A 227570-nucleotide genomic window follows, 5' to 3' on the forward strand; every position below is an offset into this window, starting at 1 on the left:
TTTGCATGGGTGTGGATGAGGCATTACTGCGCTCCTTGTTAGAACTTATAGGTTTGGTAATAAGTCGTGGTTCTAACTGGAGAGTAGTTATGTATGTGGTGGGGCGTAAAGTTGCTATTTGTTAGTTGTCGTTACGCTGAGAAGTTTATGCCTGCACTGCGTTGCACAGTGCAGGCAAGTTTCGAGTTACTTGTGGCGAGTTATAAAGTTGCGAATCCGCTCTGCCGCTTCAACGCATTCCGATAGCGGCGCAACCAGCGCCATGCGCACTCGACCGGCCCCCGGATTGGCACCGTCAACCTCACGGGAAAGGTAGGAGCCCGGCACTACGGTCACGTGTTCTTCAACAAAAAGATCGCGGCAGAACGCCTCGTCATCGCCTTCAACATTGGGCCACAAGTAAAAACCGCCATCCGGACGTTGCACATCCATGACCGGACCAAGGATTTCCAGCACCGCGTCATACTTCTCGCGATACAGCGCACGGTTGGCGCGTACATGCACTTCGTCATTCCATGCCGCGACGCTGGCCAGCTGAGTCTGAACCGGCATCGCGCAGCCGTGATAAGTGCGATACAGCAGGAAGCCTTTGAGTATCTCGGCATCACCCGCAACAAAACCCGAACGCAGGCCAGGCAGGTTGGAACGCTTGGACAGGCTGTGGAACACCACGCAGCGCTTGAAATCCTTGCGGCCCAGTTCCACGCAGGCGCTGAGCAGGCCGGCGGGCGGGGTTTGTTCGTTGAAATACAGTTCGCTGTAGCACTCGTCCGCAGCGATCACGAAGTCGAATTCGTCGGCGAGGGCGATGAGCTTTTTCAGAGTATCGACAGGGATCAGCGCGCCGGTCGGGTTGCCCGGCGAGCACAGGAACAGGATCTGGCAGCGTTTCCAGATGTCGGGGGAAACCGCATCGAAATCCGGGTTGAAACCGTTTTCGTCCAGGCACGGCAGGTAATGCGGCTTGGCGCCGGCGAGGAACGCTGCACCTTCATAGATCTGATAGAACGGGTTCGGGCTGACCACCAGTGCATCGTCGCCACGGTTGACCACGGTCTGGGTGAAAGCGAACAGTGCTTCGCGGGTGCCGTTTACCGGCAGCACGTTGCGCGCCGGGTCGAGCCAGCCGCCAGGGACGTTGAAGCGGCGGTCGCACCAGGCGGCGATGGCTTCACGCAGGGCTGGAATACCCAGAGTGGTCGGATAAACGGCCATCTGATCCAGATTGCTTGCCAGGGCTTCGGCGACAAAGCTTGGCGAACGGTGCTTCGGCTCGCCGATGGACAGTGCGATAGGGCGTTTGTCCGGGTTTGGCGTGACGCTGCCGAGCAGGGCGCGGAGCTTCTCGAACGGGTAGGGCTGGAGCTGGGACAAAGCGTTGTTCATCGGTCGATCTCATTCGGTGTGGGAGCGGCGCTGGCCCCTGTAGGAGCGAGCTTGCTCGCGATGGTCGTCAACGATAACGCGTGCTTGCCATGGCAGCGCGGCGTATTTGAGTTCATCGCGAGCAAGCTCGCTCCTACAAAAGAGCGGGCCGTTGTTAATTCAGATACTGATTCGCGACAGTTTGATATCGGGTTCCTGGCTCACGCTCAGCTGTTCGACGATCGCATCCTGCAAACGGCTGCACAGCAACGGGTCGGACAATGGCTGGTTGTTCGCATCGGTAATGAAGAACACGTCTTCCACGCGCTCGCCGAGCGTCGCAATCTTGGCGTTCTGCAGCGACAGGTCGAACTCCAGGAAAATCGTGCCGATCCGCGCCAGCAGGCCAGGGCGATCCGGGGCGCTGAGCTCCAGCACGGTCACCGGGCGCTGGGCGTCGTTGTGGATCGTCACCTGTGGCGCAAAGGCGAAATGCTTGAGCTGACGCGGCACGCGACGCTGAATGATCGTCGGGTAGTCGTCCGGGTTGCGCAGGGCTTCGGTCAGGCCTTCGCGAATCTGTTTGACCCGCGCCGGGTTATCGCCGATCGAATCGCCGTCGGTGTCGAGCACGATGTAGGTGTCGAGGGTGAACTGGCTGCTGGACGTGATGACCCGGGCGTCGTGAATGTTCAGGTTCAACTGGTCCATCGCCGCCACGGTCACGGCGAAGAAGTCGTGCTGGTCCGGCGCATAGATGAAGATCTGCGTACCGCCCTCGAACTCGCGCTGGGTGGTTTCCTTGATCAGCACCAGCGGGCCGCCGTCGGCCGGCTGCTGCAGGATCGCGTCAGTGTGCCAGGCCACGTCGCCGGCGGTGTGACGCAGGAAATAGTCATCGCCCAATTGCGACCACAACTGCTCGACGTCGTCCGGATCGGTGCCGCCGCGTACCAGAATATCGAGGGCGGCGCTCTGGGTCTGGCGGATCTGCATTTCGCGATCCACCGGGTTTTCCAGGCCGCGACGCAACGCACGCTTGGTCTCGGTGTAGAGCTGGCGCAACAGGCTGGCGCGCCAGGAGTTCCACAGCGTCGGGTTGGTGGCGTTGATGTCGGCGACGGTCAGTACGTACAGGTAATCGAGGTGGGTTTCGTCACCGACGATCTGCGCGAAGTCGTGGATCACGTGCGGGTCGGACAAGTCCTTGCGCTGGGCAGTGGTCGACATCACCAGGTGGTTTTGTACCAGCCAAACGATCAGGCGGCTGTCCCACACGGGCAATTGGTGGCGCTGGCAGAAGGCCTCGGCATCCACCGCGCCGATTTCCGAGTGATCGCCATGCCGGCCTTTGCCGATGTCGTGGTACAGGCCGGCGAGGTAGATCAGCTCTGGCTTGGGCAGCTTGCCCATAAGCTTGCTGGCCAGCGGGAATTTTTCCGACACTTGCGTGTACTGCAACTTACGCAGGTGCTTGATCAGATTTAGCGTGTGCGCGTCGACTGTGTAGATGTGAAACAGGTCGTGCTGCATCTGCCCGACAATAAAGCCGAACTCCGGCAGGTAACGTCCGAGAATGCCATAACGGTTCATCCGCCGCAGGTTGCGGTGGATGCCGATCTTGCACTTGAACAGCTCGATGAACAGGCTGGTGTTGCGAATGTCGTTGCGGAAATCGTCGTCGATCAGATGGCGGTTTTCCCGCAGCAGACGAATGGTGTCGGCGCGCACACCTTTGATTTCCGGTTGCTGGGCCATCAGCACGAAGATCTCGAGCATGGCGAATGGCGTGCGGCGGAACACGTTGTCGTTGCGCGCTTCGATGTAACCGTCGTGCAACTGGAACCGCGAGTTGATCGGTTGCGGCGGCGCTTCATCTTCCGGCGCGAGGATGACTTCCTCGAAGTGCTGGATGATCAGGTCGCTGAGCTGAGCGATGCTCATGACCACCCGGTAATACTGCTGCATGAAGTTTTCGATGGCTTGCTTGGCGTCATCGCCCTGGAAACCCAGCAGGCCGGCAATCGAACGCTGGTGGTCGAACAGCAAGCGGTCTTCGGAGCGACCGGCGAGCATGTGCAGCGCATAACGAACTTTCCACAGGAATTCCTGGGAGGAGGCCAGCAAGGCGTTTTCACTCTCGACCAGGAAACCTTCACCGGCGAGGGCCCACAGGTTCAGGGTGCCGTATTCGCGCCGGGCCACCCACAGAATCGTCTGAATATCCCGTAGTCCGCCGGGCGAGCCTTTGACGTTGGGTTCCAGGTTGTATTCGGTGTCGTTGTACTTGTGGTGACGGGCCTTCTGTTCGGCGCGTTTGGCCAGAAAGAAGTCCTTGCTCGGCCACATGTGCGCGGTGCTGGTGACGTCGAGCATGCGCTGGCGCAAGCGCTCGGGGCCGCAGATGGTGCGGCTTTCCATCAGGTTGGTGACAACCGTCAGGTCGGCGCGGGCTTCTACCGCGCATTCATCGACGGAGCGAACGCTCTGACCGACTTCCAGGCCGATGTCCCACAACAGCGTCAGAAAACGCTCGATGGAATCACGGAAAACTTCGTGGTCGGCGCTGTCCAGCAGGATCAGCAGATCGATATCCGAGTAGGGGTGCAACTCGCCGCGACCGTAGCCACCGACCGCGACCAGCGCGATGTCGGCGTCTTCGCTCCAGTTAAATTGCTCCCAGGCCTTTTGCAGGATGTTGTCGACGAACCACGCGCGATCCTCGATCAGCCGGCGAATCTCGCGGCCGCTACGAAAGCGCGCGTCAAGGACCTCGCGAGCCTGGCGGATCGCCTTCTTGAAAGCTGCGATCGGGCTGGCCTTCAGGGCGAGTTCCGCCTGGAACTGGCCACGGTCGAAGAGTTCGGGATCCACCTGCGGCATTGATTGGCATTCCTATCTATCTAAAAGGCTGGGAGCGGCGCGGGTCGGATCAGGCCGAAACGCGCGGGATGGTGTCATCGCTGCGCAAGGTGAAGATCTCGTAACCGGTTTCGGTCACTGCCAGCGTGTGCTCCCACTGCGCCGACAACTTGCGGTCCTTGGTGATCGCGGTCCAGCCATCGCCCAACACCTTGGTGTCGGCCTTGCCCTGGTTGATCATCGGCTCGATGGTGAAGGTCATGCCTGCCTTCAATTCCATGCCGGTGCCGGCGCGGCCGTAATGCAGGATCTGCGGCTCTTCGTGGAACACCTTGCCGATGCCGTGGCCGCAGAACTCGCGAACCACCGAGAAACCGTTCTTTTCGGCGTGCTTCTGGATCACTTCACCGATGTCGCCCAGGCGGCAGCCGGGTTTGACGATTTCGATGGCCTTGTACATGCATTCCTGGGTCACTTGCGACAGGCGCTCGGCCCAGACCGGCACGGTGCCAACGTGGAACATGCGGCTGGTGTCGCCGTGGTAACCATCTTTGATCACGGTGACGTCGATGTTCACCGTGTCACCGTCCTTCAATGGCTTCTCGTTCGGAATGCCGTGGCAGACCACGTGGTTGATCGAGGTACAGATCGACTTCGGGTAGCCTTTGTAGTTGAGCGGGGCAGGAATGGCCTGCTGCACGTTGACGATGTAGTCGTGGCAGATGCGGTCCAGTTCTTCGGTGGTGATACCCGGCTTGACATGTTCAGCAATCATTTCCAGCACATCGGCGGCCAGTTTGCCGGCGACACGCATTTTTGCGATGTCCTCCGGGGTTTTGAGGGTGACGGTCATACAGGCTCTCTCTGCGCTCGATGGCGCTTGCTAACTCGGAATGGGCAATGTGCGATTGATCTTCGCCGCCCTGAAAAACGCGATTCTAACAGACGATCAGCGCAAATCTGAGCCTCTGTGCATCGCTTCTCTCTATAGATAGGCGCATTCTTGAGCGATTCCAAGGGCGTGGAAGAAGACGCGCGTCAGGAATCGAGAATCCGGGTTCCGTTTTTTGGAGTCTTGTGATATAAAATGCGCCGCTTTCCGGGGATGCCCCGAGAGGCTTAAATCCACACACGTGTCGACACGATGACCTGGGTGCCTTCAGCTGATGCTGCTGGTTGGTCATTGGGATACGTGGAGGCCAAACCCGACTTATTAAGGAACTATCATGTCCCAAGTCAACATGCGCGATATGCTGAAGGCCGGTGTGCACTTCGGTCACCAGACCCGTTACTGGAACCCGAAAATGGGTAAATACATTTTCGGCGCGCGTAACAAGATCCACATCATCAACCTTGAAAAAACCCTGCCAATGTTCAACGAAGCTCTGACTTTCGTAGAGCGTCTGGCCCAGGGCAAAAACAAGATTCTGTTCGTCGGCACCAAGCGTTCCGCTGGCAAGATCGTTGCTGAAGAAGCAGCACGTTGCGGTTCGCCGTACGTCGATCACCGCTGGTTGGGCGGCATGCTGACCAACTTCAAAACCATCCGTGCTTCCATCAAGCGTCTGCGTGACCTTGAAGTGCAAGCCGAAGACGGTACTTTCGCCAAGCTGACCAAGAAAGAAGCGCTGATGCGCACTCGCGATCTTGAGAAGCTCGATCGTTCCCTGGGTGGTATCAAGGACATGGGCGGTCTGCCAGACGCTTTGTTCGTTATCGACGTTGATCACGAGCGCATCGCGATCACCGAAGCCAACAAGCTGGGCATCCCGGTTATCGGCGTAGTCGATACCAACAGCAGCCCGGAAGGCGTTGACTACATCATCCCAGGCAACGATGACGCAATCCGCGCTATCCAGCTGTACATGGGTTCGATGGCTGACGCAGTAATCCGCGGTCGCAACCACGTTGCTGGCGGCACCGAGCAGTTCGTTGAAGAAGCTCCGGCAGCTGCAGCTGAGTAATTGACGCCCTGGCGTTGACTCAGTAAGCAAAAAGGGGGCTTGGCCCCCTTTTTGCCACCTCGAAAACCATTTGTCCGGTGGCGCACTTACAGCATCTGTAACTTGCAGCTGCTAACAAGGGTGGTTCGGGAAGAATTGAACGCCCGTTCGATCGGGTGGAATGGTTGAAAACCTATCCAAGAGGAATTTTGAAATGGCAGAGATTACTGCAGCGTTGGTAAAAGAACTGCGCGAGCGTACTGGCGAAGGCATGATGGACTGCAAAAAGGCCTTGACCAAGGCTGGCGGCGACATCGAAAAAGCCATTGATGACATGCGCGCTTCGGGCGCCATCAAGGCTGCCAAGAAAGCAGGCAACGTGGCTGCTGAAGGCGCTATCGCTCTGAAGGAAGACGGTAAATCCGCCGTTCTGCTGGAAGTGAACTCGCAGACCGACTTCCTGGCTCTGCAGGACGACTTCAAGGCATTTGTTGCGGGCAGCGTTGAAAAAGCGTTCGCTGACAAACTGACTGACGTCGCTCCGCTGATCGAAGCTCAAGAAGCCGATCGCCTGGTTCTGGTCGGCAAGGTTGGCGAAAACGTCAACATCCGTCGCCTGGCTCGCGTTGAAGGTGATGTTGTTGGTGGTTACCTGCACGGCAACAAGATCGGTGTTGCGGTTGTTCTGAAGGGCGGCGACGTTGAGCTGGCCAAAGACATCGCTATGCACGTAGCGGCCACCAACCCTGAATTCCTGCTGCCATCGGAAGTTTCCGCTGAAGCGGTCGAGCGTGAGAAGGGCGTGTTCCTGACCCTCAACGCTGACAAGATCGCCGGCAAGCCGGAAAACATCGTTGAAAACATGGTCAAAGGCCGTATCAGCAAGTTCCTGGCTGAAGCGAGCCTGGTTGAGCAGGCGTTCGTCAAGAACCCTGAAATCAAGGTCGGCGACCTGGCCAAGAAAGCCGGTGCTGAAATCGTTTCTTTCACCTACTTCAAAGTAGGCGAAGGCATCGAGAAGCCGGTCGACAACTTCGCTGAAGAAGTTGCTGCCCAGCTGGCTGCCGCCAAGCAATAAGACGGTTTTTAACTGTCGCCCTGAAGAGGCTGCCCGCTTACGCGCGCAGCCTCTTTTCAGATGGGGCACCAATTTTTTATTGGATTCCCTTTGGAACTGGCTTACAAAGCCATGTTCCGATGGCGCTGAAGCAGCGCCAAGCTAGAGTGAACGCCAGCTGTAAACAGCTCGCAAAGAATTTTTAAAATACGCCGCAGGAGAGATTCGCAATGGCTCAGCAGGGCAGTGGTTATCAGGCTCGCTATAAACGCATTCTACTCAAGCTTAGCGGCGAGGCCCTGATGGGCTCGGAAGAGTTCGGGATCGACCCGAAAGTTCTGGATCGCATGGCGCTGGAAGTCGGCCAACTGGTCGGCATCGGTGTTCAGGTCGGTCTGGTGATCGGCGGCGGCAACCTGTTCCGCGGTGCAGCGCTGAGCGCGGCCGGCATGGATCGGGTCACCGGCGACCACATGGGCATGCTGGCCACTGTGATGAACGCCCTGGCCATGCGCGATGCGCTGGAACGTGCCAATATCTCGGCCATCGTGATGTCGGCCATTTCCATGGTGGGTGTGACCGATCACTATGATCGCCGCAAAGCCATGCGCCACCTCAACTCCAAAGAAGTCGTGATCTTCGCGGCCGGTACTGGCAATCCGTTCTTCACCACGGATTCGGCAGCCTGCTTGCGTGCGATCGAAATCGACGCTGACGTCGTGCTGAAAGCGACCAAGGTCGATGGTGTCTACACCGCAGATCCATTCAAGGACCCGCATGCCGAGAAGTTCGATCATCTGACCTACGATGAAGTACTGGATCGCAAGCTGGGTGTGATGGATCTGACGGCCATTTGCCTGTGCCGCGACCACAAGATGCCGTTGCGCGTATTTAACATGAACAAGCCCGGCGCCCTGCTGAACATCGTGCATGGCGGCGCTGAAGGGACCCTGATCGAGGAAGGCCAACAATGATCAACGAAATCAAGAAAGACGCTAAAGAGCGTATGCAGAAATCCGTCGAGTCGCTGATGCACAACTTCGGCCGTATTCGTACCGGCCAGGCGCACCCGAGCATTCTGGAAGGCGTGATGGTGCCGTATTACGGTTCCGACACTCCGATCAAGCAAGTGGCGAACATCACCGTCAAAGACGCACGTACCCTGCAAGTCGTTGCCTTTGAGCGCAACATGCTGGGCGCTGTCGACAAAGCCATCGGTAGCGCGGGTCTGAACCTCAATCCGACCAACCTCGGTGAGTTGCTGCTGATCTCCATGCCGGCCCTGACCGAAGAAACCCGCAAGGGCTTCACCAAGCAGGCTCGCGATGTTGCTGAAGACGCTCGTGTTGCAGTGCGCAACATCCGTCGTGATGCGAACAGCCAGCTCAAGGATCTGGTCAAGGAAAAGGAAATCAGTGAAGACGAAGAGCGCCGCGCCACTGGCGAGATCGATGATCTGACCAAAAAGTACGTGGCTGAAATCGACGCGAATCTGGCGCAGAAAGAAAAAGACCTGATGGCCGTATAAGGGTCGCGTTTTCATGGAAAAGACCAAGCAGGGTGCGCCGTCCGCGGTGCCGCGCCATGTCGCGATCATCATGGATGGCAATAATCGCTGGGCGAAAAAACGCTTTATGCCGGGTGTCGCCGGGCATAAAGCGGGTGTGGATGCGGTTCGTGCAGTGATCGAGGTGTGTGCCGAGGCCAAGGTCGAGGTATTGACCCTGTTCGCCTTCTCCAGCGAGAACTGGCAGCGTCCGGCCGATGAGGTCAGTGCCTTGATGGACCTGTTCTTCAAGGCATTGCGTCGCGAGGCCAAGCGCCTGAACGAAAACAACATCAGTCTGCGCATCATTGGCGACCGTTCGCGTTTTCATCCAGAGCTTCAGGCGGCCATGCGCGAGGCTGAAGCCATGACGGCGGGCGCCAACCGCTTCGTTTTGCAGATCGCTGCCAATTACGGCGGTCAGTGGGACATCGCGCAAGCCGCGCAGTGTCTGGCGCGGGAAGTCCAGGCCGGCCATCTGCGTCCGGAAGACATTACCCCGGAACTGTTGCAAACCTGTCTGGCCACCGGCGACCTGCCGTTGCCGGATCTGTGCATTCGCACCGGTGGCGAGCACCGCATCAGTAACTTTCTGCTGTGGCAACTGGCCTACGCCGAGTTGTACTTCTCCGACCTGTTCTGGCCGGACTTCAAACACGACGCCATGCGCATCGCGCTGGCCGATTTCGCTTCTCGTCAGCGGCGCTTCGGTAAAACGAGCGAGCAGGTCGAGGCTGGAGCCCGGGTTTAATGCTTAAACAACGAATCATCACCGCGCTGATACTGCTGCCGATTGCCTTGTGCGGGTTTTTCCTGCTCGAAGGTTTCGGCTTCGCGCTGTTCATCGGGTTGGTCGTGACCCTCGGTGCCTGGGAATGGGCGCGTCTGGCAGGTTTCGCCGCTCAACCGATTCGCGTCGCCTACGCCGTAGTGGTCGCATTGATGCTGTTTTTCATGCACATCCTGCCGGGGCTTGCGCCTTGGGTGTTGGGCGCCTCGGCGCTGTGGTGGGGCGTGGCGACCTATCTGGTGCTGACCTATCCGCGCTCCAGCGAGCTTTGGTCCAGTGCCGCTTGCAAACTGGTGATCGGGCTGCTGATCCTGTTGCCGGCCTGGCAAGGTCTGGTGCAGATCAAGCAGGAGCCATTGGGCAACTGGTTGATCATGGCGGTGATGGTGCTGGTCTGGGGGGCCGATATCGGTGCCTACTTTTCCGGTCGGGCCTTCGGCAAGCGCAAACTTGCGCCGCTGGTCAGTCCCGGCAAGAGCTGGGAAGGCGTGTATGGCGGCCTGGCGCTGAGCCTGGTCATCACCGTGATTGTCGGCCTGGTTCGCGACTGGACGGTCGCCGAGCTTTTCAAAGGGTTGATCGGTGCGGCGATTATCGTGTTCATCTCGGTCGTGGGTGATCTCACCGAAAGCATGTTCAAGCGCCAGTCCGGGATCAAGGACAGCAGTAATCTGCTGCCAGGTCACGGCGGTGTGCTGGATCGCATCGACAGTCTGACGGCTGCGATCCCTGTATTTGCTGTGCTGTTGTGGATGGCGGCACCGTGAGCCGCCCACAGCAGATTACCGTTCTGGGCGCGACCGGTTCGATTGGCCTGAGCACGCTCGACGTCATTGCCCGTCATCCCGAGCGTTATCAGGTTTTTGCCCTGAGCGGCTTCACGCGTCTGAGCGAGTTGCATGCGCTTTGCATCCGTCATGTGCCGCGGTTCGCCGTAGTGCCGGAGCAGAGCGCCGCCCGGGTCTTGCAGGACGATTTGCGTGCAGCCGGTCTGTCGACTCGCGTGCTGGTGGGGGAGGAGGGCCTGTGTCAGGTCGCCTCCGATCCTGAAGTCGATACGGTCATGGCGGCCATCGTCGGTGCGGCGGGCTTGCGTCCGACCCTGGCGGCCGTTGAAGCCGGCAAGAAAATTCTCCTGGCCAACAAAGAAGCGCTGGTGATGTCCGGCGCGCTGTTCATGCAGGCCGTACGCAAAAGCGGTTCGGTGCTGCTGCCGATCGACAGCGAGCACAACGCGATTTTCCAGTGCATGCCGCAGGATTTTTCTCGTGGGCTCGGGGTGGTGGGGGTGCGTCGGATTTTGCTGACAGCCTCTGGCGGTCCGTTCCGACAGACACCCTTGGCCGAGCTGGTCGATGTTTCCCCTGAGCAAGCCTGTGCGCATCCGACCTGGTCCATGGGGCGCAAGATTTCCGTGGATTCGGCGAGCATGATGAACAAGGGGCTCGAGCTGATCGAGGCCTGCTGGCTGTTCGACGCCAAGCCGTCCCAGGTGGAAGTGGTGATTCACCCGCAGAGTGTGATTCATTCGCTGGTCGACTACATCGACGGTTCGGTATTGGCTCAGCTGGGAAATCCCGACATGCGCACGCCGATCGCCAACGCCCTGGCCTGGCCGGAGCGTATCGATTCGGGGGTTGCACCGCTGGACCTGTTCGCCATCGCACGTCTGGACTTCCAGGCGCCCGATGAAGAGCGTTTCCCTTGCCTTCGACTGGCGCGTCAGGCTGCCGAGGCGGGCAATAGTGCGCCAGCCATGCTCAATGCGGCAAATGAAGTGGCGGTCGCGGCCTTTCTCGACAGGCGGGTTCGCTATCTGGAAATCGCGAGTATCATCGAGGAAGTCTTGAATCTCGAGCCTGTGGTTGCGGTGGATGATCTCGAGGCAGTGTTCACGGCTGACGCGAAAGCGCGAGTCCTGGCCGGGCAATGGTTGAGTCGTCACGGGCGGTAAGTGCTGCAACACGTTGGCCCATGCAGCACTGGATAGGATTGCGGAGAAAGTAGATGAGCGCGCTCTATATGATTGTCGGCACCCTGGTAGCCCTGGGTGTGCTGGTCACCTTCCACGAATTCGGCCATTTCTGGGTCGCGCGTCGCTGTGGGGTCAAAGTGCTGCGCTTCTCCGTGGGCTTCGGCATGCCGTTGCTGCGTTGGCACGACAAGAAAGGTACTGAGTTCGTCGTTGCCGCGATTCCGCTGGGCGGCTACGTGAAGATGCTCGATGAGCGCGAAGGCGAAGTGCCAGCCGATCAGCTCGATCAGTCCTTCAACCGTAAATCCGTCCGCCAGCGTATTGCAATTGTGTCGGCGGGGCCGATTGCCAACTTTTTACTGGCGATGATTTTTTTCTGGGTGCTCGCGATGCTCGGCAGCGAGCAGGTGCGGCCAGTCATCGGTGCCGTCGAGTCCGGCAGTATCGCCGCCAAGGCCGGTTTGAGCCCGGGTCAGGAAATTGTCGCCATCGATGGTGAGCCGACTTCGGGCTGGGGCGCAGTCAATCTGCAGCTGGTTCGTCGCCTCGGCGAGAGCGGTTCCCTTCAGGTGCTGGTCCGCGAGCAGGGTTCCACAGCGGATTCGCCTCGTGAGCTGGTCCTGGATAAATGGCTCAAGGGCGCCGACGAGCCAGATCCGATTGGCTCGCTGGGTATCCGCCCCTGGCGTCCAGCGTTGCCGCCAGTTCTGGCTGAACTCGATCCGAAAGGCCCGGCACAGGCGGCTGGCCTGAAAACCGGTGACCGGTTGTTGGCACTGAATGGCAAGGCGCTCGATGACTGGCAGCAGGTGGTCGACACCGTCCGTATGCAACCGGATACCAAAATCATGCTGCGCGTCGAGCGCGATGGTGCTCAAATCGACGTCCCTGTGACGCTCGCTGCTCGCGGCGAGAAAAAATCGCCCAGTGGTTATCTTGGCGCCGGGGTGAAGGCAATCGATTGGCCGCCGGAGATGATTCGCGAGGTCAGTTACGGTCCTTTGGCAGCGATTGGCGAGGGGGCTCGACGCACTTGGACCATGAGCGTACTGACCCTCGATTCGCTCAAGAAAATGTTGTTCGGTGAGCTCTCGGTAAAAAACTTGAGTGGACCGATAACCATTGCTAAAGTGGCGGGCGCTTCTGCCCAGTCGGGCGTTGCTGATTTCCTGAATTTCCTTGCTTATCTTAGTATTAGCCTGGGGGTTCTGAATTTGTTGCCCATTCCTGTACTGGATGGGGGGCATTTGTTGTTTTATCTGATCGAGTGGGCGCGTGGTCGTCCCTTGTCGGATCGGGTGCAGGGTTGGGGGATACAGATCGGGATCAGTTTGGTGGTCGGGGTGATGTTGCTTGCTCTGGTCAATGATTTGGGCCGTCTGTAACACTTCGCTGAATTGCGAATCTGCCGCATTTTGCGGCAGTTTGTTTATTGCCAGTTGGAATAAGAAAGGACTTCATGAAACGTCTGCTGCTAACTGCGGTTCTCACCGTATTGATGATCGCCGAAGTTCACGCCGAGTCCTTCACTATCTCTGATATTCGCGTCAATGGCCTCCAGCGGGTCTCCGCGGGTAGCGTCTTTGGTGCCTTGCCGTTGAACGTCGGTGAACAGGCGGATGATCGTCGCCTGGTGGAATCCACTCGTGCGCTGTTCAAAACCGGGTTCTTTCAAGATATCCAGCTGGGCCGCGATGGCAATGTTCTTGTCATTACGGTAGTCGAGCGCCCGTCAGTCGCCAGTATCGAGATCGAGGGCAACAAGGCGATCTCCACTGAAGACCTGATGAAAGGCCTCAAACAATCCGGTCTGGCCGAAGGCGAGATCTTCCAGCGTGCCACGCTCGAAGGTGTGCGTAACGAGCTGCAGCGCCAGTACGTCGCGCAGGGTCGCTACTCGGCTACCGTCGACACCGAAGTGGTGCCGCAGCCGCGCAACCGCGTCGGCCTGAAGGTCAACATCAACGAAGGCACCGTCGCTGCTATCCAGCACATCAACGTGGTGGGTAACACGGTCTTCCCTGATGAAGACCTGATCGACCTGTTCGAACTCAAGACCACCAACTGGTTGTCGTTCTTCAAGAACGACGACAAGTACGCTCGTGAAAAGCTTTCCGGTGACTTGGAGCGTCTGCGTTCCTACTACCTGGACCGTGGCTATATCAACATGGATATCGCTTCGACCCAGGTGTCCATCACCCCGGACAAGAAACACGTCTACATCACCGTCAACGTCAACGAAGGCGAGAAGTACACCGTTCGTGACGTCAAGCTGAGCGGCGACCTGAAAGTCCCTGAGGACCAGGTCAAGTCGTTGCTGCTGGTGCAGAAAGGCCAGGTGTTCTCGCGCAAGCTGATGACTACCACGTCCGAACTGATCACCCGTCGTCTGGGTAACGAGGGCTACACCTTCGCCAACGTCAACGGCGTGCCTCAGCCGCACGATGAAGACCACACCGTCGACATCACCTTCGCTGTCGATCCGGGCAAGCGTGCTTACGTCAACCGCATCAACTTCCGTGGCAACACCAAGTCCGAAGACGAAGTGCTGCGTCGTGAAATGCGTCAGATGGAAGGTGGCTGGGCTTCGACTTACCTGATCGACCAGTCCAAGACCCGTCTTGAACGTCTGGGCTTCTTCAAGGAAGTCAACGTCGAAACCCCGGCCGTTCCAGGTGTCGATGACCAGGTTGACGTGAACTACAGCGTTGAAGAACAAGCTTCCGGTTCGATTACCGCCAGCGTCGGCTTTGCACAGAGTGCCGGTCTGATCCTCGGTGGTTCGATCACCCAGAACAACTTCCTGGGTACCGGTAACAAGGTCAGCGTCGGCCTGACCCGCAGTGAATACCAGAGCCGCTATAACTTCGGTTATGTCGACCCCTACTGGACTGCTGACGGCGTTAGCCTGGGCTACAACGCGTTCTATCGCACCACTGACTATGACGATCTCGATGTCGACGTAGCCAGCTATGCGGTAGACAGTCTGGGTGCGGGCGTGAGCGTCGGTTACCCGATCAGTGAAACGTCGCGTCTGACCTTCGGCCTGACCGCGCAACAGGACAAGATCAAAACCGGCCTGTACACCGTTGACGAGATCTTCGACTTCGTTAACAAGGAAGGCGACAACTACCTGAACTTCAAGGCTTCGGCCGGTTGGTCCGAATCGACCCTGAACAAGGGCGTCCTGGCGACCCGTGGTCATTCCCAAAGCCTGGTGCTGGAAACCACGACGCCGGGCAGTGACCTGTCGTTCTTCAAACTCGACTATCGTGGCCAGTTGTTCCAGCCATTGTCTGATAGCTACACCGTGCGTCTGCACACCGAGCTGGGCTATGGCGACGGCTACGGTTCGACCGATGGCTTGCCGTTCTATGAAAACTACTATGCTGGTGGTTTCAACTCGGTTCGTGGCTTCAAGGACAGCACCCTGGGCCCGCGCAGTACGCCTAGCCGTGGCACGAACCCGGGGACCGCGTTCGATCCGGACCAGGACCCACTGCCATTTGGTGGCAACGTCCTGATACAGGGTGGTGCAGAGCTTCTGTTCCCTCTGCCGTTCGTCAAGGATCAGCGCTCCCTGCGTACCTCGGTATTCTGGGATGTGGGTAACGTTTTTGACTCGCAGTGCAAGGACACCACCAACGCAAACGGTTCGTCGTCCAATACCAAGTGCAACGACATCAGCCTGAGCAACATGGCCAGCTCTGTCGGTGTCGGTGTGACATGGGTTACCGCACTGGGTCCTCTGAGTTTCGCGTTGGCCATGCCAATCAAGAAACCGGATGAGGCTGAAACTCAAGTGTTCCAATTCTCCCTCGGCCAGACGTTCTAAGCGTCTGACCCAAGATAATGACAATGGATTTTGTAGGAGTGCATCGTGCGTAAGTTGACTCAATTGGTTCTCCTGGCGACCGTACTGGTCGCAGGTCCGGCTTTTGCCGATATGAAAATCGCCGTTCTGAACTATCAGATGGCTCTGCTGGAATCCGACGCGGCCAAGAAATACGCCGTGGATGCCGAGAAGAAGTTCGGTCCGCAACTGACCAAACTCAAGTCCCTGGAAAGCAGTGCCAAGGGTATTCAGGACCGTCTGATGGCAGGCGGCGACAAGATGCAGCAAGGCGAGCGTGAGCGTCTGGAGCTTGAATTCAAGCAAAAGGCCCGTGACTTCCAGTTCCAGTCCAAGGAACTGAACGAAGCCAAAGCCGTTGCTGACCGTGAAATGTTGAAGCAGCTCAAGCCGAAGCTGGACAGTGCTGTGGAAGAAGTCATCAAGAAAGGTGCTTTTGACCTGGTCTTCGAGCGTGGCGCAGTGATTGATGTCAAACCTCAGTACGACATCACTCGCCAGGTTATCGAGCGCATGAATCAGCTGAAGTAATCCATGACAGCGACCATAAAACTCGGCCAGTTGGCCGAGTTCCTCGGCGCCACCCTGCGTGGCGACCCGGAGAAGGAAATTACTGGGCTAGCCACTTTGCAAGAGGCTGGCCCAGCTCAGTTGAGCTTTCTGGCAAATCCTCAATACCGAAAATACCTGGCCGACAGCCGGGCTGCAGCCTTGTTGCTGAAAGCCGCTGACGCCGAGGGTTTTTCCGGTGATGCGCTGGTCGTGCCCGACCCTTACCTGGCCTATGCACGTGTTTCCCACCTGTTCGACCCCAAGCCCAAGGCGGCTGCCGGTGTTCATCCGACAGCGGTAGTGGCGGCGGACGCGGTGGTCGATCCGGCGGCGAGTATCGGTGCATTTGTGGTCATCGAAAGCGGGGCGCGAGTTCATGCCGGTACGACCATCGGCGCGCACTGCTTCATCGGCGCCCGTAGCGTCATTGGCGAAGGTGGCTGGCTCGCACCGCGCGTCACGCTGTATCACGACGTGCGCATCGGCAAGCGGGTGGTGATTCAATCCGGTGCGGTACTGGGTGGCGAAGGCTTCGGCTTTGCCAACGAGAAAGGCATTTGGCAGAAAATCGCCCAGATCGGTGGTGTTCTTGTCGGTGACGATGTGGAGATCGGCGTGAATACCGCCATCGACCGCGGTGCGCTGGCCGATACCGTCATCGGTAATGGCGTCAAGCTCGACAATCAGATTCAGATCGCTCACAACGTCCAGGTCGGTGATCACACCGCCATGGCCGCGTGCGTGGGGATTTCCGGCAGCACCAAAATCGGCAAGCATTGCATGCTCGCCGGTGGCGTAGGGCTGGTGGGGCATATCGAAATTTGCGACAAGGTTTTCATTACCGGGATGACCATGGTGACCCACTCGATTACCGAGCCGGGTTCCTACTCTTCCGGAACGGCCATGCAACCGGCTGCCGAATGGCGCAAAAGCGCGGCACGTATCCGTCAGCTCGATGACATCGCGCGGCGGCTACGACAGCTGGAAAAGCGCGTTGGGGACGTGACCCCTGACGGTAATGCTTCATCAGATGGCTGATACCATTTCCATATCAAGTGTGCACAGCCACTAGACTGCCTCCTTGATTTGCTAGAGAAACGCGCGTCAGTCGCGCGTTTCCAATCTTTACATAGGCTTCCCCCCGAAATGATGGACATCAACGAGATTCGCGAATACCTGCCTCACCGTTACCCGTTCCTGCTGGTGGACCGGGTCGTGGATCTGGATGTGGAAGGCAAGCGCATTCGCGCCTACAAGAATGTCAGCATCAACGAACCGTTCTTCAATGGCCACTTCCCTGCGCATCCAATCATGCCGGGCGTGCTGATCATCGAAGCGATGGCTCAGGCTGCCGGGATCCTTGGTTTCAAGATGCTTGACGTGAAACCGGCCGACGGCACCCTTTACTACTTCGTCGGCTCCGACAAACTGCGTTTCCGTCAGCCGGTCAAGCCTGGCGACCAGTTGATCCTTGAAGCGACCTTCATCAGCTGCAAGCGCAAGATCTGGAAGTTTGAATGCCAGGCAACGGTGGATGGCAAGCCGGTCTGCTCGGCCGAGATCATCTGTGCGGAACAAAAAGTATGAGTTTGATTGACCCTCGCGCAATCATCGATCCGACGGCCGTTCTGGCCGACGGCGTCGAGGTCGGCCCTTGGTCGATCATCGGCGCAGGTGTGGAAATCGGCGAGGGGACAGTGATCGGGCCGCATGTGATTCTCAAGGGCCCGACCCGAATCGGTAAGCACAATCGCATCTACCAGTTTTCTTCGGTAGGCGAGGACACGCCCGATCTTAAATACAAAGGTGAAGAAACCCGTCTGATCATCGGTGACCACAACGTCATCCGTGAAGGCGTGACGATTCATCGCGGGACCATTCAGGACCGTTCGGAAACGACCCTGGGCGATCACAACCTGATCATGGCCTATGCCCACATCGGCCACGACAGCGTCATCGGCAACCACTGCATCCTGGTCAACAACACCGCGCTGGCGGGCCATGTGCACGTTGAAGACTGGGCGATCCTGTCCGGTTTTACCCTGGTTCACCAGTATTGCCACATCGGCGCCCACAGCTTTTCCGGCATGGGCACAGCCATTGGCAAGGACGTTCCAGCTTACGTCACCGTGTTCGGCAACCCCGCCGAAGCGCGCAGCATGAACTTCGAAGGCATGCGTCGCCGTGGTTTCAGCGAAGACGCGATCCACGCCCTGCGTCGTGCCTACAAGGTGGTTTACCGTCAAGGCCTGACCGTCGAACAAGCGCTCGCCGAACTGGCCGAACCCTCGGCGCAGTTTCCGGAAGTCGCGGTGTTCCGTGATTCCATCCAGTCTTCGACTCGCGGCATCACACGTTAACCATGGCTAATCTGCGTATTGCGCTGGTGGCGGGCGAGGCTTCCGGTGACATTCTGGGCGCCGGTCTCATGCGTGCGCTCAAGGCACAGCACCCGGCGGTCGAGTTCATCGGTGTCGGTGGTCCGCTGATGCAGGCCGAAGGCCTGACCTCGTATTTCCCGATGGAACGTCTCTCGGTCATGGGCCTGGTGGAAGTGCTGGGTCGACTGCGTGAGCTGCTCAAGCGTCGCAAGACGCTGATCGCTGACCTGATCGCCGAGAAGCCGGATGTGTTCATCGGTATCGATGCCCCGGACTTCAATCTCACTATCGAACTCAAGTTGCGTCAGGCCGGGATCAAGACCGTGCACTACGTCAGCCCGTCGGTCTGGGCGTGGCGGCAGAAGCGGGTGCTGAAGATTCGCGAAGGCTGCGACCTGATGCTGACGCTGTTCCCGTTTGAAGCAAAATTCTATGAAGAGAAGGGCGTGCCGGTACGGTTTGTCGGGCACACCCTGGCCGATGCGATTCCCCTCGAAGCTGATCGTCGCGCCGCACGCGCTGAGCTCGGTTTGCCTGATGGGCCATTGGTCGCGCTGATGCCGGGCAGTCGCGGTGGCGAAGTCGGGCGCCTGGGCACGTTGTTCCTCGATACCGCCGAGCGTTTGCGCGCCATGCGCCCAGGCGTGCGGTTCATTATTCCGTGCGCCAGTCCTCAGCGCCGTGCGCAGCTTGAAGAGTTGCTGGCCGGTCGCGATCTGCCGCTGACCCTGCTCGATGGCAAGTCCCATCTGGCGCTGGCAGCTTGCGATGCGGTGTTGATCGCTTCCGGAACGGCTACCCTTGAGGCGTTGTTGTACAAGCGGCCGATGGTGGTTGCCTATCGTTTGGCGCCTCTGACGTTCTGGATTCTCAAGCGCATGGTGAAGAGTCCCTACGTCTCGTTGCCGAACCTGTTGGCTCAGCGCCTGTTGGTACCCGAGTTGCTGCAGGACGATGCGACGGTTGAGGCGCTGGCCCAGACGCTGTCGCCATTGATCGAAGACGGCGAAGAGCAGACCCGTGGCTTCGACGAAATCCACCGGACCTTGCGTCTGGATGCCTCCAACCAGGCTGCGGATGCAGTGCTGAAGCTGATCGGCCAAGTACAATGAGTAAAACAAACATGCAAATGGGGCTGGATTTCACCTTGGTCGCTGAAGTCGAAGATCTGGTTGCCGGTGTTGACGAAGTCGGTCGCGGCCCGCTCTGCGGTGCCGTGGTCACCGCGGCGGTGATCCTTGATCCGAACCGTCCGATCCTCGGTTTGAACGATTCGAAGAAGCTCACCGAAGCCCGTCGCGAAAAGCTCTATGACGAAATCTGCGAGAAGGCCCTGAGCTGGTGCATCGCGCGCGCGGAAGTCGAAGAAATCGACGAACTGAACATCCTCCATGCCACCATGCTGGCCATGCAGCGCGCGATCGAAGGCCTGCACATTCAGCCAAAACTGGCGATGATCGACGGTAACCGCTGCCCGAAACTGTCCATGCGCGCCGAAGCGGTGGTCAAGGGTGACAGCAAGGTTCCGGCTATTGCCGCCGCATCGATTCTGGCCAAGGTCAGCCGCGATCGCGAAATGGCTGCTTTCGAATTGATTTACCCGGGTTACGGCATCGGTGGTCACAAGGGTTACCCGACGCCCGTCCATCTGGAAGCGCTGGCACGCCTGGGGCCGACGCCGATTCACCGCCGCTCTTTTGCGCCTGTGCGGCTGGCGTATGACGCGCGCGAAAGCCTCATAGAGAGTTAGTCGCGAGGCTGATGTTTTTCCCAAGGCCCGGTACAATCCGGGCCTTGTTGTCTTCACGTTTCTAGACAGGATCACTATGCCGGCTTCATTCGTTCATCTACGCCTGCACACTGAATATTCCCTGGTCGACGGTCTGGTGCGGATCAAACCGCTGGTCAAGACCCTGGTCGGCATGAACATGCCTGCCGTAGCGGTCACCGATCAGAACAACATGTGTTCCCTGGTCAAATTCTATAAAGCCGCCATGGGCGCAGGCATCAAGCCGATCTGCGGCGCCGACCTGTGGCTGTCGAACAAGGATCCGGACAACGCCCTGAGCCGGATCAGCCTGCTGGCAATGAACGCTGTCGGCTATCGCAACCTGACCGAACTGATTTCCCGCGGCTTCATCGACGGCCAGCGCAATGGCTCGATCATCATCGAGCGCGAGTGGGTGGCCGAAGCCAGCGAAGGCTTGATCATGTTGTCGGCGGCAAAAGAAGGCGAGATCGGCCTGGCCATGCTCAGCGGCAATCCGGCTGAAGCGGAAAACCTCGCGCGCGAATGGATGGCGGTGTTCCCGGATCGTTTCTATCTCGAGATCCAGCGCACCAATCGCCCCAACGATGAAGAACAACTGCACGGCGCCGTGGCCTTGGCCGAGAAAATCGGCGCGCCACTGGTTGCAACCAACGACGTGCGCTTCATCAAGCAGGAAGACTTTGCCGCTCACGAGACCCGCGTCTGCATCGGTGAGGGCCGCGCCCTCGACGATCCGCGGCGTTCAAAGAATTACAGCGATCAGCAATACCTCAAAAGCGCCGAGGAAATGGCCGAGCTGTTCAGCGATATTCCCGAGGCGCTGGAAAACACCGTCGAGATCGCCAAGCGCTGCAATATCGAAGTGAAACTGGGCACGCACTTCCTGCCCAACTTCCCGATTCCCGATGGCATGACCATCGACGAATATTTCCGCAAGGTGTCTTTCGACGGTCTGGAAGATCGTCTGAGCGTGCTGCTGCCCAAAGACACCACCGAAGACTATGAAGCCAAGCGCCAGGTCTACGTCGACCGGTTGAATTTCGAGCTGGATATCATTATCCAGATGGGCTTCCCCGGTTACTTTCTGATCGTTATGGACTTTATCCAGTGGGCCAAGAGTAACGGCGTGCCGGTAGGTCCTGGCCGGGGGTCGGGTGCCGGCTCGCTGGTGGCCTATGTGCAGAAGATCACCGACCTCGACCCGCTGGAATATGACCTGCTGTTCGAACGTTTCCTTAACCCGGAACGGGTCTCCATGCCCGACTTCGACGTCGACTTCTGCATGGACGGTCGCGACCGGGTGATCGACTACGTGGCCGAGAAATACGGCCGCAACGCGGTAAGCCAGATCATCACCTTCGGTTCCATGGCCGCCAAGGCGGTGGTCCGCGACGTGGCGCGGGTGCAGGGCAAGTCCTACGGTTTGGCGGATCGTCTGTCGAAGATGATTCCGTTCGAAGTCGGCATGACCCTGGAAAAAGCCTACGAGCAGGAAGAAATCCTCCGTGACTTCATCAAGGTCGATGAAGAGGCCGCGGAAATCTGGGAAATGGCGCGCAAGCTCGAAGGCGTTGTGCGTAACGTCGGCAAGCACGCTGGCGGCGTGGTCATCGCGCCGACCAAGCTGACTGACTTTTCGCCGATTTATTGCGACGAGGCCGGTGATGGCCTGGTAACCCAGTTCGACAAGGACGACGTTGAAGCCGCCGGTCTGGTGAAGTTCGACTTCCTCGGTCTGCGGACCCTGACGGTCATCGACTGGGCGTTGAAAACCATCAACCGCGATCGCGCCAAGGTCGACGAGCCACCGCTGGACATCGCGTTCATTCCGCTGGATGACAAGCCCACTTACCAGTTGCTGCAAAAAGCTGAAACCACCGCGGTGTTCCAGCTCGAGTCGCGCGGCATGAAAGAGCTGATCAAAAAGCTCAAGCCCGACTGCCTGGAAGACTTGATCGCACTGGTGGCCCTGTTCCGTCCGGGCCCTTTGCAATCGGGCATGGTTGACGACTTTATCAACCGTAAGCACGGTCGCGCCGAACTCGCGTACCCGCACTCGGACTACCAGTACGAAGGCCTCAAGCCTGTATTGGCACCGACCTACGGCATCATCCTGTATCAGGAACAGGTGATGCAGATTGCCCAGGTCATGGCCGGTTACACCCTCGGCGGTGCGGACATGCTGCGTCGGGCCATGGGTAAGAAAAAGCCTGAAGAGATGGCCAAGCAGCGTGGCGGTTTCATTGAAGGTTGCGCCACCAACAACATCGACGCCGACCTGGCCGGTAACATTTTCGACCTGGTGGAAAAATTCGCCGGTTACGGCTTCAACAAATCCCACTCCGCTGCGTATGGCCTGGTGTCGTACCAGACTGCGTGGCTGAAAACGCACTACCCGGCGCCGTTCATGGCCGCGGTACTGTCGGCGGATATGCACAACACCGACAAGGTCGTGACCTTGATCGAAGAAATTCGCACCATGAAGCTGCGTCTCGACGCGCCGGATGTGAATACCTCCGAGTTCAAGTTCACGGTGAATGACGAAGGCCGAATCATCTACGGCCTCGGCGCGATCAAGGGTGTGGGTGAAGGCCCGGTCGAGGCAATTACCGAGGCGCGTCAGGACGGGCCGTTCAAGGACCTGTTCGATTTCTGCGCCCGTGTCGACCTCAAGCGCATCAACAAACGCACCCTGGACGGGTTGATCCGCAGCGGCGCGCTGGACCGTCTGGGCCCGTATTTCCATGACGAACCGAAAGCCTATCAAGCGAGCATCGACCAGAACCGCGCGGTCTTGCTGAATGCGATGGAAGGGGCGATCAAGGCCGCCGAACAAACCGCCCGCACCCACGACAGTGGCCATGCCGACCTGTTTGGCGGGTTGTTCGTCGAGGAAGATGCCGACGTCTATGCCAATCACCGCAAGGCGAAAGAGCTGACCCTGAAGGAACGCCTGAAAGGGGAGAAAGACACCCTTGGCCTGTATCTGACCGGTCACCCGATCGACGAATACGAAGGCGAGATCCGCCGTTTTGCCCGTCAGCGCATCATCGACCTGAAGCCGGCGCGCGATACGCAGACCGTCGCAGGCATGATCATCGCCCTGCGAGTGATGAAGAACAAAAAGGGCGACAAGATGGGTTTCATCACCCTCGACGACCGCTCGGGCCGGATCGAAGCCTCGCTGTTCGCCGACGCGTTCCATTCGGCGCAGTCGCTGTTGCAGACTGACGCGATGGTGGTGGTTGAAGGCGAAGTCAGCAACGACGACTTCTCTGGCGGCCTGCGCCTGCGGGTCAAGCGGGTGATGAGCATGGAAGATGCGCGCACCAACCTGGCTGAAAGCCTGCGATTGAAGCTGCAGACCAAGGATTTGAAGGGCGATCAGCTACGCTGGCTGGGTGAGTTGTTCAAGCGTCACCGCGGCGCGTGCCCGATCACCATGGAGTACACGAGCCCCGATGCGAAGGCCTTGCTGCAGTTCGGCGAGACCTGGCGAATCGACCCGGCGGATGCGTTGATTCAAGCCCTGCGTGACCAGTTCGGGCGAGACAACGTCTTCCTCCAATACCGTTGACGGTCAGGTGCCCTCTGTACAGCCTGATCTCGACCTGAATTTTTAATCTCGACCTGAACGCGCCTGTCCCTTAAGGTAGGGCGCGAATAGACAACCGGCCGGCCCAAGCTCTCTTGGACGTCGACCCTAGACGGACGCCTATGAACCCGAATTTTCTAGATTTCGAACAGCCGATCGCCGACCTGCAAGCCAAGATCGAAGAGTTGCGCTTGGTCGGTAACGACAATTCGCTGAATATCGGCGATGAGATCTCCCGCCTGCAGGACAAAAGCAGCACGCTGACCGAAGACATCTTCGGCAAGCTGACCAGCTGGCAGATCGCGCGTCTGGCGCGTCACCCGAAACGTCCATATACCCTGGACTACATCGAACACATCTTCACCGAGTTCGACGAGTTGCACGGCGACCGTCACTTCTCCGACGACGCTGCCATCGTTGGCGGCGTGGCCCGTCTGGATGACCAGCCGGTGATGATCATCGGTCACCAGAAAGGCCGCGAAGTGCGCGAGAAGGTTCGCCGCAACTTCGGCATGCCGCGTCCGGAAGGCTACCGCAAGGCGTGCCGCCTGATGGAAATGGCCGAACGTTTCAAGATGCCGATCCTGACCTTCATCGATACGCCGGGCGCCTACCCTGGCATCGACGCTGAAGAGCGCAACCAGAGCGAAGCGATTGCCTGGAACCTGCGCGTCATGGCCCGCCTGAAAACCCCAATCATCGCCACCGTGATCGGTGAAGGTGGTTCCGGTGGTGCACTGGCAATCGGCGTGTGCGATCAGCTGAACATGCTGCAGTATTCGACCTACGCAGTGATCTCGCCGGAAGGTTGTGCTTCGATTCTGTGGAAAACCGCTGAAAAAGCACCGGACGCCGCTGAAGCCATGGGCATCACCGCCGAGCGCCTGAAAGGCCTGGGCATCGTCGACAAAGTGATCGGCGAGCCTTTGGGCGGCGCTCATCGTGACCCGGCTGCGGCCGCTGCATCGATCCGTGCCGAGCTGACATTGCAACTGGCGATGCTGAAGAAGTTCGATAACGAAGCGCTGCTGGCCCGTCGTTACGAGCGTCTGATGAGCTACGGTCTCTGATCTGATCTCGCTTTACCCATGTGGGAGCGGGCTTGCTCGCGAAGGCGGTATAACATTCAACACATCAGTTGACTGTTAAACCGCTTTCGCGAGCAAGCCCGCTCCCACATTTGATTTGTGCAAAGTGATCGATATGAGTCCAATGATTGATCTTCCTGCCAAGCTCCTTCTGAACCTTGCTCCGTGGCGCAATGCCACAACCTGGCGTGTCGCCTTCTCCGGTGGTCTCGACTCAACCGTCTTGCTGCACCTGCTCGCCCACCTCGCAAGAACCGAATCCCTGCCGACGCTCAGCGCCATCCATATCCACCACGGCCTTCAGGCTGCGGCTGATGAGTGGCCGGAACACTGCCAGTCTGTCTGTGATGGGCTGGGTGTCCCTTTGCAGGTTGTTCGCGTCCAGGTTCAACCCGGCGCCAGCCTCGAACGTGCCGCCCGTGATGCGCGCTATGGAGCGTTCATCGAGGCTACCCGGACCAATGAGGTGTTGCTGACCGCCCAACACCGTGATGATCAGGCGGAAACTTTGCTGTTTCGGCTGTTGCGCGGGGCAGGGGTGAGAGGGTTATCGGGGATGCCGCGTCAACGTGCGTTGGGCAAAGGGCATCTGTTGCGACCATTGCTCGATGTCACGCGAGCAGAGTTGGAGGCTTACGCGGACGAGCATCAATTGAGCTGGATCGAAGACCCTTCGAACCAGGATCGTCAGTTTTCGCGCAATTACCTGCGGCATCAGGTTTTCCCGGTCATGACCGAGCGCTGGCCGCAAGCGGTGGCGAGCATGGCCCGCAGCGCGGCGCATCTGAGCGAAGCGCAGGGGCTGCTCGATGAGCTGGCGCACATCGATCTGACTCATGCCGGTACCGTCAGTGAATTCGATTGGCTGGGGGTGCCGTCCCTTGAGCTGTCGCCGATTGCAAACCTGTCCGTCGCTCGCCAGCGAAATGCAGTGAGTCACTGGCTCTCATCGCTGACGCGTCTGCCGGACAGTGACCATTGGTCGGGTTGGGAGGATTTGCGTGATGCCACCGGCGATGCTCGTCCGATCTGGCGTTTGGCGGATGGCGAGCTGCATCGGGCAGGCGGACGCATCTGGTGGTTATCCGGTCATTGGCTACGTCCTGCACTCGACGTCGGGCGGTGGGCTGATCCCTCGCAAGCGTTGGTTTTGCCTGATAACGGCGTGCTCAAGCTCACCGGGCAAATCCCCGAAGGCCCGCTGCATATACGCTATCGTGAAGGAGGGGAGGCCATGAGCCTGCCCGATCGCGGCCATCGGGACCTGAAGCGCTTGCTTAACGAGCGCGGGGTTCCAGGGTTCGTCCGTGGCAGATTGCCGCTGCTCTTTCGAGGCGAGCAGTTGCTGGCGGTGGCCAACCTGCGGGGCTTGAATGGTAGCGTGCAGGACGGCTGGAATTTGCATTGGCAGCCATCGAACGAAGATCAAGGTTTGAGCTGAAAGGGGCTTTCCGGTAGACTACGCTCCCTTCTTGATACAACTTCTGTGGATTCGCCTGAATTGCAGGAGTTGCCGATTACCAAGCAGTCTTTGCTGGGCGATTCCAAAAAATGTGTAGCGAGCAACGTACCGGTGTTTCAACTCCCGGTCTGTCCCAACGCAGCGGTTTTTTTGAAAGGTGCACTGTGATTAATGCAGGTGATCGGGGGCTTCGGCCTTCCTTCGCTTTCCCCGGCGGCTCGGACCGCTTTAACGCAGACTTCTAGGGTTTTTCATGACGCGCTACATATTCGTCACGGGCGGTGTTGTTTCTTCATTGGGGAAAGGCATTGCATCGGCTTCATTGGCGGCCATCCTGGAGGCGCGGGGACTTAAGGTCACCATGCTGAAGCTGGATCCGTACATCAACGTCGATCCGGGCACCATGAGCCCGTTCCAGCACGGTGAAGTGTTCGTCACCCACGACGGCGCCGAGACCGACCTGGACCTGGGCCACTACGAGCGGTTCATCCGCACGACCATGACCCAGAACAACAACTTCACCACCGGCCGTGTCTACGAACACGTCCTGCGCAAAGAGCGCCGTGGTGATTACCTGGGCGCCACCATCCAGGTGATCCCGCACATCACCGACGAAATCAAGCGCCGGATCATCAAGGGCGCCGGCGATGCCGACGTGGCGATGGTCGAGATCGGTGGCACCGTGGGTGACATCGAGTCGCAACCGTTCCTCGAAGCGATCCGTCAATTGCGTTTCGAAGTCGGCGCCAAGCGCGCGATGCTGATGCACCTGACGCTGGTGCCGTACATCGCCACTGCCGGCGAAACCAAAACCAAGCCAACCCAGCACTCGGTCAAGGAACTGCGTTCCATCGGCCTGCAACCTGATGTGCTGGTGTGCCGCTCCGATCACCCGATCGACATTTCCTCGCGTCGCAAGATCGCGCAATTCACCAACGTTGAAGAACGTGCGGTAATCGCGCTGGAAGACGCCGACACCATCTACAAGATCCCGGGCATTCTGCATTCGCAAGGCCTGGATGATTTTGTGGTCGAGCGTTTCGGCCTGCAATGTGGCGGCGCCGATCTGTCCGAATGGGAAGCCGTGGTTGACGCCAAGCTCAACCCTGAGCACGAAGTCACCATCGCCATGGTCGGCAAGTACATGGAACTGCTGGACGCCTACAAGTCGCTGATCGAAGCGATGAGTCACGCCGGCATCAGCAACCGCACCAAGGTCAACCTGCGCTACATCGATTCCGAAGACATCGAAAACCAGGGCACCGCGCTGCTGGAAGGCGTCGACGCGATTCTGGTTCCAGGCGGCTTCGGTCTGCGTGGCGTGGAAGGCAAGATCACCGCCGTCCAGTACGCTCGCGAAAACAAGGTCCCGTACCTCGGCATCTGCCTGGGCATGCAAGTGGCTGTGATCGAGTTCGCTCGTAACGTCATGGGCTGGAAAGACGCCAACTCCACCGAGTTCGATCGCGCAAGCGGTCACCCGGTCGTGGGTCTGATCACCGAGTGGGAAGATGCCACCGGCGCGGTCGAAACCCGTACCGAAACGTCCGATCTGGGTGGCACCATGCGCCTCGGCGCACAGGATTGCCTGCTTGAGCCGGGTTCCCTGGTGCACGACTGCTACGGCAAGGACGTGATCGTCGAGCGTCACCGTCACCGCTACGAAGTGAACAACAACCTGCTGCCGAAAATCATGGAAGCCGGTCTGAAAATCTCCGGTCGCTCCGGTGATGGCGCGCTGGTTGAAGTGGTCGAAGCCCCGGATCATCCATGGTTCGTCGCTTGCCAGTTCCACCCTGAGTTCACCTCGACACCACGCGACGGTCACCCGTTGTTCAGCGGTTTCGTCAAAGCAGCTTTGGCTCAACACCAGAAGAAGGCTTGAACCTTATGGCGCAGAAGATCATCCGCGTAGGCGATATCGAGATTGCCAACGACAAGCCAATGGTGCTGTTCGGTGGCATGAACGTGCTGGAAAGCCGCGACATGGCGATGCAGGTCTGCGAAGAATACGTAAAGGTCACCGAGAAACTCGGTATCCCTTACGTGTTCAAGGCCAGCTTCGACAAGGCCAACCGTTCTTCCGTGACCTCTTACCGTGGCCCCGGCCTGGAAGAGGGCATGCGGATTTTCCAGGACATCAAGCAAGCCTTCGGCGTGCCGATCATCACCGACGTCCACGAGCCTGATCAGGCCGCGGTCGTCGCTGAAGTCTGCGACATCATCCAGCTGCCGGCCTTCCTGTCGCGCCAGACCGACCTTGTGGTCGCGATGGCCAAGACCGGTGCGGTGATCAACATCAAGAAAGCCCAGTTCCTTGCGCCTCAGGAAATGAAACACATCCTGAACAAGTGCGTGGAAGCGGGTAACGATCAGTTGATCCTCTGCGAACGCGGTTCGAGCTTCGGCTACAACAACCTGGTCGTCGACATGCTCGGCTTCGGCATCATGAAGCAGTTCGAATACCCGGTGTTCTTCGACGTGACCCACGCGCTGCAAATGCCCGGTGGTCGTTCCGATTCCGCCGGCGGTCGTCGCGCCCAGGTCCTCGATCTGGCGAAAGCCGGGATCAGCCAGTCACTGGCCGGTCTGTTCCTCGAAGCCCACCCGGACCCGGACAACGCCAAATGCGACGGCCCTTGTGCCTTGCGTCTGGACAAACTGGAGCCATTCCTGGCCCAGCTCAAAGCGTTGGACGAACTGGTGAAGAGTTTTCCGACGGTAGAAACCGCGTAATCCTCATTTCTCCGGTAAAGTACCGCACGAATTAACGCTCAGGCCCTCGGGCCTGAGCCTTATCGTCCGCAAGTCTGCCCGCTGCACACCACTTGCCGACGGTAAAAGATTTCCTCTAGCTGCGTCGTTTTCGTCAACTTTGGAGTGTTTACAACAATGGCAAAAATCGTCGACATCAAAGGTCGTGAAGTTCTCGACTCCCGTGGCAACCCCACCGTGGAAGCGGACGTGCTTCTCGATAACGGCATCATCGGCAGCGCTTGCGCGCCGTCCGGTGCTTCCACTGGCTCGCGTGAAGCGCTCGAGCTGCGTGATGGCGACAAGAGCCGTTACCTGGGCAAGGGCGTTCTGAAAGCCGTCGCCAACATCAACGGTCCGATCCGCGACCTGTTGAAAGGTGCAGACCCAAGCGACCAGAAAGCGCTGGATCACGCGATGATCAAGCTGGACGGTACTGACAACAAAGGTTCCCTGGGCGCCAACGCGATCCTCGCCGTTTCCCTGGCCGCGGCCAAGGCAGCAGCTCAGGACCAGGACCTGCCGCTGTACGCTCACATCGCCAACCTGAACGGCACCCCGGGTGTTTACTCGATGCCGGTTCCGATGATGAACATCATCAACGGTGGCGAGCACGCCGATAACAACGTCGACATCCAGGAATTCATGGTTCAGCCGGTTGGCGCCAAGTCTTTCTCGGAAGGTCTGCGCATGGGCACCGAGATTTTCCATCACCTCAAAGCCGTTCTGAAGGCCCGTGGCCTGAGCACTGCTGTCGGTGACGAAGGTGGTTTCGCGCCGAACCTGGCGTCCAACGAAGACGCTTTGAAAGTGATCTCCGAAGCCGTGGCCAACGCCGGTTACACCCTGGGCACCGACGTGACCCTGGCTCTGGACTGCGCGGCCAGCGAGTTCTACGAAGACGGCCAGTACAACCTGTCTGGCGAAGGCCAGGTGTTCACCGCTGAAGGTTTCGCCGATTACCTGAAAGGTCTGACCGAGCGTTACCCGATCATCTCCATCGAAGATGGCCTGGACGAGTCCGACTGGGCTGGCTGGAAAATCCTCACCGACAAGATCGGCGAGAAGGTCCAATTGGTAGGCGACGACCTGTTCGTGACCAACACCACGATCCTGAAAGAAGGCATCGATAAAAAGATCGCCAACTCGATCCTGATCAAGTTCAACCAGATCGGCACCCTGACCGAAACCCTGGAAGCCATCCAGATGGCCAAGGCCGCTGGTTACACCGCCGTGATCTCGCACCGCTCCGGCGAAACCGAAGATTCGACCATTGCCGACCTGGCTGTGGGCACTTCGGCTGGCCAGATCAAGACCGGCTCCCTGTGCCGTTCCGATCGCGTGTCCAAGTACAACCAACTGCTGCGTATCGAAGAGCAGTTGAATGGCAAAGCCAAGTACAACGGCCGCAGCGAGTTCCGTGGTTAAGCGGTTGATGGTAAAAAGACACCGGATTGTGTCGGAAAAATCGCTACAGCGATGGATTTGCCACTAATCTGATGCCTTATTAGCACAAGCCTGGATATTCCAGGCTTCGTGCTATCAGACGCTTCAAAGTTTTGGCATGGCTGTCTTTTTTCACTGGATACCTGATATTCGATGCGCAGTCCCAATTGGTTGTTCCTCGTCTTGCTCTTGTTGCTGGCTGGCCTGCAATACCGCCTGTGGGTAGGTAATGGCAGTCTGGCGCAAGTGGCCGAGCTGACTCAGCAGATTGCGGATCAGCAGGCCGAGAACCAGACATTGCTGGAGCGCAATCGGGTGATGGACGCTGAAGTCAGCGAGTTGAAAAAGGGCATGGAGACCGTTGAAGAGCGGGCTCGCCATGAGTTGGGCATGGTCAAGGACGGTGAAACCCTTTACCAGTTGGCGCAATGAATTCCTCGTTACCGGCCTTCTGGGCCGTGATTCCTGCCGCGGGCGTCGGTGCCCGTATGGCCGCAGACCGTCCCAAGCAATATTTGCAACTGGGCGGGCGCACTATTCTCGAACACAGCCTCGGCTGTTTCCTTGATCATCCTTCCCTGAAGGGGTTGGTGGTCAGTCTTGCTGTGGATGATCCTTACTGGCCGAATCTGGCGTGCGCTGGCGATTCGCGTATTCAACGCGTTGACGGTGGCGCCGAGCGTTCCGGGTCGGTGCTCAATGCCTTGCTGCATCTGCATGCGTTGGGTGCTGGCGATGAGGATTGGGTGTTGGTCCACGATGCCGCGCGGCCCAATCTGAGCCGTGATGATCTGGACAAGTTGCTGGTTGAACTGGCTGAAGATCCCGTTGGCGGACTGCTGGCGGTTCCGGCTCGCGATACCCTGAAGCGGGTCGACAAGCACGGTCGCGTGGTTGAAACCGTGGATCGCAGCGTGATCTGGCAAGCGTATACGCCGCAGATGTTTCGCCTTGGCGCGTTGCATCGGGCGCTGGCGGACAGCCTGGTGGCCGATGCGGTTATCACCGATGAGGCTTCGGCCATGGAATGGTCAGGCCTGGCGCCACGGCTGATCGAAGGGCGGGCGGACAACCTGAAAGTTACGCGCCCCGAAGATCTGGAATGGCTCCGTCAGCGTTGGGCTAATCGCCGCTGACTGCTGCGTTGTCTATTAGATTGCTTTCGCGAGCAAGCCCGCTCCCACACGGGTTCTGCGCCAGACCAAAAATATGCGACCAACCACCATCAAATGTGGGAGCGGGCTTGCTCGCGAAAGCCGTAGTTCAGCCAACAAATCGCTCACTGATGTGCGATGCCTGATTTAACCCTGATACTCCGGCCGCTCGGCCAAACCTTCCTTGAGAAAATCCACCAACTTGCGCACCTTCGGCGACAGATGTCGTTGCTGTGGATAAAGCGCCCACACCGCAGTGTTGGGCGGCTGATGCGCCTCAAGCAATGAAATCAAAGAGCCGTTTTTCAGGTGTTCCAACACGTAATAGTCCGGCAGCTGACACAAACCGACGCCTTGTAACGCCGCATCCAGCACCGCTTGCCCACTGTTACAGCGCCAGTTTCCCTGCACCCGTTGCGAAAATTCCCGCCCGTTCTGTTCCAGTTGCCAGAGGTCCGAGCTACCGATGAGGCAGTTGTGGCGGCTCAGTTCCGACAAGCTGTGTGGGCGACCATACCGCTCCAGGTAGGAGGGTGATGCGCACAGATACATGCGCCGTGGCGCTAGGCGCGTTGCGACCAACCTTGAATCCTGAAGGCGACCGAGACGGATCGCCAGATCCAGACCTTCATGCACCAGATCCAGTTGCCGGTTGCTCAGTTCGATATCGATTCGAAGTTGCGGATAGAGCCCCATGAATCGCGTCACCAGTGGCACGATAAACCGTTCGCCATACGCCACCGCACAGGTCATGCGCAACATGCCTTTGGGCTCGCTGGTCAGATCGCCGACCGCACGCAGCGCTTCTTCGCGACCATCCTGCAATCGCTGACAGTGTTGCAGAAAGGTTTGCCCGGCTTCGGTCAGCGTGACGCGACGAGTGCTTCGATACAGCAGTCGCGTCTGAAGGCGCTCTTCGAGGCGTACTATTTGGCGACTGATGTGGGAGGAAGAAACCCCGAGACGTTCCGCCGCCGCCGTAAATTGGCTGCACTCAGCCACGGCGACGAACTCATCAATACCTTCCCAACGGTTCTCGGACATCAAGGATTATCCCTGTGTGGCAATAATGTTTTGCTTTTGTCCGGATTATTCATCGTCAGGCACTGTATTACACTCCCTGTCTTGCTTTTATTCACTGGAGAATCCACATGATCAAGTCGCGCGCCGCCGTTGCCTTCGAGGCCAAGAAACCCCTCGAGATCGTTGAAGTCGATGTCGCCATGCCCAAGGCCGGTGAAGTTTTGCTGCGTGTGGTTGCCTCCGGTGTCTGCCATACCGATGCGTACACGCTGTCGGGCGCTGATCCGGAAGGCATCTTCCCGTCGATCCTCGGTCACGAAGGTGGCGCAGTGGTTGAAGCGATCGGCGAGGGCGTGACCTCCGTGGCTGTCGGCGATCACGTCATCCCGCTTTACACACCGGAATGTCGCAAATGCAAATTCTGCCTCTCGGGCAAAACCAACCTGTGTCAGGCCATTCGTGCGACCCAGGGCAAAGGCCTGATGCCGGACGGCACTTCGCGTTTTTCCTACAAGGGCCAGCCGATTTTCCACTACATGGGTACCTCGACGTTTTCCGAGTACACCGTGTTGCCGGAAATCTCCGTCGCCAAAATTCCTAAAGAAGCGCCACTGGAAAAAGTCTGCCTGCTCGGCTGCGGTGTCACCACCGGCATCGGCGCGGTGCTCAATACCGCCAAGGTAAAACCGGGTGATACCGTGGCCATTTTCGGCCTCGGCGGCATCGGTCTGTCGGCGGTCATCGGCGCGGTCAAAGCCAAGGCTGCACGCATCATCGCCATCGACATCAATCCGGCCAAATTCGAGATTGCCAAACAGCTCGGTGCAACCGACTGCGTGAACCCGAAAGACTTCGACCGTCCGATCCAGGAAGTCATCGTCGACATGACCGATGGCGGCGTGGACTTTTCCTTCGAGTGCATCGGCAATGTCCAATTGATGCGCGCCGCACTTGAGTGCTGCCACAAGGGTTGGGGCGAATCAGTGATCATCGGCGTGGCCGGTGCCGGTCAGGAAATCGCTACCCGTCCATTCCAGTTGGTGACCGGTCGCGTCTGGCGCGGTTCGGCGTTCGGCGGTGTGCGGGGTCGCACCGAATTGCCAAGCTATGTCGAAATGGCCGAAACCGGCGAAATCCCGCTGGACACGTTCATCACCCACACCATGGGCCTGGAAGATATCAACAAGGCTTTCGACCTGATGCATGAAGGAAAAAGCATCCGTTCCGTCATCCATTTCTGAGGTCTGTCATGAGCCTGGAAAATATCTCCTGTCAGAAAAGCTTCGGCGGCTGGCACAAACGCTACCGGCACCGTTCCGATGTGCTGGGCTGCGACATGGTGTTTGCCGTGTACCTGCCGCCGCAAGCGGAGCAGGGCGGCAAACTGCCGGTGCTGTACTGGTTGTCCGGCCTGACTTGCACCGACGAGAACTTCATGCAAAAGGCCGGTGTTATGCGCATGGCCGCCGAGCTGGGGCTGATCATCGTTGCACCGGATACCAGCCCTCGTGGTTCTGATGTGCCCGGTGACCCGGATGGCGCCTGGGACTTCGGTCTCGGCGCCGGGTTTTATCTGAATGCCACGCAGGAACCGTGGTCCCGGCACTATCGGATGCATGACTATGTCGTGCAGGAATTGCCGGCATTGGTTGAGGCGCATTTCCCGGCATCGGACAAGCGCGGCATCAGCGGCCACTCCATGGGCGGCCACGGTGCTCTGGTCTGCGCCTTGCGCAATCCGGGACGCTATCTGTCGGTGTCGGCATTCTCGCCCATCAACAATCCGATGGACTGCCCATGGGGCCAGAAAGCCTTTTCCCGTTACCTGGGCGAAGACCGTTCGAAATGGCGTGAATGGGACGCCTGCGCCTTGATTGCCGAGGCTGACGAGAAGCTGCCGCTATTGGTCGACCAAGGAGATCGTGATGATTTTCTGGCCACGCAGCTCAAGCCTGAAGCCTTGCAACAAGCGACCAAGCTGGCCGGTCATCCGCTGACGTTGCGCCTGCAACCGGGCTACGACCACAGCTATTTCTTCATCGCCAGCTTCATCGACGACCACTTGCAACATCACGGACGCGCCCTAGGCGTCTAATGCAGGTAGAATCACGCCCTGACAAAAATCGGGGCGTTTTTTTATGCGTATTGGCCACGGCTATGATGTGCACCGTTTCGCTGAAGGCGATTTCATTACTCTGGGCGGCGTGCGCATTGCACACAGCTTCGGGCTGCTCGCTCACTCCGACGGTGACGTCCTGCTGCACGCCTTGAGCGATGCCTTGCTCGGCGCCGCTGCGCTGGGTGATATCGGCAAACACTTCCCCGACACCGACCCGACCTTCAAGGGCGCTGACAGCCGTGGGCTGTTGCGTCATGTCGTCGCACTGATCCACGCCAAAGGCTGGAAAGTCGGCAACGTCGATAACACCATCGTCGCCCAGGCGCCGAAAATGGCCCCGCATATCGAATCGATGCGCGCGCTGATTGCCGCGGATCTTCAAGTTGAGTTGGATCAAGTGAACGTAAAAGCTACCACCACCGAAAAACTCGGCTTTGTCGGTCGCGAAGAAGGCATCGCCGTCCACTCCGTAGCCTTGTTGCTGCGCGCATGAACGAACTGCAATTGCTTGGCCCGCGTGCCTACGGTGAAGCCCTCGGCACCGCGGTGTTGAAAGCCACGGCGGAAGACTTCCAGGTCGATGAAGTGCTCAACATCCCACTCAGTGGCGATGGCGAACATTTGTGGATCTGGGTGGAAAAGCGCGGCCTGAATACCGAAGAAGCGGCACGGCGAATTGCCAAGGCGGCGGGCGTGCCATTGCGCACCGTCAGTTACGCCGGCCTCAAGGATCGTCAGGCGCTGACTCGCCAGTGGTTCAGCGTGCAACTGCCGGGCAAGGCTGATCCTGATTTGTCGTCGGCGGAAAACGACACGCTGAAAATCCTCAAGACCGGTCGACATAAACGCAAGCTGCAACGCGGAGCCCATTCGGCCAACGGTTTCACTTTGCGCCTGACTCAATTCGCTGGCGACAAAGCGGCCATCGAAGGGCGTCTGCAACTGATCGCCAAACAAGGTATTCCCAATTATTTCGGCGCCCAGCGATTCGGGTTTGACGGCGGCAATGTGGTCGACGCGCGAGCCTGGGCCGCGCGCAAGGCATTGCCGGAGCAACGCAACGTTCGTTCGCGGTTGCTCTCCACCGCTCGCAGTTTTCTGTTCAACCAGGTGTTGGCGGCGCGTGTGGCGGATGGCACCTGGCAGCAGGCGCAGGTCGGTGATCTGCTGGCCTTTACCGACAGCCGAAGCTTCTTTCCGGCCGGTGAGGCCGAGTGCAGCGACCCGCGATTGGCGATTCTCGACTTGCACCCGACCGGCCCGCAGTGGGGCGAAGGTGACTCACCGGCGACGGGCGCTGTCCATGAACTGGAGCAGGCAATCGCCGCGCGCGAAGCGGATCTGCGCGATTGGTTGATTAACGCCGGTATGAGCCACGAACGTCGCATCCTGCGACTGCCCATTGGTGGGTTGACGTGGCATTATCCCGAGCCTGACATTCTGCAACTGGAATTCGTCCTGCCGGCCGGATGCTTCGCCACCGTATTGGTGCGTGAACTCGTCGATCTGGTGCCGGTGGGGCAGACGGACAGCCCATGCGTATTCTGATTTCTAACGACGACGGAGTAACCGCACCCGGTCTCGCTGCGCTTTATGCTGCGCTGGCGGATTACACCGAATGCGTGGTTATTGCCCCGGACCAGGACAAAAGCGGCGCCAGCAGTTCGCTGACGCTCGACCGTCCGTTGCACCCGCAGACATTGGCCAACGGCTTTATCAGCCTCAATGGCACACCGACCGATTGCGTGCACCTGGGCCTCAACGGCTTGCTGGAGCGCGAACCGGACATGGTGGTTTCCGGCATCAACCTGGGCGCCAACCTGGGGGACGATGTGTTGTATTCCGGCACCGTGGCCGCGGCCCTTGAAGGGCGTTTCCTGGAGCGTCCTTCGTTTGCCTTTTCGTTCGTCTCACGGCAAGTCGAGAACCTTCCCACGGCCGCTTACTACGCGCGCAAACTGGTGGAAGCCCACGCAGATCTTCAGCTGCCACCGCGCACGGTACTGAACGTGAACATTCCCAATTTGCCGCTGGATCACATCCGCGGAATCCAGCTGACTCGCCTCGGTCATCGCGCCCGCGCGGCGGCACCGATGAAAGTGGTCGACCCGCGTGGCAAGTCCGGTTACTGGATCGCTGCGGCGGGCGATGCCGAAGACGGTGGCCCGGGCACCGATTTCCATGCGGTGATGCAAGGCTATGTGTCCGTCACGCCACTGCAACTGGATCGCACCTTCAATGATGCCTTCCGAAGCCTCGATGGCTGGCTGGAGGGACTGCGCTAATGGCTCGTGAACAAGACCCGATGCATCGCGGTATCGGGATGACCTCGCAACGCACCCGCGAGCGTCTGATTCAGCGGTTGTATGAGGAGGGCATTTCCAACGCCAAGGTGCTGGAAGTGATCCGCCGTACGCCGCGGCACCTGTTCGTCGACGAGGCGTTGGCGCACCGTGCCTATGAAGACACGGCGTTGCCGATCGGCAACAACCAGACGATCTCCCAGCCTTACATGGTGGCCCGCATGAGCGAGCTGCTGCTGGAAGCGGGCCCGCTGGACAAGGTGATGGAAATCGGCACGGGCTCGGGTTATCAGACCGCGATCCTGTCGCAACTGGTCGAGCGGGTTTTTTCCGTCGAGCGCATCAAGGTTTTGCAGGACCGGGCCAAGGAACGTCTGGTCGATCTCAACTTGCGCAACGTGGTCTTTCGCTGGGGCGATGGTTGGGAAGGCTGGCCGGCGCTGGCACCTTACAACGGCATTATCGTGACGGCGGTGGCGACCGATGTGCCTCAGGCATTGCTCGACCAGTTGGCGCCCGGAGGGCGACTGGTGATACCGGTCGGGTCAGGTGAGGTTCAACAGTTGATGCTGATCATCCGCGAAGAACACGGGTTTTCCAGGCGTGTTCTGGGGGCGGTGCGTTTCGTTCCTTTGCTCAACGGGCCACTGGCCTGAGCATTTGTTTCGTCGCGGTGAATTCTCTTCGATTGCCCCTGTCTTACAGCGGCGTCGATCAGTTAAACGGTATTCATCGTCAGGTAGCAAACGTGTGCTTCGCTTCATTAAGGGTAAAGCCTGCACAGCCCGTTATACTGACGACACTTCATGCCGGGAGCACGGCAATTCAACATTTCAGCCACCACAAAGGGAGCGGCGGGTGAGTCTCACAGTCATTGCGCAGCGAATGGGTATAACGAGCTTTCAGCGCCTGGTGACTGGCCTTGTCTTGAGCACCTTGCTGGTCGGTTGTTCCAGCACCAAATCGAGTGACGTGCGCGTTGTCGATCGCAACAATGCCGTCGCCCAGCGTCCGGCAGTGACCACGGGCCAGTATGTGGTTCGACCTAAAGACACCTTGTTCTCGATCGCATTTCGCTACGGCTGGGACTACAAAGCCCTCGCGGCGCGCAACAACATTCCTACGCCATACACGATACATCCGGGTCAGACGATTCGCTTTGACGGTCGCACCGGTTCAACGCCGACGGCGGTGGTCAGCCCGGCCGATACGGCACCTTCGTCGTCCAGTAAAACCACTGTAATCCGGCGCCAGCCAAATGGCGCAACTACGACGACAACGGTGGTTGCACCGTCCGTCGCCAACAAGCCAGCACCTGCTCCGATGCCTCCGGCAGGCCCAGCCCCGGCCGGCTGGGGATGGCCTTCTAATGGCATCTTGATTGGAAAATTCTCTTCAAACGGCAGTTTGAATAAAGGAATTGATATCGCCGGGGATTTGGGACAGCCTGTTTTAGCTGCGTCTGATGGGACGGTGGTATACGCCGGGAGTGGCTTAAGGGGCTACGGCGAATTGGTCATCATCAAACACAGCGATACCTACGTTAGCGCCTACGGACATAACCGCAGGCTGTTGGTTCGGGAGGGGCAGCAGGTCAAGGTCGGACAGACAATTGCCGAAATGGGGTCAACGGGTACAGACCGGGTGAAACTGCATTTTGAGATTCGCCGACAAGGTAAACCTGTAGATCCACTGCAGTTCCTGCCACGTCGTTGATTTGTTACCAGCTTGTTCCGTCACGTAGAGGAACAGGCTCCAGCGTTGCCAAGGATAGAGGCGCCGCTTGAGCTTGAGGTCGAACTCACCAAAGGACTATAACAATGGCTCTCAGTAAAGAAGTGCCGGAGTTTGACATCGACGATGAGGTTCTCCTGATGGAGACCGGCATCGAGACGGATTCGATGTCGAATGATGAAGGGGCAGCTCCACCTTCCGTTCGTGCCAAATCCAAACACTCCGCTGCGTTAAAGCAACACAAGTACATTGACTACACGCGTGCACTCGATGCCACGCAGCTGTATCTCAATGAGATAGGCTTTTCCCCTCTGCTGTCGCCCGAAGAAGAAGTTCATTTTGCGCGCCTGTCGCAAAGTGGCGATCCGGCCGGGCGCAAACGCATGATTGAAAGCAACCTGCGGCTGGTGGTGAAAATCGCCCGACGCTATGTCAATCGTGGCTTGTCGCTACTGGACCTGATCGAAGAGGGCAACCTCGGGCTGATCCGGGCGGTAGAGAAGTTCGACCCCGAACGTGGCTTCCGTTTTTCGACCTACGCAACCTGGTGGATTCGTCAGACCATCGAGCGCGCGATAATGAATCAGACCCGGACCATTCGGTTGCCGATCCATGTGGTCAAAGAGCTCAACGTGTACCTGCGGGCCGCACGGGAGCTGACGCAAAAACTAGATCACGAACCCTCACCCGAAGAAATCGCCAACCTGCTGGAAAAACCGGTGGGAGAGGTCAAGCGCATGCTCGGCCTGAACGAGCGGGTTTCTTCGGTCGACGTCTCGCTGGGTCCGGATTCGGATAAAACCCTGCTGGACACCCTTACCGATGACCGCCCAACCGATCCATGTGAACTGCTGCAGGATGACGACCTGTCTCAGAGCATCGATCAATGGCTCTCGGAACTGACCGACAAGCAGCGCGAGGTGGTGATACGCCGCTTCGGTCTGCGCGGTCATGAGAGCAGCACGCTGGAAGATGTAGGCCTGGAAATTGGCCTGACCCGCGAACGCGTCAGACAGATCCAGGTTGAAGGCCTGAAGCGTCTGCGGGAGATTCTGGAGAAGAATGGTCTGTCCAGCGAGTCGCTGTTTCAATAAGCGAATCGCTTGAGCAGCACGCAAAAAGCCCCGACTGGTTCGGGGCTTTTTGTTGTCTGTAGGAGTTGGCTTGCTGGCGATGAACGATTACGCGGTTAACCAGGTAAGCCGTGTAATCGTTCATCGCCAGCAAGCCGGCTCCTACACATTCAGCACTAGATATAGAGCCCCTTGGGAGATCTCAGGTTTGTAGTCTCGCGTTGTAAGTCTTTGCTTACTCTTTCGTAAGTGTTCGTTATTTTTACACCCTGGCAGACGTCTATTGCTGTATGAGGTCGATTTTATTTGATTGATTTATATGGATATTAATTAACGTTATCTGCATATGACTGCTCGTTTTCGCCTCTCAGAGCGATTGCGCTTGCCTGGGAACTCTCTAGTATTCAGGTTGTGTCGACGGACAGACACGCCCTTCAAGGATGAGGGGAAAGGACATTGCAGGATGCGGTTCATCAGGACGATGAAAAGGAACACAGGGAATAGGGAAAAAATGGGCGGGTCAAACCGCCCCTTTTTTTTGCCTGCAAAAAGTCAAAAGATCGCAGCCTTCGGCAGCTCCTACAGGTGCAAACAAAACCTGTGTAGGAGCTGCCGAAGGCTGCGATCTTTTGATTTTGTAAAACAAAAAAGGCCCGCAAGGGGCCTTTTCGGGAACGCGGGGAAAATCAGCGTTCGAGGTCTTTGATCTTGCCTTTGACGCCATCCCACTCTTCGGCATCCGGCATCGATTCTTTCTTCTCGGTGATGTTTGGCCAGATTTCGGCCAACTCAACGTTCAGCTGAATGAATTCCTGCATTTCTTCCGGGACTTCATCTTCGGAGAAGATGGCCACGGCAGGGCATTCTGGTTCGCACAGTGCGCAGTCGATGCACTCATCCGGGTGAATCACCAGGAAGTTCGGGCCTTCGTAAAAGCAGTCCACCGGACAGACTTCTACGCAGTCGGTGTACTTGCACTTGATGCAGTTGTCGGTGACGACGAAGGTCATTTCTAATTTTCTCCTCAGGCGGCGGCAGCGGAGCCCCTTCACGTTGGGGTCGCCAGGTTTGGGAGCGATAGTCTGCAGACCAGGCTATTAGCCTGCAGCATCCCAAACCGCGCGAGATTCTAACAGCTTGCAGGCAAGTGCGTTAGATCCGTGTCTTTAGTGTATAGAGCATTTCTAGCGCGCGACGCGGCGTCAGGTCATCCAGGTCAAGTTTGGCCAATTCATCGAGCACCGGATGCGGCAGGCTGGCGAACATGTCGCTCTGCTGCGGCGCGGCCGGTTTGCCTTTGGCGGGCTTCGGCACTTCATGGGGCAGCGCGGTGGCTTCCAGTCGACCGAGGTGCTCGCGAGCGCGCACGATCACTTCGCTCGGCACGCCGGCCAGCTGCGCAACGGCCAGACCGTAGCTCTGGCTGGCAGGCCCGGGCAGCACGTGGTGCAGGAACACGATGCGCTCGTTGTGCTCGGTGGCATTGAGGTGGACGTTGGCCACCAGTGGCTGGGCTTCCGGCAACACCGTCAGTTCGAAGTAGTGTGTGGCGAACAACGTGTAAGCCCGCAGATGCGCCAGACGCTCGGCGGCCGCCCAAGCCAGGGACAGCCCGTCGAACGTGCTGGTGCCGCGGCCGACTTCGTCCATCAGCACCAGGCTGCGCTCGGTGGCGTTGTGCAGAATGTTGGCGGTTTCGCTCATTTCGACCATGAAGGTCGAGCGTCCACCGGCCAGGTCATCGCTGGAACCGATCCGGGTGAAGATCCGGTCCACCAGCGACAATTCGCAACTGGCCGCCGGCACGAAACTGCCGATGTGTGCCAGCAACACGATCAACGCGGTCTGACGCATGTAGGTGGATTTACCGCCCATGTTCGGACCAGTGATCACCAGCATGCGGGTATTGTCGTCGAGGCTCAAGTCATTGGCCACGAACGGCGTGGTCAGCACTTGCTCGACCACCGGGTGGCGGCCTTGGCTGATGCGCATGCACGGCTCGTCGACGAAGCGCGGGCAATTCAGGTCGAGGTTGAGCGCGCGTTCGGCGAGGTTGCTCAGCACGTCCAGCTCGGCCAATGCTGCGGCGGTGTCTTGCAGGGGTGGCAACTGGGCGATCAGGTCTTCGAGCAGCGCTTCGTAAAGCATCTTCTCGCGAGCCAGGGCGCGGCTCTTGGCCGACAGTGCCTTGTCCTCGAAAGCCTTCAGTTCCGGCGTGATGAAACGCTCGGCGCCTTTTAGCGTCTGGCGCCGGATGTAGTCGGCCGGCGCCGATTCGGCCTGCTTGCTCGGCAACTCGATGAAGTAACCGTGAATGCGGTTGTACCCGACCTTCAAGTGCGACAGACCGGTGCGGGCCTTCTCGCGTGCTTCCAGATCAATCAGGAACTGCCCGGCGTTTTCGCTCAGCGATTGCAACTCGTCGAGTTCGCTGTCGTACCCGGTTTTCAACACGCCGCCGTCGCGGATCACCGCAGGCGGGTTGTCGATGATGGCTTTTTCCAGCAGCGCGGCCAGTTCCGGGTAGGTGCTGGTGGTCTTGGCCAGTTGAATAATGTGCGGCGCTTCAAGCTCAGACATCGCCACTTGCAGTTCGGGCAATGCACCGAGGGCATCGCGCAGACGAGCGAGGTCACGAGGACGGGCATTACGCAAACCGATTCGCGCCAGAATCCGCTCGATGTCGCCGATTTCCTTGAGCTGCGGTTGCAGCTTTTCGAAACGGTAGCCGTCGAGCAGGCAAGTGATCGAGGTCTGGCGTGACAGCAAAACCTTCAGATCCCGCAACGGCCGATTCAACCAGCGGGTCAGTAGACGGCTGCCCATCGCGGTCTGGCAGCGATCGACCACCGATTGCAGCGTGTTGTCGCGACCGCCGGCCAGGTTGGTGTCCAGTTCCAGGTTGCGACGGCTCGCGCCATCCAGCACCACGGTATCGTCCAGGCGTTCATGCCGCAGGCTGCGCAAGTGCGGCAGGGCAGTGCGCTGGGTTTCCTTGGCGTAGCTGAGCAGGCAACCGGCAGCGCCGATGGCCAGGGTCAGGTTCTCACAACCGAAACCTTTCAGGTCCTGGGTTGAGAATTGCTGGCAGAGACTTTTCAGCGCCGAGTCGCGCTCGAAATCCCACGGCGCACGACGACGAACCCCACGGCGTTTCTCCGCCGGCAAATCCTTCGGCCAGTCATCCGGAATCATCAATTCCACCGGGTTGACCCGCTCCAGTTCCGCCAGCAGGTTTTCCCAGCCCTTGATCTCCAGCACCGAGAAGTTGCCGCTGGTGATGTCCAGCACCGCCAGCCCGAACAGGCGCTCATCACCCAGCACCGCCGCGATCAGGTTATCCCGCCGCTCATCCAGCAGCGCTTCATCGCTGACCGTACCCGGCGTGATGATCCGCACCACTTGCCGATCAACCGGCCCTTTGCTGGTCGCCGGGTCGCCGACTTGCTCACAGATCACCACCGATTCGCCGAGCTTGACCAGTTTCGCCAGGTAACCTTCCGCGGCGTGGTAAGGAATCCCACACATCGGAATCGCCTGACCGGCCGACTGCCCACGGGCGGTCAGGGTGATATCCAGCAATTTGGCGGCCTTCTTCGCGTCTTCATAGAAGATCTCGTAGAAGTCACCCATGCGGTAGAACATCAACTGGTCGGGGTGCTGGTTCTTCAGACGCCAGTACTGCTGCATCATTGGCGTGTGAGAGGGCAGATCGGAGAGTGCTTTATTCATCGGATATCAGGCAAATTCGTTGAAAGGTGTAGGGCAAAGGAGGGACATCGGCCCGGCTTTTCCGCGATGGGCGCAAGGTTAACATGGGCGGTCCACCCGACGCAGGCATGAAAGCGGCGGGATACATTTCAGCGGCTCATACACGTTTTATGCGCTTTTTATGCAGTTATGCATTTGCCTCCGTAAAAAAGATCAAGCACTATGCGCGTTATGCAAAAACGCAATGTTTCTACCGTCTTAAGAGCGCTGCTCGATCAGCACGGAATCTCCCCCACGGAGCTTCACCGTCGCACCGGCGTGCCTCAATCCACTCTCTCGCGAATTCTCAGCGGGAAGATTGTCGATCCTTCGGATAAGCACATCTCGAAGATCGCCGAGTATTTCGCCGTGAGCACCGACCAGTTGCGGGGTCGTGTGGATGTCGCGCCCGCCGTCAATTCCGGGCGCGATGAAGTGCATGCGGAACTCAAGGACATAAGCCTGTGGGACGACGATACGCCTGTCGATGACGACGAGGTGTCGGTCCCCTTTCTTCGCGAGGTTGAATTGGCGGCTGGATCAGGAAGATTCGTCATCGAAGAAAGCGAGCGCTCTAGCCTGCGCTTCGGCAAGCGCAGTTTGCGTCACAACGGTGTGCAGTTCGACCAGGCCAAGTGCGTGACGGTGCGTGGCAACAGCATGTTGCCGGTGCTGCGCGACGGCGCCACCGTAGGGGTCAATGCCGGCAAATGCGGGATCGGCGATATCGTCGATGGCGACCTTTATGCGATCAACCACAATGGCCAGCTCCGGGTTAAACAGCTTTATCGCCTGCCGACGGGGATTCGCCTGCGCAGCTTCAATCGCGATGAACATCCGGACGAGGACTACGCCTTCCAGGAGATCCAGGAAGAGCAGATCGTCATCCTTGGTCACGTCTTCTGGTGGGGCATGTACGCTCGTTAACCTCACTGCTGCCAGATAAAACCCGTCACGGCGCGGGTTTTTTTTCGCCTGCTGAAAACCTCCAACGTTTTTTGTCTGTGGGGCTTTAATGCGTCAGTGCATTTGTAACGCCTAAACAAATGCGTTGGTGCATTGACTGTATATGCATTAATGCATATTCTTTGTTTCAAGCCGCTCAACAAAGCTGCTCGAATCGAAGCTTTTTAGTTCCACCAAAAAGGCAGCGATGAACCGGCCTCAACGGTTCAGAGGGTTGGCAACTGTGTCCGGCGCCGCCAGGTGTCGTTGGAAATACTTGCATCACACTTAATCACTCCCAAGGAGGCGTGACATGACAAATGTGCAACAAGCGTTGCTGGACATGCCAATCTGGCTGGTCATCGTGCTCGCCTTGATGGGCGGCGTGGCTGGCGAAATGTGGCGCGCCGATAAGGAGGGCGCCCGCGGCTGGTCATTGCTGCGGCGTCTGGCGTTGCGTTCCGGCGCCTGCATGATCTGCGGAGTCTCGGCCATCATGCTGCTGTACGCCGCCGGCATGTCGATCTGGGCGGCCGGCGCGTTCGGTTGCCTCACGGCGATGGCCGGCGCTGATGTCGCTATAGACCTTTATGAGCGCTGGGTGGCCAAGCGGATCGGAGTTTGTGAAGTGCCGCCGCGTGATACTCGTCCGGATCAATAAAGCCCATCCCTTGGTCGTTCTGGCAACGTCGACACCCTGCATCCCTCGCGCAGATGAACGCTTCAATATTTGAAAGGGAAACCCCCTATGTTCCCCGACATCGATAAGCCGTCGCGCACTGACTGCCATGCAGGCTTGTCAGGCCTGCATCCGGGCGCTCGGTCGCTAACATTTTGATCGAACCTGTAACTTGCAAGCGCGATGCGCTCGTGTACGTTAGTTCCCATTCCGCCCGCTCAGGAGATGACCGTGAAAGAAATCACCCAACTGGCCGCTGAACTTGGTCGGCGCCTGCAGGTTCTGAATGCTCACGTTGCCGCAGCCGAGTCCTGTACCGGCGGTGGAATTTCCGAGGCAATCACGCGCATTCCGGGGAGTTCAGCGTGGTTCGAGGCCGGTTATGTCACGTACTCCAACCGTCAGAAAACCGAGCAATTGAATGTCCCGGTCGAGTTGTTTGCGACGGTGGGGGCGGTCAGTCGCGAGGTGGTCGAGGCCATGGTGCGCGGCGCGCAGGAAAAAAGCCGGGCGTACTTTACTGTGGCGGTCAGCGGCGTGGCCGGGCCGGATGGCGGTTCGCCGAGCAAGCCGGTGGGCACGGTCTGGCTGGCCTGGGGCGTGGGGGAGCGGGTGTTCAGCGAGGTGCAGCACTTCGCTGGTAACCGTGACGAGGTCCGCCGACAAACGGTGAGGGCCGCGCTAGAGGGGTTGCTGCGCCATGCCACCGGAGAAATCTCAAATCAGGGGTAGGCGATCCTGAAACGCTGTGGAATAATACTGGCTACTTATACAGGTGTTGGCCGTCAGGCCTTATTGATTACGTGAGGACTTTAATGGACGACAACAAGAAGAAAGCCTTGGCTGCGGCCCTGGGTCAGATCGAACGTCAATTCGGCAAGGGTGCCGTAATGCGTATGGGCGATCAGGACCGTCAGGCGATCCCGGCTATCTCTACTGGCTCTCTGGGTCTGGACATCGCGCTCGGCATTGGCGGTCTGCCAAAAGGCCGTATCGTTGAAATCTACGGTCCTGAATCCTCCGGTAAAACCACGCTGACACTGTCGGTGATCGCCCAGGCTCAAAAAGCCGGCGCGACCTGTGCATTCGTCGACGCCGAACACGCCCTCGATCCTGAGTACGCCGGCAAGCTCGGCGTCAACGTCGACGACCTGCTGGTTTCCCAGCCGGACACCGGTGAGCAGGCCCTGGAAATCACCGACATGCTGGTGCGTTCCAACGCGGTAGACGTGATCATCGTCGACTCCGTAGCCGCCCTGGTTCCAAAGGCTGAAATCGAAGGCGAAATGGGTGACATGCACGTGGGCCTGCAAGCCCGTCTGATGTCCCAGGCGCTGCGTAAAATCACCGGTAACATCAAGAACGCCAACTGCCTGGTAATCTTCATCAACCAGATCCGTATGAAAATCGGCGTGATGTTCGGCAGCCCGGAAACCACCACCGGTGGTAACGCGCTGAAGTTCTATGCTTCGGTTCGTCTGGATATCCGCCGTACTGGCGCGGTGAAAGAAGGTGATGAAGTCGTCGGTAGCGAAACCCGCGTCAAGGTTGTGAAGAACAAGGTCGCTTCGCCGTTCCGTCAGGCCGAGTTCCAGATTCTTTACGGCAAAGGCATCTACCTCAATGGCGAGATGATCGACCTGGGTGTTCTGCACGGTTTCGTCGAGAAGTCCGGCGCCTGGTATGCCTACGAAGGCACCAAGATCGGTCAGGGCAAGGCCAACTCGGCCAAGTTCCTGGCGGACAACCCGGAAATCGCCGCGAAACTTGAGAAGCAGCTGCGCGACAAACTGCTGACTCCAGCGCCGGACGTCAAAGCATCACCAGTCAAAGAGACTGAAGATGACCTGGCTGACGCTGATATCTGATTGATCCGATGACCGCCGTACTCGATACACTCGTCGCAGTGCGGCGAACCGCAATGGACCTGCTCGCACGACGCGAGCATGGTCGGGTCGAGCTGACGCGTAAACTGCGTCAGCGCGGCGCTCTCCCTGAGATGATCGACACAGCACTCGACCGCTTGACGGAAGAGGGGCTGTTGTCCGAATCCCGTTACCTCGAAAGCTTCGTTTCCTACCGTGCCCGTTCCGGCTATGGCCCTTTGCGTATCCGCGAAGAGTTGGGCCAGCGTGGCCTGCAACGCAGCGACATTGAACTCGCGTTACGCGAGAGCGGTATCAACTGGCAGGAACAACTGGAAGACACCTGGCGGCGAAAATTCTCCGGGCATTTACCGATAGACGCCCGGGAACGCGCCAAACAAGGGCGGTTCCTGAGTTATCGGGGCTATTCCATGGAAATGATCAGCCGCTTGTTCAGCGGCCGAGGGATGGACGATTGACTGAAGCGGCTCGCTATTTTGATAGCGGGCCGTTTTTTTTTTGCCTCACGTAACCTTTAACGGTTCCCGCGTGCGTTGTTGCGCCTGAGGTTTGGGTTGCGCCCAGTTTTCCGGCAGGTTGATGTAATCCACCAGTTCCCGCAGGCGCCCATGATCACGGGCGTTAAAGGTGAAAGCCAGACGTGCGAGGTGGCTGAACTGCGGTTCGTCGTGCTCCTCACCGCTGTAGACATGCTGATGGAAGTGATCGCTCAGGCACAGGTCGGCGAACGCTTGTTGCATGTGCTCCAGTGCATCGTCACTGAGCTGGTGATTCATGCGGATCACGAACTGATGCTTGAGCCAGCGGCTGGAGTGGAAGTTGCTGTAGAACTGATTGATCTGCTCCACCGCCTCTTCGGCGCTATAGACCAGGCTCACCAGCTTCATGTCGGTCGGCAGGATGTAGCGGTTTTCCTCCAGTTGATTGCGGATGAAGTCCAGGGCGCCTTGCCAGAATTTGCCGCCGGGAGCGTCCAGTAGCACCACTGGCACCAGCGGGCTTTTACCGGTCTGAATCAGCGTCAACACTTCCAGTGCCTCGTCCAGCGTACCGAAACCGCCGGGGCACAAGACCAGCGCATCGGCTTCCTTGACGAAGAACAGCTTGCGGGTAAAAAAGAAGTGGAATGGCAGCAAGTTGGTGGTGCCGTTCACGGTGGGATTGGCATGCTGCTCGAAGGGCAGGGTGATGTTGAATCCCAGGCTGTGTTCCAGACCGGCACCTTCGTGGGCGGCGGCCATGATGCCGCCGCCTGCGCCGGTGATCACCATCAGGTCCGAGCGCGCCAGCGCGGCGCCGAGTTCTCTGGCCAGCCCATACAGCGGGTGTTCTATCGGTGTGCGGGCCGAGCCGAACACCGTGACTTTACGCCGCCCCCGAAACTGTTCGAGCACACGGAAGGCATGTTCGAGTTCGCGCAGGGCTTGCAGAGTGATTTTGGCATTCCAGCGGTTGTGATCTTCCTGGGCCATGCGCAGCACGGTCAGGATCATGTCGCGGTAAATCGGGATGTTCGGGCTATTGGGTGAAACCAGGTTGAGTTGTTCTTCGACCTTGCTGATGAGGTCGTGGCCGCTTTCTTCGAAATGACGGCTCAGGAGGTCATTCGGTTGGTAAGGCATCAACTTCTCCTTCCATACAGGCTCTGTTGTTCCTTTGGATGAAGGAAACATGCGCATCAAAAAACGCAAACCAGGCAGCCCCTTTTCTGCCCTGAAAAGTGAACGGGAACACTATGAATCTAGACCCTCGCGGCTATTTTCGCTGACCTGATCATTGCGCTGTAAAGTCTTTCCTGGCAACCGCTTATTGACGATTTGCAAGGTGATTTCACCGCTCGTCTGAACGCACGCCGAGTGTCCAGCAGTCTGATTTACTGAATGACAGGCGTGACACGACAACTTTGCGTCTAAGGCAGGGCGCACGGTACAAGCGGTTCAAGGATTTTGTTCGCTCAAAGCTTGGGCGAAGTGCATGGAGGCGGGATGCTATGGCCAGAGTCATTCTGGAGATCGATACGCAACTGTATCGATTATTGAAATCATCGGCCGAGACCAATCACTTGAGTCTTGAAGAGGAGTGCTGCCGGCGTCTGGAGGGAGCCGACCGGCGCTCGCGCTATTTACAAGCGCTGTTGGCCGAACTGCGCGCCGAGGACGAACAGCGGCGCGCCAATTCCCGTTGAATTACTTTTTCTTCGCCGGTGTGGCTTTCGGGCAATCCGATTCCTGGAAGCTGGCGGAGCCGACCGCGCGATTGGTCTTCACCTCGGTGAAGTCGTAACGCATGACCGCGCCCTTTGCCATCAGCTTGCGGAACCCCGGGTTTCTGCAGACGGAGGCGCCAAGCTGGAAGTACACCGCTTTCGGGTCGGCACGCATCTTGTTGGCGTGGCTGCTTTGCACGCTCAGGTGGTTGATCAGCACATTGCCTTCGGCGGTGTAGCCCTGATCGAGAATGTCTTCGTTGATCGCCCGTGGCGTGCCGACGCTGCTCTGTGCGGCGACGTTTCGCAGCTCTCTGTTGAGATTCTGCTCACTCAAGGACGCAGCCTGAGCGTTGAAGGACGACGCCAGCAGAATGGCAGCGGTGGGAACGATAAGGCGCAGCATGAAACTCTCCTGGTTCAGTGACTGGTGGTTCGACCCGTCACATGACTGTGCGTTCAGTGGTGGCGAATTATAGGGGAGCCCGTCTGGACGGTACAGGCTTGCGCCGGCCGCTCTGGTAAACTGCCGACCTTTATTGACCTGAGTGCTATTCGTGTCGAGTTTTCCTGTCTGCCGGTGTTGCCCACGATGAACCACGCCCCCAACGCCGTAGCCCGCCTGCGTGATCAGCGTGAAGAGGAGGGCATCAAGCCGATTCAGGCCCGTGGCTGGCGGGCAACCCGTTGCCGTGCCTGCCGCGTGATCGAGAGTCACTGCCTGTGCGCGTGGCGTCCGCAGGTCGAGACCCGCTCTGGCGTGTGTCTGATCATGACCAACAAGGAAGTGTTCAAACCGAGCAATACCGGTTGGCTGATCGCTGACGTGGTGCGCGACAACCATGCGTTCATCTGGTCGCGTACGGACACTGACCCTCAACTGCTGGCATTGCTCGCCGATCCGCAGTGGCAACCGTATCTGGTCTTTCCAGGCGAGTACGTCGAGCCTGAGCGAGTGACCAACACGGTCGAAGTCGATAGCACCAAGCGGCCGCTGTTCATTCTGCTGGATGCGACCTGGACCGAAGCCCGGAAGATATTCCGCAAAAGCCCTTATTTTAATGCGCTCCCGATCCTGAGCCTGCTGCCCGAAAAGCTTTCACGCTATCGGCTGCGGCGCTCTACCCGCAGCGAGCATTTGTGCACGGCGGAAGTGGCGGCGCTGTGCCTCGATCTGGCGGGAGATGTCGAGGCTGCGTCCGCACTGGACGCTTATTTCGACGTGTTCAGCCAGCATTACCTCGATGCCAAACACCAGCTGGAAATGAATGTTGCAACACCGGCACACGCCGAGCTGATGCCTTTCGTGCAGAACAGCGTTCCTGTCACGGGCTGATTGTCGCGCATACTGCAAAGAACTGTAGCGGCCAGGCACCTTGACCACCCCGGCTTCGCTGGGCATGCTTGGCGCCGATCAGGGCGCGGACGTAGTTTGATTCGCCGCTTCTTTACGTGAAAAGCTCCGTGGATTGCCACGTGATTGGCGTTGAACGTGCCCTGTTGGTGCAGCTCCGTGGCTGTACCTTGAGTTGCTAGAAGAACAGGATCATTAGAAAAATGGCCACATACGAAATCCTGATTGCCGATGACCACCCTCTTTTTCGTAGCGCCCTGCATCAAGCGTTGACCCTGGGCCTTGGCCCGGACGTCCGTCTGGTGGAAGTGGCGAGCATTGCCGAGCTGGAAACCCGTCTCGACGAAAAATCCGACTGGGATCTGGTGCTGCTGGACCTGAACATGCCGGGCGCCTACGGTTTTTCCGGGCTGGTGCTGTTGCGCGGTCAGTACCCGCAAATTCCGGTGGTGATGGTGTCGGCCCAGGAGGAAGCCTCGATCATGGTGAAGTCCCGTGAGTTCGGTGCCAGCGGTTTCATTCCTAAATCGAGTGACCTGAGCGTGATCCAGAAAGCCGTACGTGCCGTGCTGGATGGCGATGTGTTCTGGCCGCCTCAGGCGTTTGAAGCGGTCAGCGTTTCCGACGAAGCCAAGGCCGCCAGTGAAGGTCTTGCCAGCCTGACACCTCAGCAGTTCCGGGTGCTGACCATGGTCTGTGAAGGGTTGCTGAACAAGCAGATTGCCTACGAACTGAGCGTGTCCGAAGCAACAATCAAGGCGCACGTCACGGCGATTTTCCGTAAGCTGAATGTGCGGACCCGGACCCAGGCGGCTTTGCTCCTGCAACAACTTGAGTCAATTTCAAGCCACTAAATGTTGGCGTCTTCACGCTTTTTTGACTCTGGTTGATCTAGCTTTCCCACTCCTTTTTGGTCAGTTGCCACTTTTATGTCCCCTTTCAAAGGCCAGACCGGCCTGAAACGCATCCTCAACGCTTCCGGTTATTCGCTGGACGGCCTGCGCGCAGCCTTCACCGGCGAAGCGGCTTTTCGGCAACTGGTGTTGCTCAATGTCATCCTGATCCCGCTTTCGTTCTTTTTGAACGTCAGCCGCGTCGAGCAGGCGCTGCTGATTGCCGTCTGTTTGTTGGCATTGATCGTCGAGTTGCTCAACTCGGCAGTGGAAGCGGCCATCGACCGCATTTCCCTTGAGCTGCACCCGCTGTCCAAGAATGCCAAGGACATGGGCAGCGCCGCACAGCTCGTGGCGTTGAGCATGATCGCGCTGGTATGGGCGGTGATCCTGCTTTAAGCGATGGTGGGCAGCACGATCTCGTCGCTGCGCTGAACCCCGGCGGTGAAGGCGCGGCACAGGTCGAGGAATTCGCGCATCGCTGACGTCTGATATTTCTGTTTGTGCCAGATGAAATAGAACTGCCGCGCCAGATCCAGATCCGGCGTTTCCACCGGCACCAGACTGCCGCGCCGGAACGCATCGCGCAGGGCCAGCCGCGAAATACAGCCAATCCCCAATCCTGATTCCACCGCGCGTTTGATGGCTTCGGTGTGTTCCAGCTCCAGGCGAATGTTCAACGCGCTGCGATGGTGACGCATGGCCTGATCAAAAGTCAGTCGCGTGCCAGAGCCTTGTTCCCGCAGGATCCACGCCTCGTGGCTCAGCTCATCCATGGTCGCGGTACCGCGAATGGCCAGCGGATGTTGCGGTGCACAGAACACCACCAGCTCATCTTCGACCCAGCTCTGCACTTCAATGTCCGGATGGCTGCAGTCGCCTTCGATCAGACCCAGATCAATTTCATAATGAGCGACTTGTTGCACGATGTTGGCAGTGTTCTGCACGTGCAGCTTCACCTGGCTTTCCGGATGACGCTGCATGAAGCTGCCGATCAGCAGGGTGGCGAGGTAATTGCCGATGGTCAGGGTTGCGCCGACGGCCAAAGAGCCGAAACCGGACTTGCCGTTAAGCAGGTCTTCGATTTCCTTGGCCTGATCGAGCAGCGCCACCGCTTGTGGCAACAGTTGTTTGCCGAGGGCGTTGAGACTCAGCCGTTTGCCGGCGCGGTCGAACAGCTGGCAGCTGGACTGGCGCTCCAGCTCGGTGATCGAGGTGCTTGCCGCCGATTGCGACAGGTTGAGCAGGCCCGCAGCACGGGATACGCTTTCCTGCTGGGCGACGGCGACGAAGACTTGAAGTTGACGGAGAGTAAATCGCATATCTATATAACCGATAACCCTTATCTTAATAATCCATTTAACAGATATTGTCGCTGCCATTAGAATGCGATGCAATTGCGCATATCACCGGCGCAGGCAAAATCTCCAGGAGTCCCACGTACATGAGCAACATGAACCACGAGCGTGTCCTCAGTGTTCATCACTGGAACGACACTCTGTTCAGCTTCAAGTGCACCCGCGATCCGGGCCTGCGCTTCGAGAACGGTCAGTTCGTGATGATCGGCCTGCAACAGCCCAACGGCCGGCCGCTCATGCGCGCTTACTCGATTGCCAGCCCGAACTGGGAAGAGCATCTCGAGTTCTTCAGCATCAAGGTGCCTGATGGCCCGCTGACTTCCCAGTTGCAGCACCTGAAGGAAGGCGACGAGATCATCATCAGCAAGAAGCCTACGGGCACGCTGGTACTGGACGACTTGAAGCCTGGCAAACATTTGTACCTGCTCAGCACCGGTACCGGTCTGGCGCCGTTCATGAGCGTCATCCAGGACCCGGAAACCTACGAGCGTTTCGAAAAAGTGATCCTGTGCCACGGCGTACGTTACGTCAACGAAGTCGCTTACCGCGAATTCATCACCGAGCATCTGCCGCAGAACGAGTTCTTCGGCGAGGCCCTGCGTGACAAGTTGATCTACTACCCGACCGTGACCCGCGAGCCGTTTGAGAACGAAGGTCGCCTGACCGACCTGATGCGCAGCGGCAAGCTGTTCAGCGACATCGGTCTGCCACCGATCAACCCGCAGGACGACCGCGCCATGCTGTGCGGCAGCCCGAGCATGCTCGACGAAACCAGCGAAGTGTTGAACAGCTTCGGCCTGAAAGTGTCGCCGCGGATGCGCGAGCCGGGTGATTACCTGATCGAGCGTGCGTTCGTCGAGAAGTAAGCTGGACCCCTGTGGGAGCGGGCTTGCTCGCGAATGCGGACTGCCAGTCGACATCTTCGTTGAATGTTAAACCGCCTTCGCGAGCAAGCCCGCTCCCACATTGGATTTGCGGCCACCACAAAAAGCCCGCATGGCCTGAGAAGGTCATGCGGGCTTTTTCGTTTCTGGTGTTCAGGGCTTTGCGGGGATGACTTCGAGGACGCGGATCACGCCCGCTTCCGGATAATGCCAGCGCACATCGAGATCCCAAAATTGCGCGCCGTATTCCCGCTCTGGTGTTGGCGTTTGGTACGCCGGACGTGGATCTTGTGCCAAGCACTGCTCAATCAACTCAACCAGCGGCTCTTCAAGACGCTGAGCGTGCCCGTGAGCCTGTTGCAACGCCGAATCCGCCCACTGCACGGGAATCAACTGCGGCGCGGCGCTGGCGATGCTGTTGGAGGCCGTATCGATGATGTCGGCGTAAGGCACGTAAGGTTTTATATCCAGAATCGGTGTGCCGTCCAGCAAGTCGATGCCGGATATCCACAGGCGATTGGCTTCGACTTTATCCAGCTTCACCACGGATTGGCCGATGCCATTGGGCCGATGCGTCGCGCGGGTGGCGAACACGCCCATGGACTTGTTGCCGCCGAGGCGAGGAGGGCGGACTTTCAGGCGTGGTTTTTCTTCCAGGGCCTGATGGAACAGGAACAGCAGCCAGACGTGGCTGACCTGCTCCAGACCTTGCACCGCATCGCCCTGGTCGAACGGCGCCACCAGTTCCAGCACGCCGCGAGCGGCCGGGGCCAGTTGCGGCTGGCGCGGGATGGCGAACTTCTCCTTGAAACAGGAGCGCACGAAGCCGATGGGGGAAACGCTGTAGGTCATGGTTTGGGGTCGAAGCGGAATGAGGGTGGGCATGATAACCCGATCAACCTGAATTCAGTTCTGCCTGTGCCGGCCTCTTCGCGAGCAAGTCGAATCGTCGCACCGCCGCTCCCACAGTAGATCTATGGTGCTCAGGAGATCCAGTGTGGGAGCGGGCTTGCTCGCGATGGCCGCGCCGCCGATCTAGAGACTAAACCCGCCATCAAGAGGAATGATATTTCCGGTCATGTACGCCCCGGCTGTACTCGCCAGACTGATCGCCAACGCCGCCATCTCTTCCTCGCGACCCCAGCGCTTCATCGGAATCAACGCCGTATCCTCCGCCAGCGCCTGTTCATCATTACCAATGTGCTGAGTCATCTTGCTCGGAAAACGTCCCGGCGCAATCACGTTGACGTTGATGTGCTGGCTCACCAGTTCCCGCGCCAGAATCCGCGACAGTTGGTGCAAGGCCGCTTTACTGGGTCCGTAGGCATAAGCCTGTTCGCCAAAGGAGGAAATCGCCGCCACCGAGCCGATGTTGATGATCCGCGCCGGATTCGCTTCGGACCCGGCCTTGCGCAGCAGCGGCAAGAACTGCTGGATGCAGGTGAACACCGACGTCACGTTGAGCTGCATGACCTTTTCCCAGCCCTTGACCGGATAGCTCTCCAGCGGCGCACCCCAGGTGGTGCCGGCGTTGTTCACCAGAATATCCAGATAGCTGATCCGTTCGCCCAGTCGCGTGGCCAGTTGCAGCACTCCTTCTTCAGTGGCCAGATTGGCGGCCACCGCGTGGCAAACACCGAATGCGCTCAACTCGTCAGCGGTCTGCTGACAGGCCTCGGCATCCCGCGCGCAGACGTACACGGTAGCGCCGGCCTCGACATAGGCCTTGGCGATCATTTTGCCGATACCACGGGTGCCGCCGGTCACCAGAGCGGTGCGGCCTTGCAGGGAGAAATACGGGTGCATGGCGAATCCTGAGAGCTGAGGGTCAGTACACCCTAGTCGTCAGCCGCTTGAAGCGGAGCCACTATTTTTGCGCGGAATGAAGGGCCATTCGGCCCTGTAGGAGCTGTCGAGTGCAACGAGGCTGCGATCTTTGAATTTCAGCTGGGCCGTAAAAGATCAAAAGATCGCAGCCTCGTTGCACTCGACAGCTCCTACAGCTCCTACAGATTGAATCAGCTTCGCACGTTACTGCGGGCGCACACGCAGGGTCAGGCCCTTGAGGAAGTTGCGCAGCAACTGGTCGCCGCACGGACGATAGTTGGTGTGGCCGAACTTGCGGAACAGCGCGCTCAGTTCAGGCTTGGACACCGGGAACTCGGCGGCCTTGAGGATCGCGTGCATGTCGTCTTCCTTCAGTTCGAAGGCCACACGCAGTTTCTTCAGGATGATGTTGTTGGTGACCGGCACTTCGATCGGCTGCGGCGGACGGCTTTCGTCCTTGCCGCGCTTGAAGATCACCAGGCCGTCGAGGAAATGCGCCATGACTTCATCCGGGCACCGTACGAAACCTTCCTCGTCTTCTTCTTTCTTGTCGAGGTACGTCAACAGGTCTTCCAGGGACACGTCCATGCCGCCGAGCTTGATGATCTCGATGACTTTCTTGTCGCTGATGTCGAGCATGTAGCGCACGCTGCGCAGTACGTCGTTATGAATCATGGTGTGCAATCCTGATATTCAGCAGTGGGCGCCGCGTAAGCAGCGGCGCCAAAATGTATGGCGGCGTGAAAAGTCTTAGAACTTCTCTTTGCCGGACAGGTAGCGCCATTGGCCCAGCGGCACTTTGCCAATGGACACGCCGCCGATGCGGATGCGGCGGATGGCGACGACCTTCAGGCCGACGGCCTGGCAGAACAGGGCGATCACGCCCGGCTGTGGGTTCTTCATCGCAAAACGCAGGCGGTTTTCGTTCTGCCAGCTGGCTTTGACCGGCGGCAGTTCCTTACCCTTGTAGGTCAGACCGTGGTTCAGGCGATTGAGGCCGTGAGCCACCATGTCGCCTTCAACCTCGACCACATACTCTTGCTCGATTTTCGCGGAATCGGCGGTGAGTTTGCGCAGGATCTTCCAGTCCTGGGTGAACACCAGCAGACCGCTGGCGTTGGCCTGCAGGTCGGTGCTGGCGGTCAGGCGCAGGAAATGGCCCTTGAGCGGACGTTTGCTGAAGCGATGCTCTTCGCTCAGGGTCTCGGCGCTGATGGTGGCCATGGCCGTTTCCGCGTCCATGCCCGCAGCAACGTTGAACAGGATGGTCACTGGCTCAGGCGCGGTGGCCTTGGCCTCGGGGTCGAGCTCGACTTTCTGGGTGTCGACCTTGAACTGCGGCTCGTCGATGACCTCGCCGTCCACGGTGACCCAGCCGCCCTCGATGAACAGCTCAGCCTCCCGACGGGAACAGCCGACGAGTTCGATGAGGCGTTTGGAGAGACGTATCGGGTCAGTCATGACAGGGCCGTAACAAAAAAGGGGTGGGCATTGTACCTGCTGGGCGCCGGTTAATCCCGGCTCCATTTGCGCCGTACAGCTTTTTGTGGGAGCGGGCTTGCTCGCGAATGCGGTAGATCAGTCAATTTATCTGTGAATGGCACACCGCATTCGCGAGCAAGCCCGCTCCCACATTGTTCGATGTTGTGTCAGCCATTGCGTGTCTGTTGTTGGGTTTGGCGCAGCCGCATATGCAACAACGGATAAGGCTGCCCCATCCCGTCATGCTCGGTGCGGCCGATCACCTCGAAGCCCTGTTTGAAGTAGAACCCCAACGCCTGCGGGTTCTGTTCGTTGACGTCCAGTTCATCGGCGTTCAGGTGTTCCATGGCATAACGCAGCAACTGTTTGCCCAGCCCCTGGCCGCGATGAGCGGGGTCGATGAAGAGCATTTCAATCTTGCCCGCCGCGACACCGGCGAACCCGGTGATGCGCTGGCGCGAGTCTTTGGTGCAGATCAGCATCACCGCGTCGAGGTAACGGGTCAGCACCAGATTCTTCAACAGCTCGATGTAGCTGTCCGGCAGAAAGTCATGAGTGGCGCGCACCGAGGCTTCCCAGACTTGCGTGAGTTCTTCGTAGTCGCTCTGTTTCGGCGTGTGGATGACCGAATGTTGGCGCATGGCCGAATGCCCCTTTTGCAGTGAATGGTGCGAGTCCTTTCTCCCTCAAAACGATAGACGTAAAAAAGCCCCGCATCTCGTCAAGAGAGCAGGGCTTTTCGTATTTTTTGCGTTTAGATCTGTTCAGCCCACAGGTCGTATTCGTCGGCGTCGGTGACCTTGCACCAGACTTTGTCGCCCGGTTTCAGGTTGCTGCCGTTGTCGATGAATACGTTGCCGTCGATTTCCGGGGCATCGAAGAAGCAACGGCCGACTGCGCCTTGCTCGTCGACTTCATCGACCAGCACTTCGATTTCACGGCCGACGCGCAGTTGCAGACGCGCCGAGCTGATGGCTTGCTGGTGCGCCATGAAGCGGTCCCAACGGTCTTGTTTGACGTCGTCCGGGACGATGTCCAGGTCCAGATCGTTAGCCGGTGCGCCTTCGACTGGCGAGTACTGGAAGCAGCCGACGCGGTCGAGCTGGGCTTCGGTCAGCCAGTTCAGCAGGTACTGGAAGTCTTCTTCGGTTTCGCCGGGGAAGCCGACGATGAAGGTCGAACGGATGATCAGGTCCGGGCAGATCTCGCGCCAGTTCTTGATGCGCGCCAGGGTCTTGTCTTCGAACGCCGGGCGTTTCATCGACTTCAGGACTTTCGGGCTGGCGTGCTGGAACGGGATGTCCAGGTACGGCAGGATTTTTCCGGCGGCCATCAGCGGAATCAGTTCGTCGACGTGCGGGTACGGGTAAACGTAGTGCAAGCGGACCCAGACGCCGAGGGTGCTCAGGGCTTCGCAGAGTTCGGTCATGCGGGTTTTCACCGGCGCGCCGTTCCAGAAACCGGTGCGGTACTTCACGTCGACGCCGTAGGCGCTGGTGTCTTGCGAGATCACCAACAGCTCCTTGACGCCGGCCTTGACCAAGCGCTGGGCCTCGTCGAGCACATCACCGACAGGACGGCTGACCAGTTTGCCGCGCATCGACGGGATGATGCAGAAGCTGCAGCTGTGGTTGCAGCCTTCGGAAATCTTCAGGTACGCATAATGGCGCGGGGTCAGCTTGATGCCTTGCGGCGGCACCAGGTCGATCAGCGGATTGTGATCCTTGCGCGGCGGCACAACGTCGTGCACGGCGTTGACCACTTGCTCGTACTGCTGCGGACCGGTCACGGCCAGCACGCTCGGATGCACGTTGCGGATGTTGCCTTCTTCGACGCCCATGCAGCCGGTCACGATGACCTTGCCGTTTTCCTTGATGGCTTCGCCGATCACTTCCAGGGATTCAGCCTTGGCCGAGTCGATGAAGCCGCAGGTGTTGACCACCACGACATCGGCGTCCTGATAAGTGGACACAACGTCATAACCTTCCATGCGCAGCTGGGTAAGGATGCGCTCGGAGTCGACCAGTGCTTTGGGGCAACCCAGGGATACGAAGCCAACCTTTGGATTGGCCGGCGCAGGAGTGGTGGACATGTCTAACCTCGGTATTTGTGACGCCTCCAGCCGCGAATCGGCAAGGCGACAAACGGGCGCTCAACCGCGCCTCTGATCAAAAAGTGCGCAATTCTAGCGATGGGAGACGCACTTGACCAGCTTTATGGAGGGAAATACGACGAGTGCTGCGCTATGCTTCGCGCCGTTACGCTTTACCAATTTTTTACAGTCAACGAAACGTCTGTAACGTGAAGTAAAACAGCGCATGCTGCGTGACAAAGCATAGTGCTTCTTCCAAAGAAGTCCGGTCTGGGTAGTAGGAGTGTTGGATGGGTCAGGCAAGTAGTCAGGCAGTGAGCACCGGGCACTCGGCGGCGAAGCCGATCGGCATGCTGGTCGCAGCGGTCGGGGTAGTTTATGGCGATATCGGCACGAGCCCGCTGTATACCCTCAAAGAAGTGTTTTCCGGTCAGTATGGTGTACAGGTCGACCATGACGGCGTGTTCGGGATACTGGCGCTGATTTTCTGGTCGCTGATCTGGGTCGTTTCAATCAAATATGTGCTGTTCGTACTGCGTGCCGACAACCAGGGCGAAGGCGGAATCATGGCGTTGACCGCGCTGGCTCGACGGGCGGCGGCGGGGCATCCGAAGTTGCGCACGTTACTGGTGGTCTGCGGGCTGATCGGTGCGGCGCTGTTTTATGGCGACAGCATGATCACGCCGGCGATTTCCGTGCTCTCGGCAATTGAAGGTCTGGGGCTGGCGTTTGAGGGCATCGACCATTGGGTGGTGCCACTGTCGTTGGTTGTGCTGGTGGCGCTGTTTTTGATCCAGAGTCACGGCACCGCGCGAATCGGCATTCTGTTCGGGCCGATCATGGTCACCTGGTTTCTGGTCCTGGGCGCGCTGGGCGTCTACGGCATCCTGCAGCACCCGGAAGTGTTGCAAGCGATGAACCCGGTCTGGGGCGTGCGCTTCTTTATCGTGCACCCGGGCATGGGCGTGGCGATTCTGGGTGCGGTGGTGCTGGCATTGACCGGCGCCGAAGCGCTGTACGCCGACATGGGCCACTTCGGTCGCAAGCCGATTGCCCGTGCGTGGTTCATTCTTGTGCTGCCGGCGCTGGTGCTGAACTACTTCGGCCAGGGCGCCTTGCTGCTCGGTGATCCAGAAGCGGCACGCAACCCGTTCTATCTGTTGGCACCAAGCTGGGCGTTGATTCCGTTGGTCGGCCTGTCGACCCTGGCCACGGTGATTGCCTCGCAAGCGGTGATTTCCGGTGCGTTCTCCCTGACCCGTCAGGCGATCCAGCTCGGTTACATTCCGCGCATGCACATCCAGCACACCTCCAGTGCCGAACAGGGCCAGATCTACATCGGCGCGGTGAACTGGGCATTGATGGTCGGCGTGATCCTGCTGGTGATCGGCTTCGAATCCTCCGGCGCTCTGGCCTCGGCCTACGGTGTGGCGGTGACGGGCACCATGTTGATGACCACCATCCTGGTGTCGGCGGTGATGTTGTTGCTGTGGAAATGGCCGCCGATCCTCTCGGTGCCGCTGTTGCTCGGCTTCCTGCTGGTGGACGGTCTGTATTTCGCCGCCAACGTGCCGAAAATCTTTCAGGGCGGAGCATTCCCGGTGATCGCCGGTATTGCACTGTTTGTGCTGATGACCACCTGGAAACGCGGCAAGCAATTGCTGGTTGAGCGCATGGACGAAGGTGGCCTGCCGCTGCCGATTTTCATCAGCAGTATCGCCGTACAACCGCCGCATCGCGTCCAGGGCACCGCAGTGTTCCTCACCGCGCGCCCGGACGCCGTGCCCCACGCGTTGTTGCACAACCTGCTGCATAACCAGGTGCTGCACGAGCAAGTGGTACTGTTGACAGTGGTGTACGAAGACATCCCGCGAGTCCCGCCGACACGGCGCTTCGAGGTTGATTCCTACGGCGAGGGGTTCTTCCGGGTGATCCTGCACTTTGGCTTTATCGACGAGCCGGACGTGCCGCAAGCGCTGAAACTGTGTCACCTCGATGACCTCGACTTCAGTCCGATGCGCACTACCTACTTCCTCAGTCGCGAGACGGTCATCGCCTCCAAACTTGAAGGCATGGCCCGTTGGCGCGAGGCGTTATTTGCGTTCATGTTGAAGAACGCGAATGGCAATTTGCGGTTCTTTAATTTGCCGCTGAACCGGGTGATTGAGCTGGGTACACAGGTCGAGATGTAAGGCCATCAAAAAGCCCCCGTTGCCATCGCGGCAGCGGGGGCTTTTTTGTGCGCCACAGATCCATTGTGGGAGCGGGCTTGCTCGCGAAAGCGGCGGGCCAGTCGACATCAATGTTGAATGTCAGTCCGCCTTCGCGAGCAAGCCCGCTCCCACAATGGATCTGTGGCGTCTGTTGGAATTGCGCTCAGGTCATCATTTTTCTGATTCGGCTTTTGCCTGAGCCGGCCGCTGCAGCACCTTCATCGCATCATCAATCACGGCCTTGCTCATCGCCGTCAAATAATGCGCGGCCCAGATGTGCCGGTCGGTATCACGGTTAAAGGCAGCCTCTCTGGTCAGATCCTTGGCAAGGAATAGAAAGTCGGAGGCCATGGCTAACGCATCACCGAGGGGAACGTCCCGACTGACACGGAATAGCGCCTGGTTTGAGCAGTAGATGAAGGGGGTGAGGCCGATGGTTTTTAATTCTGAAGGGGCAGATGAATCTGTTTTGCTCATGATCTATCTCCTAAGCTTGAGGAGCCGCCACGTTCGTTTCCAAGCGAATGGGTGGCAGCTGTGCGCAGGTTGGAAAACCGGGAGCCTAGGAAACCGGCACGTCCGAAGACGTCCCACGCACAGCCGCCATGACACAGGATTGCAGTCGTAATTGTCTGCGGTCATGTTGGGCACGTTGTTGCCTACGCTCGACGGGTTTCCAAGCCCGATCGCTGAATGGTCAGCGACGACCAGAGACTATCCCGTCAAAGAAAAGCGCAACAAGGCATCAAAGTGCCCAAAAAACACGATTCGGAGTTTGCCTACAAGGTCTGCGGGCGTCATCCGATATCGCGCCATCTGAAACAAACAAAAACTAAACGCCGCGAGCGATTCTACAAGGTCGGTGAAATGGCTGTGCTTGCGAAATGTGATATTCAACGCAATACTCTGCGTAGAATTGTGCGCAAAAAGTTGCGTGAGTGTAAGGAGGTAAATATGACGGCATTACTAGAGCGTGCTGACCAGGCGATATCGGTGACTGCGATGGTCAGGGGCTTCAGCGCGAGGCTCAAGGAGATTTCCAGTCGCGCCACTGAGCGCCTGGTTATTTTTAAAGACAATCAACCCGCTGCGGTGATTATCAATATCGATGCGTATCAGGAAATGCTCGACGAGCTGGATGAACTTCGGATTGAAGCAGCTGCTCGGGAACGCCTGGCCGGTTTTGATGAGGCCCAAGCAGTCAGCCATGACGCTATGCGGCAAGGTACGCCAGGAAAGACTAAAGGAGCTGGGGATGGTTTGGGGCGTTATCTATCACCCGGATGTCCAGAAGGATCTGGATCTGCTGGGGGCTGTTGCGGCGAATCGCATTCTTGATGTGATCGAAGAGCGAATTATCAACGGCGAGCCGGATAAAAGCGGTAAACCCTTGAGAGCCAGTCTTGCGGGCTGTAGAAGAATTCGAACAGGCGACACGTGGATTGTTTATCGAGTCAACGGAAGTGCGATCCAGGTATTGATTGTCGCGGTCGGTGCGCGACGTGATGAAGAGGTTTACGACGCGGCGGAGCGTCGCCTATGACGAAAAAGCCTCCGGTGCCATTCAGGCAGCGGGGGCTTTTTGCTGTCTGGCACTTTATCCGAACCTACGAAGATCTCTGTGGGAGCGGGCTTGAACTGGCCTAATGATTTTGGACACTTCAATCGGGCGCTATGATGGCGCCCAAATCTGAGGTGTTTGGATATGCGTAAATCTTATTCCAGTGAGTTCAAGCTCAAGGCTGCCAGCATGGTGCTGGACGAGGGCCGGTCAGTTCCAGAAGTCTGTACCAGTCTGGATATTGGCCCTACCGCCTTGCGCCGTTGGGTCGATCAGGTTCGCAAGGAGCGCTTGGGTTCTCCCCCTGAGGGGGCCAAGGCGATTACCGCCGATCAGCGAGAGATTCAGCAGCTCAAAGCGTTGCTCAGGCAAAAAGACCTGGACATTGAAATCCTAAAAAAGGCCAGTGCTCTCCTGCTTTTGGACTCCAAAGATCATTCTCGTTGATCAATGAGCTGGACGAGCAGTACGGCGTTAACAATTGCTGTCGGGCGTTTGGAGTCAACCGCAGCAGCTTTTACGCCTGGCGTCAGCGCCAAGGCAAGGTGAAGCCTGAGCGGGAGAAACTTAAAGCCGTGCTGGTCGAGCATCACAAGGAATCCAGAGCGTCCGCAGGGTCTCGCACCCTTTCCAGGGAGCTGCAAGCCAAGGGGCATCGTGTCGGGCGACATATGGCTCGCAGCTTGATGCGCGAAGCCGGTGTCGCCAGTCATCAGCGCAGGCGACATAAGTACAAATCTTCCGGCGTGGAAGCGCTGGTGGCGCCACATGTGCTCAAGCGCAAGTTTGATGTCACGGCGATCAACCAGGTGTGGTGTGGCGATGTGACGTACATCAAGGTCGGCAAGCGCTGGATGTATTTTGCGGCGGTGCTGGATCTGTTCGCTCGCCGGATCGTGGGTTGGTCGTTTTCAATGATTTCCGATGCCACGCTGACCTGCGAAGCATTGCGAATGGCAGTCGAGTTGCGAGGCCGTCCCAAAGAAGTGCTGTTTCACTCTGATCAAGGCTGCCAATACACCAGCCATAAATTCAGGAATGAGATGCGCAAGCATGGACTCCTGCAAAGCATGAGTCGCAAAGGTGAGTGCTGGGACAACGCCCCGATGGAGCGTTTCTTTGGGAGCCTGAAATCAGAGTGGGTGCCAGAAGACGGCTACCGTTCAGAGCATGAAGCCCGCGTGGATGTGCAGCGTTATGTGATGCGTTACAACAACGTCAGACTCCATAGCTACAACGACTACCGGTCGCCGGTAGCTATGGAGAAACTGGCGGCGTGAAAACCTTAACTGGTGTCCAAAATTACTTGACCAGTTCAGCTTGCTCGCGAAGACTGACTGACATTCAACATTGATGTCGACTGACCCACCGCTTTCGCGAGCAAGCCCGCTCCCACATTTGATCAGTGGTGTCTGCTGGAATGAAAAAGCCCCCGCTACCGTAAGGACGCGGGGGCTTCTTTGTGGGCGGGTTCAGATCACTCCTGAGCCGCCGCCTCCTTCGCTTGACGCTTCTCGATCACATCCACCAACCGCTGGGCCAGTTTCGGGTAGTTCTCGTCGAAGTGGTGGCCGCCGGGCAGTTTGATGGCTTCGCCCACGGCGGTCTTGTCGGTGCAGCCGCTTTCGTCGATTTCTTCTTCGCCGAAGATGCACACCACTTTCTCAGGTGGCAGCTTGGCCATTTCCGGCCCGGTGGCGGCTTCTTTGCCGGCGTTGCCGAGCCAGCCTTCGACTTCGATCTCGAAGCTGCCGGTGCGGGCGAAGGCCAGCAGGATGATTGCGTCGACGCGTTGCTGCTCCGATTCTGCCAGGCGGTTGTAGATCGCCGGCAAGACGTCGGCGCCGAATGAGTAGCCGGTCAGGATGAAGCGCTTGGTGCCCCATTTCTGCCGGTAGTGCTGCATCAGTTCGGCGAGGTCCAGTGCGCTTTGCTCCGGGCTCTTGTGCTGCCAGTAGTAGCGCAGGGTGTCGATGCCGACCACCGGGTAGCCGATCTTGGCCATCTCGCCCGCCACATCGCGGTCGAGGTCGCGCCAGCCGCCGTCGCCGGAGAGGAACAGGGTGACGGTGTCCTTCGCCTGACCGGCCGGGACTTCAACCACTGGAATCTGCAGGCCGCCAGCGGCTTTGTCGCCACCGACGAGGAGCTTGCGCAGTTCGTTGTTCAGCACTTGCGGCAGGTTGATGTCGTAGTCGCTGATGCTGGTTTCGGCGTTGGGTTGGTCGCGCACGAAGCCGGCGCTGGTGTCGTCCGGGTTGTCGTTCCACGCCACCAGCCAGTGACCGTGAGCGGCGCTTTTCGGCAGCAGGTGCGTGCAGCCGGGTTTTTCCAGGGCCAGGTCCACCGAAACGGCTTGGGCCTTGTCGTCCTTCTGCTCGGACAACCAGCGCCAGGCCAGCACGGCGCCGGGACCGATGCCGCTGACCAGGGTCGCCGGACCTTTGAGTTCTCTCAGGCCCGCTTGCAGGGCGCGGCTTTGCAACAGGCATTCTTTGGGCAGGATTACTTGAACAATCTGCGCCGAGCCGCTGCGGCTGAGGGTCATCAATTGTTTGTCGCTGAGTTTCTGGTCTTCATTGACCGCCACCAGCACCTGGGCGCGTGGTGTGTTGCCGGGAATGACGCGGGTCATCGCGGCGCCGCCGGCCGGTGTCAGCCTTTCGAGAGTCGGTTCTGGCGCCGGGCGTTTGAGGTACCAGTAACCGCCACCGAGAATCAGGGCCAGCACTACCAGTGTGGCCAGTACGTACCGCAATGAGCGTTGAATCATCAGCGTTTCACCAATCCAGTCAAGCCGCCCGCAATCAGGGCAGCAGTGTCGGCCAGGGCAACCAGCGGATCGAGTCCGGCGGGCACGGCCATATAACGGGGTTCCCAGTCAGGCTGGAACTTGTCTTTGAAGCGGCGCAAGCCTTGGAAGTTGTAGAGCTGCTCACCACGGCGGAACACCATCGAGCCCAGACGCTGGGTCAGCGGCGCGCCACGACGGGGTTGCAACCCCGACAGCGGCACCATGCCCAGGCTGAAACGCGCGTATCCATGATTTTTATAATGTTGAATCAGGCCGACCATCATGAACTCCATGGTCAGCTTCGGGGCATCCGGGTGTGCGCGCATCAGGTCGAGGCTGGCCAGGTCGTGGCCGTAAGTCTCAAGCAAGTTGGCGAACGCCACCGGACGCCCTTCGAAACGAATCACTGCGATGCGGAAATGCTTGAGGTAGTCATCACTGAAACGGCCGAGGGAGAAGCCTTTCTCGCGCACGTTCTTGCCGGTCAGCCAGGCATCGGAAATCACCTTGAGCTCATCCATTGGCGCGTGCCCCGGCTCATGGATCTCCAGCGACAGGCCATCGCGGGTGCCACGGTTCCAGGTGTATCGCAGGTCTTTCATCTCTTTGCCCTTGGCGTCGAGATCAAAGCGCTGCAGATCGACCCGGGCTTCTTCGCCGAGCTTGATCGCGGTCAGGCCGATGTCCATGTAGTACGGCAGGTTTTCCGCGCGCACTTGATAGAACACGGGGCGGGCGTGGTGGATGTCGCAGAGGTCGCGGAACTGCCAGATCATCTCGGCCCGTTGCTGGGTCGGGCCGATCGGGTCGTACAGCGCCACGAGGCTGCGCCCACGGCGGGCGTACATCAAGAACGCCTCGTCGTTGGGGTGGAACAGCAACGCCTTGTCACCAGTCAGGGCGAGGCCGCCGTCCGGTTGCGCGGATGCCATCAGGATCTTTACCGCGCGGTCCAGCTCGTCCGGCGTCGGCGGGTGGATCACCGGGCGCGCGGTACGCAGCAGCCAGGTCAGGGACACCACCACCAGCAGCACGGCGGCGCCGAGCAGCGAGCGCAAGCCGCGCGGTGCGTCGGCGTCGAGGGTGAATTGCCACCAGAGTTGATGGCTGTAGGGAACGTCCTGATAGGCGAACAGCAGCAGCCAGATCGACGCACCGAGGACACACAGGCTCGAGACCAGATACAGCGGTGAAAACGGCAGTTCGGTCAAACGGCTCGGGCGATAGAACGAGCGCCGGAAAACCCCCAGCAGGCTCGCGGTCAGGGTCATCAGGCAGGCTTCTTCCCAGTCGAAACCTTTGAGCAGCGAAAGCACGGCGCCGACCAGCAGCAGAATGGTGGTCAGCATCCAGGCGGCCGACAGACGCCGACGCAAACCCTGCGCCAGCAGCAGGCAGAGCACGCCGACCAGGCTGGCGCCGAAGTGCGAGGCGTCGACCAGTCGATGGGGAATCAGAAAACCGATGTGTTCCAGGCGCGTATCAATTTCCGGGGTCACGCCGGAGAACAGCAGCACCACGCCGGACAGGAACACCAGCACCGCCAGAATCGGCGCGGCCAGGCCGGACGCGGCGCGCAAGGACTGACGTGTCTGGAACAGGCGCTGGCCTTCGTTGATCAGCAACAGCACGCAAGCAACGAGTAGCGGCAGCACCACGTAGATCAGGCGATAGAGCAGCAGCGCGGCAGCCAGTGGCGCGGCGCCAAGTTTGTCGGCGAAGGCGGCCAGCAGAATCGCTTCGAACACCCCGACACCGCCGGGAACATGACTGAGTACGCCCGCGGCCAACGCCAGCAGGTACACCAGCAGGAACGCGCCGAAGGGCGGCGCTTCCGGCAGCAACAGATAAAGCACGGTCGCGGCGGCGGCCACATCGAGGGCGGTAATCACCAGTTGCAGGAACGTCAGGCGGCGGCCCGGAAGGCGCAAGGTGCGACGACCGGCCTTGACCAGCAGATTGTCCGCATAAGGCTGCTCCGGCAGGCGCCGGCGATAGATGCCGACGGCCAAGACGGTAAACAACAGCAACACCGCAGCGGCAATCGCAGCCAGCAGCAACTGAGAGAGGCCCAGCGCGGCGGAGGCGGCAGGCAGGTTACTGAGTGTTGCGAGGGCGGCTAGCGGGGGCAGGGCGCAGCCGAGCGAGAGGCTGGCGAACAACGTCATGTGAGCGACTTCCGAAGCCCCCAGACCATGACGTGCATATAAACGATAACGAACCGACCCCCCCGAGAGCATCGACAGACCGATGGCATTGCCGATGGCGAATGCGGTGAACCCGCCCAGGGCAAGGATTCGCGGCGCCAGGGTCACACCGGCATAGCGGCTGGCCGACCATTCATAGCCGAGCAATATGATGAAGCCGACGACGGTCGCCGCCAGTGCGCCCAGCAGTGCCGGTTTGGGTACTTCAAGAATCGAGTCGTGCAGAGCGTACAGATCGAGTTCGCTCAGCAAGTGGCGACAGGCAATCAGCGCGATCGCGAACAACAGCAGAGTGACCGCCAGACCGATGGGCTGGCGGTACTTGCTGACCCGATCAAGCAAGCGCAAACGCTCGGGCTTGATGGGTTGTGTCGCTGTGACAGTGTCTTGTGGATCAGACGAGTTGGCGCGCATCAATCACCTCTTGGATTGTGCGCGACAGGATGGGGGTATCCAGCCAAGTTACCAATCCCTGTAGAAAAAAATAATCACAAATATTAACGCCTCTCACCGATTGTCGGCGATGGCATGTCATCCGTCGTGGAGGGTTCTGTCTGCGATCCAGCATAGTCTGATCGCAGGGTTTCAGTGATCCCGAACGCTTTCCGCAGAGTGACAGGTCATTGTTGCGAAAGGACTTTTTCAACAGATACAAAAAAGGCCACTCTTTCGAGTAGCCTTTTTTGATGTTTGGTTGCGGGAGCCGGATTTGAACCGACGACCTTCGGGTTATGAGCCCGACGAGCTACCAGACTGCTCCATCCCGCGTCTGTGTGGCGGCATTCTATAGAGATACGCCGGTGTGTCAACCGTTAATCTGGAGCAGGGTCAAATAAGCGTAAATAAGCGGCGAACGGTCGCAGGGGGGACTTAAGTTTCGGAATCAGAACGATTTCTCGTCAGGTCTGTAGGAGCGAGCTTGCTCGCGAAAAACTATGGCCACCACGGGGTATCTGATTTCACGCGTTATCGTTCACGACCATCGCGAGCGAGCTCGCTCCTACAAGTATTGGTGTTTTCTTCGCGCGCACAAAAAAGGCCACTCTTTCGAGTAGCCTTTTTTGATGTTTGGTTGCGGGAGCCGGATTTGAACCGACGACCTTCGGGTTATGAGCCCGACGAGCTACCAGACTGCTCCATCCCGCGTCTGTGTGTCGGCATTCTACAGAGGATCGCCGGGCTGTCAACCTTCAATCCGGATAAAACCTGTTCTGGTTCAATCGCTTAGCTTAAAAGCATTACGCTGTAACCGGCTGTGAGTGAGGCGCGGCAAGGCTTGCAGCTCTATCGAGCATGGCTTTTCGATTGAGAAAATAAATTCATCGGATACATTTCCTACACTCGGGAAAGAACATTCAGACTACTGGTGCTATATACAGGTGTCAGTGAGATACTGCCGATCCGGCCTGCCAAGTCTCCTTTTCTTTGCCATGAACACCGCTTTCCTATGACCCAGCGAAAAATCATCCACGTCGATTGTGACTGCTTCTACGCTGCCATCGAGATGCGTGACGACCCGCGCCTGGCCGGAAAACCCCTGGCGGTGGGCGGATCGGCAGATCGGCGCGGAGTGATTGCCACCTGCAACTATGAAGCTCGGGCGTACGGCGTGCGTTCGGCGATGTCTTCCGGACACGCCTTGAAGTTGTGCCCGGACCTGACCATCGTCAAGCCGCGCATGGACGCCTATAGAGAAGCGTCGAAGGAAATTCACACGATCTTTCGCGATTACACTGACCTGATCGAACCGCTTTCCCTCGATGAGGCCTACCTCGATGTGTCGGACAGCGCGCACTTCGGCGGCAGCGCCACGCGAATTGCCCAGGACATCCGCCATCGGGTGTCCAATCAGCTGCATATCACCGTCTCGGCCGGCGTGGCGCCGAACAAGTTCCTGGCCAAGATCGCCAGCGACTGGAAGAAGCCCAATGGTTTGTTCGTCATTACACCGGATCAGGTCGAGGATTTTGTCAGCGGCTTGCCGGTCAGCAAGCTGCACGGTGTGGGCAAAGTGACCGCCGACAAACTGGGCCGGCTGGGCATTGTCGATTGCTCGCATTTGCGCGAATGGGACAAGTTGGCGCTGGTGCGTGAATTCGGCAGTTTTGGCGAACGACTCTGGAGCCTGGCACGCGGGATCGATGAACGGCTGGTACACAACGACAGTCGGCGGCAGTCGATCAGTGTCGAGAACACGTATGACGTGGATTTGCCGGATCTGGTGAGCTGCCTGGATAAATTACCCGAGTTGCTGGAGACCCTGGCGGGCCGCATGGCGCGGATCGACAGCAGCTATCGGCCGGGCAAGCCGTTCGTCAAAGTGAAATTCCATGACTTTACCCAGACCACGCTGGAGCAGGCCGGGGCAGGGCGGGATCTTCAGAGTTATAAGCTGCTGCTGACCCAGGCGTTCAATCGCGGCGGGAAGCCGGTGCGGTTGCTGGGGGTTGGGGTGAGGCTGGAGGATTTGCGGGGTGGGTTTGAGCAGATGGAGTTGTTTGAGCGGTAGGGGCAGGGTTTTGATGTTGTGGTGAATGTGAGGCAGCCTTCGCGAGCAAGCCCGCTCCCACATTGGATCTCCATATGACGCAGATCCAATGTGGGAGCGGGCTTGCTCGCGAAGCTTTGGCTTTTAATTCGGTCTCGGATCCGCCACCAGTCGCCCGGCATCCTTGGTCAACGACTTGAGAAACTCAGTCTGCAACTCAGGATCGTTGCGAGTCAGCTCAATCAGGCTCTGTTCCAGCTCGCTGGCTTCTTCTTCCAGACCCAGCTCCGACAGACGTTTGACCCGGTGTACCCACTGGCTCACTTCGTCGTCTTCAAGGTCGTCATAAATCAACCCGTGAGCTTCGAGCAGTTTGCCGCGCAACGAGCTGCTGACCGCCAGGGACGAGTCGCTGTGCACATCGTCCTGACCATCTTCGACCTTGATCAGCAGCCGGCTGAGGTGATTGATGTCATGTTCGGCGAACGGGCTGTCCAGCAGGTTCAGGCGCAACACACCGTTTTTATCAGTGCTCAGCTCGAACGTTTCCTTGCCGGCCTTGACCTGCACCGGGCGCTCGCTCCACGGCAGGCTCGAGTATTCCGTGCGTTTGTCGAGCTGGATTTCGTCGATACCCGCGAGGTTCTGCTGCGCACGACCGTGAGACGGCGCGTTCATGAACGGGTTGAGCCCGGCGAAACCGTAACTGAACCAGTCCTTGGTCGCGCTATCCGGCAAATTGCCGAAGGCGAACACGTTGACCACGTTCGCGCCGACACCGGCGACCACGGCCACCGCGCCCAGCGGGATCTCGTAGATCTCCCGCCAGGGTTGGTAAGGCGTGTAGCGATCGTAATGACGGGTGACTTCGAATTCAGTGACCTCGAAGGTTTTCTGCTCGTGAATCTTCACCCGACGTTGCGGAAGCTCAAGCACCTTGGGCTCACCGACATCGATCTGCAGGCTGTGATCGAGCAGTTTGCGCTCGACGCGTTCCTCGTGCTCGCTGCGTTGCGACATGTGATTGGCGCAGCCGCTGACCAGCAGGGTGCCGCACAGGGCGGCACCACCGAGGCCTAAGGTGTTTCGCTTGAACATGACTTCTCTATCTGGTGTCAGCGGCGGATACGGGCCTGGAGGAAGGACAGCACGTCAGCGACCGGCAGCGCTTGCGCCTCGGCCTCGGTGCGGCTCTTGTATTCCAGATTGCCTTCGGCGAGGCCGCGGTCACTGACCACGATCCGGTGAGGAATGCCGATCAGCTCCATGTCCGCGAACTTGATGCCCGGGCTGGTTTTCTTGTCGCGATCGTCCAGCAGCACTTCGAAGCCGGCAGCAGTCAGTTCTGCATACAGCTTGTCGGTGGCTTCGCGAACCTGCTCGTTGTCGTAGCGCAGCGGTACCAGCGCGATCTGGAATGGAGCCAGTGTGTCGCTCCAGATGATCCCGTTCTCGTCGTTGTTCTGCTCGATGGCGGCTGCCACCACGCGGGAAACGCCGATGCCGTAGCAACCCATTTCCAGGGTGACCGGCTTGCCGTTTTCGCCCAGCACTTCGCACTTCATCGCTTTGCTGTACTTGTTGCCCAGCTGGAAGATGTGCCCGACTTCGATGCCGCGCTTGATTTCCAGGGTGCCTTTGCCGTCAGGGCTAGGATCGCCAGCCACGACGTTACGCAGGTCGGCAACGGTCGGAACTGGCAGGTCACGCTCCCAGTTCACGCCGAAGTAGTGCTTGTCGTCGATGTTCGCACCGATACCGAAGTCGCTCATCAGTTCGACGGAGCGGTCGATGATGATCGGCAGCGGCAGGTTCAACGGGCCGAGAGAACCGGCACCGGCGCCAATCGCGTCACGCAATTCGCTTTCGGAAGCCATGACCAGCGGGCTGGCAACGCCTGGCTGGTTGGAGGCCTTGATTTCGTTCAGCTCGTGGTCGCCACGGATGATCAGGGCAATCAGCTTGCCTTTCTCTTCAGCGTGAACCACCAGGGTCTTGATGGTCTTCTCGATCGGCAGGTTGAAGCCTTCGACCAGTTGCGCGATGGTCTTGGCGTTCGGTGTGTCGACCAGGCGCAGCTCTTCGGCCGGGGCGGCGCGCGACGTTTCACGCGGTACGGCTTCGGCTTTCTCGATGTTCGCGGCGTACTCGGAACCGTTGCTGAAGACGATGTCGTCTTCGCCGGATTCGGCCAGTACGTGGAACTCGTGGGAGCCGGCGCCGCCGATGGAGCCGTTGTCGGCTTCAACAGGGCGGAACTTCAGGCCCAGGCGGGTGAACACGTTGCAGTACGCCTGGTGCATGCGGTCGTAGGTGACCTGCAGCGAAGGCTGGTCAGCGTGGAACGAATAGGCGTCCTTCATGATGAATTCGCGGCCGCGCATCAAACCGAAGCGTGGGCGGATTTCGTCACGGAACTTGGTCTGGATCTGATACAGGTTGATCGGCAGCTGTTTGTAGCTGCTCAACTCATTGCGCATCAGGTCGGTGATGACTTCTTCGTGGGTCGGGCCGGCGCAGAAATCGCGACCGTGGCGATCCTTGAAGCGCAGCAATTCCGGGCCGTATTCTTCCCAGCGACCGGATTCCTGCCACAGCTCAGCTGGTTGAGTACTCGGCATCAACACTTCGAGAGAGCCCGCGGCGTTCATTTCTTCACGAACGACGGCTTCGACCTTGCGCATCACTCGCAAGCCCATTGGCAGCCAGGTGTACAGGCCCGAGGCGAGTTTGCGGATCATGCCGGCGCGCAGCATCAGCTGATGGCTGATCACGACCGCGTCGGAAGGCGTTTCTTTCTGTGTGGCGAGCAAAAATTGACTGGTGCGCATGGTTGGCCGTTGTCGGTTGCTGATGACGAGAAATGACGGGGCATTGTACGGGCGAGATCTGCTGGCGTACAGGCGCGCGGTCGGTGGTGTGGCAGGAGGGCGGGAATCCCGCCACCCTCTGCGATGCTTCCTACGATTCTTCCGCGACCTGGGTCGGAACCGGCTCGGGCCTTGGTGTCGGGCCTTCGCGGCGGTTCTCCTGGAACCAGTGCAGGGCGATCAACAGCAGGGTCGGAACACCCAGCAGCGCGGTGATCAGGAAGAAATTGTGATAGCCGAACTTTTCCACCATGACCCCCGAATAGCCACCGATCAGGCGTGGAAGCAAGAGCATGATCGAGCTGAGCAGGGCGTATTGGGTGGCAGAGAACTTGAGGTTGGTCAGGCTCGACAAGTAGGCGACGAACGCCGAGGTCGCCAGGCCCGAGCTGAAGTTGTCCAGGGAAATGGTGCCAATCAGCATGTTCAGGTTCGCCCCCATGTCGGCAAGCATCAGGAACAGCAGATTGGTCCCGGCCGACATGACGCCGCCGATGAACAGGATCGGCAGGATGCCGAAGCGCACGATCAGCAGGCCGCCCATGCCGGCGCCGACCAGCGTCATGATCAGGCCGAAGATTTTGCTGACGCTGGCAATCTGGTCTTTGGTGAAACCCTGGTCGATATAAAACACGTTGGCCATCACGCCCATGACCGTATCCGACATCCGATACGTGGCGATCAGTCCGAGCAGCAATAGTGCCTGCCAGCGGTAACGCAGAATGAAATCGTTGACCGGGGTCAGCACCGGTGCGAGGCCGCGGCGCCCCACGGCCGAAAGGCACAGCGCGGTGAGCGTGGTGTAGAGGATCGCCCGCAGGAATGCGCGGTCTTCAAGCAACAGGTCGAGCAGGCTCACGCCGTCGAACAGCACGCTGGCGAAATCGGTGTTGTAGAGCTGGGTGAACATCGCGGGAACGGACACCAGCAGCACGATCAGCACGAACACCGAGGCCAGTTGATGCACAAAACTGTAGCGCCCGGCCTGCAGTTGCGTGCGCAGCGGCACCGGCGGCTCACGCATGAAGAAAGAGGTCAGCAACGCCGGGACCATCAGGGCGCCGAACAGCAGGTAAGTGCCGGCCCATGCCGAATGCTTGTAGTTGAAACCGGTGGAGCCGAAGCCTTCGGCGAAGAACAGGGCGCCGGCCGTGGCCAGCAGCGCCGCGATCCGATAGCCGGCCATGTAACTGGCGGCGAGGGCAGCCTGGCGAGTGTCGTCGGCGATTTCCAGGCGATAGGCGTCGACGGCGATGTCTTGCGTCGCCGAGGCGAAGGCAACGACTACGGCAATGGCGATCAGCCAGGAAAGATGCTTTTGCGGGTCGCAGAAACCCATCCCGATCAGGCCGAGGATCACCAGCGCCTGGGAAAGCACCAGCCACGAGCGTCGGCGACCGAGCTTGCCGAGGAATGGCAGGCGCCATTGGTCGAGCAGCGGCGACCAGACCCATTTAAAGGCGTAGGCCAGGCCGATCAGGCTTGCATAGCCGATGGTTTCGCGAGCCACACCGGCTTCACGCAACCAGACCGAAAGTGTCGAAAACACCAGCATGTAGGGCAGGCCGGCGGCGAAACCGAGCAACAACAGCACAAGTGTTGAAGGGCTGGCATAGGCGGCGAGCGCGGCGCGCCAGGTTTTACGGGGCATGGGCTGAAGTCTGCCTCAAGATTACGGAAACAAAGCGCGCACTCTAACCGCTGTGCTCTACCGGGCGCCAGCCATGGCGCTGAATATCAACACGATTATTCAGGACACTGATGCCTTCGGCGCGTAATCGCGCGCGCTGCTCATCCCCTGAAGGACTGCCCACGGCCAGGCTGATCCGACCGCCGGCGCCGAGCACGCGGTGCCAGGGCAGTTTGGTGTCGCCGGGCAACTGGCTCAGGGTACGACCGACCCATCGCGCCGCGCGGCCGAGTCCTGCCAGGTCGGCAAGCTGACCATAACTCACGACTTTGCCCTCGGGCACTTGGGCCAGGGTCAGATAGAGCGCCGTGCGTCGGATTTGCGCGGCACTTTCTGTGTCGGGGGTTGTGTCAGTCACGTCCGGGGTCCTGTAGGAGCGAGCTTGCTCGCGATGGTCGTTAACGATAACGCGGGTTGTCTGAATGCGCGCGTTGTTCTGACGTTTTTCGCGAGCAAGCTCGCTCCTACACAGGAATACCGTCTGTAGGGTAAATCCTCGATTGCCCATTGAGAAATGAACTCAATGGAAATAGTTGTGTCAGTCCAAGCTAGGGCCTTGTTCCTTGGAATAATGCCGACTTTTTTTCGCAAACTTGAGCCTGTATTTGCTTATGGTGTCCAGAACCCTGCTGTGCCTCGCTGTCCTGAGTGCTTCCACGCCCTTGCTCGCCGATACCGTCTGGTTGAAGAACGGTGACAAGCTGAGCGGCAAGATCACTCTGTTCGACGGCGGCAAACTGTTAATTCAGACCGAGTACGCCGGCGCGGTGCCGATCGACTGGAAGCAGGTCAAAACCCTGGAGAGCGATCAGGAGTTGCTGGTCAAGCAGGATGCGTACAAAGGCGAGAAGGCCAAGTCGCTGCATGCGGCAGACGACGGCAAGGTGACGCTGGAAAACGGCGAGGCGCCGAAGACGGTCGAGCTGGCGAGTATCCAGCAGATTCTCAAACCCAAACCGGTCGTCGAAGATCTGGTCTGGAAAGGGAATATCGATGCGGCGCTGGATTACCAGCGGGCGGAAAAGGACACCGATGACTACGACATCGACTTCAAGACTTCTGCGCGCCATGGCAGATGGCGGCATATCGCGGAAGGCGAGTACAACCGTGAATTCCAGGATGACGTGGTCACCACTGACAACTGGCGGGGCGAATACTCGCTCGACCGCTTCCTGACCGAGAAGTGGTTCTGGCAGGGCCGCGCGGTCTATAAACGCGACAAGGTTGAAGACCTTTCCCGTCAGCGCACCGTCGGTACCGGTCCGGGTTACCAGTTCTGGGATGACGAGCTAGGCGCATTCTCGCTGGGCTCGCTGGTCAACCGCACGGACTACCAGTTCTCCGACGGCAGCAAGGAGAACTTCTATTCCCTGGCGATGAAGTGGGATTACAACCGCTACCTGATCGGCAAGAAGGTGGAGTTCTTCACCAATGGCGAAGTGGGCAAGCCGTTGTCGGGCGTGGCGGATTATGCACTCGATGCCGAAATGGGCTTGCGCTACAAAGTCACCGATTGGGCGTCGCTTAACCTGAAGGCTGAGCGAGACATCATCAGCGGTACTGACGATGCCAATTTGGACAAGACCCGCTACACCGCAGGGTTTGGCGTAGCCTGGTAAAGCTGGAAGATCAAAAGATCGCAGCCTTCGGCAGCTCCTACAGGGATTGACTTAAATTCTGTAGGAGCTGCCGAAGGCTGCGATCTTTTTTTGCCCGGCAAAAACACACAGGCACAAAAAAGCCCCGCTTTTAAGGGCGGGGCTTTTTACTAAAGCAAGTACAAGTTAGATAACTTGAACTTCTTCAGCTTGCATGCCTTTCTGACCGCGGGTAGCGATGAAAGAAACCTGTTGGCCTTCTTTCAGGCTTTTGAAGCCGTCGGATTGGATAGCTTTGAAGTGAACGAACAGGTCGTCACCGGATTGTGGGGTGATGAAGCCGAAGCCTTTTTCATCGTTGAACCACTTAACGGTACCGGTTTGGCGATTAGACATGGTGTAACTCCTTGAACAAAGATAACTGCGACCCAGGAAGAACCCTGGACGAGACTGAGTGCAAAGAGCAGGAAAAATTCTTGTAGATGGTTGGATCGAAATTCAACATATCGTGTAGAGATTCTCAGTGACACAAGCAGCACAGTGGCGCCACCTTAACCCTTTTTCCGGAACGTGCCAATGCTTCTTGCAAAGGTTTCTCTATTTTCGTGACTGACGGTGCATCGTATTGTGGCCAAGCCCCAGAATTTACGGGGGGGCGGCGAGAATTGCGCCACGGTCTTTGAACCCGAAGCGCGCGCCCGGTAAGATGCCGGACAGATTTTTTCCACCTCGCTATTCAGGACACCCGCCATGAGCATCAAATCGGACAAGTGGATTCGCCGCATGGCGCAAGAGCACGGCATGATCGAACCGTTCGTCGAGCGCCAGGTGCGCGGCAGCGACGATAGCCGTGTGATCTCCTACGGCGTGTCGAGTTACGGCTACGACGTTCGTTGCACTAATCATTTCAAGGTGTTCACCAACATCAATTCGGCCATCGTCGACCCGAAGAATTTCGATGCCGGCAGCTTCGTCGACATCCACAGCGACGTCTGCATCATCCCGCCGAACTCTTTTGCCCTGGCCAGCACCGTCGAATACTTCCGTATTCCGCGCAACGTATTGACCATCTGCCTGGGCAAAAGCACCTACGCCCGCTGCGGCATCATCGTCAACGTCACCCCGCTTGAGCCTGAGTGGGAGGGTCACGTGACCCTGGAATTCTCGAACACCACCAACCTGCCGGCGAAAATCTACGCCAACGAAGGCGTGGCGCAGATGCTGTTCCTTGAATCCGACGAAGAGTGCGAAGTGTCCTACAAGGACCGTGGCGGCAAGTATCAGGGCCAACGCGGCGTGACCCTGCCACGCACCTGAGTCAACCGTCTGGCTGACTGTGGGAATTCTTGAGCGAGCGTACACTCTATGGGGTGTACTGCTCCGATCCGCGCAAGGCGGATCGGGCCATCGCTCAGGAGTGCTCTATGAAGATCGACCCGCGTATAAGTGCCGAACTGGCAAGGCTTGAGCCCAATCAGGTTGGCGTTTTGGCCTGGTCCTTGTTGGCACATCCGCCAGTCAGCATGGCGGGGGGCATCCCCGGCCAGCCTGATCCCGATACCCCCAACGAACAACCCTCCGAACCCGGTGAGCCGACCCTGCCGGATGAGCCGCCTCCCGCGCCGGTTGCCTGATCGTGATCATGTAGGAGCGAGCTTGCTCGCGATGGACGTTAACGATGACGTGGGCTGCCGGATAAAACGCGTTGCCCTCACGTCCTTCGCGAGCAAGCTCGCTCCTACATGATGTTTACGGGCCATATTTGGTTGTCGCCGATGACGAAGATCCTGCAGCTATCGTCCCGATCAACCTGGTAGCCGCCCGTAAATGCACCGAAGGCCGGTAGCAGGCTGATTGCTTCGCCGACGCTGAAACACGCCAGCCGCAGGCTTTGCCGACCTCGACCGTTCAACCGATACACCGGATGCACATGGCCAGCGATTACGTACCGCTCCGGATGCGGTTCGGGTTCGTGCTGCAACGCGAACGGCCCCAACAGCAACGGCTCAGGCACCACGCGAATATCCAGCGACGCCGGCGGATCCCCGGCGCGTTTGTCGTGGTTACCACGAATCAGGGTTATGGGCAGCTCACTGTGTCGCGCTCTCCAGTCAGCCAATGCGTTCAGTGTGGCGGTTGCATGGGAGCCGGGTCCGTGAAGAAAGTCGCCGAGAAAAATCAGCTGACGGCAGGGCAGAGCCGTCAGCAAATCGTCGAGCACGGCGATATTGCTGGAGGTGGTGCCGCGAGGCACCGGCTGGCCGAGACTTCGATAGGCGGCGGCCTTGCCGAAATGCACGTCGGCAATGAGCAAGGCTTGTTGCGCAGGCCAGTAGAGGGCCTTTTCCGGCAGTAGCCATAGTTCTTCACCGGCCAGTCGTATGGGATAGGGCGTACTCATCAGTCTTTTCCGGTTTCGGCAGTTTTCTCCAGGTCGCTCACCATGCGTCTGATGCGGTCGGCGAGTTTTTCCGAACTCATGCTTTCGCGCATGCGTTCCACCAGCAGTGGAAACCCGAGGGGCGTAGGACGTTTGACCGGATGCACGTCGAGCTTTAGTCGACTGATGCGCTCCAGCGTCTGTTCCAGACGATGAATATCCAGTTCGTTGCGCAGGACTTCTTCCCCGGCCTGTGCCAGCAACAGATTCCCTGCGTCGTATTGCTTGAACACTTCGAAGAACAAACCACTGGAGGCCTGAACCTGTCGCGTACTTTTCGGTGCGCCGGGGTAGCCGGCGAACACCAGTCCGGCAATCCGTGCAATCTCCCGAAAGCGCCGCAGGGCCAACTCACCCGCGTTCAGGCTGGCGAGCACGTCGTTCAGCAAATGCTCGGGACTCAGCAATCCGGGGCTCAAGGCACTGGACCAGTCCACATCAGTGGCGCTAAGCAATTCCAGTCCGTAATCGTTGACCGCAATGGAAAACGTCACCGCGTGGTGCTGACTGACACGCCATGCCAGCAGACTCGCCAGCCCCAAATGCACCTGGCGCCCGGCGAAGGGGTAGAGGAAAAGGTGCCAGCCCTCGCGTGATTTCAGCGTTTCCGCGAGCAGACTGTTCTCGGTTGGCAATCCGGACCAGCGCTGTTGCACCTCTAATAATGGACGCAGGGCCTGCATTTCAGGACCGACGAACTCGCCCTGCGCCGCCGCATCGAAACGCTCGACGACCGCCCGGGCCAACTCGCTGGAAAGTGGCATGCGTCCACCGTTCCAGCGTGGCACTGCGGCTTTCTTCACCGTGCTGCGTTTGACGTAAGCGGTCATGTTTTCCACACGCACCAATTCCAGCAAGCGTCCGGCAAACAGAAACCCGTCGCCGGGTTTGAGTCGCGCGATAAAACCCTCTTCGACACTGCCCAACTGCTTGCCGCCACCACCCTTGCTCCAGAACTTCAACTGAATGCTCGCGTCGCTGACGATGGTGCCGATGCTCATGCGATGGCGGCGGGCCAATCGCGCATCCGGTACGCGCCAGATGCCCTGTTCATCCGGTTCAACCCGGCGGTAATCCGGATAAGCGGTCAGAGAAAGTCCGCCATGGCGTACGAACGCCAGCGCCCAGGCCCAATCGGCCACGGTGAGATCACGATAAGCCCAGGCGCCGCGGACTTCTTCATACAACTCATCGGGCAAAAAACCACCGCCCAACGCCATGCTGACCAGATGCTGAACCAGCACATCCAGCGGTTTGTACGGCGATTCACGGGGTTCGATCCGGCGCTGCGCCACGGCGTCCTGTGCCGCGGCGGCTTCGATCAACTCCAGGCTGTGCGTTGGCACCAGCGTCACCCGCGACACGCGCCCCGGCGCATGACCGGAACGACCGGCGCGCTGCATCAGTCGCGCCACGCCTTTGGCCGAGCCGATCTGCAACACCCGCTCCACCGGCAGGAAGTCCACGCCGAGGTCCAGGCTGGAGGTGCAGACCACCGCCTTGAGCTGGCCGTCCTTGAGTGCGCGCTCGACCCAGTCGCGGGTGTCGCGTGACAGTGAGCTGTGATGCAGCGCAATCAGCCCGGCCCAATCCGGGCGGGCTTCCAGCAAAGCCTGATACCAGATCTCCGATTGGGCGCGGGTGTTGGTGAACACCAGGCTGCTGGGGCTGGACTCAACCTCGGCAACCACTTGCGGCAACATCTTCAACCCGATATGCCCGGCCCATGGAAATCGCTCGATGGCTGGCGGCAACAGCGTGTCGACTTGCAACTCTTTGCGGCTCTGGCCCTGAATGCTGATACCACCGCCCTGTGGGATTAATACCTGTTCGGCGTGGGCCTGATTACCCAGCGTTGCGGAAACGCCCCAGACGATCAGCTCGGGACTCCACCGACGCAGGCGGGCGAGGGCGAGTTGCAGTTGCACGCCGCGTTTATTGCCGAGTAATTCGTGCCATTCGTCGACTACGACCATACGCAAGGTCGACAGCGCGGTTTGCGCGTCGGCACGGGCGAGCATCAGGGTCAGGCTTTCCGGAGTGGTGATCAGTGCGGTGGGCAGCCGCCGGGTCTGCCGTGCGCGTTCGCTGCTGCTGGTGTCACCGGTGCGCAGGCCGACGCTCCATGGGATCTGTAAGTCGCGCAGCGGCGCTTCCAGTGCGCGAGCGGTGTCGGCGGCCAAGGCGCGCATGGGAGTTATCCACAACACCGTCAGCGTTTGCGCGACAGGTTTGCGTTTTTGAGGTTGTTCTCGTGAAGAGGCGAAGCGATTGAGCGCCGCAAGCCACACCGCGTACGTCTTGCCGGCACCGGTGCTTGCATGCAGCAACCCGGATTGCCCGTGTTTGACCGCCGTCCACACCTGTTTCTGAAAGGCGAACGGCTTCCAGCCGCGGGCGGTGAACCAGTGTTTTGCGAAGTCGGGGGAGGTTCCCATGCCGGCGGTGTGCGCTCTGAAAGTGTTCTTTCAGTGACCGCGCTGCAAGGCGACAAGTTTGATTGCTTTGCTTTTATGTGGGAGCGGGCTTGCTCGCGAAGGCGGTGTGTCAGGCGACAACGTTGTTGTTTGACACACCGCCTTCGCGAGCAAGCCCGCTCCCACAGGGTTTTCTGTGCGCAGTTATTTGAGGTTACCGCTGAGGAACTGCTTCAACCGCTCGCTCTTCGGATTGCCCAGCACGTCTTCCGGTGCGCCTTCTTCCTCCACCAGCCCCTGATGCAAAAACAGCACCTGGCTCGACACCTTGCGGGCGAAGCTCATTTCGTGGGTAACCATAATCATGGTCCGGCCCTCTTCGGCCAGGCCCTGGATCACCCTGAGCACTTCACCCACCAGTTCCGGGTCGAGCGCCGAGGTCGGTTCGTCGAACAGCATGACTTCCGGTTCCATGGCCAGTGCGCGGGCAATCGCGACCCGCTGCTGCTGGCCACCGGACAGGAACGCCGGGTACTGGTCCGCCACGCGTGCAGCCAGGCCAACCTTGTCGAGATAACGACGTGCACGGTCCTCGGCTTCCTCCTTGCTGCAACCCAGCACCCGGCGCGGGGCCATGGTGATGTTTTCCAGCACGGTCATGTGGCTCCACAGGTTGAAGTGCTGGAACACCATGGCCAGGCGGGTGCGGATACGTTGCAGTTCATCGGCGTCGGCCACGTGCATGCCGTGGCGATCCTTGATCATGCGGATGTTCTGGCCATCCAGGGTCATGGCGCCGTCGTTGGGTTGTTCGAGAAAGTTGATGCAGCGCAGAAAGGTACTTTTACCCGAGCCGCTGGCGCCGATCAGGCTGATGACGTCGCCGGTGTTGGCCTTGAGTGAAACGCCTTTGAGCACATGATGATCGCCATAGCTTTTATGCAGGCCTTCGATGGTCAGTTTGTACATGGGGCATGCATCCTCAAGGCGAAAGTAGGTAGCCGCTGCGATAGGCTTCGGTGCCCGCGACGTGGGCGATCACCATGCCGGCAGTGGCCATGCGCCGCAGCGAACGGGCGTACATCAGCCCGGCGACGGTGCAGTGAATGGGGGTGACGCGATCATTAACCGGGTCGATGATTTCGGCGATCAGTTGCCCGGCTTCCAGGTATTCCCCCGGCAGCGCGGTGAACACCAGCAACCCGCCCACGGGCGTGGCCACCGGTTCGACGCCGGCCAGCGGCGTGGCGGGATACGGCAGTTCCGGCAGTGGCGCCGCTTCGCCGGCAATCGCGCCGAAGTGAATCAGGTAATCGAGCAACGCCTGGCAGTCGAGGCTGGCCAATGGATGATTGACGTCACCCTGACCGCGCAATTCGACCGTGACCGAGAAGCTGCCCAACGGAATCTTGAAGTGCTCGCCGAAGCGTTCTTTCAACTGCCACCAGAGCAGGGTGAAGCATTCGTCGAACGACTGACCGCCGGAGTCGGTGGCCAACAGGCTGGCTTCGGCACCGATGTAGCGGGCCAATGGCTCGACCTGGGGCCAGGCGTCGGGCGTGGTGTAGAGGTGCGCGACCGCTTCGAAATCACAATGCAGGTCCAGCACCATGTCGGCGTCACAGGCCAGTCGTTGCAGGATCAGGCGCTGGGATTGCAGTTGAGTGCTCGCGGTCTGTCGCGCCAGTGCTTGACGCAGACTGTTGCGGATCAGTTCAAGGTTGCGCTGCGGATCGTCGCCGAGCTGACCTTCGATCTTGTTGCCGACCTCTTCACTCAAGTCGACGAACCAGCGGTTGAAGTTCTGGCCGCTTTCGAGCTCGTAGCGACCCAGTGGCACATCCATCAGCACTTGTTCAAGGCCGACCGGGTTGGCCACCGGCACCAGCACGATTTCGCTGCGCAGGCGGCCGGCGGCTTCGAGTTCCGCCAGGCGCTGCTTGAGGTGCCAGGCGACCAGCATGCCGGGTATTTCATCGGCGTGCAGAGACGCCTGGATGTAGATCTTGCCTTTGGCCGACGTCGGGCCGAAGTGGAAGCTGTGAATCTGTCGCGCGGTCCCCGGCAGCGGGGCCAGCAGGTCATGAATCTGGTGGCGCATCTCTCTTTATCCCTAAAGCGGGTCCTAGTGGGTCGGCCCGAGGAACGCCAGCCATCGGCGTTCGGCGAGGCGGAACAGGCCGACCAGCGCAAAGGTGACGGTCAGGTAGATCAACGCGGCGATGCCGAACGACTGGAAGGTCAGGAAGGTCGCCGAGTTGGCGTCCCGCGCGACTTTCAGGATGTCCGGGATGGTCGCGGTGAACGCCACAGTGGTCGAGTGCAGCATCAGAATCACTTCGTTGCTGTAATAAGGCAACGAGCGACGCAGCGCCGACGGCATGATCACGTAGGCATACAGCTTCCAGCCGGTCAGACCGTAGGCCTTGGCCGCTTCGACTTCACCATGGGCCATGCTGCGAATCGCCCCGGCAAAAATTTCCGTGGTGTAGGCGCAGGTGTTCAGGGCGAAGGCCAGGATGGTGCAGTTCATCGCGTCGCGAAAGAACGCATCGAGTATCGGTTGTTCGCGCACGGCGGCCAGGCTGTAGATCCCGGTGTAGCAAATCAGTAGCTGGATATACAGCGGCGTACCGCGGAACAGGTAGGTGTAGAACTGCACCGGCCAGCGAATGTAGAAGTGCGGTGACACGCGGGCAATGGACAGCGGGATCGACGTCAGGAAACCGATGAAGATCGACGCGCTGAGCAGCCACAGGGTCATGGCCAGGCCGGTGATGTTGTAGCCGTCGGTATACAGGAAAGGTTTCCAGTATTCCTGCAAGAGTTCGATCATCGTACGGCCTCCCGGGTGCCGGCGGCGTAGCGGCGTTCAAGCCAGCGCAGGATGAAGTTGGAGGCGCTGGTGATCAGCAGGTAAATCAGCGCTGCCAGCACCAGGAAGTAGAACAGTTGATAGCTGCTTTTTCCGGCGTCCTGAGCGGCCTTGACCAGGTCGGCGAGGCCGATGATCGACACCAGCGCGGTGGCTTTGAGCATCACCATCCAGTTGTTGCCGATGCCCGGCAGGGCGAAACGCATCATTTGCGGGAACACCACAATTCGGAAACGCTGGCCACGTTTCAGGCCATAAGCGGTGGCGGCTTCGACCTGGCCCCGGGGGACCGCGAGGATCGCGCCACGAAAGGTTTCAGTGAAGTACGCGCCATAAATGAAGCCCAGGGTGATGACCCCGGCGCTGAACGGGTTGATCTCGATGTATTCCCATTCCATGAAATCGGTGAACGACGTCAACCAGGTTTGCAGGCTGTAGAAGATCAGCAGCATCAGCACCAGGTCCGGCACCCCGCGAATCAGCGTGGTGTAGACCTGCGCCGGTACGCGCACCAGTTTGACTTTTGACAGTTTGGCAGTGGCGCCGAGCAGGCCGAGCAATACGGCCAACAACAGCGACAACGCCGATAATTTGATGGTCATCCAGGTGCCTTCCATCAGCAACGGACCGAAGCCCTTGAGGCTGAAGGCAGAGAGCCCCAGATTTTGTAATAGGTTTTCGAACATAAATCAGCAACCTGACTGGATAAAAAAAGCGCCCATCGCGAGATGGGCGCCGGGCATTATTTGCCGCTGTACAGATTCAGATCGCCAAAGTGTTTCTTTTGAATGGTGGCGTAGGTGCCATCGTCGTGTAACGCTTTGATACCTTTATCCAAAAGTGCCTTGAGGTCTTTGTTACCTTTAGAGATACCGATCGCTGTTTTGGCTGGCAGCAATTCGCTGTCCACCGGCTTGCTGACTTCGTAGCCTTCGCCTTTAGGCGACTTCAAAAAACCCAGTTCGGCTTGCAGCATGTCCTGGATTGCCGCATCGAGGCGACCGGACATCAGGTCGGAATACACCTGATCCTGGTTCTGATAGGCCTGGGTTTTTACACCGGCTTTGTCCAATACCGCCTTGGCGTAGGCTTCCTGAATAGTGCCTTGCTCGTAACCGACAGTCTTGCCTTTCAGCGAAGCGACGTCTTCGCTCAGGCCGGAACCTTTCTTGAACACGTAGGCGGTTGGACCGGAGAACAGCTCGCTTGAGAAGTCGATGACTTTTTCGCGGGCCGGGGTGACGGTCATCGAAGAGATCACACCGTCGAATTTATTGGCCTTCAGGCCCGGAATCATGCCGTCGAAATCGCTCTCGACCCATTTGCACTTGACCTTCAGCTCGGCGCAGATTGCGTTGCCCAGATCGATGTCGAAGCCGACCAGGCTACCGTCGGCCGCTTTCGACTCGAACGGTGCATAGGAAGGGTCAACGCCAAAACGCAGTTCTTTGTACTCCTTGGCCAGCGCGGAGCCGGCAGCCATGCACAACGCCAGTGCAGAAAGGGTCAGCAATGCTTTTTTCATTATTCAATCCCTAAGAACCAAGTATGAGCGCTTGTGGCGCAGTAATTATTGTTACTGGAACGCGTAAGACCTAATGAAAGTAGCAATTTCCGAACCAGAGTGCCGAACAAGCGTTTTAAAAGGTGATTCGGGAAATGGCTGGGCGGGATTTATGCACGAAAACGGGCACCAGTAAATGGCTGCACCAACTCGGTTCGGGATAGCGCAAATTCCCCTGTGGGAGCGGGCTTGCTCGCGAAGGCGGAGTGTCAGAATCATTTATATCAACTGACACTCCCTCTTCGCGAGCAAGCCCGCTCCCACAAGGAATTAAGTCAACCCAGCAAATCCTGCAGGGTTGCGAGATTGTCAGCTTCTTCCACAGACTTATCCTGCCGCCACCGCAACATCCGCGGAAACCGCACCGCGATCCCGCTCTTGTGCCGCTTGGACAGGGCAATCCCTTCAAACCCCAATTCAAACACCAGACTCGGTTTCACGCTGCTGACCGGTCCAAATTTTTCGACGGTGGTCTTGCGCACGATGCTGTCGACCTGGCGCATTTCTGCGTCGGTGAGCCCCGAATAGGCCTTGGCGAACGGCACCAGGGTGCGTTCGCTGGCGTCGGGCGGGCCGTCCCAGACGGCGAAGGTGTAATCACTGTAGAGACTGGCCCGGCGGCCGTGTCCGCGTTGCGCGTAAATCAGCACCGCGTCGACGCTGAACGGGTCGACCTTCCATTTCCACCAGACGCCCATGTCTTTGGTGCGGCCGACGCCATACAGCGCGTCGCGGGCCTTGAGCATCATGCCTTCGACGCCCAGGCTGCGGGAGGCTTCCCGTTGGCGGGCGAGGTCGAACCAGTCTTCACCGGTGAGCACGGGGGAGGGCAGCAACACACGGTTGTTGCAGTGGGCGATGACGTGCTCCAGTTGGGTGCGACGCCTGGCTTGAGGCTGGTTGCGCCAGTCTTCGCCCGCCCATTCCAGCAAGTCGTAGGCGAGGATAACCACCGGCACTTCATCGAGGATTTTCTTGCCCAGGGTTTTACGACCGATCCGCTGTTGCAGCAGGGCGAACGGTTGCACCGCGGGTGGCGTAGGCGCCAGTGGATCGAAGGCATCTTCGGTGTTCGGTGGTGCGGTTTTCCAGGCCACGATTTCACCATCGATCACCGTGCCGTCGGGCAGGCAGTGGACCAGGCTGTCGAGTTCGGGGAAACGCTCGGTCACCAGCTCTTCACCGCGCGACCAGATCCACAGTCGGCCGTCGCGCTTGACCACCTGGGCACGGATGCCGTCCCACTTCCATTCCACTTGCCAGTGGCTGGCCGGGCCGAGCAACTCTTCGAACTGTTCGACCGGTTGCGACAGGGCATGAGCCAGAAAAAACGGATACGGCTGACCACCGCGCTGGGCATGTTCATCCGACGATTCGGCAGCGATCAGCTTCAGGTAACTGGCCGCGCTCGGGCGGTTGGACAGGTCGGTGTAACCGACCAGTCGCTGGGCCACACGTTTGCTGTCGAGCTGCGCCATGGCCGCCAGGGCACGGGTCACCAACAACTTTGAGACGCCGACGCGGAAACTGCCGGTGATCAGTTTGATGCAGAGCATCAGGCTGGCGCGGTCCAGTTGCGACCAGAGTCCAGGCAATTGTTCGGCGAGCACGTCAGGAGATTCGCCGCGCAACGGCAGCAGTTTTTCTTCGATCCATACCGCCAATCCGTCGGTGGAGCTGTGGGGCGTTTCGGGCAGTACCAGCGAGATGGTCTCCGCCAGATCGCCCACTGCTTGATAGCTCTCTTCGAACAACCACGGCGACAGGCCGGAGTACGCCACGGCGAGTTCACGCAGAATGCGCACCGGCACCAGTTGGCGAGGTCGTCCGCCGGACAGAAAGTACACCGCCCATGCCGCGTCTTCCGGCGCGGCCTGAGCGAAGTAATGTTGCATCGCCGCCAGTTTGGCGTTGCTCGAGGTCGTGGCATCAAGCTCGGCGTACAACTCGGCAAAAGCCTTCATGGCAGCACCTCGGCGCTTTCAGACTCGACCGCTGCAACGTCCTCTTCATCGTCGCCGTATTCGGTGGTAAACCCTTGGGCATCCAGACCTTGTTCGCGCAAATGGCGTACCAGGACCGCCACCGAGCCATGGGTGACCATGATGCGCTCGGCGCCGGTCTGCTCGATCGCCCAGAGCAGGCCCGGCCAGTCGGCGTGGTCGGACAACACGAAGCCACGGTCCACACCGCGCCGCCGCCGCGTGCCGCGCAAACGCATCCAGCCGCTGGCAAAGCCATCGCTGTAGTCACCGAAGCGGCGCATCCAGGTGCTGCCGCCGGCGGACGGCGGGGCCAGGATGAGTGCCTTGCGCATCATCGGGTCGCTCTTGTTGACGTCGCCTGCGTAGATCGTCGGCGGTAAATAAACGCCGCTCTCGCGATACACCCGGTTGAGCGGCTCCACGGCGCCATGTATCAGAATAGGGCCGAGACTGGCGTCGATGCCGTGGAGAATCCGCTGTGCCTTGCCGAAGGAATAGCAAAACAGCACGCTGGCCTTGTCTTCGACGGCGTTGGCTTGCCACCACTGATTGATCTCGGCGAACACCTGCGCCTGAGGTTGCCAGCGGTAGATCGGCAGGCCAAAGGTCGATTCGGTGATGAAGGTGTGGCAACGCACCGGCTCAAAGGGTGCGCAGGTGCCGTCGGGCTCGATCTTGTAATCCCCCGAGGCGACCCAGACCTCGCCGCCGTATTCCAGACGCACCTGCGCCGAGCCGAGTACATGGCCGGCGGGATGAAAGCTCAGGGTGACGCCGTGGTGCAGTAACCGTTCGCCATACGCCAGCGTTTGCAGATTGATGTCCTGACCCAGGCGCGCGCGCAAAATCCCTTCACCGGGCGCGGCCGCCAGATAGTGCTGGTTGCCGCCTCGGGCATGGTCGCCGTGGGCGTGAGTAATGACCGAACGCTCGACCGGCCGCCACGGGTCGATGTAGAAATCGCCGGCGGTGCAGTACAAACCTTCGGGACGCGCGATAACAAGATCCATGTTGTTACCAGAATGGAGGGACTTGTTAGCTATGAGGTTGGCGCGGGGCTGGAAGTTCTATCGGGATTTACGAAAGTGTCGAGATCCAAGTGTGGGAGCGGGCTTGCTCGCGAAAGCGGTGTGCCAGTCAATATCATATTGGACTGACACACCGCTTTCGCGAGCAAGCCCGCTCCCACATCAGGACGGTGGTGAGCCTTACTTGCCAGGTGTCAGCGTCAACCGCTTGGTCCCGTACACTTTGTCAAAGTTCTGCGGCTGCATCGGCAAACTCACGTATTGCCCCTTGAGCCACGGCTCTACGCTGTCGAGGTAATTCGGGCTGGCCGGATTACCGGACTGACCGGTGCCGGTCTGGCCCATCAGCGGTTCGGCCTGGCCGAAGTCGACGATGAAGCGCATGGCCGGCGCCTGCGTGGTGTTGAAGTCCTGGCCCCAGGCGAACGCCGCGGTGTTCAGCGTGGTGTGATCGCCACCGGCCGCGAGCGGACCGCGCACGGTCTGGCCATTGGCATTCTTCCACTCATAACGGTGCAGCTTGCCCCACTGCCAGGCTTTGTGATCGCCACCCAACTGGCTGTCGCCGGCGGCAATCGCTGCAGCAAGGCTGCGGGCGAGGATCGCCGATTTGTCTTCTTTCTGCGGCGTACGCGCATCATCCCAGAACGGACTGTCTTCGCGGCCCAGCAGATGATCGGCCTGCGCCGCGTAGGACAACTTACCGTTGGCGATAAAGGCTTTCCACGTCGGGCTGCTTTCCGGGCCCAGTTCGTCGAGGAAAATCTGTTGGGTGCTTACCTGCAGGAACAGCTCATAAATCGCTGCGTCGGCGGAAGTCGGGGCGAGTTTGCCGTCGAATGCCATCAGGCGGGTCAGCGCTTCGCGAGCCTTGTCGCGATCAGCTACCGGCAGCGCTTCGATAGCCTGCTTCAGCGGCTTTGCCATGCCCGGTGCTTCAAACATCTTCTTCAGTTTGGCGGCGAACGTAGTGGTCTGATCGTATTGCATCGCGATCAAACTGCGCGTGTCGTGTTTGCCCACACCGGCCAGTTCGGCCATGCGTTCGCCTCGCTCCGGTGCCGACCAGGAGTTGGACAGCTGCATGCCGTAACCATGGGGAATGACCCGCTGGTTAGCGGTGCCGAGCCAACCTTGAGCCGGGTCCTGATCGTACGGGTGCAGCATCGGGTCGGCATAACCGTCCCAGTCATAACGACCTTCCCAGCCCGGCGACGGCAAAAGGCCTTCGCCTTCGCGGCGATTCGGGTAACGGCCGGTGACTTGCCAGCCGATGTTGCTGGCGTCGGCGAAGACCAGGTTGAGCGTGATCGCACGGATTTCACGGCTGGCGTCCGAGGCTTTCTCGACGTTCTGCGCCCGGGACAGGTCGAAAAACGCGTCCAGTGATTTGTCGTCAGTGAAGTTTGGCGTCTGCAAGGCCAAACCCAGGCCGTTATCCAACGCTGTACCTTTGGCGCTGTTGAGCAGCGGCCCGTGGCGGGTTTCGTATACTGCTTCGCGAGTCGGCCGCTGGCCTTTGACGAAATAGGTTTCGTTGCGAACGATTGCCGGCTGCCATTTGCCGCCGACTTCGTAGGAAAGCCCGTTGCCCTGACGTTTGATTTTTTCCAGGAACAGGTCCTGGTTGTCGCCCATGACCGAGGTCATGCTCCACGCCACTTTGCCGTTGAAACCGCCCAGTACCATCGGCAAACCGGCGATGGTCACGCCGGCCGCCTGATATTTCGGCGTGCGAATCTGCACGTAGCTGAACAACGATGGCACGCCCAGCGGCCCATGGCTGTCGCTGGCCAGCAGGCTTTTGCCGCTGCGGCTGCGTTGCGGGGCGATCGCCCAGTTGTTCGATGACGTGGCGCCCAGCAGATTCAGGTCAGACAGTTGGCCGGTGGCTTTGCTGATTTCGGCGAGCCCCGGAATCGCTCCGTTCAGCTTGAGGCCCTGAAGTTTTTCGGCTTCGGCCACTGGCAGTTTTTCATCGGGAGCGGACGGCGTCAGCCAGGCGAGTTTGTCGGTGGTGACCGTCTGAGCGAGCACCAACGAGGAAATTTCCTCGGGCAGGTTCGCCGATTGGCTGAAATTCAACAGGCAGAAAATCAGCGCTGAATCTTCCGGTTGCCAGTATTCAGGCTTGTAGCCGGTGGCGGCGAGGTCTACCGGCAACTTGTCGCGGTAGCGGAACAGGTAGGCGTTGACCCCGCGGGCATAGACTTCGAAGAAGCGTTTGAGGCGCGGCGAAGACGCCTTGTACAGCTCGCCGGCGCTTTTCTTCAGGTTGACGGCACGCATGTAACGGTCGGCGTCCAGCAGGTCCGAACCGGACATCTCCGACAAACGACCCTGAGCCAACAGGCGCAGGGTGACCATTTGCGTGATGCGGTCGCTCGCGTGCACGTAACCGAGGGTGAACAGCGCGTCGTGGAAGGTGCTGCTTTCGATCAACGGCATGCCCATGGCATTGCGGCGCACCGAAACGTTCTGCGCCAGACCCTTGAGCGGCTGCACGCCGGTGGTGGGCGGGAGGGTGTCCTGAGTGTTCAAGGCCTGACAACCGGTCAGGCTCAAAACACTGGCCACTGCTGCGGCAACGCCGAACCGGGGAAGAAAATGTGTAAGGGCTGGCGAGGCCATGGCAAAGCTCCTGCGGGGGTAGAGGCGCAATAAAGGCGCTACGTTAGTGAGCAGGAGGTGGCCGCGCAAGCGGGGTATGGGGTTATTTCAGGATTTGTCTGATAAACCGAGGTCAGCGATGTTCCTGTGGCGAGGGAGCTTGCTCCCGCTCGGCTGCGCAGCAGTCGCAATCCAGACACCGCATTCCATCAGTTGAAACGCGGGACCTGGATTGGGAGTGCTGCGCACTCCAGCGGGAGCAAGCTCCCTCGCCACAGTTCATGCGTTGTCGCCAGTTGCTTGTCGAGTACGCCGTAAAGGCGTGCCGTCTCCGGTGGGCATCAGGTCGTACTGTTTGCGATCGAGGGCTTGTCTGTGGGAGGTGGTGATGCTGAAGTGCGTGAAATTCAATGACCTTGTATGAGAAAAGTCGGCATGGAGCTCAAGGCCAACGCGGCACTGATCATCATCGATCAACAAAAAGGCATTTTGGAACCCAGGTGCGGCCGACGAAACAATCCTCAGGCCGAGGCGCGGATTCTGGAGCTACTGGCTTTTTGGCGTGAAACCGGACGCCCGGTGATTCACGTCCAGCATCTGTCCCGTTCGCCGGATTCGGTGTTCTGGCCGCAGCAATCGGGCGTGGAGTTTCAGGAGCGGTTCCAGCCATTGGCCGGCGAGCAGTTGATTCAGAAACAGGTGCCGGATGCGTTTTGTGCGACGGGGTTGGAGGCGAGTTTGCGCGAGACGGGGATTGATCAGTTGGTCATCGTTGGCGTTGCGACCCACAACTCGGTGGAGTCCACGGCGCGAACGGCCGGGAATCTGGGGTTTGAGGCGTGGGTGGCGGAGGATGCGTGCTTTACGTTCGACAAGGCGGATTATTTTGGCAATGCCCGTTCCGCCGAGGAGGTGCATGCGATGTCGCTGGGGAATTTGCATGGGGAATATGCGACGGTCGTCAGCACTGCGCAGATCCTGAATTGATGGCGACTTTGCAGGCCTCTTCGCGAGCAAGTCGAATCGTCGCACCGCCGCTCCCACATTGGAACGCGGTCAAATGTGGGAGCGGGCTTGCTCGTGAAGGCGATTCAACAGGCGAAAAATTTTTTCGCCCGAAGCATCAAGCGCCGTGGCACTTCTTGAATTTCTTGCCATTGCCGCATGGGCAAGGATCGTTGCGGCCGACGTCCTTCAGGGCGTTGCGTACCGGTTCCTGGTGCGCGTGGCCGCAGTTCGGGCCGTGAACATGGCCATGGTCGTGATCATGGTGGTCGTGATGGTCATGATCGTGGTTGCAGTCAGGGCCATGGACGTGGGGTTGCTGGGTCATCGGGTGTGCTCCGGAATTAAATCGGCGGGGATTATCACGCCATTACGCGCCAGGTGCACGTAGTGCGCGATGAATAAACCGGTTTCCAGCTCACCTTCCAGCCGATAGGGGATGGGTTGATCGGATTTTTTCAGCATCTTCACCAGATCCCGCACCTTCGGCCAGAGGTTGGTGCGGATCGGTACTTTGTAAAATGCACTGCGCTTGGGACTGACCGTAAACCAGTGTTCGTGCTCGCCTTCGGTCAGCAGCATGTCGCCCAGATGAATCCGGTATTCGAGGCCGCGCACCGTCAGGTCACTGTCACGGGGATTGTCGATACGAAAGTACAGCAGGAAACGCTGCTGCATCAGTTTGGCCTCGACGACTTCGACCTTGACCAGATGCACGGCGGGTTCCGGCTCAGCGTCGCTGAACCAGGACGCACAGCCGCCGAGCCCGAGAAACAGGAGCAGGGTGAGCAGGTGCAGTGCGAGCCGACGGGTGATCATGGTCTAATTTTCTCCCTTGATCCCCAGTCTAGCTACACACTGTAGGAGCTGCCGAAGGCTGCGATCTTTTGCGTCACCTCACGCGCCGAAATACCCCGCGCAACACTTCTTGAACTTCTGTCCGCTGGCGCAAGGGCAGGCATCGTTGCGTCCGACCTTGAGTGGCACGGTGGGGTCGATGAAATACCAGTGGCCGGCGTTCTGCACGAACGACGAGCGTTCGCGGTGGCTGTGTTCGCCGCTGCCGTCGTGCCAGCGGGCGGTGAACGTCACGAACGCGTGTTCCGGCTGACCGCCGAACACCTCGGAGCTTTCCACCTCCAGACCCAGCCAGGTGCTTTGGGCGCTCCAGTCGCTGATGGACTGACGATCGAGGCCGGCCTGTTGTGCAGGCAGGGTGGTCGCCACCAGGTAATCGATCAGGCCCATTACATAAGCGCTGTAGCGCGACCGCATCAAGGCTTCAGCGCAGGGGGCCGGGTGACCGGCATGGTAATGACCGCAGCAGGCGTCGAGCAGCGTGCCGCTGCCGCAAGGGCAAATGGATGTACTCATCGCGTTACCACCAATATTTCCCGAAGTTTTCCGGATTGGCCCAGAACCGTGAGTTGAGCCAGTCGGGGACTTGTTTGTAGTCAAGCAGATCGTAGGTAAACAGGGTCAGCACTTGATCGTCGCGCTGGAAACGTTCGCTGGCTTGCAGGGCCAGGGAGAAAAAATCTGTTTCCTGCCAGCCACTGGCCGGCAAGTCCGCAAGCACCGCAATGCGACTGGCATTGAGGTTGCGGATCCCGCCGAGCAAATTCAGACCCTCGCGTTTGGGCAAGTGTTCGAGGCAATCGACCACCAGCGCCAGATCAAACCTTCGCGCCGCCAGCTCGGCCGGCAATGGTCCGGGCGCCGCATGCGCAACGCAAGTGTCCGGGTGCGCGAGCTTGAACGCCTCAAGCGCCGGGAATTCGCTGGCGCCGAGCAGCAACAGGCGCGGCGGGGCGTAACGATCCAGCAAAGCGGCCAGCGCCTGCTGCGGCGTGCGCGAAGAAATACCTGCAGTCATCGAAGATCCTCAATCAGAGCGCCAAGACTAGCCTGCCCAAACGCCCAGATATAGAGCGGCTTAGCGTCAAAAGTGCCGATCACCCGTGAACACGGGACCAAACAGCCATGGCCTATTGCTGGCGGAGATGAAAACTCGGGTCTTTACTCCCTGCATCGGTTCTAAGCCGATCCCTCAGGAGAAAACTAGATGAGCATAGTTCGGACAGCATTACCCTTGGTTCTGCTAACCAGTGTGTTGACTGGTTGCGCAGGTTTGCAGAAAACCGACTGGCCGACCTGTGCGGCAGTCGGCGGTGTTGTGGGTGCGGGTCTCGGCGCGACCGAGAGCTCGGCATGGGCAGGGTATGGCGCGCTGCTGGTCGGCGGTACCGCTGCAGCCTATTGCTGGGTTCACGGTGATGGCGACGAAGACGGCGATGGCGTGCCGGACAGCCGCGACAAGTGCCCGGGTACGCCTAGAGGCGTACAGGTCGATGCCGATGGTTGCCCACCACCAGTCCCTGCGCCAGTGGTTGAAGAGGCGGTTGTGGTCAAGGAAGAAACCATTGTCATCCGCGATGTTCACTTCCAGTTCGACAAAGCCACACTCACCCCTTCCGATAAAGATGTACTCAATACCATCGCCACACGCCTGAAACAGGAGTCTTCCACCGCTCAATTGACCGTGACCGGTCACACCGACAGCGTGGGCAGCGATGCCTACAACCAGAAACTGTCGGATCGTCGCGCGCACTCGGTGGTTGAATACCTGATTTCCCAGGGCGTACCACGCAGCAGCTTCGTGTCTGTGACCGGTGCCGGTGAAAGCCAGCCGGTGGCCGACAATAAAACTGCTGACGGCCGTGCGTTGAACCGTCGCACGGAAATCAAAATCAACCGCTGACCCCCTCGCACTCCGCGGCTTGTGCAGTCGCGGATGCGGGTCTTTACTCCTGTGTAACCGGCATCTGCCGGTCACACAGGAGCTTCAACCATGAGCCTTCTCCCAAGGAACGTCCTGCCGGTTCTGCTGCTTGGCAGCCTGTTGACCGGTTGCGCGACTCACAGCGATGGCACTGCCCCTCTCAATCAACGTACCTGGCCGATCTGCAGCGTTATCGGCGGTCTGGTCGGTGGAGGCCTGGGCGCTCTGGAGAGTAGCGGTTGGGCGGCGGGCGGAGCGGCACTGGGTATCTTGACTGGCGGCTTGATCTGTTACGCCCAGGATGGCGATGAAGATGACGATGGTGTGTTCGATCGACGTGATCGCTGCCCCGATACGCCGGCCAATACCCCGGTCGAACATCACGGTTGTCCGCTGCCGCCGTACCCGGCCAGCGTGAAACCTGTGTCAACCGAAGTCATCACACTGAGCGATGCGGGCGACGTGTTGTTTGCCTACGACAAATCCGAGCTGACGCCGTCGGCGGAGAGTCAGCTGGATGCGCTGATACCCAAACTGCAAAGCGCTGATGTGGTGAGCATCAAGGTGGTCGGTCATACCGACAGCAACGGTTCGGACGCCTATAACCAGGCGCTCTCGGAACGACGCGCCAGCAGCGTGGCGGATTATCTGTTGGGCATGGGCCTGGCACCGAACAAACTTACCAGCGAAGGCAAGGGCGAAAGTCAGCCCGTGGCCGATAACGAAACAGACGAAGGGCGCGCGAAAAACCGTCGCGTGGAATTGCACATCAATCGCTGAGCCGCGTGATAGAGCCGTCGGGCAGCCATTTCAATTGTTCCGACAGCCATTCAGCGGCCTTCATGAAGATTTTTCCGTTGGCCTCTGGCTTATCTCGCGTGGAAGCCGTTACTGTGCGCGCAAAGAATAATTCTCAACGGGGGAGCGTATGAAGGTGTTTTGGGGGCTGGGGAAGCTGCTGACCCTGCTGTTCTGGCTGGTGGTGCTGGTCAATCTGATGACGCCGTTTGTCCATCCTCTGCACCAGTTGGTCAATCTGGCCGGCGGCCTGTTGGCGTCCCTTCATCTTCTTGAGGCGGTGTTCTGTTTCCGCAGCCTCAGAGGTCGCGCCCACCCTTGGCGTGATCGCTTGAAGATTGTCTTTTTCGGTGTTTTCCACCTGCAAACCATTCCGGCTCCCGCCGTACCAAAGGCATCCCATGCGTAAACTCTGTCTGCTCGCCGCTCTCATCAGCCCGCTCGCCTGCGCCCAAGTGGTCAGCGTCGAAACCAACTCGCTGATGCGCCTGCCCAACACCGCCAGCACTTTGCAGCTGGAACGCCTGGAAGTGGCCGATTACGGCACGTTACTGATTCCCTCGAACGTGACCGAAATCACTGTCGGCGAATTGCACCTGGGGCGTGAAGCGCGGATTGCCATCGTGCCGAGCGCAAATGCCCTGGAGTTGAAGATCAATCGTGCCCGGCTCTCCGAAGGCAGCCAGATCACCGCTCGCGGCGCGCCGGGCACTTACCTGAAGGCGGCCCGCTCGGGGCGCAATCTGAATGTGCAGATCAAGGCACTGAATGCACCGCAGTTGTTGGTCGATGCACGCGGCGGCGCAGGGGCACCGGGTTTTGTCGGTCTCGACGGCGCTAATGGTCAGGCACCGGGCTGCACCTGGGGTCAGGCCGGTCGCGGTGCCGATGGCAGTAATGGCAGCGATGGACAACCGGGGGCGCCGGGTGCACTGGTCAGGCTGGAAGTGCCGCGCGATTACCCGGCGGAGCAGATCAAGGTTCAAGTGGCGGGCGGCGCGGGTGGTCTGGCCGGTCCTGGCGGCAAGCCGGGAGCGGGCGGCAAGGCCAAGGGTTGCTTCGTTTACAAGGCCGATGGCGGCAAGAGCGGCAAACCCGGCGCTGACGGCCAGCCGGGACCTGCGGGTGCGGCGGGTTCGGTGACTGTTCAGCGGTTGTAAGAATCACCGATATCCCCTGTGGCCAGGGGATTTTGTGGCGAGGGGATTTATCCCCGTTCGGCTGCGCAGCAGTCGTAAAATCAGGCTCCGCGGATTCCGGATTGGGGCCGCTTCGCAGCCCAACGGGGATAAATCCCCTCGCCACAAAGTCCTCTTCCCACAAAATCCGCGAAGCTTCTAGAACATCGGTCGGGCTGAGGCGATCGCAACGAGCACCAACCCAACCATCAGATTAATCCCCACCAACCTGCGAATCTTCCCAAGCACCGCAGCCCCCGTCGGCCAATCCTGCGCCGCCACCGCCGTGCGCAGTTCCGGCAACAGCAACGCCTGTATCCGGATGAACAGCGCGGTCATCACCACGTACAACCCCATCATGATCTGCACATAACGCGGCGCGGTCTCAAAACCGGCGTATTGCAGATGGATCATGCCCACGCCGCTGATCGGCAAGAGCAGCACCGCCACCCAGACCCAGCGGAAAAAACCTTGAAACACTTCTACCCACAGTTTTAACCGGGCAGGGCCTTCCAGCGCCTTCATCGCCGCGGGACGCAAGACCATCCAGGCGAAAAACATGCCGCCGACCCACACCAGGGCGGACAGGACATGCAGGGTGTAAACGATGCCAAAAGGTGTCATTGAGGTACTCCGTTCTGCGCGGGATTAATTAGCGGGGTATGATAGCGGCCGATCCGAACCACTGAAAATTTATCCAGCGTTTTTTGCGCCCGACAATCCATGATCAGCACCGAACTCAAAACCACGATCCAGGGCGCCTACTCGCGTTTTCTCGAAGCCAAGAGCCTCAAGCCGCGCTACGGCCAACGCCTGATGATCGCCGAAATTGCCAAAGTCCTCGGTGACATCGACACCGACGACGAAGGCCGGCGCAGTGGCGACCCCGCGATTGTCGCGGTGGAAGCCGGCACCGGTACGGGAAAAACCGTGGCCTACAGCCTGGCGGCGATCCCGACCGCGAAGGCCGCCGGCAAACGCCTGGTGATCGCCACGGCCACCGTGGCCCTGCAAGAGCAGATCGTCTACAAGGATCTGCCCGACCTGATGCGCAACAGCGGGCTGAATTTCAGCTTCGCCCTGGCCAAGGGCCGCGGGCGCTACATGTGCCTGTCCAAGCTCGACATGTTGCTCCAGGAAGGCCACGCGCAAACCGCCACGGCGCAGCTGTTTGAAGAAGAAGGCTTCAAGATTGAGGTCGATGAGGCCAGTCAGAAGCTGTTCACCAGCATGATCGAGAAACTCGCCGGCAATAAATGGGACGGCGACCGCGACAGCTGGTCCACCGCCCTGGAAGACGCCGACTGGGCGCGCCTGACCACCGATCACAGCCAGTGCACCAACCGTCATTGCCCGAACTTCGGCCAGTGCGCCTTCTACAAGGCGCGCGAAGGCATGGGCAAGGTCGACGTGATCGTCACCAACCACGACATGGTTCTGGCGGATCTGGCCCTGGGCGGCGGCGCTGTCCTGCCGGACCCGCGCGACACCATCTACGTGTTCGACGAAGGTCACCACCTGCCGGACAAGGCCATCGGCCACTTCGCCCATTACACGCGCCTGCGTTCCACCACCGACTGGCTGGAAACCACCGCCAAGAACCTCACCAAGTTGCTCGCCCAGCACCCGCTGCCGGGTGACTTGGGCAAGTTGATCGAGCAGGTGCCGGAACTGGCCCGCGAGATCAAAACCCAGCAACAGTTCATGTTCACTGCCTGTGAACAGGTCGCCGATTTCAAACCCGGCGAAGACGTCGAGGGCCGTGAGCGGCCGCGTCACCGTTTCGTCGGCGGGGTGATTCCCGAGCACATGCGTGAAATGGGCATCGAGCTGAAGAAAGCCTTTGCCCGCCTCACCGACCTGTTCACCCGGCTCACCGAACTGCTCAAGGAAGGCATGGATGGCGAGGTCAACATCGGCATCGCCAGCAACCAGGCCGAAGAGTGGTATCCGCTGTTCGGCAGCCTGTTGTCGCGCTCGTCGGGCAACTGGGAATTGTGGGGCGCGTTCACCGCTGAAGACCCGGAAGACAATCCGCCCATGGCGCGCTGGCTGACCCTGGCCGAAAGCGGTTCGCTGTTCGACATCGAGGTCAACGCCAGCCCGATCCTCGCGGCGGAAATGCTCCGTCGCAACCTGTGGAACGTCGCTTATGGCGCGCTCGTGACTTCGGCGACCCTGACCGCACTCGGCACTTTCGACCGTTTCCGCATGCGTGCCGGCCTGCCGAAAAAAGCCGTGACCGCCGTGGTTCCGAGCCCGTTCCATCACGCCGACGCCGGTGTGCTGCGGGTGCCGGACCTGAAAGCCGACCCGCGTGATGCACCGGCCCATACCGCCGCGATCATCCGAGACCTGCCGCAACTGGTCGAAGGTTCGCGCGGCACGCTGGTGCTGTTCTCGTCGCGCAAGCAGATGCAGGACGTGTTCGACGGCCTTGACCGCGACTGGCGCAAGCAAGTGTTCATTCAAGGCAACCTGTCGAAACAGGAAACCCTGAACAAGCACAAGGCGCGGGTCGACGGCGGCGATTCCAGCGTGCTGTTCGGCCTGGCGAGTTTTGCTGAAGGGGTCGACTTGCCGGGTGCGTACTGCGAGCACGTGGTGATCGCGAAGATTCCGTTCTCGGTGCCCGATGATCCGGTCGAAGCCGCACTGGCCGAGTGGATCGAAGCACGGGGCGGCAATCCGTTCATGGAAATCTCCGTGCCGGACGCGTCGCTGAAACTGGTCCAGGCGTGCGGTCGCTTGCTTCGCACCGAAGAAGACCGCGGCACCATCACCTTGCTTGACCGGCGCCTGGTCACCCAGCGTTACGGCAAAGCCATCCTCAATGCGTTGCCGCCATTCCGTCGTGAAATTTCCTGATACACCGGTGGGCGATTTTGCCCACCGTGTTGTCTATCTCTCTGCCAACGCTTTTCCACTGGCCATTGTTGGTCGTTAGGGAGATTTTCGTTCTCATGATTCGCCGCTCGTTGCCTGCTGTTTTTGCCTTGTTGTTCACCACGCCTCTGCTCGCCGCTCCTGCAGGCCAGCAGACGCTGTTCAACTTTGTGCGCCCCACCGACGTGGTTCAGGTAGCGACTCAGGACGCCAGCCTGCCGCAATCCAATGCGGAGCAAACGGCCGAAGGCGAAGTGCTGCGCCGGGTGACGTTCAACCCAGTTGCCCAGCCAACCCTGCGTTTGACCCCGCAGACCGGTGCGTGGGACTGGTCGCAGTCGGGCGTGATGAGCCTGCGGATCCAGAGCGCGATGAACTGGGCCGTGACCCTCCACGTGAAAATCCAGAGCAACGATGGCAAGACGCTGATCAGTCGCGTCGATTTGCCGGCCGGTCCTGCGCAAACGCTGCTGGTGCCATTGGTCGCCACTTCGCCGCTGAGCCAAGGCATGAAGGCCGGGCCGCCGATGCCGATGACCGTCGACGGTCAACGCATCCTGTTGGCCAGCAGCGCCGGTGAACTGGATCGCAGTCAGGTGGTGTCGGTGACCTTGTCGATGGATCAGCCGAACGTCGCGCAGAGCGTTCTGCTTGAGCGCTTTGGCGTGCAGGACGGCGAGGGCGTGACGCAAGCCGTTTACGGCGGCCTGGTGGACGCTTTCGGTCAATCGACCCGTGCCAAGTGGCCGGAAAAAGTCAGCAGCGACGAGCAACTCAAAAGTGCCGCCGCCAAGGAACAGCAACACACCAAAACCTGGTTGGCCGAGCGTGAGAAGTCATCGCTGGACAAATTCGGTGGCTGGATAAAAGGCCCAGCGTTCAAGGCCAGCGGCTTTTTTCGCACCGAGAAACGTGACGGTCGCTGGTATCTGGTGACACCGGAAGGGCATCCGTTTTATTCGCTCGGAGTCAACACCGTTACCCCGGACGTCAACCGGACCTACATCGCCGGCCGCGAATGGATGTTCGAATCGCTGCCAAAACCCGATGAGCCGCTGGCCAGTCATTTTGGCGAAGGCGACAACCGTGGCGGTAATGGCGTCGATCAGGGCCGTGCCTACAACGCCGGTCGCTGGTACGACTTCTATGGCGCCAACCTGCAGCGCCTATATGGCGCCCCTTGCGCACTGGGCAGCGACACCAAGACCGGTGTCGCCGAAGCGGTTGAGGCGACGGTCGAAAAAGCCGCTGAGCAACCCGTCGCTCCTTCCACGGCCGAAGCCGGTGTTGCCGAATCTGCCAAGACTGGCGCAGAGGAAGCAACGGTCGCGAAAGCAGCTGAGGAGAAACCCGCCGAGCCCTGCACAGCGGTGATTGATGAACAACGCTGGGCCAGCCACACCCTGGATCGCCTGCAAGCCTGGGGTTTCAACACCATCGGCAACTGGAGCGCCCCGTCACTGGCCAACGCTGATCGCGTGCCCTACACCTTGCCGCTGTCGATCGTCGGCGATTACGCCAGCATCAGCACCGGCACCGACTGGTGGGGCGGCATGCCTGACCCGTTCGACCCGCGTTTCGCCATGGCCACCGAACGTGCCGTGGCCATCGCCGCTCGCGACCACCGCGACGACCCATGGCTGATCGGTTACTTCGCCGACAACGAACTGGCCTGGGCCGGTCCCGGTGACGACCCGAAAGCCCGCTACGCCCTGGCCTACGGCACTCTGAAAATGACCACGGACGTGCCGGCCAAACGCGCGTTCCTCAAGCAATTGCGCGACAAATACCGCAATCAGGCAGGCCTTTCCAAAGCCTGGGGCATCGACTTGCCGGCCTGGGAATTGATGGAAGACCCTGGCTTCGTGCCACCGTTGCCAAGCGCCGAGCACCCGGAAATCGAGGCCGACTTCAAATACTTCCAGAAGGTCTTCGCCGACACGTACTTCAAAACCATTTCTGACTCGCTGAAGTGGCACGCGCCGAATCAACTGTTGCTGGGCGGCCGATTCGCCATCAGCACCCCGGAAGCCGTGGAATCCTGCGCGCAGTATTGCGACGTGTTGAGCTTCAACATGTACACCCTGCAACCGCAGGACGGTTACAACTTCGCGAAATTGCGCAGCCTGGATAAGCCGGTGCTGATCACCGAATTCAACTTCGGCTCGGCCGATCGCGGCCCGTTCTGGGGCGGCGTGACGCAACTGGCCAAGGAAGAAGACCGCGGCCCGGCTTACGCCAACTTCCTGAAACAGGCACTCAGTGAGCCGTCGATTGTTGGCGTGCACTGGTTCCAGTACCTCGATCAACCTGTGACCGGCCGTTTGCTGGATGGCGAGAACGGGCACTTTGGTCTGGTGGGCATTACCGATCTGCCGTTTCAGGGCTTTGTCGACAGTGTGCGCAAGAGCAACCTGGCGGTCGTCGATCAGTTGGGTAAAGAGGCCGAGAAGGCCAAGGCTGAAGCGGATAAAGCCAGCCATGACGCCGAAGGCGGGCGAAAAGCTGAGGCCGGCAAAGGCCTGGGGAAGGGCGCCGGGCAGGCGGGTGGGCATTCCGGGAATGGCCATTAACAGCTGAGACCGCGTCATCGTTCTTCGCGAGCAAGCCCGCTCCCACACTAGACCGCGTACGTGTGGACAACTCGGTCGAATGTGGGAGCGGGCTTGCTCGCGAAGGCGTCCGCACAAACACCATAGATTTCTGATCAGTGGCATGGGCCAACCGACCGCCCAGCCCGCCCCTGTTCCCAAAACCATCAATGGCTGGAACAATGCGGGCCACTTTGTAAGCGTTTGTCCAAGGGAGTAGCGGGTGCAGATTCAGGGTCATTACGAACTCAGGTTCGAAGCGGTGCGTGAGGCGTTCGCGGCGTTGTTCGACGATCCCCAGGAACGTGGCGCAGCGCTGTGCATCCAGGTCGGTGGCGAAACAGTTGTCGACCTCTGGTCCGGCACCGCCGACAAGGATGGCCATGAGGCCTGGCACAGCGACACCCTCGCCAACCTGTTCTCCTGCACCAAGACCTTCACCGCCGTCACAGCCCTGCAACTGGTGGCCGAAGGCAAGCTGCAACTGGATGCCCCGGTTGCCCGTTATTGGCCCGAATTCGCCGCCGCCGGCAAGGAATCCGTCACCCTGCGTCAATTGCTCTGCCATCAGGCCGGTCTGCCGGCATTGCGCGAGTTGCTGGCTCCCGAGGCGCTTTACGAGTGGCATACCATGGTCGATGCCCTGGCCGCCGAATCGCCGTGGTGGACGCCGGGCACCGGTCACGGTTATGCGGCGATCACCTACGGCTGGCTGGTCGGTGAGTTGCTGCGTCGGGCCGACGGTCGTGGGCCGGGCGAGTCCATCGTGGCCCGCGTCGCCAAACCGTTGGGGCTGGATTTCCATGTCGGTCTGGCGGATGAAGAGTTCCATCGCGTGGCGCACATCGCCCGTGGCAAGGGCAATGTCGGCGATGCCGCCGCCCAGCGCTTGCTGCAAGTGACGATGCGCGAACCGACGGCCATGACCACGCGAGCGTTCACCAACCCGCCGTCGGTCCTGACCAGCACCAACAAACCCGAGTGGCGGCGCATGCAGCAACCGGCGGCCAATGGCCACGGCAATGCCCGCAGCCTGGCCGGGTTCTACGCCGGACTGCTCGACGGCAGCCTGCTGGAAAGCGAGATGCTCGACGAGCTGACCCGCGAGCACAGCCTCGGCGAAGACAAGACTTTACTGACCCGGACCCGTTTCGGCCTGGGTTGCATGCTCGATCAACCGGACGTCCCTAACGCCACCTACGGCCTCGGCCCACGGGCGTTTGGCCATCCGGGCGCGGGCGGTTCCATCGGTTTTGCTGACCCTGAGCACGATGTCGCCTTCGGTTTTGTGACAAATACACTGGGGCCTTACGTCTTGATGGATCCGCGCGCGCAAAAGCTGGCGCGGGTACTGGCCACTTGTCTGTAATACGCGCTCACGGGCTCCAGGGCCGGAACCCCAAGGCCATTATGTTTTCCAACCATCTGTTTATCCGGGTCATGCCGGCCTGTTTTTTTATGACTTCTTTTTTGTGGATATCCAATGTCATCCAATAAAACCACCCTCGCTTTGGCCCTGTGTGTCGCAGTCACCGGTTGTGCACAGACTCCAAAAAATGATTCGGATGGCAGCAGCTGGTGGCCGTTCGGTTCCTCCGACAAGGTCGCGGCGAAAGTGCCGGCTCCCGCGCCGACACCTGTGAAACCAGTCGCTGCGGCCCCGGTTGCCAAGGCTGAAAGCTCCAGCCATTGGTACTGGCCGTTCGGTTCCGATGAGGTTGTGGACAAGAAGCCAGAGGTAAAACCTGAAGCCAAGCCGGTCGAAGTGGCCAAGGCTGAGGCTGACGCGGGTGGCAAGTGGTGGTGGCCGTTCGGTGGCAAGGAGCAGAGCGCGGCCAAAGTCGTGCCGATGCCTGATCCGAAAGTCACCCAGGCCTGGCTCGATGACTACGAACCGCGCCTGCGCGAGGCGATCAAGGACAGCAACCTGCAACTCGAGCGTCGTGAAAACGTGCTGGTGGTCACCGCGCCGGTAGAAGGTTCGTTCAACCCCGACCGTCCGGCCATGTTGCTGCCCGTCACCCTTGGTCCGTTCACTCGCGTGGCGAAAATCCTCGAAGTCGATCCGAAGACGGCCGTGCTGGTACTGGGTCACAGCGATACCTCGGGCGCCGCACCGGCCAACGTAAAACTGAGTCAGGAGCGTGCGCAAGCCGTGGCGGCGATCTTCCGTCTCAGCGGCTTGCAGCGTGATCGTCTGATGCTGCGTGGCATGGGCGGCGAAGCCCCGCGTGCGGCGAATGACAGCAATGAAGGCCGTGCCTTGAATCGTCGCGTTGAACTGCTGGTGACTCCACAAAACACCATGGTCGCGCTGCTGAGCAAGTACAACATGCCAGCCCCTGCGCCGGTAAAACTGGTCGCAGCCCAGGACGTCAAGCCAGTGGCCAAACCCGTCACCCCGGCACCTGCTGCGAAGAAAGCCGATGTGCCTGCCACGAAAAAAGCGCCGGCCAAGAAAGCCGCCGCCAAGAAAGCACCGGCCAAAACCGCGACGCCAGCGAAAAAAACCGCTCCGGCCAAAGCCGCAGCAACTGACAAGAAAGTCATTGCCGCCGATGCTGTGAAAAAGTGATTCGTTAACCAAAAGGAATGCGCCATGACCCAGGGCCTGGCTGATATGCGTCGCGACTACACCCGAGATGGCCTGACCGAGGCACAAGCCCCGGCCGAGCCGTTCGCGCTGTTCCATCAGTGGTTTGCCGACGCGGTGAAAACCGAGCAGGCGCCGGTGGAAGCCAACGCCATGACCCTGGCCACCGTCGACCAGGACGGTCGGCCGCATTGCCGCATTCTGCTGCTCAAGGGCCTGGACGAACACGGCTTCACGTTCTTCACCAACTACGACAGCGCCAAGGGGCAGCACCTGGCCGCGAACCCGTTCGCGGCCATGACCTTTTTCTGGCCGGCCCTGGAGCGCCAGGTGCGCATCGAAGGTCGGGTGGTGAAGGTCACACCTGAGGAGTCCGACGCCTATTTTCAGGTCCGGCCGCTGGGCAGCCGTCTTGGCGCCTGGGCTTCACCGCAAAGCCGCGTGATCGCCGATCGCGCCGAACTGGAAGCGCTGCTCAAGAACACCGAGCAACGTTTCAGCGATACACAGCCTCATTGCCCCGAGCACTGGGGCGGGTATCGCCTGCTGCCTGAGCGCATCGAATTCTGGCAGGGCCGTTCGAGCCGTCTGCACGATCGCCTCAACTACCGCTCGCAGGGCGCCGACTGGATTCTTGAACGTCTGGCACCCTAAGCAGTCTACCGACCGGGATAGCCTGCCGCAGCGGCTTCCAGCCATTGAGGCAGGTCCCGACGCTTGATCTTCTGCGCCTGAGCGTTCGCCAGTTGCTGGAGCATGAAGACTTTTTTATGCTCGTCGTCACCAGCCAAGGCTAACGCCAGGTCGCGGTCCATCCAGCGTTTGATCCGTACGTACAACCACCCATGGAAGTACAGACCGGCGACAGTGGTGACGACAATGATGAAATAATCCATGACAATCCCTGGTTCAGCGGCGCAGCTTGCGCCGTTTGCCGCTACTGTGTGCTGAGTTCGTGGAGGCGCCTGTACCTGGCCTGAATCAAACCAATTTTATCCGGGCCACGTCGTGACAGGCGTCAAGCTGCGGAGTTTAATGAATACCTGTCTTTTGGAGTTGATGCTATGCGTAAGTCTGTTCTGCTGGTTGCTTCCTTTTCCACGATGGCGATGTTGCTCACTGGCTGCCAATCGAGCTTGACCGGTGACTCCTATTCCCGTGACGAAGCGCGTCGTGTGCAGACCGTTCGCATGGGTACCATCGAATCCCTGCGTCCGGTGAAAATCGAAGGCACCAAGACCCCGATCGGCGGCCTCGCTGGTGCGGCAGTCGGTGGTGTTGGCGGCAGCGCTATCGGCGGCGGTCGTGGCAGCATCGTTGCGGCGGTCATCGGCGCTGTTGCTGGCGGACTGATTGGTTCGGCCACTGAAGAAGGCCTGACCCGCGCTCAGGGCGTTGAAATCACCGTTCGCGAAGACGACGGCAGCATGCGTGCCTATGTGCAGCAGGTTCAGGAGAATGAAGTATTCCGTGTGGGTGAGCGGGTGCGGATTGCTACTGTTGATGGGACTAGCCGCGTTTCGCACTAAGCGGGAACGGGTACAAGAAACCCCGATCAGGTGACTGGTCGGGGTTTTTTTCGAGTGCAGTAATAGATCGCAAGGGATGGAGGTATTTTCAGGTGACGCCGTTTGGATCGGGAGCTTATCCGTTGTTGTGGTAACGGCTGCTATTGGTTCCGCTCTTACAGCGGGTCACTTGGAAAAGCGCCAAGTAACCAAGCGCTTCTGCCCCTTTCGTTCGGTGCCTCGCTGTGGCTCTGCATGCCCTCGCTCCGGTCCTGCTCCGTGGGCCCGCCGCGATCGGCCATCCATGGCCGTGCGCGGCTAACCCGGCATCCATGCCGGGTTGCCCACTACGCAGAACCTGCGCTCGGCCTCTCGAGGGGGCGTGCACCGCAACAGCACCGCGAGGCGGCCTGCCAGCCGACCTGGCTCTCCAGACGTACGCATTCCCCTGTAGGAGCTGGCTTGCCTGCGATGGACGTCAACGATAATGCGTGCTGTCTGAATGAACGGGTTGTCCGGACGTTTTTCGCGAGCAGGCTCGCTCCCACAGGTTGATGGAGGTGTCCGGTCATTCCCGATCTGGCGTATCTCTACCCTTCAAAGCAATCTCGATTACCTGCTCCGGTGTCAGCCCTCGCTTATGGTCTCCATCACCAAAATACTCTGGAGAGATGGATGCCATACGTATCCCCAATGAGCGCGCTTCAAGTCCGACGGCTCTGTGGGCAATTGCGGATGAAAGAATGAGGAAACCTCCGTTTCCTCATTCGTTAAATGATTATCTCGATGACCAAAGCATGTTTTAGCTAAACCCGTTGAAGTGCGCTCTTCCGACTCGCCGCCGCCGTCACCGCATACCCGATCAACGCCGCCAATATCGAACCGGTCAAGATCCCCATCCGGTCCATCCCGGCGTACTCACTGGCGCCCGGCACAAATGCCAGAGAGCCGACAAACAAACTCATGGTGAAGCCGATCCCGCAGAGGATCGCCACGCCCAGTACCTGACCCCAATTGGCGCCTTGGGGCAGGGCGGCGATGCCGATTTTCACCGCCAGCCAGGTCAGGCCGAACACGCCGAGGGTCTTGCCCAGCAGCAGGCCGACCGCGATGCCCATCGGCACGTGGTGGGTGAAGCTTTCGACGGTCACGCCGCTCAGGGACAGGCCGGCGTTGGCGAAGGCGAACAGCGGCAGGATGCCGTAGGCCACCCACGGGTGCAGCGCGTGTTCCAGGCTCAGCAGCGGCGAAGGCTCGGCGTTTTTCGTGCGCAGCGGGATGCAGAAGGCCAGGGTTACGCCGGCCAGCGTTGCGTGTACGCCGCTCTTGAGCACGCACACCCAGAGGATCAAACCGATGATCATGTACGGCCCGAGCTTGACCACGCCGAGCCGGTTCATCGCAATCAGCGCCACGATGCAGGCCGCCGCGAGTGCCAGGGACAGGGTCGACAGCGTGCCGGAATAGAAGATCGCGATGACGATGATGGCACCGAGGTCGTCGATGATCGCCAGCGTCATCAGGAACAGCTTCAGCGACACCGGTACGCGTTTGCCCAGCAGGGCGAGGACGCCGAGGGCGAAGGCGATGTCGGTGGCCATCGGGATGGCCCAGCCAGCGAGGGCTGCCGGGTTATCGCGGTTCAGAAACCAGTAGAGCAGCGCCGGCACGACCATGCCGCCAATCGCGGCCGCGCCCGGCAGCACGATCTGCGAAGGTTTCGATAGCTGACCATCGAGGACTTCGCGCTTCACTTCCAGGCCGATCAGCAGAAAAAACAGCGCCATCAGCCCGTCGTTGATCCACAGCAGCAGCGGCTTGGCGATTTTTAGGGCGCCGATCTGGGCGACCACGGGGGTGTCCAGCAGACCGTTGTAGAGCCACGACAACGATGAGTTGTTAATAATCAGAGCCAGGGCTGCAGCGGCGATCAACAACAGACCGCTGGCAGCTTCCAACTGAAAGAAACGCGTGAAAGTGCTACGCAGAGGCAAGGTCGCTCTCCATCGAATTATCCAAAAGGTGGCACACCCTAACCCGTACCGTTAGTTGTTAAAACAAAAGTTATATTCTTTTTTGTTATATGCCGTTACAGCCGAAAGGTCGACACGGACCTCAGCCTAGCAGTTGCCGGACGTATTGAAGCTCAGCTGTATCTGTGCGGGATGTCGGATATTTCCTAAGCTTGAGGGCTGAGCCTTGCGACAAGGCCGACTCAACGAGAAAACCACCATGAGCGACAACCGACAGTGGGCTCGAGAAGCCATCCGCATCATCGAAGCCGACTTCCAGCGCAGCGCCGACACCCACCTCATCCCGTTACCCTTGCCGGGTTTGCCGGGCATCGAGTTGTATTTCAAGGATGAGTCGAGCCATCCCACCGGCAGCCTGAAACATCGCCTGGCCCGCTCGTTGTTCCTTTATGCGCTGTGTAACGGCTGGCTCAAACCCGGTGCGCCGGTGATCGAAGCGTCCAGCGGTTCGACGGCGATTTCCGAGGCGTACTTCGCCCGTTTGCTGGGCTTGCCGTTTATTGCGGTGATGCCGGCAACCACCTCCAAAGAGAAGATCGCGCAGATCGCTTTCTACGGTGGCAAGAGCCATCTGGTCGATGATCCGACGCAGATCTACGCCGAATCCGAGCGCCTGGCTCGCGAGCACGACGGGCACTTCATCGATCAGTTCACCTACGCTGAACGCGCTACCGACTGGCGGGCGAACAACAACATCGCCGAATCGATCTTCCATCAGATGCGTTTCGAGAAGCATCCCGAGCCGAGCTGGCTGATTTCCAGCCCCGGCACCGGCGGCACCACCGCGACCCTCGGGCGTTACGTGCGTTACCGCCAGCATTGCACCCGCGTGCTGTGCGCCGATGCCGAGCGTTCGGTGTTTTTCGATTACTACCTGACCGGCGATGCCAGCCTGCGCCTGGATCACGGTTCGCGGATCGAAGGCATCGGTCGGCCACGGGTCGAGGCGTCGTTCCTGCCGAAGGTGATTGATGCGATGGTCAAGGTGCCGGACGTGCTGTCACTGGCGGCCATGCATTACCTGGCGCAGCGTTTGGGACGGCGAGTGGGCGGGTCGAGCGGGACCAACCTGATCGGCGCCTTGATGGCGGCTCAGCAGATGGTGGCTGCGGGGGAGTCGGGGTCGATCGTGGCGATTCTGTGCGATGGCGGCGAGCGTTATGAGACCAGTTATTACGATCAGGATTGGCTCAAGGCGCAGGGGTATGAATTGAGTGGGTTGATGGATGCGGTGGCGGCGAGTGTCGAGCGTGGGGAGCCGTTGCCGGACACCGTGCTCCGCGCCAATATCTGACACACCGAAGATCAAAATGTGGGAGCGGGCTTGCTCGCGAAGGCGGTGGATCAGTCAACATCTCTGTTGAATGAGAAACCGCCTTCGCGAGCAAGCCCGCTCCCACAGGTTTTGTGTTGTGACAAAGAATGGGGTCAGGCTTCGAGGCCGAGGATGTCGCGAGCCACGGCTTCGGCGATGCGAATCCCGTCCACACCTGCCGACAGAATCCCGCCCGCATAACCCGCGCCTTCACCCGCCGGGAACAAGCCCTTCACGTTCAAACTCTGCATCGACTCGTTACGGGTAATCCGCAGCGGCGACGAGGTGCGCGTTTCGATCCCGGTCAACACCGCGTCATGCAGCGAGTAACCACGAATCTGCTTCTCGAACGCCGGCAAGGCTTCGCGAATGGCTTCGATGGCGAACGCCGGCAAGGCCAGCGCCAAATCACCCAGCGCAACACCGGGCTTGTAGGACGGTTCAACACTGCCCAGCTCAGTGGACGGCTTGCCCGCGATGAAATCGCCCACCAGTTGAGCCGGCGCTTCATAGTTGCTGCCACCCAGCACAAAGGCGTGGGATTCCAGGCGTTCCTGCAACTCGATACCGGCCAGCGGACCGCCCGGATAATCCACTTCCGGGGTGATGCCGACGACGATCCCGGAGTTGGCGTTTCGCTCGTTACGCGAATACTGGCTCATGCCGTTGGTCACGACGCGATTCGGCTCGGACGTCGCTGCGACCACGGTGCCGCCCGGGCACATGCAGAAGCTGTAGACCGACCGGCCGTTCTTGGCGTGGTGCACCAACTTGTAATCGGCAGCCCCGAGTTTCGGGTGGCCGGCGTATTTGCCCAGGCGCGCGCGGTCGATCAGCGACTGCGGGTGCTCGATGCGAAAACCCACCGAGAACGGCTTGGCTTCCATGAACACGCCACGACCGTGGAGCATGCGGAAGGTGTCGCGGGCGCTGTGGCCGAGGGCCAGAATCACGTGTTTCGAATGGATCTGCTCGCCACCATTGAGCTCGACGCCGACCAGTTGGCCGTCCTCGATCAACACGTCGGTCACGCGCTGCTGGAAGCGCACTTCACCGCCCAGGGCGCGAATCTGCTCACGCATGTTTTCCACAACGCCAGTCAGACGGAACGTACCGATGTGCGGTTTGCTGACGTAGAGGATTTCTTCCGGCGCGCCGGCTTTTACGAATTCATGCAGGACTTTGCGACCGATGAATTTCGGGTCCTTGATCTGGCTGTAGAGCTTGCCGTCGGAGAAAGTCCCCGCGCCGCCTTCACCAAATTGCACGTTGGACTCGGGGTTGAGTACGCTTTTGCGCCACAGGCCCCAGGTGTCCTTGGTGCGCTGACGCACTTCGGTGCCGCGTTCGAGGATGATCGGCTTGAAGCCCATCTGCGCCAGCAGCAGCCCGGCGAAAATCCCGCACGGACCGAAACCGACCACGACCGGGCGTTGTTCGAGATCGGCCGGCGCCTGGCCGACCACTTTGTAGCTGACATCCGGCGCTACGTTGACGTTACGGTCATCGGCGAACTTGTGCAGCAACGCGGCCTCATCCGTGGCGGTGAGGTCGATGGTGTAGATGAAACACAGTTCGGAAGACTTTTTGCGCGCATCGTAGCTGCGCTTGAACAAGGTGAAATCGAGCAGGTCATCACTGGCGATGCCCAGGCGCTGCAGGATGGCAGGGCGCAGGTCTTCTTCGGGATGGTCGATTGGCAGCTTGAGTTCAGTGATTCGTAACATGACGGGATCCGGTTCGCGGGGCGCACAACTGCGCCAGGGCGTTTGAAGGCGGCGATTATAAGCCCCAAAAGCCGAGTCCCGTGAGGCTTAAACGATCAGTCGTCGCGCGATCCGCCGAAATACCCGCAGCCGCGTTGAACCTGGCCATCAATGCGCAATTCGGCGCTCATGTGCTGAACACTGCCGGTGCTGCTGTCGACGCAACGTTGCGAAGCGACCCACAGTTCGATGTGCTGGTTGTTGGCTTCGGTGCTGAGGTTGAAGCGGCCATCACCTAGCTGTTCTTCAACATAAGGTACGGCCAAGGGTGGTTGACCTGCACGGTCGATGACCATGCCTTTGCCGCTGACCTTGACGTTCCACTCCGGCCCGTGGCCGGCGGCGCGCAGGATCAGCAGTTTGAAATTCGGATCGGCGCATGCGTTGCCCGACCGTTCGACACGGTATAGCTGCTCCAGATCGAGGCGGCTGTCGACGATCTTTCCGCGCACATCAGCGAACAGCTTGCCCTGGGCATCGGCGAGGGTCGCGAACTCTTGCAGGACGCTGGTGCCGCCGGTGTCCTTGACCACGTAAGTGCGCTGCTCATTGCATGGCTGGAACAACAGCTTGCCGTCGGCCGCCGTCAGTTGACCCTGCATTCGGGTCTGGCCCACATGGGAAGCACTTTCACGCGGGCCATCCAGCAACTGGCAGGCGGCGAACAACGGAAGCAGGGCAACAAGGACTAAGGAACGGGCAACACGCATCTTTGGCTCTCCAGACAAGTGCCGCCACGTTACTCAGCCTGACCGTTCATCACAACCCCGGTGACTTTTGATTTGCCCTCGTCGAACAGTTTGTATTGATTTGTCACGGCGAACCCTCTGTAGGAGCGAGCTTGCTCGCGAAAAACTTGAGGGCACTGCGTTCATTCAGACAGCCCACTTCATCGTTAACGTCCATCGCGAGCAAGCTCGCTCCTACAGGGGGTTTGGTGTGTCAGCCGACGTGAAAGGTCTGGCCGGTTTGCAGGCCTTCCACGCTTTTGGCGTAGGCCAGTGCCACATCGACTGCCGGTACCGGTTTGTAGCCGCGGAAATACGGCGCGTATTTACCCATCGCTTCGAGCAGTACGTTAGGGCTCACTGAGTTCACCCGCAGGCCGCGTGGCAGTTCAATCGCGGCGGCGCGCACGAAGCTGTCGAGGGCGCCGTTGACCAGCGCTGCCGAGGCACCGCTGCGAATCGGATCGTGGCTGAGCACGCCGGTGGTGAAGGTGAACGAGGCACCATCGTTGGCAAATTCGCGACCGATCAACAGCAGATTGACCTGACCCATCAGCTTGTCTTTCAGACCCAGGGCGAAACTGTCTTCGGTCATTTCGCCGAGCGGGGCGAAGGTCACGTTGCCGGCGGCGCAGACCAGCGCGTCGAACTTGCCGGTTTGTTCGAACAGTTGGCGAATCGAAGCGCTGTCGCTGATATCCACCTGCAAATCGCCGCTGTTGCGGCCGATGGGAATGATCTCGTGACGCTCGCACAATTCCTTGTCGATCGCTGAACCGATGGTGCCGCCTGCGCCAATCAAAAGAACTTTCATGCTGCTCATCCTCGTGTGTATCGAAAGTGGCTTCAGTCTAGAGTGGTTTTTTCTGCGGATAAGCGCGCTAATAGGCAACCTTTGGTTTTCAAATGGAAACAATCCATGAGTGAGATGGATGATCTGGCGGCGTTTGCGGTGTTGATCGAAGCGGGCAGTTTCACTTTGGCGGCGCAGCAACTGGGTTGCAGCAAAGGGCAGTTGTCCAAGCGCATCAGCCTGCTCGAGACGCGGTTCTCCGTGGTGCTGCTGCAACGCACCACCCGCCGCTTGAGCCTGACCGCGGCGGGGGCGGCGTTATTGCCGCAGGCCCAGGCGCTGGTGGTGCAAGTGGAAAGGGCGCGTCAGGCATTGGCACGGTTGAAGGACGACATGGCCGGCCCGGTGCGTATGACGGTTCCGGTATCCCTGGGAGAAACCTTCTTTGATGGCTTGTTGCTGGAGTTTTCCCACAAGTACCCCGACGTGCAGATTGAGCTCGATCTCAGCAATAGCTTCCGTGACTTGTCTCGCGACGGGTTTGATCTGGCGGTTCGTTCCGATGTAGGCAATGACGAGCGCTTGGTGGCCCGGCCGTTGCTGGCCTGGCATGAAATGACCTGCGCCAGCCCGGCCTACCTCGAGCAACATGGCGAACCGCAGACGCCGCAAGCTCTCGCGGAACACCGCTGTTTACTCAACAGCCACTACAGCGGCCGCGAAGAATGGCTTTATCACCAGCAACACGAGTTGTTGCGGGTTCGGGTGTCGGGACCGTTTGCCAGCAACCATTACAGCCTGCTGAAGAAAGCGGCACTGGCCGGCGCCGGTATTGCGCGTCTGCCGTCCTACCTGCTGCAAACGGAATTGGCTGACGGGCGTTTGCGCTGGCTCCTGCGCGACTATCAGACCCGTCGCATGCCGATGTACCTGGTGCATCCGTATCAGGGCGGGCTCCCGAAACGCACGCAGGTGCTGGCGGATTATTTGATTGGCTGGTTTAAGCGCAGTGGGGAGGCGTTGGACAGGCTTTAACGATAATGTCTGACACCATACAAAACACTGTGGGAGCGGGCTTGCTCGCGAATGCCGTTTCACATTCAGCATCAATGTTGGCTGACCCACCGCTTTCGCGAGCAAGCCCGCTCCCACACTGGATCTTCATTGTTGGCGAGATTGTGGCAGGTATGAAAAAACGGCCCGAAGGCCGTTTTTTTTGTTTACCGAAAAGGCTTAACCACCAAGGTACGCTTCGCGCACTTTCGGGTCGGTCAGCAGTGCTTCGCCGGTGCCTTGCATCACCACCCGGCCGTTCTCCAGAACGTACGCGCGGTCAGCGATTTTCAGCGCCTGGTTGGCGTTCTGCTCCACGAGGAACACCGTCACGCCATCCTTGCGCAGCTGCTCGATGATGTCGAAGATCTGCTGGATGATGATCGGTGCCAGGCCCAACGATGGCTCGTCGAGCAACAGCAGCTTGGGCTTGCTCATCAGCGCACGGCCGATGGCGAGCATCTGCTGTTCGCCGCCGGACATGGTGCCGCCGCGCTGGGCGAAGCGTTCTTTCAGGCGTGGGAAAAGTCCGAGAACCTTGTCCATCTGTTCCTGATAATCGCCCTTGTCGGTGAAAAATCCGCCCATGGCGAGGTTTTCTTCCACGGTCAGGCGCGCAAACACTCGACGACCTTCCGGCACCACCGCGATGCTTTTACGCATGATCTGCGACGAGTCCTGGCCGACGAGCTCTTCGCCCATGTAGCGGATGCTGCCGCTGTGGGCTTGCGGCGAACCGCAGAGGGTCATCAGCAGGGTCGACTTGCCGGCGCCGTTGGCACCGATCAGGGTCACGATCTCGCCCTGACGGACTTCGACGTTGACGCTGTGCAAGGCCTGGATCTTGCCGTAGAAGGTGGAAACGTTTTCGAATTGCAGCATTTACGCTTCCCCCAGGTAGGCTTTGATCACTTCAGGATTGTCGCGGATCTGTTCCGGCGTGCCGTCGGCCAGAGGCGTGCCCTGGTTGATCACGACGATGTGGTCGGAAATGCTCATGACCAGCTTCATGTCGTGTTCGATCAGCAGCACGGTGACGTTGTGCTCTTCGCGCAACATGCTGATCAGCGCCTTGAGGTCTTCGGTTTCCTTCGGGTTCAGGCCGGCGGCCGGTTCGTCGAGCATGAGGATCCGCGGGCGGGTCATCATGCAGCGGGCGATTTCCAGGCGACGTTGCTGACCGTAGGCCAGGGTGCCGGCCGGACGGTTGGCAAACTCCTTGAGGTTGACCTTGTCCAGCCAGAACTCGGCGAATTCCATCGCCTCGCGCTCGCTCTTGCGGAACCCCGGAGTCTTGAACAGGCCTGCCAGGAAGTTGGTGTTCAGGTGACGGTGCTGGGCGATCAAGAGGTTCTCGACCGCGGTCATGTCCTTGAACAGCCGCACGTTCTGGAAGGTGCGCACCACGCCTTTGAGGGCGATCTTGTGGCCGGGCAGGCCTTCGATCGGCTCGCCGTCCAGCAGGATGCTGCCACCGCTCGGTTTGTAGAAACCGGTCAGGCAGTTGAACACGGTGGTCTTGCCGGCGCCGTTGGGGCCGATCAGTGCCACAACCTGTTTTTCTTTCACGGTCAGGGCTACGCCGTTGACCGCCAGCAAGCCGCCGAAGCGCATGCTCAAATTGTCTACTTTAAGGATCTCGCGGCTCATTTGCGCAGCTCCATGTGAGGACGTTGCATGGGCAGCAGACCTTGAGGACGCCAGATCATCATCAGCACCATCAAGGCGCCGAACATCAACATGCGGTATTCGCTGAATTCACGCATCATTTCCGGCAACAGGATCATCACCACGGCGGCCAGGATCACACCCAGTTGCGAGCCCATGCCACCCAGTACAACGATGGCGAGAATGATCGCCGACTCGATGAAGGTGAAGGACTCCGGCGTCACCAGGCCCTGACGGGCGGCGAAGAAGCTGCCGGCAAAACCGGCGAAGCTGGCGCCCAGGGTGAAGGCCGACAGTTTGATCACCGTCGGATTGAGCCCCAGGGCACGGCAGGCGATTTCATCTTCACGCAACGCTTCCCACGCACGGCCGATCGGCATGCGCAGCAAACGGTTGATCACGAACAGCGCAGCCAGAGCCAGCAACAGTGCAACCAGGTACAGGAAAATCACCTTGTTGATGGAGTTGTAGGCCAGACCGAAGTATTCGTGGAACGTCTGCATGCCTTCGGCAGCTTTACGCTCGAACGTCAGGCCGAAGAAGGTCGGCTTTTCAATGTTGCTGATGCCGTTCGGGCCGCCCGTGAGGTCGGTGAGGTTACGCAGGAACAGACGGATGATTTCACCGAAGCCCAGCGTCACGATTGCCAGGTAGTCACCGCGCAGTCGCAGTACCGGGAAGCCGAGCAGGAAGCCGAAGGTGGCCGCCATCAGGCCGGCGATCGGCAGACAGATCCAGAAGCTCAAACCGTAGTAATGCGACAGTAGCGCATAGCTGTAGGCGCCGACGGCATAAAATCCGACGTAACCCAGGTCGAGCAGGCCGGCCAGGCCGACCACGATGTTCAGGCCGAGGCCGAGCATCACGTAGATCAGCACCAGGGTGGCAATATCCACCGCCCCGCGAGAACCGAAGAACGGCCAGACCAGGGCGCCGACGATCAACGCAATGATGATCCAGCGCTGGGTGGACGGCAGGGTCAGGAAGTGGCTGGTCTTCGCCGGGATCAACGGCATGTTGGGTGAGGAACGCCAGGCCGAGCTGATCTGCTGGTCAAACAGCACGCGCAGGAACATCAGCACCGAGCACACCGCGATGGTGATCAGTGTGGCGTTACTGGTGCCGTGCACTTCGAGGTGGATGCCGACGATGGTCAGTTTCAGACCCAGTACCGGGTAGGCCACGGCCCACACCAGCAAGGCACTGAACAGTGCCTGTTTAAGATTCCTAGTCATACTTTTTCAACCTCCGGACGGCCCAGGATGCCGGTCGGCCGGAACAACAGAACCAGAACCAACAAGCCGAAAGCCACGACGTCCTTGTACTGGTCGCCGAAGATATCGGCACCAAAGGCTTCCGCCACCCCTAATACCAACCCGCCGAGCATGGCCCCGGGGATGCTGCCGATACCGCCAAGCACCGCTGCGGTGAAGGCCTTGAGTCCGACGAGGAACCCGGCGTTTGGATTGATCACACCGTATTGCATGCTCAGCAAGACGGCCGCGATGGCTGCCAGTGCGGCACCGATGACGAAGGTCAGGGCGATGATGTTGTTGGTGTTGATACCCAGCAGGTTGGCCATCTTGATGTCTTCGGCACAGGCGCGGCAGGCACGACCCAGTCGAGAGCGGGAGATGAACAGTGTCAAGCCGAGCATGGCGACCAGGGTCACCACGAACACCACGATTTGCATGTAGGAAATCAGCACTTCATGTGCACCACCTGGCCCGAAGGTGAAGCTGCCGGGGATCAGGTTGGCGATGGATTTGTCCTTGGAGTCTTGCGCCAGCAGAACCGTGTTCTGCAGGAAGATCGACATGCCGATGGCGGAAATCAGCGGGATCAGACGGTTGCTGCCGCGCAAGGGGCGGTAGGCGATCCGTTCGATGCTGTAGCCGTAGGCACTGGTCACGACGATAGTCGCGAGGAAAGCGGCGGTGATCAACAGCGGAACGCTGTCGAGCCCCAGCATGGCCAGCCCGGCGATGGCGATGAACGCCACGTAGGAGCCAATCATGTACACCTCGCCGTGGGCGAAGTTGATCATTCCAATGATGCCGTAAACCATCGTATAGCCGATGGCGATCAGGGCATACGTGCTGCCAATGGTCAGACCATTAACCAGCTGTTGGAGGAAGTGATAGATGTCAGGCATTACAGCGCTCCTAAAAACCTGATACGCATTTCACTGGTGGAGTCATTTTCCCGCTCGAGCCCCGTGGATCTGCATCCACTTCGAACGCGAGGTTTGCCAGCGAACCGCTGATGACGGTTTTGAGATTTTCAGGCGGGGAGGCTGGCGGATCACGCCAGCGCGGCCCAATACGTTCGTAAAACAAAGCCCACGGCACGCCGTGGGCTTTATTGGCAGTCAGTGAGGCAAGGCCTTACTGAGGCGAAGCTTCAGTTTTTGATTTGCCGAAGTGCCACTCGTAAACCACAAATTTGAAGTCCTTCAGGTCGCCTTTGTCGTCGAAGCTCAGGTCGCCAGTCGGGGTCTTGAAGGTGCCTTTGTGGATGGCTTCAGCCACTTTGGCAGTGTCTTCGGACTTGGCGGCCTTGATGCCGTCGGCGATCACGGTCACAGCCGAGTAGGCCGGGAACACGAACGGACCGCTCGGGTCTTCTTTTTTCGCTTTGAACGCATCAGCCAGGGCGACGTTGGCCGGATCCTGGTCGAAGGATTTCGGCAGAGTCACCAGCAGACCTTCCGAAGCCTTCTGAGCGATCTGCGAGATCGAGTCGTTACCCACGCCTTCCGGACCCATGAACTTGGCTTTCAGGCCTTTTTCATCTGCCTGACGCAGGATCAGACCCAGCTCAGGGTGGTAGCCGCCGTAGTAAACGAAGTCGACGTTGGCTTGTTTGAGTTTCTGGATGATCGACGAGAAGTCCTTGTCGCCGGCGTTGATGCCTTCGAACACGGCAACCTTGACGCCTTTGCCTTCCAGGGTTTTCTTCACGGCGGTGGCGATGCCTTCACCGTATTGCTGTTTGTCGTGCAGGACAGCAACGATTTTCGGTTTTACGTGATCGGCAATGTAGTTACCGGCGGCAGGGCCCTGGGCGCTGTCCAGACCGATGGTGCGGAACACCATTTTGTAACCACGAGTGGTGATGTCCGGGCTGGTGGCGGCCGGGGTGATCATGATCACGCCTTCGTCTTCGTAGATGTCCGAAGCCGGTTGAGTGGAGCTCGAGCACAGGTGACCGACCACGAACTTGACGCCGTCGTTGACGACCTTGTTCGCGACAGCCACAGCTTGTTTTGGATCACAGGCGTCATCGTATTCAACGGCTTCGAGTTTCTTGCCGTCTACGCCGCCCTTGGCGTTGATTTGTTCGATGGCCATTTTGGCGCCACTGAACTGCATGTCGCCGTATTGGGCTACAGGACCGGTCTTAGGGCCGGCGATGCCGATCTTGATGGTGTCAGCTGCGAACGAATGGCTGGCAACCCCGGCCAGAACCATAGCGGCAAACAGTTTGGAAATCTGCTTAGTAGCCTTAGTCATAGTGCTCCACTCTTACTGTTGTAGTTTTTATAGTCCTGGCGCCGTAGCAGCAGAACCGGGTCAGATATCTTCGAATATCCTCCGGAAAATGCCCCCGACAACTGTACCGGTACAGTGTAGAGCGCCGATTGTTAGCCTGGGAAGCTGGCGCCAGGGGGCAAATTCAGGAGGTGTCGCTTTTTTGAAAGAAAAAGACAGAATTGCGGCGGGGGTTTGAGCTGAAATCCAGCAATCCTTGGCGTTCCTGCAGTTTTCAATCGGTGACTCAATTGCATCCGGGTTTTTCTGCCGGACCACCAACGTTATCATTCACGTCGATTTCTTTTCCGGACAGGACCCATGAATCAAGAACCTAGCACCCTCTATGCCAAGCTGCTTGGTGAAACCGCATCTATTACCTGGAAAGAGCTGGAGCCGTTCTTCGCCAAGGGTGCCCTATTGTGGGTCGATCCCGGTCTGGACTTGATCGCGGCGGCCGAGGCTGTGGCAACGGACGAAGGCGAGAAAGTGGCTGCCTGGCTGGCTGCCGACACGCTCGCCAAGCTGTCTGAAACGCGGGCGCTGGATCTTTTCGAACGCGATCCGGAGTTGTGGGCAGTGGTGGTTTCGCCGTGGATTCTGATCCAGGAACGGGCGACGAAGTGAATCCCTGCACCGAATCAGTGCGTGATTTTGTCGGACAAAAGTGTGTAGCCGAGTAGCGTGATGGCATGTTGCCGTAGAGAAAGGCCACAGAAGGGTCTTGGCGAGGGTGACGTAAACGTAACGGGAACAGTTTATTGAGCGGTCGATGGGCCGCTTAATTGTTTCTGAATGTTGACATTTGTGGTGTATTTGACGCCGTCTTCGCGAGCAAGCCCGCTCCCACATTCAACCGAGTTCCTCCAGGGGGATTGCGGTCGAATGTGGGAGCGGGCTTGCTCGCGAAGGGAGGCGACGCGGTCCCGCGCCGGTCTTAGAAGGACTTGCCCGTATGGTTATTCAGCGAAATAACCTTGGTCTTGCCGATCCGGTGACGATAGATCTCGCGCAGGTACTTGATCGCCTTCTTCACGCAATCGCGCGACAGGCGAATGTCATTGATCGAGACAAACTTGTCCTTGTCGTTGATCAGCTCGCGGTACTTCTTCTCGTACATCGGTTTGATCGCATACCAGTTGGTATCGAGGATCTTCGCCGGGTTTTCGAACTCGTTGAGCAATTCGTCGATCAGGTCTTCGTCGAAGTCTTCATTGATGATGAAGTCCAGGATCGAGTTATCCAGCGTTTCGTCGAAGCGGTACGGGTTCTTCGCGAAGCAGCGCTTGATGAACGCGACGATCAGCGTCAGGAAATCGTCCGACAGGCACGGGCTCTTGGCGATCAACGTGGTCAGCGACAAGTTGGCCGACGCGCCGATCACCAGCGCATAACGCTTGAGCGTGGTGTTCGGGAACAGGCTGTTGAGGTGGGTCTTCAACCGGTTCAGGTCCATGTAGGACAGTTTGTAGTCTTTCGGCAGCGAAACAATCGACACCACCGACGAGCAGTTCTTGAAGAAGTGCAGGTCGTGCAATGCGGCGGCGTCATAGCCGGAGTTCTTGTACTGCTCCAGCGAGGCGCGATAGCGCTTGGATTCGATCGGCAACAGGCTGATGCCTTCGATGGCCTGGGTGACCTTGTTGAAGTGCGGCAGGTCAATGGAGCGGAAGAACAGGTCGTCGATGTTCAGGCGTTGCGGCTCTTTTTCGAACACCTTGAACTTGTCGCTGCTTGGCGGCGGCGTTTCCGGCACCACCGATTCGGCGTAGGCAATCGCCACCGGGCCGGCCAGGCTCATGAACAGGTCGTTGGCGTCGAGGCGAATGGTTTCGCCGATGTCGATGCCGGCGCGACGGAAATAGTTCTGGTCGTAGTCGGTCGTGACTGCCTGCGCGGTCAGAATATTGAAGATCTGCTGCGAGATGTACTGGTTGGCGTGCTTTTCCATCGCGTTGACGTCGATGTTCTGGATGTTGCCGTCATCGCTTTCTTCGGCATAACGCATGATGTCGTTGGAGATCAGCATCATCGCGTTCCATGGGCGGATACGGCCCATGACGCTGGCTTCGCTGCTGTCTTCATTGGCGAAGTTGTAGGAGAAGTCCCACTCTTCCGACAGGTATTTGCACAGCAGGCGACCGGCGTTGATGTGCAGCGCCTCGGACATTTCACTGCGGTGATCGGAAATGTTCGGCAGCACGCAAATGCCGCTGGTGAAGATCGGCTCGAAAACGAAGGAATGACCGCTCTTGCCGTCATGCTCGTCCATCGGTTTGGTGTCGAACGTCTTGTTCATGTACGAGTGCTGCTGGGCCAGACCGAACTCCGAGGCCATGCCCGAGCCCGTACCGCCGCCGGCACTGAAGATCGAGAAATACAGGCGCGACTGGTTGGCCTTGATGCCGCAGCTGTCGATCAGGTACGAGTGAATCATCTTCCAGTCCGGGCTGGAGAAACGCTGGGTGTCCTTGTTCAGGATGATCTTGGCCAGGTACTGGCCGAGGATCGGCGCGTTACCGGCGCCACCGGCGTGGACTTCCGACAAGTCCATGATTTTCATTTTGCTGTAGTCGCGCAGGAAACCGCTTTTTTCGCCCTTGCGCGAGAAACGGATGCGACCGGCGATGTCTTTGTCCAGGTCGCCGAGCATCACCAGCGGCTCGACCAGGAACACCGGTTTGGTGGCCTTGTTTTGCCCCAGGCGCAGGTTGTTGCGAATCCACTGGGCCGGGCTATAGCCCTTCTCCGCGTAGCGTTTGTCCGGCGACAGGCGGTCTTCGTTGTTGAATTCGTTGAGGTAGAACTTGCGCGCGTTGTACACCAGCTCCGCGACGTCCAGCGCAATGTTCGAGCCGCAGCGACCGAGACCGATCAGGCACACCGACGGGAATTCCTGATCGTTGTGCTGTTCGTTATCGCCTTCCAGGTGCGGCGGGCGCGGGAACACCATGTCGCGCAGGCCGTCGAGGTTGTCGAGGATGCGGTCCGTGTTGGTTTCGGTGAAGTACAGGTATTGCTGAGTTGCCAGCGGGCGCGACGGCGTCAATGGCTTCGACGGTGCGGGGCTGTTCGCCGCGGGGCTCAGCGTCAGATCGGATATCGCAGGGGCCGGATTGTTTTTGGAAGTCATTGTGCGCCATGTACCTGAGCTGGTCGGTCGGGCGACTGCTGTCGTCGAACCGTCACGGATGGGGTCTCGCGTCTTTTTTAGCGCGTCATTAGTCCAAGCGTCAGGAGGGGGCCTGAACATCACTCGGAGGAATCCTTTCCCTAGTCATGATGGATCGGCCAATATTTGGCGATCTTTAATCGAAAAGAAGGCCAAATGATGTCAGCGCTGCCTTCGTTGGGTTTTGCCGGGATCGGCAATCAGCGGATTGGCCGCGCAACTGATGCGCCTGCATGGGCCAGGGCTATTTGCAAAAGGCCCCGTCAACGCTAGTGCAGCTGATCGCAAGCCAGATTCAAAGGGCTGAAGGCACGCGCGTGTTTGCGTTGGTTGATCTCGTTCAGCACCGGACGCAACTCCGCCAGCGGCACCGGACGACTGAGCAGGTAGCCCTGCACGAAATCGCAGCCGCTACGCTCGAGAAACGCATATTGCTCAGGGGTTTCGACGCCTTCGGTGATCACCTGTAAATTCAGGGAGTGGGCGATGACGATAATCGCCTGGACAATTTCCATGTCCTGGGCGGCCTCGGGGATGTCCTGGATGAACGATCGATCGAGCTTCAGCGTATTGAGTGGCAGGCGCTTGAGGTAGGGCAGTGACGAGTAACCGGTGCCAAACTCGTCAATCGACAGCGACACACCCAGGGCACGGATCTGGTTCAGTTGTACCAACGTATTGACGAGGTTGCCCATCAGCGCATTCTCGGTCACTTCCAGTTCCAGCCGGTGCGGCGACACCCCGGCGACCCGTAATGCGTGCTCGATTTCATCGGCCAGTTCCTCGCGCGCAAGATTCAGGGGCGAGCAGTTCACCGCGATATGGAGTTCTTCGCAGCCCTGACGCGACAGCTCGCTCAGGTCCTTACAGGCTTTGCGCAGCACCCAATTGTCCAGTTCGGCGATCAAGCCGTTGGCCTCGGCGATGGCGACGAACCGATCCGGTGCCAGCAATCCGTGGACCGGATGTTGCCAACGAATCAATGCTTCCAGCTTGCTGACCTCGCCGGTCTTCAGGTCATAGATCGGTTGGTAATGGAGCATCAGTCCGCTGTCGTCGCGCAGGGCGTTGCGCAGTTCTTCCTCCAGTTGCAGCTCCAGGGTGGCGCGGGTTTTCAGGTTGGCGCTGAAGAAATTCAGACCGTTGCGGCCACTGCCCTTGGATTGATACAGCGCCAGATCGGCGTTTTTCAGCAACTCTTCGCACGTCTTGCCGTCTTCCGGAAACAGACTGATGCCGATGCTGGTAGTCATGGCCATGCATCGCCCGGCCAACTCGATGGGCTCTTTCATTTTCTGCATGATGCTCTGGGCCATGTGTCGTGCCTCTTCGCGATCGCGCAGGCTGATGAGGATGCAGAATTCGTCGCCACCGAAGCGCGCCGCCACATCTTCGTGGCTGCGCAGCGAGCTCTTGATGTGGCCGGCCAGGACCTTGAGCAATTCGTCGCCGGCGTCATGGCCAAGGCTGTCGTTGATCCGCTTGAAGTGGTCGATGTCGAGGAACATCACCGCCAGCATGCCGCCTTCCGTGGTCTTCTCAGTGAGTTTTTCGGCGAAAATCTGGTTGAAACCACGACGGTTGATCAAGTTGGTCAACGCGTCGTAGTGCGCCACCTGTTGCAATGACTGACGCGCCTGGTCCAGTTGACTGAGCAGGGTGTTGACTCGCTGCAGGTCGGATTCCTTGATTTGCAGCTTCTTGTCCGCCAGTGCCGCGCTGATGCTGCTGCCGATAATCAGCAACGTCATCACTGCCACCGTCACGCCAAGTTGCAGGTGATTGTTGTCGCCGGGCAGCGGCTGGAGGCTGTTGTCGGGCAGCACCAGGTTGAGTGCCGCCATGCCGGTGAAGTGCATGCTGACGATGCCCGCTCCGAGCACCAGGCTGGCGGTGTATTTGAGCTGTTGATGAAACACACCGCTGCCATCGCGCAGATGACTGGAAATCAACAACGCGGCCAGGCTGGCGCCAATGGCGATGACGATCGAGAGGATAAACAGAACGGGTGGTAATAGGCTGTCGCATTCGAACGCATGGCGGCCATGCCCACGTAGTGCATGGTCGCGATGCCCAGGCCGATCCACACCGCGGCCCGCAGGTATTGCCAGAAATTCACATTAGGATGGCTGAGGGTGTGCATCGCCAGCCATGAGGCCGTCAGCGCGAACAACAGTGAGGTCAGGGTGACAGGCATCTGGTAATGAATTTCGATCGGCACCTGGAGCGCCAGCATGCTGATGAAGTGCATGGCCCAGATACCACCCGCCAGACACCCGGCACCGACCCAGCGCCAGAGTCGTTGGGTCGAGGGTTTTTGTGCATTGCCGACCCGTTCGGTCATGTCCAGCGTGGCAAAGCCGGCCGCACATGCCACGACATAGGCCAGCAACACCAACAAAGGGTTATACGCACAATTGAGTATGACCTGACCGCTCTCGGGCAGTTGGGTCGTGAAATGCAAACCAAGCAACTCCATCGCTTGCCCCGTCCCTTAAGTCATCCAGGCCGGCGCAATAAACGCTGGCGAATGCTCTGGAGTATAGAGGCCGTGTACAAAGTGCCAAGGGGTGATAGCACATTGACACTTAAATTTTTGAAATTAGTTCTATTGCTTTTGGTACTAAAGCCTTACGCGATCTGCTCATAGGGTAGTTCGTACTCGGGTAGCAGGGCTGGCAACCCGAACGCTGCCCGTGCTGCATCGCAATCCACGTTTGCCTCGCCATTGGCCCACGAGGCGTCGAATTCCCGACAGGTGCTGGAGCGCTTGTCATAAATCGAGCATTGCACGGTGCTGCCCACTTCACCGACCAGCCCGATGCAACGGGTGGGCTTGCAGTCCGTGCCGAGCATGGCGACCCGGCTGGGGCTGATCGGCGCGACAAGCTCGTCGGGCACCGTTCCTCCCGCCGAGGTGCACTCACCCCAGAAAAAAGAGACACGAAAATGAGAACAGCAGGCACCGCAATTCAGACACGGACTGGCTTCGGACATGGGCGATAATCAAGGAGGTGGGGGGACGGTGGGGCAGACAAGGCCGCTATTCTAGGCTTCGCAACGGGCTTTGGAAGGGGGGGCGGGAAGTATTTTCTACGTCTGTCATGGCTATTGAAACAACGGGTTGGGGCCTTTAAACACTGGGTTTGAGCGGTCCTCAGGGGCCGGGCGTTGCGCGGGGGCTCGCCATGGGCTGATATCAGCCTTACGAATCATTACAGACAGCTACGGCGAGCCTGACTAGATTGCAGGTTCCGGAGACGGTGAAGCCCTCAATAACAATCAAAGAGACGGACTCATGCAGAACTCGACCCAAGCGACGAATGCCTGGCGCATTCTGTTCCTGCTGTTCCTGGCCAATCTGTTCAACTTCTTCGACCGCACCATTCCAGCCATCATCATCGAGCCGATCCGTATGGAATGGCACCTCAGCGATTTTCAGTTGGGGATCTTCGGGACTGCATTCACCATCGTCTACGCGATTGCCGGCCTGCCTTTGGGGCGGATGGCCGATACCGGCTCACGCGCCAAACTGATGGGCTGGGGCCTGGCAGCGTGGAGCGGGCTGACCGCCGTTAATGGGCTGGTGGGCAGTTTCTGGAGTTTCCTGATCGTGCGCATGGGCGTCGGTATTGGTGAAGCCAGTTATGCACCCGCCGCCAATTCATTGATCGGCGACTTGTTCCCTGCCCACCGCCGTGCGCGCGCGATGGGTATTTTCATGCTGGGTTTGCCATTGGGACTGTTGCTGGCGTTCTTCACCATCGGCTGGATGGTCAAGGTCTTCGACAGCTGGCGTGCACCGTTTTTCATCGCGGCAGTGCCGGGGTTGATCCTGGCGATCTTCATGTTTTTCATCAAGGAGCCGAAACGCGGCGCGGCCGAAAGTGTGCAGGTCTCGCAGGAACGTGTGGACCGGCCGATCCGCCGAGTGCTGGCGGTGCCGACATTCCTGTGGCTGGTCATGGCGGGGCTGTGTTTCAACTTCGCCAGCTATGCCTGCAACTCGTTTATGGTGCCGATGTTGCAGCGTTATTTCCTGATGCCTTTGCATGAGGCCGCCGTGGCAACGGGCGTCATCGTGGGTGTGACGGGGCTGTTCGGCTTGACCTTGGGTGGTTGGGTCGCGGACAAGATTCACCAGCGCGTGGCCAATGGGCGACTGCTGTTTGCGGGATTCAGCCTGATCATCTCGGCGGTGTGCACCGCTTGGGCGTTGCATGCGGGGCGGATCGAAATCGGGGTGTTTGTGGCGATGTTCAGCGTCGGCTGGTTGTTTGCCTACAACTTCTACACCTGCGTTTACACGGCGATTCAGGACGTGGTCGAACCGCGCCTGCGGGCGACCGCCATAGCGTTATTCTTTGCCGGGTTGTATTTGCTCGGTGGTGGATTGGGGCCGGTGGTGGTGGGTGCTTTGTCCGATCACTTTGCGCACACGGCCATGCTGGCGGCCGGTGCCGAGCAGATGACCGAAGCGTTCAAGGCCGTCGGGCTGCATGACGCGATGTACCTGATCCCGGTGGCGCTGTTCTTTACGATGGTGTTTCTGTTTCTGGCGTCGCGGTGTTTTGTGCGGGATGCGAAGCGGATGAAGGAAGGGTTGGTGGCGGTGGTTGAGCCTGGGGTTTCTGTGGCGACTGCATAATCGCCTTCGCGAGCAAGCCCGCTCCCACAGTGATCTCGGTTGCTCACAAAATTTGTGTTCACCCGAAACCCTGTGGGAGCGGGCTTGCTCGCGAAGAAGCCATCTGTAGCACCCTAAATATTCGGGTGAAAAAAAGGCCCGCATCGCTGCGGGCCTTCTTTTTTAGCAGTGGAGCAGGGGCGATTAACCCGCCACCAACACCCGAATCGCTTCCAGTCGAAGCGCAGCCTTGTCCAGCATGGCCAGACCTTGCTCACGCTGTTTGCGCAAGGCAACCAGTTCGCTGTCACGTACGGTCGGGTTGACCGCTTGCAACGCAGTCAGGCGTGCCAGTTCTTCATCGGTATCGGCAGCCAGGCGACGCTGCGCCTCGGCCACGCGCTCGGCGTGACGCGGGAAGATCTTCTCTTCACCGGCGTTGATCCGTGGCGTCAGCTGATCGCGCTGGGCCTGGATGAACTTGTTGGCGCTGGCGCGCGGCACGCTTTCCAGTTGATCGTTCAGGGTTTCGAACGCCACCCGGGCCGACAGGTCGTTGCCATTGGCATCGAGCAGGCAGCGCAGCGCGGCCGGTGGCAGGTAACGGCCCAGTTGCAGCGAGCGCGGCGCAACCACTTCGCTGACGTAAAGCAATTCCAGCAACACGGTGCCAGGTTTCAACGCCTTGTTCTTGATCAGCGCCACGGCGGTGTTGCCCATCGAACCGGACAGCACCAGGTCCATGCCGCCCTGCACCATCGGGTGTTCCCAGGTGATGAACTGCATATCTTCGCGAGACAGTGCCTGGTTGCGGTCGTAGGTGATGGTCACGCCTTCGTCGTCGCCCAGCGGGAAGCTGGCGTCGAGCATTTTTTCACTCGGCTTGAGGATCAGGGCGTTTTCCGAATGGTCTTCGCTGTCGATGCCGAAGGCGTCGAACAGGGTTTCCATATAGATCGGCAGGGCGAATTGATCGTCTTGCTCAAGAATGTCCTCGACCAGCGCATCACCTTCGCCGGCACCGCCGGAATTGAGTTCCAGCAGGCGGTCACGGCCGGTGTGCAGCTCGGCTTCCAGACGCTCACGCTCGGCGCGTGCTTCGTCGATCAGCGCTTGCCACTCGCCATCGTCGGCATTTTCCAGCAGCGGCAGCAGGCGCGGGCCGAACTGATGCTGTAAGGCGTTGCCGGTCGGGCAGGTGTTGAGGAAGGCGTTCAGGGCTTCGTGGTACCACTGGAACAACCGCTCTTGCGGGCTGGTTTCCAGGTACGGCACGTGCAATTCGATGATGTGCTTCTGGCCGATCCGGTCCAGACGACCGATCCGCTGCTCCAGCAGGTCCGGGTGCGACGGCAGATCGAACAGTACCAAGTGGTGCGAGAACTGGAAGTTGCGACCTTCACTGCCGATTTCCGAGCAGATCAGCACTTGAGCGCCGAACTCTTCATCGGCGAAGTACGCAGCGGCGCGGTCACGCTCGAGGATGTTCATGCCCTCGTGGAACACCGTGGCCGGGATGCCGGAGCGCACGCGCAGGGCGTCTTCCAGGTCCATGGCGGTTTCGGCGTGGGCGCAGATCACCAGCACTTTGGTGCGCTTGAGCATTTTCAGCTGGTCGATCAGCCACTCGACACGCGGGTCGAATTTCCACCAGCGTTCTTCTTCGTTGGCATCCGGCTGGGCCTGGAAACTGACTTCCGGGTACAACTCGGCGTGATCGCCCAGCGGCAGCTCGAGGTATTCGTCCGGGCACGGCAGCGGGTACGGGTGCAGTTTGCGTTCCGGGAAACCCTGCACGGCGGCGCGGGTGTTACGGAACAGCACGCGGCCGGTGCCGTGGCGGTCGAGCAGTTCGCGAACCAGACGGGCGCTGGCTTCGGTGTCGCCATCGTTGACGGCGGTCAGCAGCGCTTCGCCTTCGTTGCCGAGGAAACCGTGAATGGTCTGGTGCGCTTCAGGCGACAGGCGCCCCTTGTCCAGCAGCTCCTGAACGGCTTCGGCCACCGGGCGATAGTTTTCGCTCTCGGCGCGGAAGGCGTGCAGGTCATGGAAACGGTTTGGATCGAGCAGGCGCAGACGCGCGAAGTGGCTGTCCTGACCCAGTTGTTCCGGGGTCGCGGTCAGCAGCAGTACGCCAGGAATGACTTCGGCGAGTTGTTCGACCAACGAGTATTCCGGGCTGGCCTTCTCTTCGTGCCACACCAGGTGGTGGGCCTCGTCGACGACCATCAGGTCCCAGCCGGCGGCGAACAGCGCGTCCTGGGCCTTCTCGTCTTCCACCAGCCATTCCAGTGCAACCAGTGCGAGCTGGGTGTCTTCGAACGGGTTGGCGGCATCGCTTTCGATGAAGCGTTCTTCGTCGAACAGCGCGACTTGCAGGTTGAAGCGGCGGCGCATTTCCACCAGCCACTGGTGTTGCAGGTTCTCCGGCACCAGGATCAGCACGCGGTTGGCGCGGCCGGACAGCAGTTGGCGATGGATCACCAGGCCGGCTTCGATGGTCTTGCCCAGACCCACTTCGTCCGCCAGCAGAACTCGCGGCGCAATGCGGTCGGCGACTTCACGGGCGATGTGCAACTGGTGCGCGATCGGTTGCGCACGTACGCCACCCAGGCCCCAGAGCGCGGACTGCAACTGGCGGCTGGTGTGTTCAAGCGTGTGATAACGCAGTGAGAACCAGGCCAGCGGGTCGATCTGCCCGGCAAACAGACGGTCGCTGGCCAGACGGAACTGAATGAAGTTCGACAGCTGGGTTTCCGGCAGGGTGACCGCTTCGTTCTGCGCGTTGAGGCCGTGGTAGACCAGCAGGCCGTCGACGTCGTCGACTTCCTGGACGGTCAGTTTCCAGCCTTCGAAGTGAGTGATCGAGTCACCCGGCGAAAAACGCACGCGGGTGAGGGGCGCATTCCGTAGCGCGTACTGGCGAGTGTCGCCAGTGGCCGGATAGAGCACGGTCAACAAGCGGCCGTCCTGTGCCAGAACGGTGCCCAAACCCAGCTCGGCTTCGCTGTCACTGATCCAGCGTTGCCCCGGTTGATACTGCTGCGCCATGCTGCCTGACTCCCACCTTGAAAAAGCGGGCTATCTTAACGGAATCGGGCCTCGAGACCAAAAGGTTTACGGCGTAGGAGCTGCCGCAGGCTGCGATCTTTTGATCTGGGGGAACGGTTGAATTCTACGTTGTCCGATAAAGATCGCAGCCTGCGGCAGCTCCTACAAGTGCCAATCAGGTCACAGTTTGCGACCGATGGCTCAAGTCGCCATCCCGACAGCCGACAGCCTGCTGACAGGAGACAAATAATTATGCTGCCACCGATGCTCCCCTTGAGTGCCGTGCCGATCACGTCCCAGCACGACCCGATCCGCCAGCGCCCGGATATTCCGCCCGTTGTGCCAGTGCAGGAAGGCTCCAACGAAAGCACCATCGACCTGCAACAGCGCGATCCGGAGGAGGCAGCTTTTCAGTTGCGCGAGGAACAGCGCCGCAAGCAGGAACAGCAACGGCGTCGTCGCGAAGCCGATGAAGATCCTGACGAACACCTGGCGATTCCCGGTACCGAGCTCAACGCCGACAACACTGTGCCGGTAGCGCCGCTGATTGAAGACGAGCCGCGTCAGGGGGTTTGGGTCGACATTCAGGTGTAGGAGCTGCGAAAGGCTGCGATCTTTTCGGTAGTCACCAATACTCACTCACCGTCCGCCGCCAACGCCCTCAAGCTCTCCAAAAGCACCTCAATCTCCTTCTCGGTATTGAAATAACTCACCGCAATCCGCGCGATGCTTTCCAGCCCTCTCGCCTGCATGTCCAGCGGCGTATAGGCCACGCCATTGGCACCGATGTTGATCCCTCGCTGTGCCAGTTGCTGCTTCAAATCGACACTGTCCCAACCCTTGAGCGTGAAGGCGATCAGGCCTGACTTCCTTTGGGTCCATCGCAAAAACGCGATTGTGCGGTGAAAAAACCGCTTCGGTACATATTTTGTTAAGCCGCTGTTTTACGGGTGGCTGGTCAGCGCCGGCGCCAGACCGCATTATTGGCGCAATCCTGCCGAGCGATGCGGCGGCTGAACTTCCTTTCAAGCGATGCACTGAACGCCATGAGCCAAGACGACAAGCTGATCGACCTCAACGCCGAACGCGCCAAGCGTGTTCACGACCTCAACGACAAACGCCTGAATGAAGTGCGCCAGGCTTTCGAGCAAGCGATGCCATTGGGTAAAGCGAAGAAGAAGCCGAAGAACAAACCGAAAAAGCGTTAATCCCCCGGCATCCGTTGATGCAGATCAGTTTTCCCCCCCTCCTTTGCGCCCTGTCTCGGGCGATATTGACCCCGGTCAATTTTCTCTCCTGCCTGATTGGTTAACTTAGCCCCATCGCAACAGGGCAAGTGCAGGAGACCCGTCATGTTTTTCGACAACGTGGTGATCGCCGGAGTGCTGACAGTCGGCCTCATGGTTCTGTTTTTTGCAGGGTTTGGATTTTTTATCTGGAAGGATTCGCACAAGCGGAAAAAACCGTAGGTCTTTCTGGAGGCAATGAGCACGCAAGGCATTTTGGGCAACTTCGGTTGCCCTTTTTTTTTCTGCGATTTCTATCGGCTTGCGCAAATCCACTGTGGGAGCGGGCTTGCTCGCGAATGCGGTGGGTCAGTCAACAGTGATGTTGAATGATAAATCGCATTCGCGAGCAAGCCCGCTCCCACAGTGGATTGGTGGTGTTGCCAAGATTGCATGACGGGCATGAAAAAGGCGCGAACCTCACGGAACGCGCCTTTTTCGTTGCAGCGAAGTATCAGCTGCCCAGTGCCTTCGACGCCAGCCAGAACAGGCCGGCCGACAAGGTAACGGTCGCTGGCAGGGTCAGGACCCAGGCCAGCAGGATGGTTCTGACGGTGCCGCCTTGCAGGCCGCTTTTGTTGGCGACCATGGTGCCGGCCACGCCTGAAGACAGTACGTGGGTGGTGGACACCGGCAGGCTGAAGATGTTGGCCATGCCGATCAGGCTCGCGGTAGTGATCTGCGCCGACATGCCTTGGGAGTAAGTCATGCCTTGCTTGCCGATCTTCTCGCCGATGGTCAGTACCACACGTTTCCAACCCACCATGGTGCCCAGGCCCAGGGCCAGTGCGACCGCCAGAATCACCCAGAACGGGGCGTATTCGGTGGTGGTGGTCAGGTCTTTGCGCAGTTTGTCCAGGTCAGCCTTTTCACGGGCAGCGAGGCCGGGCAGCTTGCCGACTTTCTTCGCCGTGTCATCCAGGCAGAGCAGGTAGCGACGCACTTCGATACGGCTTTCCGACGACAGCGAGCGGTAGTCGGAGACACCTTTGAGGGTGTCGAGCAGGGCGGTGATGGTCGGTTCGGTCTGTTGCGGGTTGCAACGGAATTTCTCCGGCAGATCACCTTCCACGCTTTTGCCCAGGGCCAGGTATTCACCCAGCGTATCGGCATTGCGCTTGTAGAACTGGCTCAGGTGCAGGGTCGCGTCGCGAGTCCGTTCGATCTGGTAGGTGGTGCTGCCCAGGTCGAGTACGAACTGCGCCGGCACGATACCGATCAGCACCAGCATGATCAGGCCGATACCTTTCTGGCCATCGTTGGAACCGTGCACGAAGCTCACGGCCATGGCCGAGATCACCAGCACCAGGCGGTTCCAGAACGGCGGATGCTTTTTGTCGTCGATCTTGCGGCGCTGTTCCGGCGTCTTGTGCATCTTCGACAGTGGACGCCACCATTTAAGGCCGATCAGGATCAGCGCTGCGATCAGGAAGCCTGCCATTGGCGAGAACACCAGCGACATCGCGATATCGATCGCCTTTTGCCAGTTCACACCGTCGGCCAACGGAATATCGTTGATCAAGGCGTTGGCCAGGCCCACGCCGAGGATCGAACCGATCAGCGTGTGGGAGCTGGAGGCCGGGATACCGAAGTACCAGGTGCCCAGGTTCCAGGTGATGGCGGCGGCAAGCAACGAGAACACCATGGCCAGTCCATGACCGGTGTTCACATTGATCAGCAGTTCTACCGGCAGCAGGTGGACGATGGCATACGCCACGCCAACACCGCCCAGCAGCACCCCGAGAAAGTTGAACACACCGGAAAAGAACACGGCCAGATGCGGCGGCATGGCTTTGGTGTAGATAACAGTGGCCACCGCGTTTGCAGTGTCATGAAAGCCGTTGATGAACTCGAAGGCGAGGACAAAGGCGAGGGCGAGCAAGAGGCTCACAAGCACCCAAGCATCCAGTCCGCTGAATAAATCGATCATGAAGGTTTTCTGACCCGGTCGTAAGGGGGCGCGATTATGCCAGAAAAGACTGTAAATCGATGCACTAGCTGCTCATCGGTAACATTCTTCAACGAATTAGTTTGATGCAATCCCCTAAGCGCCGGGCTTTTAGCGAGTTTTGCAAGTCGTTGAATTTCTTTGTAAAGCCCGCAGGCACAGGGGTTTCCCTCGTAAGGGCGAGAGGTGTAAAGGCTTGTATGAAATATCTGAGAAGAAGGCCAGACATGAGCCAATTGCCTCATCACATAGATGAGGTGACCGCTGCCCGCTCGTAACGGGCGCGAATGGCAACATCAATGCATCCCGCTTTTAACGGGGGCAGACGCAGGCCCTTGAAAGGAGTCAGGTCGAGGCGATCATGGCTCTTCGGCTTTAAGTTCCTTTTCCATCTTCTGCAGTTCCTGGGTGAAAGCCTGGTCCTGAACGGTGGCGCGTTTACGCCAGGGTTTGCGTTCCGGTTCGGGCTGAGCGGCGTAGGTGGTGACTTCCCCGCCGTAAACTTCCTTGTAACGTTGTTCCTGGCGCTCAAGTTCCGCGCGCAGTTCGTCTTTCGTCACAGTGCTACCTGTATAGGTTGAGATTGATTCTGGTAATTCGCGCTGCATCAAATGCATTGACCACGATTGCAGAAAGGACAATGCCCGGGAAGGCATTGTTTTACGGCACGGCGATCAATACTTCCATGTTGCACGCGGCCACGGCACCAGAGCAAAACGGCTGACGTAGCATCAGTTTCCTGTTTCAGCGAGCGCACTGTCGGAGCGTTTGCAATGAGCGTCAGGTGCTTGCTGCGGGCAGCAACGATGGAACATCGCGCTACCGGGTGACGGGACCCAATTACAAAAAAACCGGGTCGCCACTGAATTGCATTATAGCGGTCGATTTGAAGAACACTATCGCCAAAGAGTTAAAAATGGATCTTCATGTGTGATCGTTTTATTACCCGCAAGTTTTTACGATCACTAGAAAACGATGTCTTTCTGGCGCCATTAAGTCGAACAAGTTAGGAGCTTAGATGGGGCCTTTAACTCAGGGTTCAAGCACGGGTAAAACATGTGTGGGGAATGGCACTAACGTGCCGGACCAGAGGCTTCTATATTAGCGGTCTATTGCGATTATCGGCCGAGGGTTCGATAATCGCCCGATCTTGGCCGCCTCTGGCTTGTGTGCCGAACCCGGAGCCGCTTGTAATAGACGTCACCGATCGGTGTGGGAAAAGGACCTGATATGAACGAGCAAATGCGCAATTCCTTCGCTTCAGTGGCGCCGCCGATCGTCGCGTCGCCCGCCAAGCGGATTCAGGCCCTGACCGGCGACCCGGACTTCATGACCTCCCTGGCCCGAGGTCTGGCCGTGGTGCAAGCGTTCCAGGAGCGTAAACGGCACCTGACCATCGCCCAGATCAGCCACCGCACGGAAATTCCCCGCGCCGCCGTGCGCCGTTGCCTGCACACCCTGATCAAACTCGGCTACGCCACCACCGACGGGCGCACCTATTCGCTGCTGCCCAAAGTGTTGACCCTCGGCCATGCCTATCTGTCCTCGACCCCGCTGGCAGTGTCTGCCCAACCTTACCTCGACCGCATGAGCGAACAACTCCACGAGGCCTGCAACATGGCCACGCTGGAAGGCGATGACATTTTGTACATCGCCCGCTCGGCGACGACCCAGCGGCTGATTTCCGTTGACCTGTCGGTGGGCGGTCGCCTGCCGGCCTATTGCACCTCCATGGGCAGGATTCTTCTCGCGGCACTCGACGACACTTCACTGCGTGAGTACCTCGACCATGCCGACCTGCAAGCCAAGACCAGCCGCACCTTGCACACCCCCGAGGCGCTGCTCGAATGCCTGCAGGAAGTGCGGCAACAAGGCTGGTGCATCGTCGATCAGGAGCTGGAACAAGGCCTGCGCTCGATTGCCGTTCCGGTGTACGACGCTTCCGGGCAAGTGGTGGCGGCGCTCAACGTCAGCACGCACGCGGGCCGGGTCAGTCGCAACGAGCTGGAGCAACGCTTTCTGCCGGGTCTGCTGGCGGCCAGCCGTAACCTCAGCGCCCAGCTGTTTGCCTAAGCTGTTCGATAATCGCCCAGACTCGCGCTTAACGAATTGACGCACTTTCCCCAGGATCACTAATGTCGCGGCAGCGCCAGCTTAGGCTGGCACCTGTCCGACTGCGTTCTTGCGTGGAATAAAAATAATGAACCAGCCTCAGTCTGCTGTAGGTAACTGCCTCGACGTGCAGTCCTTCATCAATGCTCAACCCATCTCGCGCTACCAGTGGCGAGTAGTGATCCTGTGTTTCCTGATTGTCTTCCTTGATGGCCTCGACACCGCGGCCATGGGGTTCATCGCACCGGCCCTGTCCCAGGACTGGGGCATCGATCGCGCCAGCCTCGGCCCGGTCATGAGCGCGGCGTTGATCGGCATGGTCTTCGGCGCACTGGGTTCCGGCCCGTTGGCTGACCGCTTCGGGCGAAAAGTCGTACTGGTGGGCGCGGTACTGTTGTTCGGTGCCTTCAGCCTGGCATCGGCCTACAGCAGCAATGTCGATCAGTTGCTGGTGCTGCGCTTCCTTACCGGCCTGGGCCTTGGCGCGGGGATGCCGAACGCCACGACATTGCTGTCGGAGTACACCCCGGAGCGAAGAAAATCCCTGCTGGTGACCAGCATGTTCTGCGGCTTCAACCTCGGCATGGCCGGTGGCGGGTTTATTTCGGCCAAGCTGATTCCGGCGTTCGGCTGGCACAGCCTGCTGCTGATCGGCGGGATTCTGCCGCTGATCCTTGCCGTCGTCCTGCTGTTCTGGCTGCCGGAGTCGGCGCGTTACCTGGTCGTGCGCAATCGCGGCACCGACAAAGTGCGCAAGGCGCTGGCGCCGATCGATCCGACCGTCGTCGCGCAGGCATCCAGCTTCAGTGTGCCGGAACAGAAATCCGTGAAGGCGCGCAACGTGTTTGCGGTGATCTTCTCCGGCACCTACAGCACCGGCACCTTGTTGTTATGGCTGACCTACTTCATGGGCCTGGTGATCGTTTACCTGCTGACCAGTTGGCTGCCGACGCTGATGCGTGACAGCGGCGCGAGCATGGAGCAGGCGGCATTCATCGGCGCGTTGTTCCAGTTCGGCGGCGTGCTCAGCGCCGTGGGCGTGGGCTGGGCGATGGACCGGTTCAATCCGCACAAGGTCATTGGCACTTTCTACCTGCTGGCCGGGGTGTTTGCCTACGCGGTGGGGCAGAGCCTGGGCAACATCACGCTGTTGGCGACGCTGGTGCTGGTGGCCGGGATGTGTGTCAACGGCGCGCAATCGGCGATGCCTTCGCTGGCGGCGCGGTTTTATCCGACCCAAGGGCGGGCGACCGGGGTGTCGTGGATGCTCGGGATTGGTCGGTTCGGCGCGATTCTCGGTGCGTGGATGGGGGCAACGTTGCTGGGGTTGGGCTGGAACTTTGAACAAGTGCTGACGGCGTTGGTGATTCCGGCGGCGCTGGCGACGACGGCGGTGGTGATCAAGGGCATGGTCAGTCATGCGGATGCGACGTGAGGTGATGATCCAGATTATTTGGCGCGTTTGATGGCCCCTTCGCGAGCAAGCCCGCTCCCACAAGGATTGCGTTTCAACCTGTAGGAGCGAGGCTTGCCCGCGAAGCTGTTAGCGATCGGTAGTCAAGCAACAATCTGTTCGATAAACGAACACTTAGTCGATTATCGGATTGTTTGGCAGTTTGCACAGGCTTAACCTTCAGTCATTCCGGCGCGCGCATCGCGCCTTTTTCTACCACTGTCGGTTCATAACAAAACGGGAGCCTGCCCCCATGGCTGAAATCCTTTCGCTGCACGACGCGGTGAAGCAATTCGTCAACGACGGCGATACCGTTGCGCTCGAAGGCTTCACTCACCTGATCCCTACGGCGGCGGGTCACGAAATCATTCGCCAGGGCAAGAAAGATCTGACGCTGGTACGGATGACGCCTGACCTGATCTACGACCAGTTGATCGGCGTCGGTTGTGCTCGCAAGCTGATTTTCTCCTGGGGCGGCAACCCGGGCGTCGGCTCGCTGCACCGTCTGCGTGACGCGGTCGAGAAGCAGTGGCCGCACGCGCTGGAAATCGAAGAACACAGCCACGCCGACCTGGCGAATGCCTACGTCGCTGGCGCCTCGGGCCTACCGTTTGCGGTGCTGCGTGCCTACGCCGGCTCCGACCTGCCGAAGGTCAACCCGCTGATCAAGAGCGTCACTTGCCCGTTCACCGGTGAAGTATTGGCGGCCGTGCCTTCGGTGCGCCCGGACATCACCGTGATTCACGCGCAGAAGGCCGACCGTAAAGGCAACGTGCTGCTTTGGGGCATTCTCGGTGTGCAGAAAGAAGCTGCGCTGGCCGCCAAGCGTTGCATCGTCACCGTCGAAGAAATCGTCGACGACCTCAACGCACCGATGAACGCCTGTGTGCTGCCGACCTGGGCCTTGAGCGCGGTCTGCCACGTTCCGGGCGGCGCGCATCCGTCCTACGCCCACGGCTACAACGAGCGCGACAACCGTTTCTACCAGGCCTGGGACCCGATTGCCCGCGACCGTGAAACCTTCACCGCGTGGATCAACGAGTACATCCATGGCTGCGCTGACTTCAGCGAGTTCCAGGCCAGGCTGGCCGCTGCATCGGAGGCGAAGTAATGACTTACACCACCAATGAAATGATGACCGTTGCCGCCGCTCGCCGTCTGAAGAACGGTTCCGTGTGCTTCGTCGGCATCGGCCTGCCGTCGAAAGCGGCCAACCTGGCGCGGCTCACTTCCTCACCGGATGTCGTCCTGATCTACGAATCGGGTCCGATCGGCGCCAAGCCGAGTGTATTGCCGCTGTCGATTGGTGACGGTGAGCTGGCGGAAACCGCCGACACCGTCGTCCCGACCGGTGAGATTTTTCGCTATTGGCTGCAGGGCGGGCGCATCGACGTCGGTTTTCTCGGTGCCGCGCAGGTCGATCGTTTCGGCAACATCAACACCACGGTGGTCGGCGATTATCACGCGCCCAAAGTCCGCCTGCCGGGCGCTGGTGGCGCGCCGGAAATCGCCGGTTCGGCCAAAAGCGTCTTGATCATCCTCAAGCAGTCGGCACGTTCCTTCGTCGACAAGCTCGACTTCATCACCTCGGTCGGCCATGGCGAGGGCGGTGATTCGCGCAAGCGTCTGGGGCTGCCGGGCGCCGGTCCGGTCGGGATCATCACCGACCTGTGCATCATGGAACCGGAAGCGGACACTCATGAATTCGTGGTCACAGCGCTGCACCCAGGGGTGACCCGCGAGCAAGTGGTTGCTGCCACCGGTTGGGCAGTTCGCTTCGCGGAAAATGTTGAAAACACCGCCGAGCCAACCCTCGTTGAACTGACTGCGCTCAGGGATCTGGAAGCCCGCACTGCTACGGCCCATGGCCAAGCACCCGGAGAAGCGTGATGCGTGACGTTTATATCTGCGACGCGATTCGCACCCCCATCGGCCGTTTCGGCGGTGGTTTGTCGGCGGTCCGTGCTGACGACCTTGCCGCCGTGCCGATCAAGGCGCTGATGGAACGCAACCCGTCGGTGGACTGGAACGCGGTGGACGAGGTGTTCCTTGGCTGCGCCAACCAGGCCGGCGAAGACAACCGCAACGTGGCGCGCATGGCGCTGCTGTTGGCGGGCCTGCCGGAAACCATTCCCGGCGTGACCCTCAATCGCCTCTGCGCTTCAGGGATGGACGCCATCGGCACCGCGTTCCGCGCCATCGCCAGCGGCGAAATGGAGTTGGCGATTGCCGGCGGCGTCGAGTCGATGTCCCGCGCGCCGTTCGTGATGGGCAAGGCGGACGCGGCGTTCTCGCGCAACATGAAACTGGAAGACACCACCATCGGCTGGCGTTTCATCAACCCGTTGATGAAAGCCCAATACGGTGTCGATGCGATGCCGCAGACCGCCGATAACGTGGCGGACGATTACCAAGTGTCCCGCGAGGATCAGGACGCTTTCGCACTGCGCAGTCAGCAGCGGACAGCCGCCGCGCAAGCTGCAGGATTTTTCGCGGAAGAAATCATCGAAGTGCGGATTGCCCACAAGAAGGGTGAAACAGTCGTCAGCCAGGACGAGCATCCTCGCGCCGACACCCGCCTGGAAACTCTGGCCAAACTGAAACCGGTCAATGGTCCCGACAAAACCGTCACTGCCGGCAACGCGTCGGGTGTGAATGACGGCGCGGCGGCGTTGATTCTGGCTTCGGCCGAAGCCGTGAAAAAACACGGTCTGACCGCTCGCGCCAAAGTGCTGGGCATGTCGAGCGCCGGTGTGGCGCCACGGGTAATGGGCATCGGCCCGGTCCCGGCGGTGCGCAAACTGACCGAACGCCTGGGCCTGGCCGTCAGCGATTTCGACGTGATCGAACTCAATGAAGCCTTCGCCAGCCAGGGCTTGGCCGTGCTGCGTGAACTGGGGCTGGCGGACGACGCGGCTCAGGTCAACCCGAACGGTGGCGCCATTGCCTTGGGTCATCCGTTGGGCATGAGCGGTGCGCGTCTGGTGCTGACGGCGTTGCATCACCTGGAAAAAACCGGTGGCAAGAAAGGTCTGGCGACCATGTGTGTCGGCGTCGGCCAGGGTCTGGCCTTGGCGATCGAACGCGTCTGACGCGCAGCAGTGACAATAAGAACAGAGGAAAGCGAAATGACTGACAAGCCTGGTTACCGTCGCCCGCAGGAAGGCACCCAGCCGGACTACCTGCACCCGACTTATCAATCCACCAACCTGCGCTCGCCGTCGAAGCCGTTGGTGTTTTTGCCCCATTCGTTGTCGGAAATTACCGGCCCGACGGTCGGTGCCGAGCGCGTCAGCGAGAAGGACAACGACCTGACGGCCCAGCACACGGGCGAGCCATTGGGTGAACGCATCATCATTCACGGCCGCGTGCTGGATGAAAACGGTCTGCCGGTCCCGGGGATCCTGGTGGAGATCTGGCAGGCTAACGCTGCCGGTCGCTACAACCATGCCCGCGACCTGCACGACGCGCCGCTGGACCCGAACTTCACCGGCACCGGCCGCACCGTGACCGACGTCGATGGCTGGTATCAATTCCAGACCATCAAGCCCGGCGCCTATCCGTGGGGTAACCACCACAACGCGTGGCGCCCGGCGCACATCCATTTCTCCTTGTTCGGACCGAGCATTCTGACGCGCCTGGTCACCCAGATGTATTTCCCCGGCGACCCGTTGCTGGCGTACGACCCGATCTACAACTGTGTGCCGGACACCAGCGCCAAAGAACGCCTGATCGCCAGTTTCGACCTGGAAAAAACCAACCCTTCCTACGCCCTCGGTTATCGCTGGGACATCGTCTTGCGCGGCCGCGATGCCACGCCGATGGAGAAATAAGATGACGCTGACTGCGACCACGTCCCACACCGTCGGGCCGTACTACCACATCGGCCTGACCTGGCTGAACCGCGAAAACCTGACCGTCGAACAAACCCTTGGCGAACGCGTGGCGATCACCGGGCAAGTCCTCGATGGCAACGGCGACGTCGTCAACGACGCGATGCTGGAAGTCTGGCAGGCCAACGCCGCTGGCAAGTACGACCACCCCGAGGACGATCAGGACAAACCGCTGGACCCGAACTTCGAAGGTTTTGGCCGGATACCGGTGGATGCCGAAGGACGCTTCCGGTTCACCACGATCAAACCGGGTACGGTGCAAGGCCTGAAAGGCACGACCCAGGCGCCGCACCTGGTGGTGCTGGTGTTTGCCCGTGGGTTGGTGAAGCACTTGTTGACGCGGATTTACTTTGATGGCGAACCGGCCAACGTGTCGGACCCGCTGTTGGAATGCGTGCCGGCTGAGCGTCGCAATACCTTGCTGGCGAAGCAGGACGCGACCGGTGTTTATCAGTGGAATGTGATTTTGCAAGGCACCGAGGCGGAGACGGTGTTTTTCGATTATTAAATGAACGCCTCAAATCCCTGTGGGAGCGGGCTTGCTCGCGAAAGCGGTGTGTCAGGCAACATTTGCATCGACTGATACACCGCCTTCGCGAGCAAGCCCGCTCCCACAGGGGATCTGTGTTGCTGATCCATCTGTGGAACGGGACTGTTGCAAAGTGTGTCTAGACTTTCACTGTCCCCAAAGAGTGAAGAACGATGGCAACCCCTACCGCTATTACAGCGCATTACACCGGCGAAGAGCGCAGCAAGCGGATCTTCGCGATTGTCGGCGCCTCGTCCGGCAACCTCGTCGAATGGTTCGACTTCTACGTCTACGCCTTTTGCGCGATCTATTTTGCGCCTGCCTTTTTTCCGTCCGATAACCCGACGGTGCAACTGGTGAATACGGCGGGCGTGTTCGCGGCGGGGTTCCTGATGCGCCCCATCGGCGGCTGGATTTTCGGCCGTGTCGCGGACAAGCACGGGCGCAAGAATTCGATGCTGATTTCGATTCTGATGATGTGCTTCGGCTCGTTGCTCATTGCGTGCCTGCCGACCTACAAGGACATCGGCGTCTGGGCGCCGATCATGCTGCTGTTCGCCCGCTTGCTCCAGGGCTTGTCGGTGGGCGGCGAGTACGGCACCACCGCGACCTACATGAGCGAAGTAGCCCTCAAGGGCCAGCGCGGTTTTTTCGCCTCGTTCCAGTACGTGACGCTGATTGGCGGGCAACTGCTGGCGGTGTCGCTGGTGGTGATCCTGCAACAGTTCCTCACCGAAGATGATCTGCGTGCCTACGGCTGGCGGATTCCGTTCGTGGTCGGTGCCATGGCGGCGCTGGTTTCGCTTTATCTGCGTCGGTCGCTGAAAGAAACCACCAGTAAGGAAATGCGTGAAAACAAGGACGCCGGCAGTATCCGCGCGCTGTTCCGCGACCATAAAGCCGCGTTCTTCACCGTGCTCGGTTACACCGCCGGCGGTTCGCTGATTTTCTACACCTTCACCACGTACATGCAGAAGTACCTGGTGAACACCGCCGGCATGCACGCCAAGACCGCCAGTTACATCATGACCGGCGCGCTGTTCCTTTATATGTGCATGCAACCGCTGTTCGGCATGCTCGCGGACAAGATCGGCCGACGTAACTCGATGCTGTGGTTCGGTGCTTTGGGTACGTTGTTCACCGTGCCGATTCTGTTGAGCCTGAAAAGCGTCAGCAGTCCGTTTCTGGCGTTTGTGCTGATCACTGTGGCGCTGGCAATCGTCAGTTTCTACACCTCCATCAGTGGTCTGGTGAAAGCCGAGATGTTCCCGCCGGAAGTGCGCGCGTTGGGCGTCGGCCTGGCGTACGCGGTGGCGAATGCGATCTTCGGTGGTTCGGCGGAATATGTCGCGCTGAGCCTCAAAGCCGTGGGCATGGAAAACTCCTTCTACTGGTACGTCACGGTGATGATGGCGGTAGCGTTCCTGTTCAGCCTGCGTCTGCCGAAACAGGCGAAATACCTGCATCACGACCTTTGATCCATCTGCGTGGGCTGCACCGGCCCACGCCTTCAGGGACTGTTTATGAACCAGCGACCGGGCAATCAATTGTTCGATGCCTATTTCACTGCCCGCGATATGCGTGAGGTGTTCTGCGATCAGGGCCGGGTTCAGGCCATGCTTGATTTCGAAGCGGCGCTGGCCCGGGCCGAGGCGCGGGTCGGGCTGATTCCGCAGACGGCGGTGGCGCCTATCGAAGCGGCCTGCCGCGCCGGGCATTACGATTTCGCCGCGCTCGGCGAAGCGATTGCGACGGCCGGCAATTCGGCGATTCCGCTGGTGAAAGCCTTGGGCAAACAGATCGCGACCAACGATGCCGAAGCCGAGCGCTATGTGCATCTGGGCGCGACCAGTCAGGACGTGATGGACACTGGCCTGGTGCTGCAACTGCGCCGGGCGCTGGAACTGATCGAGGACGATCTGGCGCAATTGGGCGAAACCCTCGCGACGCAAGCCTTGCGTTTCGTCGCCACGCCGCTGGCCGGGCGCACATGGTTGCAACACGCGACGCCCGTCACCCTCGGCATGAAGATCGCCGGTTGGCTGGGCGCCGTCACCCGCAGCCGTCAACGTCTGCAAGAACTCAAACCGCGTCTGCTGGTGCTGCAATTCGGCGGCGCCTCCGGCACCCTCGCGGCCCTCGGCACGCAGGCGATGCCGATTGCTGAAGCGCTGGCCGGGGAACTGCAACTGACCTTGCCCGACCAGCCCTGGCACACCCAGCGTGATCGTTTGGTGGAGTTCGCTTCGGTGCTGGGATTGATCGCCGGCAGCCTCGGCAAACTCGGCCGCGATATCAGCCTGTTGATGCAAACCGAAGCGGGCGAAGTGTTCGAACCCTCGGCGCCGGACAAGGGCGGTTCTTCGACCATGCCGCACAAACGCAACCCGGTGGGCGCTGCGGTGCTGATCGGCGCCGCTACGCGCGTTCCCGGTTTGCTCTCGACCCTGTTCAGCGCGATGCCGCAAGAACACGAGCGCAGTCTGGGCCTGTGGCATGCCGAGTGGGAAACCCTGCCGGAGATTTGTTGCCTGGTGTCCGGCAGCCTCAAACAAGCGCTGTTGGTGGCGGACGGGCTGGAAGTGGACGCCGAACGCATGGCCCGCAACCTCGACCTGACCCAAGGGCTGGTGTTGGCGGAGGCGGTGAGCATCGTCCTTGCGCAACGGGTCGGCCGCGACACCGCGCACCATCTGTTGGAACAATGCTGCAAACGCGCCGTCGCTGAGCAACGGCATTTGCGCGCGGTTCTCGGCGATGAGCCACAAGTAACCGCCGAGCTTTCGCCTGCTGAACTCGATTATCTGCTGGACCCCGCGCACTATCTCGGACAGGCCCAAACCTGGGTCGAGCGAGCGGTGGCTGAACATTCTGCGTTGACTGCCTGAAGGAGATTGCTGTGGCTTTCGTACAACTCGCCGAGGGCGAACTGCATTACCAAATTGAAGGGCCGCAACTCGATGGACCGGAAGATGCGCCGGTGCTGGTGCTGTCCAATTCGCTGGGCACCGACCTGCACATGTGGGACGCGCAGATTGCCGCGTTCACCGAGCATTTCCGCGTACTGCGTTTCGATACCCGTGGCCACGGCAAATCGCTGGTCACGCCGGGGCCGTACAGCATCGAGCAACTGGGCCGTGACGTGCTGGCGCTGCTGGATGCGTTGCACATTGAAAAGGCGCATTTCTGCGGCCTGTCGATGGGCGGCCTGACTGGTCAGTGGCTGGGCATCAACGCCGGCCAGCGTCTGCACAAACTGGTGGTGTGTAACACCGCGGCGAAAATCGGCGATCCGTCAATCTGGAACCCGCGCATCGAAACCGTGCTGCGTGACCGTGCGGCGGCCATGGTTGCGCTGCGCGATGCGTCGATTGCGCGTTGGTTTACTCCGGATTTTGCCGAAGCCAATCCTGCTGCGGCCAAGAAGATTACCGACATGCTCGCGGCGACGTCGCCGCAAGGTTACGCCGCTAATTGCGCTGCCGTGCGCGATGCTGATTTCCGTCATCAGCTGTCCTCGATCAAGGTGCCGCTGCTGGTCATCGCCGGCACCGAAGACGCGGTCACACCGCCGTCCGGTGGGCACTTCATCCAGGAACACGTGCAGGGCGCCGAGTACGCCGAGTTCTACGCCGCGCACCTGTCCAACGTTCAGGCCGGTGCTGAGTTCAGCGACCGGGTGCTGGCGTTTCTGTTAGCTGATTAAGGGGATTGTTGTGGACGAGAAACAACGTTACGACGAGGGGCTGAACGTCCGCCGCGCAGTGCTTGGCGACGCCCATGTCGACCGCAGCCTCAACGCGCTGACCGAGTTCAACTCGGAGTTTCAGGAAATGATCACCCGCCACGCCTGGGGCGACATCTGGACCCGTCCGGGCTTGCCGCGCCACACCCGCAGCCTGATCACCATCGCCATGTTGATTGGCATGAACCGCAATGAAGAACTCAAGTTGCACCTGCGTGCTGCTGCCAACAACGGCGTGACGCGCGGCGAGATCAAGGAAGTGATCATGCAGAGCGCGATCTATTGCGGCATTCCGGCGGCGAATGCGACGTTCCACCTGGCTGAGTCGGTGTGGGATGAGTTGGGCGTCGAATCCCGGGAATAACTGGCAATAGCACAAACCTGTGGGAGCGGGCTTGTTCGCGAAAGCGGTGTTTCAGGCAACAATTTTGGCGGCTGAACCGATGCCTTCGCGAGCAAGCCCGCTCCCACGCTCGATCTTCAGTGAACGCAATTTTTGCGGTCATCAGAGGCCAAATGTAGGAGCGGGCTTGCTCGCGAAAGCGGTGTGTCAGACAACAATTTTGTCCGCTGACACGACGCCTTCGCGAGCAAGCCCGCTCCCACATTTGATGGGTGTTACAGCAGGCTGATCGGGTAGCTGACGATCAACCGGTTCTCGTCGAACTCGTTGTTGCTGTAGTCGCGGCGTATGGTCGAGTTGCGCCATTTGACGTTCAAATCCTTCAGCGCACCGCTCTGTACGGTGTAGCCCAATTCACTTTCGCGGCCCCATTCCTTGCCGTCGGTGACGGTGCCGGTGTGCACGTTTTCGCCGCTGATGTAGCGGTTCATCAGGGTCAGGCCGGGAATGCCGAGCGCGACGAAGTTGTAGTCGTGACGCACCTGCCAGGATTTTTCCTGAGCGTTGTCGTAGCTGGAGTTGTAGCTGTCGTTGGCCAGGGTGCCGCCGCTGGTGCCGTTGACCCGCATCCAGGCGCTGTCGCCGGTGAGTTTTTGCAGGCCGACGTAGAAGGTGTTGCCGCCGTACTTCGCGGAGAACATTCCCGACCAGGTCTTGTTGTCCAGATCCCCGGCGCGGGCACTGCCGTCTTCCTTGCCGTAGAAAAAACCGAGGTTGGCGCCCAGGGTCCAGTCGCCGATGGGTTGGCTGTGGATCAGGTTGACGTATTGCTGGCTGTAGATGTCCTTGAGTTCGGCGTTCCACAGTCCGATTTGTGTGCGCTTCTCGTTGAACAGGTATTCGCCGCCCTGGAAGTTGAAGCGGTCAGAGGTAAACGCCGCTTTGCCGGTCATCGACATGTCGCTCATGCTGCTGTCGTCACGCGGGCTGTTCTGGCGGAACTGACCGCCGTAGAGCGTCAGGCCATTGATTTCTTTCGAGGTGATCTGGCCGCCGCGAAAGGTTTGCGGCAGTGAGCGACCATCGTCCGAACGCAGGATCGGCAGCACCGGCATCCATTCGCCGACCTTCACTTCGGTCTGCGACAGCTTCGCCTTGAAGGCAACGTTGGTGCGACCGAAGCTGTCCGCCGGGCGTCCGTCATGATCCAGCGGCAGCAACTGAGTACCGCCGGTGCCTTTGCCGCCGTCGAGCTTCACCGAGTACAGCCCCAGCACATCCATGCCGAACCCGACGGTGCCCTGGGTGAACCCGGACTTGGCGTCGAGGATGAAGCTTTGCGTCCACTCTTCAGCCTTGCCCTGCGCCTTGGTCGGGTTGGTGAAGTTGCGGTTGATGTAGAAGTTGCGCAGGTTGAGGTTGACCTTGGCACCTTCGACAAAACCCGACTCTTCGGCTGTGGCGGGCAGGGCGGCGCTGGCCAGAGCGATGGCGATCAGGCTTGGAACCAAATACTGCGCAGTGGAAGGCGTCATGTGCTCGGTCTCTCTAATTCTTGGGGATGAAACGGGTTGATGCCGCAACCGTCGGGTTGCAGACAAAAGATTCGAATTCAAATGAAACGGGGCGAGATCAGCCAGACAGGGCGGGGCGCGGGGGCATGGTGTCGAACCTGTTGTTATTGGTTTTGTGTGGCGAATGGTGCGGGGAATGAACTGGATGGTTCAATTGGTAAAAGCGGGTTTTGGGCGATTATCGAACGCAAGATGGGGGCAGGTTGTTTGGTGTCTGAGCTGGCCTCTTCGCGAGCAAGCCCGCTCCCACATTTGACCGAGTTCTTTCAGAAGGAACGCGGGCGAATGTGGGAGCGGGCTTGCTCGCGAAGGGGCCAGAGCAGTCAATACACCTTTCCCAGCAGCCAACAAAAAGCCCACCAAACGGTGGGCCCCTTGTCTACAGCAACTCGATCAGAACAACTTCAACTTCGGCGCTTCTTCTTTCAGCGGCTCGACTTTCGCAGTCTGCTCATTCCAGCCACCGCCCAGTGCCTTGTACAGATTCACGGCGCTGGTCAGTTGCGCCAGACGGTCGGTGATCAGTGCCTGTTGGGCACTGAACAGCTGGCGCTGGGCATCGAGGAACGTCAGGTTGCTGTCGACGCCAATGCGATAACGACGCTCGGCCAGACGGTAGTAGTCCTGGTTGGCGGTGACGAAATCACGCTGGGCCTGCAACTGCTCGGTGTAGGTCTGGCGGGCGGCCAGGCCGTCGGCGACTTCCTGGAAGGCCGTTTGAATGGACTTCTCGTAGTTCGCCACGCCGATGTCTTTCTGGATTTTCGAGTAATCCAGGCTGGCGCGCAGGCTGCCGGCATTGAAGATCGGCAGGTTGATTTGCGGCTGGAACAACCAGGTGCCCGAGCCGCCCTTGAACAGGCCGGACAGGTCCGGGCTCAGGGTCCCGGCGTTGGCGGTCAGGCTGATGCTCGGGAAGAACGCCGCCCGTGCCGCGCCGATGTTGGCGTTGGCCGCTTTCAGGTTGTATTCGGCCTGGAGGATGTCCGGACGACGTTGCAGCAGGTCCGACGGCAGGCCGGGCGGTACGTCGCTCAACAGGTCGTCAGACAGCGGCTTGGCTTCTCGCAGATTGGCCGGGATGCCGGTGCCGAGTAGCAGCACCAGGCTGTTTTCATCCTGGGCAACCTGACGCGTGTAACGGGCCAGTTGTGCACGGGCGTTTTCCACCGAGGTACGCGACTGCGCCAGATCCAGGGCGGAAGCCACACCCACTTCGTTGCTGCGCGCGGTGAGCTTGTAGCTCTCCTCGAATGCACCGAGGGTGTCCTGAGTCAGCTTGCGCAGCTCTTTGTCGGCCTGCCACGTCAGGTAGGCATTCGCCACGCTGGCGACCAGGCTGATTTGCGTGCTGCGACGGCCTTCTTCCGTGGCGAAGTACTTCTGCAGTGCTTCTTCGCTCAGGCTGCGAACCCGACCGAACAGGTCGAGTTCATAGGCGCTGATGCCAACGGTAGCGGAGTAGGAACTGGTGATGCCCGCCTGGCCGGTCTGCGAAGCATCCGCCGGAACCCGCTGACGGGTGCCGGTGCCATTGGCCGACACGGCCGGGTACAGGTCCGCACGCTGGATGCGGTACTGCGCCGCGAACGCGTCGATGTTCAGCGCCGCGACACGCAGGTCACGGTTGTTTTCCAGGGCGACCTGGATCAGCTGCTGCAATGCCGGGTCATGGAAAAACTGCTTCCAGCCCTGTTCGGCGGCGGCCTGTGCAGGCGCCTGGGTCGGCGAATACGCCGGGCCTTGCGGGTATTGCGCTGCCACCGGTGCTTCAGGCTGCTGATAGTCGGGTATCAGCGAGCAGCCGCTCAGCACGAAGGCCGCGACGGCGATGGAGAGTAGCGACTTGCTCATTGGCCAGCCTCTTTAGAAGGTTCAATAGCGTCGTCCTGATCGGCGATTTTACGCTGACCCATGGCCGACACGGTGACAAAGAACAGCGGGACCCAGAAGATCGCCAGTACGGTGGCGGTGATCATACCGCCAATTACCACAGTACCGATGGCGTGTTGGCTGCCCGAGCCGGCGCCGGTGGAAATGGCCAGAGGCACCACGCCGAGAATGAACGCCAGGGAGGTCATGATGATCGGCCGCAAACGCATGCGACAAGCCTCAATCGCAGCCTCCTGCAAGCTCTTGCCCTGTTCATGCAGATCCTTGGCGAACTCGACGATCAGAATGGCGTTTTTCGCCGCCAGCCCGATGGTGGTCAACAGACCCACGAGGAAGTACACGTCGTTGGACAGACCCCGCAGGCTGGTAGCCAGCAGTGCACCGATAATCCCCAGAGGCACCACGAGCACGACCGCAATCGGAATCGACCAGCTTTCATACAGCGCCGCCAGACACAGGAACACCATCAGGATCGACAGCGCGAACAGCGCCGGCGCCTGGGAGCCCGCCAGTCGTTCTTCATACGACAGACCGGTCCAGGAAATACCGACACCGGCCGGCAGTTTCTGGGCAAGCGCCTCGACTTCGGCCATGGCTTCACCGGTGGAATAACCCGGAGCCGGGGCGCCGAGGATTTCCATCGCTTCTACGCCGTTGTAACGGGCCAGTTTTGGCGAACCGTAAATCCACTCACCCTTGGCAAACGCGGTGAAAGGCACCATGGTCCCGGCGCTGTTGCGCACGTACCACTTCTTCAGGTCCTCAGGGCTCATGCGCGCGCCGGGCTGGCCTTGCACGTAAACCTTCTTCACCCGACCACGGTCGATGAAGTCGTTCACATAGCTACTGCCCAAGGCAATCGACAGGGTGTTGTTGATGTCGGCGATGGTAACGCCCAGCGCACTGGCCTTCTCGTCGTCTATTTCCAACTGGTATTGCGGCTCGTCGTTCAGACCGTTCGGGCGCACTTGCGACAGCACTTTGCTCTGCGCCGCCATGCCGAGGAACTGGTTACGGGCAGCCATCAGCTTTTCGTGACCGATACCGGCGCGGTCTTGCAAGAACACGTCGAAACCGGTGGCGTTACCCAGCTCCAGTACCGCTGGCGGCGCGAAAGCGAACACCATGGCGTCACGGAAGGTGAAGAAGTGCTGTTGGGCACGGGCTGCGACTTTGAACACGTTGTTGTCGGCGTTACGTTCATCCCACGGCCTCAACATGATGAACGCCATACCCGAACTCTGGCCACGGCCGGCAAAGTTGAAGCCGGTGATGGTAAACACCGAGTTCACCGCATCGCCTTCACCGCCATCCTTGCTTGGGCGCAGCAGGAATTCACGCATTTGGTCCACGACTACCTGAGTGCGCTGGGCAGTCGAACCGGCCGGGGTCTGCACTTGAGCAAACAGTACGCCCTGGTCTTCCTCAGGGAGGAACGAGGATGGAATTCGCATGAACAACCAGATCATGCCGACGACGATGATCACGTAGGCCAGCAGGTACGGCACCTTGTTGCGCAGAATGTTGCCGACACCACGCTCATAGCTTTTCACGCTACGGTCGAAGTTGCGGTTGAACCAGCCGAAGAATCCGCGTTTCGGCACGCCGTGCTCGCCCTTGGGAATGGCTTTGAGCATGGTGGCGCAGAGCGCCGGGGTGAAGATCAGCGCGACCAGTACCGACAGGGCCATGGCCGAGACGATGGTGATCGAGAACTGCTTGTAGATCACACCGGTGGAACCGCCGAAGAACGCCATCGGCAAGAGTACCGCCGAGAGCACCAGGGCAATACCGACCAGCGCACCCTGGATCTGCCCCATGGATTTCTTGGTGGCTTCCTTCGGTGACAGGCCTTCTTCGCTCATGACCCGTTCGACGTTTTCCACCACGACGATGGCGTCGTCCACCAGCAGACCGATGGCCAACACCATGCCGAACATGGTCAGGGTGTTGATGCTGAAACCGAATGCCGCGAGGATGCCGAATGTACCCAGCAATACCACCGGTACGGTCATCGTGGTGATGACGGTGGCGCGGAAGTTTTGCAGGAACAGGAACATCACCAGGAACACCAGCACGATCGCTTCGACCAGGGTTTCAACCACACCCTTGATCGACTCGGTCACCACGGGCGTGGTGTCGTACGGGAACACCACTTCCATCCCTTGCGGGAAGAACGGCTTGAGGCTGTCGATGGTCTTGCGCAGGGCTTTCGCGGTGTCGAGGGCGTTGGCGCCGGTGGCCAGTTTCACCGCCAGACCGGAAGCCGGGGCGCCGTTGAACTGGGCGTTGATGCTGTAGTTCTCACCACCCAGACCGACGTCGGCGACATCTTTCAAGCGAACCTGAGAGCCGTCCTTGTTGACTTTGAGCAGAATTTTGTTGAATTGCTCAGCGGTCTGCAGGCGGGTCTTGCCGATGATCGTAGCGTTCAACTGAGTGTCGGGCAGGGCAGGCAGGCCGCCTAGCTGGCCGGACGATACCTGGACGTTTTGCGCGGCAATGGCGGTTTTGACGTCTATTGGGGTCAGGTTGAAGTTGTTCAACTTGGCCGGATCGAGCCAGATCCGCATGGCGTACTGGGAGCCGAACACCTGGAAGTCGCCCACGCCGGCTGTCCGCGAGATCGGATCCTGCATGTTGGACACGATGTAGTTGGACAGGTCGTCCTTGGTCATGCTGCCGTCACGCGAGACCACGCCGATCACCATCAGGAAGTTCTTCACGGCCTTGGTGACGCGGATACCTTGCTGCTGTACTTCTTGCGGCAGCAGCGGGGTGGCCAGGTTCAGTTTGTTCTGGACCTGAACCTGCGCGGTATCGGAGTTGGTGCCTTGCTCGAAGGTCGCGGTGATCGTCATGGTGCCGTCAGAGTTACTTTCCGAGGACACATAACGCAGGTTGTCGATACCGTTGAGCTGCTGTTCGATCACCTGCACCACGGTGTCTTGCACGGTTTGCGCGGAAGCGCCCGGGTAGGCCACGGAGATGGCGATCGCCGGCGGCGCAATGCTCGGGTACTGGTTGATCGGCAACTTGAGGATCGATAGAGCCCCGACCAGCATGATCACCAGGGCAATTACCCAGGCGAAAATCGGACGGTCGATAAAAAATTTCGACATGGTTTACTCCCCTTTGCCGCTGGAAGCCTTGTCAGCTGCCTGTGCGGGGGCCGGGTTCTTTGCGCCAACGTTAGTCGCCTCAGTGGCCTTGACTTCAATGCCAGGTTTGACGAATTGCAGTCCTTCGGTGATCAGGCGATCGCCGGCCTTCAGGCCGTCTTCGATCAGCCACTGGCTGCCGACAGTGCGGCTGGCCTTGAGTTGACGCAGCTGGACCTTGTTGTCCGGACCGACGACCAGCGCGGTCGGGGTGCCTTTGAGGTCGCGGGTCACGCCTTGTTGCGGTGCCAGGATGGCGGCGGCGTTGACGCCGGCCTGAAGCTGGGCGTGAACGAACATGCCAGGCAGCAGGGTGTGATCCGGGTTCGGGAACACCGCACGCAAGGTCACGGAACCGGTGGTCTGGTCAACCGAGACTTCGGAAAACTCGAGCTTGCCGTCGAGCTTGTACTGGCTGCCGTCTTCGAGGGTCAGCTTGACTGCGGCCGAGTTGTCGCCGGCCTTTTGCAGGCGACCGCTTTCCAGTTCGCGGCGCAGTTCAAGCAGCTCCACGGAAGACTGGGTAACGTCGACGTAGATCGGATCAAGTTGCTGGATCACCGCCATGGCGTCGGCCTGGCCACTGGTGACCAGTGCGCCTTCGGTCACGCTCGAACGACCGATACGACCGGAGAGTGGCGCGTAGACCTTGGTGTAGCGCACATTGATCTGGGCGCTTTGCATCGCGGCTTCCGATTGCAGGCGGTTGGCCAGTGCGGTGTCGTATTCCTGACGGCTGACGGCCTGCTCGTTGACCAGTTGCTTGTAGCGATCGGAGATCGACCTGGTCTGTTGCAGATTGGCTTCGGCGCTTTTCAGTGTGGCTTCATAAACCGCCGGATCGATCTGATACAGCTGCTGGCCGGCCTTGACGTCGCCGCCTTCCTTGAACAGACGCTTGAGAATGATGCCGTTGACCTGAGGGCGAACTTCGGCGATGCGGTAGGCGCTGGTGCGACCCGGCAGCTCGGACGTCAGGGTGAAGGCTTGCGGTTGCAGGGTGACAACGCCGACCTGAGGCGGTGGAGGTGCCGGTGGCGCCTCTTCCTTTTTACATCCGCTGAGCAGCGTTGCGAGGGCGACGGCAGTGACCAGAGCGGTAACAGCTGGCTTGAATTGCATGAAAATCCTCGGGTCAGGCGCGCAAATTGCGCACAAGAAATGTGTAAGGGTAAAAAATGTGCGCTGGGTGGATAAGTAGCTTGCTAAGGAATATACTTACGTTCATGGTTGTTTGTAAATACCTTGGCTGCGTACCCACTCCGTTACAAAAGCCGTTTCAAAGGTTCGGATTGTAGGCCGGGGACGACGCCCAAGAGCGTTCACCCCACTTTTGTTCAGCGGATGTTCAGGCATCGCTGAAGCACCCTGATTGAGGTTGTACCGACATGGTCCGTCGTACCAAAGAGGAAGCTCAGGAAACCCGTAGCCAGATACTCGAAGCGGCAGAGAAAGCCTTTTACGAACGGGGCGTGGCGCGCACCACGCTGGCGGACATCGCGACCCTGGCCGGCGTGACGCGCGGGGCCATCTACTGGCACTTCAGTAACAAGGCGGACCTGGTGCAAGCCATGCTCGATACGTTGCAAGAGCCGCTGGACGAAATGGCCAAGGCGAGTGAAAGCGAAGATGAACTCGACCCATTGGGTTGCATGCGCAAGCTGCTGATTCATTTGTTTCATCAAGTTGCCCTGGACCCGAAAACCCGACGCATCAATGAGATTTTGTATCATAAGTGCGAATTCACCGATGAAATGTGCGACCTGCGCCAGCAGCGCCGGAAGGTCAGCCTCGATTGCAATGTGCGCATCGGCCTGGCCTTGCGTAATGCGGTAAATCGAGGGCAGTTGCCGGACAATCTCGACACCGCCCGCGCGGCCATCTGCATTCATGCCTATATCGACGGCCTGCTGTACGAGTGGTTGCTCGCGCCGGACAGTTTCCAGCTGCACACCGAGGCCGAGCGTTGGGTCGATACCGGGTTGGAGATGCTGCGTTTGAGCCCCAGCCTGCGCAAATGAAGCAACCTGTGTAATCGGCTTCGCGCGCTCTACGGCAGTGGGGTGCTTTTATATACGCCCATTCGCTTGGATGACAGGTAGCAAGCTCAGTATTTTGTAGGAATTTTGTGTCTGGTCTGTGAGCGAATGTGAGTGCCGGGCATCAGACACAACTCCCTGTGGGAGCGGGCTTGCTCGCGAAAGCGGTGTAACAGTCGATATATGAAGTGGCTGACATACCGCATTCGCGAGCAAGCCCGCTCCCACAATGAATGGTGTTAAATCCCTGACGTTGTTCAGGTAATAAAAAGCCCCGGCTCTTTCGAGTCGGGGCTTTTGCGTTTCAACGGGTAGCGATTACAGCGTCGGGTAGTCGATGTAACCCACCGGGCCTTTGCCGTAGAACAACTCAGGACGTGCCTCGTTCAGCGGCGCATCGGCCTTCAAACGGGCCGGCAGATCCGGGTTGGCAATGAACGGCACGCCGAAGGCGACCGCATCGGCCTTGCCGCTGGCCAGCCAGGCGTTGGCGCTGTCCTTGGTGAAGCGTTCGTTGGCGATGTATGGGCCGCCGAAGGCTTCTTTCAGTTGTGGGCCGAGGCTGTCGGCGCCTTCTTTCTCGCGGGAGCAGATGAACGCAATGCCACGTTTGCCCAGTTCGCGAGCGACGTAGGTGAAGGTCTCGGACAGGTTGTCGTCACCCATGTCATGGGAGTCGGCGCGCGGTGCCAGGTGCACACCGACACGGCCGGCGCCCCAGACTTCGATCGCCGCGTCAGTCACTTCCAGCAACAGGCGAGCACGGTTTTCCAGGGAACCGCCGTAGTTGTCGGTGCGCTGGTTGGTGCTGCTTTGCAGGAACTGGTCGAGCAGGTAACCGTTGGCACCGTGGATTTCCACGCCGTCAAAACCGGCGGCCTTGGCGTTCTCGGCGCCGGTGCGGTAAGCGTCGATGATGTCGGCGATTTCGGCGGTTTCCAGTGCGCGCGGGGTGGGGTAGTCGGCCAGTGGGCGAACCAGGCTGACGTGACCTTTTGGCTGGATGGCACTCGGTGCGACCGGTGCTTCACCGTTCAGGTACGACGCGTGGGACACCCGGCCAACGTGCCACAGCTGCAGGAAAATCTTGCCGCCCGCGCCGTGGATCGCTTTGGTCACATTGGCCCAGCCACGCACCTGGTCGTTGGACCAGATGCCCGGGGTATCCGGGTAGCCGACGCCCATCGGCGTGACCGAGGTGGCTTCGCTGAGAATCAGGCCGGCCGAGGCGCGTTGTACGTAGTATTCGGCCATCAGCGCGTTCGGCACACGGCCCTCGTCGGCGCGGCAGCGGGTCAGCGGCGCCATGATGATGCGGTTGGTCAACTCGATGTCGCCCAGTTTGATCGGATCGAAAATAGTCGTCATGAAATACAACCCTCGTGAGGTATCAGTGGGTAGCAGGGGCCAGTTCGGGATTACCGCTCTGACGGAAAGTAATCAGGGTCACCAGCAGGGCGAGTACCGCCAGTGCAGCGGCCGCGAGTGGCACGCTGGTCAGGCCGTAGCCGTGGGCGATGACGCTGCCGCCGACCCAGGCGCCGAGTGCGTTGCCGACGTTGAACGCGCCGATGTTCAAGGTCGACACCAGGTTCGGTGCAGCCTTGCCGTAGGTCACCACGTTGACTTGCAGGGCAGGCACGGCGGCGAAGCACGCGGTGGCCCAGAGGAACAGGGTAATTTCGGTCGGGATGAGTGCAACGCTGGTCCAGGTCAGCACGGTGGAAATCACCGCCATGCTGATGAACACACCGATCAGCGTCGCCGCCAGGCCTTTGTCAGCCATTTTGCCGCCGATGATGTTGCCGACGGTCAGGCCCAGGCCGATGAGCATCAGGGTCCAGGTCACGCCGCGTGGCGAGACACCGGTGACTTCGCCCAGCAGCGGTGCGACATAGGTGAACAAGGTGAAGACCGATGCCGCGAACAATGCTGTCATGCTCAGCGACAGCCAGATACCGGCGCCTTTGAGGGCTCGCAGTTCGGCACGCATGTCGAGTTTTTCTTCGTCGCGCTTGGGTGGCAGGAAACGGATCAGGCCGATCAGGGCGATCACGCCAATCACAGTCACCGCCCAGAACGTCGAACGCCAGCCGTATTGCTGACCGAGCGCGGTGCCCAGCGGCACGCCGAGCACGTTGGCCAGGGTCAGGCCGGTGAACATCAGGGCCACGGCCGAAGCGCGTTTGTTGGCGGGCACGAGACCTGCCGCCACCACGGAACCGATACCGAAGAAGGCGCCATGGCACAGGGCAGTCACCACCCGGGCAAACATCAACACGTTGTAGTCACTGGCCACTGCACACAGCAGATTGCCGATGATGAAAATGCCCATCAACGCCACCAGTGCGGCCTTGCGCGGCAGTTTGGCGGTGGCCAGTGCCATGAACGGCGCACCGATGGCCACGCCGAGGGCGTAACCGGTCACCAGCCAGCCGGCGCCGGGGATCGACACGCCAAGGTCGGCCGCCACATCGGGCAGCAGGCCCATGATGACGAACTCGGTGGTGCCGATGGCGAAGGCGCTCAAGGCCAGAATGAGTAGCGAGAGGGGCATTGTTGATTCCTTGTCGGCTGACTGACGTTAAGGGTCAGAGCTCTTTGCTGAAGGTGCGGAGGAATTCCTGGATGGTTTCCTCGTTGCGTTTGAAAAAGTGCCACTGGCCGACTTTGCGGCTGCTGATCAGGCCGGCGCGTTGCAGGGTCGCGAGGTGTGCAGACACGGTGGACTGCGACAAGCCGCAACGTTGATCGATCTGCCCGGCACAGACGCCGTGCTCGTTGCTGTGGGTCTGGTCTGGAAATTCGACGTCCGGGTTTTTCAGCCAGTGCAGGATGTCTCGCCGTACCGGGTGCGCCAGGGCTTTTATTATTTCGTCGAGGTCGAGGTTCATGGCTTGGGGCTCGTGATGAGTAAAACGCTATATCGCGATGAGGCGAACTTTAAATCGGTATTTCGCGATATACCAATATGATTTTGGTCTGAAGACCGCGTAAATCGGTATATCGAGTTATAACGATATGATGTTGTAAAGAAGAGTATCCGCAGTGCTAAGCTGCGCGGCATGAACTATCTCGCACATCTTCACCTCGGTGGCCAGCGTCCCGGTCAATTGCTCGGCAGTCTGTATGGCGATTTCGTCAAAGGACGGCTGCAAGGGCAGTTCGACCCGGAGATCGAGGCGGCCATCCAGCTGCATCGCAGCATCGACGTGTTTACCGATCGCCATCCGTTGGTGGATGTGGCGTTGTCGCGGTTTTCCCTGACGCGTCGGCGGTACGCCGGGATCGTGCTCGATGTGTTTTTCGATCATTGCCTGGCGCGTGACTGGACGTTGTACGCGGATCTGCCGTTGGAGCAGTTCACTTCGGACGTGTATCGGGTGTTGTCCAATGAGCGGCAATTGCCGGAGCGGTTGGCAAGGATTGCGCCGCACATGGTGGCGAATGACTGGTTGGGTTCTTACCGGGAGTTTGACGTGCTGGAGCAGGTGTTGCGGGGGATTTCACGGCGGTTGACCAAGCCTGAGGAATTGGCGGCGGCGATGCAGGAGTTGCGGGTGTTGTATGAGCCGTTGAGCGATGACTTCAGATTGTTCTACCCCGAGTTGCAGGCATTCGCTGCAACGCCGCGAATCTAATGTGGGAGCAGGCTTGCTCGCGAAAGCGGTGTGTCAGCCACCATTGATGTCGGCTGACACACCGCTTTCGCGAGCAAGCCCGCTCCCACAGGGGATTTGTGTTTCTCCGGGGGAATTGCGTCAGGCCGCAATCGCCGGACGCATCGGAACTTGCTGTTTCTCCGGAATCGCCCCGAACAACGCCTTCTGCACCGCTTGCTGAGCTTCAAACGCCAGTGCCGCACGCTCGCGACCTTCGCAGGCAATCGGCTTGAGCAGATGAATCTCCACCTCACCCCGGTCATTGGCAAACAACCGCATCAGGTGCGAGAGCAAGTCATCATCACCAATGAACGGTGCCAGCGAATCCACTTCACCTTCGCGCAAATAACGAATCGCCACCGGCTGCAGCTTCGTTTGCGAATCAATCGCTGATGACAGCAGGCGCCCATGAAACGTACGCAGGGAGCGGCCATCGGTAGTGGTGCCCTCCGGAAACATCAGCAACGCATGTTCCTGCTCCAGATGACGGGTCATTTGTTTGCGGATCAACTGACTGTCGCCCGAACCGCGACGGATAAACAGGCTGCCCGCCTTGGCCGCCAACCAGCCCGCCACCGGCCAGGTGCGCACTTCGGCCTTCGACAGAAACGACAGCGGCGTCAGCATGCCCAGCAGCGGGATGTCGGTCCAGGACACATGGTTGCTGACCCAGAGCATCGATTCCTTCGGCAATTTACCGTGCACCGTCACGCGAAAGGGCAGGGCATTCGCCAGGCGCGCCATGAAAAATCGCGACCAACGCTGACGGCGGACCATCGAGTGGGCGATGCCCAAGCGCTCGAACACGCCGAAGACACTGGCCATGCTCAGTCCCAATGTCACCACCACCAACACTCGCGCAATCCGCGCGTACACCCGCAGACGGCTCATTACACAGCCGCCTTGAAGTGCTTGGCGTAGCGCGGGCAGAGTTCGTCGCGCTTGAGCAGGATGAACACGTCGGCGACCTGGAAGTCTTCGTCCCAGCACGGCTCGCCGCAGATCTTCGCACCGAGGCGCATGTAGGCCTTGAGCAGTGGCGGCATTTCGGCGATGACGTTGGAGGGGATGTCCAAAACCGGCAGCGGCTTTTTCGGTTCGGCGCGCAGGTGTTCAGTGCACAGATAACGTTCGCGCAGACGCTGCATGATCGCGTGGGCCTGAATGCCGCCGTCCTGCATCGGGATGCTCGCGCAACCCATCAAATAGCTGTAGCCGCCCTGGTTCAGGACTTCAGCCAGTTCGCCCCAGAGCACCGCGATGGTGCCGCCGTTGCGGTAGGCCGGGTCGACGCAGGTGCGACCGATTTCGAGGATCGGGCCTTTGAGGTGGACCAGGCCGTGCAGGCTGAATTCTTCTTCGCTGTAAAACCTGCCCAGGCTGCTGGCGGCCGTGTGGTCGAGCAAACGGGTGGTCGCCACCAGGCGCCCGGTGTTCAAGTCGCGCACACCGATGTGAGCGCAGTGAACATCGTAATCATCCATGTCCAGACCCAGCTCCGCGCCTTTCAGCTTGGCGTTGAATTCGCCGCTGAACACGTTGAAGCGCAAGGCCTGGGCTTCCTGCAAGGCCTCGGCGCCCACCAGGCGTTCGGCTTGCAGGCGGCGTTCATTGCCGGTGTCGCTGATGCGGGCGATCTGAGTCATGACGAATCTCCGTGCGGGCTGCTCACCCGTCTTGGGGTTACAGCGGATCGACTTTCTTTATCCAGCCTTGTTGTGCAAAGTCAGGCTATGTAGCCCCGGTGTCATCGCCATGAAGCTTTGGTGATGCTTATATGACAGCCCACGAGGAGCCTCTTATGCCCTGGCAAAACCTGTTGAACCGCCGCGATCGCTTGCCTGCCAATCCAGACCTGGCGGAGGGTTTCGCGACCTTGTTGCATCAGTTGGGTACGGTCACGCCGTTTGAGCTGGCGGTGGTCGGCGGACGCCTGATGGCGACACCGGGACTGGCGTTTCTGGTGGGTTATCAGGCGGCGTTGCGCATGCTCTGGCCGAGCGCGCCGCCGAGCCTCGGCGCGTTGTGCGCGACCGAGCAGCGCAGCCTGCGGGTGGCGGACATGCAGACGCGTCTGACCGACCTGCGTCTGAGCGGACGCAAGGACTTCGTCACGGCCGGCGATGCGGCGGACTGGTTGCTGATCGCCGCCCGCAGTGAAGAACCCGGCGATGATCCGCGCCTGAGCCTGGCCGTGGTCTATCCCGGCGAACCGGGTGTACGGGTGGAAAAACTCCCGGCGATCCCGCTGATGCCGGACATCAGCCACGGTCGGTTGCTGCTGGAAAACGCGCTGTGCGAATTGCTGGCGGGGGATGGCTGGGACGCGTATGTCAAACCGTTCCGCACCCTCGAAGACATCTATGTGCTGAGCGCCATGACGGCGTGGTTGTATGGGGTTGGTCAGGACAGCGACTGGCCGCAGAACGTGTTACTGCGTTTGCTGGCGTTGCTGGCCGGATGCGCGGAAGTCAGCCGGCAGGCGCCGAACAACCCGGCCGGGCATGTGCTGCTGGGTGGGTTGTTTGCGCAGTTTGACGGGTTGAAGGTTGAGGTGAATCAAGCGTTGGCCGATGGGACGCCGGAGTGGGCGGCGATGTGGCAGCGGGATCAGTCGGTGATGGATTTGGCGGCGGGCGCCAGAGGGAAGCGGTTGGCCAAGGCACTTGCTGGATCTTCGCTGAATTGACCGGCCCCTTCGCGAGCAAGCCCGCTCCCACATTGGATTTATGTTGTGCCAAAGATTTGAGTCCGGCACAGATCCCATGTGGGAGCGGGCTTGCTCGCGAAGACGGCCGGATGAACGACACAAAATCCAAAACTGTCATCAACCTCGACTAAGCTCAGCCGGTTCATCCCTCCGAGCCCCCACCATGTTCAAAGGCTTGCCCCTGCTGTTCATGCTGCTGCTCAGCCTCACGGCCCACGCCGAGCACTGGCCAGCCGAGCAATGGTCCACCGGCCCAACTGTCAGCGGCCCGGCGCTCCAAACCCTGGAAACCTACGCCTTCCCACCCCGCGACGACAGCACCCGAAAAGGCATCCGCACCGATGCCTTGCTGGTGATCCGCGACGGCCAGTTGATTTACGAACGCTACGCCGGCCCGACCACTGCCGACACGCCGCACCTGACCTGGTCGATCAGCAAAAGCCTCATGGCCACGGTGCTCGGCGTCGCCTATGGCGAAGGCCTGTTCAAACTCCAGGACCCGGCGCTGAAGTTCTATCCACCGCTGGAAAAACACCCGGCGATCACCCTCGCCGATCTGCTGCACTGGGCCTCTGGCCTGGACTGGCAGGAAGATTACGAATACGCCCCGTTGAAGTCCTCGGTGGTGGCGATGCTTTACACCCGCGGTCATCACAATATGGCTGCATTCACCACCGATCACGCCGAGTATGCCCAACCCGGTCAGGCCTTTCGGTATTCCAGTGGCGACAGCAATCTGCTGGCCGCGGCGCTGAAAAACATCGTCGGCCCGGCACGCTATCCCGACTATCCATGGACGGCGCTGTTCGAACCCTTGGGCATTCGCCACGCCGTTTGGGAAACCGACGCCACGGGCACCTTCGTCGCCTCATCCTATGCCTACCTCACCGCGCGGGACCTGGCACGAGTCGGCCTGCTGATGGCCCGCGACGGTCGTTGGGGCGACCGGCAATTACTGCCCAAGGATTGGGTCGCCTTCAACCGCCAGCCTTTCGACCGCTATCGAGCCCATCAGGACGAGGCGGTGCCGGGCGGTCAGTGGTGGCTCAATCGCGCAGCGGATGGCGCCGCACAACCCTGGCCCGATGCCCCCGCCGACACCTTCGCCGCACTCGGCCATTGGGGCCAGGCGATGTACGTGATCCCCAGTGAAAACCTGGTGATCGTGCGCTACGGCGATGATCGCGATGGCCGCTATCGACACAACGAACTGCTCAAACTCGCGCGCATGGCATTCGCCGGGAAGGTGCAGCCATGAACCGCCGCAGTTTTGTCCGCCGCCGACCGTTCAGCACGCTGTGGTTGATCCTGCTGATCGCCTTGCTCGGCTGGATCTGGCAGGAGCGGGTGGCGCTGTGGGCGTTCCCGGACATCATCAGCGCCTACACCGCCAAGGAATATTGCTCGTGCCGGTATGTGATGAACAACGACGCCGAATATTGCCATGGCTATGTGAAGCAGTGGATACCCGTCACCGGCTTTACCGATGACCCCGCCAGCAAGCGCATCACCGTCAGCGGGATGGGCCGCAGCAACAACGCGCAGTGGATCGGCAAACGCCAAGGCTGCCGCCTGACGCCTTAACAGCGGCGATGCTCTTTTGTGGCGAGGGAGCTTGCTCCCGCTCGGCTGCGTAGCAGTCGTAAAACCTGCACTCGCGGTTCGTCTGATAGAACTTGTTACCTGACATTGGGAGCGCTTCGCACTCCAGCGGGAGCAAGCTCCCTCGCCACAAAGGTTCGGTGTCGGTGATGGACAGTTTGCATCTGGCGCATAGGCGGTTAAGGTTCGTGCAGGTTTATTTTCAGCACAGGTCTTTATGTTCAAGCGGTTCCTTATCAAAACCTTGGCATTTGTGTTGCTGGCCTGCGCTACTTTGTCGGCCCAAGCCAATTGGTACCTGGACGGCGAGTCCTCGCGGCTGTCGTTCGTCAGCACCAAAGACGCCAACATTTCCGAAGTTCAGCGCTTCTTGGTGCTGCACGGCAAAGTCAGCCCCAAAGGCCTGGCCGAGGTGGAAGTCGAGTTGGAGTCGGTGAACAGCGGCATCCCCTTGCGTGACGAACGCATGCGCAAGGAATTGTTCGAGATCCAGACTTTTCCCGAAGCCTTGATCACTGCACAAATCGATCTGCGCCCGATCAACGACCTCGCGCCCGGCGCGCAACTCGAATTGCGCCTGCCGGTGACCGTCAACCTCCATGGCAAACAACACGACTACAACGCCGAACTGCTGGCGACCCGTCTGGATGACCGGCGCTTTCAGGTGGTGACGCTCGAACCGCTGGTGATCAACGCCGCGGATTTCGACCTGGCACCGGGGCTGGACAGTTTGCGCAGGGTCGCCGGTTTGTCGGCGATCAGTCTGTCGGTGCCGGTGGGTGCGGTACTGATTTTCACGGCGCGTTGACATGGCCGGCGCGATTTTTCCGTGGCGTGAAGGCAACCACTTCGAGCTGCTGATCGACGGTCCGCAGTTCTTCCCGCGCATGCTGGTCGCGATTGCCCGCGCCGAAGAGCAGGTCGAGCTGGAGCTGTACCTGGTGGAGGCGGGCGCCTGTGCCGAAGCCATGGTTCAGGCGCTGGTCCAGGCGGCCGAGCGCGGTGTGCGGGTGCGCTGCCTGTTCGATGATTACGGCAGCCTCGCGTTTACCCTGACCTTGCGTCAGCGGCTGATGGCGGCGGGTGTCGAACTGCGTTTCTACAATCGCCTGAGCTGGCGGCGCTGGGTCGGCAATCTCTATCGCGATCATCGCAAGCTGTTGCTGGTCGATCAGAGCATGGCGGTGGTCGGCGGCACCGGTGTCACCGATGAGTTCTGGACGCCGGGCGAAGACACCAGCGAATGGCACGAAGTGATGGTGGAAATCACCGGCCCCCTGGTCATAGACTGGCAGTTGCTGTTCGACCGCCAATGGATCGCCAACCGCCATCGACGCGCCTGGAAACCTGCCTCGCATTTCGGCTTGCCGCGATTGCCGCGCGTGCCGTCCACAGGTGAGGGCATGGGCCGCGTGGCGTATGCCGACGCCCGTCAACACCGCGACATTCTGCAATCACTGGTTCGTGCGTTGAACAGTGGCCAGAAGCGAATCTGGCTGGCCACACCGTATTTCCTGCCGACCTGGAAAGTCCGCCGCTCGTTGCGTCGGGCGGCCGGTCGAGGTGTTGATGTGCGTCTGCTGTTGACCGGCCCGCGCACCGATCACCCGTCGGTTCGCTACGCCGGGCACCGTTATTACCCGCGACTGCTCAAGGCCGGGGTGCAGGTCTTCGAGTACCAGCCGTGCTTCCTGCACCTGAAAATGGTGCTGATCGATGACTGGGTGAGTATCGGCTCGTGCAACTTCGATCACTGGAATTTGCGATTCAATCTGGAAGCCAACCTTGAGGCGCTGGACCCCGGGCTGACGAGGGCGGTGGCGGCGAGTTTCGAGCGTGACTTTGCGTTGAGCCAAGAGGTGAGCCTGGAGGCATGGCAACGCCGGCCGTTGTGGCGACGGGTCAAGCAAAGGGTCTGGGGATGGGTGGATCGGCTGGTGGTGAATCTGCTGGATCGCCGGGGTTAATCCCAATCTCCGCAACACCCTAAAACCACTGTGGGAGCGGGCTTGCTCGCGAAGGCGGTGTGTCAGTCACCATGATGTCGACTGACAGTCCGGCTCCGCGAGCAAGCCCGCTCCCACATTTGTTATGTGTTGCCTGGAAGGGTTACAGCAACTCAAAGCTCTGCTGCGTCACGTCCTGGGAATCCAGGCCGATCTGCACGTTGAACTTGCCTGGCTCCGCTGCGTACTTGAGCTGGGCGTTGAAGAACTTCAGGTCATCCTCGGTGATGGTGAAGTGCACGACTTTCTGTTCGCCGGCCTTGAGCGTGATTTTCTGGAAGTTCTTCAGTTCCTTCAGCGGCCGGATCATCGAACCGGTCACGTCCTGGATGTACAGCTGCACCACGGTTTCGCCGTCACGCTTGCCGGTGTTTTTCACCATGACGCTGGCGTCGAGCCTGCCGGTCTTGTTCAGCGTGGTCGATGACAGCGCCATGTCGGTCAGGCTGAAGTCGGTGTAGCTCAGGCCGAAGCCGAACGGGAACAGCGGACCTGTGGTGTCATCGAAATACTGCGAGGTGTAGTTGCCCGGTTTGCCCGGCGTGAACGGCCGACCAATGCTCAGGTGGTTGTAGTAGGTCGGAATCTGACCGACCGAACGCGGGAAGGTGATCGGCAGTTTGCCCGACGGGTTGTAGTCGCCGAACAGCACGTCGGCGATGGCGTTGCCGCCTTCGGTGCCGCTGAACCAGGTTTCCAGAATCGCGTCGGCCTGGTCTTTCTCTTCGAGAATCGACAGCGGACGGCCGTTCATCAGCACCAATACCAGCGGTTTGCCGGTGGCTTTCAGCGCCTTGATCAACTCGCGTTGGTTGGCCGGGATGTTCAGGTCGGTGCGGCTCGACGATTCGTGGGACATGCCACGGGATTCGCCTACTGCGGCGACCACCACATCGGCATCCTTGGCGGCTTTCACCGCTTCGTCGATCAGTACATTGGCCGGACGCGGATCATCCACCACTTCCGGTGCATCGAAGTTGAGGAAGTTCAGGTAATCAACGGCTTTCTTGTCACTGGTGATGTTGGCGCCACGGGCGTAGATCAGTGTCGATTGCGCGCCGAGTGCGGTGGTCATGCCGTCGAACAGCGTCACCGACTGCGCAGGGCGACCGTTGGCGGCCCAACTGCCCATCATGTCGATCGGTGCCTTGGCCAACGGACCGACCAGGGCGATTTTCGCGGTTTTCTTCAGCGGCAGGGTTTCGCCCTGATTCTTCAGCAACACCAGGCTGCGGCGCGCAACATCGCGAGCCTCGGCGCGGTGCAGGCGGCTGTCGGCGTTCGTGTCGGCCGGATCATCTTCAGCCTTGCCGATGCGCAGGTACGGGTCTTTGAACAGGCCCATGTCGTACTTGGCGGCGAGCACTTCCCGCACGGCGTTGTCGATGTCGCTCTGCTCGATCTCGCCGGCCTTCAACAGACCCGGCAGTTCTTTGCCGTACAGGGTGTCGTTCATGCTCATGTCGATGCCGGCCTTGATCGCCAGCTTCGCGGCTTCGCGACCGTCAGCGGCAACGCCGTGCTTGATCAGTTCGAAAATCGCCCCATGGTCGCTGACCGCCAGGCCCTTGAAGCCCCATTCCTTGCGCAGCAGGTCGTTCATCAGCCAGGTGTTGGCGGTGGCCGGCACGCCGTTGATCGAGTTCAGTGCAACCATCACCCCGCCGGCACCGGCGTCAATCGCGGCGCGGTATGGCGGCAGGTAGTCCTGGTACATCTTGACCGGGCTCATGTCGACGACGTTGTAGTCGCGACCGCCTTCGACCGCGCCGTACAAGGCAAAGTGCTTGACGCTGGCCATGATGCTGTCAGCTGCGTTCGCGCCAGTGCCCTGGAACGCTCTGACCATGACGCCGGCGATGCGCGACACCAGATACGTGTCTTCGCCGAAGCCTTCGGAAGTCCGGCCCCAACGCGGGTCGCGGGAGACGTCGACCATCGGCGCGAAGGTGATGTCGACGCCATCCGACGCGGCTTCCTTGGCGGCGATGCGCCCGGACAGGCCTATGGCGTCCATGTCCCAGCTCGACGCCAGCGCAATCGGGATCGGGAAAATGGTGCGATGGCCGTGGATCACGTCATAGGCGAAGAACATCGGGATCTTCAACCGGCTGCGCATGGCCGCGTCCTGCATCGGACGGTTTTCCGGGCGGGTGATGGAGTTGAACGTGCCGCCGATGTTGCCGGCGGCGATTTCCTTGCGGATCAGCTCCCGAGGCATTTCCGGACCGATGCTGATCAGGCGCAACTGGCCGATTTTTTCATCGAGGGTCATCTGCTTCATCAGGTTGCTGATGAAAGCGTCCTTGTTTTCCAGAGGTGCGGGCGTCGTGGCGGCCAATACGGTATGACTGGCCAGGCTGACGAACAGACCCAGCAAACACAGCTTCTTCATGAATGGTTTTCTCTAAAGCCTAAACGGCAGGGAATACGCGCCGGTCAGCCAAAATTTAAGGAGCGACTATTGTTGTTCAGGTAAATGCAGCACACTTCTGCGTGTTTTTGCGCTGGTGCATCTTTTAGCCCATTGGCTCGATGCAATCCAGTGGCGGCGGCAGATTATGCCCCAAGAGGCCGGTCAGAAGGTCGCTGGTTGTTTTTTCAACGGAATGTGCAAGGGAGCGTCAACCAGATGAATGCAAGACACCACACTCGGTCGAGCCTGCGCGTCGCAGCCTTGATGTTGCTGACCACGTTGCTGGCCGGTTGCGGCATCAACAACATTCCGACCCTCGACGAACAGGCGAAGGCCGCCTGGAGCCAGGTGCAGAACCAGTACCAGCGTCGCGCCGACCTGATCCCCAACCTGGTGGAAACCGTCAAGGGCTACGCCAGGCACGAAGAAGAAACCCTGACCGCGGTGATCGAAGCCCGGGCCAAGGCCACTTCGATCCAGGTAGATGCCAGCACCCTCGACAATCCCGAGAAACTCAAGCAGTTCCAGCAAGCGCAGGATCAGCTGACCGGTGCCTTGAGTCGTCTGATGGTGGTGTCCGAGCGCTATCCGGACCTCAAGGCCAACCAGAATTTCCTGGCGTTGCAATCGCAACTGGAAGGCACCGAGAATCGCATCGCCGTGGCGCGTCGTGATTTCATCCTCGCGGTGCAGAAGTACAACACCGAAATCCGCACCTTTCCGGGGCGCTTGTGGCACACCGTGATGTACAGCGATCTGCCGATCCGTGAAACCTTCGAAGCCACCAGCCCCGGCGCCGAGAAAGCACCTGAAGTGAAGTTCTGATCACCACCTGTAGGAGCTGCCGCAGGCTGCGATCTTTTGATCTTGATGTTCAGCGATCCCAAGAAAAGATCGCAGCCTTCGGCAGCTCCTACAGGAGTAAACGTGTTGATGCTGGTGCACGGATGAGGTTGCCAATGCGCGTGATGAAAGTGAGCCTGGTGGCGTTGTTCTGGGTGTTTGCCCTGACGGTCCAGGCCGAGCTGAAATTTCCGGAGCTGACCGGGCGGGTGGTGGATAACGCCCAAATGATCGAACCCTCGGTGCGCGAGCAGTTGACGCAACAGCTCAACGCCCATGAAAAAGCCACCGGTGAACAATTGGTGGTGGTGACGTTGCCGGACCTGCAGGGCACTGACATAGCCGACTTCGGTTATCAACTCGGGCGCCACTGGGGCATCGGTCAGAAGGACAAGAACAACGGTGCGCTGCTGATCGTCGCTCGCGATGAGCGCAGGTTGCGGATCGAAGTCGGTTATGGCCTGGAAGATCGCCTGACCGATGCGCAGAGTTCGGTGATCATCAACCAGGTGATCACCCCGGCGTTCAAGACCGGCAACTTCAGCAAGGGCATCAGCGATGGGGTCGCGGCGATGCTGGTGGTGCTGGGCGGCAGTCCGCTGGATGAGCCGTCGACGGTTTACGACTCTGGCGGGAATCAGGAGAGTGACTTCGTTTCGCGGCATCCAGGGATTTTCGTGTTTCTGGTGTTGCTGTTCATCCTGACGATTTTCGTCTTGCAGATGTTCGGGATTCTGCCAGCGGGCCGAGGTGGCTCGGGCGGTTCCAGTGGTGGTTTCGGCGGCGGTGGTTTTGGGGGTGGCGGTGGCGGCGGGGGCTTCAGCGGTGGTGGGGGCAGTTTCGGGGGCGGCGGTTCGTCGGGCGGCTGGTGATAACAACAATGAACGGGCATTCGTAAACATGGCATTACTGACTGAACACGAACAACGCAAAGTCGCCGAGGCGATCGCCCGGGTCGAGCGCGACACCGACGCCGAACTGGTGACCGTGCTCGCAGCACGCGCCGACGACTACGCGTACATCCCGCTGCTGTGGGCCAGTTTGCTGGCGCTGGTGGTGCCGGGTGTCGTGCATTACCTGACCGGCTGGCTGACCATGCACAGCCTGTTGCTGGTGCAATGGATCACCTTCATCGTACTGTGCCTGGTGTTCCGGATTCCGAAAGTCACCACACACCTGATCCCGCGTTCGGTGCGTCACTGGCGCGCGTCGAACCTGGCGCGCCGGCAGTTTCTGGAGCAGAACCTGCACCACACCGTGGGCAGCACTGGCATGCTGATTTTCGTCTGCGAGGCCGAGCGTTATGTGGAAATTCTGGTGGATGAAGGGATTTCCAAACGGCTGGATAACAAGAACTGGGACGCCATTGTTGCGGCGTTTACCCAGCAGGTGAAGCAGGGGCAGACGTTGCAGGGGTTTGTGACGTGCGTCGAGGCGTGCGGCGAGTTGCTCAAGGTGCATGTGCCGGTGACGCATGTGCGCAATGAGTTGCCGAACCGGTTGGTGGTTCTAGGCTGAACCTCATTCCCTGTAGGAGCGAGCTTGCTCGCGATGGTCGCCAACGATGACGTGGGCTGGCTGGATAACCGCGGCGTTTCGGTATCCTTCGCGAGCAAGCTCGCTCCTACAGAAAGCACCGTTCGGTAAATAACTGCGTGTCCCGAACGGCCATCCCCACTAAAATACCCGCCATTCCCGATTCGCTCCGCCCGAGGCCGTTTTTTCCATGTCCGTCACCGCCACTCCCGCCAGCCTCGCGCCGGATCACCACGCCCAGTTCATCGACCTGCTGCAAACCAGCCTCGACGCCAGCGCCTTCATCAAACTGGTACTGGCCAAGTACGTCGGCACCGAAGCGGATCTGCAGCGGCTGATCATCAAGCAGCTAACGGTCAAGGATCAGCCTTGCCTGTCCTTCGTCTACCGCTACAAGACCCGCGACATCACCAAGAACCTCCCGCTGGCCGAGGGCGTGGCGACCATCGCCGCGTTGTTGCCGGCCTCGTTCAAAAATGCGCATTTGTTGTCGCTGACCGACGAAGCCCAGCTCGAATACAGCAAAAAGGGCAAGTCTTCGCTGTTCAAGAGCAAACCTCAGCAATTGCGCGAAGTACCGTCTGCCGAGCACAACCGCGAAAAGAACCGCTTCCTCGACCTCAGCCGCCCGTTCCTCGCCGACCTCGGTGTGACGAACAGCAAACACGAGCTGATCCCGGCGATGTCGCGCAAGTGGAAACAGATCAACAAGTTCATCGAAGTCTTCAGCCATGCGCTGACCACCTCGCCGCTGGCGCTGGACAAACCGGTGCGGGTCGCGGATTTCGGTTCGGGCAAGGGTTACCTGACGTTCGCGATCCACGACTACCTGCGCAACACCCTGAACGCCGAAGGCGAAGTGACGGGCGTCGAGCTGCGCGATGAAATGGTCAATTTGTGCAACGCCGCCGCCGCGAAGCTGGAACATCCGGGCCTGGTATTCAAGTGCGGCGACGTGCGCAGCGTCGCGCCGAGCGAGCTGGACGTGATGATCGCGCTGCACGCCTGCGACATCGCCACTGACTATGCGATTCACACCGGCATCCGCTCCGGCGCCTCGATCATCATGTGTTCGCCGTGCTGTCACAAACAGATCCGCCTGCAAATCCAGAGCCCGGCGCTGCTCAAGCCGATGCTGCAATACGGTTTGCATTTGGGTCAGCAGGCGGAAATGGTCACCGACAGTTTGCGTGCGCTGTTCCTTGAAGCCTGTGGTTACGAGACCAAGGTGTTCGAGTTCATCTCACTGGACCACACCAACAAGAACAAGATGATCCTGGCGGTCAAACGCGCCGAGCCGGTGGCCCCGGCCCAGCTGTTGGTGAAGATTCAGGAGCTGAAGGATTTCTACCACATCAGCGAGCACTGCCTCGAAACCTTGCTCCGAGCCGACGGCTACCTCTGACCCCTGTGGGAGCGGGCTTGCTCGCGAAGGGGCCGTCTCATCCAACATCTTCGTTGGCTGTTAGTCCGCTTTCGCGAGCAAGCCCGCTCCCACAGGAGGTTTCACCGCGGTCTTGCGTCCGAGCATCACCGTCACGATCACCCCGGCAGCAAACAGCCAGGTGATCGGCTCGATGTGTTCACCAAAGAACAACGCCGAAAACGCGATGGTGAAGAAGATCTGCAACAACTGAATCTGACTGACCCGCGCAATGCCGCCCATCGCCAAGCCGGCGTACCAGGCAAAAAAACCAATGAACTGCGAGAACAGCGAAACATAGCCAAACGCCCACCAGGTCTTGGCCGAAATCTCGCCCTGATGTTGCAACGCCAGGTACACCACCGGCCCGATCAACAGCGGCGTCGACAGCACCAGCGCCCAGCAGATCACCTGCCAGCCGCCCATCTCCCTGGCCAGTCGGCCACCTTCGGCATAGCCCAGACCACCCACGGCAATCGCGCCGAGCATCAGCAAATCACCGGCCTGAATGCTGCCGGCACCGCTGATCAGCGCGTAACCCAGCACCAGCGCACTGCCCAGCGCGGCGCAGGCCCAGAAGGCTTTCGACGGTCGTTCGTGGGACAGCCACGCGGCGTAGAGTGCCACACACAGCGGTTGCAGGCCGTTGACCAATGCGCCGTGGGAGGCGGGCAAGGTTTGCATGGCCCAGGCCGAGAGCACCGGGAAGCCGAGAATCACCCCAGCGATAACCAGCGTCAGGCCTTTGACCTGTTTCCAGGTCGGCCATCGTTCCCGGCGCCACAGCAACAATATCGCAGCCGGAATCGCCGCGAACAACGCACGACCCAAGCCGTTCAGCAGCGGATGGAGTTCCTGCACGACGATCCGCGTGAAGGGCAGGGTGAGGCTGAAGATGACGACGCCGAGCAGGCCGAGGGCCATGCCGGTGTTTTCGCGGGAGGACATGATGGGCAACCAGAATCGAGGGTGATGGAAAGTGTCTTCATATAGCCATAAACCGCGCTAGCTGCGGTGTTACAGCTAGGCGCAGAGTTATCCGTACAGTTGAGGACGCCTTCGCGGGCAAGCCCGCTCCCACATTGGAATGCGTTCCCCCGTGGGAGCGGGCTTGCTCGCGAAGAACGATAACGCGGTAGTAGCTGGTTATTACCCGACCCGGCAGATTAGGACTACCTTGAATACTCCTACGCATTTCCCAGAGGAGTCCTCCCCATGGCTGCCAAGAAAATCCTGATGCTGGTCGGCGATTACGTCGAAGACTACGAAGTAATGGTGCCGTTCCAGGCATTGCTGATGATCGGTCACACGGTGCACGCCGTCTGCCCGGACAAATCCGCCGGCCAGACCGTGCGCACAGCGATCCATGACTTCGAAGGCGACCAGACCTACAGCGAAAAACCCGGCCACCTGTTTGCGCTGAACTTCGATTTCGCCAAGGTCGCTGAAGCCGACTACGACGCGCTGTTAATCCCTGGCGGTAGAGCGCCGGAATACCTGCGCCTGAACGAAAAAGTCCTGGAACTGGTACGCGCCTTCGACAAGGCCGGCAAGCCGATCGCCGCCGTGTGTCACGGTGCGCAATTGCTGGCGGCGGGAGGAATTCTCGAGGGGCGCGAGTGCAGCGCTTACCCGGCCTGTGCGCCGGAAGTACGTTTGGCGGGCGGCACGTTCATCGATATTCCAGTGACGGAAGGTCACGTTCAAGGCAATCTGGCCACTGCTCCAGCCTGGCCGGCCCACCCGAGCTGGCTCGCCGGTTTCCTCGGCTTGCTGGGCACCAAAATCACGCTGTAACGAGGGTCGTTTGCATGTGCGAGCTCTACGTCAAAGCCGATCCGATTCTCTACGAATCGCGCTCCCGCTCGCTGCGCATCTGCGGGGTGGTCACCACCCTGCGGCTGGAGAATCAGTTCTGGGACATCCTCAGTGAAATCGCCGAGGTCGACGGCATGACCACCAACCAGTTGATCGCCAAGCTGTATGAAGAGGTGATGGACTACCGTGGGGAAGTGGTGAATTTTGCTTCGTTTTTGCGGGTGAGCTGCACGCGGTATTTGTCGCAGCGACGGGTGCAGGCGCCCGAGTTGTCGGTGGTGCGGGCGGTTGTGAAGTAGCGTAAACCGCGTCGACCCTTTCGCGAGCAAGCCCGCTCCCACATTGGATTTGTGTACATCAATCCAATGTGGGAGCGGGCTTGCTCGCGAAGGGGCCGGTACAGGCGACAGAAATCCTGAGGTGGTCTTTACTCTGAGGCGTAAAACCTCTCAATCGCCAAGGAGAAAAAGCATGTCTGGATGGTACGAGTTGAGCAAAACCAGCAACGGCCAATTTCGGTTTGTGCTGAAAGCGGCGAACGCCGAACCGATTCTGAACAGCGAGCACTACACCACCCGTAGCGCCGCCGAAAACGGCATCGCCTCGGTGCAGAAGAACAGCCCGCTGGATGAACGCTACGAGAAAAAGACCACCAAGGACGGCCATCCTTACTTCAACCTCAAGGCCGGCAACCACGAGACTATTGGCAGCAGCGAAGCCTATTCCTCTGATTCCGCGCGGGATAAAGGCATCGCGAGCGTGAAGACCAACGGCCCGACCACGGTGATCAAGGACAAGACCTTGCCGGTCCTCTAAATACACTGATAACACGATGTGGGAGCGGGCTTGCTCGCGAAGGCTGACTGACATTCAACACATTTATTGAATGAAAGACTGCTTTCGCGAGCAAGCCCGCTCCCACAGGGATTTGCGCCGTTCACAAAACCTGTGGGAGAGGGCTTGCTCGCGAAGGCGTAAGCAGCGTCGCCGCTAAACCTCGACGGGAACCGTAAGCTTCGGACTCCCCAACCCATGCGTCTTCGAATCAAAAAACCGTAGTTCTGATCCCGTCCCCTCAAACACTTTCGCGTAATGCCGCTTCTGATGCTGGATGAACGCCTTGCTGCGCGGATAAATCGAGATCGCCACCACCTTCGGTTGCGCCTGGCGCAGCGCATGAACGATGTGGCTGTCCTGCTCACCCAGCGCGTGCCCAAAAACGCACAACCCCTCGCCATGCCCCAATAGCTGGTCATAGCAAAACGACAAATAATCCGAACTTCGAATCGTCTTGAGCTTGTCCGTGCTCGGCCCTTCGTTCACAAACAGCGGCACGTCATCCAGCGTCTTGATCGTGTTGTTGATCGCAAAACTGCCCAGCAACGTGCCCTCGGTCGACATCAGTTTGCGCGCCGTGCCGTCTTGATTGCGCACCAGATGCAAACCGCCGTGCAGGTACAGCAAGCGCGTTTTATCGGTGGCCGTGGCGCTCAAGTCAAACCCCGGCTCGGCGCCCTGGAACAGGTCGGTGATCGCTTCAGGATTGTGCTGAATCGCCCAGTAGTTGAGCAAGTCGTAGTTGGTGGTGAACACCGTCCGATAACGCCGCAGTTCCTGACTGATCGTCGTCAGGGACGAAGGCACCACCAGCCGCCACGGGATATGCACCGCGTGCACGGTGTTGATCAGCGCTTCCTTGATCGCGTAGTAGCGATTGCGCGGCGCGGCGGAGCTGACGGCCAGGGCCTTGTTTACGCGGCTGGTGGTTTTCAGCGCGCCCAGCACCTGCTCGAAACTGCGCGTCTGCATCGCGTCGAACACGCTCAGTTCGGACTGGCTCAGGGGTTTTTCTTCGACGGTGCGGGCGTTTTCGAACAGCGAGTCGTAGCCGAAATCGTCCCACACGGCGCGGCTGGCGCCGTTGCCCACCAGCAGGCCGCTGAACCAGGCGGTGGCGTGCAAGACGTTCCAGTCTTCAAGTTGGGCATCGACATCCTGGAAATCGGTCATTGCGGTGGTCGTCTCAAAAAGCAAAGGGTCGGATGGACGGTGACTTTATCACGACCGGGACTTGAGCCAGATCAACATCCGGTGTGATCGATGGGTCGATCCTGTGGTTATCCGCTGGATCGGCACTACCGGTTCCGCCCCCGCCAGGAGATTCGCTTATGAGCAGCACGTTTTTCATCCCCGCCGTGAACATCATGGGCATTGGTTGCCTGGACGAAGCGATGGACGCCATTCGCAAGTACGGCTTTCGCAAGGCGCTGATCGTCACCGACATGGGACTGGCAAAGGCGGGCGTGGCGGCGATGATTGCCGAGAAACTGGCGAAGCAGGACATCGACTCGGTGATCTTTGACGGTGCCAGGCCCAACCCGAGCATCGTCAACGTCGAAAGTGGCCTGGGCCTGCTCAAGGAAAGTCGCTGTGATTTTGTGGTGTCGCTGGGCGGTGGTTCGCCCCACGACTGCGCCAAAGGCATCGCGTTGTGCGCGACCAACGGCGGGCAGATTCGCGATTACGAAGGCGTCGATCAATCCGAGAAGCCGCAGCTGCCGCTGATCGCCATCAACACCACCGCCGGCACGGCCAGTGAGATGACGCGTTTCTGCATCATCACCGACGAATCACGCCACGTAAAAATGGCCATCGTCGACCGCAACGTCACGCCGCTGATGTCCGTCAACGACCCGGCACTGATGGTCGCCATGCCCAAGAGCCTGACGGCGGCCACCGGTATGGACGCGCTGACTCACGCCATCGAAGCCTACGTGTCCACCGCTGCCAACCCGATCACCGATTCCTGCGCGCTCAAGGCCATCACCCTGATCAGCAACAACCTGCGCCTGGCCGTGCGCGATGGCAGCGACATGGCCGCACGGGAGAACATGGCGTACGCGCAATTCCTCGCGGGCATGGCGTTCAACAATGCTTCATTGGGCTATGTGCACGCCATGGCTCACCAGTTGGGCGGTTTCTATGACTTGCCCCATGGTGTGTGCAACGCCGTGCTGCTGCCGCATGTGCAAAGCTTCAACGCGATGGTCTGCGCCGGTCGTCTCTCGGAGGTGGCCCACGCGATGGGCGCTGACATCCGTGGTTGCAGCCCGGAAGAGGGCGCCCGGACGGCCATCGCAGCGATTCGAAGCCTGGCCAAAGACGTTGAGATTCCCGCCGGTCTGCGTGAGCTCGGCGTCCGGCTCAACGACATCCCGACCCTCGCCACCAACGCCCTGAAAGACGCCTGTGGCGTGACCAATCCACGGGTTGCGGATCAGCGGCAGATCGAGGAGATTTTCCGCAACGCGTTTTGACGGTCGCACGGTTCGGGCGCAAAGGACGCTATGCTGCGTCTTCGCCCGAGCCGACATCGCGAGTTCCAGATGCTGCAAAAAAGCCTGATCCGCCGCCTCGACCTCATCACTCTCCAGCTGTTCGTCGCCGTCCACGAAGAAGGCACGCTCACTCGTGCCGCGACCCGCGAAGCCATCGCGGTGTCGGCGGCGAGCAAGCGCTTGATGGAGTTGGAGGAGGCGCTGGGCATCAGTCTGTTCGTGCGTCAGGCCAAGGGCATGACCCTCACGCCAGCCGGCGAGACCCTGTTGCACCATGCCCGGCAGATGCTGTTCAACGTCGAGAAAATGGGCCTTGAACTGGGGGAGCACAGCCACGGCATTCGCGGTTATGTGCGCATGCTTGCCAACCTGTCGGCGATCATTCAGTTCCTGCCCGAAGACCTGCGGGACTTTTCCGAGCGTCATCCGCAGGTCAAGACCGACCTCGAAGAACGTCCCAGCAGCGGTGTGATTCAAGGGGTGCTGGATGGCGTGGCGGATCTCGGAATCTGCTCCAGCGACAGCGACGTCAAAGGGCTGCACAGCGTGCTATATCGCCAGGACAAACTGGTGGTGCTGATGCTGCCGGATCATCCTTTGGCCAACCGTTCCAGCCTGGCGTTCGCCGATACGCTGGACAGCGATTACGTCGGCCTGCATTCCGCCAGTTCCATCAACATGCGCACCCACGCCGCCGCGCGTCAGGCGGGCAAGGTGTTGCGGCTGCGGATTCATGTGCCGGGGTTCGATGCGATGTGCCGGATGGTTCAGGCCAACATGGGGATCGGGATTTTGCCGCAGAAGGCTTACGAATTGTTTGGCCGGGCGCTGGGGTTGCATGCGGTGCCGTTGACCGATGACTGGTCGGATCGGGCGTTGATTCTGGTGGTGCGCGATGAGGCGGCGTTGTCGCCGGTGAGCCGGATGTTGTTTGAGCAGTTGCGCGGGGCGGTCTGACAGTTCTCTATTGAATGGGCCGGCCCCTTCGCGAGCAAGCCCGCTCCCACAGGGGAATGCATTCCAAATGTGGGAGCGGGCTTGCTCGCGAAGACTGACCTGAGGTCGCGATAATCTTCCAGAGCGTTCGCATTTCACGAACGCCCGTTGCCAACTGAAGGTTGGATTCCAGTCCCCTCGCTCCTCTAGCCTTGGCGCATATTCCAAGAATAAGAGGTACCCCGCGATGACTGCCCCCCTGAGCGCAATCAAAGTGATTGAAATCGGCACGCTGATCGCCGCGCCGTTCGCCGCCCGGATGCTCGCCGAGTTCGGCGCCGAGGTGATCAAGATCGAAGCCATGGGCCAGGGCGATCCTCTGCGCAAATGGCGCAAGCTGCACGAGGGCACCTCGCTGTGGTGGTACTTGCAATCACGCAACAAGAAGTCCCTGGCGCTGAATCTGAAATCCCCCGAAGGCATCGAACTGGTCAAGCAACTGGCGACCAGCGCCGACGTGTTGATTGAAAACCTGCGTCCTGGCGCCCTGGAGAAACTCGGGTTGGGCTGGGACGTGTTGCACGCCTTGAATCCCAACCTGACCCTGGTGCGGATTTCCGGCTACGGCCAGACCGGCCCGTACCGTGATCGTCCGGGTTTCGGTGCCATCGGTGAGGCCATGGGCGGCATTCGCTACACCACCGGCACCCCCGGTTCGCCACCGGCCCGGGTCGGTGTCAGTCTCGGCGATTCACTGGCGTCCTTGCACGCGGTAATCGGCGCCTTGATGTCGCTGCTGCGGGTCAAGACCGGGCAGGGCGGTGGGCAAGTGGTCGACGTGTCGCTGGCAGAAAGTGTGTTCAACGTCATGGAAAGCCTGGTGCCGGAATACGACATGCTCGGTCACGTGCGTGAGCGCAGCGGCGGGGCATTGCCCGGCATTGCGCCGTCCAATACCTATCTGACGGCCGATGGCGCCTACGTGGTAATCGCCGGCAACAGCGACCCGATCTACAAGCGTTTGATGGAAGTCGTCGGTCGCCGCGATCTGGCCGAAGCGCCGGAGTTTGCTCATAACGATGGTCGCGCCGCCAAGAGTAACGTGCTCGACGCCGCCATCACTCACTGGACCAGCAGCCTGCCGATCGACGAAGTCCTGTCGGCATTGGAGGCCGCCGAAGTACCGGCCGGGCGCATCTATTCGGTGGCCGACATCGTCGCCGATCCGCACTATCAGGCGCGGGACATGCTGCTCAGCGCCGACCTGCCCGGCGGCACCCAAGTGAAGATGCCGGGCATCGTGCCCAAACTTTCCGAAACCCCCGGTGGCGTGAACTGGTCGGGGCCGAGTCTGGGCCAGCACACCGACGGGATTCTCGCGGGGCTGGGCCTGACGGATGCAGACATCGAACGCCTGAAAACTGAAGGGGTGGTGCAATGATCACTGATTTTTCCGAGGCCCTGATCGTTCAGGAAGTCTCCCCGCGTGATGGCCTGCAGATCGAGCCGACCTGGGTTGAAACGGTCGACAAGATTGCCCTGATCGATCAGCTGTCACTGGCCGGATTCAGCCGCATCGAAGCCGGCTCGTTCGTGTCGCCCAAGGCCATTCCGGCGCTGCGCGATGGCGAGTTGGTGTTCAAGGGCATCACCCGCCAACCGGGGGTAATCTACGTCGCGTTGATCCCCAACCTCAAAGGCGCGCAACGAGCATTGGCGTGTCGCGCCGATGAGCTGAACCTGGTGATGTCCGCCAGCCAGACCCACAACCTGGCGAACATGCGCATGCGTTGCGAAGCTTCGTTGGCCGCGTTCGGCGAAATCGTGCAATACGTGGGCGACACGCAAGTGCGACTGAACGGCAGCATCGCCACCACTTTCGGTTGCCCGTTCGAGGGCATGATCGATGAGGATCGCGTGCTGCAAATCGTCGAGGCGTATCAGGAACTCGGGATTCAGGGCATCACCCTGGCCGACACCACCGGCATGGCCAATCCGCGTCAGGTCGATCGGCTGGTGCGGCGGGTGTTGCAGCGGGTTGCTCCGGCGGATTTGACCCTGCATTTCCACAACACCCGCGGCCTCGGTTTGTGCAACGTGCTGGCCGCTTACGAGGCCGGCGCCCGACGCTTCGACGCGGCCCTCGGCGGCCTCGGTGGTTGCCCGTTCGCACCGGGCGCTTCGGGCAATATCTGCACCGAAGACCTGGTGAACCTGTGCGATGAAATCGGCATTCACACCGGTATCGATCTGCCGCTGTTGCTGAAGTTGTCGCGAGGACTCCCGGCGCTGCTCGGCCACGAAGTCCCCGGCCAACTCACCAAGGCCGGCCGCAATTGCGATTTGCACCCAAGCCCTTCCTGACCACACCGAATCCCCCTGTGGGAGCGGGCTTGCTCGCGAATGCAATCTGACATTCAACACGGATGTCGACTGATACGCCGCCTTCGCGAGCAAGCCCGCTCCCACAATAAAAGCATTCCAAGCACCTCAACCAGACAACAAAAACAATCGGACACCCACGGGAAGTCCGCCTGGAGAAAGCATCATGAGCCTCAATGTACTGGAGGCGGGCGCGAGCCCGTCCGTTAGCCACGACGAAGAAAAAGCCCTGGTCAGCAAAGTCGCCTGGCGCCTGATGCCGCTGATCATGGTCTGCTACCTGTTCGCATTTTTCGACCGCATCAACATCAGCTTCGCCAAGTTCCAGCTGCAGACCGACCTGAGCCTGAGCGACACCGCCTATGGCCTCGGCGCCGGGCTGTTCGTGGTCGGTTACGTGATCTTCGAAGTGCCGAGCAACATGATGCTGTACAAGGTTGGCGCCCGCCGCTGGATCGCACGAATCATGATGTCCTGGGGCCTCGCGACGGCAGCGATGGTCTTCGTCAACAGCGAATGGCAGTTCTACGCGCTGCGCTTCGTGATCGGCGCGATGGAGGCCGGTTTCGCGCCGGGCGCGCTGTATTACCTGACGCTGTGGTTCCCGCAGCATTATCGCGGGCGCATCACCTCGATGCTGTTTCTGGCATCGGCGTTTGCCGGTCTGGTCGGCGCACCGTTCTCCGGGCTGGTGCTGCAGCATCTCGATGGCTTTATGGATATGCGCGGCTGGCACTGGTTATTTCTGCTCGGCGGCGTGCCCTGCATCGGCCTTGGTTTGCTGGTGCTGACCCTGCTCAAGGACCGCATCGAAGACGCCCATTGGCTGACGTCGTCGGAGAAAACCCTGCTGGCCAGCCGCATCGCCCACCACGAACCGCACAAGAGCGGTGGCTCGCTACTCGCGGCGCTGCGGATTCCCGGTTTCCTGACCCTGGGACTGATCTACTTCCTGATCCAGGTGGCGTCCTACGGTTTGAATTTCTGGGCACCGCAACTGATCCGCAGCGCTGGCACCGAAAGCCCGGTGATGATCGGTTTGCTGACAGCGATTCCGTACATCTGCGGAGCGATCAGCATGGTGGTGATCGGGCGGTTGTCCGACTCGACCGGCGAGCGTCGCAAGTTTGTTGCCGGTCTGGTGGCGGTGGGCGCGCTGGGGTTCTTCTGTGCAGGGATCTTCGCCAATCACACGACCTTCCTGATTGTCGCGCTGGGTTTGCTCGGCGCCGGGATCATCGCCTCCATTCCGAGCTTCTGGACCCTGCCGCCGAAACTGCTGGCCGGTGCTGGCGCAGGTGCCGCGGGCGGGATAGCGGTGATCAACACCCTCGGCCAGTTCGGCGGCATCGTCAGCCCGGTCATGGTCGGCCGGATCAAGGACCTGACCGGTAGCACCACGCCTGCGCTCTATGTCATCGGGGTCTGTGCGCTGATTGCGGTTGCGCTGTTGTTGTGGGGATTGCCGCAGAAACTGCGCACGCTCGACAAGTTCTGAAGATCTGCGGTGCCGGGCGAATAGCTTTCGCGAGCAAGCCCGCTCCCACAGAGGATTTGCGTCGAACACATTATTTGTATTCATCGCAAATCACTGTGGGAGCGGGCTTGCTCGCGAAGACTGACTGACAGTCACCATCGCACTGTCCGTTGGAATGACTGCTACGTGATACCCACCGCCAAGAACATCCGAACGCGGCCCGAGCCTTCGGCAGCCTACGATTCGAACACCTTGCAGGAGCTGCCGAAGGCTGCGATCTTTTGATCTTTCACTTGAACTTTCAGAGTCAATTGATCCCATGCTAACCGGCCTCAACCACCTGACCCTCGCCGTTACCGACCTGAACCGCAGCGTTGAGTTCTATCACAACCTCCTGCACCTTCAGCTCGACGCCACATGGGACAGCGGCGCCTATCTCTCGCTGCCCGGCCTGTGGCTGTGCCTTTCCCTCGATCCCCTGCGCAACGCCGAGCCCGCCGCCGATTACACCCATTACGCCTTCACCATCAGCGCATCCGACTTCCCGCAATTCGTCGACTATCTGCGAGCCGCCAACGTCCAGGAATGGCGCGACAACCGCAGCGAAGGCGCATCCTTCTACTTCCTCGACCCGGACGGCCACAAGCTCGAAGCCCATGTCGGCGATCTGACATCGCGACTGGCGGCCTGTCGGCAACGGCCCTACGCAGGCATGAAGTTCTTCGACGATCAGTCAGTCGATCCCTCGGGAGCTGATATAGACTTGCGCCCATTCACCCAATAGTACGAAAGGATTACCCGATGACCCCATCGCTGCTAATGGCCGTTCTCGCCTCGGGCTTCATTTACGGGATCACACCGGGGCCGGGGGTGTTGGCGGTGTTTGGCATCGGCGCGGCGCGTGGGCGGCGGGCAGGGGCGGGGTTTTTGTGCGGGCATTTGCTCGGGGACGTGGTCTGGTGCAGCACCGCACTGATCGCAATTGTCGGCGCGCGGGAAATCGGCAGTACGGCGTTTGACGTGCTGGGCGTGCTCAGCGGGCTGTATCTGTTCTGGCTCGGTTTGCGCGCGGTACGGGCTAAACGCAGCAGCGCCGAAGCGCCGCAGGGCCCGGCGCGGCAACCGTTCTGGCACGGCATTCTGTTTGGTCTGACCAATCCCAAAGCATATCCGGTGGCGGTGGCGACCTTCACTGCGCTGCTGTCCAGCCGTGCGGAGTTGCTGCATTGGTCGATGTTGCCCTGGCTGATCGTGCTGAGCTGCGTCGGTGGTCTGATCGCCTACGCTATCCTCATTGGCATCGTCGGTGCTCGGCAGGTGCGTAGTCTGTATCAACGGCATGAACTGGCGATCACCCGGCTGTGCGGGGTGATGTTTATCGGTTTCGCCATCAACGCCCTGGTGCATGCTTTGCCGGGGCTGATGCCGAACAAGGCTTGAAACTGATCGCAGGGACGCGTCAGCGGCATCATCACCGGTCAGGGACAGTTCTTTATTGCTGCATTGTTCGGACATGCGCTCTGCACCATGGCAATCAGAAATTCCGCGCCGTTGGCGAGTTACATCGATCTACTGCTGGACGCCGTTTGCGCGGTTGATAAACAGGGTCGCTTTGTTTTTGTCAGCGCGGCCTGCGAGCGCATTTTCGGTTACACGCCTGACGAACTGGTCGGCCAGCCGATGATCGATCTGGTGCATCCCGCCGATCGCCAGCGCACCCTCGACGCCGCGCGGGAGATCATGGGCGGCGAACCCAAACTCAACTTCGAAAACCGCTACCTGTGCAAGGATGGCCGTGTCGTGCACATCCTGTGGTCCGCGCGCTGGTCCGAAGTCGATCAGTTGCGCATCGCCGTGGCCCGCGACATCACCGAGCGCAAGCAGGCCGAGTCCCGGCAAGCGGCGCTGTATGCGATTTCCGAAGCGGCCCACGCGGCCGAAGATTTGTTGGCGCTGTTCAAACGCATTCACCTGATCATCGGTGAATGGCTGCCAGCGCTGAATTTCTCGGTGGCGCTGTATGACGAGCATTGCGCGCAGCTCAATTTCCCTTACCACGTCGACGACAAAGAACAGCAACCCGAACAGCCCGGAACAGTCACCGGACGGCTGTGTGCCGAAGTGATCCGCAGCGGTCAACCGATCCTGCTGACCCCGAATCAGGAAAACACACCCGCTGGATTCGAGGCGCTGGTCACGGGTCAGCATTCGCCCTGCTGGCTGGGCGTGCCGTTGAACTCGCAAAACGGCACCATCGGCGCGTTGATCGTAAAAAGCGTGGCCGGTGGCGAGCGCTATACCGAGCAAGACAAGGAACTGTTGCAGTTCGTGTGCGCCCAGGTCGCCACCGCCATCGAGCGCAAGCAGTTGCACGCCCGGCTGCAGCGCATGGCCCAGTACGATCAACTGACCCAACTGCCCAATCGCGAGTTGCTCCGTGAGCGGCTGAAAGCCTCGCTGACACTGGCCAAGTCAGAGTGCGGGCGCATGGCGCTGCTATACGTCGATCTCGATCACTTCAAGGAAGTCAACGACACCCACGGCCATGCAGTCGGCGACATGCTGCTGCAAGCGGTCGCCAATCGTCTGAAAGGTTGCGTGCGCGAAACCGACACCGTGGCGCGTATCGGCGGTGATGAGTTTGTGGTGTTGTTGCACAGCATTCAGGCTGCGGAAGACGCTGACAGCGTCGCCGGAAAAATCCGTCAGATACTGGCCCAGCCATTACGACTGGACGGGCACAACCTCAACATCCAGCCGAGCATCGGCGTCGCCCATTACCCCGAACACGGTACGGAAGAAAAGCAATTGTTCCGCCACGCCGACGAGGCCATGTACAGCGCCAAACGCCAGAATCACCTGCAGTACGGTGCCTGAATAGCCGTCACCGTTCGTCGCATCGATCCCAGTTTTTCTAAACCTTTGCAGTGATCGAAATTCAGATTCTATGCGGGCTCCTGCTCGCTGCGATCATTACGAAGAGGTAGAGAGTCATGCCTAACTCACGAAACTCGAACACGGGACATACTGCCACCGATCGAACGAAGGCGTCTGAAGCCGGTCGCAAAGGTGGGAAAACTACCACCACGACCGTAGATAAAGAGCCTGCGAAACCCGATATGGGCCGCAAAGGTGGCCAGAAATCCAAGTAGTGGTGAAAGTAGTTTTGATTGAGAGGCGGGAGCGAAAGCTCCCGTTTGAATTTATAGAGAGGAGGGCGCGACCATGAGCCGGATGGCCACCCGAATACGCAACACCGGTTTTGCCACGTTACTGGGCCTGTGTGCCAGCAGTGCCTTTGCCCAGTCACCCGCCGAATTCATTAACGATGCTTCGGCCAAAGGCATGGCCGACATCGAAGCCAGCCGCCTGGCGCACCTGAAGTCCGAATCCAAAGAGGTCAAGGACTACACCATCGTCGTCATCAACGACCGCACCACCGCCAACCAGCACCTGGCGAAAATCGCCAAGCAACTGGATTTGCCTGTGGCGCCACGGGAAGAGGTGGTCGACAAGGCCAAAGCCTTGATGCCGGAAGTGAAGGACGGTGCGACCTTCGACCAGGCGTACGCCGCCAGTCAGGTGAAGACCACGCAGGAGGCCATCGAACAATTGCAACAGGAAGCGAAGACCACCGACTTGCCGGAAATCAAAGCCTTCGCCGAGGAAACCCTGCCCAAACTGCAGAACCATCTGCAAATGGCCAAGGCGCTGCAAGCAGGTCGATAAGGCCGCGGTTGACGGCGTTTAAAACAAACGGCACGTGATTCACATCACGCGCCGTTTTTTGTGGGGGCTCAGCAGTCATTCAAGTTTTGTTTGTGCTTGCTCGTGGTCGCCAGACCCGCCAGACCGTGCACCTCGTTTTCGCCCATGGCGCGGTAGTGTTTACGCAGCGCTTCCAGTTGCTTGAGGTCCAGTGACTCCAGCCCCAGCATCGCGTTCTGCGCTTCCTTGTTTACCCGCAGCAACTCATCGATTTTCAAATGCAGAATGTCGGTATCGCGGTTTTGCGTGTTCTGGATCAGGAACACCATCAGGAACGTGATGATCGTGGTCGAGGTGTTGATGATCAGTTGCCAGGTGTCGTTGTAATCAAAAATCGGCCCGCTCAACCCCCATAGACCGATGAGAATCAACGCCCCCATGAACGTCTTCGGACTACCGGCCCACAAGGCGAGTTTCTGCGAGATTTTTGCGAATTTCATTGCCGTTTTCCTTATAGGGATGCGCCTGAATTTGTGACAGCGCGGGCGTGATGAAAATTCTGATTACATTTTCGAAACCACCGAAATCTGTAGGAGCCGGCTTGCTGGCGATAGCGGCTCCTCAGTCAACATTGATGTTGACTGACATACCTCCATCGCCAGCAAGCCGGCTCCTACAAGTTCGCGTTTTGTGCTGACCTGCATTCAGTCCGAAAGACGAATATCCATAGGTCGGGTTGGGTGAGCTCACGGGGCGCGGTATCGTAGCGAACAGGTTGTCTGTTCACGCCCGGACAACGCACCGACAGGAGAACGCAATGAGTTGGTCCGCCAAGCAATACGTCGCTTTTGAAGATGAACGCACCCGCCCGGCGCGCGACCTGCTCGCGGCGATCCCGCCCGTGGACGCGCGCTCGGCCATCGACATCGGTTGCGGCCCTGGCAACTCGACCGAGCTGCTGGTGGAGCGCTTTCCCCATGCCACGGTGCGTGGCGTCGACAGTTCGACCGACATGATCGAAGCCGCCCGCAAGCGCTTGCCGCAGGTTCAGTTCGACACCGTTGATATTGGCACCTGGAACGAAAGCGGTCCGTTCGACGTGATCTTCGCCAACGCGGTGTTGCAGTGGCTGCCCGATCACGCGACGTTACTGCCTTCACTGGCCGCCCGACTGACCCAGGGCGGCAGCCTGGCCATTCAGATGCCCGACAACCTCAACGAACCGTCCCATCGCCTGATGCGCGAAGTCGCTGCCGATGGCCCGTGGGCCAGCAAGTTGGCGGACGCCGCCGGGCAACGCACGGAAATGGCCAGTGCCAGCGATTATTACTCGATGCTGCGACCGCACTGCGCGCGCGTCGATGTGTGGCGTACCACCTACCATCATCCGCTGGCGGGCGGTGCGTCGGGCGTGGTCGAGTGGTTCAAGGGTAGCGGTTTGCGGCCGTTTCTCGAACCGCTGGATGACGCGGAAAAGGCGCAATACCTCAAGCAATATCACGCCGCGATCGAGCAGGCGTATCCGGCGCTGAGCGATGGTTCGGTGCTGCTACCGTTCCCGCGATTGTTCATCGTCGCGACCCGCTAAGTGCAGAAAGGGACGGATCACGTTGAACGTCATCTGTTCCTTCGCTTGGTACTCAAGTATTCAAAAATAAAGGAAGCAAAGCCGAACAACCCAATCATTGAAATGATCATGATCCCCAACTCTGAATTTTCCATGCTGATCTCTAAGTGAAAGGTGAGCAGGCAGAGTAGGGGGTTTTTTGTCGGGCTTGATGTTGCGCTACTGCTTCTTTACGGGCTGGCGGGGATCTATACGGAAAATATACGTGATTGGCGAAAACGCAAAGGGCGCCCCGCAAGGCGCCGCTGTTTAACGTCAGGACGGTTCCGCATCCATACGTCGCGCAATGACATCCAGCACATCGCAGCCATCTCGTAAGGGGATGCTGCAGAGCATTGCGAAGTCGCTGAGAATCACCGAATCGGTGATGATTTCGCCGCGCATCGCGAGGTTTTCCAGGACCTGCGTTACCGCGCCAATTCTGTAGCGGGCGGAGCTGAGCAGTGAATGCAGCGGTTGGGTGGTATTGACGTAGAAGGTGGGAAGGTCGTCGGCGTTGCTGGTTAAAGCCATGTATTCATTCATGAGTGATCACCATATCGGAGGGAGGACCTACCACTCAATCGTCGCCAAACAATAGGGTGGTAGCTGTACGTGGGTTGGCGAACCGGGACATGGCAAAACCGGCAGACCCTAGGGTCTCCCACGCACAGCCACCAGAAAAAAGGCAGCCAAGTGCGTTCAAAAGCGCTCCGAGAAATTCTCGGAGGCTTCTGTACCAGTCATCGAGTCGCCAAACCCAATACGCCATTTGGGCGCGCTCGGACTATAGGTCTCATGACAAAGGCACAGCAATGCGCAAGTGTACGGACAATTCCCAGAGTCGTGTAGGACCTTGCCTTTTCGAAAATTGGCCACTTTCGTGCCACCAGTAAACGGGTGTTCAACACCTGATTTGTCAGGTGTTGACTGGCCGTTCAGGATGAAGCGTCGGTGTTCTACCAAATCCTGCCCATAAAAAAACCGATCACGTCGGACCGGTTTTTTGTTTTTCGGCAGCTACCGTTAAATCCATCCTGAGATCGGGTTGAAGATGTTGGAGAAGCCGTCAGGCAGGTAAAACCTGTGGTGTCGCAGGATAGGGGTAGCGGTCCTATCCTGTGACAAGTCCCCTACATTTTTGCGCACATCTCAATATCTGCCTGGGTCTTTACCTCTGTCTCAATGCCCAGTCTATATTTGCAGTAGTCAATTATGTCCTGGCGCAGTTCATCGGTAAGTCTGTCTATCTTGCGATAATCTCCATCATTGGCATGAATGTTATAAAACTTCACTCTCAGTGTTGGAGATTTTTTAATAAAAAGAATGGTATTCACTTCACCGTCAGAAACTTCGTTGTAGTACCCGAAGGTTAAGGTCGCCAGCAATGCTATAAAGCTTATCAATAGAAAGTACTTCATTCGACAGCCGGTTTAGGTGGTGGCAGCAATTGTGTTTTTGTACGAATATTCCTTACAAGCTCCATGCCGATATTACCAGGACAAATCTTGCCATCCCGATCTTGCCCTGGAAACTCTCTATGACCGCCGAATCGTTCAATCACAAACACACTTTTCAGGGCGTCGATCAAGTGCAATAAGGCATCGATTTGCGCCGCAGGTATTACGTTCGTCGTGCTATATCCCACAAACTCAAGTGCTTCGCGACCTTTAGCGACTATGTCGCCTCCTTCTTCTGCCGTTGTTAGATTTTCTAAAAGGACGATGCCGATGACGCCGGTATTGAACAGCTTAACGCTTGATGCTTGGAGCCTGATATCGCGTCCTTCCAGCACAGTGCCGTCACAGGCGATCGCATAGTGATAGCCGATATCGTCATATTTATTACCCATATGATGGGCTTGAACGCCCTGCATTTGCTTCACTCCGCCGGGGGTGCATTCGTATGACCGGCCGGCATGGTGCAAAGCGATCATAGTGTAGTCCCAGTCCTTCACCATATCCGGCTTGGCTTTTACCGCCCCCCAAGCTGAGCGCTCCGTGAAGGGATGGCCCAGGGATTTGACCTTTTCTATTATCGCCTCGCGAGTGGCTGCACGGTCATTTACCGTAATCGGGACAGGGCACATGAACTCGCCAGGTTTTATTTCTTGGGCAGTTGCATCTGTTGCAAATTTAGACGCCATTTAAAAACCCTCCGAAAGTTCGCTGAGAGTCCTGGCCGGTGCATTGAATTTTACATGAAGAGATATTTTTGAACCCGGTGATGCGCTCTTTACATGTGCAACGCCATTAGCATCAGTTAAGCCAGTCACTTGAACGCCATCAACTGTTGCAACAAATTCTCTTAGAGCTAGAGGCTTGCCAGTTTCACTATCGCTAATATTGAACGACTGTCCAAATACTTTTTGAAAAGAAAGAGGTAATGGTGGAGTAAAAGGTGCCGGTGTATGGCTATCACCAATAATTATAGTGCTGGACCCAGCCGTCACGGTGTTCCCGTGAGACCCAGTACTACCAACCATGGCGGCATTCAGCCCATTAATAAAAACTGTTGCAGAAACGTCACTTGCTAACGGACTTCCACACGCGCTTGTATCGGTTTTTCTGGCCGCTGCCAAGCCGTCAAAGAAAACGTCCGGAGAACCGGAAACGATTGGGTTCGTGCCGTGCCCTGGCATAGGGCAGGCGGTAGGGTCAGTTACACGGGCGGCAGGTTTTGCCATATCAGAGTCCTTCCTGATTGAGCTTGTCGGCTGGCGACTGTATCACTGGAGATCGCTGTAGGCCCAATTACCTCGAATAAGAGCGTTCATATCAGGCCCCGCGGACCTCGAGCAACGACCCTCCAAAAAACAGGAGTGAAGACGCCGAATATCACTCTTCTCCAACCTCGATCTATTGATCCTCGAACGCAGAACGCACGGCCTCCACAACACGTTCCGCCATGCCCTCATCTTCAAGCTGCGGATACCCTTTCTTCAATTTGCCAGACACCATCCAGCCATTCTCCTTGATGGAACGAATGATCCGATTCGCATCCTGGTCCGGCATTTCCAATACCTCTTTCAACTGCTCCTGAGCTCGCTGAAAGATCATCAATACTCTGGCTTCATCCGCCATTTCCGTTCGAATGGTGTGCTCGACGACGCGCGCGGTGTACAGGACGTGTTCGGTCAGATCGGGATATCGCCAAGCAAAGCATGCGTCCTCGTATTCATCGAAGATGAAATTGCTGAGAGTACCGTCCTCGTAGGTCACGAGTTCACCGAATCGGTAGGCCGTCGCGTAACGTCGCATGAACGGTCGCGAGAACACTTCGAGCGTTCGATCGTAGCCGGCCCTGAAGTCGATCGAACTGGTGATCGTGGCTGACACCGGCAGGATCACGCCGTCGGGCACTGCCTTATCCCGAATCAAAGTGTCGTTGATCAGAAAGCGATGAATTCGGCCATTGCCGTCGCGCATGGGATGGATATAAACGAAGCCAAATGCCAACACAGCGGCACGTGCCAGTGACTCCGCGCCACGGGTTGCAACCTCGAACTCGTTGAGTCCTGCCAATAGCTGCGCAAGATCCGCGGAATGGGGGGCAATGTAATGCACGATGTCTTCGCGCATCGTGGCCTGACCCACAAATACAGGGGAGCGCCGCAAGCCCAGTCCGATGGCATCACGCCCCAGGATGCCGACTTGCAGAGACTGCAGGCTGGCGTTGCTCAACGGGTTTTCAATATGACCGCAGTGCTGAGCAATGACATGCGCAAACCGCTGGATACGATCGGCCTGGTCGGCTTCCTTTTCGATGAGAAAGCTTGCGCGCGATTCCTTGAATGTCAGCCAACTCGCCGTACGCATCAGGATGTCGGGGCCAAAGGCCTGATCCAACTCAGCTAATGCCGCGCGCAGATCGAACTGCAAAGCGTCTTGCACTGACGCCGTTCGACGAACCAGGGGGCAGAACTCAGGCGTACCCGGCAGGTTGTTGTTGATTCGCCAGCGCCGCGTTCGCAGTGGCTCGCGACGAGTCAGGTATTTTTGGGGTGAAAGTGCATCGACATAGGCGCCATTGGTCACGTCTGGCACATCCAGACGTTCCCCTGTCAGCCATTCGTAAAGGAACCCGGTGCGCCGGGCGTACTGGCCGAAAGGCTCTCGTCGACACCAGTCTTCGATAGGCTGCGGTCCTATCGCCGCAAACAGGCGAGCAAAGAACTCAAGATGAATCTCTTCGTACTTGAGACCGAATTCGAAATGCCCCGCGAAATCGTCTGCGGGCCGGTAACTTTGCGGATACCGATTCTTCACATTACCGTCACTTTCGCGGCTGACACGTGCAGAGCCAATCGTGGACTCGACACGTAGAGGCTGTGCAAGTGCGATGGCGTAGCGATCGGCGAGGGCCTTGAAACCGACTGGCATTGACGAATTCCTTAACAGGGCAATGAAAATGCTAACAAAACGCTCATGTGGCGTGAAAACGTTAATTTCCTACGATGCGAAAATACTAATCCGATGTGAATTTTGATACTGAAAACGTGATTTACAAGAAAAACGTTAACGTATCTCAGCTTAGCCGTAAGTGCCCTGAGGGCAAAAGGCAATTCCACCAAATCCCAGACACAAAAAAACCGGTCATCAAGACCGGTTTTTTCTTTACCTGCATCCCCCGTCAAAACCAACGTGAGACCAAAATTCGATTGGAGCGGGTGAAGGGAATCGAACCCTCGTTATCAGCTTGGGAAGCTGGAGTAATGCCATTATACGACACCCGCTCAGAACGGCTGACTTTGTACCAGATGTGCGCGTGGAAATGAAGTTTTTCTTTGTGCGGGATGGCTTTAGCGCGGGTGAAACAAGACATCAGACCGCGTGGCGGTCGTTCGCGGGCAAGCTTCGCTCCTGCAGGATTGCGTTAGGCTGCGAAGCTTGCTCGCGATGACGCTGTTTCAGTTTGCCAATGCATGGTGGTCCTGGACGTAGTGGTAACGCGGTCGGTTTGCCTGTTGCTCAGGTTTCAGGAAACCCAGCAGGGCATTGCGGCTGTCTCGGCAGGCGGCTTTGTGTTCCATGTCGAGAAAGTGGCCGGTCGCATCCAGCGTCTTGAAGGTGGCGTGTTGCACGTGGTCGGCGAATAACCGGGCGCCATCGGCGGCGGTGTATTCGTCCCATTCGCCGTTCATGAACAGCACCGGTACGTTGATTTTCTCTGCCGCTTTGAAGAAGCATTGGCGGTCGCTGTGCAGCAGGTCGCTGATGTGGAAGTGCATCTGCCCGTATTCATGATCGGCCAGGCTGCTGACGTGGCGGAAGTTGAAGCGCTTGAACAGGGTCGGCAGGTGTTTGCCGATGGTGCTGTTCACCAGGTTGCCGACCCGGTCGCCGTCGCGGCTGCCGAGGTAGTCGACGCCGCGCTCGAGGTAGTCGAGCATGTGCGCGTTGATCTCCGGAGAGAACGAGCTGATCACGGCTTTTTCGATCCGTCGCGGTTGTTGGGCGAGGGCGACCAGGGTCGCGGCGCCACCCCAGGAAAACGACAGCACGTGTTCGGCGGCGAAGTGGTCAATCAGCTCCAGGAGGATCTGCCCTTCGACTTCCTTGGTCAGCAATTTCTCATGCAGGTTGTGGGCTTTTGACTTGCCCGCGTAGGGCTGGTCGTAGCAGACCACGTTGAACTGCGGGTGGAGGTTTTTCACGGTTTGTGCAAACGACGCAGTCGTGGCCATCGAGCCGTTGACCAAGATAATGGTCTTCTCTGCGGCGTCTGCGCGATAGAACTCCGTGTAGACCCGATACTGACCCTGTATATCCAGCACAGCGATTTCTGGCCTCATGTCATAAGACTCCTGGCAAGCGGGTATGCGCGCAAATGAGATTGCACGAGCTTTGTGACAGGTAGGCATATGCCTGGAATTTTGGAGGCCCATGTCGATCCATTGCAGTCCGGTCGACGGGTATTGTTATTGGCGGGCAGTCTGCCGGTCTGAGGCGGAACCTTAAGGTTCTCTAACCGACAAAAAGTTTCTTGGAAGAACGTTGTGACTCGTCAGTCACATTTCGGCTGACGAACCTGATTCAAGCAGGGGAGTCGGCATCGCGCAAGTGCCATTCGTAAATAGTTCTGCAACTTCTGCTGAGCGGTAGGCTGCTTAGATCAATCCGATCTCTTCATCACTCAGTGGGCGGTATTCGCCCGGTTTCAGCGCGTTGTCGAGTGTCAACGGGCCCATGCGTTCTCGGTGCAGGCGCAGTACTTTGTTGTCGAAGTGGCCGAACATCCGCTTCACCTGGTGATAACGGCCTTCGACGATGCTCAGTCGCGCCGATTTCGGTCCGAGCAGCGCCAGCTCAGAAGGCTGGGTGGTGAGGTCTTCGAAGGCGAAGTACAGGCCTTCGGTGAATTTCAACGCGTATTCCGGGCCGATCTCTTGCTCGGTCTCGACGTAGTAGATCTTGGGCAGTTTGGTCTGCGGTTGGGTCAGGCGTCGCGACCAGCTGCCGTCGTTGGTGATCAGCATCAGACCGGTGGTGTTGAAATCGAGGCGACCGGCGATGTGCAGGTCTTCCTTGTCCGGCTCGTGGATCAGATCGAGCACCGTCGAATGCTCTGGATCACGGGTGGCGCTGACGCATCCGGGCGGTTTGTGCAGCATGAAGTAGCGCGCGGGTTTGCCGACTTGCAGGACTTCCTCATCGACCTCGACGCGGCTGAACTCCAGCACCTCAGCGTGAGGGTCACTGACGATTTTTCCGTCAACCCGCACGCGCTTTTCCACCAGCAACAGACGAACCTGCTTACGGTTGAAGCGAGGCAGGTTGCTGAGGAAACGGTCAACGCGCATGAAGTGAGATCGACAGGAAAAGGGCCGCGCATCTTACGTGATCGGCCATAAGGATGCTTACAACTGCGCCTCAACCTGTGCGCAACGCGGGCACAGGCAGGATTTGTCACGCAGCTCGGCGGGCAGCGCTTCGAGTACCGACGGGTCGATGCTGACGCCGTAGCACCAGCATGGCCGATCGGCGGTTCGCGGATCGGCCAGGGTGCAGTCGTTGGAGGCGCCGCAGGCCGGGCAGAATTCAGGTTTGTTCATGTAGGACTATGCATAACTGGTGTGAGGCTTTTCCGCGCAGGTACGGTTACGACCGGATTGCTTGGCCCGATACATTGCATGATCGGCCCGGGAGAGCAGGGTGTGCAAGGTGTCATCCGGCTGCAGCGTCGTGAGGCCAATGCTGACTGTCAGATGCAAGGCGTGATCGTTGTAGGCATAGCGCTGTTGCTCGACATGCCGGCGAATTTTCTCGGCGATCATCAGAGCGGTCTCACCGTCCGTGTCCTTGAGTAGCACGATGAACTCCTCACCGCCCCAGCGGCAGACGATGTCAGAGTGACGCAGGCAACTCTCAAGATCCCGTGCGAAGCCGATTAGCACCTGATCGCCGGCGAGGTGACCGTAGGTGTCGTTCAAGGCCTTGAAGTGGTCCAGATCCAGCAGCAACGCGGTCAGCGGTTTCGGCTCGCGCTGAGCCTCGTGCATGGCTTGCGCGGCCAGCAGGTCGAAGCCGCGACGGTTAGGCAGCTCGGTCAGGCTGTCGAGCGTCGCTTGCGCCTGGATCTTGCCCTGAAAGCGCTTGATCACCCGGTGGAGCAGGGCCAGCACGATCAGCGTCACGACCAGGCAGATCAACAGGTTGAGGTACAGCGACTGACGGATTTCACTCAGGGCGCCGTCTTCGCGTTTGTCGACGAACAGGTACCAGTTCAACTCCGGAATGAACCGCACGTTGAGGAAATGTCCCTGGCCCTGGACGGAATATTCGTAGCTGCCGCTGTGGGGCTTGGGCAGTTGGCTGAAGAGGTTCTTCATGCTGTCGAGTTCGCCGAGGGTTTGCCCGACGCGCGAACCTTGCGGGCCGCCGTCGGCCCCAGTGAGCACCAGCCGGCCGAAGTTGTCGACGAAGTACACGCTGCGCTGATAGCGCTGCTGGTACTTGTCGATCAGCTTGACCACCGCATCGACTGTCAGACCAACGCCCGCCGCGCCGATGAAACGGTTGTTGTAGTCGTAGACCTTGTAGTTGATGAAGAAGGTCAGGTTGTCTTTGTTGGCAAGGTCCGGGTCGACGTTGATCTCGTAGGGATCGGCCATGTCACGCACGCGGAAATACCAGGCGTCGCGCGGTTCAGTGACCTTGACCTGCTTGAGCACGCCTTTGGCGTGGTAGTAGGTGTGCGTACCGTTGGAGACGAAAAACGCAGTGTAGGCACCGTAGTGGGTCATGACCTCGTTGAGGTAGCGGGTCATCTGGTCGGTGTCGTGCTCGCCGTTTACCACCCAGTCGCGCATGAAGGTATCGCGGGCCATCATCGAGGAAATCAGGATCGGTCTGACGAGGTCTTTCTGGATTTCCGAATAGACCGTGTCCGATGTCAGCGGTAGCTCGGTGTTGACGATGTTGTCGCGGATTGAGGCGCGCGAGGCGTAGTAGCTGAGGAATGAAGTGGCAAGGAAACCCGCGCCCAGCAGCGCGATCAGCGTGAGAACCAGCGAACGTTGCGAATACAGCGGCGAGCGTAGCGGCATGACGATTCCGTTGGCAGTGACCCGATGGGAAGCATTCTAGTGGGACTGCGGGGAAATAACTGCCGGATTTGTGGGGTGAATCGGCTGGGATCAGGTTCGGTGGCGTCTGGGCGGACGCCTTCGCGGGCAAGCCCGCTCCCACAAGGACCGCGCAAAACCTGTGGGAGCGGGCTTGCTCGCGAATCGAGAGATCAACTCTGATCTGTCAGATAAGCACGCCATCCACCCAGATGACTGATATCCACCGCACCCTCCAACCCATAAGCCTCACAAATAAACCCGCTCTCCCAACGCCCATCTGCCAGTTGCACCTTGCCCAACCCCAACGGCGCAGGAATCCCGGTCAGAAACGACCCCAGCTCACTGCTCGGCAACTCCCAGACCTCCACCGCAATCGCCACGCCGCCATCCTTCACCCGCACCATCCCCGGACGAAATGGCGGGCCGCCGGCCAACGCATACAGCTGATAATCCGGCGAACTGAACGTCGTTTCGACCAATGTGGCGCCGCGCCGCTTCAATTGCCAGTTTAGCGCCAGCCCATCCAGATGCGCGCCGCACACCACCAGTCGTGCGCGGTCATTGCGAGCGACTGTCGAAGGTGCAGGCGCATCCGAACGACGCTGAAACGCATCCGCCACACTCAACAAATACTGATCGGTAAACGCCCGACCAAACAACGTCACGCCCCACGGCAAACCATTGCCCATGAAAGCACTTGGCACGGCCACGGCGGCGTAGTCGAGCAGGTTCATGAAGTTGGTGTAGTAGCCCAGCTCCGAATTGCGCAGAACCGGCTCAGCCGCAAGTTCCGCCAAAGTGACAGGACGGCCGATGGTCGGCGTGACCACGCAATCGAGTCCTTCCAGTGCCTTGTCGCAAAGCGCTTTCAAGGCTTGCAGCCGATACTGGGCGCGGAAAGTTTGCACGCCGCTCACTGCTGGCGCCTTGGCCAATACCGCACGAATCACCGGCAATACAGCTTCAGGATTTTGCTCCATCAACTCGCCAGCGACGCTGTAGCGCTCCGCCACCCACGGGCCTTCATAAAGCAAGCGCGCCGCTTCAAGGAAGGGTGACAAATCCAGTTCCACCGCTTCACCGCCCAGCGCCTTGAGCCGATCGATGGCATCGGCGAACAACAGCGGGCCTTCAGGGCAACCGAAGAACTCCAGGTCCTGCGCACGCGGCACGCCGAAGCGGAAAGGGCGCGGCGCACCAAACGCCGAGCCGTCATTCCACAGGGGGTTGCTGCGGCTGTACTCATCCCGTGGATCGAGGTGCGCCGTGAGCGCCAACAACTGACTGGCTTCCCGAGCGGTCGCGGTAAAGGTCGTGACGCAATCGAGCGTGCGACAGGCCGGCACCACGCCCGCCGTGGAGATCAGCCCTTTGGTGGCTTTCACCCCGACCAGATTGTTCAACCCCGCCGGCACTCGCCCGGATCCCGCCGTGTCCGTGCCCAACGAAAAACTCGCCACGCCCAGCGCCACCGCCAGCGAAGAACCGGCGCTGGAACCCCCCGACGGATACTCCGGCAACACGCTGTTCGGGCACGCGCCATACGGCGAGCGACTGCCGTTGAGCCCGGTGGCGAACTGGTCGAGATTGGTCTTGCCCAGCGGAATCGCCCCCAGCGCCAGCAACTGCTCGACGATGGTCGCCGAATGTTGCGGCACATAGGCAAACGCCGGGCACGCCGCTGTTGTCGGAATGCCCGCGAGATCAATGTTGTCCTTGATCGCAAACGGCACGCCGTACAGCGGAAGGCTTTCGATGTCGCGATCGTCGAGGGCGGCGAAGTACGGTTCCAGTTCTTCAATGCTGAGCAAATGAATGAACAGGTGATAGTCCGGGTTCAGCGCGGCGGCTCTGTCGCGCAGGCTCAACAACAGTTGTCGAGGTGTGGTGCTGCCTTCGCGGTAAGCGCTGCGCAGGGCGTCGAGTTGCAGATTGATGGTCATGGCGTTAATCCTTTTCAAATGGGGTTCAGTCGAGTTCCAGCACCACGACGCGCTGTCCGGCGCGCACCGCCGAACCCGGTTGCACGCGAATCTCGCGGACGATTCCGGCCATCGGTGCGAGCAGCGGGATTTCCATCTTCATCGACTCCAGAATCACCAGCACATCGCCGGCGGCAACGCGGCTGCCGATCTGCACCTGAACCTGCCAGAGGTTGCCGGCGATGTGGCTGTCGACGCTCATTTCGCCAATGGCCAAAGGTGCCTCTTCGGTCGTTTCCGGGGCGGCTTCTTCACTGTCGAAATGTGCCTGGCCGCTGGCGATCCAGCGCTCGCGCTCGGCGTTGAACGCGCCTTGCTGCTGCTCGCGAAACGCGGCGATGGTCTCGGCTTCTTTCGCCAGGAACGCCTGGTAATCCGCGAGGTTCAACTGGCTGTGTTCGATGTTCAAATCGAAGCGCCCGAGCGGGAAATCCCGGCGGATGCGCAACAGTTCATCGGCGCTCACCGGGTAGAAACGGATCTGGTCGAAGAAGCGCAGCAACCACGGTTTGCCATCGAACGCGGCGACTTCGCGGTAGCGGTTCCACATCTGCAACGTGCGGCCGACGAACTGATAACCGCCGGGGCCTTCCATGCCGTACACGCACATGTAGGCGCCGCCGATGCCCACCGAATTTTCGGCGGTCCAGGTGCGGGCCGGGTTGTATTTGGTGGTCACCAGTCGATGGCGCGGATCGAGCGGGGTGGCGACCGGTGCACCGAGGTAAACGTCGCCCAGACCCATTACCAGGTAACTGGCGTCGAACACCGTGCGCTGCACTTCATCGAGGTTCGGCAAGTCGTTGATGCGGCGGATGAACTCCAGATTGCTCGGGCACCACGGTGCGTCCTTGCGCACGGTGGTCATGTATTTTTCGATCGCCAACTGGCAGGCCGGGTCGTCCCAGGACAGCGGCAGATGGACGATCCGCGAGGGCACTTGCAGGTCTTTGGCGGCGCACACAGCGTCCCATTCGCCGGCGACGATGCCGAGCAGATCGGTGAGTGGCAGTTGCTCGGGTTGGTAGTGCACTTGCAGTGAGCGGATGCCCGGTGTCAGGTCGATTACGCCGTGCAGGTGTTTGCTTTCCAGCGCTTGCATGAGGGCGTGGGCCCGGAAGCGCAGGACAAGGTCGAGTTCCGGGGCACCGATTTCCAGTAGCAGGTGCGTATCCCCCGACAATCTCGCAACCAACCGCGTATTGTCCTGACCAATATCCAAAACAACAGGCGACACAACTTCCTGTGGGAGCGGGCTTGCTCGCGAATGCGATTTGTCAGACACATCAATGTCGACTGACACGGCCCCTTCGCGAGCAAGCCCGCTCCCACAGGGGGTATTCCATTTTAAGGCGAGGTTGCGGGCGGTCTGGAGATCGACTGGGCTGAACTGTACTTTGTCCCCGGCCTTCAACTGTCCGAGTTGCCAAAGATCCGCCTCAATCACCGTCACAGGGCACACAAACCCGCCGAGGCTTGGGCCATCCGGTCCGAGGATCACCGGCATGTCCCCAGTGAAATCCACCGCCCCAATGGCATACGGATTGTCGTGAATATTCGACGGATGCAGCCCAGCCTCGCCGCCATCAGCCCGCACCCATTCCGGCTTCGGCCCGATCAATCGCACGCCGGTGCGGCTGGAGTTGAAATGCACTTCCCACTGGGTCGCGAAGAACGTGCCGATGTAGTTTTCGGTGAAGTATTCCGGCGCGCCATGCGGGCCGTAGATCACCCGAATCTGCCGCACGGCAGGCAACTCAACGATTTCAGGCAGTTGCTCGCCGACGCTGTGGTCGCTCAACACCGGCACATGCAACACGTCCCCGGCCCGCAACGCACGACCGCCATGCCCGCCAAACTGGCCCAGCGTGAAGGTACTTTTGCTGCCGAGATAATCCGGCACTTGCAGGCCGCCACGCAGGCACAGATAGCTGCGAGCGCCTGCACCGGCAATCGTCCCGAGGCTCAGCGTGGCACCGGCTGGAATCAGCAGCGCCGTGTTCATTGCCACGGTTTCACCGTTCAACGTCAGCGGAATCACTGCCCCGGTCACCGCCACCACCGCATCGCAATTGAAGCGCAGCAACGGCCCGCTCATGGTGATTTCCAGCGCGGCGGCGCCTTCGTCGTTACCCAGCAACAAGTTGCCCAATCGCAACGCGCGACTGTCCATCGGCCCCGACGGCGGCACGCCTACCGCCCAATATCCGAGACGCCCCGGATAGTCCTGAACGCTAGTCTGCGTCCCGGCGCTGAGCACTTCAAAGGTGTTGGCCTGGTAGACCAGGTTTTCCAGGCAACGGGTCCACGGCTGACCGCTGGCGAACGGTGTATCGAGCAAAATCTGCCGCAGGTAATCGCGGTTGGTTTCCACGCCATACAGCAGGCTGTCGCCCAAGGCCTGATGCAGATCGGCGCGGGCTTCTTCGCGGGTCGGCGCCCAACTGATGACCTTGGCGATCATCGGATCGAAGTACGGCGGAATCTCGCAACCGGCCTCGACCCACGTGTCGATGCGCAGCTGTTTGCCATCGGCGGCAGGAAAACTCACGGCTGTCAGCAGGCCTGGGCTCGGCTGAAAATCACGACCCGGATCTTCGGCATACAGCCGCGCCTGAATCGCGTGACCGTCGGCTTTCAAACCTTGGCTCAACTCGCTCAACGGCGGTAAATCACCGGCCGCGAGCTCGACCATCCAGCGCACCAGATCCACGCCCCACACCTGTTCGGTGACGCCGTGCTCCACCTGCAACCGGGTGTTCACTTCCAGAAAGTAGAAGCGCTGGTCTGCGCTGTCGAAGACGAATTCCACAGTACCGGCGCTGCGGTAGTTCACCGCTTTCGCCAGTTTGATCGCCGCCGCACAAAGCTCATCGGCCATGCCCTCGGGAAGGTTTGGCGCCGGAGTTTCTTCGAGGACTTTCTGGTTGCGGCGTTGTACCGAACAGTCGCGCACACCGAGGGCGATCACGTCACCGCGACCGTCGCCGAACACCTGAACTTCGAGATGTCGGGCACGCTGGATGTACTTCTCGATGAACACCCCGGCGTCGCTGAAATTGTTCTGGCCAAGGCGTTTGACCGCTTCGAAGGATTCGCTCAATTCGGCAGCGCTGCGGCACACGCGCATGCCGATGCCGCCACCGCCGGCGGTGCTTTTGAGCATCACCGGATAACCGACCTGTTCGCCGGCAATCAGCGCCGCTTCGAGGCTGTCGAGCAATTCGGTGCCTTCGAGCATCGGCACGCCGTGTTGCTTGGCCAATGCACGCGCGGTGTGTTTGAGGCCGAACACGCGCAACTGCTCAGGCGTCGGGCCGATGAAAGCGATATCGGCTGCTTCGCAGGCTTCGGCAAATGCGGCGTTTTCCGAGAGGAAACCGTAGCCGGGATGGATCGCCGTGGCGCCGGTGGCTTTGGCGATGGCGAGGATTTTTTCGACCGCCAGATAAGTGCCCGCCGCCGCGCCTTCACCGAGGCTGTGGGCTTCGTTGGCTTGCAGAATGTGCAGGCTCGCGGCATCGGCTTCGGAGTACACGGCGACACCTTTGACCTGCAATTCACGCAAGGTGCGCAGGATGCGGCAGGCAATGGCGCCACGGTTGGCAATCAGGACTTTTTCGAACATGGCATAACCCCCGGAGGCGATAACGCATCAGCCTCGACCTGGGATGCGGGCCGTCCCGCAGTTTTTCGATAAGCGCAGGGGTCGTCCCCGACGGCAGAATCACTTCACTTCAAAACACCACCGAACCCCGGTGGGAGCGGGCTTGCTCGCGAAGGCGGTGTATCAGATACATTCATATCGACTGACACACCGCCTTCGCGAGCAAGCCCGCTCCCACAGGGGTGTTGTGGTGTTCTTACTTTTTGAGGCACTGGGCTGAGCGGGCCTGGCACAGGGCAAACAACCATTTGCGCAACCGCACTAATTTCAGTTCCATACCAGCAGCTCCGCAGGTGTCGGGTTGTAGGCATTGCACGGGTTGTTCAATTGCGGGCAGTTGGAAATCAGCACGATCACATCCATCTCCGCCCGCAGGTCCACGTACTTGCCCGGCGCCGAAATCCCGTCTTCAAACGTCAGCCCGCCGTCTGCCGTGACCGGTACGTTCATGAAGAAGTTGATGTTCGGTCCGATGTCGCCTTTGCCCAGTCGTCCGTCGTGGACGCAGGCCCGCAGGTAGTTGTCGCGGCAGCTGTGCATGTAGCGTTTTTCCAGCGCATAACGCACGGTGTTGCTCTCTTGCGCGCAGGCGCCGCCAAGGGTGTCGTGGCGTCCGCAAGTGTCGGCGACGATGGTCAGCATCGGTTTGCCAAGGTTGGAATACAGCACGCTGCCGGTGCTCAGGTAGACGCTGTTCTGCCGGCGCAAGGTGCGTTGTACGTCGTAGCGCTCTTTCGGATTGGCAACGCTGTAGAACAAGGTGTCGACCGCCTGATTGCCTTCCAGATCGAGGATGCGCAGGGTCTGGCCGGCCTTGACTTCCATCAGCCACGGTTCGCCGGCCGGGATGGTGGCGCGGTAGACCGCCGCCTCTGGTTGCTTGGGCGTGGTAGCGATTGCGAGTGACATGGCAGCGATCCTCAGGCGAACAGACGGTCGGTGTTGATGAAGCCGCGCTCGTTTTCCGGGCGCGAGGTGCGGCAATGTTCGGCGACGCTGGCGTCGGCGCTCATCCAGCTCAGCTTCAACGGCTTCGGTGCATATTCCGGCGCCGGGTCCATCGGATGTTGCAGCGCAGTGAGCACCACCAGCGTGTCCATCGGCGCGTACAACTCGATGTAGTCACCGGCCTTGGAGTTGCCTTCGACAAAGTGGAAACGTCCGGCTTCATCGACGTTCACGCGGCTGAACAGGTTGAGGGTCATCAGCAAGTCCGACAGACCCAACCCCCACTTGCCGAGTTCCACCAACAGGTTGTCGGTGCCGTTGCGGAAGAAGCCGTTGCGCAGTTCCTGGTAGCGACCCGCGCCATATTTTTCCGCGACTTCTTCAGCGCAGAGCACGCCGCCAAGGCTGTCGCTCCAGCCGCAGGTGTCGGCGGTGATCGCCGCCAGTACGCGGCCCATGTCCGAGTACAGGCAATGGCCGGTGGTGAGCTTGGCGGTGTGTTGGCATTTGAGGCTGTCGGGCAGGTTCAGGCGTTCGGTTTTTTCATTGGCGTTGAGCAGCGTCAGGCTGACGTTGGCGCCGCCACGCAGGTCGGTCAGGCGCAGCAGTTGGCCGCGCTTCAACACGAAGGAACGATGGCCGCCACCGGGGAGCATTTCTTCGGCGAAGGGCGGGAACAGTTGAGTCGAATCAGTCATTTTCAGATTCCTCTAAGCGATACGAAGCGTGCCTGCCAACGAAGCCGGCAAGGCATCAAGGGCGGCGCGAGTGGCGCGGCGGTCGCTGTTCAAAGGGATGTCGTAGGTGATGCGCGCGCCATAGGCGCCGGGGGCGTGCGGGTCGACGCGGACCTTGTCGAACACCAGCAAGCGGGTGCCGAGGCTGAAACCTTCGGACAGGTCGTGGGTGACCATGAACACCGTCAGTTGCGTCTCTCGCCACAGCTCCAGCAACAAGGCGTGCATGTCCTTGCGGATGCCCGGATCGAGCGCGCCGAACGGTTCGTCGAGCAGCAACACGCGGGGTTTCATGATCAGCGCCTGGGCGATGGCCAGCCGTTGCTGCATGCCGCCGGAGAGCTGCGCGGGGTACTTGTCCAGCGAGTGGCCGAGGCCGACCTTTTGCAGCAGCACCGAGGCCTGTTCTCGCGCGTCTTTTTTAGCGCGGCCGAACAGGCGCCCGAGCAGCGGCGAACGCGGCAGCTCGAGGCCGAGGGCGACGTTGTCCAGCACGGTCAGGTGCGGGAACACCGAGTAGCGCTGGAACACCACGCCCCGGCTCGCATCCGGTTCGCCGGCCAGCGTCTGGCCGTCCAACAGAATCTCGCCGCGACTGGCGCGCTCCTGACCGAGCAGCAGTCGAAGGAACGTGGATTTGCCACAACCCGATGCACCGACCAGGGTGCAGAACTCACCCTCGTTGACGTTCAGGTTCAGCCCTTCGAGCACCACCTGATCGGCGTATTGCTGCCAGACGTTTTTCACCGTGATGAAGCTCATGCGCGGGCTCCTTCATACCAGGGAAAGGCACGCTGAGTCAGGCGCTTGAGCCCCCAATCCATCAGCCAGGCGAGCAGGGTGATCCACACCACGTACGGCAGGATCACGTCCATCGCCAGATAACGGCGTACCAGGAAAATCCGGTAACCGAGGCCGTCCGTGGAGGCGATGGCTTCTGCGGCGATCAGGAACAACCACGCCGAACCGAGCATCAGTCGCAGCGAGATCAGCAGGCGCGGCAGCAATTGCGGGAGCACCACGCGCAGCATCAACGTCCAGGTTGATGCGCCGAGGGTCTGGGCCTTGATCAGCATTTCGACCGGAATTTCCCGGGCGCGCTGTTCCAGGTCCCGCGCCAGACACGGGGTGATGCCGATCACGATCAGCATCACTTTCGACAACTCCCCCAGCCCGAAGACGATGAACAGAATCGGCAGGATCGCCAGCGGCGGCACCATCGACACCACCGTCAGCAACGGCGACAACGGTGCGCCGAACAGCGGCAACGTCCCGGCGGCGATACCCAGGCACAGCCCGGCCAACGCGCTGATACCGAGGCCGATGGCCAAGCGGCGCAGACTGGACGCAGTGTCTTGCCACAGCACGTATTCACCGGTGCGTGTGTCGGCGGTGAACGCCAGACGTTTCACCGCGTCGGTCATTTGCACGGCGCTTGGCAGCAGCTTGTCGTTGGGGTTATCCGTCAGTCGCTCGGCCGAGCCCATGAAGTAGGCGAACAGCACCAGGGCGAACGGCAGGATCACCAACAGCAGGCGACTCGGGCGATCCGGGTGGCGATTGATCAGACGCATGGCCAGGTCCTCTTCTTACAGCTTGGCGTCGGCGGCCATCTGTACGTAGCTCGGGTCGAAGCGCAGTTTGAGGTTGGCCTTGTCGCCGCTGGTCACGCCGTTGGCGAACGCCATGCCGACCGCGCTGGTGTCCTTGGCGCCTTCACCGAGCAAGCCGTGCTCGAAGGAAAACTCGGCGACCTTGCGCATGGTGTCCGGCAGTTGCTTGCTGGTGGCGAAGGCCAGGGCTTCTTGCGGCGTGGCGAACAATTTGGTGGTGTCGAGTTGCGCCTGGAAGCCCGCGAGGTCGGTGCCGGAGGCTTTGGCCATGTGTTCGAGGGCCGTCTTGCTGGCGGCGTTTTTCGCGTTCATCAATTCGACCACTTCGAACCAGGCGCCGGTCAGCGCTTTGCCCAGGGCGGGGTTGTCTTTGAGGGTGGCGCTGTTGACCACCATCATGTCCATGATTTCGCCGGGGATCTGGCTGGAGTTGAAGACTTCGGTCACGCCGGGCTTGGCCTTGATGTCCGAGAGCATCGGGTTCCAGGTGGTGACGGCATTGACCTGATCGGTGTTGAAGGCGGCGGAGATATCGGCGTCGGAGGTGTTGACCACTTTCAGGTCTTTCTCGGTGAGGTCGACCGAATCGAGCGCGCGGGCCAGCAAGTAGTGGGAAACGGACAGCTCGACCAGATTGACGTCCATGCCCTTGAGGTCGCTGACTTTCTTGCCGTCGCCCTTGAGCACGATGCCGTCGTTGCCGTTGGAGAAATCACTGACGATCAGTGCGGTGCTGTCGACGCCACCGGCTGCCGGAATGGTCAGCGCGTCCATGTTGGTCATGGTGCAACCGTCGAACTGGCCGGCGGTGTATTGATTGATGGATTCGACGTAGTCGTTGAGCTGCACCACATCAATCTTGATGCCGTACTTCCTCGCCCACTTGTCGACGATGCCTTGGCTGCCAGCGTATTCCCATGGCATCCAACCGGCGTAAATGGTCCAGCAGACGCTGAAGTGGTCTTTCTGGGCGGCTTGGGACGAGACGCTCACGAAGGCTGCAAAAGCAGCGGCGAGCAGGGCGGGTAAACGAGGTCGGGACATGGTGGTTCTCCAGTTGATCAAGGGCGGGCAGGAGGCAACGCGGCACCGTAAGCGGTGGCTTGTCTCCCGGGCTTTTGTCCCGCCGTGTAACCTCAACTGGAGGTCGCCAACTCTCGGACCAGCCACTCGCCTTAGCGAGCCGGAACCCTAGTCAGCCATTGCAAATTGTGGTGCCGCGAACCTGTGATGACTCCTGCACGGGTTTGTTAAAGCGAGAGCCGTGCCAAGTCGGCCAGATGCCTCTGGCTCGGGGGATTGCGCGATCAGCGCCTTTGAAGGGGGAGAAAGTGCTGCCTTGTGATGGTGCGTTGGTGCACCGCGATGGACCGTATTGGCCGCTGATCTGAAGGTTATTGTGGCATTGCACTCGGTTACGGATTTTCAGTCAAAACAGGTGTCAGCCGCCCTGTATCGGCTGCGGGTCTTTCAGGAGGCCGCCATGTTTCGTCGACTGTTGCTGGGTGTCGTGCTCGGTGTCGGATTGTCCGGTTGCTATTACTACGCCGGCTCCTACGATGTGTATTCCACGCCTTATTACTACCCCGGCTATGCCCCTTATTCCTATTACTACGGCCCGCGCTTTTACGGCGGCTATCGCTACTACTATTGGGGCGGGCATTCGCCACGTTATTACGGCGGTGGATATCGCGGCGGCCACCACTAATCAGCAGGTGAATAGGTGAAAAACCTTTCATCGGCGAGATGTTTCAACTTGTTGCACAACCGCACCGGATGTCGAAAACGATGTCTGATCTTTCGACAGTCACCGAATAATTGACTGTCGCTCGCCAGCGTCGCTGGTGTGGCTCACTCGCGGTCCAGGAGGCCGCCATGCTCTGTCGAAAACAGCTCCGCCAAATTCTTCTGATTGCTGTAGTGGGATTGTCTGTTGGTGCGTGCGTGCCTTATGCCGATGGAGGAGGCGGCTACTACAGTTCCGAGGTGTACACGTCCCCTGCGCCGTATTACTCCGATGGTGGGGCGTACTACTCCAGTGGCGGTTACTACACATCGCCGCGCCGGTATTACTCACCGCCGGCCCGCTATTACCAGCCTACGCCGCGGTATTACCACCAGCCGCGGGTTTATCAATCGGCACCGCGCTATTACCAGTCGTCGCCACGAAACGATTACCGGGCTCATCAGAGTCGCGGCTGGGACGGCCATAGCCGTGGCGGTTGGGACGGTCGTAACCGTGGCAATTGGAACAACGACAATCGCGGCGGTCACGGCGGACGTGATAACCGGGGCAGTCGGGGCGGCCATGATGGGCGCGGCGATCACGATGGCCGAGGTAGCCACCGGTAACATGAGTTAAATGCAATACCTGTGGGAGCGGGCTTGCTCGCGAAGAGGGAGTGTCAGTCGACATTAATGCTGCCTGACACACCGCCTTCGCGAGCAAGCCCGCTCCCACATTTTGTCTAGCATTCCTAAAGGTCTGCCAAGGGATGCCGACCTTCCCAGACCTTTTGAAAATGCGCCTCCACCACAGCATCCGGCACATTGTTGATGTCCGGCCAATGCCAGCGCGGCTTCTGATCTTTGTCGATCAACCGCGCCCGCACGCCTTCGCTGAACTCCGGATGACGGCAGCAGTTGAGGCTCAAGGTGTATTCCATCTGAAAAACCTGCGCCAGCGACAGGTGTCGGGCGCGGATGATCTGCTCCCACACCAGATGAGCGGTCAGCGGCGAACCTTCACTCATTGTCCGCGCTGCACGGCTGAGTAGCAGGTCGGTGCTATCGCGCTGTTGGCTGATGGCCTTCCAGGCGCATTGCACGTCACTGACATCCAGCAGTTCATCGATCTGTTGTCGACGCGGCAGCCACTGGGCTTCGGGCATCTGCGCGAGCGCTTCCTGCTGCAAGGCCTTGAGCAGACTGTTCAGTTGCATTGGCGTCTGTTCCTGCCAATTCAATTGCAACAAGCCTTCGATCAGTTTTTCTTGCTGTTCATCGAGCAGGAAACGGTCGGCCAGGTCCAGATCGATCGCATCGCGACCGTTCATGTGCGCACCGGTCAGGCCGAGGAACAGACCGAGCTTGCCGGGCAGGCGCGACAGAAACCAACTGGCGCCGACATCCGGATACAAACCAATGCTGATTTCCGGCATCGACAATCGGCTGCTCGGCGTGACGATGCGGATGCTCGCGCCTTGCAGCAGGCCCATGCCACCCCCCAGCACATAACCGTGGCCCCAACAGATCAACGGTTTCGGGTAGGTGTGCAGACTGAAGTCCAGTCGGTATTCCGCCGCAAAGAAATGCGCGGCCAGCGGCGGTACTTCACCAGGATGCGCGCGACAGGCTTCCACCAGGCTGCGCACTTCACCGCCGGCGCAAAAGGCCTTGGCACCTTTGCCGCGTAATAAGACGCAGACGATTTGCGGCTCCTTGGCCCAAGCGTCCAATTGATCGCGCAAGGCGTTGATCATCGGCAAGGACAGGGCGTTCAGGGACTTTTCGGCATCCAGGCTGGCAACGGCGATGCGGGCGCCGTCGGTACCAGTGAGTTCTTCGAAGTGCAGATTCATCGTGACCTCGATCGGGAATTTGAGCGTTCAGTATGATCGCAATGCAGGAAAGTGCCGGTTCTGCGTCAGACCAATTGACAAGCGTGATGGGCTTTCCTAGGGTTCGCCCCATTGTTTTTGCCGGATGTAACCATGACTGCTGACGACCGTATCAAACTCGAACCGAGCTGGAAGGAGGCACTGCGTGCTGAGTTCGACCAGCCCTACATGGCGGAGTTGCGCAATTTCCTGCAACTGGAGCGCGCGGCGGGCAAGGAAATTTATCCACCAGGCCCGATGATTTTCAACGCGCTCAACTCGACGCCGCTGGACAAGGTGAAAGTGGTGATTCTCGGTCAGGACCCGTACCACGGCCCGGGCCAGGCCCATGGCTTGTGCTTCTCGGTGCAACCGGGCGTACCGGCGCCGCCGTCGCTGGTGAACATCTATAAAGAGTTGAAACGCGACCTGAACATCGAGATTCCCAATCACGGCTATCTGCAGAGCTGGGCTGATCAGGGCGTGTTGATGCTCAATACCACCATGACCGTCGAGCGCGCCAACGCCAATGCGCACAAGGACAAGGGCTGGCAGTTTTTTACCGACCGGATCATTGAAGTGGTCAGCCAACAGCAACCGCATCTGGTGTTCATGCTGTGGGGGGCGCATGCCCAGAGCAAGCAGAAACTAATCGATGCGACCAAGCATCTGGTGCTGACGTCAGTGCATCCGTCGCCGCTGTCCGCTTATCGCGGTTTTCTCGGGTGCGGGCACTTCAGCCGGACCAACAAGTTTCTGGAGCAGAATGGCGAGACGCCGATCGAGTGGCGGTTGCCGCCGGTTTGATGCGGTGGCAATGAGGGCCTCTTCGCGAGCAAGCCCGCTCCCACAAGGATCGCACGAAACCTGTGGGAGCGGGCTTGCTCGCGAAGAAGGCGACTCGGTCTATCAGACAGAATCCGGATGACGGTTCCAATACTTGAACAACGGCTCCGCCAGAAACAACACAAACAACAACCGCATCACCTGCATCGCCGTCACCAGCGGCACCGACAATTGCAGGGTCTCCGCCGTCAGGCTCATCTCCGCAATCCCGCCGGGCATCATGCCCAACGTCAGTGAACGCAAATCCAGATGCGTCAGCGCACTCAACCCGAGCGCTGCCGCCGTGGCGATCAACATGGTCAGCACCGTGCCAATCAAGGTCCGCCCCATAAACGAAGGCGCCCGCCGGAAAAACTGCCGGTTGAAGTGACAGCCCAATCCGCTGCCGATCAGCCATTGGCCAATCTGACTGCCGCCGTTTGGCAAGCCAATATGCAAATCCCAACCAATGCTCACCGCCGCACTCACCAGCAGCGGCCCGAACAGCCACGGGTTGGGTTGACGAAGACGTTCCCAAAGCCAGGCCGCCAACGCGCCCGCCGGGAATAGAAGGGCCAGCCACCACCCGTTGACGGCCGTCGGATGAGCGATCGGCGCACCGTCGCCCAACAAATACTTGAACGCCGCCGGCACACACAGCACCACCACCAGCACCCGCAGACTTTGCCCGGCCGCTACGCGACTGAGCACCGCGCCATTGCGTGCGCCGAGGTTGACCATCTCCCCGGAGCCGCCGGGCATGCTGGAAAAGAACGCGGTGGCACGATCCTCACCGGTGCGTCGCATCAACCAGACCCCGACTATGGCCGAGAGGCTGGTGACCAGCGCACCGAAGAAAATCAGACCGAAATGGCTCAACACCTGCTCCATCACCACCGGGGTGAAGTGCAGGCCAATGCCGATGCCGACAACCCACTGGCCGACCTTGCGGCCGCCAGGGATTTCCGCCAATTGCCAGGGTGTCAGGCAGCGCACCAGGATGATCGCCAGCAACGAGCCGACCATCCACGGCAGCGGCCAGCCGACCAGGCTGGCCAGGTAACCGCCCAGCGCGCCGACCAGCGGCGTACCCCACCAGGCGTTGAAGGGTGTTCGATCAGACATCGGCAATCGCGCGACGAGCGACCGAACGTTTGCGCCAGATCCGCAGGATCGGCACCAGCAGCATCACTGCGATCAACCCCCAGACACCCACGGTGATCCCGCTCGACCAGAGAATCTCCAGCGAACCGTTGGAGATCGACAGTGCCCGGCGCAGATTCTGTTCCATCAAACCTCCGAGAATGAAGCCGAGCAGAACCGGCGACAACGGGAAATCCAGCTTGCGCAGAATGTAGCCGAAGATACCGATGCCGATCATCAGGAACAGGTCGAAGGTGGTGGCATGCACCGCGAACACGCCGATGGCAGTAATGATCGCGATCATCGGCACCAGCGCCCAGTTCGGCACGGCGAGGATTTTGGTGAAGATGCGGATCATCGGAATGTTGAGGATCACCAGCATGATGTTGGCGATAAACAACGATGCGATCAGGCCCCAGACGATGTCCGGTTGCTGTTGAAACAGCAGTGGACCTGGCGTGATGTTGTACAGCGACAAAGCACCAATCATCACCGCCGTCGTGCCCGAACCGGGAACGCCCAGCGTCAACATCGGCACCAGCGCGCCGCAGGCCTCAGCACCGATGGCAGTTTCCGGAGCGGCCAGGCCACGCTTGTCGCCCTGTCCGAATTTTCCACTTGGGCCGGCGATACGTTTCTCGGTCATGTAGGCCACGGCGCTGGCGAGTGTTGCGCCGGCGCCCGGCAAAACGCCCATGATGAAACCCAGCACACCGCAACGCATGTTCACCCAGAACACCGAGGCGGCTTCCTTGAAGTTGAACATCATGCGACCGGTGGCTTTGAATGCTTCCTGACCACGGTGGGTTTTTTCCAGCAGCAACAGGATTTCGCTGATGGAGAACAGGCCCAGCACCAGCACCACGAACTGAATACCGTCGGTGAGGTGGATGTTGTCGCCGGTGAAGCGGTAGACACCGCTGTTGGCGTCGATGCCGACAGTTGACAGGAACAGGCCGATCAGCGCAGCGATAAAGGTCTTCAGCGGTCGGTCGCCGGCCATGCCGCCGAGACAGACAATCGCAAACACCATCAGGACGAAATATTCCGCCGGGCCGAAGGCAATCGCCCATTTCGCCAGAATGGGCGCGAACACCACCATCCCGCAGGTCGCAATAAAGGCGCCGATGAACGAACTCCACGCCGACAGTGACAGCGCAACGCCCGCCATGCCTTGACGGGCCATCGGGTAGCCGTCGAGGGTGGTCATGACGGTGGACGCTTCGCCCGGAATGTTCAGCAGAATCGAACTGATCCGGCCGCCGTACTCGCATCCCAGATAAACAGCGGCCAGCAGGATCAGTGCCGATTCCGGTGGTAATCCGAGGGCGAACGCGATCGGGATCAGCAACGCCACGCCGTTGATCGGCCCCAGCCCCGGCAACAGGCCGACGACGGTGCCGATCAGCGTGCCGCTGAGTGCAGTGATCAGGTTGTAAGGGGTCAACGCGACGCCGAAGCCATGACTCAAATAACCAAGCGTATCCATATCAGTTCTCCAGAACGTCGAGCAGGCCCAGAGGCAGTGGCACGTCCATGACTTTGTCGAACAGCAGGTACAGACCGATACTCATCAGGCTGATGATCACCGCACCCGGCAACCAGCGTCCGCCGTACAGGCGTGCCATCGGTATGCCGATCAGCAGGCTGCTGAGGATAAAGCCCAGGGGTTCGAACAACCCGGCGAAGACCAGAAGCAGCAACACGCAGATGCCAATCTTGGTCAGGGTTTCGCGATCCATCGGCGGATCTTCATCGGTGTGTTTGATCGGCGACGGGCGATACACCATGTAAACCAGCCCCAGGCCCATCAAGCCCAGCATCAACAGGGGAAAGGCTCGGGGGCCGATCGGTTCGTAGGAAAATGGCGCCTGGTAGGGCCAGGCCATCAGCACCAGGCTGAGACAGGCCAGCAACAGCACCGAAGCAAAAATGCGTTGTAAGAGCATAGGGAACTCCTGTGCCGCGGCCCCGCAGAACGGGGGCCGCAGCCGCTAGACAGAGGCGATCACTGAATCAGGCCGAACTCTTTGGCCAGCACTTTGTAGTCCGCGACCTGCTTCTTCACGTAGGTGTCCAGCTCCGGGCCGGTCATGGCGAACGGGAACAGTTCACGCTGATCGCGCAGCTTGGCGAAGTCTTCGGACGCCAGCAGTTTGTCGAAGGCCTCTTTCCACCAGGCGTAGTCTTCGTCGCTGACTTTTGGCCCGAGGTAGAAACCGCGAACCACCGGCCAGACGATGTCGTAGCCTTGTTCCTTGGCGGTCGGAATGTCTTTCATCTCCGGCTCGTCCAGACGCTTCTCGGAGAACACCGCCAGCAGGCGCATGTCGCCGCTCTGGATATGCGGCATGGAGTCGGAGATGTCGGTGCTGCCGACCTGAATGTGGCCGCCGAGCAGGGCGGTGGCGATTTCACCGCCGCCTTCGAGGGCGACGTAGCGCAAGTCGCGCGGGTTGATCCCGGCAGCCTTGGCGATCAGCGCGGTTTGCATCCAGTCCTGGCTGCCGACGGTGCCGCCGGAACCGATCACCACTTTGCTCGGATCTTTCTTCAGCGCTTGAACCAGATCGTCCAGGGTCTTGTAGGGCGAATCGCTTTTCACCGCGATGGCGCCGTAGCTGGTGCCGACGGCGGCCAACCAGCGCACGTTGGTTTCATCGAAACGACCGAACTTGCCCTGGGCCAGGTTCAGCAATGAACCGCTGGACCACGCCACGAGCGTGCCGGCGTCGGCTGGACGTTGAGCAACCACCGCGTTGTACGCCACCGCGCCGACACCGCCGGGCATGTAGGTCACGCGCATCGGTTTGGTCAGCAGCTTTTCGTTGACCAGCGCGCTCTGCGCCAGTTTGCAGGTCAGGTCGAAACCGCCACCGGGCGAGGCCGGGGCGATGCATTCCGGGCGTTTAGGCTCGGCCAGCAGTTGGCCGGCAAACAGCATGCAGCTGGCGGCGAGGGCGAAACGGCGCAGTGATCGATTCATTGTTGTCTCCACGGGAGTTGTTGTTTTTTTTGGGGATGTTTCAGATGCGGCGGTTTCGCTTCGCGCAGCCGGCAACGGCGCTGACGAGCGTAAACGATGGGGAGCGAGAAAAGGGATGGGGCGGGCAAATCTGGAGCTGTGTGGACAGCATGGCGAAGCACCTCGTTATTGTTCTTATTGGCGAAAACGCATCAAGGCGTTTTTCGGGAGCTACATTTCAAAGCACGATCGATGGCTCGCAGTCGAAACCATCCGTGGGCCGACTCTAACGGTCGAACCTTTCACTAACCTTTCAGCGGACTTTCACGGTTTTCGGGCTTCACAGCGGCGGATGCGGCTGTAAACTCCGCGCCAAAGAATGGCGTCGAACATCCCTGAATGAGGTAAAGATCCATGCGTGTTCTGCTCGTCGAAGACCATCTGCAACTCGCCGACAGTGTCGCCCAGGCGCTCAAGAGCACCGGGCTGACCGTGGATGTGCTGCATGACGGCGTGGCCGCCGACCTGGCGTTGAGCAGCGAGGAATACGCCATGGCGATCCTCGACGTCGGCCTGCCGCGCATGGATGGTTTCGAAGTGCTGGCGCGCCTGCGGGCCCGGGGCAAGAACCTGCCGGTGCTGATGTTGACCGCCCGCAGCGACGTCAAGGACCGGGTGCATGGCCTGAACCTCGGCGCTGACGATTACCTGGCCAAACCGTTCGAACTGACCGAGCTCGAAGCGCGGGTCAAAGCCTTGTTGCGCCGCAGCGTGCTCGGCGGTGAACGACTGCAGAGATGCGGCGTGCTGGCTTACGATCTGGACACCCGGCGCTTCACCCTTGGCGAAGAATTGCTGACCCTGACTTCCCGCGAACAGGCGGTGCTTGAAGCCCTGATCGCGCGTCCAGGTCGGGTGATGAGCAAGGAACAACTGGCTGCCCAGGTGTTCGGTCTGGACGAAGAAGCCAGCCCCGACGCTATCGAAATCTACGTCCATCGCTTGCGCAAGAAGCTCGACGGCCAACCGGTCGCCATCGTGACCTTCCGTGGTCTCGGCTACTTGCTGGAAAGCCGCGATGCATAAGCCCAGCAGCCTGCGCTGGCGGTTGCTGTGGAACCTCGCGCTGTTGTTGGTGGTGTTGATGCTGGCCAGTGGTTTGAGCGCTTACTGGAACGGGCGTGAAGCTGCCGACACTGCGTACGACCGGACCTTGCTGGCCTCGGCGCGAACCATCGCCGCCGGGGTGTCCCAGCGCGATGGCAGCCTGAGTGCCGACGTGCCCTACGTGGCCCTCGATACCTTCGCCTACGACAGCGCCGGGCGAATTTTTTATCTGGTCAATGACATCAATCAGAAGCTGATTTCCGGTTACGAAAACCTGCCGCCTCCGCCGCCCGGCACGCCGCGTACCGACGACTATCCGGCGCTCGCACGTTTCTACAACGCGACGTACCGGGGGCAGAACGTGCGGGTGGTGAGCCTGCTCAAACCCGTGAGCGAGCCGAACATGAACGGCATGGCGGAAATCCGCGTGGCGGAAACCGATGAGGCGCGCGTGAGCATGGCCCGCAGCCTGGCGGCGGACACGTTGCTGCGTTTGGGCATGCTGGCGGTCGGCGCATTGCTGATGGTGTGGTTTACAGTGAGTGCGGCGTTGCGTCCATTGGAACGTTTGCGCACGGCGGTGGAGGAACGGCAGTCCGACGATCTGCGGCCGCTGCCACTGGTGGAAGTGCAGCACGAATTGTGGCCGCTGGTGCGCGCGCTCAATCACTTTACCGAGCGCCTGCGCGAGCAGTTCGAGCGACAGGCGCAATTCATCGCCGATGCCGCCCATGAACTGCGTACGCCACTGGCCGCGCTCAAGGCTCGACTTGAACTGGGCCTGCGCTCGACCGAGCCCGACACCTGGCGCAACACATTGGAAACGGCGGCCCAGGGCACGGACCGCTTGACCCATCTGGCCAATCAACTGCTTTCGTTGGCGCGGGTCGAGAACGGTGCCCGGGCGATCGCCGAGGGCGGCGCGCAATTGCTGGACCTGAGTCAACTGGCCCGCGAACTCGGCATGGCCATGGCGCCGCTGGCCCATGCCCGAGGTGTCGCGCTGGCGCTGGAGGCGGATGAGCCGGTATGGCTGCGCGGTGAGCCGACGCTGTTGAATGAGCTTTTGAGCAATCTGGTGGATAACGCGCTGGCCCACACACCGCCCGGCGGCAATGTGATCCTGCGGGTCTCGGCGCCGGCGGTGCTGGAGGTCGAGGACGATGGGCCGGGGATTCCTCTTGAAGAACGCGATCGGGTGTTCGAGCGCTTCTATCGCCGCAACCAGCAAGTCGCCGGCTCGGGATTGGGGCTGGCGATTGTCGGCGAGATCTGCCGTGCGCATTTGGCGCAGATCAGTCTGCACGATGGCGAGCAGGCGGGGTTGAAGGTGCGGGTGAGTTTTATTGCGGGAGAGTGATGGTGTTTGTACTGGCCTCTTCGCGAGCAAGCCCGCTCCCACAGGGATGTCTGGTGTTGCATAGATACCTGTGGGAGCGGGCTTGCTCGCGAAGGGCGCGCTGCGGTCTCGGCTAGTAAAACATCGACCGCGATTCTTCCAGATCCCTGCACATCGCCGCGTTCTCCGGATCGATCCCCAGCTTCTTGAACGCCGGCACGCTGAGCGGGTCGATACGGGCGATGGGATGGTCGGTGTCCTTGTGGCAATACAAACTGGCCACCTGCACCAGATCCACATAGTCGACGCGCCCGGACTCACGCTTGAAGTCCAGATACAGCCCCGGCACCTGAACCAGCATTTCCGGAAACTCCCAGACCCGCAGCAGTTTGTCGCCGAGCAACGGGTGAATCTGGTCGATCACATGGTTCAGGCTGACCGGGTCCGACAGCAGTTCGTAATGGTCTTCGGCGTAGGTCAGGATCGGCAACACGCCAATCTGATGCACCAGCCCGCCGAGAGCCGCCTGATCAGGTTTGAGTTGCGTGTAACTGCGGCACAGCGCGTAACTGACGCCAGCGATTTCGAGGCTTTTGCGCCAGACATCGCGCATCTTCTTCTCCACCACGTCGGAACGGGCGTGGAAAATCTGCTCCATGACCAGGCCAATGGCCAGGTTGCTGCTGTAGTTGACGCCCAGGCGCGTAATGGCCGTGTGCAAGTCAGTGACTTCCTGGGTCGCGCGAAGGAGCGGGCTGTTGACCACTTTGATCAGGCGCGCCGACAACGCGGTGTCACGGCCGATCACTTTACTCAGGGTGCTGACACTGATTTCCGGGTCTTCAGCGGCCTTGCGAATCTGCAGGGCCACTTCCGGCAATGTTGGCAGAACCAGGTCATCGTTATCGATGGCCTCAACCAAATCCTGTTGGACCTTATCCGCCAGATCACTCATTTTTTTTCTCTAGGGGTTGCGACAAGTGCTGCCGTTAACGCTGGATTTCGCGATCGCGATCCAGTTCGTAAGGCAGGTCGAGCAGGTGCAGGGCCGGCCCTTCGAGTGTGCCCAGATGGACATCACCGCTTTCTGCTGCTTCGGCTTGCAGCACGGCCAGCAGTTCAATGTTTTGCCCGGCGCGTGCGGCGATCACCACTTCGCCGATAGAGCTGCCGTGGGTCGGGGAAAACAGCGGGGTGCCCGGTTCCGGCAGTTCGCCGCCCTCGAGGCTCAGGCGATACAGGCGACGCTTGAGTTTGCCCAGGTATTGCATCCGCGCGACGATTTCCTGGCCGGTGTAGCAACCCTTTTTGAAGCTCACGCCACCGACGGCTTGCAGGTTGAGCATCTGCGGAATGAACAGCTCGCGGGTGCTCGGCATGACCTGACCGATCCCTGCGCGGATCTGGCCCAGCAGCCATTGATTGAGATCGCCTTCGGTCAACAGGGCGGACAGCTTGCCCTTGATGGCGTCGGCCTGATCGGCGGTGACCCAGAGTTCGGCACGGTCCGCAGAGACGCGGACAGCGATCAGCCCGTCATTGCGTGCAACGCTGTCGGTGTCTGCCGGCAGTACAAGACCGAGGCTGGTCAGGGCGGCATCGCCATGGTCGACGCCGAAGCGGACCCATGCGGCGCTTTCATCAGTCAGTCTGGATTTGGAGAACACCGCGTACTTTTTCAGATCCGCCAGTTGCGGTTCCAGCAGCTCGCTGGCCATGGCCATGAGCACACCGTCACCTTGCAGCAGGATGCGGAAACTCGATTGCATCCGGCCTTTCTGAGTGCAGCGTGCGCCGAGGCTGGCCTGGGTGTCGCTCAGGTAATTGAGGTTGCAGGTCAGCTGGCCTTGCAGAAATTTAGCGGCATCCGCACCGCGGACCGCGAGAACGCCTTCATGAGACAGGGTGCAGAAAAAAGCAGAATCGGCCATGGGTCATCGCAGGAAAGAAGAGTCTGGGGGACATCATAAGGGGGCGCCCATGAAATGGGTAGTTCACAAAAGGTCGGCAGTGCCCGACCAAAGCCGACTGTTCGATGGTGTCGGGGGCTGTATACTTGCCGCCTATTTGAGGAGCGCTCCATGGTCGAAGATGTAGAACTGAATCGCCTCTACTGGCACAGCCGCCGCGGCATGCTTGAACTTGACGTGTTGTTGGTGCCGTTCGTGAAAGAGGTCTACCCGCACCTCAATGATGTCGACCGCGACTGCTACCGCAAGCTGCTCGAGTGCGAAGATCAGGACATGTTCGGCTGGTTCATGGAACGCGCCGAATCGGAAGATCCGGAGCTTCAGCGCATGGTTCGCATGATCCTGGATCGTGTCCAGCCCAAGTAATGCGTTCGAATGCCGCTGGCATGCCTCACGGCAGTTGCTGGCGGCGTATCTGTTGGCCCAGCTGTTCGCGCTGGGTTCGTTGTTTTTTCTTTCCATCCCGGTCTGGGCCAGTTTGCTCGGCGCCTTTTGCTGTCTGATGCATGGCATTTGGGCATTGCCGCGACAGATTTTGCTGACACATCCACAGGCGTTTCGCGGCTTGCGTCGCGATGCGGATGGCTGGCAGGTGTGGAATCAGGCGGCCGGTTGGCAGGCGGTTCAATTGAGACGGGACAGCCTGGCATTGCCGTTGGTCGTGGTGCTGCGTTTTCGTCTGCGCGACGAGCGGCGAGTCCGGGCGATTTGCGTGCCACGGGATTCGCAGGCGGCGGACTTGCACCGACGCCTGCGGGTTCGGCTCACGTTCAGTCGGCGTAGGTGGGCGGCACCAGAATAGTGTCCAGCGCAACCGGCAGCAGGTTCGGGTAGTCGAGGGTGTAATGCAGGCCGCGACTTTCCTTGCGCGCCATGGCTGACTGAATCATCAGATCGGCGACCTGGGCCAGGTTACGCAGTTCGATCAAATCCCGGCTGACCTTGTAGTTGCTGTAGAACTCGTCGATTTCGTCCAGCAACAACTGCACGCGGTGCTGCGCCCGTTGCAGGCGCTTGTTGGTGCGCACGATGCCGACGTAGTCCCACATGAACCGCCGCAATTCATCCCAGTTGTGCGCAATGATCACGTCTTCATCCGAGTCGGTGACCTGGCTGGCGTCCCAGGCGGGCAGGGCGACGGGAATCGAAACCTGCGGCAACTGTTCAAGTATGTCTGCTGCTGCCGAGCGTGCGTAAACGAAGCACTCCAGCAGCGAGTTGCTGGCCATGCGGTTGGCGCCGTGCAGGCCGGTGAAACTGGTTTCGCCAATCGCATACAGCCCCGGCACGTCGGTGCGGCCTTGCTGATCGACCATCACGCCGCCGCAGGTGTAGTGTGCCGCTGGAACGACCGGAATCGGTTGCTTGGTGATGTCGATGGAAAACTCGAGGCAACGCTCGTACACCGTCGGGAAGTGCGTCTTGATGAACGCTTCCGGCTTGTGACTGATGTCCAGATAGACGCAGTCGATACCGAGCCGCTTCATCTCATGGTCGATCGCCCGGGCGACGATGTCACGTGGCGCAAGCTCGGCGCGCGGGTCGAAACGCTGCATGAAGCGTTCGCCGTTGGGCAGTTTCAGGTGTGCGCCTTCGCCTCGCAACGCTTCGGTGACCAGGAAACTCTTGGCCTGCGGGTGATAAAGGCAGGTCGGGTGGAACTGGTTGAACTCCAGGTTCGCCACCCGGCAGCCCGAACGCCAGGCCATGGCGATGCCATCACCGCAGGCGCCGTCGGGGTTGCTGGTATACAGGTAGACCTTGGCTGCACCACCGGACGCGAGGATCACAAAGCGTGCACCGTAGGTGTCGACTTCGCCTGTGCCGCGATTGAGCACGTAGGCACCGAGGCAGCGGTCGCCTTCAAGGCCCAGGCGTTTTTCGGTGATCAGATCGACCGCGACGCGCTGTTCCAGCAGTTCGATGTTGGGCCGTTGTCTGGCTTTGTCGAGCAGGGTTCTGAAAATCGCTGCGCCCGTGGCATCGGCGGCGTGAATGATGCGCCGATGGCTGTGACCGCCTTCGCGGGTCAGGTGAAACTCGAACCCCCCGTCTTCGGTGCCGGATTGCTCATCGCGGGTGAACGGCACGCCCTGATCGATCAGCCATTGAATGGCCTCTTTACTGTGCTCGACGGTAAAGCGCACGGCTTCTTCGTGGCACAGGCCGCCGCCGGCATTGAGGGTGTCATCGACGTGGGACTCAACGGTATCGGTGTCATCCAGAACGGCAGCGACACCGCCCTGGGCCCAGAAAGTCGAGCCATTGGCGAGATCGCCTTTGCTCAGTACGGCGATACGCAAGTGATCGGGCAAGGTCAGCGCAAGACTCAAACCGGCTGCACCGCTGCCAATGACCAGAACATCATGTTGAAACTGTTGGCTCATTTCAGGATTCCGCTCAAAGCGACCCGGGTCGGGGTTGGCGCCAGACTACAGGAACGGCGAGTCAGGGCGGCCACACAGCCCACTAGTATATAGAGGGGGGGAGCGGCACAATAGCCGGGCTAACATGGCATTGTGAAACTACAGTGACAGAATAGCCCTGACGCTTCGTCGGATGGCTTTTCGACCCGTTCGGCGACAAGGCCACTGTATCGTAGATTTAACAGTCTTTTTCCGTTCAGGGTTGCACAATGTCGGTCTGGTGCAGCTATAAATATTTGGAACTTTTGCCAAAGGCCCAAGATCAATAGACCGTTGCCTGAATCAAGGGACAGTGTCGGCTTCAGTGCGGGATTGCGGTTTGATCCTTGCCGGCGAATCCGATGACAAGATTATTCGCGCAGCCGGGTTAACTCGAGCTGCGCTTTTCGTGCGTGCCAAATCAGAGCCCGCAGGAAACTTGCTTGGAGGGGGAGAACTTTTGCGAAAAGCCCGAGTCTATGTTTGCAAGTCTGGTTGTTTAGTTATGCAAGCTTCCTCCGAGCTTATCGAGGAGAGTTCATGCTAACCCAGGAAGAGGATCAGCAGCTCGTCGAACGCGTTCAGCGCGGCGACAAGCGAGCTTTCGATCTGCTAGTGCTGAAATACCAGCACAAAATTCTCGGGTTGATCGTGCGTTTCGTGCACGACACCCATGAAGCCCAGGATGTGGCACAGGAAGCCTTTATAAAGGCATACCGTGCGCTTGGAAATTTTCGCGGAGACAGCGCGTTTTATACGTGGCTTTACCGCATCGCCATCAACACGGCGAAAAACTATCTGGTTTCACGCGGCCGTCGGCCGCCGGATAGCGATGTCAGTTCCGAGGATGCAGAGTTCTACGATGGCGATCATGGCCTCAAGGATCTCGAGTCGCCAGAGCGTGCATTGCTGCGGGATGAGATCGAAGGCACCGTCCATCGAACCATTCAGCAACTGCCAGAAGATTTGCGTACGGCTTTAACTTTACGTGAATTCGATGGTCTGAGTTACGAGGACATTGCGAGCGTCATGCAATGTCCGGTGGGCACCGTGCGCTCCCGGATTTTCCGCGCTCGGGAGGCCATCGATAAAGCCCTGCAGCCGTTGTTGCAGGAAAACTGAGACAGCGGCGACAGCCAAGAGAGGAACGCCATGAGTCGTGAAGCCCTGCAGGAATCGCTGTCCGCAGTGATGGATAACGAAGCGGACGAATTGGAATTGCGTCGGGTATTGAATGCCTTTGACGATGTTGAAACCCGTGAAACATGGGCTCGTTATCAGATTGCTCGTGCAGTGATGCATAAGGATCTGCTGCTTCCACGCCTGGATATCGCCGCGGCAGTCTCCGCTGCGCTGGCTGACGAAGCCGTACCGGCAAAAGCTTCCCGTGGTCCATGGCGCAGCCTGGGTCGTCTGGCAGTCGCAGCTTCGGTCACCGTGGCCGTATTGGCAGGTGTTCGTCTGTACAACCAGGACGAGATCGCTGGCGTAGAACTGGCACAGCAATCCAGCCAACCGGGTCTGGCCGTTCCTCAGGTCAAGGGTCCAGCTGTATTGGCAGGCTATAATGAGAGTTCGGAAGCCACTGGTCCTATGGCCAACGGCGTATTGCAAGGTCAGCCCGGCTGGCACGATCAACGTTTGCCTGGTTACTTGCGCCAACATGCTCAACAGGCTGCATTGAAAGGTACTGAGAGCGCTCTGCCTTACGCTCGTGCAGCAAGCCTGGAAAACCGTTAAGGAGGATCATGCGCGCCATACCTCTACTTTCGCTTCTGCTCAGTGGCTGGTTCATTGTTCCAGCCCACGCCGATGAAGCCCAGGACTGGTTGACCCGTCTTGGTCGGGCCGAGCAACAGCAAAGCTTTCACGGTACTTTTGTCTACGAGCGAAACGGTAGTTTTTCTACCCACAACATCTGGCACCGCGTCCAGGATGGCAAGGTCAGCGAGCGTTTACTCCAGCTCGATGGCTCTGCGCAGGAAGTCGTGCGCATTGATGGGCATACTCAATGCGTCAGCGGCACCCTGATCGCAGGACTCGGGGACTCCCCCAACTCCGCTGCTCGTGCACTCGATCCACAAAAGCTAAAGAATTGGTACAACCTTGCCGTCATCGGCAAGTCGCGTGTGGCCGGGCGTGCGGCGGTCATCGTTTCCCTGACGCCTCGTGATCAGCACCGTTACGGTTTTGAACTGCATCTGGACAAAGAAACCGGTTTGCCGCTCAAGTCTTTGCTCCTGAATGACAAAGGACAGTTGCTGGAACGCTTCCAGTTCACGCAGCTGGATACCTCCGGTGTACCTTCCGACAGTGATCTTCAGCCGGGCAGTGACTGCAAAGTCATCGCACTCGATAGCGACAAGGCTTCAGCAGTCAAGGTCGCCCAGACCTGGCATTCAGAATGGTTGCCAGCAGGCTTCGAGCTGACCAGCAGCACCTCGCGCAAGGATCCAGAGACCAAAACCCAGGTCAACAGTCTGCTGTATGACGATGGTCTGGCTCGTTTCTCGGTGTTCCTCGAGCCGCTGAATGGTGCAACCGTCATCGATACTCGCACTCAGCTCGGGCCGACCGTTGCTGTATCCCGACGCTTGACCACGCCTCAAGGCGATATGATGGTCACCGTGGTCGGTGAAATCCCGGTAGGGACCGCTGAACGGATCGCGCTGTCCATGCGCACCAATGCCACTGCAACCCAGTAGTGAGCTGGTATCGAAATGTTTGGTGAGCATTTCAATTTGCAAATATCCCCAGAATTTTTTATAGGTCAGAGCCCCTCGGCTCTGGCCTTGTTTGTTGTTCCCGGAACAAAAATACCGGCGTATCGTTCCCGGTGTTCCTTGCTCCATATCGCTTAACCATGCTCGTCGTAACGGGAGCCGTATGTCGATACCACGCTTGAAGTCTTACCTGTCCATTTTTGCCACTGTAGTGGTGCTCGGTCAGGCGGTCGCTGCTCAAGCAGTCGAATTGCCTGATTTTACGCAACTGGTCGAACAGGCCTCGCCTGCTGTGGTGAACATCAGCACCACGCAGAAACTGCCGGATCGCAAAGTGAGCGAGCAGATGCCCGACCTCGAAGGCTTGCCGCCGATGTTGCGCGAGTTCTTCGAGCGTGGCATGCCGCCACAACCGCGTACACCACGCGGCGATCGTCAGCGTGAAGCCCAGTCCTTGGGTTCGGGTTTCATCATCTCGTCTGACGGCTACATACTCACCAACAACCATGTGATCGCCGATGCCGACGAAATTCTCGTTCGTCTCGCCGACCGCAGTGAGTTGAAAGCCAAGCTGGTCGGCACCGATACACGTTCCGACGTGGCCTTGCTGAAAATCGAGGGCAAGGATCTGCCCGTTCTCAAACTTGGCAAATCCCAGGACCTGAAGGCCGGTCAGTGGGTCGTCGCCATCGGCTCGCCATTTGGTTTCGACCATACCGTCACCCAAGGTATCGTCAGCGCCGTCGGTCGCAGCCTGCCGAACGAAAACTATGTGCCGTTCATCCAGACCGACGTGCCAATCAACCCGGGTAACTCCGGTGGTCCGCTGTTCAACCTGGCGGGCGAAGTGGTGGGGATCAACTCGCAGATCTACACCCGTTCCGGCGGCTTCATGGGGGTGTCGTTCGCGATTCCTATCGACGTGGCGATGGACGTGTCCAATCAGCTGAAAAGCGGCGGTAAAGTCAGCCGTGGCTGGTTGGGCGTCGTCATTCAGGAAGTCAACAAGGATCTGGCCGAGTCGTTCGGTCTTGATAAACCGGCCGGTGCGCTGGTGGCTCAGATCCAGGACGACGGCCCGGCTGCCAAGGGCGGTCTGCAGGTGGGCGACGTGATCCTGAGCATGAACGGTCAACCGATCGTCATGTCCGCCGATCTGCCGCATCTGGTGGGTGCACTGAAAGCCGGCTCGAAAGCCAATCTGGAAGTGATTCGTGAAGGCAAGCGCAAGAATGTCGAGTTGACGGTCGGCGCTATCCCGGAAGAAGGCAAAGAGCTGGATTCTTTGGCGAAATCGACGATCGAGCGCAGCAGCAATCGCCTGGGCGTTTCCGTGGCCGAGCTGACCGACGAGCAGAAGAAAACCTACGACCTCAAAGGTGGTGTGGTGATCAAGGAAGTCCAGGACGGTCCTGCTTCCATGATTGGCTTGCAGCCAGGCGACGTTATTACTCACCTGAACAATCAGGCGATTGGCTCCACCAAGGAGTTCACCGATATCGCCAAGGCGCTGCCGAAGAACCGCTCGGTGTCGATGCGGGTTCTGCGTCAGAACCGCGCCAGCTTCATCACCTTCAAATTGGCTGAATAAACCGGTTGTCGGCTGAATAAAAAACCGCCTCGAAAGAGGCGGTTTTTTTGTGCCTGCTGGAAACCGTAGGAGCAAGCGTGCTCGCGATGGTCGCTAACGAAGACGGGGAATACCTGAATGAACGCGGCGCCCTTGAATTTTTCGCGAGCGAGCTCGCTCCTACAAAAGGCTCAGCCCATCAGGTCCTTGATCATGCGCTCCTGTTCCATCAGCTCCCGTTGCCGGGCGTCGATCCGCGAAGACAGTGGGAAGTTGGTGCCGGCCTTGCGCTTGGCGAAGTCCAGTTGCTGGATGGCCTGGCGGTAGTCGCCGACCAGTGCAAAGTACTCGGCGCGGGCCTGATGCAGGCCGATGATATTGCCTGACAGGCCACGGGTTTCAGCCACCATGTACCAGACGTCCGGATCATCCGGACGAGTTTTGAGCAGATTTTCCAGCGCTTTTTCCGCTTCCGGCGCACGGTTCTGCTTCAGCAACAAGTCGACACGCACCTGGTTCAGCGGATAGTTGCCCGGATACTGAGTCAGCATCCGGTCAACCCGGGTCTGGGCGTCCGGCAGGCGATTGTTGGTGATGTCCAGATCGACCTGAGCCAGGTTGTAGATGATCTCGTTCGGTGACTTGGCCAGCAGAAGCTTGAGGTTTTCCCGCGCTTCGTTCAGCTGGCCGCCCTTGATCTGGGCGATCGCCAGGCCATAGCGTGCGACATCGTTCTTCGGGTTCTCATCCAGCTGCGCGCGAAAGCGCTTGGCACCCAGGCCTGGGGTTTCTTCGTAAATCAGCTGGACCCGTGCGCGAATCAGCTGATAACGCATGGTGTCTTCAATGCCACCCGGCCTGGCCTGCTCGGCGCGGTTGCGGGTGTCGGCGATCCGCGATTCGGTTACCGGGTGAGTCAGCAGGAATTCCGGCGGCTTGGCGTCAAAACGGTACTGGCGCGCCAGCCGCTCGAACATGGTGGGCATCGAGCGTGGATCGTAACCGGCCTTTTCCAGGTTCTGGATGCCGATGCGGTCGGCCTCCTGTTCGTTCTGGCGCGAAAAGCGTCGTTGTTCCTGAATCGCCGCCGCCTGCGTGCCCGCAATGGCCGCGATCCCGGCATCGCCGGCACCGGCAGCGGCAATCACGATCCCGGCCAGCAGCGCGGCCATCATCGGCACCTGCATGCGCTGTTGCGCTTCAACGCCACGGGCGAAGTGGCGCTGCGACAAGTGAGCCAGTTCGTGAGCGAGTACCGAAGCGTATTCACCCTCGGTCTGGGCATTGAGGAACAAGCCGCCGTTGACCCCGACAATCCCGCCCGGTGCCGCAAAGGCGTTGAGTTGCGGGCTGTTGATCAGGATGAATTCCAGGCGCCGGTCGTTGACCTGGCTGGTCTCCACCAGGCGGTAGACGCTGGATTCGACGTAATCCTTGAGCTGCGGGTCATTGAGCTGCGAAACCTGGCTGCGCAGGAGTGCCAGCCAGGCGCGACCCAACTGGTATTCCTGTTGCGGCGAGACAATGGCAGAACTGGCGTCACCGAGTGACGGCAGGTCGTCGGCGAAGCCCGGTGAGGCGAGCAGGCAAGCGAGCGTCAGCAGGGTAGGGCGCAAAAAAGTCATGCACAAAGCCTTGAGTCGACAAAGACCTTACTGTAGCCGGACAGTACGCTTCGGACCAGATATTCTAAGCCGTTCGACCACCTGACCCGGAGTGACGCAATGACCGACGCTGTAGCCCATGACGCCGAACTGGACGCCAGCGGCCTGAATTGCCCGTTGCCGTTGCTCAAGGCCAAGCTGGAACTCAATCGCATGGCCAGCGGCGCGGTGCTCAAGGTGATCGCCACCGATGCGGGTTCGCAGCGTGACTTCCGCACCTTTGCCCGATTGGCCGGTCATACGCTGCTTCGTGAAGAAGATGAAGCGGGCGTTTACCGCTACTGGTTGAAAAAAGCCTGAAAACTGCTGCGTTCGTTGCTAAGGATTATTGATGTTCAAAGTGTTACGCGACTGGATTCAGCGTTATTTCTCCGATGAAGAAGCGGTGGTGCTGGCGGTTCTGCTGTTTCTGGCGTTCACCGCTGTGCTTACCCTTGGCGGCATGCTCGCGCCGGTGCTCGCCGGGATGGTGCTGGCGTATCTGATGCAGGGGTTGGTGGTGACGCTTGAACGCCTGCGCGTGCCGGGTGGTGTGGCCGTGGGGCTGGTCTTTGCCTTGTTCATGGGCGTTTTGCTGGTATTTATCATTGTCCTGGTGCCGTTGCTCTGGCATCAATTGATCACGCTGTTCAACGAGTTGCCCGGCATGCTCGCCAAGTGGCAATCGCTGTTGTTGCTACTGCCCGAGCGCTATCCGCATCTGGTCTCCGACGAACAGGTGCTGCAGGCCATTGAAGTGGCGCGGGGCGAGATCGGCAAGTTCGGTCAATGGGCGCTGACCTTTTCGCTGTCGAGTCTGCCGCTGCTGGTCAACATCATGATTTACCTGGTCCTGGTGCCGATTCTGGTGTTTTTCTTTCTCAAGGACCGGGAAATGATTGGCCAGTGGGTTCGCGGTTACTTGCCCCGTGAGCGCGCGTTGATTACTCGCGTCGCCCATGAGATGAACCGGCAGATTGCCAACTACATCCGCGGCAAGGTCATCGAGATTTTCATTTGCGGTGGCGTGACCTACATCGGATTTGTCGTGCTGGGGCTCAACTACGCGGCGTTGTTGGCGTTGCTGGTGGGTGTGTCGGTGGTGGTGCCGTATGTCGGGGCTGTGGTGGTGACCGTGCCGGTGATGCTGATTGCGCTGTTCCAGTGGGGCTGGAGCGATCAGTTTATCTATTTGATGGCGGTCTACGGGATCATTCAGACACTGGATGGCAACGTGCTGGTGCCGCTGCTGTTTTCGGAAGCGGTCAACCTGCACCCGGTCGCAATCATCTGCGCGGTGCTGTTGTTTGGCGGGTTGTGGGGGTTCTGGGGCGTGTTCTTTGCGATTCCGCTGGCGACGCTGTTCAAGGCGGTGCTGGATGCCTGGCCGCGGAAGGAGCCGGTGGTGGCGCCTCTGCTTTGATGGATGACCCCGATTTTTCGGCGAGGCTAAGGTCCTCTTCGCGAGCAAGCCCGCTCCCACAGGATTGATGCGGTCCCTGTGGGAGCGGGCTTGCTCGCGAAGGCGTCGTCACAGACGCCCAGTTAATCAGGCCTTGTTCAACGCCTGAGCCGCCGCCAAAACAGCATCCACATGCCCCGGCACCTTCACGCCACGCCATTCCTGACGCAGCACGCCATCCTTATCAATCAGGAACGTGCTGCGATCAACACCCATGTATTCCTTGCCATAAAGCTTCTTCAGCTTGATCGCATCAAACAGCTGGCACAGCGCTTCTTCCTTGTCGCTGATCAGTTCGAAGGTGAACGCTTGCTTGGCCTTGAAGTTCTCGTGAGATTTCAGACTGTCGCGGGACACGCCGAAGACTTCAGTGTTAGCCGCTTTAAAGGCGCTCAGCTGATCGCGAAAGCCCTGGCCTTGGGTCGTGCAACCCGGCGTGCTGTCCTTCGGATAGAAGTAGATCACCACTTGCTTGCCTTTGAGGCCAGCGAGATTGATGGTCTGCCCGCTGGTGGCGGGGGCTTCGAAGTCGGCAACCGGTTGGTCGATGGCAACGGCCATGAAAGCTTCCTTACATTGGGTTTTGTGGGCGCCACGGTTCGATCAGGGCATCCAGGTTCAGCGCGTCGGCGAAATCCAGGAACTGATCGCGCAACCAGCTGATCTGCACGCCGGCCGGCAACGTCACGGTAAACGTGGCGTTGAGCATGGTGCCGCCGGTTTGCGGTGCCTGATAGGTGTCGCAGGTCAGGTTTTCCAGCTCGACGTTGTGGTCCATGAAGAACTGGCACAGCTCGTTGATGATGTCCGAGCGGTACGCCGAGCTGACATAGGCGACGTACGGCAGGGCCTGAGGACGGTTTTCCAGCGCCGCGCTACGCACCACGTTAACCGTGAAGGCGTGCTTCTTGGCGAGGCTCGGCAGGCTGCCTTCGAGGCGCGCCAAGGCGTCCCAGCTACCGGAGATCTCGAGGATCAACGCACTGCACTCGCCATGACGGGTCAGGCGAGAGGTGACCACGGCGCAGCGGTTTTCATGGCTGGCGCGGCACAGGACGTTAGTCAGCTCCATGGGGTTGGCGCCGAGGGCACTGATGACAAGGAATTGTTCGCGAACTGTGGGGGTGGACATGCAGCATTCCTAAAGCGATGAGCGGTCGATACTTCTACGGGCTTTTTTTACCGGGGGCGAGCCTGCGGATGCGAATTCAGAAAACCCGGGCCGAAGGTTGCAACGTGCTC

At 59.6% G+C, this 227570-nt stretch carries 210 protein-coding genes, 3 tRNA genes, 3 pseudogenes and 1 riboswitch (1 of these 217 only partly in view); of the genes and pseudogenes, 117 read left to right on the forward strand and 99 right to left on the reverse strand.

What is annotated here, in order from left to right; translation table 11 throughout:
• The 4 genes from ACA073_RS05640 to map form a co-directional block, all read right to left on the reverse strand.
• A protein-coding gene (locus ACA073_RS05640) for a M12 family metallopeptidase (protein WP_497402239.1) crosses the window boundary here: on the reverse strand, positions 1-24 show its 5' end (the start). Its footprint begins 678 nt before the window's first position; the window shows 24 of its 702 coding nt (coding positions 1-24); the start codon lies at positions 22-24; its stop codon lies beyond the left edge, outside the window.
• 162 nt (positions 25-186) lie between these two features.
• Positions 187-1386: a succinyldiaminopimelate transaminase gene (gene dapC, locus ACA073_RS05645; RefSeq protein ID WP_497402241.1), complete on the reverse strand. Its 1200-nt coding sequence runs from the start codon at positions 1384-1386 to the stop codon at positions 187-189.
• A 159-nt stretch (positions 1387-1545) separates the two neighbouring features.
• Positions 1546-4248, reverse strand: coding sequence for a [protein-PII] uridylyltransferase (locus ACA073_RS05650; RefSeq protein ID WP_497402243.1), 2703 nt, complete (start codon positions 4246-4248; stop codon positions 1546-1548).
• Between the two features lie 49 nt (positions 4249-4297).
• Positions 4298-5080, reverse strand: a complete 783-nt coding sequence (gene map / locus ACA073_RS05655) for a type I methionyl aminopeptidase (protein ID WP_497402245.1) — start codon at positions 5078-5080, stop codon at positions 4298-4300.
• A 373-nt stretch (positions 5081-5453) separates the two neighbouring features.
• Here map and rpsB point away from each other — a divergent pair, with 373 nt between their 5' ends.
• The 23 genes from rpsB (at position 5454) to ispD (ending at position 31576) form a co-directional block, all read left to right on the forward strand.
• Entirely contained in the window at positions 5454-6191 is a 738-nt protein-coding gene (rpsB, locus tag ACA073_RS05660; protein ID WP_007907989.1) for a 30S ribosomal protein S2, read from the forward strand.
• A 193-nt stretch (positions 6192-6384) separates the two neighbouring features.
• Positions 6385-7248 carry a translation elongation factor Ts gene (tsf, locus tag ACA073_RS05665; protein ID WP_461951625.1) on the forward strand — a complete coding sequence of 288 codons (864 nt, stop codon included), beginning with the start codon at positions 6385-6387 and terminating at the stop codon, positions 7246-7248.
• A gap of 209 nt (positions 7249-7457) precedes the next feature.
• Positions 7458-8201 carry a UMP kinase gene (gene pyrH, locus ACA073_RS05670; protein ID WP_003189161.1) on the forward strand — a complete coding sequence of 248 codons (744 nt, stop codon included), beginning with the start codon at positions 7458-7460 and terminating at the stop codon, positions 8199-8201.
• Positions 8198-8755, forward strand: a complete 558-nt coding sequence (gene frr / locus ACA073_RS05675) for a ribosome recycling factor (protein ID WP_008028968.1) — start codon at positions 8198-8200, stop codon at positions 8753-8755. The genes pyrH and frr overlap by 4 nt, the downstream gene beginning before the upstream one ends.
• Positions 8756-8768: 13 nt before the next feature.
• Positions 8769-9524 carry a polyprenyl diphosphate synthase gene (uppS, locus tag ACA073_RS05680; RefSeq protein ID WP_497402248.1) on the forward strand — a complete coding sequence of 252 codons (756 nt, stop codon included), beginning with the start codon at positions 8769-8771 and terminating at the stop codon, positions 9522-9524.
• Entirely contained in the window at positions 9524-10330 is an 807-nt protein-coding gene (locus tag ACA073_RS05685) for a phosphatidate cytidylyltransferase (protein ID WP_497402250.1), read from the forward strand. Before uppS ends, ACA073_RS05685 begins: the two co-directional genes overlap by 1 nt.
• Positions 10327-11517, forward strand: a complete 1191-nt coding sequence (gene ispC / locus ACA073_RS05690) for a 1-deoxy-D-xylulose-5-phosphate reductoisomerase (RefSeq protein WP_497402252.1) — start codon at positions 10327-10329, stop codon at positions 11515-11517. Before ACA073_RS05685 ends, ispC begins: the two co-directional genes overlap by 4 nt.
• A gap of 53 nt (positions 11518-11570) precedes the next feature.
• The gene (gene rseP, locus ACA073_RS05695) at positions 11571-12923 is read left to right on the forward strand and encodes a sigma E protease regulator RseP (protein WP_497402254.1); all 1353 of its coding nucleotides are present in this window, start codon (positions 11571-11573) and stop codon (positions 12921-12923) included.
• Between the two features lie 74 nt (positions 12924-12997).
• A complete protein-coding gene (gene bamA / locus ACA073_RS05700) occupies positions 12998-15373 on the forward strand; it encodes an outer membrane protein assembly factor BamA (protein WP_497402256.1) in 2376 nt (791 codons plus the stop codon).
• A gap of 45 nt (positions 15374-15418) precedes the next feature.
• Positions 15419-15922 (forward strand): OmpH/Skp family outer membrane protein, encoded by a 504-nt coding sequence (locus ACA073_RS05705; RefSeq protein ID WP_007907155.1) that lies wholly within the window; start codon positions 15419-15421, stop codon positions 15920-15922.
• 3 nt (positions 15923-15925) lie between these two features.
• The gene (lpxD, locus tag ACA073_RS05710; RefSeq protein ID WP_497402258.1) at positions 15926-16981 is read left to right on the forward strand and encodes a UDP-3-O-(3-hydroxymyristoyl)glucosamine N-acyltransferase; all 1056 of its coding nucleotides are present in this window, start codon (positions 15926-15928) and stop codon (positions 16979-16981) included.
• Between the two features lie 108 nt (positions 16982-17089).
• Positions 17090-17530, forward strand: coding sequence for a 3-hydroxyacyl-ACP dehydratase FabZ (fabZ, locus tag ACA073_RS05715; protein WP_497402260.1), 441 nt, complete (start codon positions 17090-17092; stop codon positions 17528-17530).
• On the forward strand, positions 17527-18303 hold the full coding sequence (gene lpxA / locus ACA073_RS05720) for an acyl-ACP--UDP-N-acetylglucosamine O-acyltransferase (protein WP_497402262.1): 777 nt from the start codon (positions 17527-17529) through the stop codon (positions 18301-18303). Before fabZ ends, lpxA begins: the two co-directional genes overlap by 4 nt.
• Before the next feature lie 2 nt (positions 18304-18305).
• Positions 18306-19436, forward strand: coding sequence for a lipid-A-disaccharide synthase (gene lpxB, locus ACA073_RS05725; RefSeq protein WP_497402264.1), 1131 nt, complete (start codon positions 18306-18308; stop codon positions 19434-19436).
• Between the two features lie 11 nt (positions 19437-19447).
• The gene (gene rnhB, locus ACA073_RS05730) at positions 19448-20074 is read left to right on the forward strand and encodes a ribonuclease HII (RefSeq protein WP_497403993.1); all 627 of its coding nucleotides are present in this window, start codon (positions 19448-19450) and stop codon (positions 20072-20074) included.
• A gap of 76 nt (positions 20075-20150) precedes the next feature.
• Positions 20151-23672: a DNA polymerase III subunit alpha gene (gene dnaE / locus ACA073_RS05735; protein ID WP_497402266.1), complete on the forward strand. Its 3522-nt coding sequence runs from the start codon at positions 20151-20153 to the stop codon at positions 23670-23672.
• Between the two features lie 140 nt (positions 23673-23812).
• Complete coding sequence (locus ACA073_RS05740; protein WP_497402268.1) at positions 23813-24760, forward strand: acetyl-CoA carboxylase carboxyltransferase subunit alpha; 948 nt, start codon at positions 23813-23815, stop codon at positions 24758-24760.
• Positions 24761-24893: 133 nt separating this feature from the next.
• Complete coding sequence (gene tilS, locus ACA073_RS05745; RefSeq protein ID WP_497402270.1) at positions 24894-26219, forward strand: tRNA lysidine(34) synthetase TilS; 1326 nt, start codon at positions 24894-24896, stop codon at positions 26217-26219.
• A 274-nt stretch (positions 26220-26493) separates the two neighbouring features.
• The gene (gene pyrG, locus ACA073_RS05750; RefSeq protein WP_157714753.1) at positions 26494-28125 is read left to right on the forward strand and encodes a CTP synthase; all 1632 of its coding nucleotides are present in this window, start codon (positions 26494-26496) and stop codon (positions 28123-28125) included.
• Between the two features lie 5 nt (positions 28126-28130).
• On the forward strand, positions 28131-28976 hold the full coding sequence (gene kdsA, locus ACA073_RS05755; RefSeq protein WP_150630801.1) for a 3-deoxy-8-phosphooctulonate synthase: 846 nt from the start codon (positions 28131-28133) through the stop codon (positions 28974-28976).
• 156 nt (positions 28977-29132) lie between these two features.
• Positions 29133-30422: a phosphopyruvate hydratase gene (gene eno / locus ACA073_RS05760; protein ID WP_497402272.1), complete on the forward strand. Its 1290-nt coding sequence runs from the start codon at positions 29133-29135 to the stop codon at positions 30420-30422.
• 171 nt (positions 30423-30593) lie between these two features.
• On the forward strand, positions 30594-30872 hold the full coding sequence (gene ftsB, locus ACA073_RS05765) for a cell division protein FtsB (RefSeq protein ID WP_008057335.1): 279 nt from the start codon (positions 30594-30596) through the stop codon (positions 30870-30872).
• Positions 30869-31576 (forward strand): 2-C-methyl-D-erythritol 4-phosphate cytidylyltransferase, encoded by a 708-nt coding sequence (gene ispD / locus ACA073_RS05770; RefSeq protein WP_497402274.1) that lies wholly within the window; start codon positions 30869-30871, stop codon positions 31574-31576. Before ftsB ends, ispD begins: the two co-directional genes overlap by 4 nt.
• A 165-nt stretch (positions 31577-31741) precedes the next feature.
• Here the strand turns inward: ispD and ACA073_RS05775 are convergent, their stop codons facing one another.
• Positions 31742-32638 carry a LysR family transcriptional regulator gene (locus tag ACA073_RS05775; RefSeq protein WP_497402276.1) on the reverse strand — a complete coding sequence of 299 codons (897 nt, stop codon included), beginning with the start codon at positions 32636-32638 and terminating at the stop codon, positions 31742-31744.
• Positions 32639-32745: 107 nt separating this feature from the next.
• Between ACA073_RS05775 and ACA073_RS05780 the strand changes: the two genes are divergently transcribed.
• From ACA073_RS05780 to rpoS, 8 genes are all read left to right on the forward strand, one after another.
• Positions 32746-33858: an S-(hydroxymethyl)glutathione dehydrogenase/class III alcohol dehydrogenase gene (locus ACA073_RS05780; protein ID WP_497402278.1), complete on the forward strand. Its 1113-nt coding sequence runs from the start codon at positions 32746-32748 to the stop codon at positions 33856-33858.
• An 8-nt stretch (positions 33859-33866) separates the two neighbouring features.
• A complete protein-coding gene (gene fghA, locus ACA073_RS05785) occupies positions 33867-34712 on the forward strand; it encodes an S-formylglutathione hydrolase (protein WP_497402280.1) in 846 nt (281 codons plus the stop codon).
• 43 nt (positions 34713-34755) lie between these two features.
• Entirely contained in the window at positions 34756-35229 is a 474-nt protein-coding gene (gene ispF / locus ACA073_RS05790) for a 2-C-methyl-D-erythritol 2,4-cyclodiphosphate synthase (RefSeq protein WP_497402282.1), read from the forward strand.
• Positions 35226-36284, forward strand: coding sequence for a tRNA pseudouridine(13) synthase TruD (gene truD / locus ACA073_RS05795; RefSeq protein WP_497402284.1), 1059 nt, complete (start codon positions 35226-35228; stop codon positions 36282-36284). Before ispF ends, truD begins: the two co-directional genes overlap by 4 nt.
• Positions 36272-37021, forward strand: coding sequence for a 5'/3'-nucleotidase SurE (surE, locus tag ACA073_RS05800; RefSeq protein ID WP_497402286.1), 750 nt, complete (start codon positions 36272-36274; stop codon positions 37019-37021). The genes truD and surE overlap by 13 nt, the downstream gene beginning before the upstream one ends.
• Before the next feature lie 38 nt (positions 37022-37059).
• Positions 37060-37695, forward strand: a complete 636-nt coding sequence (locus ACA073_RS05805; protein ID WP_174602683.1) for a protein-L-isoaspartate(D-aspartate) O-methyltransferase — start codon at positions 37060-37062, stop codon at positions 37693-37695.
• A 202-nt stretch (positions 37696-37897) separates the two neighbouring features.
• Positions 37898-38755, forward strand: a complete 858-nt coding sequence (locus ACA073_RS05810; protein WP_497402288.1) for a peptidoglycan DD-metalloendopeptidase family protein — start codon at positions 37898-37900, stop codon at positions 38753-38755.
• 104 nt (positions 38756-38859) lie between these two features.
• Positions 38860-39867: an RNA polymerase sigma factor RpoS gene (rpoS, locus tag ACA073_RS05815; protein WP_497402289.1), complete on the forward strand. Its 1008-nt coding sequence runs from the start codon at positions 38860-38862 to the stop codon at positions 39865-39867.
• Between the two features lie 665 nt (positions 39868-40532).
• Here rpoS and fdxA read toward each other — a convergent pair.
• Positions 40533-40856 (reverse strand): ferredoxin FdxA, encoded by a 324-nt coding sequence (gene fdxA / locus ACA073_RS05820; protein WP_054047139.1) that lies wholly within the window; start codon positions 40854-40856, stop codon positions 40533-40535.
• Positions 40857-40998: 142 nt separating this feature from the next.
• Positions 40999-43578 carry a DNA mismatch repair protein MutS gene (gene mutS / locus ACA073_RS05825; protein ID WP_497402291.1) on the reverse strand — a complete coding sequence of 860 codons (2580 nt, stop codon included), beginning with the start codon at positions 43576-43578 and terminating at the stop codon, positions 40999-41001.
• Between the two features lie 210 nt (positions 43579-43788).
• On the opposite strand from mutS, the gene ACA073_RS05830 reads away from it, so the two are divergent.
• The 5 genes from ACA073_RS05830 (at position 43789) to recX (ending at position 47564) form a co-directional block, all read left to right on the forward strand.
• Positions 43789-44523, forward strand: coding sequence for a LexA family transcriptional regulator (locus tag ACA073_RS05830; RefSeq protein WP_497403994.1), 735 nt, complete (start codon positions 43789-43791; stop codon positions 44521-44523).
• 331 nt (positions 44524-44854) lie between these two features.
• A complete protein-coding gene (locus tag ACA073_RS05835) occupies positions 44855-45202 on the forward strand; it encodes a phage holin family protein (protein WP_497402293.1) in 348 nt (115 codons plus the stop codon).
• 249 nt (positions 45203-45451) lie between these two features.
• Positions 45452-45952: a CinA family protein gene (locus tag ACA073_RS05840; RefSeq protein ID WP_497402295.1), complete on the forward strand. Its 501-nt coding sequence runs from the start codon at positions 45452-45454 to the stop codon at positions 45950-45952.
• 83 nt (positions 45953-46035) lie between these two features.
• Positions 46036-47088 (forward strand): recombinase RecA, encoded by a 1053-nt coding sequence (gene recA, locus ACA073_RS05845; protein ID WP_017336758.1) that lies wholly within the window; start codon positions 46036-46038, stop codon positions 47086-47088.
• An 8-nt stretch (positions 47089-47096) separates the two neighbouring features.
• Positions 47097-47564: a recombination regulator RecX gene (gene recX / locus ACA073_RS05850; RefSeq protein ID WP_497402297.1), complete on the forward strand. Its 468-nt coding sequence runs from the start codon at positions 47097-47099 to the stop codon at positions 47562-47564.
• A gap of 45 nt (positions 47565-47609) precedes the next feature.
• Here recX and ACA073_RS05855 read toward each other — a convergent pair whose 3' ends face one another.
• Positions 47610-48728 carry an LOG family protein gene (locus ACA073_RS05855; RefSeq protein WP_497402299.1) on the reverse strand — a complete coding sequence of 373 codons (1119 nt, stop codon included), beginning with the start codon at positions 48726-48728 and terminating at the stop codon, positions 47610-47612.
• A gap of 368 nt (positions 48729-49096) precedes the next feature.
• On the opposite strand from ACA073_RS05855, the gene ACA073_RS05860 reads away from it, so the two are divergent.
• Positions 49097-49291 (forward strand): hypothetical protein, encoded by a 195-nt coding sequence (locus tag ACA073_RS05860; RefSeq protein ID WP_462033696.1) that lies wholly within the window; start codon positions 49097-49099, stop codon positions 49289-49291.
• A 1-nt stretch (position 49292) separates the two neighbouring features.
• Here the strand turns inward: ACA073_RS05860 and ACA073_RS05865 are convergent, their stop codons facing one another.
• Entirely contained in the window at positions 49293-49718 is a 426-nt protein-coding gene (locus ACA073_RS05865) for a PA3611 family quorum-sensing-regulated virulence factor (protein WP_497402301.1), read from the reverse strand.
• Between the two features lie 186 nt (positions 49719-49904).
• On the opposite strand from ACA073_RS05865, the gene ACA073_RS05870 reads away from it, so the two are divergent.
• The 3 genes from ACA073_RS05870 to ACA073_RS05880 all read left to right on the forward strand — a co-directional run bounded on the left by ACA073_RS05870 (position 49905) and on the right by ACA073_RS05880 (position 51958).
• The gene (locus ACA073_RS05870; protein ID WP_497402303.1) at positions 49905-50648 is read left to right on the forward strand and encodes a tRNA-uridine aminocarboxypropyltransferase; all 744 of its coding nucleotides are present in this window, start codon (positions 49905-49907) and stop codon (positions 50646-50648) included.
• A gap of 221 nt (positions 50649-50869) precedes the next feature.
• A complete protein-coding gene (gene erdR / locus ACA073_RS05875) occupies positions 50870-51520 on the forward strand; it encodes a response regulator transcription factor ErdR (protein ID WP_017336764.1) in 651 nt (216 codons plus the stop codon).
• Positions 51521-51595: 75 nt separating this feature from the next.
• Positions 51596-51958 (forward strand): diacylglycerol kinase, encoded by a 363-nt coding sequence (locus tag ACA073_RS05880; RefSeq protein ID WP_008153979.1) that lies wholly within the window; start codon positions 51596-51598, stop codon positions 51956-51958.
• Here the strand turns inward: ACA073_RS05880 and ACA073_RS05885 are convergent.
• Positions 51955-52881, reverse strand: a complete 927-nt coding sequence (locus ACA073_RS05885) for a LysR family transcriptional regulator (protein WP_497402305.1) — start codon at positions 52879-52881, stop codon at positions 51955-51957. The genes ACA073_RS05880 and ACA073_RS05885 overlap by 4 nt on opposite strands.
• A 122-nt stretch (positions 52882-53003) precedes the next feature.
• On the opposite strand from ACA073_RS05885, the gene fpr reads away from it, so the two are divergent.
• On the forward strand, positions 53004-53783 hold the full coding sequence (gene fpr, locus ACA073_RS05890; protein WP_003443014.1) for a ferredoxin-NADP reductase: 780 nt from the start codon (positions 53004-53006) through the stop codon (positions 53781-53783).
• Positions 53784-53954: 171 nt separating this feature from the next.
• Here fpr and tsaA read toward each other — a convergent pair whose 3' ends face one another.
• The 6 genes from tsaA to rimO form a co-directional block, all read right to left on the reverse strand.
• Positions 53955-54653: a tRNA (N6-threonylcarbamoyladenosine(37)-N6)-methyltransferase TrmO gene (gene tsaA, locus ACA073_RS05895; protein WP_497403996.1), complete on the reverse strand. Its 699-nt coding sequence runs from the start codon at positions 54651-54653 to the stop codon at positions 53955-53957.
• Positions 54654-54836: 183 nt separating this feature from the next.
• Positions 54837-55607, reverse strand: coding sequence for an SDR family oxidoreductase (locus ACA073_RS05900; protein WP_497402307.1), 771 nt, complete (start codon positions 55605-55607; stop codon positions 54837-54839).
• A 225-nt stretch (positions 55608-55832) separates the two neighbouring features.
• Positions 55833-56303 carry a YehS family protein gene (locus ACA073_RS05905; protein ID WP_017336769.1) on the reverse strand — a complete coding sequence of 157 codons (471 nt, stop codon included), beginning with the start codon at positions 56301-56303 and terminating at the stop codon, positions 55833-55835.
• A gap of 75 nt (positions 56304-56378) precedes the next feature.
• On the reverse strand, positions 56379-57089 hold the full coding sequence (locus ACA073_RS05910; RefSeq protein WP_462007248.1) for an rRNA pseudouridine synthase: 711 nt from the start codon (positions 57087-57089) through the stop codon (positions 56379-56381).
• Positions 57090-57277: 188 nt separating this feature from the next.
• Positions 57278-57751: a GNAT family N-acetyltransferase gene (locus tag ACA073_RS05915; protein WP_497402309.1), complete on the reverse strand. Its 474-nt coding sequence runs from the start codon at positions 57749-57751 to the stop codon at positions 57278-57280.
• A 113-nt stretch (positions 57752-57864) separates the two neighbouring features.
• On the reverse strand, positions 57865-59202 hold the full coding sequence (rimO, locus tag ACA073_RS05920; protein ID WP_497402311.1) for a 30S ribosomal protein S12 methylthiotransferase RimO: 1338 nt from the start codon (positions 59200-59202) through the stop codon (positions 57865-57867).
• A 290-nt stretch (positions 59203-59492) separates the two neighbouring features.
• Here rimO and ACA073_RS05925 point away from each other — a divergent pair, with 290 nt between their 5' ends.
• Entirely contained in the window at positions 59493-61394 is a 1902-nt protein-coding gene (locus tag ACA073_RS05925; RefSeq protein ID WP_497402312.1) for a potassium transporter Kup, read from the forward strand.
• Positions 61395-61586: 192 nt separating this feature from the next.
• Here ACA073_RS05925 and ACA073_RS05930 read toward each other — a convergent pair whose 3' ends face one another.
• Positions 61587-61892, reverse strand: a complete 306-nt coding sequence (locus tag ACA073_RS05930) for a DUF3077 domain-containing protein (RefSeq protein WP_497402313.1) — start codon at positions 61890-61892, stop codon at positions 61587-61589.
• A 477-nt stretch (positions 61893-62369) separates the two neighbouring features.
• Between ACA073_RS05930 and ACA073_RS05935 the strand changes: the two are divergent.
• From ACA073_RS05935 to ACA073_RS05950, 4 genes and pseudogenes are all read left to right on the forward strand, one after another.
• Positions 62370-62659 (forward strand): annotated as a pseudogene (locus ACA073_RS05935) (type II toxin-antitoxin system Phd/YefM family antitoxin).
• Positions 62660-62670: 11 nt separating this feature from the next.
• A complete protein-coding gene (locus ACA073_RS05940) occupies positions 62671-62958 on the forward strand; it encodes a type II toxin-antitoxin system RelE family toxin (RefSeq protein WP_497402315.1) in 288 nt (95 codons plus the stop codon).
• A 162-nt stretch (positions 62959-63120) separates the two neighbouring features.
• On the forward strand, positions 63121-63423 hold the full coding sequence (locus tag ACA073_RS05945) for a transposase (RefSeq protein WP_497397533.1): 303 nt from the start codon (positions 63121-63123) through the stop codon (positions 63421-63423).
• The gene (locus ACA073_RS05950; protein ID WP_497397024.1) at positions 63420-64256 is read left to right on the forward strand and encodes an IS3 family transposase; all 837 of its coding nucleotides are present in this window, start codon (positions 63420-63422) and stop codon (positions 64254-64256) included. Before ACA073_RS05945 ends, ACA073_RS05950 begins: the two co-directional genes overlap by 4 nt.
• A gap of 197 nt (positions 64257-64453) precedes the next feature.
• Here ACA073_RS05950 and ACA073_RS05955 read toward each other — a convergent pair whose 3' ends face one another.
• The 4 genes from ACA073_RS05955 to ACA073_RS05970 all read right to left on the reverse strand — a co-directional run bounded on the left by ACA073_RS05955 (position 64454) and on the right by ACA073_RS05970 (position 69123).
• The gene (locus ACA073_RS05955; RefSeq protein ID WP_497402316.1) at positions 64454-65749 is read right to left on the reverse strand and encodes a virulence factor family protein; all 1296 of its coding nucleotides are present in this window, start codon (positions 65747-65749) and stop codon (positions 64454-64456) included.
• Positions 65749-68391: a bifunctional lysylphosphatidylglycerol flippase/synthetase MprF gene (gene mprF / locus ACA073_RS05960; RefSeq protein WP_497402317.1), complete on the reverse strand. Its 2643-nt coding sequence runs from the start codon at positions 68389-68391 to the stop codon at positions 65749-65751. Before mprF ends, ACA073_RS05955 begins: the two co-directional genes overlap by 1 nt.
• 277 nt (positions 68392-68668) lie before the next feature.
• Positions 68669-68745 (reverse strand) — tRNA-Met (locus ACA073_RS05965).
• Positions 68746-69046: 301 nt separating this feature from the next.
• Positions 69047-69123 (reverse strand) — tRNA-Met (locus ACA073_RS05970).
• Between the two features lie 301 nt (positions 69124-69424).
• Here ACA073_RS05970 and dinB point away from each other — a divergent pair.
• Positions 69425-70486, forward strand: coding sequence for a DNA polymerase IV (dinB, locus tag ACA073_RS05975; protein WP_497402319.1), 1062 nt, complete (start codon positions 69425-69427; stop codon positions 70484-70486).
• 123 nt (positions 70487-70609) lie between these two features.
• Here dinB and ACA073_RS05980 read toward each other — a convergent pair whose 3' ends face one another.
• The 4 genes from ACA073_RS05980 to ACA073_RS05995 all read right to left on the reverse strand — a co-directional run bounded on the left by ACA073_RS05980 (position 70610) and on the right by ACA073_RS05995 (position 75383).
• Positions 70610-71563 carry a hypothetical protein gene (locus tag ACA073_RS05980; RefSeq protein WP_497402321.1) on the reverse strand — a complete coding sequence of 318 codons (954 nt, stop codon included), beginning with the start codon at positions 71561-71563 and terminating at the stop codon, positions 70610-70612.
• Between the two features lie 17 nt (positions 71564-71580).
• On the reverse strand, positions 71581-73296 hold the full coding sequence (locus ACA073_RS05985; RefSeq protein ID WP_497402323.1) for a proline--tRNA ligase: 1716 nt from the start codon (positions 73294-73296) through the stop codon (positions 71581-71583).
• A 130-nt stretch (positions 73297-73426) separates the two neighbouring features.
• Complete coding sequence (locus tag ACA073_RS05990; RefSeq protein WP_497402325.1) at positions 73427-74986, reverse strand: AmpG family muropeptide MFS transporter; 1560 nt, start codon at positions 74984-74986, stop codon at positions 73427-73429.
• A 43-nt stretch (positions 74987-75029) separates the two neighbouring features.
• A complete protein-coding gene (locus ACA073_RS05995; protein ID WP_497402326.1) occupies positions 75030-75383 on the reverse strand; it encodes an MGMT family protein in 354 nt (117 codons plus the stop codon).
• Between the two features lie 253 nt (positions 75384-75636).
• Here ACA073_RS05995 and ACA073_RS06000 point away from each other — a divergent pair, with 253 nt between their 5' ends.
• Positions 75637-76644: a DUF481 domain-containing protein gene (locus tag ACA073_RS06000; RefSeq protein WP_497402327.1), complete on the forward strand. Its 1008-nt coding sequence runs from the start codon at positions 75637-75639 to the stop codon at positions 76642-76644.
• Between the two features lie 165 nt (positions 76645-76809).
• Here ACA073_RS06000 and ACA073_RS06005 read toward each other — a convergent pair whose 3' ends face one another.
• A complete protein-coding gene (locus ACA073_RS06005; RefSeq protein ID WP_002554837.1) occupies positions 76810-77019 on the reverse strand; it encodes a cold-shock protein in 210 nt (69 codons plus the stop codon).
• A gap of 354 nt (positions 77020-77373) precedes the next feature.
• On the opposite strand from ACA073_RS06005, the gene dcd reads away from it, so the two are divergent.
• Both dcd and ACA073_RS06015 read left to right on the forward strand, forming a co-directional pair.
• The gene (dcd, locus tag ACA073_RS06010) at positions 77374-77940 is read left to right on the forward strand and encodes a dCTP deaminase (protein WP_007904652.1); all 567 of its coding nucleotides are present in this window, start codon (positions 77374-77376) and stop codon (positions 77938-77940) included.
• 107 nt (positions 77941-78047) lie between these two features.
• The gene (locus tag ACA073_RS06015; RefSeq protein ID WP_497402329.1) at positions 78048-78257 is read left to right on the forward strand and encodes a hypothetical protein; all 210 of its coding nucleotides are present in this window, start codon (positions 78048-78050) and stop codon (positions 78255-78257) included.
• Positions 78258-78361: 104 nt separating this feature from the next.
• Here ACA073_RS06015 and pdeM read toward each other — a convergent pair whose 3' ends face one another.
• The 10 genes from pdeM to ACA073_RS06065 form a co-directional block, all read right to left on the reverse strand.
• Entirely contained in the window at positions 78362-79024 is a 663-nt protein-coding gene (pdeM, locus tag ACA073_RS06020) for a ligase-associated DNA damage response endonuclease PdeM (RefSeq protein ID WP_497402331.1), read from the reverse strand.
• Positions 79024-81501 carry a ligase-associated DNA damage response DEXH box helicase gene (locus ACA073_RS06025; protein WP_497402333.1) on the reverse strand — a complete coding sequence of 826 codons (2478 nt, stop codon included), beginning with the start codon at positions 81499-81501 and terminating at the stop codon, positions 79024-79026. The genes pdeM and ACA073_RS06025 overlap by 1 nt, the downstream gene beginning before the upstream one ends.
• 183 nt (positions 81502-81684) lie before the next feature.
• Positions 81685-82449, reverse strand: coding sequence for an ABC transporter ATP-binding protein (locus tag ACA073_RS06030; RefSeq protein WP_392885927.1), 765 nt, complete (start codon positions 82447-82449; stop codon positions 81685-81687).
• Positions 82450-82462: 13 nt separating this feature from the next.
• Positions 82463-83581 carry a succinylglutamate desuccinylase/aspartoacylase family protein gene (locus ACA073_RS06035; RefSeq protein WP_497402335.1) on the reverse strand — a complete coding sequence of 373 codons (1119 nt, stop codon included), beginning with the start codon at positions 83579-83581 and terminating at the stop codon, positions 82463-82465.
• A 24-nt stretch (positions 83582-83605) separates the two neighbouring features.
• Positions 83606-84316 carry an ABC transporter permease gene (locus ACA073_RS06040; RefSeq protein ID WP_497402337.1) on the reverse strand — a complete coding sequence of 237 codons (711 nt, stop codon included), beginning with the start codon at positions 84314-84316 and terminating at the stop codon, positions 83606-83608.
• Positions 84313-85041: an ABC transporter permease gene (locus ACA073_RS06045; protein ID WP_497402339.1), complete on the reverse strand. Its 729-nt coding sequence runs from the start codon at positions 85039-85041 to the stop codon at positions 84313-84315. Before ACA073_RS06045 ends, ACA073_RS06040 begins: the two co-directional genes overlap by 4 nt.
• Before the next feature lie 56 nt (positions 85042-85097).
• Positions 85098-85880 carry a transporter substrate-binding domain-containing protein gene (locus ACA073_RS06050; protein ID WP_017336791.1) on the reverse strand — a complete coding sequence of 261 codons (783 nt, stop codon included), beginning with the start codon at positions 85878-85880 and terminating at the stop codon, positions 85098-85100.
• Between the two features lie 314 nt (positions 85881-86194).
• Complete coding sequence (locus tag ACA073_RS06055) at positions 86195-87883, reverse strand: ATP-dependent DNA ligase (RefSeq protein WP_497402341.1); 1689 nt, start codon at positions 87881-87883, stop codon at positions 86195-86197.
• Complete coding sequence (locus ACA073_RS06060) at positions 87880-88914, reverse strand: ligase-associated DNA damage response exonuclease (RefSeq protein ID WP_497402343.1); 1035 nt, start codon at positions 88912-88914, stop codon at positions 87880-87882. Before ACA073_RS06060 ends, ACA073_RS06055 begins: the two co-directional genes overlap by 4 nt.
• 198 nt (positions 88915-89112) lie before the next feature.
• Entirely contained in the window at positions 89113-91563 is a 2451-nt protein-coding gene (locus ACA073_RS06065; protein WP_497402345.1) for a penicillin acylase family protein, read from the reverse strand.
• Positions 91564-91977: 414 nt separating this feature from the next.
• Between ACA073_RS06065 and ACA073_RS06070 the strand changes: the two genes are divergently transcribed.
• Entirely contained in the window at positions 91978-92529 is a 552-nt protein-coding gene (locus ACA073_RS06070; protein WP_497403998.1) for a cysteine hydrolase family protein, read from the forward strand.
• A gap of 136 nt (positions 92530-92665) precedes the next feature.
• Here the strand turns inward: ACA073_RS06070 and ACA073_RS06075 are convergent, their stop codons facing one another.
• The 4 genes from ACA073_RS06075 to ACA073_RS06090 form a co-directional block, all read right to left on the reverse strand.
• Positions 92666-92875 carry an SEC-C metal-binding domain-containing protein gene (locus ACA073_RS06075; protein WP_007906737.1) on the reverse strand — a complete coding sequence of 70 codons (210 nt, stop codon included), beginning with the start codon at positions 92873-92875 and terminating at the stop codon, positions 92666-92668.
• On the reverse strand, positions 92872-93366 hold the full coding sequence (locus ACA073_RS06080; RefSeq protein ID WP_497402347.1) for an LEA/WHy family protein: 495 nt from the start codon (positions 93364-93366) through the stop codon (positions 92872-92874). Before ACA073_RS06080 ends, ACA073_RS06075 begins: the two co-directional genes overlap by 4 nt.
• A 78-nt stretch (positions 93367-93444) precedes the next feature.
• The gene (locus tag ACA073_RS06085; RefSeq protein WP_497402349.1) at positions 93445-93921 is read right to left on the reverse strand and encodes a YchJ family protein; all 477 of its coding nucleotides are present in this window, start codon (positions 93919-93921) and stop codon (positions 93445-93447) included.
• A 4-nt stretch (positions 93922-93925) separates the two neighbouring features.
• Positions 93926-94423, reverse strand: coding sequence for a DUF6231 family protein (locus ACA073_RS06090; protein WP_497402351.1), 498 nt, complete (start codon positions 94421-94423; stop codon positions 93926-93928).
• A 189-nt stretch (positions 94424-94612) separates the two neighbouring features.
• On the opposite strand from ACA073_RS06090, the gene ACA073_RS06095 reads away from it, so the two are divergent.
• The 4 genes from ACA073_RS06095 (at position 94613) to ACA073_RS06110 (ending at position 97287) form a co-directional block, all read left to right on the forward strand.
• Positions 94613-95308: a PA1041 family peptidoglycan-binding anchor lipoprotein gene (locus tag ACA073_RS06095; RefSeq protein WP_497402353.1), complete on the forward strand. Its 696-nt coding sequence runs from the start codon at positions 94613-94615 to the stop codon at positions 95306-95308.
• 90 nt (positions 95309-95398) lie between these two features.
• The gene (locus ACA073_RS06100) at positions 95399-96109 is read left to right on the forward strand and encodes a PA1041 family peptidoglycan-binding anchor lipoprotein (protein ID WP_497402355.1); all 711 of its coding nucleotides are present in this window, start codon (positions 95399-95401) and stop codon (positions 96107-96109) included.
• 148 nt (positions 96110-96257) lie between these two features.
• Positions 96258-96536 carry a DUF1145 domain-containing protein gene (locus ACA073_RS06105; protein WP_497402356.1) on the forward strand — a complete coding sequence of 93 codons (279 nt, stop codon included), beginning with the start codon at positions 96258-96260 and terminating at the stop codon, positions 96534-96536.
• Positions 96529-97287 carry a collagen-like triple helix repeat-containing protein gene (locus tag ACA073_RS06110; protein WP_497402358.1) on the forward strand — a complete coding sequence of 253 codons (759 nt, stop codon included), beginning with the start codon at positions 96529-96531 and terminating at the stop codon, positions 97285-97287. The genes ACA073_RS06105 and ACA073_RS06110 overlap by 8 nt, the downstream gene beginning before the upstream one ends.
• Before the next feature lie 177 nt (positions 97288-97464).
• Here ACA073_RS06110 and ACA073_RS06115 read toward each other — a convergent pair whose 3' ends face one another.
• Complete coding sequence (locus ACA073_RS06115) at positions 97465-97929, reverse strand: CopD family protein (protein ID WP_497402360.1); 465 nt, start codon at positions 97927-97929, stop codon at positions 97465-97467.
• Positions 97930-98028: 99 nt separating this feature from the next.
• On the opposite strand from ACA073_RS06115, the gene dinG reads away from it, so the two are divergent.
• From dinG to pdxH, 5 genes are all read left to right on the forward strand, one after another.
• Complete coding sequence (gene dinG, locus ACA073_RS06120; RefSeq protein WP_497402361.1) at positions 98029-100173, forward strand: ATP-dependent DNA helicase DinG; 2145 nt, start codon at positions 98029-98031, stop codon at positions 100171-100173.
• Between the two features lie 95 nt (positions 100174-100268).
• Positions 100269-102764 carry a beta-galactosidase gene (locus tag ACA073_RS06125; protein ID WP_497402362.1) on the forward strand — a complete coding sequence of 832 codons (2496 nt, stop codon included), beginning with the start codon at positions 100269-100271 and terminating at the stop codon, positions 102762-102764.
• Between the two features lie 241 nt (positions 102765-103005).
• Complete coding sequence (locus ACA073_RS06130; protein ID WP_497402363.1) at positions 103006-104151, forward strand: serine hydrolase domain-containing protein; 1146 nt, start codon at positions 103006-103008, stop codon at positions 104149-104151.
• A gap of 114 nt (positions 104152-104265) precedes the next feature.
• Positions 104266-105357, forward strand: coding sequence for an OmpA family protein (locus ACA073_RS06135; RefSeq protein ID WP_497402365.1), 1092 nt, complete (start codon positions 104266-104268; stop codon positions 105355-105357).
• A gap of 24 nt (positions 105358-105381) precedes the next feature.
• A complete protein-coding gene (gene pdxH, locus ACA073_RS06140; protein ID WP_497402367.1) occupies positions 105382-106029 on the forward strand; it encodes a pyridoxamine 5'-phosphate oxidase in 648 nt (215 codons plus the stop codon).
• A 5-nt stretch (positions 106030-106034) separates the two neighbouring features.
• Here the strand turns inward: pdxH and ACA073_RS06145 are convergent, their stop codons facing one another.
• Positions 106035-106271, reverse strand: a complete 237-nt coding sequence (locus ACA073_RS06145; RefSeq protein ID WP_017336811.1) for a hypothetical protein — start codon at positions 106269-106271, stop codon at positions 106035-106037.
• Between the two features lie 168 nt (positions 106272-106439).
• Here ACA073_RS06145 and ACA073_RS06150 point away from each other — a divergent pair, with 168 nt between their 5' ends.
• Positions 106440-106904 carry an outer membrane lipoprotein gene (locus tag ACA073_RS06150; protein ID WP_017336812.1) on the forward strand — a complete coding sequence of 155 codons (465 nt, stop codon included), beginning with the start codon at positions 106440-106442 and terminating at the stop codon, positions 106902-106904.
• A 785-nt stretch (positions 106905-107689) separates the two neighbouring features.
• Here ACA073_RS06150 and nhaA read toward each other — a convergent pair.
• The gene (nhaA, locus tag ACA073_RS06155; protein WP_497402369.1) at positions 107690-108877 is read right to left on the reverse strand and encodes a Na+/H+ antiporter NhaA; all 1188 of its coding nucleotides are present in this window, start codon (positions 108875-108877) and stop codon (positions 107690-107692) included.
• Positions 108878-109115: 238 nt separating this feature from the next.
• On the opposite strand from nhaA, the gene ACA073_RS06160 reads away from it, so the two are divergent.
• Positions 109116-110210: a PLP-dependent cysteine synthase family protein gene (locus tag ACA073_RS06160; RefSeq protein WP_497402371.1), complete on the forward strand. Its 1095-nt coding sequence runs from the start codon at positions 109116-109118 to the stop codon at positions 110208-110210.
• A gap of 134 nt (positions 110211-110344) precedes the next feature.
• Here the strand turns inward: ACA073_RS06160 and ACA073_RS06165 are convergent, their stop codons facing one another.
• The 3 genes from ACA073_RS06165 to ACA073_RS06175 all read right to left on the reverse strand — a co-directional run bounded on the left by ACA073_RS06165 (position 110345) and on the right by ACA073_RS06175 (position 113539).
• A complete protein-coding gene (locus ACA073_RS06165; protein WP_497402373.1) occupies positions 110345-111958 on the reverse strand; it encodes an NAD(P)/FAD-dependent oxidoreductase in 1614 nt (537 codons plus the stop codon).
• A 95-nt stretch (positions 111959-112053) separates the two neighbouring features.
• Positions 112054-112707 (reverse strand): COG3650 family protein, encoded by a 654-nt coding sequence (locus ACA073_RS06170; protein WP_497402375.1) that lies wholly within the window; start codon positions 112705-112707, stop codon positions 112054-112056.
• Between the two features lie 232 nt (positions 112708-112939).
• Positions 112940-113539, reverse strand: coding sequence for a short chain dehydrogenase (locus ACA073_RS06175; protein ID WP_497402377.1), 600 nt, complete (start codon positions 113537-113539; stop codon positions 112940-112942).
• Between the two features lie 105 nt (positions 113540-113644).
• Here ACA073_RS06175 and ACA073_RS06180 point away from each other — a divergent pair, with 105 nt between their 5' ends.
• Entirely contained in the window at positions 113645-114553 is a 909-nt protein-coding gene (locus ACA073_RS06180) for a LysR family transcriptional regulator (protein WP_497402379.1), read from the forward strand.
• Positions 114554-114751: 198 nt separating this feature from the next.
• Here ACA073_RS06180 and ACA073_RS06185 read toward each other — a convergent pair whose 3' ends face one another.
• The 5 genes from ACA073_RS06185 to ACA073_RS06205 form a co-directional block, all read right to left on the reverse strand.
• On the reverse strand, positions 114752-115453 hold the full coding sequence (locus tag ACA073_RS06185; RefSeq protein ID WP_019580929.1) for an ABC transporter ATP-binding protein: 702 nt from the start codon (positions 115451-115453) through the stop codon (positions 114752-114754).
• Positions 115454-116221, reverse strand: coding sequence for a high-affinity branched-chain amino acid ABC transporter ATP-binding protein LivG (gene livG, locus ACA073_RS06190; RefSeq protein WP_497402381.1), 768 nt, complete (start codon positions 116219-116221; stop codon positions 115454-115456).
• Entirely contained in the window at positions 116218-117474 is a 1257-nt protein-coding gene (locus ACA073_RS06195; RefSeq protein WP_497402383.1) for a high-affinity branched-chain amino acid ABC transporter permease LivM, read from the reverse strand. The genes livG and ACA073_RS06195 overlap by 4 nt, the downstream gene beginning before the upstream one ends.
• Entirely contained in the window at positions 117471-118394 is a 924-nt protein-coding gene (gene livH, locus ACA073_RS06200) for a high-affinity branched-chain amino acid ABC transporter permease LivH (protein ID WP_462007204.1), read from the reverse strand. Before livH ends, ACA073_RS06195 begins: the two co-directional genes overlap by 4 nt.
• A gap of 232 nt (positions 118395-118626) precedes the next feature.
• Complete coding sequence (locus ACA073_RS06205; RefSeq protein WP_497402385.1) at positions 118627-119754, reverse strand: branched-chain amino acid ABC transporter substrate-binding protein; 1128 nt, start codon at positions 119752-119754, stop codon at positions 118627-118629.
• A gap of 339 nt (positions 119755-120093) precedes the next feature.
• Between ACA073_RS06205 and ACA073_RS06210 the strand changes: the two genes are divergently transcribed.
• Positions 120094-120399, forward strand: coding sequence for a DUF2288 domain-containing protein (locus ACA073_RS06210; RefSeq protein WP_497402387.1), 306 nt, complete (start codon positions 120094-120096; stop codon positions 120397-120399).
• Positions 120400-120709: 310 nt separating this feature from the next.
• Here the strand turns inward: ACA073_RS06210 and ACA073_RS06215 are convergent, their stop codons facing one another.
• From ACA073_RS06215 to ACA073_RS06225, 3 genes and pseudogenes are all read right to left on the reverse strand, one after another.
• Positions 120710-122905: a hypothetical protein gene (locus ACA073_RS06215; protein ID WP_497402389.1), complete on the reverse strand. Its 2196-nt coding sequence runs from the start codon at positions 122903-122905 to the stop codon at positions 120710-120712.
• A gap of 239 nt (positions 122906-123144) precedes the next feature.
• A pseudogene (locus tag ACA073_RS06220) lies at positions 123145-125423 on the reverse strand (putative bifunctional diguanylate cyclase/phosphodiesterase).
• A gap of 152 nt (positions 125424-125575) precedes the next feature.
• On the reverse strand, positions 125576-125941 hold the full coding sequence (locus ACA073_RS06225; protein ID WP_497402391.1) for a YkgJ family cysteine cluster protein: 366 nt from the start codon (positions 125939-125941) through the stop codon (positions 125576-125578).
• Between the two features lie 301 nt (positions 125942-126242).
• On the opposite strand from ACA073_RS06225, the gene ACA073_RS06230 reads away from it, so the two are divergent.
• Positions 126243-127592, forward strand: coding sequence for a spinster family MFS transporter (locus ACA073_RS06230; RefSeq protein ID WP_497402392.1), 1350 nt, complete (start codon positions 126243-126245; stop codon positions 127590-127592).
• Positions 127593-127775: 183 nt separating this feature from the next.
• Here the strand turns inward: ACA073_RS06230 and rapA are convergent, their stop codons facing one another.
• A complete protein-coding gene (gene rapA, locus ACA073_RS06235; RefSeq protein ID WP_497402394.1) occupies positions 127776-130622 on the reverse strand; it encodes an RNA polymerase-associated protein RapA in 2847 nt (948 codons plus the stop codon).
• A 252-nt stretch (positions 130623-130874) separates the two neighbouring features.
• Between rapA and ACA073_RS06240 the strand changes: the two genes are divergently transcribed.
• On the forward strand, positions 130875-131216 hold the full coding sequence (locus tag ACA073_RS06240) for an aspartate-semialdehyde dehydrogenase (RefSeq protein WP_497402396.1): 342 nt from the start codon (positions 130875-130877) through the stop codon (positions 131214-131216).
• 41 nt (positions 131217-131257) lie between these two features.
• On the opposite strand, the pseudogene ACA073_RS06245 reads toward ACA073_RS06240, so the two are convergent.
• Positions 131258-131494: pseudogene (locus ACA073_RS06245) on the reverse strand (aminotransferase class V-fold PLP-dependent enzyme); the annotation flags it as partial.
• Positions 131495-131668: 174 nt separating this feature from the next.
• Here ACA073_RS06245 and ACA073_RS06250 point away from each other — a divergent pair.
• Entirely contained in the window at positions 131669-131830 is a 162-nt protein-coding gene (locus ACA073_RS06250) for a hypothetical protein (protein WP_008016476.1), read from the forward strand.
• Between the two features lie 144 nt (positions 131831-131974).
• Positions 131975-132091 carry a cytochrome c oxidase subunit CcoM gene (gene ccoM, locus ACA073_RS06255; RefSeq protein WP_007906619.1) on the forward strand — a complete coding sequence of 39 codons (117 nt, stop codon included), beginning with the start codon at positions 131975-131977 and terminating at the stop codon, positions 132089-132091.
• Between the two features lie 271 nt (positions 132092-132362).
• Here ccoM and ACA073_RS06260 read toward each other — a convergent pair whose 3' ends face one another.
• Entirely contained in the window at positions 132363-133838 is a 1476-nt protein-coding gene (locus tag ACA073_RS06260) for an inorganic phosphate transporter (protein ID WP_497402397.1), read from the reverse strand.
• A 377-nt stretch (positions 133839-134215) separates the two neighbouring features.
• Entirely contained in the window at positions 134216-134416 is a 201-nt protein-coding gene (locus ACA073_RS06265; protein ID WP_007935837.1) for a hypothetical protein, read from the reverse strand.
• 670 nt (positions 134417-135086) lie between these two features.
• On the opposite strand from ACA073_RS06265, the gene pcaR reads away from it, so the two are divergent.
• The 11 genes from pcaR (at position 135087) to pcaC (ending at position 145952) form a co-directional block, all read left to right on the forward strand.
• Positions 135087-135929: a pca regulon transcriptional regulator PcaR gene (gene pcaR, locus ACA073_RS06270; RefSeq protein ID WP_008025635.1), complete on the forward strand. Its 843-nt coding sequence runs from the start codon at positions 135087-135089 to the stop codon at positions 135927-135929.
• 127 nt (positions 135930-136056) lie between these two features.
• On the forward strand, positions 136057-137403 hold the full coding sequence (gene pcaK / locus ACA073_RS06275; protein WP_497402399.1) for a 4-hydroxybenzoate transporter PcaK: 1347 nt from the start codon (positions 136057-136059) through the stop codon (positions 137401-137403).
• A gap of 271 nt (positions 137404-137674) precedes the next feature.
• Positions 137675-138532: a CoA transferase subunit A gene (locus ACA073_RS06280; RefSeq protein ID WP_497402400.1), complete on the forward strand. Its 858-nt coding sequence runs from the start codon at positions 137675-137677 to the stop codon at positions 138530-138532.
• Complete coding sequence (locus ACA073_RS06285; RefSeq protein WP_497402402.1) at positions 138532-139311, forward strand: CoA-transferase subunit beta; 780 nt, start codon at positions 138532-138534, stop codon at positions 139309-139311. The genes ACA073_RS06280 and ACA073_RS06285 overlap by 1 nt, the downstream gene beginning before the upstream one ends.
• Positions 139308-140513 carry a 3-oxoadipyl-CoA thiolase gene (pcaF, locus tag ACA073_RS06290; RefSeq protein ID WP_497402404.1) on the forward strand — a complete coding sequence of 402 codons (1206 nt, stop codon included), beginning with the start codon at positions 139308-139310 and terminating at the stop codon, positions 140511-140513. The genes ACA073_RS06285 and pcaF overlap by 4 nt, the downstream gene beginning before the upstream one ends.
• A 36-nt stretch (positions 140514-140549) precedes the next feature.
• Positions 140550-141254 (forward strand): protocatechuate 3,4-dioxygenase subunit beta, encoded by a 705-nt coding sequence (gene pcaH / locus ACA073_RS06295; protein WP_497402406.1) that lies wholly within the window; start codon positions 140550-140552, stop codon positions 141252-141254.
• A gap of 1 nt (position 141255) precedes the next feature.
• The gene (gene pcaG, locus ACA073_RS06300) at positions 141256-141822 is read left to right on the forward strand and encodes a protocatechuate 3,4-dioxygenase subunit alpha (RefSeq protein WP_497402408.1); all 567 of its coding nucleotides are present in this window, start codon (positions 141256-141258) and stop codon (positions 141820-141822) included.
• 194 nt (positions 141823-142016) lie between these two features.
• Positions 142017-143321 carry an MFS family transporter gene (locus tag ACA073_RS06305; protein WP_497402409.1) on the forward strand — a complete coding sequence of 435 codons (1305 nt, stop codon included), beginning with the start codon at positions 142017-142019 and terminating at the stop codon, positions 143319-143321.
• Positions 143322-143366: 45 nt separating this feature from the next.
• A complete protein-coding gene (locus ACA073_RS06310; RefSeq protein ID WP_497402411.1) occupies positions 143367-144731 on the forward strand; it encodes a 3-carboxy-cis,cis-muconate cycloisomerase in 1365 nt (454 codons plus the stop codon).
• Between the two features lie 11 nt (positions 144732-144742).
• A complete protein-coding gene (pcaD, locus tag ACA073_RS06315) occupies positions 144743-145549 on the forward strand; it encodes a 3-oxoadipate enol-lactonase (protein ID WP_497402413.1) in 807 nt (268 codons plus the stop codon).
• Between the two features lie 10 nt (positions 145550-145559).
• Complete coding sequence (gene pcaC / locus ACA073_RS06320) at positions 145560-145952, forward strand: 4-carboxymuconolactone decarboxylase (RefSeq protein ID WP_008005892.1); 393 nt, start codon at positions 145560-145562, stop codon at positions 145950-145952.
• Between the two features lie 254 nt (positions 145953-146206).
• On the opposite strand, the gene ACA073_RS06325 is transcribed toward pcaC, so the two are convergent.
• From ACA073_RS06325 to emhA, 4 genes are all read right to left on the reverse strand, one after another.
• Positions 146207-147466, reverse strand: a complete 1260-nt coding sequence (locus ACA073_RS06325) for an OprD family porin (RefSeq protein WP_497402415.1) — start codon at positions 147464-147466, stop codon at positions 146207-146209.
• 432 nt (positions 147467-147898) lie between these two features.
• Positions 147899-149359 (reverse strand): efflux RND transporter outer membrane subunit EmhC, encoded by a 1461-nt coding sequence (gene emhC / locus ACA073_RS06330; RefSeq protein ID WP_497402417.1) that lies wholly within the window; start codon positions 149357-149359, stop codon positions 147899-147901.
• Positions 149356-152520 carry an efflux RND transporter permease subunit EmhB gene (gene emhB / locus ACA073_RS06335; RefSeq protein ID WP_497402419.1) on the reverse strand — a complete coding sequence of 1055 codons (3165 nt, stop codon included), beginning with the start codon at positions 152518-152520 and terminating at the stop codon, positions 149356-149358. Before emhB ends, emhC begins: the two co-directional genes overlap by 4 nt.
• A 3-nt stretch (positions 152521-152523) precedes the next feature.
• Entirely contained in the window at positions 152524-153681 is a 1158-nt protein-coding gene (emhA, locus tag ACA073_RS06340) for an efflux RND transporter periplasmic adaptor subunit EmhA (RefSeq protein WP_497402421.1), read from the reverse strand.
• Positions 153682-153947: 266 nt separating this feature from the next.
• Here emhA and emhR point away from each other — a divergent pair, with 266 nt between their 5' ends.
• The gene (gene emhR / locus ACA073_RS06345) at positions 153948-154580 is read left to right on the forward strand and encodes an efflux system transcriptional repressor EmhR (protein WP_497402423.1); all 633 of its coding nucleotides are present in this window, start codon (positions 153948-153950) and stop codon (positions 154578-154580) included.
• A 336-nt stretch (positions 154581-154916) separates the two neighbouring features.
• Here emhR and ACA073_RS06350 read toward each other — a convergent pair whose 3' ends face one another.
• From ACA073_RS06350 to ACA073_RS06360, 3 genes are read right to left on the reverse strand one after another with little or no spacing between them, the layout of a single operon-like run.
• On the reverse strand, positions 154917-155966 hold the full coding sequence (locus ACA073_RS06350; RefSeq protein WP_497402425.1) for an alkene reductase: 1050 nt from the start codon (positions 155964-155966) through the stop codon (positions 154917-154919).
• 22 nt (positions 155967-155988) lie between these two features.
• Complete coding sequence (locus tag ACA073_RS06355) at positions 155989-157155, reverse strand: MFS transporter (protein ID WP_497402427.1); 1167 nt, start codon at positions 157153-157155, stop codon at positions 155989-155991.
• A 34-nt stretch (positions 157156-157189) separates the two neighbouring features.
• A complete protein-coding gene (locus ACA073_RS06360; RefSeq protein ID WP_497402429.1) occupies positions 157190-157492 on the reverse strand; it encodes an ArsR/SmtB family transcription factor in 303 nt (100 codons plus the stop codon).
• 171 nt (positions 157493-157663) lie between these two features.
• On the opposite strand from ACA073_RS06360, the gene ACA073_RS06365 reads away from it, so the two are divergent.
• A complete protein-coding gene (locus tag ACA073_RS06365) occupies positions 157664-158239 on the forward strand; it encodes an acyl carrier protein phosphodiesterase (protein ID WP_497402431.1) in 576 nt (191 codons plus the stop codon).
• Between the two features lie 120 nt (positions 158240-158359).
• On the opposite strand, the gene ACA073_RS06370 is transcribed toward ACA073_RS06365, so the two are convergent.
• Both ACA073_RS06370 and olsB read right to left on the reverse strand, forming a co-directional pair.
• Positions 158360-159151 (reverse strand): lysophospholipid acyltransferase family protein, encoded by a 792-nt coding sequence (locus ACA073_RS06370; RefSeq protein WP_497402433.1) that lies wholly within the window; start codon positions 159149-159151, stop codon positions 158360-158362.
• The gene (olsB, locus tag ACA073_RS06375; RefSeq protein ID WP_084321729.1) at positions 159151-159906 is read right to left on the reverse strand and encodes an L-ornithine N(alpha)-acyltransferase; all 756 of its coding nucleotides are present in this window, start codon (positions 159904-159906) and stop codon (positions 159151-159153) included. Before olsB ends, ACA073_RS06370 begins: the two co-directional genes overlap by 1 nt.
• Positions 159907-160061: 155 nt before the next feature.
• Here olsB and ACA073_RS06380 point away from each other — a divergent pair, with 155 nt between their 5' ends.
• The 5 genes from ACA073_RS06380 (at position 160062) to ACA073_RS06400 (ending at position 164539) form a co-directional block, all read left to right on the forward strand.
• Positions 160062-160949, forward strand: coding sequence for an acyl-CoA dehydrogenase (locus ACA073_RS06380; RefSeq protein ID WP_497402435.1), 888 nt, complete (start codon positions 160062-160064; stop codon positions 160947-160949).
• Between the two features lie 184 nt (positions 160950-161133).
• Positions 161134-162228: a serine hydrolase domain-containing protein gene (locus ACA073_RS06385; protein WP_497402437.1), complete on the forward strand. Its 1095-nt coding sequence runs from the start codon at positions 161134-161136 to the stop codon at positions 162226-162228.
• The gene (locus tag ACA073_RS06390; protein ID WP_497402439.1) at positions 162225-162554 is read left to right on the forward strand and encodes an amidase; all 330 of its coding nucleotides are present in this window, start codon (positions 162225-162227) and stop codon (positions 162552-162554) included. The genes ACA073_RS06385 and ACA073_RS06390 overlap by 4 nt, the downstream gene beginning before the upstream one ends.
• Positions 162555-162789: 235 nt before the next feature.
• The gene (locus tag ACA073_RS06395) at positions 162790-163380 is read left to right on the forward strand and encodes a YceI family protein (protein WP_497402441.1); all 591 of its coding nucleotides are present in this window, start codon (positions 162790-162792) and stop codon (positions 163378-163380) included.
• 1 nt (position 163381) lies between these two features.
• The gene (locus ACA073_RS06400; protein WP_497402443.1) at positions 163382-164539 is read left to right on the forward strand and encodes a phospholipase D-like domain-containing protein; all 1158 of its coding nucleotides are present in this window, start codon (positions 163382-163384) and stop codon (positions 164537-164539) included.
• Between the two features lie 142 nt (positions 164540-164681).
• On the opposite strand, the gene bglX is transcribed toward ACA073_RS06400, so the two are convergent.
• Complete coding sequence (bglX, locus tag ACA073_RS06405; RefSeq protein ID WP_497402445.1) at positions 164682-166973, reverse strand: beta-glucosidase BglX; 2292 nt, start codon at positions 166971-166973, stop codon at positions 164682-164684.
• A 237-nt stretch (positions 166974-167210) separates the two neighbouring features.
• Between bglX and ACA073_RS06410 the strand changes: the two genes are divergently transcribed.
• The 4 genes from ACA073_RS06410 (at position 167211) to ACA073_RS06425 (ending at position 170778) form a co-directional block, all read left to right on the forward strand.
• Positions 167211-167819, forward strand: coding sequence for a LemA family protein (locus ACA073_RS06410; protein ID WP_497402446.1), 609 nt, complete (start codon positions 167211-167213; stop codon positions 167817-167819).
• 134 nt (positions 167820-167953) lie between these two features.
• Positions 167954-168709: a TPM domain-containing protein gene (locus ACA073_RS06415; protein WP_497402448.1), complete on the forward strand. Its 756-nt coding sequence runs from the start codon at positions 167954-167956 to the stop codon at positions 168707-168709.
• Between the two features lie 28 nt (positions 168710-168737).
• Positions 168738-169355, forward strand: coding sequence for a TPM domain-containing protein (locus ACA073_RS06420; protein WP_497297770.1), 618 nt, complete (start codon positions 168738-168740; stop codon positions 169353-169355).
• Between the two features lie 208 nt (positions 169356-169563).
• Positions 169564-170778 (forward strand): class I SAM-dependent methyltransferase, encoded by a 1215-nt coding sequence (locus ACA073_RS06425; RefSeq protein ID WP_497402450.1) that lies wholly within the window; start codon positions 169564-169566, stop codon positions 170776-170778.
• Positions 170779-170838: 60 nt separating this feature from the next.
• Here ACA073_RS06425 and ACA073_RS06430 read toward each other — a convergent pair whose 3' ends face one another.
• Positions 170839-171744 (reverse strand): DMT family transporter, encoded by a 906-nt coding sequence (locus ACA073_RS06430; protein ID WP_497402452.1) that lies wholly within the window; start codon positions 171742-171744, stop codon positions 170839-170841.
• A 267-nt stretch (positions 171745-172011) separates the two neighbouring features.
• Between ACA073_RS06430 and ACA073_RS06435 the strand changes: the two genes are divergently transcribed.
• The 3 genes from ACA073_RS06435 (at position 172012) to ACA073_RS06445 (ending at position 173430) form a co-directional block, all read left to right on the forward strand.
• Complete coding sequence (locus ACA073_RS06435) at positions 172012-172593, forward strand: DJ-1/PfpI family protein (RefSeq protein WP_497402453.1); 582 nt, start codon at positions 172012-172014, stop codon at positions 172591-172593.
• 14 nt (positions 172594-172607) lie between these two features.
• Positions 172608-172913: a ribbon-helix-helix domain-containing protein gene (locus ACA073_RS06440; RefSeq protein ID WP_008025707.1), complete on the forward strand. Its 306-nt coding sequence runs from the start codon at positions 172608-172610 to the stop codon at positions 172911-172913.
• A gap of 172 nt (positions 172914-173085) precedes the next feature.
• Entirely contained in the window at positions 173086-173430 is a 345-nt protein-coding gene (locus ACA073_RS06445; RefSeq protein WP_497402455.1) for a YegP family protein, read from the forward strand.
• Between the two features lie 174 nt (positions 173431-173604).
• Here the strand turns inward: ACA073_RS06445 and ACA073_RS06450 are convergent, their stop codons facing one another.
• Positions 173605-174624: a DUF4917 family protein gene (locus tag ACA073_RS06450; protein ID WP_497402457.1), complete on the reverse strand. Its 1020-nt coding sequence runs from the start codon at positions 174622-174624 to the stop codon at positions 173605-173607.
• 158 nt (positions 174625-174782) lie between these two features.
• Between ACA073_RS06450 and yiaY the strand changes: the two genes are divergently transcribed.
• The 10 genes from yiaY to ACA073_RS06500 all read left to right on the forward strand — a co-directional run bounded on the left by yiaY (position 174783) and on the right by ACA073_RS06500 (position 184476).
• Positions 174783-175931, forward strand: a complete 1149-nt coding sequence (gene yiaY, locus ACA073_RS06455) for an L-threonine dehydrogenase (protein ID WP_497402459.1) — start codon at positions 174783-174785, stop codon at positions 175929-175931.
• Positions 175932-176000: 69 nt separating this feature from the next.
• Complete coding sequence (locus ACA073_RS06460; protein WP_497403999.1) at positions 176001-176909, forward strand: LysR family transcriptional regulator; 909 nt, start codon at positions 176001-176003, stop codon at positions 176907-176909.
• A gap of 226 nt (positions 176910-177135) precedes the next feature.
• Positions 177136-178329, forward strand: coding sequence for a CaiB/BaiF CoA transferase family protein (locus tag ACA073_RS06465; protein WP_497402461.1), 1194 nt, complete (start codon positions 177136-177138; stop codon positions 178327-178329).
• Complete coding sequence (locus ACA073_RS06470) at positions 178326-179252, forward strand: hydroxymethylglutaryl-CoA lyase (protein ID WP_497402463.1); 927 nt, start codon at positions 178326-178328, stop codon at positions 179250-179252. The genes ACA073_RS06465 and ACA073_RS06470 overlap by 4 nt, the downstream gene beginning before the upstream one ends.
• A 184-nt stretch (positions 179253-179436) precedes the next feature.
• Positions 179437-180768 carry an MFS transporter gene (locus ACA073_RS06475; RefSeq protein WP_497402465.1) on the forward strand — a complete coding sequence of 444 codons (1332 nt, stop codon included), beginning with the start codon at positions 179437-179439 and terminating at the stop codon, positions 180766-180768.
• Positions 180769-181066: 298 nt separating this feature from the next.
• Positions 181067-181531 carry a fosfomycin resistance glutathione transferase gene (gene fos, locus ACA073_RS06480; RefSeq protein ID WP_497402467.1) on the forward strand — a complete coding sequence of 155 codons (465 nt, stop codon included), beginning with the start codon at positions 181067-181069 and terminating at the stop codon, positions 181529-181531.
• A gap of 17 nt (positions 181532-181548) precedes the next feature.
• Positions 181549-182187, forward strand: a complete 639-nt coding sequence (locus ACA073_RS06485; protein ID WP_497402469.1) for a LysE family translocator — start codon at positions 181549-181551, stop codon at positions 182185-182187.
• Positions 182188-182274: 87 nt separating this feature from the next.
• The gene (locus ACA073_RS06490) at positions 182275-183624 is read left to right on the forward strand and encodes a sensor domain-containing protein (protein ID WP_497402471.1); all 1350 of its coding nucleotides are present in this window, start codon (positions 182275-182277) and stop codon (positions 183622-183624) included.
• A 116-nt stretch (positions 183625-183740) separates the two neighbouring features.
• The gene (locus ACA073_RS06495) at positions 183741-183899 is read left to right on the forward strand and encodes a stress protein (protein WP_407012089.1); all 159 of its coding nucleotides are present in this window, start codon (positions 183741-183743) and stop codon (positions 183897-183899) included.
• A 73-nt stretch (positions 183900-183972) separates the two neighbouring features.
• Positions 183973-184476, forward strand: coding sequence for a DUF4142 domain-containing protein (locus tag ACA073_RS06500; protein ID WP_497402473.1), 504 nt, complete (start codon positions 183973-183975; stop codon positions 184474-184476).
• A 68-nt stretch (positions 184477-184544) separates the two neighbouring features.
• On the opposite strand, the gene ACA073_RS06505 is transcribed toward ACA073_RS06500, so the two are convergent.
• Entirely contained in the window at positions 184545-184955 is a 411-nt protein-coding gene (locus ACA073_RS06505; protein WP_497402475.1) for a low affinity iron permease family protein, read from the reverse strand.
• 317 nt (positions 184956-185272) lie between these two features.
• Between ACA073_RS06505 and tam the strand changes: the two genes are divergently transcribed.
• A complete protein-coding gene (gene tam, locus ACA073_RS06510; RefSeq protein ID WP_497402477.1) occupies positions 185273-186043 on the forward strand; it encodes a trans-aconitate 2-methyltransferase in 771 nt (256 codons plus the stop codon).
• A 294-nt stretch (positions 186044-186337) separates the two neighbouring features.
• Here the strand turns inward: tam and ACA073_RS06515 are convergent, their stop codons facing one another.
• The 17 genes from ACA073_RS06515 to ACA073_RS06595 all read right to left on the reverse strand — a co-directional run bounded on the left by ACA073_RS06515 (position 186338) and on the right by ACA073_RS06595 (position 204621).
• Positions 186338-186607, reverse strand: a complete 270-nt coding sequence (locus tag ACA073_RS06515) for a short-chain dehydrogenase (protein ID WP_461951492.1) — start codon at positions 186605-186607, stop codon at positions 186338-186340.
• A 587-nt stretch (positions 186608-187194) separates the two neighbouring features.
• Positions 187195-187482: a hypothetical protein gene (locus tag ACA073_RS06520; RefSeq protein ID WP_497402479.1), complete on the reverse strand. Its 288-nt coding sequence runs from the start codon at positions 187480-187482 to the stop codon at positions 187195-187197.
• Entirely contained in the window at positions 187479-188207 is a 729-nt protein-coding gene (locus ACA073_RS06525; protein WP_497402481.1) for a peptidoglycan recognition protein family protein, read from the reverse strand. Before ACA073_RS06525 ends, ACA073_RS06520 begins: the two co-directional genes overlap by 4 nt.
• Positions 188208-188747: a PAAR domain-containing protein gene (locus ACA073_RS06530; protein WP_497402483.1), complete on the reverse strand. Its 540-nt coding sequence runs from the start codon at positions 188745-188747 to the stop codon at positions 188208-188210.
• Positions 188748-188919: 172 nt separating this feature from the next.
• Positions 188920-190443: a Fic family protein gene (locus ACA073_RS06535; protein ID WP_497402485.1), complete on the reverse strand. Its 1524-nt coding sequence runs from the start codon at positions 190441-190443 to the stop codon at positions 188920-188922.
• Positions 190444-190722: 279 nt separating this feature from the next.
• Positions 190723-190796 (reverse strand) — tRNA-Gly (locus ACA073_RS06540).
• Positions 190797-190970: 174 nt separating this feature from the next.
• Positions 190971-191855, reverse strand: a complete 885-nt coding sequence (locus tag ACA073_RS06545) for an alpha/beta fold hydrolase (protein ID WP_497402487.1) — start codon at positions 191853-191855, stop codon at positions 190971-190973.
• A gap of 315 nt (positions 191856-192170) precedes the next feature.
• Complete coding sequence (locus tag ACA073_RS06550) at positions 192171-192863, reverse strand: pseudouridine synthase (protein WP_497402489.1); 693 nt, start codon at positions 192861-192863, stop codon at positions 192171-192173.
• 57 nt (positions 192864-192920) lie between these two features.
• Positions 192921-193115 carry a cysteine-rich CWC family protein gene (locus ACA073_RS06555; protein WP_497402491.1) on the reverse strand — a complete coding sequence of 65 codons (195 nt, stop codon included), beginning with the start codon at positions 193113-193115 and terminating at the stop codon, positions 192921-192923.
• A gap of 6 nt (positions 193116-193121) precedes the next feature.
• Positions 193122-194609: a sensor domain-containing diguanylate cyclase gene (locus ACA073_RS06560; RefSeq protein ID WP_497402493.1), complete on the reverse strand. Its 1488-nt coding sequence runs from the start codon at positions 194607-194609 to the stop codon at positions 193122-193124.
• 191 nt (positions 194610-194800) lie between these two features.
• Positions 194801-196573, reverse strand: coding sequence for an allophanate hydrolase (atzF, locus tag ACA073_RS06565; protein WP_497402495.1), 1773 nt, complete (start codon positions 196571-196573; stop codon positions 194801-194803).
• A 25-nt stretch (positions 196574-196598) separates the two neighbouring features.
• The gene (gene uca / locus ACA073_RS06570; RefSeq protein ID WP_497402497.1) at positions 196599-200240 is read right to left on the reverse strand and encodes an urea carboxylase; all 3642 of its coding nucleotides are present in this window, start codon (positions 200238-200240) and stop codon (positions 196599-196601) included.
• Between the two features lie 306 nt (positions 200241-200546).
• Positions 200547-201188: an urea amidolyase associated protein UAAP2 gene (locus ACA073_RS06575; protein WP_150636312.1), complete on the reverse strand. Its 642-nt coding sequence runs from the start codon at positions 201186-201188 to the stop codon at positions 200547-200549.
• Between the two features lie 11 nt (positions 201189-201199).
• A complete protein-coding gene (locus tag ACA073_RS06580; protein WP_497402499.1) occupies positions 201200-201925 on the reverse strand; it encodes an urea amidolyase associated protein UAAP1 in 726 nt (241 codons plus the stop codon).
• A 12-nt stretch (positions 201926-201937) separates the two neighbouring features.
• Complete coding sequence (locus ACA073_RS06585) at positions 201938-202726, reverse strand: ABC transporter ATP-binding protein (protein ID WP_497402501.1); 789 nt, start codon at positions 202724-202726, stop codon at positions 201938-201940.
• Positions 202723-203538 (reverse strand): ABC transporter permease, encoded by an 816-nt coding sequence (locus ACA073_RS06590; protein WP_497402503.1) that lies wholly within the window; start codon positions 203536-203538, stop codon positions 202723-202725. The genes ACA073_RS06585 and ACA073_RS06590 overlap by 4 nt, the downstream gene beginning before the upstream one ends.
• A 15-nt stretch (positions 203539-203553) precedes the next feature.
• Positions 203554-204621 (reverse strand): putative urea ABC transporter substrate-binding protein, encoded by a 1068-nt coding sequence (locus tag ACA073_RS06595; RefSeq protein ID WP_497402505.1) that lies wholly within the window; start codon positions 204619-204621, stop codon positions 203554-203556.
• Positions 204622-204682: 61 nt separating this feature from the next.
• Positions 204683-204783, reverse strand: a riboswitch (guanidine-I (ykkC/yxkD leader).
• Positions 204784-205060: 277 nt separating this feature from the next.
• Here ACA073_RS06595 and ACA073_RS06600 point away from each other — a divergent pair.
• Both ACA073_RS06600 and ACA073_RS06605 read left to right on the forward strand, forming a co-directional pair.
• On the forward strand, positions 205061-205285 hold the full coding sequence (locus ACA073_RS06600; protein ID WP_497402507.1) for a hypothetical protein: 225 nt from the start codon (positions 205061-205063) through the stop codon (positions 205283-205285).
• 167 nt (positions 205286-205452) lie between these two features.
• A complete protein-coding gene (locus tag ACA073_RS06605; protein ID WP_497402509.1) occupies positions 205453-205929 on the forward strand; it encodes a hypothetical protein in 477 nt (158 codons plus the stop codon).
• 125 nt (positions 205930-206054) lie between these two features.
• Here the strand turns inward: ACA073_RS06605 and dspII are convergent, their stop codons facing one another.
• Positions 206055-207158, reverse strand: coding sequence for an enoyl-CoA hydratase/isomerase DspII (gene dspII / locus ACA073_RS06610; protein ID WP_497402511.1), 1104 nt, complete (start codon positions 207156-207158; stop codon positions 206055-206057).
• Positions 207159-207290: 132 nt separating this feature from the next.
• On the opposite strand from dspII, the gene ung reads away from it, so the two are divergent.
• Entirely contained in the window at positions 207291-207983 is a 693-nt protein-coding gene (gene ung / locus ACA073_RS06615) for a uracil-DNA glycosylase (RefSeq protein ID WP_497402513.1), read from the forward strand.
• A gap of 102 nt (positions 207984-208085) precedes the next feature.
• On the opposite strand, the gene ACA073_RS06620 is transcribed toward ung, so the two are convergent.
• Genes ACA073_RS06620 through ACA073_RS06635 form a run of 4 tightly spaced genes read right to left on the reverse strand, consistent with a single transcriptional unit; the run spans position 208086 to position 212130 of the window.
• The gene (locus ACA073_RS06620) at positions 208086-209126 is read right to left on the reverse strand and encodes an AbrB family transcriptional regulator (RefSeq protein ID WP_497402515.1); all 1041 of its coding nucleotides are present in this window, start codon (positions 209124-209126) and stop codon (positions 208086-208088) included.
• Complete coding sequence (locus tag ACA073_RS06625) at positions 209119-210633, reverse strand: tripartite tricarboxylate transporter permease (RefSeq protein ID WP_497402517.1); 1515 nt, start codon at positions 210631-210633, stop codon at positions 209119-209121. The genes ACA073_RS06620 and ACA073_RS06625 overlap by 8 nt, the downstream gene beginning before the upstream one ends.
• Position 210634: 1 nt before the next feature.
• The gene (locus ACA073_RS06630; protein WP_461951470.1) at positions 210635-211093 is read right to left on the reverse strand and encodes a tripartite tricarboxylate transporter TctB family protein; all 459 of its coding nucleotides are present in this window, start codon (positions 211091-211093) and stop codon (positions 210635-210637) included.
• A gap of 59 nt (positions 211094-211152) precedes the next feature.
• Entirely contained in the window at positions 211153-212130 is a 978-nt protein-coding gene (locus ACA073_RS06635; protein ID WP_497402519.1) for a Bug family tripartite tricarboxylate transporter substrate binding protein, read from the reverse strand.
• Positions 212131-212523: 393 nt separating this feature from the next.
• Here ACA073_RS06635 and ACA073_RS06640 point away from each other — a divergent pair, with 393 nt between their 5' ends.
• The gene (locus tag ACA073_RS06640) at positions 212524-213195 is read left to right on the forward strand and encodes a response regulator (protein WP_497402521.1); all 672 of its coding nucleotides are present in this window, start codon (positions 212524-212526) and stop codon (positions 213193-213195) included.
• Positions 213188-214576, forward strand: coding sequence for a sensor histidine kinase (locus tag ACA073_RS06645; protein WP_497402523.1), 1389 nt, complete (start codon positions 213188-213190; stop codon positions 214574-214576). The genes ACA073_RS06640 and ACA073_RS06645 overlap by 8 nt, the downstream gene beginning before the upstream one ends.
• Positions 214577-214688: 112 nt before the next feature.
• Here the strand turns inward: ACA073_RS06645 and ACA073_RS06650 are convergent, their stop codons facing one another.
• Both ACA073_RS06650 and ygfZ read right to left on the reverse strand, forming a co-directional pair.
• Positions 214689-215510: an HDOD domain-containing protein gene (locus ACA073_RS06650; protein ID WP_497402524.1), complete on the reverse strand. Its 822-nt coding sequence runs from the start codon at positions 215508-215510 to the stop codon at positions 214689-214691.
• 34 nt (positions 215511-215544) lie between these two features.
• Entirely contained in the window at positions 215545-216486 is a 942-nt protein-coding gene (ygfZ, locus tag ACA073_RS06655; protein ID WP_497402526.1) for a CAF17-like 4Fe-4S cluster assembly/insertion protein YgfZ, read from the reverse strand.
• 150 nt (positions 216487-216636) lie between these two features.
• Here ygfZ and ACA073_RS06660 point away from each other — a divergent pair, with 150 nt between their 5' ends.
• Positions 216637-216891, forward strand: coding sequence for an FAD assembly factor SdhE (locus tag ACA073_RS06660; protein ID WP_007944081.1), 255 nt, complete (start codon positions 216637-216639; stop codon positions 216889-216891).
• Positions 216875-217327, forward strand: a complete 453-nt coding sequence (locus tag ACA073_RS06665) for a protein YgfX (protein ID WP_497402528.1) — start codon at positions 216875-216877, stop codon at positions 217325-217327. Before ACA073_RS06660 ends, ACA073_RS06665 begins: the two co-directional genes overlap by 17 nt.
• On the opposite strand, the gene nadB is transcribed toward ACA073_RS06665, so the two are convergent.
• Positions 217296-218912, reverse strand: a complete 1617-nt coding sequence (gene nadB / locus ACA073_RS06670; protein WP_497402530.1) for an L-aspartate oxidase — start codon at positions 218910-218912, stop codon at positions 217296-217298. The genes ACA073_RS06665 and nadB overlap by 32 nt on opposite strands.
• Before the next feature lie 558 nt (positions 218913-219470).
• On the opposite strand from nadB, the gene rpoE reads away from it, so the two are divergent.
• From rpoE to ACA073_RS06690, 4 genes are all read left to right on the forward strand, one after another.
• The gene (rpoE, locus tag ACA073_RS06675) at positions 219471-220052 is read left to right on the forward strand and encodes an RNA polymerase sigma factor RpoE/AlgU (RefSeq protein ID WP_003172477.1); all 582 of its coding nucleotides are present in this window, start codon (positions 219471-219473) and stop codon (positions 220050-220052) included.
• Between the two features lie 30 nt (positions 220053-220082).
• Positions 220083-220670 (forward strand): sigma-E factor negative regulatory protein, encoded by a 588-nt coding sequence (locus ACA073_RS06680; RefSeq protein WP_077749615.1) that lies wholly within the window; start codon positions 220083-220085, stop codon positions 220668-220670.
• A gap of 8 nt (positions 220671-220678) precedes the next feature.
• Positions 220679-221635 (forward strand): MucB/RseB C-terminal domain-containing protein, encoded by a 957-nt coding sequence (locus ACA073_RS06685; protein ID WP_497402532.1) that lies wholly within the window; start codon positions 220679-220681, stop codon positions 221633-221635.
• A gap of 181 nt (positions 221636-221816) precedes the next feature.
• Positions 221817-223244: a DegQ family serine endoprotease gene (locus ACA073_RS06690; protein WP_497402534.1), complete on the forward strand. Its 1428-nt coding sequence runs from the start codon at positions 221817-221819 to the stop codon at positions 223242-223244.
• A gap of 170 nt (positions 223245-223414) precedes the next feature.
• Here the strand turns inward: ACA073_RS06690 and ACA073_RS06695 are convergent, their stop codons facing one another.
• Complete coding sequence (locus ACA073_RS06695) at positions 223415-224848, reverse strand: M48 family metalloprotease (protein ID WP_497402536.1); 1434 nt, start codon at positions 224846-224848, stop codon at positions 223415-223417.
• Between the two features lie 99 nt (positions 224849-224947).
• Between ACA073_RS06695 and ACA073_RS06700 the strand changes: the two genes are divergently transcribed.
• Together ACA073_RS06700 and ACA073_RS06705 are read left to right on the forward strand one after the other, a co-directional pair.
• Positions 224948-225187, forward strand: a complete 240-nt coding sequence (locus tag ACA073_RS06700) for a sulfurtransferase TusA family protein (protein ID WP_028621876.1) — start codon at positions 224948-224950, stop codon at positions 225185-225187.
• Between the two features lie 31 nt (positions 225188-225218).
• Entirely contained in the window at positions 225219-226289 is a 1071-nt protein-coding gene (locus ACA073_RS06705) for an AI-2E family transporter (RefSeq protein ID WP_461951457.1), read from the forward strand.
• A 126-nt stretch (positions 226290-226415) separates the two neighbouring features.
• Here ACA073_RS06705 and ACA073_RS06710 read toward each other — a convergent pair whose 3' ends face one another.
• Together ACA073_RS06710 and ACA073_RS06715 are read right to left on the reverse strand one after the other, a co-directional pair.
• Complete coding sequence (locus ACA073_RS06710) at positions 226416-226889, reverse strand: peroxiredoxin (protein ID WP_497402538.1); 474 nt, start codon at positions 226887-226889, stop codon at positions 226416-226418.
• A 10-nt stretch (positions 226890-226899) separates the two neighbouring features.
• Positions 226900-227460, reverse strand: coding sequence for a glycine cleavage system transcriptional repressor (locus tag ACA073_RS06715; protein WP_008034925.1), 561 nt, complete (start codon positions 227458-227460; stop codon positions 226900-226902).
• Between the last annotated feature and the right edge of the window lie 110 nt (positions 227461-227570).

The organism is Pseudomonas sp. LBUM1670, assembly GCF_059695695.1.

Bases quoted from the DNA above. Each gene is read 5' to 3' on its own strand.
- kdsA (WP_150630801.1), top strand. From the start codon at position 28,131: ATGGCGCAGAAGATCATCCGCGTAGGCGATATCGAGATTGCCAACGAC.
- fpr (WP_003443014.1), top strand. From the start codon at position 53,004: ATGAGCAACATGAACCACGAGCGTGTCCTCAGTGTTCATCACTGGAAC.
- rpoE (WP_003172477.1), top strand. From the start codon at position 219,471: ATGCTAACCCAGGAAGAGGATCAGCAGCTCGTCGAACGCGTTCAGCGC.
- emhC (WP_497402417.1), bottom strand. From the start codon at position 149,359: ATGAGCAAGTCGCTACTCTCCATCGCCGTCGCGGCCTTCGTGCTGAGC.
- ACA073_RS05860 (WP_462033696.1), top strand. From the start codon at position 49,097: ATGGCCAGAGTCATTCTGGAGATCGATACGCAACTGTATCGATTATTG.
- ACA073_RS06490 (WP_497402471.1), top strand. From the start codon at position 182,275: ATGGCAATCAGAAATTCCGCGCCGTTGGCGAGTTACATCGATCTACTG.
- recA (WP_017336758.1), top strand. From the start codon at position 46,036: ATGGACGACAACAAGAAGAAAGCCTTGGCTGCGGCCCTGGGTCAGATC.
- atzF (WP_497402495.1), bottom strand. From the start codon at position 196,573: ATGACCATCAATCTGCAACTCGACGCCCTGCGCAGCGCTTACCGCGAA.
- ACA073_RS05905 (WP_017336769.1), bottom strand. From the start codon at position 56,303: ATGATTCATAACGACGTACTGCGCAGCGTGCGCTACATGCTCGACATC.
- ACA073_RS06575 (WP_150636312.1), bottom strand. From the start codon at position 201,188: ATGTCACTCGCAATCGCTACCACGCCCAAGCAACCAGAGGCGGCGGTC.
- ACA073_RS06595 (WP_497402505.1), bottom strand. From the start codon at position 204,621: ATGTCCCGACCTCGTTTACCCGCCCTGCTCGCCGCTGCTTTTGCAGCC.
- ACA073_RS06185 (WP_019580929.1), bottom strand. From the start codon at position 115,453: ATGCTGCAATTCGAAAACGTTTCCACCTTCTACGGCAAGATCCAGGCC.
- ACA073_RS06280 (WP_497402400.1), top strand. From the start codon at position 137,675: ATGGCTGAAATCCTTTCGCTGCACGACGCGGTGAAGCAATTCGTCAAC.
- nadB (WP_497402530.1), bottom strand. From the start codon at position 218,912: ATGAGCCAACAGTTTCAACATGATGTTCTGGTCATTGGCAGCGGTGCA.
- tam (WP_497402477.1), top strand. From the start codon at position 185,273: ATGAGTTGGTCCGCCAAGCAATACGTCGCTTTTGAAGATGAACGCACC.
- ACA073_RS06390 (WP_497402439.1), top strand. From the start codon at position 162,225: ATGAACCGCCGCAGTTTTGTCCGCCGCCGACCGTTCAGCACGCTGTGG.
- ACA073_RS06420 (WP_497297770.1), top strand. From the start codon at position 168,738: ATGGCATTACTGACTGAACACGAACAACGCAAAGTCGCCGAGGCGATC.
- ACA073_RS06150 (WP_017336812.1), top strand. From the start codon at position 106,440: ATGCGTAAGTCTGTTCTGCTGGTTGCTTCCTTTTCCACGATGGCGATG.
- ACA073_RS05870 (WP_497402303.1), top strand. From the start codon at position 49,905: ATGAACCACGCCCCCAACGCCGTAGCCCGCCTGCGTGATCAGCGTGAA.
- ACA073_RS06165 (WP_497402373.1), bottom strand. From the start codon at position 111,958: ATGTTACGAATCACTGAACTCAAGCTGCCAATCGACCATCCCGAAGAA.
- ACA073_RS06225 (WP_497402391.1), bottom strand. From the start codon at position 125,941: ATGTCCGAAGCCAGTCCGTGTCTGAATTGCGGTGCCTGCTGTTCTCAT.
- bglX (WP_497402445.1), bottom strand. From the start codon at position 166,973: ATGAAGAAGCTGTGTTTGCTGGGTCTGTTCGTCAGCCTGGCCAGTCAT.
- ACA073_RS06505 (WP_497402475.1), bottom strand. From the start codon at position 184,955: ATGAAATTCGCAAAAATCTCGCAGAAACTCGCCTTGTGGGCCGGTAGT.
- rpoS (WP_497402289.1), top strand. From the start codon at position 38,860: ATGGCTCTCAGTAAAGAAGTGCCGGAGTTTGACATCGACGATGAGGTT.
- ACA073_RS06495 (WP_407012089.1), top strand. From the start codon at position 183,741: ATGCCTAACTCACGAAACTCGAACACGGGACATACTGCCACCGATCGA.
- ACA073_RS06625 (WP_497402517.1), bottom strand. From the start codon at position 210,633: ATGGATACGCTTGGTTATTTGAGTCATGGCTTCGGCGTCGCGTTGACC.
- ACA073_RS06360 (WP_497402429.1), bottom strand. From the start codon at position 157,492: ATGAACCTCGACCTCGACGAAATAATAAAAGCCCTGGCGCACCCGGTA.
- rpsB (WP_007907989.1), top strand. From the start codon at position 5,454: ATGTCCCAAGTCAACATGCGCGATATGCTGAAGGCCGGTGTGCACTTC.
- ACA073_RS06685 (WP_497402532.1), top strand. From the start codon at position 220,679: ATGCGCGCCATACCTCTACTTTCGCTTCTGCTCAGTGGCTGGTTCATT.
- ACA073_RS06170 (WP_497402375.1), bottom strand. From the start codon at position 112,707: ATGCGTGTTGCCCGTTCCTTAGTCCTTGTTGCCCTGCTTCCGTTGTTC.
- ACA073_RS06620 (WP_497402515.1), bottom strand. From the start codon at position 209,126: ATGTCTGATCGAACACCCTTCAACGCCTGGTGGGGTACGCCGCTGGTC.
- ccoM (WP_007906619.1), top strand. From the start codon at position 131,975: ATGTTTTTCGACAACGTGGTGATCGCCGGAGTGCTGACAGTCGGCCTC.
- tilS (WP_497402270.1), top strand. From the start codon at position 24,894: ATGAGTCCAATGATTGATCTTCCTGCCAAGCTCCTTCTGAACCTTGCT.
- ACA073_RS06040 (WP_497402337.1), bottom strand. From the start codon at position 84,316: ATGATCGAACTCTTGCAGGAATACTGGAAACCTTTCCTGTATACCGAC.
- ACA073_RS06460 (WP_497403999.1), top strand. From the start codon at position 176,001: ATGCTGCAAAAAAGCCTGATCCGCCGCCTCGACCTCATCACTCTCCAG.
- ACA073_RS05900 (WP_497402307.1), bottom strand. From the start codon at position 55,607: ATGCACCCGTATTTCTCCCTGCAAGGCCGCACCGCTCTGGTGACCGGC.
- lpxB (WP_497402264.1), top strand. From the start codon at position 18,306: ATGGCTAATCTGCGTATTGCGCTGGTGGCGGGCGAGGCTTCCGGTGAC.
- ACA073_RS06175 (WP_497402377.1), bottom strand. From the start codon at position 113,539: ATGAAAGTTCTTTTGATTGGCGCAGGCGGCACCATCGGTTCAGCGATC.
- dnaE (WP_497402266.1), top strand. From the start codon at position 20,151: ATGCCGGCTTCATTCGTTCATCTACGCCTGCACACTGAATATTCCCTG.
- pdxH (WP_497402367.1), top strand. From the start codon at position 105,382: ATGACCCAGGGCCTGGCTGATATGCGTCGCGACTACACCCGAGATGGC.
- ACA073_RS06205 (WP_497402385.1), bottom strand. From the start codon at position 119,754: ATGACTAAGGCTACTAAGCAGATTTCCAAACTGTTTGCCGCTATGGTT.
- ygfZ (WP_497402526.1), bottom strand. From the start codon at position 216,486: ATGGCCGATTCTGCTTTTTTCTGCACCCTGTCTCATGAAGGCGTTCTC.
- olsB (WP_084321729.1), bottom strand. From the start codon at position 159,906: ATGACTCAGATCGCCCGCATCAGCGACACCGGCAATGAACGCCGCCTG.
- map (WP_497402245.1), bottom strand. From the start codon at position 5,080: ATGACCGTCACCCTCAAAACCCCGGAGGACATCGCAAAAATGCGTGTC.
- ACA073_RS06445 (WP_497402455.1), top strand. From the start codon at position 173,086: ATGTCTGGATGGTACGAGTTGAGCAAAACCAGCAACGGCCAATTTCGG.
- ACA073_RS06530 (WP_497402483.1), bottom strand. From the start codon at position 188,747: ATGGCAAAACCTGCCGCCCGTGTAACTGACCCTACCGCCTGCCCTATG.
- ACA073_RS06590 (WP_497402503.1), bottom strand. From the start codon at position 203,538: ATGCGTCTGATCAATCGCCACCCGGATCGCCCGAGTCGCCTGCTGTTG.
- mprF (WP_497402317.1), bottom strand. From the start codon at position 68,391: ATGCGCGCCAACTCGTCTGATCCACAAGACACTGTCACAGCGACACAA.
- ACA073_RS06560 (WP_497402493.1), bottom strand. From the start codon at position 194,609: ATGCCGCTACGCTCGCCGCTGTATTCGCAACGTTCGCTGGTTCTCACG.
- ACA073_RS06215 (WP_497402389.1), bottom strand. From the start codon at position 122,905: ATGACTTCCAAAAACAATCCGGCCCCTGCGATATCCGATCTGACGCTG.
- ACA073_RS06060 (WP_497402343.1), bottom strand. From the start codon at position 88,914: ATGGATCTTGTTATCGCGCGTCCCGAAGGTTTGTACTGCACCGCCGGC.
- emhA (WP_497402421.1), bottom strand. From the start codon at position 153,681: ATGCAATTCAAGCCAGCTGTTACCGCTCTGGTCACTGCCGTCGCCCTC.
- ACA073_RS06145 (WP_017336811.1), bottom strand. From the start codon at position 106,271: ATGGATTATTTCATCATTGTCGTCACCACTGTCGCCGGTCTGTACTTC.
- yiaY (WP_497402459.1), top strand. From the start codon at position 174,783: ATGAGCAGCACGTTTTTCATCCCCGCCGTGAACATCATGGGCATTGGT.
- ACA073_RS05855 (WP_497402299.1), bottom strand. From the start codon at position 48,728: ATGCCTTACCAACCGAATGACCTCCTGAGCCGTCATTTCGAAGAAAGC.
- pdeM (WP_497402331.1), bottom strand. From the start codon at position 79,024: ATGAGTACGCCCTATCCCATACGACTGGCCGGTGAAGAACTATGGCTA.
- ACA073_RS06535 (WP_497402485.1), bottom strand. From the start codon at position 190,443: ATGCCAGTCGGTTTCAAGGCCCTCGCCGATCGCTACGCCATCGCACTT.
- livG (WP_497402381.1), bottom strand. From the start codon at position 116,221: ATGAGCCGCGAGATCCTTAAAGTAGACAATTTGAGCATGCGCTTCGGC.
- ACA073_RS06380 (WP_497402435.1), top strand. From the start codon at position 160,062: ATGCCCTGGCAAAACCTGTTGAACCGCCGCGATCGCTTGCCTGCCAAT.
- dinB (WP_497402319.1), top strand. From the start codon at position 69,425: ATGACCCAGCGAAAAATCATCCACGTCGATTGTGACTGCTTCTACGCT.
- ACA073_RS06355 (WP_497402427.1), bottom strand. From the start codon at position 157,155: ATGCCCCTCTCGCTACTCATTCTGGCCTTGAGCGCCTTCGCCATCGGC.
- ACA073_RS05980 (WP_497402321.1), bottom strand. From the start codon at position 71,563: ATGTTCAAGCGAAACACCTTAGGCCTCGGTGGTGCCGCCCTGTGCGGC.
- ACA073_RS06680 (WP_077749615.1), top strand. From the start codon at position 220,083: ATGAGTCGTGAAGCCCTGCAGGAATCGCTGTCCGCAGTGATGGATAAC.
- ACA073_RS05775 (WP_497402276.1), bottom strand. From the start codon at position 32,638: ATGTCCGAGAACCGTTGGGAAGGTATTGATGAGTTCGTCGCCGTGGCT.
- ACA073_RS06520 (WP_497402479.1), bottom strand. From the start codon at position 187,482: ATGAAGTACTTTCTATTGATAAGCTTTATAGCATTGCTGGCGACCTTA.
- dapC (WP_497402241.1), bottom strand. From the start codon at position 1,386: ATGAACAACGCTTTGTCCCAGCTCCAGCCCTACCCGTTCGAGAAGCTC.
- ACA073_RS06050 (WP_017336791.1), bottom strand. From the start codon at position 85,880: ATGAAAAAAGCATTGCTGACCCTTTCTGCACTGGCGTTGTGCATGGCT.
- ACA073_RS06370 (WP_497402433.1), bottom strand. From the start codon at position 159,151: ATGAGCCGTCTGCGGGTGTACGCGCGGATTGCGCGAGTGTTGGTGGTG.
- fabZ (WP_497402260.1), top strand. From the start codon at position 17,090: ATGATGGACATCAACGAGATTCGCGAATACCTGCCTCACCGTTACCCG.
- eno (WP_497402272.1), top strand. From the start codon at position 29,133: ATGGCAAAAATCGTCGACATCAAAGGTCGTGAAGTTCTCGACTCCCGT.
- ACA073_RS06645 (WP_497402523.1), top strand. From the start codon at position 213,188: ATGCATAAGCCCAGCAGCCTGCGCTGGCGGTTGCTGTGGAACCTCGCG.
- dspII (WP_497402511.1), bottom strand. From the start codon at position 207,158: ATGAATCTGCACTTCGAAGAACTCACTGGTACCGACGGCGCCCGCATC.
- ACA073_RS06095 (WP_497402353.1), top strand. From the start codon at position 94,613: ATGAGCATAGTTCGGACAGCATTACCCTTGGTTCTGCTAACCAGTGTG.
- ACA073_RS06605 (WP_497402509.1), top strand. From the start codon at position 205,453: ATGCTCTGTCGAAAACAGCTCCGCCAAATTCTTCTGATTGCTGTAGTG.
- mutS (WP_497402291.1), bottom strand. From the start codon at position 43,578: ATGAATAAAGCACTCTCCGATCTGCCCTCTCACACGCCAATGATGCAG.
- ACA073_RS06700 (WP_028621876.1), top strand. From the start codon at position 224,948: ATGACCGACGCTGTAGCCCATGACGCCGAACTGGACGCCAGCGGCCTG.
- ACA073_RS06440 (WP_008025707.1), top strand. From the start codon at position 172,608: ATGTGCGAGCTCTACGTCAAAGCCGATCCGATTCTCTACGAATCGCGC.
- emhB (WP_497402419.1), bottom strand. From the start codon at position 152,520: ATGTCGAAATTTTTTATCGACCGTCCGATTTTCGCCTGGGTAATTGCC.
- ACA073_RS06075 (WP_007906737.1), bottom strand. From the start codon at position 92,875: ATGACCCAGCAACCCCACGTCCATGGCCCTGACTGCAACCACGATCAT.
- surE (WP_497402286.1), top strand. From the start codon at position 36,272: ATGCGTATTCTGATTTCTAACGACGACGGAGTAACCGCACCCGGTCTC.
- ACA073_RS06350 (WP_497402425.1), bottom strand. From the start codon at position 155,966: ATGACGACTATTTTCGATCCGATCAAACTGGGCGACATCGAGTTGACC.
- ACA073_RS06090 (WP_497402351.1), bottom strand. From the start codon at position 94,423: ATGACTGCAGGTATTTCTTCGCGCACGCCGCAGCAGGCGCTGGCCGCT.
- ACA073_RS05915 (WP_497402309.1), bottom strand. From the start codon at position 57,751: ATGCGCCAACATTCGGTCATCCACACGCCGAAACAGAGCGACTACGAA.
- ACA073_RS06410 (WP_497402446.1), top strand. From the start codon at position 167,211: ATGAATGCAAGACACCACACTCGGTCGAGCCTGCGCGTCGCAGCCTTG.
- ACA073_RS06470 (WP_497402463.1), top strand. From the start codon at position 178,326: ATGATCACTGATTTTTCCGAGGCCCTGATCGTTCAGGAAGTCTCCCCG.
- ACA073_RS05910 (WP_462007248.1), bottom strand. From the start codon at position 57,089: ATGACTGACCCGATACGTCTCTCCAAACGCCTCATCGAACTCGTCGGC.
- ACA073_RS05780 (WP_497402278.1), top strand. From the start codon at position 32,746: ATGATCAAGTCGCGCGCCGCCGTTGCCTTCGAGGCCAAGAAACCCCTC.
- ACA073_RS06080 (WP_497402347.1), bottom strand. From the start codon at position 93,366: ATGATCACCCGTCGGCTCGCACTGCACCTGCTCACCCTGCTCCTGTTT.
- ACA073_RS06585 (WP_497402501.1), bottom strand. From the start codon at position 202,726: ATGAGCTTCATCACGGTGAAAAACGTCTGGCAGCAATACGCCGATCAG.
- ACA073_RS05925 (WP_497402312.1), top strand. From the start codon at position 59,493: ATGGGTCAGGCAAGTAGTCAGGCAGTGAGCACCGGGCACTCGGCGGCG.
- ACA073_RS05740 (WP_497402268.1), top strand. From the start codon at position 23,813: ATGAACCCGAATTTTCTAGATTTCGAACAGCCGATCGCCGACCTGCAA.
- ACA073_RS06085 (WP_497402349.1), bottom strand. From the start codon at position 93,921: ATGAGTACATCCATTTGCCCTTGCGGCAGCGGCACGCTGCTCGACGCC.
- ACA073_RS06525 (WP_497402481.1), bottom strand. From the start codon at position 188,207: ATGGCGTCTAAATTTGCAACAGATGCAACTGCCCAAGAAATAAAACCT.
- rapA (WP_497402394.1), bottom strand. From the start codon at position 130,622: ATGGCGCAGCAGTATCAACCGGGGCAACGCTGGATCAGTGACAGCGAA.
- ACA073_RS06045 (WP_497402339.1), bottom strand. From the start codon at position 85,041: ATGTTCGAAAACCTATTACAAAATCTGGGGCTCTCTGCCTTCAGCCTC.
- ACA073_RS06635 (WP_497402519.1), bottom strand. From the start codon at position 212,130: ATGAATCGATCACTGCGCCGTTTCGCCCTCGCCGCCAGCTGCATGCTG.
- rseP (WP_497402254.1), top strand. From the start codon at position 11,571: ATGAGCGCGCTCTATATGATTGTCGGCACCCTGGTAGCCCTGGGTGTG.
- ACA073_RS06035 (WP_497402335.1), bottom strand. From the start codon at position 83,581: ATGCGCCACCAGATTCATGACCTGCTGGCCCCGCTGCCGGGGACCGCG.
- ACA073_RS06395 (WP_497402441.1), top strand. From the start codon at position 162,790: ATGTTCAAGCGGTTCCTTATCAAAACCTTGGCATTTGTGTTGCTGGCC.
- ACA073_RS06465 (WP_497402461.1), top strand. From the start codon at position 177,136: ATGACTGCCCCCCTGAGCGCAATCAAAGTGATTGAAATCGGCACGCTG.
- ACA073_RS06600 (WP_497402507.1), top strand. From the start codon at position 205,061: ATGTTTCGTCGACTGTTGCTGGGTGTCGTGCTCGGTGTCGGATTGTCC.
- ACA073_RS06385 (WP_497402437.1), top strand. From the start codon at position 161,134: ATGTTCAAAGGCTTGCCCCTGCTGTTCATGCTGCTGCTCAGCCTCACG.
- ACA073_RS06030 (WP_392885927.1), bottom strand. From the start codon at position 82,449: ATGTACAAACTGACCATCGAAGGCCTGCATAAAAGCTATGGCGATCAT.
- ACA073_RS06475 (WP_497402465.1), top strand. From the start codon at position 179,437: ATGAGCCTCAATGTACTGGAGGCGGGCGCGAGCCCGTCCGTTAGCCAC.
- emhR (WP_497402423.1), top strand. From the start codon at position 153,948: ATGGTCCGTCGTACCAAAGAGGAAGCTCAGGAAACCCGTAGCCAGATA.
- ACA073_RS06660 (WP_007944081.1), top strand. From the start codon at position 216,637: ATGGTCGAAGATGTAGAACTGAATCGCCTCTACTGGCACAGCCGCCGC.
- pcaR (WP_008025635.1), top strand. From the start codon at position 135,087: ATGAACGAGCAAATGCGCAATTCCTTCGCTTCAGTGGCGCCGCCGATC.
- ACA073_RS05985 (WP_497402323.1), bottom strand. From the start codon at position 73,296: ATGCGCACCAGTCAATTTTTGCTCGCCACACAGAAAGAAACGCCTTCC.
- ACA073_RS06450 (WP_497402457.1), bottom strand. From the start codon at position 174,624: ATGACCGATTTCCAGGATGTCGATGCCCAACTTGAAGACTGGAACGTC.
- ACA073_RS05885 (WP_497402305.1), bottom strand. From the start codon at position 52,881: ATGCGATTTACTCTCCGTCAACTTCAAGTCTTCGTCGCCGTCGCCCAG.
- dcd (WP_007904652.1), top strand. From the start codon at position 77,374: ATGAGCATCAAATCGGACAAGTGGATTCGCCGCATGGCGCAAGAGCAC.
- ACA073_RS05955 (WP_497402316.1), bottom strand. From the start codon at position 65,749: ATGATTCAACGCTCATTGCGGTACGTACTGGCCACACTGGTAGTGCTG.
- ACA073_RS06580 (WP_497402499.1), bottom strand. From the start codon at position 201,925: ATGACTGATTCGACTCAACTGTTCCCGCCCTTCGCCGAAGAAATGCTC.
- rimO (WP_497402311.1), bottom strand. From the start codon at position 59,202: ATGTCCACCACTCCTGCGCCGGCCAATCCAAAGGTTGGCTTCGTATCC.
- ACA073_RS06305 (WP_497402409.1), top strand. From the start codon at position 142,017: ATGGCAACCCCTACCGCTATTACAGCGCATTACACCGGCGAAGAGCGC.
- ACA073_RS06070 (WP_497403998.1), top strand. From the start codon at position 91,978: ATGGAGCTCAAGGCCAACGCGGCACTGATCATCATCGATCAACAAAAA.
- recX (WP_497402297.1), top strand. From the start codon at position 47,097: ATGACCGCCGTACTCGATACACTCGTCGCAGTGCGGCGAACCGCAATG.
- pyrG (WP_157714753.1), top strand. From the start codon at position 26,494: ATGACGCGCTACATATTCGTCACGGGCGGTGTTGTTTCTTCATTGGGG.
- pyrH (WP_003189161.1), top strand. From the start codon at position 7,458: ATGGCTCAGCAGGGCAGTGGTTATCAGGCTCGCTATAAACGCATTCTA.
- ACA073_RS05990 (WP_497402325.1), bottom strand. From the start codon at position 74,986: ATGCCCCGTAAAACCTGGCGCGCCGCGCTCGCCGCCTATGCCAGCCCT.
- dinG (WP_497402361.1), top strand. From the start codon at position 98,029: ATGATCAGCACCGAACTCAAAACCACGATCCAGGGCGCCTACTCGCGT.
- ACA073_RS06160 (WP_497402371.1), top strand. From the start codon at position 109,116: ATGAGCGACAACCGACAGTGGGCTCGAGAAGCCATCCGCATCATCGAA.
- ACA073_RS06230 (WP_497402392.1), top strand. From the start codon at position 126,243: ATGCAGAACTCGACCCAAGCGACGAATGCCTGGCGCATTCTGTTCCTG.
- ACA073_RS06365 (WP_497402431.1), top strand. From the start codon at position 157,664: ATGAACTATCTCGCACATCTTCACCTCGGTGGCCAGCGTCCCGGTCAA.
- ACA073_RS06135 (WP_497402365.1), top strand. From the start codon at position 104,266: ATGTCATCCAATAAAACCACCCTCGCTTTGGCCCTGTGTGTCGCAGTC.
- ACA073_RS06015 (WP_497402329.1), top strand. From the start codon at position 78,048: ATGAAGATCGACCCGCGTATAAGTGCCGAACTGGCAAGGCTTGAGCCC.
- ACA073_RS06195 (WP_497402383.1), bottom strand. From the start codon at position 117,474: ATGACTAGGAATCTTAAACAGGCACTGTTCAGTGCCTTGCTGGTGTGG.
- ACA073_RS06180 (WP_497402379.1), top strand. From the start codon at position 113,645: ATGAGTGAGATGGATGATCTGGCGGCGTTTGCGGTGTTGATCGAAGCG.
- livH (WP_462007204.1), bottom strand. From the start codon at position 118,394: ATGCCTGACATCTATCACTTCCTCCAACAGCTGGTTAATGGTCTGACC.
- ACA073_RS05930 (WP_497402313.1), bottom strand. From the start codon at position 61,892: ATGAGCAAAACAGATTCATCTGCCCCTTCAGAATTAAAAACCATCGGC.
- ACA073_RS06650 (WP_497402524.1), bottom strand. From the start codon at position 215,510: ATGAGTGATCTGGCGGATAAGGTCCAACAGGATTTGGTTGAGGCCATC.
- ACA073_RS06550 (WP_497402489.1), bottom strand. From the start codon at position 192,863: ATGCGCGTTGACCGTTTCCTCAGCAACCTGCCTCGCTTCAACCGTAAG.
- ACA073_RS05805 (WP_174602683.1), top strand. From the start codon at position 37,060: ATGACCTCGCAACGCACCCGCGAGCGTCTGATTCAGCGGTTGTATGAG.
- truD (WP_497402284.1), top strand. From the start codon at position 35,226: ATGAACGAACTGCAATTGCTTGGCCCGCGTGCCTACGGTGAAGCCCTC.
- fghA (WP_497402280.1), top strand. From the start codon at position 33,867: ATGAGCCTGGAAAATATCTCCTGTCAGAAAAGCTTCGGCGGCTGGCAC.
- ACA073_RS06715 (WP_008034925.1), bottom strand. From the start codon at position 227,460: ATGTCCACCCCCACAGTTCGCGAACAATTCCTTGTCATCAGTGCCCTC.
- pcaK (WP_497402399.1), top strand. From the start codon at position 136,057: ATGAACCAGCCTCAGTCTGCTGTAGGTAACTGCCTCGACGTGCAGTCC.
- ACA073_RS06250 (WP_008016476.1), top strand. From the start codon at position 131,669: ATGAGCCAAGACGACAAGCTGATCGACCTCAACGCCGAACGCGCCAAG.
- ACA073_RS06110 (WP_497402358.1), top strand. From the start codon at position 96,529: ATGCGTAAACTCTGTCTGCTCGCCGCTCTCATCAGCCCGCTCGCCTGC.
- ACA073_RS06500 (WP_497402473.1), top strand. From the start codon at position 183,973: ATGAGCCGGATGGCCACCCGAATACGCAACACCGGTTTTGCCACGTTA.
- tsf (WP_461951625.1), top strand. From the start codon at position 6,385: ATGGCAGAGATTACTGCAGCGTTGGTAAAAGAACTGCGCGAGCGTACT.
- ACA073_RS05650 (WP_497402243.1), bottom strand. From the start codon at position 4,248: ATGCCGCAGGTGGATCCCGAACTCTTCGACCGTGGCCAGTTCCAGGCG.
- ftsB (WP_008057335.1), top strand. From the start codon at position 30,594: ATGCGCAGTCCCAATTGGTTGTTCCTCGTCTTGCTCTTGTTGCTGGCT.
- uppS (WP_497402248.1), top strand. From the start codon at position 8,769: ATGGAAAAGACCAAGCAGGGTGCGCCGTCCGCGGTGCCGCGCCATGTC.
- ACA073_RS06430 (WP_497402452.1), bottom strand. From the start codon at position 171,744: ATGTCCTCCCGCGAAAACACCGGCATGGCCCTCGGCCTGCTCGGCGTC.
- ACA073_RS06640 (WP_497402521.1), top strand. From the start codon at position 212,524: ATGCGTGTTCTGCTCGTCGAAGACCATCTGCAACTCGCCGACAGTGTC.
- ACA073_RS06425 (WP_497402450.1), top strand. From the start codon at position 169,564: ATGTCCGTCACCGCCACTCCCGCCAGCCTCGCGCCGGATCACCACGCC.
- pcaH (WP_497402406.1), top strand. From the start codon at position 140,550: ATGACTGACAAGCCTGGTTACCGTCGCCCGCAGGAAGGCACCCAGCCG.
- ACA073_RS06105 (WP_497402356.1), top strand. From the start codon at position 96,258: ATGAAGGTGTTTTGGGGGCTGGGGAAGCTGCTGACCCTGCTGTTCTGG.
- pcaG (WP_497402408.1), top strand. From the start codon at position 141,256: ATGACGCTGACTGCGACCACGTCCCACACCGTCGGGCCGTACTACCAC.
- ispF (WP_497402282.1), top strand. From the start codon at position 34,756: ATGCGTATTGGCCACGGCTATGATGTGCACCGTTTCGCTGAAGGCGAT.
- ACA073_RS05865 (WP_497402301.1), bottom strand. From the start codon at position 49,718: ATGCTGCGCCTTATCGTTCCCACCGCTGCCATTCTGCTGGCGTCGTCC.
- ACA073_RS06555 (WP_497402491.1), bottom strand. From the start codon at position 193,115: ATGAACAAACCTGAATTCTGCCCGGCCTGCGGCGCCTCCAACGACTGC.
- ACA073_RS06100 (WP_497402355.1), top strand. From the start codon at position 95,399: ATGAGCCTTCTCCCAAGGAACGTCCTGCCGGTTCTGCTGCTTGGCAGC.
- ACA073_RS06115 (WP_497402360.1), bottom strand. From the start codon at position 97,929: ATGACACCTTTTGGCATCGTTTACACCCTGCATGTCCTGTCCGCCCTG.
- ACA073_RS06695 (WP_497402536.1), bottom strand. From the start codon at position 224,848: ATGACTTTTTTGCGCCCTACCCTGCTGACGCTCGCTTGCCTGCTCGCC.
- erdR (WP_017336764.1), top strand. From the start codon at position 50,870: ATGGCCACATACGAAATCCTGATTGCCGATGACCACCCTCTTTTTCGT.
- frr (WP_008028968.1), top strand. From the start codon at position 8,198: ATGATCAACGAAATCAAGAAAGACGCTAAAGAGCGTATGCAGAAATCC.
- ACA073_RS06055 (WP_497402341.1), bottom strand. From the start codon at position 87,883: ATGAAGGCTTTTGCCGAGTTGTACGCCGAGCTTGATGCCACGACCTCG.
- ACA073_RS06545 (WP_497402487.1), bottom strand. From the start codon at position 191,855: ATGAGGCCAGAAATCGCTGTGCTGGATATACAGGGTCAGTATCGGGTC.
- ACA073_RS06690 (WP_497402534.1), top strand. From the start codon at position 221,817: ATGTCGATACCACGCTTGAAGTCTTACCTGTCCATTTTTGCCACTGTA.
- ACA073_RS06025 (WP_497402333.1), bottom strand. From the start codon at position 81,501: ATGGGAACCTCCCCCGACTTCGCAAAACACTGGTTCACCGCCCGCGGC.
- fos (WP_497402467.1), top strand. From the start codon at position 181,067: ATGCTAACCGGCCTCAACCACCTGACCCTCGCCGTTACCGACCTGAAC.
- ACA073_RS06000 (WP_497402327.1), top strand. From the start codon at position 75,637: ATGGTGTCCAGAACCCTGCTGTGCCTCGCTGTCCTGAGTGCTTCCACG.
- ACA073_RS06260 (WP_497402397.1), bottom strand. From the start codon at position 133,838: ATGATCGATTTATTCAGCGGACTGGATGCTTGGGTGCTTGTGAGCCTC.
- ACA073_RS06310 (WP_497402411.1), top strand. From the start codon at position 143,367: ATGAACCAGCGACCGGGCAATCAATTGTTCGATGCCTATTTCACTGCC.
- ACA073_RS06705 (WP_461951457.1), top strand. From the start codon at position 225,219: ATGTTCAAAGTGTTACGCGACTGGATTCAGCGTTATTTCTCCGATGAA.
- ACA073_RS06710 (WP_497402538.1), bottom strand. From the start codon at position 226,889: ATGGCCGTTGCCATCGACCAACCGGTTGCCGACTTCGAAGCCCCCGCC.
- lpxA (WP_497402262.1), top strand. From the start codon at position 17,527: ATGAGTTTGATTGACCCTCGCGCAATCATCGATCCGACGGCCGTTCTG.
- ACA073_RS05830 (WP_497403994.1), top strand. From the start codon at position 43,789: ATGCAAAAACGCAATGTTTCTACCGTCTTAAGAGCGCTGCTCGATCAG.
- lpxD (WP_497402258.1), top strand. From the start codon at position 15,926: ATGACAGCGACCATAAAACTCGGCCAGTTGGCCGAGTTCCTCGGCGCC.
- ACA073_RS06485 (WP_497402469.1), top strand. From the start codon at position 181,549: ATGACCCCATCGCTGCTAATGGCCGTTCTCGCCTCGGGCTTCATTTAC.
- tsaA (WP_497403996.1), bottom strand. From the start codon at position 54,653: ATGACCTACAGCGTTTCCCCCATCGGCTTCGTGCGCTCCTGTTTCAAG.
- ispD (WP_497402274.1), top strand. From the start codon at position 30,869: ATGAATTCCTCGTTACCGGCCTTCTGGGCCGTGATTCCTGCCGCGGGC.
- rnhB (WP_497403993.1), top strand. From the start codon at position 19,448: ATGCAAATGGGGCTGGATTTCACCTTGGTCGCTGAAGTCGAAGATCTG.
- ACA073_RS06125 (WP_497402362.1), top strand. From the start codon at position 100,269: ATGATTCGCCGCTCGTTGCCTGCTGTTTTTGCCTTGTTGTTCACCACG.
- ACA073_RS06285 (WP_497402402.1), top strand. From the start codon at position 138,532: ATGACTTACACCACCAATGAAATGATGACCGTTGCCGCCGCTCGCCGT.
- uca (WP_497402497.1), bottom strand. From the start codon at position 200,240: ATGTTCGAAAAAGTCCTGATTGCCAACCGTGGCGCCATTGCCTGCCGC.
- ACA073_RS06515 (WP_461951492.1), bottom strand. From the start codon at position 186,607: ATGAATGAATACATGGCTTTAACCAGCAACGCCGACGACCTTCCCACC.
- ACA073_RS06240 (WP_497402396.1), top strand. From the start codon at position 130,875: ATGCTGCCACCGATGCTCCCCTTGAGTGCCGTGCCGATCACGTCCCAG.
- ACA073_RS06435 (WP_497402453.1), top strand. From the start codon at position 172,012: ATGGCTGCCAAGAAAATCCTGATGCTGGTCGGCGATTACGTCGAAGAC.
- bamA (WP_497402256.1), top strand. From the start codon at position 12,998: ATGAAACGTCTGCTGCTAACTGCGGTTCTCACCGTATTGATGATCGCC.
- ACA073_RS05835 (WP_497402293.1), top strand. From the start codon at position 44,855: ATGACAAATGTGCAACAAGCGTTGCTGGACATGCCAATCTGGCTGGTC.
- fdxA (WP_054047139.1), bottom strand. From the start codon at position 40,856: ATGACCTTCGTCGTCACCGACAACTGCATCAAGTGCAAGTACACCGAC.
- ACA073_RS06630 (WP_461951470.1), bottom strand. From the start codon at position 211,093: ATGCTCTTACAACGCATTTTTGCTTCGGTGCTGTTGCTGGCCTGTCTC.
- ACA073_RS05685 (WP_497402250.1), top strand. From the start codon at position 9,524: ATGCTTAAACAACGAATCATCACCGCGCTGATACTGCTGCCGATTGCC.
- ung (WP_497402513.1), top strand. From the start codon at position 207,291: ATGACTGCTGACGACCGTATCAAACTCGAACCGAGCTGGAAGGAGGCA.
- ACA073_RS05940 (WP_497402315.1), top strand. From the start codon at position 62,671: ATGGTTTGGGGCGTTATCTATCACCCGGATGTCCAGAAGGATCTGGAT.
- ACA073_RS06415 (WP_497402448.1), top strand. From the start codon at position 167,954: ATGCGCGTGATGAAAGTGAGCCTGGTGGCGTTGTTCTGGGTGTTTGCC.
- ACA073_RS06400 (WP_497402443.1), top strand. From the start codon at position 163,382: ATGGCCGGCGCGATTTTTCCGTGGCGTGAAGGCAACCACTTCGAGCTG.
- ACA073_RS05945 (WP_497397533.1), top strand. From the start codon at position 63,121: ATGCGTAAATCTTATTCCAGTGAGTTCAAGCTCAAGGCTGCCAGCATG.
- ACA073_RS06210 (WP_497402387.1), top strand. From the start codon at position 120,094: ATGAATCAAGAACCTAGCACCCTCTATGCCAAGCTGCTTGGTGAAACC.
- ACA073_RS05880 (WP_008153979.1), top strand. From the start codon at position 51,596: ATGTCCCCTTTCAAAGGCCAGACCGGCCTGAAACGCATCCTCAACGCT.
- ACA073_RS06005 (WP_002554837.1), bottom strand. From the start codon at position 77,019: ATGTCTAATCGCCAAACCGGTACCGTTAAGTGGTTCAACGATGAAAAA.
- ACA073_RS06065 (WP_497402345.1), bottom strand. From the start codon at position 91,563: ATGGCCTCGCCAGCCCTTACACATTTTCTTCCCCGGTTCGGCGTTGCC.
- ACA073_RS06325 (WP_497402415.1), bottom strand. From the start codon at position 147,466: ATGACGCCTTCCACTGCGCAGTATTTGGTTCCAAGCCTGATCGCCATC.